190 protein-coding genes, 5 tRNA genes and 5 pseudogenes are annotated in these 207,459 nt (G+C 59.4%); 112 read left to right on the top strand and 88 right to left on the bottom strand.

Annotation, left to right across the window (positions count from 1 at the left end; all coding sequences use genetic code 11):
- Nucleotides 1-292, bottom strand: a 292-nt coding sequence (locus ACP0KA_RS27625) for a hypothetical protein (protein WP_424632155.1), incomplete at its 3' end; no start/stop codon positions are given.
- Here ACP0KA_RS27625 and ACP0KA_RS27620 point away from each other — a divergent pair.
- Together ACP0KA_RS27620 and ACP0KA_RS27615 are read left to right on the top strand one after the other, a co-directional pair.
- Nucleotides 279-749, top strand: a complete 471-nt coding sequence (locus ACP0KA_RS27620; RefSeq protein ID WP_424632154.1) for an NUDIX domain-containing protein — start codon at nt 279-281, stop codon at nt 747-749. The two genes, ACP0KA_RS27625 and ACP0KA_RS27620, sit on opposite strands and share 14 nt — an antisense overlap.
- A gap of 45 nt (nt 750-794) precedes the next feature.
- Nucleotides 795-1,292 carry a DUF421 domain-containing protein gene (locus tag ACP0KA_RS27615; RefSeq protein WP_424632153.1) on the top strand — a complete coding sequence of 166 codons (498 nt, stop codon included), beginning with the start codon at nt 795-797 and terminating at the stop codon, nt 1,290-1,292.
- 107 nt (nt 1,293-1,399) lie between these two features.
- On the opposite strand, the pseudogene ACP0KA_RS27610 reads toward ACP0KA_RS27615, so the two are convergent.
- Nucleotides 1,400-2,177, bottom strand: a pseudogene (locus ACP0KA_RS27610) (potassium channel family protein).
- A 681-nt stretch (nt 2,178-2,858) separates the two neighbouring features.
- On the opposite strand from ACP0KA_RS27610, the gene ACP0KA_RS27605 reads away from it, so the two are divergent.
- The gene (locus ACP0KA_RS27605; RefSeq protein WP_424632152.1) at nt 2,859-4,031 is read left to right on the top strand and encodes a PHB depolymerase family esterase; all 1,173 of its coding nucleotides are present in this window, start codon (nt 2,859-2,861) and stop codon (nt 4,029-4,031) included.
- A gap of 179 nt (nt 4,032-4,210) precedes the next feature.
- Here the strand turns inward: ACP0KA_RS27605 and dinB are convergent, their stop codons facing one another.
- On the bottom strand, nt 4,211-5,287 hold the full coding sequence (gene dinB / locus ACP0KA_RS27600) for a DNA polymerase IV (RefSeq protein ID WP_424632151.1): 1,077 nt from the start codon (nt 5,285-5,287) through the stop codon (nt 4,211-4,213).
- Between the two features lie 244 nt (nt 5,288-5,531).
- Here dinB and ACP0KA_RS27595 point away from each other — a divergent pair, with 244 nt between their 5' ends.
- A complete protein-coding gene (locus ACP0KA_RS27595; protein ID WP_424632150.1) occupies nt 5,532-5,882 on the top strand; it encodes a cupin domain-containing protein in 351 nt (116 codons plus the stop codon).
- Nucleotides 5,883-6,121: 239 nt separating this feature from the next.
- Here the strand turns inward: ACP0KA_RS27595 and ACP0KA_RS27590 are convergent, their stop codons facing one another.
- Nucleotides 6,122-6,349 carry a DUF6894 family protein gene (locus ACP0KA_RS27590; RefSeq protein WP_424632149.1) on the bottom strand — a complete coding sequence of 76 codons (228 nt, stop codon included), beginning with the start codon at nt 6,347-6,349 and terminating at the stop codon, nt 6,122-6,124.
- A 373-nt stretch (nt 6,350-6,722) separates the two neighbouring features.
- Between ACP0KA_RS27590 and ACP0KA_RS27585 the strand changes: the two genes are divergently transcribed.
- Nucleotides 6,723-7,049, top strand: coding sequence for a low affinity iron permease family protein (locus ACP0KA_RS27585; protein WP_424632148.1), 327 nt, complete (start codon nt 6,723-6,725; stop codon nt 7,047-7,049).
- A 743-nt stretch (nt 7,050-7,792) separates the two neighbouring features.
- On the opposite strand, the gene ACP0KA_RS27580 is transcribed toward ACP0KA_RS27585, so the two are convergent.
- From ACP0KA_RS27580 to ACP0KA_RS27570, 3 genes are all read right to left on the bottom strand, one after another.
- Nucleotides 7,793-8,965, bottom strand: a complete 1,173-nt coding sequence (locus tag ACP0KA_RS27580) for a sensor histidine kinase (RefSeq protein WP_424632147.1) — start codon at nt 8,963-8,965, stop codon at nt 7,793-7,795.
- 126 nt (nt 8,966-9,091) lie between these two features.
- Nucleotides 9,092-9,256, bottom strand: coding sequence for a hypothetical protein (locus ACP0KA_RS27575; protein WP_424632146.1), 165 nt, complete (start codon nt 9,254-9,256; stop codon nt 9,092-9,094).
- Between the two features lie 346 nt (nt 9,257-9,602).
- The gene (locus tag ACP0KA_RS27570) at nt 9,603-9,803 is read right to left on the bottom strand and encodes a hypothetical protein (RefSeq protein ID WP_424632145.1); all 201 of its coding nucleotides are present in this window, start codon (nt 9,801-9,803) and stop codon (nt 9,603-9,605) included.
- A gap of 234 nt (nt 9,804-10,037) precedes the next feature.
- On the opposite strand from ACP0KA_RS27570, the gene ACP0KA_RS27565 reads away from it, so the two are divergent.
- Complete coding sequence (locus ACP0KA_RS27565; protein ID WP_424632144.1) at nt 10,038-10,205, top strand: RlpA-like double-psi beta-barrel domain-containing protein; 168 nt, start codon at nt 10,038-10,040, stop codon at nt 10,203-10,205.
- Nucleotides 10,206-10,830: 625 nt separating this feature from the next.
- Here ACP0KA_RS27565 and ACP0KA_RS27560 read toward each other — a convergent pair.
- The 4 genes from ACP0KA_RS27560 to ACP0KA_RS27545 form a co-directional block, all read right to left on the bottom strand.
- Nucleotides 10,831-11,025, bottom strand: coding sequence for a hypothetical protein (locus ACP0KA_RS27560; RefSeq protein WP_424632143.1), 195 nt, complete (start codon nt 11,023-11,025; stop codon nt 10,831-10,833).
- 229 nt (nt 11,026-11,254) lie between these two features.
- Entirely contained in the window at nt 11,255-11,461 is a 207-nt protein-coding gene (locus tag ACP0KA_RS27555) for a hypothetical protein (RefSeq protein ID WP_424632142.1), read from the bottom strand.
- A gap of 88 nt (nt 11,462-11,549) precedes the next feature.
- Nucleotides 11,550-12,842 carry a DUF892 family protein gene (locus ACP0KA_RS27550; RefSeq protein WP_424632141.1) on the bottom strand — a complete coding sequence of 431 codons (1,293 nt, stop codon included), beginning with the start codon at nt 12,840-12,842 and terminating at the stop codon, nt 11,550-11,552.
- Between the two features lie 170 nt (nt 12,843-13,012).
- Nucleotides 13,013-13,510: a ferritin-like domain-containing protein gene (locus tag ACP0KA_RS27545; RefSeq protein ID WP_424632140.1), complete on the bottom strand. Its 498-nt coding sequence runs from the start codon at nt 13,508-13,510 to the stop codon at nt 13,013-13,015.
- Nucleotides 13,511-13,831: 321 nt separating this feature from the next.
- On the opposite strand from ACP0KA_RS27545, the gene ACP0KA_RS27540 reads away from it, so the two are divergent.
- The 3 genes and pseudogenes from ACP0KA_RS27540 to ACP0KA_RS27530 all read left to right on the top strand — a co-directional run bounded on the left by ACP0KA_RS27540 (nt 13,832) and on the right by ACP0KA_RS27530 (nt 16,222).
- Nucleotides 13,832-14,035, top strand: coding sequence for a hypothetical protein (locus tag ACP0KA_RS27540; RefSeq protein WP_424632139.1), 204 nt, complete (start codon nt 13,832-13,834; stop codon nt 14,033-14,035).
- A 1,061-nt stretch (nt 14,036-15,096) separates the two neighbouring features.
- A pseudogene (locus ACP0KA_RS27535) lies at nt 15,097-15,678 on the top strand (RNA ligase family protein); the annotation flags it as partial.
- Between the two features lie 54 nt (nt 15,679-15,732).
- Nucleotides 15,733-16,222: pseudogene (locus ACP0KA_RS27530) on the top strand (SOS response-associated peptidase family protein).
- 26 nt (nt 16,223-16,248) lie between these two features.
- Here the strand turns inward: ACP0KA_RS27530 and ACP0KA_RS27525 are convergent.
- The 3 genes from ACP0KA_RS27525 to ACP0KA_RS27515 form a co-directional block, all read right to left on the bottom strand.
- Nucleotides 16,249-17,013 (bottom strand): XRE family transcriptional regulator, encoded by a 765-nt coding sequence (locus tag ACP0KA_RS27525; RefSeq protein ID WP_424632138.1) that lies wholly within the window; start codon nt 17,011-17,013, stop codon nt 16,249-16,251.
- 136 nt (nt 17,014-17,149) lie between these two features.
- Nucleotides 17,150-17,401 carry a hypothetical protein gene (locus ACP0KA_RS27520; RefSeq protein WP_424632137.1) on the bottom strand — a complete coding sequence of 84 codons (252 nt, stop codon included), beginning with the start codon at nt 17,399-17,401 and terminating at the stop codon, nt 17,150-17,152.
- Between the two features lie 144 nt (nt 17,402-17,545).
- On the bottom strand, nt 17,546-17,764 hold the full coding sequence (locus tag ACP0KA_RS27515) for a hypothetical protein (protein ID WP_424632136.1): 219 nt from the start codon (nt 17,762-17,764) through the stop codon (nt 17,546-17,548).
- A gap of 166 nt (nt 17,765-17,930) precedes the next feature.
- Between ACP0KA_RS27515 and ACP0KA_RS27510 the strand changes: the two genes are divergently transcribed.
- The gene (locus tag ACP0KA_RS27510; protein WP_424632135.1) at nt 17,931-18,602 is read left to right on the top strand and encodes a DUF4365 domain-containing protein; all 672 of its coding nucleotides are present in this window, start codon (nt 17,931-17,933) and stop codon (nt 18,600-18,602) included.
- A complete protein-coding gene (locus ACP0KA_RS27505; RefSeq protein WP_424632134.1) occupies nt 18,590-18,835 on the top strand; it encodes a hypothetical protein in 246 nt (81 codons plus the stop codon). Before ACP0KA_RS27510 ends, ACP0KA_RS27505 begins: the two co-directional genes overlap by 13 nt.
- A gap of 585 nt (nt 18,836-19,420) precedes the next feature.
- Here the strand turns inward: ACP0KA_RS27505 and ACP0KA_RS27500 are convergent.
- Both ACP0KA_RS27500 and ACP0KA_RS27495 read right to left on the bottom strand, forming a co-directional pair.
- Nucleotides 19,421-19,765 (bottom strand): hypothetical protein, encoded by a 345-nt coding sequence (locus ACP0KA_RS27500; RefSeq protein ID WP_424632133.1) that lies wholly within the window; start codon nt 19,763-19,765, stop codon nt 19,421-19,423.
- Between the two features lie 420 nt (nt 19,766-20,185).
- Nucleotides 20,186-23,944: a vitamin B12-dependent ribonucleotide reductase gene (locus ACP0KA_RS27495; RefSeq protein ID WP_424632132.1), complete on the bottom strand. Its 3,759-nt coding sequence runs from the start codon at nt 23,942-23,944 to the stop codon at nt 20,186-20,188.
- A 673-nt stretch (nt 23,945-24,617) separates the two neighbouring features.
- On the opposite strand from ACP0KA_RS27495, the gene ACP0KA_RS27490 reads away from it, so the two are divergent.
- Nucleotides 24,618-25,553 carry a DMT family transporter gene (locus ACP0KA_RS27490; RefSeq protein WP_424632131.1) on the top strand — a complete coding sequence of 312 codons (936 nt, stop codon included), beginning with the start codon at nt 24,618-24,620 and terminating at the stop codon, nt 25,551-25,553.
- Between the two features lie 89 nt (nt 25,554-25,642).
- On the opposite strand, the gene ACP0KA_RS27485 is transcribed toward ACP0KA_RS27490, so the two are convergent.
- From ACP0KA_RS27485 to ACP0KA_RS27475, 3 genes are all read right to left on the bottom strand, one after another.
- Nucleotides 25,643-26,098: a BA14K family protein gene (locus ACP0KA_RS27485; RefSeq protein ID WP_424632130.1), complete on the bottom strand. Its 456-nt coding sequence runs from the start codon at nt 26,096-26,098 to the stop codon at nt 25,643-25,645.
- Nucleotides 26,099-26,281: 183 nt separating this feature from the next.
- Nucleotides 26,282-26,995: a BA14K family protein gene (locus tag ACP0KA_RS27480; protein WP_424632129.1), complete on the bottom strand. Its 714-nt coding sequence runs from the start codon at nt 26,993-26,995 to the stop codon at nt 26,282-26,284.
- A gap of 151 nt (nt 26,996-27,146) precedes the next feature.
- Complete coding sequence (locus ACP0KA_RS27475) at nt 27,147-28,286, bottom strand: mechanosensitive ion channel family protein (RefSeq protein ID WP_424632164.1); 1,140 nt, start codon at nt 28,284-28,286, stop codon at nt 27,147-27,149.
- Nucleotides 28,287-28,447: 161 nt separating this feature from the next.
- On the opposite strand from ACP0KA_RS27475, the gene ACP0KA_RS27470 reads away from it, so the two are divergent.
- Both ACP0KA_RS27470 and ACP0KA_RS27465 read left to right on the top strand, forming a co-directional pair.
- Complete coding sequence (locus ACP0KA_RS27470) at nt 28,448-28,858, top strand: NADH:ubiquinone oxidoreductase subunit NDUFA12 (RefSeq protein WP_424632128.1); 411 nt, start codon at nt 28,448-28,450, stop codon at nt 28,856-28,858.
- 157 nt (nt 28,859-29,015) lie between these two features.
- Nucleotides 29,016-29,939 carry a DUF2155 domain-containing protein gene (locus tag ACP0KA_RS27465; protein ID WP_424632127.1) on the top strand — a complete coding sequence of 308 codons (924 nt, stop codon included), beginning with the start codon at nt 29,016-29,018 and terminating at the stop codon, nt 29,937-29,939.
- Nucleotides 29,940-29,970: 31 nt separating this feature from the next.
- Here the strand turns inward: ACP0KA_RS27465 and aat are convergent, their stop codons facing one another.
- The 9 genes from aat to ACP0KA_RS27420 form a co-directional block, all read right to left on the bottom strand.
- A complete protein-coding gene (gene aat / locus ACP0KA_RS27460) occupies nt 29,971-30,639 on the bottom strand; it encodes a leucyl/phenylalanyl-tRNA--protein transferase (protein ID WP_424632126.1) in 669 nt (222 codons plus the stop codon).
- Nucleotides 30,640-30,670: 31 nt separating this feature from the next.
- Nucleotides 30,671-31,756: a sensor histidine kinase gene (locus ACP0KA_RS27455; protein WP_424632125.1), complete on the bottom strand. Its 1,086-nt coding sequence runs from the start codon at nt 31,754-31,756 to the stop codon at nt 30,671-30,673.
- On the bottom strand, nt 31,753-32,193 hold the full coding sequence (locus ACP0KA_RS27450) for a response regulator (RefSeq protein ID WP_424632124.1): 441 nt from the start codon (nt 32,191-32,193) through the stop codon (nt 31,753-31,755). The genes ACP0KA_RS27455 and ACP0KA_RS27450 overlap by 4 nt, the downstream gene beginning before the upstream one ends.
- Nucleotides 32,190-33,731 (bottom strand): sensor histidine kinase, encoded by a 1,542-nt coding sequence (locus ACP0KA_RS27445; RefSeq protein ID WP_424632123.1) that lies wholly within the window; start codon nt 33,729-33,731, stop codon nt 32,190-32,192. The genes ACP0KA_RS27450 and ACP0KA_RS27445 overlap by 4 nt, the downstream gene beginning before the upstream one ends.
- Nucleotides 33,732-33,873: 142 nt before the next feature.
- Nucleotides 33,874-35,229, bottom strand: coding sequence for an acetyl-CoA carboxylase biotin carboxylase subunit (gene accC / locus ACP0KA_RS27440; RefSeq protein WP_424632122.1), 1,356 nt, complete (start codon nt 35,227-35,229; stop codon nt 33,874-33,876).
- Between the two features lie 24 nt (nt 35,230-35,253).
- Entirely contained in the window at nt 35,254-35,751 is a 498-nt protein-coding gene (gene accB / locus ACP0KA_RS27435) for an acetyl-CoA carboxylase biotin carboxyl carrier protein (RefSeq protein ID WP_424632121.1), read from the bottom strand.
- A 37-nt stretch (nt 35,752-35,788) separates the two neighbouring features.
- On the bottom strand, nt 35,789-36,244 hold the full coding sequence (gene aroQ / locus ACP0KA_RS27430) for a type II 3-dehydroquinate dehydratase (protein ID WP_424632120.1): 456 nt from the start codon (nt 36,242-36,244) through the stop codon (nt 35,789-35,791).
- A gap of 237 nt (nt 36,245-36,481) precedes the next feature.
- Nucleotides 36,482-37,249 carry a DsbA family protein gene (locus ACP0KA_RS27425; RefSeq protein WP_424632119.1) on the bottom strand — a complete coding sequence of 256 codons (768 nt, stop codon included), beginning with the start codon at nt 37,247-37,249 and terminating at the stop codon, nt 36,482-36,484.
- 39 nt (nt 37,250-37,288) lie between these two features.
- Complete coding sequence (locus tag ACP0KA_RS27420) at nt 37,289-38,680, bottom strand: M48 family metalloprotease (protein ID WP_424632163.1); 1,392 nt, start codon at nt 38,678-38,680, stop codon at nt 37,289-37,291.
- 200 nt (nt 38,681-38,880) lie between these two features.
- On the opposite strand from ACP0KA_RS27420, the gene ACP0KA_RS27415 reads away from it, so the two are divergent.
- On the top strand, nt 38,881-40,074 hold the full coding sequence (locus tag ACP0KA_RS27415; RefSeq protein ID WP_424632118.1) for a pyridoxal phosphate-dependent aminotransferase: 1,194 nt from the start codon (nt 38,881-38,883) through the stop codon (nt 40,072-40,074).
- Nucleotides 40,075-40,201: 127 nt separating this feature from the next.
- Here ACP0KA_RS27415 and ACP0KA_RS27410 read toward each other — a convergent pair whose 3' ends face one another.
- Nucleotides 40,202-42,427: an Rne/Rng family ribonuclease gene (locus tag ACP0KA_RS27410; RefSeq protein ID WP_424632117.1), complete on the bottom strand. Its 2,226-nt coding sequence runs from the start codon at nt 42,425-42,427 to the stop codon at nt 40,202-40,204.
- 9 nt (nt 42,428-42,436) lie between these two features.
- Between ACP0KA_RS27410 and ACP0KA_RS27405 the strand changes: the two genes are divergently transcribed.
- The 4 genes from ACP0KA_RS27405 (at nt 42,437) to prfB (ending at nt 49,400) form a co-directional block, all read left to right on the top strand.
- Nucleotides 42,437-43,369 (top strand): hypothetical protein, encoded by a 933-nt coding sequence (locus ACP0KA_RS27405; protein WP_424632116.1) that lies wholly within the window; start codon nt 42,437-42,439, stop codon nt 43,367-43,369.
- A gap of 660 nt (nt 43,370-44,029) precedes the next feature.
- Nucleotides 44,030-45,349 (top strand): N-acetylmuramoyl-L-alanine amidase, encoded by a 1,320-nt coding sequence (locus tag ACP0KA_RS27400; RefSeq protein ID WP_424632115.1) that lies wholly within the window; start codon nt 44,030-44,032, stop codon nt 45,347-45,349.
- A gap of 346 nt (nt 45,350-45,695) precedes the next feature.
- Nucleotides 45,696-48,188, top strand: a complete 2,493-nt coding sequence (locus ACP0KA_RS27395; protein ID WP_424632114.1) for a penicillin-binding protein 1A — start codon at nt 45,696-45,698, stop codon at nt 48,186-48,188.
- 80 nt (nt 48,189-48,268) lie between these two features.
- Nucleotides 48,269-49,400 (top strand): peptide chain release factor 2 gene (gene prfB, locus ACP0KA_RS27390; RefSeq protein ID WP_424632113.1). Its coding sequence is split into 2 segments (ribosomal slippage): nt 48,269-48,337 and nt 48,339-49,400, totalling 1,131 coding nucleotides; the frame shifts between segments, so codons are not numbered across the junction.
- 11 nt (nt 49,401-49,411) lie between these two features.
- Here prfB and ACP0KA_RS27385 read toward each other — a convergent pair.
- The gene (locus ACP0KA_RS27385) at nt 49,412-50,767 is read right to left on the bottom strand and encodes a M23 family metallopeptidase (RefSeq protein WP_424632112.1); all 1,356 of its coding nucleotides are present in this window, start codon (nt 50,765-50,767) and stop codon (nt 49,412-49,414) included.
- Between the two features lie 95 nt (nt 50,768-50,862).
- The gene (locus ACP0KA_RS27380) at nt 50,863-51,309 is read right to left on the bottom strand and encodes a peroxiredoxin (protein WP_424632111.1); all 447 of its coding nucleotides are present in this window, start codon (nt 51,307-51,309) and stop codon (nt 50,863-50,865) included.
- 506 nt (nt 51,310-51,815) lie between these two features.
- Here ACP0KA_RS27380 and ACP0KA_RS27375 point away from each other — a divergent pair.
- On the top strand, nt 51,816-55,412 hold the full coding sequence (locus ACP0KA_RS27375) for a DUF3971 domain-containing protein (protein ID WP_424632110.1): 3,597 nt from the start codon (nt 51,816-51,818) through the stop codon (nt 55,410-55,412).
- 74 nt (nt 55,413-55,486) lie between these two features.
- Here the strand turns inward: ACP0KA_RS27375 and tyrS are convergent, their stop codons facing one another.
- Entirely contained in the window at nt 55,487-56,740 is a 1,254-nt protein-coding gene (gene tyrS / locus ACP0KA_RS27370) for a tyrosine--tRNA ligase (protein ID WP_424632109.1), read from the bottom strand.
- An 81-nt stretch (nt 56,741-56,821) separates the two neighbouring features.
- On the opposite strand from tyrS, the gene ACP0KA_RS27365 reads away from it, so the two are divergent.
- Together ACP0KA_RS27365 and ACP0KA_RS27360 are read left to right on the top strand one after the other, a co-directional pair.
- The gene (locus tag ACP0KA_RS27365; protein ID WP_424632108.1) at nt 56,822-57,919 is read left to right on the top strand and encodes an anhydro-N-acetylmuramic acid kinase; all 1,098 of its coding nucleotides are present in this window, start codon (nt 56,822-56,824) and stop codon (nt 57,917-57,919) included.
- Nucleotides 57,920-58,123: 204 nt separating this feature from the next.
- Entirely contained in the window at nt 58,124-58,798 is a 675-nt protein-coding gene (locus tag ACP0KA_RS27360) for a glutathione S-transferase family protein (protein ID WP_424632107.1), read from the top strand.
- Between the two features lie 74 nt (nt 58,799-58,872).
- Here the strand turns inward: ACP0KA_RS27360 and ACP0KA_RS27355 are convergent, their stop codons facing one another.
- Nucleotides 58,873-59,520 (bottom strand): alpha/beta hydrolase, encoded by a 648-nt coding sequence (locus ACP0KA_RS27355; RefSeq protein ID WP_424632106.1) that lies wholly within the window; start codon nt 59,518-59,520, stop codon nt 58,873-58,875.
- A gap of 234 nt (nt 59,521-59,754) precedes the next feature.
- On the opposite strand from ACP0KA_RS27355, the gene ACP0KA_RS27350 reads away from it, so the two are divergent.
- The 8 genes from ACP0KA_RS27350 (at nt 59,755) to ACP0KA_RS27315 (ending at nt 67,243) form a co-directional block, all read left to right on the top strand.
- Nucleotides 59,755-60,915, top strand: coding sequence for a cysteine desulfurase family protein (locus ACP0KA_RS27350; RefSeq protein WP_424632105.1), 1,161 nt, complete (start codon nt 59,755-59,757; stop codon nt 60,913-60,915).
- An 82-nt stretch (nt 60,916-60,997) separates the two neighbouring features.
- Nucleotides 60,998-62,476, top strand: coding sequence for a Fe-S cluster assembly protein SufB (gene sufB / locus ACP0KA_RS27345; RefSeq protein ID WP_424632104.1), 1,479 nt, complete (start codon nt 60,998-61,000; stop codon nt 62,474-62,476).
- Nucleotides 62,473-63,231: a Fe-S cluster assembly ATPase SufC gene (sufC, locus tag ACP0KA_RS27340; RefSeq protein ID WP_424632103.1), complete on the top strand. Its 759-nt coding sequence runs from the start codon at nt 62,473-62,475 to the stop codon at nt 63,229-63,231. Before sufB ends, sufC begins: the two co-directional genes overlap by 4 nt.
- 12 nt (nt 63,232-63,243) lie before the next feature.
- Nucleotides 63,244-64,569: a Fe-S cluster assembly protein SufD gene (gene sufD / locus ACP0KA_RS27335; RefSeq protein ID WP_424632102.1), complete on the top strand. Its 1,326-nt coding sequence runs from the start codon at nt 63,244-63,246 to the stop codon at nt 64,567-64,569.
- A 2-nt stretch (nt 64,570-64,571) separates the two neighbouring features.
- A complete protein-coding gene (locus ACP0KA_RS27330; RefSeq protein WP_424632101.1) occupies nt 64,572-65,813 on the top strand; it encodes a cysteine desulfurase in 1,242 nt (413 codons plus the stop codon).
- Nucleotides 65,810-66,187, top strand: a complete 378-nt coding sequence (locus ACP0KA_RS27325) for an SUF system Fe-S cluster assembly protein (protein WP_424632100.1) — start codon at nt 65,810-65,812, stop codon at nt 66,185-66,187. Before ACP0KA_RS27330 ends, ACP0KA_RS27325 begins: the two co-directional genes overlap by 4 nt.
- Nucleotides 66,188-66,263: 76 nt before the next feature.
- A complete protein-coding gene (locus ACP0KA_RS27320) occupies nt 66,264-66,671 on the top strand; it encodes a HesB/IscA family protein (protein ID WP_424632099.1) in 408 nt (135 codons plus the stop codon).
- Nucleotides 66,671-67,243, top strand: a complete 573-nt coding sequence (locus ACP0KA_RS27315) for a TfoX/Sxy family protein (RefSeq protein WP_424632098.1) — start codon at nt 66,671-66,673, stop codon at nt 67,241-67,243. The genes ACP0KA_RS27320 and ACP0KA_RS27315 overlap by 1 nt, the downstream gene beginning before the upstream one ends.
- On the opposite strand, the gene ACP0KA_RS27310 is transcribed toward ACP0KA_RS27315, so the two are convergent.
- Both ACP0KA_RS27310 and ACP0KA_RS27305 read right to left on the bottom strand, forming a co-directional pair.
- Entirely contained in the window at nt 67,231-68,298 is a 1,068-nt protein-coding gene (locus ACP0KA_RS27310) for a GGDEF domain-containing protein (protein ID WP_424632097.1), read from the bottom strand. The genes ACP0KA_RS27315 and ACP0KA_RS27310 overlap by 13 nt on opposite strands.
- Nucleotides 68,299-68,439: 141 nt before the next feature.
- Complete coding sequence (locus tag ACP0KA_RS27305; protein ID WP_424632096.1) at nt 68,440-69,837, bottom strand: DEAD/DEAH box helicase; 1,398 nt, start codon at nt 69,835-69,837, stop codon at nt 68,440-68,442.
- A 337-nt stretch (nt 69,838-70,174) separates the two neighbouring features.
- Here ACP0KA_RS27305 and ACP0KA_RS27300 point away from each other — a divergent pair, with 337 nt between their 5' ends.
- Complete coding sequence (locus ACP0KA_RS27300) at nt 70,175-71,656, top strand: caspase family protein (RefSeq protein ID WP_424632095.1); 1,482 nt, start codon at nt 70,175-70,177, stop codon at nt 71,654-71,656.
- A gap of 77 nt (nt 71,657-71,733) precedes the next feature.
- Here the strand turns inward: ACP0KA_RS27300 and ACP0KA_RS27295 are convergent, their stop codons facing one another.
- Genes ACP0KA_RS27295 through parE form a run of 3 tightly spaced genes read right to left on the bottom strand, consistent with a single transcriptional unit; the run spans nt 71,734 to nt 74,866 of the window.
- Nucleotides 71,734-72,504: an SDR family NAD(P)-dependent oxidoreductase gene (locus ACP0KA_RS27295; RefSeq protein WP_424632094.1), complete on the bottom strand. Its 771-nt coding sequence runs from the start codon at nt 72,502-72,504 to the stop codon at nt 71,734-71,736.
- Between the two features lie 52 nt (nt 72,505-72,556).
- Nucleotides 72,557-72,751, bottom strand: a complete 195-nt coding sequence (locus ACP0KA_RS27290) for a hypothetical protein (RefSeq protein WP_424632093.1) — start codon at nt 72,749-72,751, stop codon at nt 72,557-72,559.
- Nucleotides 72,752-72,796: 45 nt separating this feature from the next.
- On the bottom strand, nt 72,797-74,866 hold the full coding sequence (parE, locus tag ACP0KA_RS27285; protein ID WP_424632092.1) for a DNA topoisomerase IV subunit B: 2,070 nt from the start codon (nt 74,864-74,866) through the stop codon (nt 72,797-72,799).
- Nucleotides 74,867-75,023: 157 nt separating this feature from the next.
- Between parE and ACP0KA_RS27280 the strand changes: the two genes are divergently transcribed.
- Nucleotides 75,024-75,542, top strand: coding sequence for a DedA family protein (locus ACP0KA_RS27280; protein WP_424632091.1), 519 nt, complete (start codon nt 75,024-75,026; stop codon nt 75,540-75,542).
- 180 nt (nt 75,543-75,722) lie between these two features.
- Complete coding sequence (locus tag ACP0KA_RS27275; protein WP_424632090.1) at nt 75,723-76,712, top strand: MBL fold metallo-hydrolase; 990 nt, start codon at nt 75,723-75,725, stop codon at nt 76,710-76,712.
- Nucleotides 76,713-76,715: 3 nt separating this feature from the next.
- Here ACP0KA_RS27275 and ACP0KA_RS27270 read toward each other — a convergent pair whose 3' ends face one another.
- Nucleotides 76,716-76,868, bottom strand: coding sequence for a hypothetical protein (locus tag ACP0KA_RS27270; protein ID WP_424632089.1), 153 nt, complete (start codon nt 76,866-76,868; stop codon nt 76,716-76,718).
- Nucleotides 76,869-76,946: 78 nt separating this feature from the next.
- Here ACP0KA_RS27270 and argC point away from each other — a divergent pair, with 78 nt between their 5' ends.
- Entirely contained in the window at nt 76,947-78,005 is a 1,059-nt protein-coding gene (gene argC / locus ACP0KA_RS27265) for an N-acetyl-gamma-glutamyl-phosphate reductase (RefSeq protein ID WP_424632088.1), read from the top strand.
- A 69-nt stretch (nt 78,006-78,074) separates the two neighbouring features.
- Here the strand turns inward: argC and ACP0KA_RS27260 are convergent, their stop codons facing one another.
- Entirely contained in the window at nt 78,075-78,473 is a 399-nt protein-coding gene (locus ACP0KA_RS27260) for an MAPEG family protein (protein ID WP_424632087.1), read from the bottom strand.
- Between the two features lie 229 nt (nt 78,474-78,702).
- Nucleotides 78,703-80,520, bottom strand: coding sequence for a PHA/PHB synthase family protein (locus ACP0KA_RS27255; protein WP_424632086.1), 1,818 nt, complete (start codon nt 80,518-80,520; stop codon nt 78,703-78,705).
- 299 nt (nt 80,521-80,819) lie between these two features.
- Between ACP0KA_RS27255 and ACP0KA_RS27250 the strand changes: the two genes are divergently transcribed.
- The 7 genes from ACP0KA_RS27250 (at nt 80,820) to recJ (ending at nt 87,988) form a co-directional block, all read left to right on the top strand.
- Nucleotides 80,820-81,095 carry a hypothetical protein gene (locus tag ACP0KA_RS27250; RefSeq protein WP_424632085.1) on the top strand — a complete coding sequence of 92 codons (276 nt, stop codon included), beginning with the start codon at nt 80,820-80,822 and terminating at the stop codon, nt 81,093-81,095.
- A gap of 192 nt (nt 81,096-81,287) precedes the next feature.
- On the top strand, nt 81,288-82,505 hold the full coding sequence (locus ACP0KA_RS27245) for an LL-diaminopimelate aminotransferase (protein WP_424632084.1): 1,218 nt from the start codon (nt 81,288-81,290) through the stop codon (nt 82,503-82,505).
- 23 nt (nt 82,506-82,528) lie between these two features.
- A complete protein-coding gene (locus ACP0KA_RS27240) occupies nt 82,529-83,851 on the top strand; it encodes a homoserine dehydrogenase (RefSeq protein ID WP_424632083.1) in 1,323 nt (440 codons plus the stop codon).
- Nucleotides 83,852-83,897: 46 nt separating this feature from the next.
- Nucleotides 83,898-84,896, top strand: coding sequence for a class II fructose-bisphosphatase (gene glpX, locus ACP0KA_RS27235; RefSeq protein WP_424632082.1), 999 nt, complete (start codon nt 83,898-83,900; stop codon nt 84,894-84,896).
- Nucleotides 84,897-84,909: 13 nt separating this feature from the next.
- Complete coding sequence (locus tag ACP0KA_RS27230) at nt 84,910-85,359, top strand: N-acetyltransferase family protein (RefSeq protein ID WP_424632081.1); 450 nt, start codon at nt 84,910-84,912, stop codon at nt 85,357-85,359.
- Nucleotides 85,360-85,368: 9 nt separating this feature from the next.
- Entirely contained in the window at nt 85,369-86,082 is a 714-nt protein-coding gene (locus ACP0KA_RS27225) for a haloacid dehalogenase type II (protein WP_424632080.1), read from the top strand.
- 64 nt (nt 86,083-86,146) lie between these two features.
- The gene (gene recJ / locus ACP0KA_RS27220; protein ID WP_424632079.1) at nt 86,147-87,988 is read left to right on the top strand and encodes a single-stranded-DNA-specific exonuclease RecJ; all 1,842 of its coding nucleotides are present in this window, start codon (nt 86,147-86,149) and stop codon (nt 87,986-87,988) included.
- A gap of 5 nt (nt 87,989-87,993) precedes the next feature.
- On the opposite strand, the gene ACP0KA_RS27215 is transcribed toward recJ, so the two are convergent.
- From ACP0KA_RS27215 to efp, 3 genes are all read right to left on the bottom strand, one after another.
- Nucleotides 87,994-89,232, bottom strand: coding sequence for a lytic murein transglycosylase (locus tag ACP0KA_RS27215; protein WP_424632078.1), 1,239 nt, complete (start codon nt 89,230-89,232; stop codon nt 87,994-87,996).
- A 38-nt stretch (nt 89,233-89,270) separates the two neighbouring features.
- Nucleotides 89,271-90,926 (bottom strand): M23 family metallopeptidase, encoded by a 1,656-nt coding sequence (locus ACP0KA_RS27210; RefSeq protein WP_424632077.1) that lies wholly within the window; start codon nt 90,924-90,926, stop codon nt 89,271-89,273.
- Nucleotides 90,927-91,190: 264 nt separating this feature from the next.
- Nucleotides 91,191-91,757, bottom strand: coding sequence for an elongation factor P (gene efp / locus ACP0KA_RS27205; protein WP_424632076.1), 567 nt, complete (start codon nt 91,755-91,757; stop codon nt 91,191-91,193).
- 138 nt (nt 91,758-91,895) lie between these two features.
- Here efp and epmA point away from each other — a divergent pair, with 138 nt between their 5' ends.
- The 3 genes from epmA (at nt 91,896) to ACP0KA_RS27190 (ending at nt 94,543) form a co-directional block, all read left to right on the top strand.
- Nucleotides 91,896-92,948, top strand: coding sequence for an EF-P lysine aminoacylase EpmA (gene epmA / locus ACP0KA_RS27200; protein ID WP_424632075.1), 1,053 nt, complete (start codon nt 91,896-91,898; stop codon nt 92,946-92,948).
- The gene (locus tag ACP0KA_RS27195; protein WP_424632074.1) at nt 92,945-94,015 is read left to right on the top strand and encodes a lysine-2,3-aminomutase-like protein; all 1,071 of its coding nucleotides are present in this window, start codon (nt 92,945-92,947) and stop codon (nt 94,013-94,015) included. Before epmA ends, ACP0KA_RS27195 begins: the two co-directional genes overlap by 4 nt.
- Before the next feature lie 252 nt (nt 94,016-94,267).
- Nucleotides 94,268-94,543 carry a hypothetical protein gene (locus tag ACP0KA_RS27190; protein ID WP_424632073.1) on the top strand — a complete coding sequence of 92 codons (276 nt, stop codon included), beginning with the start codon at nt 94,268-94,270 and terminating at the stop codon, nt 94,541-94,543.
- A 38-nt stretch (nt 94,544-94,581) separates the two neighbouring features.
- Here the strand turns inward: ACP0KA_RS27190 and ACP0KA_RS27185 are convergent, their stop codons facing one another.
- From ACP0KA_RS27185 to ACP0KA_RS27155, 7 genes are all read right to left on the bottom strand, one after another.
- On the bottom strand, nt 94,582-95,154 hold the full coding sequence (locus ACP0KA_RS27185) for an HdeD family acid-resistance protein (RefSeq protein WP_424632072.1): 573 nt from the start codon (nt 95,152-95,154) through the stop codon (nt 94,582-94,584).
- Between the two features lie 71 nt (nt 95,155-95,225).
- A complete protein-coding gene (locus tag ACP0KA_RS27180; protein WP_424632071.1) occupies nt 95,226-96,002 on the bottom strand; it encodes a cyclase family protein in 777 nt (258 codons plus the stop codon).
- A gap of 113 nt (nt 96,003-96,115) precedes the next feature.
- Nucleotides 96,116-96,718: a glutathione S-transferase C-terminal domain-containing protein gene (locus ACP0KA_RS27175; protein WP_424632070.1), complete on the bottom strand. Its 603-nt coding sequence runs from the start codon at nt 96,716-96,718 to the stop codon at nt 96,116-96,118.
- Between the two features lie 32 nt (nt 96,719-96,750).
- A complete protein-coding gene (locus tag ACP0KA_RS27170) occupies nt 96,751-97,191 on the bottom strand; it encodes a VOC family protein (RefSeq protein WP_424632069.1) in 441 nt (146 codons plus the stop codon).
- Between the two features lie 268 nt (nt 97,192-97,459).
- Nucleotides 97,460-97,534, bottom strand: a tRNA-Glu gene (locus ACP0KA_RS27165).
- Nucleotides 97,535-97,764: 230 nt separating this feature from the next.
- Nucleotides 97,765-98,640, bottom strand: a complete 876-nt coding sequence (locus tag ACP0KA_RS27160) for an SGNH/GDSL hydrolase family protein (RefSeq protein WP_424632068.1) — start codon at nt 98,638-98,640, stop codon at nt 97,765-97,767.
- Between the two features lie 166 nt (nt 98,641-98,806).
- On the bottom strand, nt 98,807-99,466 hold the full coding sequence (locus tag ACP0KA_RS27155; RefSeq protein ID WP_424632067.1) for a MarC family protein: 660 nt from the start codon (nt 99,464-99,466) through the stop codon (nt 98,807-98,809).
- Between the two features lie 156 nt (nt 99,467-99,622).
- Between ACP0KA_RS27155 and ACP0KA_RS27150 the strand changes: the two genes are divergently transcribed.
- Nucleotides 99,623-99,943, top strand: coding sequence for a hypothetical protein (locus ACP0KA_RS27150; RefSeq protein ID WP_424632066.1), 321 nt, complete (start codon nt 99,623-99,625; stop codon nt 99,941-99,943).
- 93 nt (nt 99,944-100,036) lie between these two features.
- Here ACP0KA_RS27150 and ACP0KA_RS27145 read toward each other — a convergent pair whose 3' ends face one another.
- Nucleotides 100,037-100,486, bottom strand: coding sequence for a VOC family protein (locus ACP0KA_RS27145; RefSeq protein WP_424632065.1), 450 nt, complete (start codon nt 100,484-100,486; stop codon nt 100,037-100,039).
- Nucleotides 100,487-100,696: 210 nt separating this feature from the next.
- Here ACP0KA_RS27145 and ACP0KA_RS27140 point away from each other — a divergent pair, with 210 nt between their 5' ends.
- The 4 genes from ACP0KA_RS27140 (at nt 100,697) to ACP0KA_RS27125 (ending at nt 102,285) form a co-directional block, all read left to right on the top strand.
- Nucleotides 100,697-100,978 (top strand): hypothetical protein, encoded by a 282-nt coding sequence (locus tag ACP0KA_RS27140; RefSeq protein WP_424632064.1) that lies wholly within the window; start codon nt 100,697-100,699, stop codon nt 100,976-100,978.
- A gap of 166 nt (nt 100,979-101,144) precedes the next feature.
- Nucleotides 101,145-101,375 (top strand): hypothetical protein, encoded by a 231-nt coding sequence (locus ACP0KA_RS27135; protein WP_424632063.1) that lies wholly within the window; start codon nt 101,145-101,147, stop codon nt 101,373-101,375.
- Nucleotides 101,372-101,686: a hypothetical protein gene (locus ACP0KA_RS27130; RefSeq protein WP_424632062.1), complete on the top strand. Its 315-nt coding sequence runs from the start codon at nt 101,372-101,374 to the stop codon at nt 101,684-101,686. The genes ACP0KA_RS27135 and ACP0KA_RS27130 overlap by 4 nt, the downstream gene beginning before the upstream one ends.
- 395 nt (nt 101,687-102,081) lie before the next feature.
- A complete protein-coding gene (locus ACP0KA_RS27125; RefSeq protein ID WP_424632061.1) occupies nt 102,082-102,285 on the top strand; it encodes a hypothetical protein in 204 nt (67 codons plus the stop codon).
- 53 nt (nt 102,286-102,338) lie between these two features.
- Here the strand turns inward: ACP0KA_RS27125 and ACP0KA_RS27120 are convergent, their stop codons facing one another.
- The 3 genes from ACP0KA_RS27120 to ACP0KA_RS27110 form a co-directional block, all read right to left on the bottom strand.
- Complete coding sequence (locus ACP0KA_RS27120; RefSeq protein ID WP_424632162.1) at nt 102,339-102,965, bottom strand: ArdC-like ssDNA-binding domain-containing protein; 627 nt, start codon at nt 102,963-102,965, stop codon at nt 102,339-102,341.
- A gap of 275 nt (nt 102,966-103,240) precedes the next feature.
- Nucleotides 103,241-104,707: a MobA/MobL family protein gene (locus tag ACP0KA_RS27115; protein WP_424632060.1), complete on the bottom strand. Its 1,467-nt coding sequence runs from the start codon at nt 104,705-104,707 to the stop codon at nt 103,241-103,243.
- 154 nt (nt 104,708-104,861) lie between these two features.
- Nucleotides 104,862-105,488 carry a hypothetical protein gene (locus tag ACP0KA_RS27110; RefSeq protein WP_424632059.1) on the bottom strand — a complete coding sequence of 209 codons (627 nt, stop codon included), beginning with the start codon at nt 105,486-105,488 and terminating at the stop codon, nt 104,862-104,864.
- A gap of 109 nt (nt 105,489-105,597) precedes the next feature.
- On the opposite strand from ACP0KA_RS27110, the gene ACP0KA_RS27105 reads away from it, so the two are divergent.
- The 5 genes from ACP0KA_RS27105 (at nt 105,598) to ACP0KA_RS27085 (ending at nt 108,835) form a co-directional block, all read left to right on the top strand.
- Nucleotides 105,598-105,945 carry a hypothetical protein gene (locus ACP0KA_RS27105; protein ID WP_424632058.1) on the top strand — a complete coding sequence of 116 codons (348 nt, stop codon included), beginning with the start codon at nt 105,598-105,600 and terminating at the stop codon, nt 105,943-105,945.
- A 45-nt stretch (nt 105,946-105,990) separates the two neighbouring features.
- Nucleotides 105,991-106,173, top strand: a complete 183-nt coding sequence (locus ACP0KA_RS27100) for a hypothetical protein (RefSeq protein WP_424632057.1) — start codon at nt 105,991-105,993, stop codon at nt 106,171-106,173.
- Nucleotides 106,158-106,454, top strand: coding sequence for a hypothetical protein (locus tag ACP0KA_RS27095; RefSeq protein WP_424632056.1), 297 nt, complete (start codon nt 106,158-106,160; stop codon nt 106,452-106,454). Before ACP0KA_RS27100 ends, ACP0KA_RS27095 begins: the two co-directional genes overlap by 16 nt.
- 321 nt (nt 106,455-106,775) lie before the next feature.
- On the top strand, nt 106,776-107,882 hold the full coding sequence (locus tag ACP0KA_RS27090; RefSeq protein WP_424632055.1) for a tyrosine-type recombinase/integrase: 1,107 nt from the start codon (nt 106,776-106,778) through the stop codon (nt 107,880-107,882).
- A gap of 743 nt (nt 107,883-108,625) precedes the next feature.
- Nucleotides 108,626-108,835: a hypothetical protein gene (locus tag ACP0KA_RS27085; protein ID WP_424632054.1), complete on the top strand. Its 210-nt coding sequence runs from the start codon at nt 108,626-108,628 to the stop codon at nt 108,833-108,835.
- Nucleotides 108,836-109,193: 358 nt separating this feature from the next.
- Here the strand turns inward: ACP0KA_RS27085 and ACP0KA_RS27080 are convergent, their stop codons facing one another.
- Nucleotides 109,194-109,427 carry a hypothetical protein gene (locus ACP0KA_RS27080; protein WP_424632053.1) on the bottom strand — a complete coding sequence of 78 codons (234 nt, stop codon included), beginning with the start codon at nt 109,425-109,427 and terminating at the stop codon, nt 109,194-109,196.
- A gap of 152 nt (nt 109,428-109,579) precedes the next feature.
- On the opposite strand from ACP0KA_RS27080, the gene ACP0KA_RS27075 reads away from it, so the two are divergent.
- The 4 genes and pseudogenes from ACP0KA_RS27075 to ACP0KA_RS27060 all read left to right on the top strand — a co-directional run bounded on the left by ACP0KA_RS27075 (nt 109,580) and on the right by ACP0KA_RS27060 (nt 112,240).
- Nucleotides 109,580-109,819: a hypothetical protein gene (locus ACP0KA_RS27075; RefSeq protein ID WP_424632052.1), complete on the top strand. Its 240-nt coding sequence runs from the start codon at nt 109,580-109,582 to the stop codon at nt 109,817-109,819.
- Between the two features lie 173 nt (nt 109,820-109,992).
- Nucleotides 109,993-110,755 (top strand): annotated as a pseudogene (locus tag ACP0KA_RS27070) (SIR2 family NAD-dependent protein deacylase).
- A 185-nt stretch (nt 110,756-110,940) separates the two neighbouring features.
- Nucleotides 110,941-111,582 carry a cold-shock protein gene (locus ACP0KA_RS27065; RefSeq protein ID WP_424632051.1) on the top strand — a complete coding sequence of 214 codons (642 nt, stop codon included), beginning with the start codon at nt 110,941-110,943 and terminating at the stop codon, nt 111,580-111,582.
- A 250-nt stretch (nt 111,583-111,832) separates the two neighbouring features.
- On the top strand, nt 111,833-112,240 hold the full coding sequence (locus ACP0KA_RS27060; RefSeq protein ID WP_424632161.1) for a DUF192 domain-containing protein: 408 nt from the start codon (nt 111,833-111,835) through the stop codon (nt 112,238-112,240).
- A 133-nt stretch (nt 112,241-112,373) separates the two neighbouring features.
- Here the strand turns inward: ACP0KA_RS27060 and ACP0KA_RS27055 are convergent.
- Together ACP0KA_RS27055 and ACP0KA_RS27050 are read right to left on the bottom strand one after the other, a co-directional pair.
- A tRNA-Pro gene (locus ACP0KA_RS27055) sits at nt 112,374-112,450 on the bottom strand.
- Between the two features lie 118 nt (nt 112,451-112,568).
- A complete protein-coding gene (locus ACP0KA_RS27050) occupies nt 112,569-113,750 on the bottom strand; it encodes an OpgC domain-containing protein (protein ID WP_424632050.1) in 1,182 nt (393 codons plus the stop codon).
- A 219-nt stretch (nt 113,751-113,969) separates the two neighbouring features.
- On the opposite strand from ACP0KA_RS27050, the gene ACP0KA_RS27045 reads away from it, so the two are divergent.
- The 5 genes from ACP0KA_RS27045 (at nt 113,970) to ACP0KA_RS27025 (ending at nt 119,856) form a co-directional block, all read left to right on the top strand.
- Nucleotides 113,970-114,275: an ETC complex I subunit gene (locus tag ACP0KA_RS27045; RefSeq protein ID WP_424632049.1), complete on the top strand. Its 306-nt coding sequence runs from the start codon at nt 113,970-113,972 to the stop codon at nt 114,273-114,275.
- A gap of 234 nt (nt 114,276-114,509) precedes the next feature.
- Nucleotides 114,510-116,114 carry a carboxyl transferase domain-containing protein gene (locus ACP0KA_RS27040; protein ID WP_424632048.1) on the top strand — a complete coding sequence of 535 codons (1,605 nt, stop codon included), beginning with the start codon at nt 114,510-114,512 and terminating at the stop codon, nt 116,112-116,114.
- Between the two features lie 13 nt (nt 116,115-116,127).
- Nucleotides 116,128-116,907 carry an enoyl-CoA hydratase/isomerase family protein gene (locus ACP0KA_RS27035; RefSeq protein ID WP_424632047.1) on the top strand — a complete coding sequence of 260 codons (780 nt, stop codon included), beginning with the start codon at nt 116,128-116,130 and terminating at the stop codon, nt 116,905-116,907.
- Nucleotides 116,908-116,914: 7 nt separating this feature from the next.
- A complete protein-coding gene (locus ACP0KA_RS27030; RefSeq protein ID WP_424632046.1) occupies nt 116,915-118,945 on the top strand; it encodes an acetyl/propionyl/methylcrotonyl-CoA carboxylase subunit alpha in 2,031 nt (676 codons plus the stop codon).
- 5 nt (nt 118,946-118,950) lie between these two features.
- Entirely contained in the window at nt 118,951-119,856 is a 906-nt protein-coding gene (locus ACP0KA_RS27025) for a hydroxymethylglutaryl-CoA lyase (RefSeq protein ID WP_424632045.1), read from the top strand.
- 12 nt (nt 119,857-119,868) lie between these two features.
- Here ACP0KA_RS27025 and ACP0KA_RS27020 read toward each other — a convergent pair whose 3' ends face one another.
- Genes ACP0KA_RS27020 through dctP form a run of 3 tightly spaced genes read right to left on the bottom strand, consistent with a single transcriptional unit; the run spans nt 119,869 to nt 122,794 of the window.
- Entirely contained in the window at nt 119,869-121,227 is a 1,359-nt protein-coding gene (locus ACP0KA_RS27020) for a TRAP transporter large permease (RefSeq protein ID WP_424632044.1), read from the bottom strand.
- Entirely contained in the window at nt 121,224-121,778 is a 555-nt protein-coding gene (locus ACP0KA_RS27015; protein WP_424632043.1) for a TRAP transporter small permease, read from the bottom strand. The genes ACP0KA_RS27020 and ACP0KA_RS27015 overlap by 4 nt, the downstream gene beginning before the upstream one ends.
- Nucleotides 121,775-122,794, bottom strand: a complete 1,020-nt coding sequence (dctP, locus tag ACP0KA_RS27010; protein WP_424632042.1) for a TRAP transporter substrate-binding protein DctP — start codon at nt 122,792-122,794, stop codon at nt 121,775-121,777. Before dctP ends, ACP0KA_RS27015 begins: the two co-directional genes overlap by 4 nt.
- Nucleotides 122,795-123,134: 340 nt before the next feature.
- Here dctP and ACP0KA_RS27005 point away from each other — a divergent pair, with 340 nt between their 5' ends.
- On the top strand, nt 123,135-123,350 hold the full coding sequence (locus tag ACP0KA_RS27005; RefSeq protein WP_424632041.1) for a pentapeptide MXKDX repeat protein: 216 nt from the start codon (nt 123,135-123,137) through the stop codon (nt 123,348-123,350).
- A gap of 101 nt (nt 123,351-123,451) precedes the next feature.
- On the opposite strand, the gene ACP0KA_RS27000 is transcribed toward ACP0KA_RS27005, so the two are convergent.
- A complete protein-coding gene (locus tag ACP0KA_RS27000) occupies nt 123,452-123,796 on the bottom strand; it encodes a DUF6481 family protein (RefSeq protein WP_424632160.1) in 345 nt (114 codons plus the stop codon).
- Nucleotides 123,797-124,018: 222 nt separating this feature from the next.
- On the opposite strand from ACP0KA_RS27000, the gene ACP0KA_RS26995 reads away from it, so the two are divergent.
- Both ACP0KA_RS26995 and ACP0KA_RS26990 read left to right on the top strand, forming a co-directional pair.
- Nucleotides 124,019-124,324, top strand: coding sequence for a hypothetical protein (locus ACP0KA_RS26995; RefSeq protein WP_424632040.1), 306 nt, complete (start codon nt 124,019-124,021; stop codon nt 124,322-124,324).
- Nucleotides 124,325-124,639: 315 nt separating this feature from the next.
- Nucleotides 124,640-124,843 carry a cold-shock protein gene (locus ACP0KA_RS26990; protein WP_424632039.1) on the top strand — a complete coding sequence of 68 codons (204 nt, stop codon included), beginning with the start codon at nt 124,640-124,642 and terminating at the stop codon, nt 124,841-124,843.
- 63 nt (nt 124,844-124,906) lie between these two features.
- Here ACP0KA_RS26990 and ACP0KA_RS26985 read toward each other — a convergent pair whose 3' ends face one another.
- Entirely contained in the window at nt 124,907-125,194 is a 288-nt protein-coding gene (locus tag ACP0KA_RS26985; RefSeq protein ID WP_424632038.1) for a hypothetical protein, read from the bottom strand.
- Between the two features lie 179 nt (nt 125,195-125,373).
- Here ACP0KA_RS26985 and ACP0KA_RS26980 point away from each other — a divergent pair.
- Nucleotides 125,374-125,450: transfer RNA gene (locus tag ACP0KA_RS26980), tRNA-Arg, on the top strand.
- 115 nt (nt 125,451-125,565) lie between these two features.
- Here the strand turns inward: ACP0KA_RS26980 and ACP0KA_RS26975 are convergent.
- Complete coding sequence (locus ACP0KA_RS26975; protein ID WP_424632037.1) at nt 125,566-127,011, bottom strand: HD domain-containing phosphohydrolase; 1,446 nt, start codon at nt 127,009-127,011, stop codon at nt 125,566-125,568.
- A gap of 156 nt (nt 127,012-127,167) precedes the next feature.
- Here ACP0KA_RS26975 and ACP0KA_RS26970 point away from each other — a divergent pair, with 156 nt between their 5' ends.
- The 7 genes from ACP0KA_RS26970 (at nt 127,168) to ACP0KA_RS26940 (ending at nt 139,599) form a co-directional block, all read left to right on the top strand.
- A complete protein-coding gene (locus ACP0KA_RS26970) occupies nt 127,168-127,950 on the top strand; it encodes an alpha/beta fold hydrolase (protein WP_424632036.1) in 783 nt (260 codons plus the stop codon).
- Between the two features lie 512 nt (nt 127,951-128,462).
- On the top strand, nt 128,463-133,685 hold the full coding sequence (locus ACP0KA_RS26965) for an alpha-2-macroglobulin family protein (RefSeq protein WP_424632035.1): 5,223 nt from the start codon (nt 128,463-128,465) through the stop codon (nt 133,683-133,685).
- A complete protein-coding gene (gene pbpC / locus ACP0KA_RS26960; RefSeq protein ID WP_424632034.1) occupies nt 133,682-135,808 on the top strand; it encodes a penicillin-binding protein 1C in 2,127 nt (708 codons plus the stop codon). Before ACP0KA_RS26965 ends, pbpC begins: the two co-directional genes overlap by 4 nt.
- 50 nt (nt 135,809-135,858) lie before the next feature.
- The gene (locus ACP0KA_RS26955; protein WP_424632033.1) at nt 135,859-137,607 is read left to right on the top strand and encodes an ArnT family glycosyltransferase; all 1,749 of its coding nucleotides are present in this window, start codon (nt 135,859-135,861) and stop codon (nt 137,605-137,607) included.
- Between the two features lies 1 nt (nt 137,608).
- Entirely contained in the window at nt 137,609-138,454 is an 846-nt protein-coding gene (locus tag ACP0KA_RS26950) for a phosphatase PAP2 family protein (RefSeq protein WP_424632032.1), read from the top strand.
- A 57-nt stretch (nt 138,455-138,511) separates the two neighbouring features.
- Nucleotides 138,512-139,267 carry a glycosyltransferase family 2 protein gene (locus ACP0KA_RS26945; RefSeq protein WP_424632031.1) on the top strand — a complete coding sequence of 252 codons (756 nt, stop codon included), beginning with the start codon at nt 138,512-138,514 and terminating at the stop codon, nt 139,265-139,267.
- Entirely contained in the window at nt 139,267-139,599 is a 333-nt protein-coding gene (locus ACP0KA_RS26940; protein WP_424632030.1) for a lipid-A-disaccharide synthase N-terminal domain-containing protein, read from the top strand. Before ACP0KA_RS26945 ends, ACP0KA_RS26940 begins: the two co-directional genes overlap by 1 nt.
- Before the next feature lie 5 nt (nt 139,600-139,604).
- Here ACP0KA_RS26940 and metC read toward each other — a convergent pair whose 3' ends face one another.
- Nucleotides 139,605-140,810, bottom strand: a complete 1,206-nt coding sequence (gene metC / locus ACP0KA_RS26935) for a cystathionine beta-lyase (protein WP_424632029.1) — start codon at nt 140,808-140,810, stop codon at nt 139,605-139,607.
- Nucleotides 140,811-141,058: 248 nt separating this feature from the next.
- Between metC and ACP0KA_RS26930 the strand changes: the two genes are divergently transcribed.
- From ACP0KA_RS26930 to ACP0KA_RS26915, 4 genes are read left to right on the top strand one after another with little or no spacing between them, the layout of a single operon-like run.
- Complete coding sequence (locus tag ACP0KA_RS26930) at nt 141,059-142,102, top strand: amino acid ABC transporter substrate-binding protein (protein WP_424632028.1); 1,044 nt, start codon at nt 141,059-141,061, stop codon at nt 142,100-142,102.
- A 20-nt stretch (nt 142,103-142,122) separates the two neighbouring features.
- The gene (locus ACP0KA_RS26925; protein ID WP_424632159.1) at nt 142,123-143,328 is read left to right on the top strand and encodes an amino acid ABC transporter permease; all 1,206 of its coding nucleotides are present in this window, start codon (nt 142,123-142,125) and stop codon (nt 143,326-143,328) included.
- Nucleotides 143,325-144,851 carry an amino acid ABC transporter permease gene (locus ACP0KA_RS26920; protein ID WP_424632027.1) on the top strand — a complete coding sequence of 509 codons (1,527 nt, stop codon included), beginning with the start codon at nt 143,325-143,327 and terminating at the stop codon, nt 144,849-144,851. The genes ACP0KA_RS26925 and ACP0KA_RS26920 overlap by 4 nt, the downstream gene beginning before the upstream one ends.
- A gap of 9 nt (nt 144,852-144,860) precedes the next feature.
- Entirely contained in the window at nt 144,861-145,601 is a 741-nt protein-coding gene (locus ACP0KA_RS26915; protein WP_424632026.1) for an amino acid ABC transporter ATP-binding protein, read from the top strand.
- A 49-nt stretch (nt 145,602-145,650) separates the two neighbouring features.
- Here the strand turns inward: ACP0KA_RS26915 and ACP0KA_RS26910 are convergent, their stop codons facing one another.
- Both ACP0KA_RS26910 and ACP0KA_RS26905 read right to left on the bottom strand, forming a co-directional pair.
- A complete protein-coding gene (locus tag ACP0KA_RS26910; protein WP_424632025.1) occupies nt 145,651-146,691 on the bottom strand; it encodes a cysteine synthase A in 1,041 nt (346 codons plus the stop codon).
- An 87-nt stretch (nt 146,692-146,778) separates the two neighbouring features.
- A complete protein-coding gene (locus tag ACP0KA_RS26905; protein ID WP_424632024.1) occupies nt 146,779-148,008 on the bottom strand; it encodes a class I SAM-dependent methyltransferase in 1,230 nt (409 codons plus the stop codon).
- Between the two features lie 642 nt (nt 148,009-148,650).
- On the opposite strand from ACP0KA_RS26905, the gene ACP0KA_RS26900 reads away from it, so the two are divergent.
- The 5 genes from ACP0KA_RS26900 (at nt 148,651) to ACP0KA_RS26880 (ending at nt 158,492) form a co-directional block, all read left to right on the top strand.
- Nucleotides 148,651-150,042 (top strand): efflux transporter outer membrane subunit, encoded by a 1,392-nt coding sequence (locus ACP0KA_RS26900; RefSeq protein ID WP_424632023.1) that lies wholly within the window; start codon nt 148,651-148,653, stop codon nt 150,040-150,042.
- The gene (locus ACP0KA_RS26895) at nt 150,032-151,390 is read left to right on the top strand and encodes an efflux RND transporter periplasmic adaptor subunit (RefSeq protein WP_424632022.1); all 1,359 of its coding nucleotides are present in this window, start codon (nt 150,032-150,034) and stop codon (nt 151,388-151,390) included. The genes ACP0KA_RS26900 and ACP0KA_RS26895 overlap by 11 nt, the downstream gene beginning before the upstream one ends.
- A 42-nt stretch (nt 151,391-151,432) precedes the next feature.
- The gene (locus ACP0KA_RS26890) at nt 151,433-154,564 is read left to right on the top strand and encodes an efflux RND transporter permease subunit (protein ID WP_424632021.1); all 3,132 of its coding nucleotides are present in this window, start codon (nt 151,433-151,435) and stop codon (nt 154,562-154,564) included.
- Nucleotides 154,561-157,665, top strand: a complete 3,105-nt coding sequence (locus ACP0KA_RS26885; RefSeq protein ID WP_424632158.1) for an efflux RND transporter permease subunit — start codon at nt 154,561-154,563, stop codon at nt 157,663-157,665. Before ACP0KA_RS26890 ends, ACP0KA_RS26885 begins: the two co-directional genes overlap by 4 nt.
- A gap of 68 nt (nt 157,666-157,733) precedes the next feature.
- Nucleotides 157,734-158,492, top strand: coding sequence for a tRNA-uridine aminocarboxypropyltransferase (locus tag ACP0KA_RS26880; protein WP_424632020.1), 759 nt, complete (start codon nt 157,734-157,736; stop codon nt 158,490-158,492).
- Between the two features lie 112 nt (nt 158,493-158,604).
- Here the strand turns inward: ACP0KA_RS26880 and ACP0KA_RS26875 are convergent, their stop codons facing one another.
- Complete coding sequence (locus tag ACP0KA_RS26875; protein WP_424632019.1) at nt 158,605-160,224, bottom strand: OprO/OprP family phosphate-selective porin; 1,620 nt, start codon at nt 160,222-160,224, stop codon at nt 158,605-158,607.
- 208 nt (nt 160,225-160,432) lie between these two features.
- A complete protein-coding gene (locus ACP0KA_RS26870; protein ID WP_424632018.1) occupies nt 160,433-160,765 on the bottom strand; it encodes a hypothetical protein in 333 nt (110 codons plus the stop codon).
- A 285-nt stretch (nt 160,766-161,050) separates the two neighbouring features.
- Between ACP0KA_RS26870 and ACP0KA_RS26865 the strand changes: the two genes are divergently transcribed.
- The 3 genes from ACP0KA_RS26865 to ACP0KA_RS26855 all read left to right on the top strand — a co-directional run bounded on the left by ACP0KA_RS26865 (nt 161,051) and on the right by ACP0KA_RS26855 (nt 163,166).
- The gene (locus ACP0KA_RS26865) at nt 161,051-161,524 is read left to right on the top strand and encodes a DUF6985 domain-containing protein (RefSeq protein ID WP_424632017.1); all 474 of its coding nucleotides are present in this window, start codon (nt 161,051-161,053) and stop codon (nt 161,522-161,524) included.
- A gap of 210 nt (nt 161,525-161,734) precedes the next feature.
- Entirely contained in the window at nt 161,735-162,343 is a 609-nt protein-coding gene (locus tag ACP0KA_RS26860) for a hypothetical protein (RefSeq protein WP_424632016.1), read from the top strand.
- 460 nt (nt 162,344-162,803) lie between these two features.
- Nucleotides 162,804-163,166, top strand: coding sequence for a hypothetical protein (locus ACP0KA_RS26855; protein WP_424632015.1), 363 nt, complete (start codon nt 162,804-162,806; stop codon nt 163,164-163,166).
- A 400-nt stretch (nt 163,167-163,566) separates the two neighbouring features.
- Here ACP0KA_RS26855 and ACP0KA_RS26850 read toward each other — a convergent pair.
- From ACP0KA_RS26850 to ACP0KA_RS26840, 3 genes are all read right to left on the bottom strand, one after another.
- Nucleotides 163,567-163,641, bottom strand: a tRNA-Asn gene (locus ACP0KA_RS26850).
- Nucleotides 163,642-163,740: 99 nt separating this feature from the next.
- A tRNA-Cys gene (locus ACP0KA_RS26845) sits at nt 163,741-163,814 on the bottom strand.
- 248 nt (nt 163,815-164,062) lie between these two features.
- Nucleotides 164,063-164,296 carry a hypothetical protein gene (locus ACP0KA_RS26840; protein WP_424632014.1) on the bottom strand — a complete coding sequence of 78 codons (234 nt, stop codon included), beginning with the start codon at nt 164,294-164,296 and terminating at the stop codon, nt 164,063-164,065.
- 174 nt (nt 164,297-164,470) lie between these two features.
- Between ACP0KA_RS26840 and ACP0KA_RS26835 the strand changes: the two genes are divergently transcribed.
- From ACP0KA_RS26835 to ACP0KA_RS26820, 4 genes are all read left to right on the top strand, one after another.
- Nucleotides 164,471-165,136, top strand: coding sequence for a protein-L-isoaspartate O-methyltransferase family protein (locus ACP0KA_RS26835; RefSeq protein ID WP_424632013.1), 666 nt, complete (start codon nt 164,471-164,473; stop codon nt 165,134-165,136).
- 203 nt (nt 165,137-165,339) lie between these two features.
- Nucleotides 165,340-166,749, top strand: a complete 1,410-nt coding sequence (locus tag ACP0KA_RS26830) for a TolC family outer membrane protein (protein ID WP_424632012.1) — start codon at nt 165,340-165,342, stop codon at nt 166,747-166,749.
- A gap of 259 nt (nt 166,750-167,008) precedes the next feature.
- Nucleotides 167,009-167,761 carry a PopZ family protein gene (locus ACP0KA_RS26825; protein ID WP_424632011.1) on the top strand — a complete coding sequence of 251 codons (753 nt, stop codon included), beginning with the start codon at nt 167,009-167,011 and terminating at the stop codon, nt 167,759-167,761.
- A gap of 262 nt (nt 167,762-168,023) precedes the next feature.
- Nucleotides 168,024-170,894 carry a valine--tRNA ligase gene (locus tag ACP0KA_RS26820; protein WP_424632010.1) on the top strand — a complete coding sequence of 957 codons (2,871 nt, stop codon included), beginning with the start codon at nt 168,024-168,026 and terminating at the stop codon, nt 170,892-170,894.
- A 22-nt stretch (nt 170,895-170,916) separates the two neighbouring features.
- Here the strand turns inward: ACP0KA_RS26820 and ACP0KA_RS26815 are convergent, their stop codons facing one another.
- Nucleotides 170,917-171,525: a DNA-3-methyladenine glycosylase gene (locus tag ACP0KA_RS26815; protein WP_424632009.1), complete on the bottom strand. Its 609-nt coding sequence runs from the start codon at nt 171,523-171,525 to the stop codon at nt 170,917-170,919.
- Between the two features lie 169 nt (nt 171,526-171,694).
- On the opposite strand from ACP0KA_RS26815, the gene lipA reads away from it, so the two are divergent.
- Complete coding sequence (gene lipA / locus ACP0KA_RS26810; protein ID WP_424632008.1) at nt 171,695-172,654, top strand: lipoyl synthase; 960 nt, start codon at nt 171,695-171,697, stop codon at nt 172,652-172,654.
- A gap of 9 nt (nt 172,655-172,663) precedes the next feature.
- A complete protein-coding gene (locus ACP0KA_RS26805; RefSeq protein ID WP_424632007.1) occupies nt 172,664-173,131 on the top strand; it encodes a type II toxin-antitoxin system RatA family toxin in 468 nt (155 codons plus the stop codon).
- Here the strand turns inward: ACP0KA_RS26805 and ACP0KA_RS26800 are convergent.
- Nucleotides 173,025-173,636: pseudogene (locus tag ACP0KA_RS26800) on the bottom strand (CinA family protein); the annotation flags it as partial. The gene ACP0KA_RS26805 and the pseudogene ACP0KA_RS26800 overlap by 107 nt on opposite strands.
- 2 nt (nt 173,637-173,638) lie before the next feature.
- Nucleotides 173,639-174,844: a bifunctional 2-C-methyl-D-erythritol 4-phosphate cytidylyltransferase/2-C-methyl-D-erythritol 2,4-cyclodiphosphate synthase gene (locus ACP0KA_RS26795; RefSeq protein ID WP_424632006.1), complete on the bottom strand. Its 1,206-nt coding sequence runs from the start codon at nt 174,842-174,844 to the stop codon at nt 173,639-173,641.
- 250 nt (nt 174,845-175,094) lie between these two features.
- Here ACP0KA_RS26795 and dusB point away from each other — a divergent pair, with 250 nt between their 5' ends.
- The 9 genes from dusB (at nt 175,095) to ACP0KA_RS26750 (ending at nt 187,065) form a co-directional block, all read left to right on the top strand.
- On the top strand, nt 175,095-176,129 hold the full coding sequence (dusB, locus tag ACP0KA_RS26790) for a tRNA dihydrouridine synthase DusB (protein ID WP_424632005.1): 1,035 nt from the start codon (nt 175,095-175,097) through the stop codon (nt 176,127-176,129).
- Nucleotides 176,126-177,301 carry a two-component system sensor histidine kinase NtrB gene (locus ACP0KA_RS26785; RefSeq protein ID WP_424632004.1) on the top strand — a complete coding sequence of 392 codons (1,176 nt, stop codon included), beginning with the start codon at nt 176,126-176,128 and terminating at the stop codon, nt 177,299-177,301. Before dusB ends, ACP0KA_RS26785 begins: the two co-directional genes overlap by 4 nt.
- Before the next feature lie 3 nt (nt 177,302-177,304).
- On the top strand, nt 177,305-178,747 hold the full coding sequence (gene ntrC, locus ACP0KA_RS26780; protein ID WP_424632003.1) for a nitrogen regulation protein NR(I): 1,443 nt from the start codon (nt 177,305-177,307) through the stop codon (nt 178,745-178,747).
- A gap of 246 nt (nt 178,748-178,993) precedes the next feature.
- Nucleotides 178,994-181,264 (top strand): ATP-binding protein, encoded by a 2,271-nt coding sequence (locus ACP0KA_RS26775; RefSeq protein WP_424632002.1) that lies wholly within the window; start codon nt 178,994-178,996, stop codon nt 181,262-181,264.
- Nucleotides 181,265-181,281: 17 nt separating this feature from the next.
- Nucleotides 181,282-182,652: a sigma-54-dependent transcriptional regulator gene (locus tag ACP0KA_RS26770; RefSeq protein ID WP_424632001.1), complete on the top strand. Its 1,371-nt coding sequence runs from the start codon at nt 181,282-181,284 to the stop codon at nt 182,650-182,652.
- A gap of 4 nt (nt 182,653-182,656) precedes the next feature.
- On the top strand, nt 182,657-183,514 hold the full coding sequence (locus ACP0KA_RS26765) for a D-amino-acid transaminase (RefSeq protein WP_424632000.1): 858 nt from the start codon (nt 182,657-182,659) through the stop codon (nt 183,512-183,514).
- Between the two features lie 180 nt (nt 183,515-183,694).
- Entirely contained in the window at nt 183,695-183,943 is a 249-nt protein-coding gene (hfq, locus tag ACP0KA_RS26760) for an RNA chaperone Hfq (protein WP_424631999.1), read from the top strand.
- A 12-nt stretch (nt 183,944-183,955) separates the two neighbouring features.
- The gene (gene hflX / locus ACP0KA_RS26755) at nt 183,956-185,335 is read left to right on the top strand and encodes a GTPase HflX (RefSeq protein ID WP_424631998.1); all 1,380 of its coding nucleotides are present in this window, start codon (nt 183,956-183,958) and stop codon (nt 185,333-185,335) included.
- Nucleotides 185,336-185,628: 293 nt separating this feature from the next.
- The gene (locus tag ACP0KA_RS26750) at nt 185,629-187,065 is read left to right on the top strand and encodes an NAD-dependent succinate-semialdehyde dehydrogenase (protein ID WP_424631997.1); all 1,437 of its coding nucleotides are present in this window, start codon (nt 185,629-185,631) and stop codon (nt 187,063-187,065) included.
- A 63-nt stretch (nt 187,066-187,128) separates the two neighbouring features.
- On the opposite strand, the gene mazG is transcribed toward ACP0KA_RS26750, so the two are convergent.
- Nucleotides 187,129-187,950 (bottom strand): nucleoside triphosphate pyrophosphohydrolase, encoded by an 822-nt coding sequence (gene mazG / locus ACP0KA_RS26745; protein ID WP_424631996.1) that lies wholly within the window; start codon nt 187,948-187,950, stop codon nt 187,129-187,131.
- Nucleotides 187,951-188,073: 123 nt separating this feature from the next.
- Between mazG and queC the strand changes: the two genes are divergently transcribed.
- From queC to ACP0KA_RS26730, 3 genes are read left to right on the top strand one after another with little or no spacing between them, the layout of a single operon-like run.
- A complete protein-coding gene (queC, locus tag ACP0KA_RS26740) occupies nt 188,074-188,799 on the top strand; it encodes a 7-cyano-7-deazaguanine synthase QueC (protein ID WP_424631995.1) in 726 nt (241 codons plus the stop codon).
- Nucleotides 188,796-189,356 (top strand): VUT family protein, encoded by a 561-nt coding sequence (locus ACP0KA_RS26735; protein WP_424631994.1) that lies wholly within the window; start codon nt 188,796-188,798, stop codon nt 189,354-189,356. Before queC ends, ACP0KA_RS26735 begins: the two co-directional genes overlap by 4 nt.
- A 41-nt stretch (nt 189,357-189,397) precedes the next feature.
- The gene (locus tag ACP0KA_RS26730) at nt 189,398-189,649 is read left to right on the top strand and encodes a DUF1272 domain-containing protein (RefSeq protein ID WP_424631993.1); all 252 of its coding nucleotides are present in this window, start codon (nt 189,398-189,400) and stop codon (nt 189,647-189,649) included.
- Nucleotide 189,650: 1 nt separating this feature from the next.
- On the opposite strand, the gene ACP0KA_RS26725 is transcribed toward ACP0KA_RS26730, so the two are convergent.
- Nucleotides 189,651-190,247: a thermonuclease family protein gene (locus tag ACP0KA_RS26725; protein WP_424631992.1), complete on the bottom strand. Its 597-nt coding sequence runs from the start codon at nt 190,245-190,247 to the stop codon at nt 189,651-189,653.
- Nucleotides 190,248-190,426: 179 nt separating this feature from the next.
- Here ACP0KA_RS26725 and ACP0KA_RS26720 point away from each other — a divergent pair, with 179 nt between their 5' ends.
- The 3 genes from ACP0KA_RS26720 (at nt 190,427) to ACP0KA_RS26710 (ending at nt 193,706) form a co-directional block, all read left to right on the top strand.
- Nucleotides 190,427-192,013 (top strand): alpha-amylase family glycosyl hydrolase, encoded by a 1,587-nt coding sequence (locus ACP0KA_RS26720; protein ID WP_424631991.1) that lies wholly within the window; start codon nt 190,427-190,429, stop codon nt 192,011-192,013.
- Between the two features lie 87 nt (nt 192,014-192,100).
- Entirely contained in the window at nt 192,101-193,054 is a 954-nt protein-coding gene (glk, locus tag ACP0KA_RS26715) for a glucokinase (RefSeq protein WP_424631990.1), read from the top strand.
- A 265-nt stretch (nt 193,055-193,319) separates the two neighbouring features.
- Complete coding sequence (locus ACP0KA_RS26710) at nt 193,320-193,706, top strand: YybH family protein (protein WP_424631989.1); 387 nt, start codon at nt 193,320-193,322, stop codon at nt 193,704-193,706.
- A gap of 4 nt (nt 193,707-193,710) precedes the next feature.
- Here the strand turns inward: ACP0KA_RS26710 and ACP0KA_RS26705 are convergent, their stop codons facing one another.
- The 5 genes from ACP0KA_RS26705 to ACP0KA_RS26685 form a co-directional block, all read right to left on the bottom strand.
- The gene (locus ACP0KA_RS26705) at nt 193,711-193,932 is read right to left on the bottom strand and encodes a hypothetical protein (protein WP_424631988.1); all 222 of its coding nucleotides are present in this window, start codon (nt 193,930-193,932) and stop codon (nt 193,711-193,713) included.
- A gap of 56 nt (nt 193,933-193,988) precedes the next feature.
- Nucleotides 193,989-194,396, bottom strand: coding sequence for a DUF1236 domain-containing protein (locus ACP0KA_RS26700; RefSeq protein WP_424631987.1), 408 nt, complete (start codon nt 194,394-194,396; stop codon nt 193,989-193,991).
- Between the two features lie 33 nt (nt 194,397-194,429).
- Nucleotides 194,430-195,551, bottom strand: a complete 1,122-nt coding sequence (locus ACP0KA_RS26695) for a DUF1236 domain-containing protein (RefSeq protein WP_424631986.1) — start codon at nt 195,549-195,551, stop codon at nt 194,430-194,432.
- A gap of 93 nt (nt 195,552-195,644) precedes the next feature.
- Nucleotides 195,645-195,872, bottom strand: coding sequence for a hypothetical protein (locus tag ACP0KA_RS26690; RefSeq protein WP_424631985.1), 228 nt, complete (start codon nt 195,870-195,872; stop codon nt 195,645-195,647).
- Nucleotides 195,873-196,116: 244 nt separating this feature from the next.
- The gene (locus tag ACP0KA_RS26685) at nt 196,117-196,758 is read right to left on the bottom strand and encodes a response regulator (protein ID WP_424631984.1); all 642 of its coding nucleotides are present in this window, start codon (nt 196,756-196,758) and stop codon (nt 196,117-196,119) included.
- 41 nt (nt 196,759-196,799) lie between these two features.
- Here ACP0KA_RS26685 and ACP0KA_RS26680 point away from each other — a divergent pair, with 41 nt between their 5' ends.
- Complete coding sequence (locus ACP0KA_RS26680) at nt 196,800-198,173, top strand: histidine kinase (RefSeq protein ID WP_424631983.1); 1,374 nt, start codon at nt 196,800-196,802, stop codon at nt 198,171-198,173.
- 136 nt (nt 198,174-198,309) lie between these two features.
- Complete coding sequence (locus ACP0KA_RS26675; RefSeq protein WP_424631982.1) at nt 198,310-199,092, top strand: SDR family NAD(P)-dependent oxidoreductase; 783 nt, start codon at nt 198,310-198,312, stop codon at nt 199,090-199,092.
- Between the two features lie 58 nt (nt 199,093-199,150).
- Here the strand turns inward: ACP0KA_RS26675 and ACP0KA_RS26670 are convergent, their stop codons facing one another.
- From ACP0KA_RS26670 to ACP0KA_RS26655, 4 genes are all read right to left on the bottom strand, one after another.
- Nucleotides 199,151-199,972 (bottom strand): SDR family NAD(P)-dependent oxidoreductase, encoded by an 822-nt coding sequence (locus ACP0KA_RS26670; protein ID WP_424631981.1) that lies wholly within the window; start codon nt 199,970-199,972, stop codon nt 199,151-199,153.
- Between the two features lie 32 nt (nt 199,973-200,004).
- A complete protein-coding gene (locus ACP0KA_RS26665) occupies nt 200,005-200,292 on the bottom strand; it encodes a YciI family protein (protein WP_424631980.1) in 288 nt (95 codons plus the stop codon).
- A gap of 42 nt (nt 200,293-200,334) precedes the next feature.
- Nucleotides 200,335-201,747, bottom strand: a complete 1,413-nt coding sequence (locus tag ACP0KA_RS26660) for an FAD-binding oxidoreductase (RefSeq protein ID WP_424631979.1) — start codon at nt 201,745-201,747, stop codon at nt 200,335-200,337.
- Between the two features lie 121 nt (nt 201,748-201,868).
- Complete coding sequence (locus ACP0KA_RS26655) at nt 201,869-203,203, bottom strand: MFS transporter (protein ID WP_424631978.1); 1,335 nt, start codon at nt 203,201-203,203, stop codon at nt 201,869-201,871.
- A gap of 209 nt (nt 203,204-203,412) precedes the next feature.
- On the opposite strand from ACP0KA_RS26655, the gene ACP0KA_RS26650 reads away from it, so the two are divergent.
- The 3 genes from ACP0KA_RS26650 to ACP0KA_RS26640 all read left to right on the top strand — a co-directional run bounded on the left by ACP0KA_RS26650 (nt 203,413) and on the right by ACP0KA_RS26640 (nt 206,410).
- Nucleotides 203,413-204,057, top strand: a complete 645-nt coding sequence (locus ACP0KA_RS26650) for a TetR/AcrR family transcriptional regulator (protein ID WP_424631977.1) — start codon at nt 203,413-203,415, stop codon at nt 204,055-204,057.
- A 198-nt stretch (nt 204,058-204,255) separates the two neighbouring features.
- Nucleotides 204,256-204,849, top strand: a complete 594-nt coding sequence (gene folE / locus ACP0KA_RS26645; protein WP_424632157.1) for a GTP cyclohydrolase I FolE — start codon at nt 204,256-204,258, stop codon at nt 204,847-204,849.
- 40 nt (nt 204,850-204,889) lie between these two features.
- Nucleotides 204,890-206,410 (top strand): FAD-dependent oxidoreductase, encoded by a 1,521-nt coding sequence (locus ACP0KA_RS26640; RefSeq protein ID WP_424631976.1) that lies wholly within the window; start codon nt 204,890-204,892, stop codon nt 206,408-206,410.
- A 75-nt stretch (nt 206,411-206,485) separates the two neighbouring features.
- Here the strand turns inward: ACP0KA_RS26640 and ACP0KA_RS26635 are convergent, their stop codons facing one another.
- Both ACP0KA_RS26635 and ACP0KA_RS26630 read right to left on the bottom strand, forming a co-directional pair.
- Nucleotides 206,486-207,193 carry a transglycosylase SLT domain-containing protein gene (locus tag ACP0KA_RS26635; protein ID WP_424631975.1) on the bottom strand — a complete coding sequence of 236 codons (708 nt, stop codon included), beginning with the start codon at nt 207,191-207,193 and terminating at the stop codon, nt 206,486-206,488.
- A 154-nt stretch (nt 207,194-207,347) separates the two neighbouring features.
- The coding region (locus ACP0KA_RS26630) for an aminopeptidase (RefSeq protein ID WP_424632156.1) at nt 207,348-207,459 on the bottom strand (112 nt) is incomplete at its 5' end.

Below are 207,459 nucleotides of genomic sequence, written 5' to 3'. Positions count from 1 at the left end.
TGGGAGCTCTAGCGGCTTTTTTTTCGGGGCGAGCAAGTGCCGTGAGACCGACGGTGACCAGTTCGCCGCGAGCCCGTCCGAACATATAACGCATCGGGCTGACGATAGTAGATGAAGTCCGGCAAAGTAACGGTGGCGCCTGCCACACGCGGTCAACTTGCTTGTTGACTGCCTTTAGCGGCGTGTCACGCTTCGACCTTCTCCTTTTTTGGTAGTTCCACCCCCATTTCAGGCAGGCGGCAAGCAGCGAGCCGCGCGGCCTAGCGTACAAAGTGAAAATGGTATCCAGCAAACAGAGCGCAGGAATTCTGCTTTTTCGGCGCATGGAAAATGGCATTGAAGTATTGCTCGGTCATCCCGGCGGACCTTTCTGGAGCAGGAAAGACCTGGGCTCGTGGTCAATCCCCAAGGGACTGATCGCAGAAAATGAAACGCTCCTAGCCGCGGCAAAGCGAGAGTTTGCCGAGGAGACGGGACATCGCCCACGCGGCAAGTCACTGCCCCTCGGCGAGGCCAAACAGTCCGGTGGCAAAGTCGTACACGTCTGGGCAGTCGAAGAGGACTGGGACGCTGACAGTCTTCGGAGCAACACATTCGAGATGGAGTGGCCAACGAGATCGGGCAGACGAAAAACGTTTCCGGAACTCGACCGCGCCGCTTGGTTTCGTATTGAGGAGGCTCGAACAAGAATTTTGAAGGGGCAGGTGGTTTTCCTCGACCGATTGCTGGATGCTATTTCGGATAACTAAGTTCACGTCTGCAAAGGGCGTGTTTCGCGCCGCTTGGAGCAAGCCATGTATCCATCGGTAGACTGGAATTCCGTCTTCGTGCCGGCGATTGGCCTCGCAGAGATCGTCGTCCGCGGAAGTCTCATGTACCTTGGGCTATTCATGATCATGCGCTTCATGGCGCGACGCCAGGCGGGTCATTTCGGACCTGCGGACCTCCTTGTAATCGTGCTGATTGCCGATGCTGCTCAGAATGGCCTTGGAAAAGAGTATGGCTCGGTCACTGAGGGTCTTGCCCTCGTTCTTACAATCGTTGCGTGGGAATATCTGTTGGACTGGATGGCCTGGCGATTTCCAGCAACGAGGCCGTATCTGAAGCCGCCAAGCCTCACGCTCATTCGTAACGGCAGATTGCTTCCGCAGAACCTGCGCAAGGAGATGATTACCGAGGATGAATTGAGGTCGCAGTTGCGCGAGCAGAGTGTCGAGGACTACGCGGAGATAAAGTTGGCAACTCTGGAAGGCGACGGACGGCTCAGCGTTCTTAAGGGTAAATCGAGGTAGACGCACAAATTTAGGAAGGTTGTTCTCGAAACCGACGCACCTAAGGCGCTTCCGCCGTGTAAGCCATTGCTGAATATCAGCTGCGGTTTCAGTTTGCCGGGAGGTGGCTAGGTCAAGCCTTCATCGGGAATGTTCAACACCGTGCCACACGCCTTGCAATGCACAGCATCGCTATCGTGGCGCTGGGAGCCCACAGGTCGGGCAGGGGAACCGCACCTTGCTCGGCGTCAAGAGCGCGCGGGCGAGATTGAAGAACAAGGTTACGCCAAAAATCATGATGACCACTGAAATTAAGCGGCCGACCGTACCATGCAGGGTAATGTCGCCAAAGCCAGTCGTCGTCAGTGCTGTGACGGTGAAATATAGCGCATCGGCATAATTGGCGATCTGATCATTGCGAAACTTCTGGGTTTCGTAAACGACTGCAGTCATCACGAAGATGAACACTGCGAGGTTGGTGACGGCAAAGAGCACCTCCTCGTTGCGCCGAAAGAACGGGCTATCGACCCGTAGCCGCACCAGCATTTGATAGTCACGCAACAGCCGCAACGTTCGCAAAATTCGGAGAAAGCCGCCGGCTTCGCCTGCCAGGGGCGCCAGGAATGAAACGATCGCGACGATGTCGGTCCAGGTCGAGAGGCGCGTGAAGTCGCGCAGCCGATGCCGGCTAACAAGTAGGCGGGCCGAGAAGTCGGCAAGGATCACGAGCCCGAACAAAACGTCGAGCGTTTCAATAACTTGGCTGGAGGGCAGGAAAGATGTCGCGATGATGAACAGCACCGTAACAATATCGAATGCGAGCAGAGCATAACGGAAGAAGATGCCGCTCGGTGTTGCACCCTCGTAGAGAGATCGGATCTGCTTCTGGAGTGACACGAAGGTCATAGCGACAATTTCACCGTTTCAGTTCAGATTGCATCGGATGTCGAAGCTTGGACATGCAGAGCATAGAGAGCCATTCGCGTTACTCCGATGAACCGATCCGTCGCGCCTGCTCCAGTACTAGAGAACTCAGCCATGGCAGTGGGTTCGTAAAGACTTGGCATCGAACGATCGGCCAGGATCGAAGGCTGAGCGAAACTGATTAGCAGGCAATGTACTAACGCAACCCTCAGCTGCTTCGTCCGTTCATCGATATGCCGCAATGGTCGACGCGATTTCTTACTAATGCTGGGACGTGGACTGCGCGACCCGCAGCCTTCCCCGCGCTCGGATGCTACGTCATCCTATGGGTCCTGTTCGACCGCGAATCTTTTGATTGGCACGCCGCAACAACAGTTCTCACGCTTTGCATGACCCTCGTATTTCAACGACACGCAGGCTCTGCAAGCTTAGTTGGATGAACTGCTCCCCGTCCACAAAGCGGCTCGGAATGATCTAATCCCTCTCGACGAGAAAGAGCTTGAAGACCTTGAGAAGATCCGAGGGCGAGCGGTTAAGCGCTCCGCTGCGCGCTCGGTTCCCCGCCACTATGAAACCAACTTCTGAGCTTCGTGTTTATTATGTGCAGTGCAGCAACTTTCTGGCTTCGTGGCAGTTTGTAGTCTTTCTGACCAAGGAACTGCCGTGTCCCTAGCAAAAAACATCGAGTTTCTTCGACGCCTTCCCAAGCTGGACAAAATAGCTGGATTAGGCGGGTTTCATCGATCCCCAGGATCCGGTACTGCTCGAAGTCCATTAATCGAGACGTCAAGATTCGGATCGAACCCCGGCAATTTGCGAATGCTTTCGTTTGTGCCTGAAAGCATTCCCCCAAAAAGTGGACTGGTTGTCGTGCTCCATGGGTGTACGCAAAACGCTCGAGGTTACGACGCGGGTGCTGGATGGTCGACGTTGGCGGAGCGTTACGGATTTGCGCTCCTCATGCCGGAGCAAACAACATCGAACAATGCCAACGGTTGCTTCAACTGGTTCAATCCCGAAGACACGATACGAGGCAGCGGTGAGGCGCTCTCGATTCGTCAAATGATCGATCACATGGTGCGCAAGCACGGTATCGATCCGCAGCATATTTTTGTCACCGGCTTATCCGCCGGCGGTGCGATGACATCTGTCATGCTTGCAACGTACCCCGAGGTATTTGCTGGGGGCGCGATCATTGCTGGGCTTCCATACGGCGTCGCGAGCAATGTGAAGGAAGCGCTTAGCAGCATGTTCCAGGCCCCGTATCGATCGCACCGTGAGCTGGGAGATCTGGTTCGGCGAGCTTCACCTCATCAAGGACCATGGCCGAAATTATCGGTTTGGCACGGAAGTGCGGATCGCACTGTCAATCCGGTCAACGCCGATGAGATCATCAAGCAATGGCTGGATGTCCACGGACTTCCGCTGTCGCCGAAGTCTGAAGACATGGTCGACGGCCATCCACGAAAGTCGTGGCGAAATTCCGAGGGACAGACAGCTGTTGAATCGTTCACAATCAGCAATATGGCTCATGGCACGCCGCTTGGGATTGCAGAAAACGGCGAGCTATTCGGCACCGAAGGAGCGTTTCTCATCGAGACGGGAATATCTTCATCATTTCATATTGCGAAATTTTTCGGGCTGACCGGAAAGGTGCACAAAGCCCGAGAGACTTCATTGACAACAACGCCGCCGGTACTTGAAGTTCTTAGGAACGATCAACAGAAACAATCAAACTCAGGCGGGTTTGGATCGAGAACCCGGAGACGCCAAAGCGGCATCGACGTCAATGCAGTGATCACGCGTGCTCTTACGGCGGCCGGCTTGATGAAGTGAGCGCGATGATGACGAAAAGTTAACCGCACACAGTTTCGCACCAGAAACGATACGAAATCGGTAGTGAGAACCCGCGTACGACGCCTCTCGCACTTGTCGAATCCGCCGTGTGCTCGAGCGGCACAAATTTTCGAGCGAGGTGCACAGCTCCTCAATGTCACAGCAGAAGCAATGGTACGCTAAAGCGAAAAGGTCAGTTGGCCCGGGTCGCTCTCAGTTTCGTCCTGAAGGGCCGACAGCGAGACGCCAAGAAGGCGGACCGGCTTAGGAAGTGGCATTTCTTTCTGAAGCAATGCGATTGATAAGCTCTCCAGTCCGCTGCGGCTGGAGATCGCGACCGGCACCGATTTGCTACGTGTAATGATCTCGAAGTCGTTGAACTTTACTTTCAGCGTAACCGTTCGAGCCCGGATACTGGCGCTTTCGCAGTACCGCCACACCTTCTCGATCAATGGCGCCAACTCGGCAGCCATGGCGTCAAAATCGCTGAGATCAGTAGAGAACGTGTTCTCGGCGCCAACCGTTTTCCGGGGTCGGTTTGATCGGACCTCACGGTTGTCGATGCCTCGCGCAATCCAATAGTAGTACGCTCCGGCCTTGCCGAAGTTCGCTTGCATGAATTCTAGCGTCTGGTTGCGCATGTCGAGACCAGTGTAGAGGCCTAGCGCATTCATCTTCGCGCTTGTGGCGGGCCCGATACCGTGGAACTTGGCGACGGGCAGGACTTCAACGAACGCTGGGCCCGTGTCGGGAGTAATCACAAACTGTCCATTCGGCTTGCGGTAGTCGGAGGCGAGCTTCGCCAAGAATTTATTGTATGAGATCCCAGCGGACGCGTTGAGGCCGGTCTCAGCCTTGATCTTGGCACGGATCGCCAGCGCGACGTCTCGAGCCAGCGGAATGCCTTGGAGATTTTCGGTGACGTCGAGATAGGCCTCGTCGAGCGAGAGTGGCTCGATGATCGGTGTGTGTTCGGCGAAAATCTCCCGGATCTGTGCGGAAACAGCCCTGTAGACATCGAAGCGCGGCTTAACAAAGATCAAATCTGGACACTGCCGCTTCGCTGTTACGGAGGGCATCGCGGAGCGAACGCCGAATTTGCGTGCCTCGTAGCTCGCCGCCGCCACAACACCGCGTGCCGCCGAGCCGCCCACCGCGACTGGCTTGCCGCGCAGCTCCGGATTATCGCGTTGCTCAACCGATGCGTAGAACGCATCCATGTCGATATGAATGATCTTGCGATGAGGGTCTGACAAGGAAGCGTCGTTGTTCTGAGTCGTGGTCCAATATCCAATATTAGCACAGCGTCCGAGCCTGGGCGGGTCTCTCGTGGCCACGCGAGTGCGCATCAAACTCAGTATCGTGCTATCCGAGCCTCACGCATGAGCATTCAACTCCAAGTCGACTCACCCCGCGAAAAATGATCTGCTTGATGTCTGGAAGCGGCAGCGAGGCACTTCAGCCGCAGAGGCCGAAGAACGTCAACAAGGAGGCGAGGCGATGGAACTTGTAACAAACATCCGGCCACCGAGCGAGCGCACTTATGGTCTAGAGCATATCGCGGTCGGGTCTGACGTGCGAGTCTCTGCGTTAAGTCTGGTGGGTGACGAGCAAGTCGAATGGCATTGGCATTCAAGCACCAGCGACATCTTCTTCTGTCTTGAAGGAGTCGCCATTATCGAAACACTTAGGCCAGACAAAATCGTCCAATTAAAGGTTGGCGAGAGGTACGAAGTATCCGCTGGTGTACCTCACCGTGTGACGCCGCTAGGCGGTAAGACGTGTCGGCTTGTGTTGGTCCAAGGCGTTGGAAAGGCGGATTTCCACCGAGGATCCCAGACCCCCACATAGTGATGCGGGATTAGATCCGCGCCGTCTTGATTGGGAGAGTATCATTCGCGTTTTTTGTTCTAATTTTATCCAGTTGGGAACCAGTTCTTTTGAAGCGTAAACCAGCATGCCCCGGCGGGCGGCGGGTCCACGGCGCTCTGTCAAAGAGAGCGCGAGCCACGAGTGATCCTGGCTCACTCGCTGCCCGCGCCTTCCGCCCTCTTGTGCCAGTATCGACCGGTTAGTCTTTGTCAGATGACTTATTTCTTCTCAGCCCGTACAAGAATCTCGAAGATCGGATTTGCGAACTCGTCTGTGACTTCCATCCGCCAGTCGTGGCCGGGCCGCAATTGGCCGTCGAGCTCTTTCAGGTGATCTCCGGCTGATCGGGTGGCCGCCTCCCAAGCCGAGTCTTTATTGTCTAGGTCCAGACCGTCTACATCCTCATAAAGCCGGTCATGGCGAATGTTGAAGAAATATCGCGGCATCGGACTCCTCGTTTTACTTCGAGGTGAAAATGCTAAACGCAAGTCAATGTTCTTGGCGTTTTTACCATGAGTTTTACTGCACGCGAGACCTAAGCGACTTTTGACCGCGTGCAACGTTGACTCGCGCTGTTATCTGCGTGGGGTGCGAAGCCAAGAAATGGGCTAAGCGTTCGTCAGCCTACCGTCGGACTATTCTCGCTTCAATGTCCGCTCATCGGGGAGGGAGAGGATAAAGAGCTCCGTTTCCTGAGGGATCATATTTACCAGCGAGAAGTCGACGTTTTCACACAGGCTGTGGCGGCCGTTGAGCGATACTCAGTACGAGCATGAGGGGCGTTGATGGAACCCTCAGCTGCTCTGCCCGTTCCTCAATATGCCTCAATGGTCGACGCGTTTTCTTACTAATGCTGGAACGTGGACTGCGCGACCCGCGGCCTTCGTCGCGCTGGGATGCTACGTTGTTGTCTGGGTTTTGCTCGACCGCACATCGTTTGATTGGCACGCTGTAACAACCGTCCTCACGCTTTGCATGACACTGCTGATCCAACGCTCCGAACATCGGGACACGCAGGCTTTGCACGCGAAGTTGGACGAACTGCTCCACGTCCACAAGGCGGCTCGGAATGATTTAACCCGTCTCGACGAAAAGGAGCCTGAAGACATTGAGAAAATCCGCGAAGGCGAGCGGTCTGATGATTAGCTGACGGATGAATTGGCGTAAGCGCGGTGGCAGAAAGCAGACCCGCGGCCCAGGCCGAGGCAGGTTCTCTCAGCGTACGCGGCTGTCGATGGGTTGCTCTGGCGAACCTAAGCCGGAGCCAGGGCTTCCGACTGGTTGGCCATTTGGCGCTGTTCCCACACCGGAATTTCGATTGGCCTGAGAAGGCGACGTGGCAGCAGCATCGTTTGAGTTGGGGCTATTCTGGCTCTGACCTGAGGTCGTGCCGGGCGTCGAACCAGCGCTGTTAGCTGAGGGAGCCGTCGACGTGCCAGTGCCTGCGGAGCCAGCAGCGGATCCGCTACCGCCAGCCGCACCGCCGCCACTTCCACCTCCCGAGCCCTGGGCCAACGCGGGAACGGAAGCGGTAGTGAGCAACGCGACTAGAGCTAAAATCAGTATTTTGAACATGTCGCTCTCCGGAAGCTGTGGGATGTCAGGTACCGGCTGGCCTCGTGGATTTGCAGTGCACGGCCAGCCGATCCTGAGAGCCATCCGCAGGAATCCGGTCTGGACGGATCGAACGATTGGCATGAGTCCAATGGAAATCTGCTGCGCCCGTTCCACGGAGGAAGCGCTCTAAGTGGGATTGCTGAGCAGAGGCGAGGAACTGTGAATGCGAGATATTGCTGTTTGGCTTCCACTGGTCTGCGCCAACTTCCCCGTGATGCGAAGGCGATGGTGCGAAATCTGTAGCTAAGTGCGAAATCCCGCGCGAGTTCACTTTAACTTATAACGGGGAAGGTGACTGAAGTTGACGTCCCATTCGGAGAACTCTCCTGCTTGACCTCGCCACCAATCTGTCGGGCGAGCGAGCTGATCAGTTTGAGTCCCGAGCCGCCGGGGCGCGGACTTTGGACTCCACGGCCATTGTCCGCAATTGTGAGCCGGGCCTCGCCGTAGCCGACGCCTGCTTGTAGCCTGATTGTAATCTGACCACCCGCCTCGCCAAAAGCATGCTTGATGCTATTGGTCACTGCTTCGTTGAGCACGAGACCAAGCGGTACCGCTCGGTCGATGGACAGCTCGATCTCGTCTGCCTCGAACTCAATTGCAACCTTGTCTACTTGCTGCTCGATCGAAGCGGAAAGCGCCCGCAGGTACGAAGCCACATCGACAGCGTGTACATTATGCCGAGGCGAGAGCTGATCGTGTGCGAGTGAGATCGCGTTGATCCGATTGGCCACGTGGTCGAGTGCCCGCTGAATTTCGATATTCTCAAAGCGTCGCTTTTGGATGCCTATTGATGAAAGAATGATTTGGAAATTATTCTTTACCCGATGTTGAAGCTCGCGAAGTAGCAACTCCCGACGCTGCGCCTCTGCTGCGGCTTCTGCCAAGGCAGCAGCTTCACCGCGCTGAGATGCCTGGCGTTGGACCGTCGAGCCGATGATCGCAGCGGCTGCGGTCATAAACTCAAGCGTGTCATGACTGAACTCACGGTAAGAGGAACTGTCAACCTCGAGCACTCCCCAGGCGGCGCCGTCGAATAGGATCGGTACGTTGGCAAGGGAGACGATGCCGTGCTCCTTCAGTATCTCAGAGATGACGAAGCCGGGTGCGCTTGCTGTGTTGGCGATAAAGACCGATTCCGCTGTTTGGAACGAACGGCCAGGGGGCGATCGCAGATCCGACGGGAACGTCGCCACACGGACAAGCCCTTCTTTCCAACCAAGCCCCGCAGCCATCAGAAGGTCCGCGGTCTTTCGCCGGTAACGCAAGATCTTGACGTGGTCGATCTCGACGGCGCGTGCCACCTGCACAACCGCCTGGTCGAGGAACCGGTCAATGTCGGAGTATTGTCCAGCGAGTCGGCCAAGATCGACGAGAATGCGAATGTGGCGGCGTAGCTTTTCGATTTCGTTGGGGTCGCCGACCGAAGGGAGCTTTCCTGTCATGGTGAGCGATAATCCTAACCTCGGCGAAATGTCGAGCTCCTACCGCTGCGGCCCAGGTCACCTTGGCGCAACGATGTGTCAGCCGCTAAACAGAAAGCTTCTCCGCACGTTCCCTCCATGTTGGGCCTAGCGTTCGGGTTGCTTGGTCTGTTGCCGTTCCAGGTCCTCAATCAGAGAGCGAATGCGACCGGCGGTCAGTTCATCCACATGCGGGATCATCTGTTTGTATTTCGCGATCCTAGCTAGGATCTGTTGTTCCCGGTTATTCATGTCAGTCATCGTCAGTGCCATGCGCAGTTGCCCCTGCGCTAGTTAGAACGGCCTGCCCGGGTCGCAGGTTCGCCTAGAACCCTTCTCATTTGCGCGATGCTTATGCGGGTTACAAAACGACTTCAAAGAACTGAAAGTTAAGGATGTTAAACACACTTCGAGACCGGCTGGCTAGTCGAGGGCCCGTCAGCCGGCCGCAGAATGTGCCACACTGACCGTTGCCTTAGCTGGAAGGTCAGTCAGGTGTCACGCCAGTAAAATTTCGATTTCCTCCGCGCGTTCCCGCGGCCGCACATCATCGCAGAAAAATCCCGGCTGGCTCATGTCAGACCATGCCGGGTGAGCAGTTGTCGCCGAATGGCCGCAGTTATCTATTGATAATCAATGCCAGGAAGAAGCCAACCGCTGCTGCAACGACCAATGAACCGAGGGGTTGCTCCTGCACGGTCGATACGATCGCGCGGCTTCCTTCGCGATAGTATTCGCTACCGCGTTTCATCGGGTCCTTGGCGAGGTTGCTCACGACTTCACCCACTTTACCAACGGCATCGTTCGTATCCTTGTCCATGGATCGTCCTCCTGATGTTGCAGGCTAACCGTCGTCATTTTCGAGGGTTCCGTACAAGAGGAAGAGGATTTCCCGGACCCCGGCTGGCTCATTCAAACCAACGGGCGGAGTTTTCCGCCGCCCAAAGGAAAGCGGCGGATTGCAGAGACGGCAAAGGAGCCCGACCGATTCAGTGGCGACGGACAGCTAACGACGAAATCATGAACCCCCGCGCCATTACCGCATCACACAAGAATGCCGTTCGGGTCGCGTGTGACCGTTACCGATCTTCGGACTGGCGGAAGCATCACGATTCGCTTCAACAACCGTGGACCGTTCGTTCGTGGCCGCTGCATTGATCTCAGCTATGGCGCTGCAAAGGCGCTCGGCATTGGCGGGACGACGAGGGTGTTGGTCCAGTGATCTTCCAAGATCCTAATAGCCTGGCCGTCACGGTTGGTCTGCTCTGTCTGGCCTATGCGGTGCTTTCCAATCCCAGCTCTCGTCGCGCTTCGCTCTCCCGGCGCCGTGGGGAAATCCTGGAAAGCGCGCGGGAGGCAGTGGGTCGCCTCGTTCCCAGAGGCGAAGAGAACAAAGCCCAGGCTTGTCGTTGTTTCGGTAACCGGGCTGCATCTTCAATGCCAGCGCCAAAGAGCGCTCGCTGTCGTAACCACGATGACAATCGCAAAGACCGTAATAATCAACGGCATGTCTTTTCGTTCGCGGGGTGTCATTAGTCGCTACTTCCTACAAAAAATAATCCAAAACCTTGTCCACAAAACAGAGGCGATTCGAGCGCGCACTCCACTCAAAGCCTGCTCAGGACGGCTTTAGATTCGTGTTCTCGCGCACGCCGCTCTCGCTTCAAGAGCCGATCGTCAGGGAAGGGAGTTCCTAGGCGTTTTGCATGGGCCTTAACACTAACTATGCTTCGGCGGAGAGATACCGCTGTGCGCGCAGCGGAAACGCCCGATGCGACTAACTGTTGAAGACGTTGAAGGTCTTCCGGTTTCCATGTCCGGCTTGTCACATGTTTCATTTTTCGTCCCTAGGTTGGCGGCTGCAGTCCGGGTGACGAAAGCCAGCCATCGATAGACGCCGCTGTTTCGATCTGCCTGAGTTTTTTCTGAATAGCCTTGCGCTCGCCGCTTCCCGCAGGAAGGGACGCGAGCTTCATTTCAAGCTGCTGCCTTTCGCTCGCTAGGCGCTGAGCGAGTGATTGCGCAATAGATTTGTCGGACATGAGGATCTCCCACGCACTACATTGGGCGGGAGACATTTGGCCTCTCATCACCGATAAATGCCGGTAAGACCGCGCGGTGATGAAGTTAATGTACACGTGTTCATGAGCGAGCGCCGTATCATTTGGTACGTGGAATCAGATTGATGGTACGCCGCAACAACGAGGCAGGCCGTAACCGGCTCGTTGCGAGCTCGGTCGAACATTAAGAGCGTAACACTAGCTGGGGATGTTAGCTGCCTGACACGCCGTTGGGATCGTTCTCGCCTTCATGGCTGGCAGTCGCTTTCTCGCCATCCAGCCAATCTTGCTCTTCCGCGATCGCTCGCCAAGCCCGTGCCATGCGCCTGAAACGCATAGAGGACGGCTTATCCCGCGCTCTTTCGGCGAGATGCAAGCAATTATAGGCGTTCTGCCTGAATTGATCAGATGGCTTCATGAGCTGCGCTCCAGATCGTTTGCCACCCCGTAAATGATGATCCGGGTGGCTCGCGAGGCACCCGGGATCGGAGTTTGACGCCTTGACGTTAAATGCGGCTCGTTGCTTCTTCCACACTCTCGAGGGCGGCCGGCATCTTGGCGACTGACATCAGCGTTCGCGAGACCTGATTTAGCAACTGGTCGGAATTTTCCTCCTCGGCGAGCGATTTCGACAGCAGTTCCACGAGAGCGCTGTGGCGAAGCTGCAAGGCGAGATTCTTCGCCGTTGTATAGGCGGAAATCTCATAGTGCTCGACTCGTTGCGCCGCGCCGATCAACGCAAGGTCCGCCGCCGCATCGTCCTTTGTTTTGCCCTCGTCCATCACTTCCTGACCTTCCTCGACCAGGCCCATCATGCCTTTGCAGGGCTTGACGCGTGCAGTTGCGCCTAGCAATGAGAGGCACTCATTGAGCCGCTCGACCTGGCTTTCAGTTTCTACAAGGTGCTGCTCGAACAATTCGCGAAGACGCTCGAAGCGGGCGAACTTCGCCATTTTCGGAAGCGCCTTGGTGAGCTGCTTCTCGGCGTGCAGGATGTCGCGGAGTTCGTCGACCAGAAGGTCGTTCAGTCCCTCAGGTGCCGTGGGTGGTGAACTCTCGGTCTTGATGGCAGACGCCTCTTCGCCGGGCGGCTGGGCCTGAAGGGCTGGTGCGCTCACGAACTCCCAATCGCCACCCTCGTTCCAGGGGCCGCGGGTATCGATTTCGCCTTCGTCGCCTGCGCCAGTGGAGTCGTTGAAGAACTGATTGACCAGTCCCGGGGTGGGCGCGAGCTTGCCGATGGAGAACGCTGGCTTGTTCATGCTTTCCAGGGCGGCCGCGAACGCCTTCATGTGCGTGATCTCGCGCGTCATCAGGAACTGCAGCGCGTCCTTGCTGCCAGCGTCATCGCAGAAGTTGATCAGCCGCTCGTAGACGATCTTGGCCCGGGCTTCGGCGGCAATGTTGCTGCGCAGATCGACATCGAGCTCGCCGGTGATCTTCAGATAGTCGGCGGTCCAGGGATTGCCTTGCGAATTGAAAAGATTGACGCCGCCACCGCCCGCAATGGCGATGAGGGGATCGGCCTCGGCTTTCTCGCGATCGAACTTCATCGGCTTCAGGTGCATGCGCGCGAGGCAGCCCACGATTTCCAGATGGCTCAGCTCTTCGGTGCCGATATCCATCAGGAGATCTTTGCGATCCGGATCTTCGCAATTCAGGCCCTGAATGGAATATTGCATGGCGGCCGCGAGCTCCCCGTTCGCGCCACCGAACTGTTCCAGGAGCATGTTGCCGAAGCGAGGATCGGGTTCGTCGACGCGAACGGTGTACATGAGTTTTTTAACGTGATGATACATGGGAGCCTCGGGAGCTGGAGGAATAATATGACCAATGCCCCGTAGTTACGCGTGTTCCTATGTGAGGCCCCGTGCTTTCGAATTGCTCCGACACGCAATGTTCGTATGCCGGCTCGTCTGACAATCAGCCGCGAAACGGGAGGCGCACCTAGTTCCGTCCGATAAATTTCCTAGGCCGCTGCTCTTGACTGTTTCTGCAGGTAAGCAGTAGTGACCTTTGCGATATTCGCTGAAATCCATTCAGCCATTGCTTCCTCTTCGTGCAGGTTGGTTTCGAGCGCGGCTACACAGTTATCAGCACCGGCCGGACCACACATGGCTAACAGCGATTTGTAGGCGGCGATTTCATAGTTTTCGAACGCGTTGTTAGCCAACGTGTTCTTAAGGACCTCATCATCAGCGGTGGCGTGCGCCATCGCCGCCATATTACCAATGAAGGATTGCGCGGTATCTTTTAGCGACGAGGTGCTCTCGTCGAATTTTGCCAGACAGTCTTCTAATCTCTTCATTTGACCTTCAGTCTCAGCGAGATGGCTCTTCACCTTAGCCTGCACGTCTGGATAATCCGTTAGCCTTTCTGACTGGCGTTCCATCATTTCCCGAGCTTGGGTTTCCATGGCGTGAGCGTTGCGAAGACCCGCAACGAAAATGTCCCTAATCTCTGTCATCGTCCTTCTTCTCCTCGGATTTTTTAGTGTGTTCTCGGCCGCCGACAAAGCGGCGGTCGTCTTGTTTTGTCACCGCTCGTTCACGATCAGCCTGTTCGTGGTGTTGGATTCGATCGATACCGCGTCGTTCCTTTGAAATTGCCGTCGCCGTCAACCGTTGCCAACATCGCAATCGAAAGCTGATCGATCTGTTCCCAACCGGACGATTGGTCGCGCCTTTCATTAACGGCGGACGCCAAGACATTAACGGCGGACGCCAAGAGCATTACGGAACACGCGCAGTAAATTCGCTTTATCCGGAAAACCACGGTGGAGTACCCGATGAAGCAACTTTTTTTGGCCGCCGCTTTGCTGACGGTCGCGGCCTCAGGAGCGGTGAATGCTCAGGACACAGGTATTGCCCGAGAACGTCGGCAGGCCCGGGTGATTTACGATACCTACCAGCAATGCCGCGCGGCCATGTCTGGCCAAGGCGGCGAATGCGTCAGGAATTTCTGGCACACGCCGTTAGAAGCTCAATCCTAGCCGCTCTCTTCGCCGGGGCCGCGGCTGTTGCGCATAACCGTTCGAGCCCGCGGCGCCGTTATTTTTCGTGGAGGTAGTGTTGGAGCCGGAGCTTCTCGAGCGTCTTAAGGCATGGTGTGAGCTCAGAAACGCCGTCGCCTCCCTTTGGCTCCTAGGCGGTCAGGCAGCCGTGGAAGCTCGGCCTCTCCAATTCGCCATCGAGCTCCGACCAACGAGAGGCAAGCATGACTGGGCGTTGGCAGAATACGTAGCTTACTCCGAGGAATGGAAAACTGATCTATCCAGGATGGTGCGAGCCGGAATTAATTTGATTGCGTTTCGTGATGAGTTAGATCGTCCGTTCGAGCCCGGTCATAACGCGCTGCTAATCTGGGAACGGACAGGGGTGATTGCTGAAGTAAAATAGGGCGGTTCATCGCGGCGCCTTCTAATCGTCGATTTTCTAAGGCTTGCCCAACAGCGGACTCCGATGATTGATGCGAGGGCTTGTCTGACCAGTGGCCAGCAAGATCCGGATATCGAGCCGCTTTTCCGCGCGCGGGCCCACTCAGGAGGGCATTTGTACGGTTAGAAATAGACAGAGAACCGCAATTAATCCCCACACCATTTTTGCGATGAGTTTTCTCCTACCAGCATAGGGGTCATGATATCTGGCACTTTTCGGTCTTCTGATCTCGAATGGACCGCCGCGCTCGTGCGAGGTCGCGCTGATCCGGGAAGGGAAATCCTTCTTGGCGTGCTTTTCCTTGAACTGCTGCTAAGCTTCGCTTGAAATGAACGCCGCCCTTACAGGGGATACGCCGGTCTCAACGAATTTTTGAAGCTTCTCGAGATCTTCAGTCTTCCACGTTCTGCTGGTTGGGTGCTTCATGAAATGCGCGCGCCTCCGTTGAATTGCATCTAATTCCAGACCCCGGCCAAAGTTCCCGGGAATCGGAACCGCATCAAGAGCGCGGCATTATCAAGCTTGAAAGATCAGCAGCGCTGAACGTCGGATGTACACGGCAGCGTGAGAGGCCTCGTCGTCCCCAGCGGCGGGGCCTTTGCTTTAGGAGCGTGAGTTGCGTCGCGTCGTTAAAGAGAAGGTCGGCAAAAAGGCTGCGTTTCCCGGCTTCATCAAACCGGCTCTCGCAGAGCAACTACGTCGCCCCCCGAAGGGCGGAGAATGGATTCACGAAGTTAAGTTCGATGGCTATCGTGTACAGATTCACGTCGCCAACGATGCGGTGAAGGTCTTTACCAGGCGCGGTTACGACTGGACGTCCCGTTTCAAAAAGATCGCGACAGACGCTTGGCGCATCAATGCGCGCTCGGCGATCATCGATGGCGAAGTCGTTGCCCCGGCGGCAGACGGGGTATCGGATTTTTCCGTGCTGCAGGAGGAGATCAGAGCGAAGCGGTCAGACAAGCTCGTGATGTATGCGTTTGACCTGCTCTACCTTAACGGCAACGACTTACGTGCCGTGTCGCTCGAGCATCGCAAAGAGCGGCTTCGCGAGCTCGTCCGAAAGACCGAGATTTTATTTAGCGACAGCTTTGAGGCGGAGGGAGCGGCAATCTTTGCGCGCGCCTGCGAAATGGGGATCGAAGGCATCGTCTCGAAGCGCAAGGGCAGCCGGTATCGATCGGAACGAACCAATGATTGGATCAAGTCCACATGCCGGCAGCGTGAGACGCTGGTCATCGTTGGCTATGCAGTGAGGGAAAATCGTTTTGATGGGCTTTACCTCGGACGTCGGAATGGCGATGGCAACGGCATCGAGCTCGTCCCAATGAACTTCAGCTTGCCGCCCCCCCGGATCACGGGGAGGCCCGGTGTTCAACTTTCGCTCTGAAGGGCGGAATTTCGAGAAATCGCACCGCTGCTTGATCCCGGCGTCGGCATTTTTCGAGTTCACTGGGAAGAAGTATCCGAAAGCGAAGCACCGCTTCACGCTCAACGGCGAGCCGTTTTTGGCGATCGCGGGGATTTGGCGGGAAGGAAAGAATGGTGGGACATCTGCTTTTGCGATGTTGACCACCGAGCCGGGGCCAGATGTCGAGCCCTATCATAATAGGCAGATCGTTGTGCTGAAGCCGAAAGATTGGGCTCACTGGATTTATCTGACCAAGCCCCAGGCGGAACTGCTGCGGCCGCTCCCTGAGGGATCGTTGGCGGCGGAGACGGTTCGAGAAGGCAGCGATTGATCAGTGGTCCATGTCGCCGACGGCATTTAGCCGAAATCCCTCCCGACGCTCTCGGCCGCCGCAAGTGCCGCCTTGATCTTCCCGCGCTCAAGAGCTGCGCGCCCAGTCAAGCCACCAAGTTCGCCGTGCGGCTGCACGAGAAAGCGATAAACCGCCCAAGGGCCGCCTAAACGCTCATGCAGGACCGGAAGCTCGGCATAGGGCTTGCCCTCGGCGTCGAGCTGCCAGATTGGGAAACGAAAGCCGCGCTTCGCGCCGTCCAGTCCCAAAACTCGGCCGCTCTGGCGCTTCGTGTTCACCGTCACCCGGGTGGTGCCGAGCATCTTGGCGAACGCATCCGCGCTCAGCATGTCGTCGCCGTTGAGGATCTCGGCGGCACGCGAGCGGCCGCGATCTCGCGCCGCGGCCAGCGCTAACTGCAGTTCAGGGGCTGCCGCCGTGGCCTCTTCCGCTATCGACGCAGGTGCGGCGACAGTCTCCTCAATGGGCGTCACGAGCGTCCTCCCTTCGGCATCTACATCGACGCGAAAGCTGACCCGCCGGCCGGCCGTGCGGCTCTTGTGGATGGCATCCCCATAGCCTTGTAAGAGCGCCTTCATCCGCTTGGGGTTTTTAGTGAGCACCTTGGACGCGGCGTCTGGGACCTTCAGCTTAAAGCCGGCCGTTCCTTTTGGCTGGGTCTCATCCAGTCCGATGAAAAACGCCGTTGTGTTGAAGGACGATTTTCCGGCGGTCCGGCCTCGGCGACTCGTCCCGCGACGAACGCCCGCCTTCGATTTTGTAGCTGCCATGATCCAATCTCCGTCGGAGCATCATGACATGGGTCGGTAAATTCGTAAAGTTCGTAAAGATGGCGGATTTAGGAGTCTCCGCGCGCGGCGCTTTCGCGCTCTCCCGAACGATCAATCCATAAGCTGGCGGGTATGACTATGGGTCGATAAATTGGACTTGCTTCGGAGCGCCCTTAAACTCTTGCCGCTGCAAAATAAGCCCCGCCGTGAGCCATATCACGACCGCCACAAGTACTGAGAGCCAACCAAAGGAATTATCGACGACGTAGGCCACCATGAGTCCTACCAACGCCGACGTCACCGATATTAAGAGCCAGAGGATCCGAACCATCTTTCGTTCTAGCCATGCCACTCGTTCGGTGAGTTCGTCGACCTTGTCCGGTGTCATTCTGTCTCCTTCAGGTCATTTGAAGCTTCAGCGGAAGGTGCGTTAAAAACGTCCAGTGCGAGAAATAATATCATCCAGCAAAGCGAATTGCTTTCACCCGCTACGGCTCGGACAACTCGTCGCCAAATTTCTGGGACAACAACGCTAACCCGCTCGAAAAAATAAAAGCAAAGCGGGTGCCTTATATTGATCGATCACAGCTTGAATGCGTAGTCGACGATTACTTGGCGCTCCCGTAGGACCGCGCAATGCGTTTGTGATTGCCTGCGTCAGCGACTGGATCTGATCGTCGGCAATTTCGGCGTCGAACATGATGAACTTGATGCGGGAAGTGCCCGTAGCCTTTACTGAATTCTTTGCCATTACCCGGTTTCCGAACTAAAGGAGCGAATCAGTCGTTGTAGTAGCAAGCTCCTGTATCCTCCGGTTGCAGGTTCCATACAAGGGCGAAGTTGCTGGTTTGTTCCGATTTTGGTGGCCAACTTTACTGTCGTCATAGTCTAAGCGGTGAAAAGCTTGAGAATGGCTGATGAAGCAAGTGGATAGAGAGGGGGTGAATGCCGTAGAGGGCATTTTCCTCAGGGAGTTGAAGTGGATTTTTCGAGAGCAACCGATCTCCGATTGGGGGATCGATGCCCACGTTGAGGTGACAAACCGGGACGAGCCGATTGGCCGGCTCTTGGCGCTCCAGATCAAGAGCGGAAAGTCCGTCTTCCGCAAGCGGGGCGAGACCTATGTCTTCTATGGTGAAGAGCGGCACCTGCGGCATTGGCGAAGCCACTCCCTCCCGGTTGCCATCATTCTGCATGATCCCGACAGGGGACTGACGCTGTGGCAGCGGGTGGAAGAGGATCAGGTCAAGTATGGGAAGCGGGGACGTTGGTCCATCGAGATACCGCCGACGCAGATTCTGAATGCGCAGGCGGCTGAAGGTCTGGAAAAGGGGGTCTCCGATGTCACTGCCTTCCGTAGGCTCCGGTTGACCTTCGATCTTCCGTTAATGAGGGAATTCGCCTCGAAGGAGGAGGTCTATTTCTCGATCGAGGAATGGGTGAACAAGAGTCTGGGCTTCCGGGACGTTAGTATCTATTTCAGCGCCGACAACATGGACGATAGCGAAGCGGACCATCTCATTAGCGCTTGGTATCCGACGCACAGCATCGGTGAATACATGGCCAACGTGTGGCCGTGGCTGTCTTAAACGATATGCCCCAGCGGTCGGGATATGAAGAGGTCGAGGAGCACAAGATCAACGTCGTCCTCAACGACATCGGCAAGGCGTTCCTTTTGCTGGAGGACTATTACGCGAACGGCGCTGAGTTGATCGAGTCAGAGGTTCCGGATGTGGAATACGACTTTGACGCCGAGGAATATTACCGGTCGCTGCATGAAGATGAGGAAAGAGAGCGCGCCGAGAGAAAAACGTCGATCTGACGTTGGGCAATTCCGAGAATCCTGACCTCACGGTCCGATGGAGTCGCCCGCGCAAATTGATCGATACTTCGCCCAAACATTCATGTTCCGGGCACTAATGGAAGGCATTGCGGAGGAGCTCGATATCTCGGTCCAAGACGATCCAGGATCGGACGCTCGCGGAAGTCATCGCGGAAATTGCCGGGATGAAGCTGCACGCGATTGGCCGGCCGGACCATCAAGCGGCAATGGCCAAGTTTGACCTCGCCACCAAGGCAATCTTTGACGAGTATCCCGCAGAGACGCAGCAGTAGTTCGCTGCGGAAGCTCGCTCGTATTTCCTATCCGTGACCAGCACGCATTACGCGTGGCTTGTCTGTCATAGCTGATGGCCAGATTCTCTGTGAACACGTCGGCCTTATGATGAGCGAGCCGATCTCTGGGCTTTCCAAATATGCCGATCTTATGTGGGGGCTGGGCCGATCTTATCGGGTCTGTGCCGATCTTATGTGGGGGTCAACAAGGACACCAGCCAGTGCCAAAATCGAGCGTGTAGAACATGCGCATAAGTTTCCTTATGCGAAATTCGAAGAAAACCCCTGAGATTTATTCTTGCTTTTCGCCCCTGTAATCGCCAAACGGCGAGGAGGCTTGCGCTTCTAGGCTTTGAGCCATCGCCATGACGAAACTGGCCGCATTCGCCGGAAAGTAGTCAGGCCCGATTTGCTCGATCATATTCTCAACAACCTGGCGGGCTTTCGTTGCGTCTACCGCAATTAATTCTGCGGCGTGATCACGCAATGCTGCGGGTACGATGTCGACCGTGTTTTTGAGCCTTTCCAGGCACTCCAACCATTTTCTCTCGCTATCGGTGAGGTCGTAAAACCCATGCCTTTCCCAAAACTGGTCCTGTGCCCTCTCAAATCGGTCTTCAAGATCATCAACTCGCATCGCGATCGCCTCCTTCGTTAAAGAAATGTTCCGCGTATGTTCCCTTGCATGTCAAGCTCCCGACCTCGACAAGTCGCGGTATCGCCGATGACGTATGATTTTAATCGAATTGGATGCTCTTCAAGTCATCGGCTTGGCGATGGTTTTTTGATGAAGTCCTTCGCCTAAATTTGGTCCAGGCGGTTTCAGCCGACGTTCGTCGTCAGTGCTGGCGCGGTGTAACTGCTGTTTGGCGTTCCGGTAGCCGCAACATCCCATGCAGACGAATGAAGCTGAAAAAACCCGCCGTTTCAGGCGGGTTTTTCGGCGCTAGGCGCAATTTACTAACTGCGGCATATCTAACGTGCCAAGGCTGCGGCTGTAAGATACCGTGAGGCAAACCAACGTGCCGCTCACATCTACAACAACAGCTCCGAACTGTTAGCTGCAGCCCGTCGTGCTTCCGCACGTGTCGCACTTCATGCAGGTGCCGTTGCGCACCAGCGTGAAGTTCGAACACTCGCCGCACATGTCGCCTTCGTAACCCTTGGCCTTGGCTTCGGCGCGGCGTTCGGCTTTTGACGGTGCTGCAGCGGCTGCCGCTGAACCTGCCTTGCCCCACGCTTGCGCCTCGAGCTTTTCGGTCGGCGAAAGATCACGCTCCGGTTCTGCCGTTTTCAGCGCGGTGGCGCCTTCGGCCGCTGAACCGCTCGATGCCAGTGCCGTGACGCGTGCGCCGCCGGCCGGTGCATCGCTCGCGGTCGAAGCCACGGAGGTCGCGGCACCGCCGCGCATCACGACGAGATTGTCGCTGCGAGAGCGGGTGAGACCCTTCGAGAGATACTTGGTCGCGGTGTGCTGACCGTCTTCCGGCGACTTGCCTTCCTCGACACCCTTGCCGAGCGCATCGAAGTTCGACTCGGTCGGATCGACGTGGGCGAGGTCGTAACGCGACATGTAGCTGACCGCGAGTTCACGGAACACGTAGTCGAGGATCGAGGTCGCGTACTTGATGGAGTCGTTGCCCTGCACCGGACCCGCTGGCTCAAAGCGGGTGAAGGTGAAGGCGTCGACATATTCCTCAAGCGGCACGCCGTATTGCAGACCGAGCGACACGGCGATGGCGAAGTTGTTGATGAAGGAGCGGAGCGCGGCGCCTTCCTTGTGCATGTCGATGAAGATCTCGCCCAGGCGGCCGTCGTCATATTCGCCGGTGCGCAGGTAGACCTTATGTCCGCCGACCACAGCCTTCTGGGTATAGCCCTTGCGGCGATCCGGCATCTTCTCGCGCTCACGGATCACCGTGACGCGCTCGACGATTTTCTCGACGATCTTCTCCGCGATTTGCGTGGTGCGCGCCGCCATCGGCTTGTCGTACAACGCCTCGACCGCATCGTCCTCTTCATCGTCATCCGAGATGAGCTGGGCATTGAGCGGTTGCGAGAGCTTCGAGCCGTCGCGGTAGAGCGCGTTGGCTTTCAGCGCGAGCTTCCATGACAGCAGGTAGGCTGACTTGCAGTCCTCCACCGTCGCGTCGTTCGGCATGTTGATGGTTTTCGAGATCGCGCCCGAGATGAAGGGCTGCGATGCCGCCATCATGCGGATGTGGCTCTCGACCGACAAATAGCGCTTGCCGATCTTGCCGCAGGGGTTGGCGCAGTCGAACACCGGATAGTGCTCGGCTTTCAGGTGAGGTGCGCCTTCCACGGTCATCGCGCCGCAGATGTGGACGTTCGCGGCTTCGATGTCACGCTTGGAGAATCCGAGGGTGGCGAGCAGATCGAAGCCCGGCGCATTGCTGACGTCGGGGGCGATGCCGAGCGCGTCGCGGATGAAGTCTTCGCCAAGCGTCCACTTGTTGAAAGCGAACTTGATGTCGAACGCGGTCGGCAGTGCCTTCTCGATCTTGGCGAGGGCTTCATCGGTGAAGCCTTTTGCCCTGAGCGTCGAGTTGTTGATGCCGGGGGCATTCGACAGCGAGCCGTGACCGACAGCATAAGCCTCGATCTCGGCGATCTCGCTTTCAGGATAGCCGAGCGCGCGGAGCGCTTCCGGAACAGCGCGGTTGATGATCTTCCAGTAGCCGCCGCCTGCAAGCTTCTTGAACTTCACCAGCGCGAAGTCAGGCTCGATGCCTGTGGTGTCGCAATCCATCACCAGACCGATGGTGCCGGTCGGCGCGACCACAGTCGTCTGCGCGTTGCGATAGCCGTGCTGTTCGCCGAGTTCGAGGGCCTTGTCCCAGGCGGCCTTGGCATGGGTCACGATATCGGCCTGCGGGCAACTTGCGTGATCAAGCGGCACCGGATTGACGGCGAGGGCTTCGTACCCCGAGGCATTGGCATGCGCGGCACGACGATGATTGCGGATGACGCGCAGCATGTGCGCTGCATTCTTCTTGTAGCTGGGGAAGGTGCCGAGCTCCGAGGCCATCTCAGCCGAGGTGGCGTAGGCCACGCCGGTCATGACCGCGGTCAGCGCGCCGCACAGCGCACGGCCTTCCTTGGAGTCGTATGACAGACCCATGGTCATCAGCAGGCCGCCGATATTGGCGTAGCCGAGGCCCAGCGTGCGGAATTCATAGGAGAGTTCAGCGATCGCCTTGGATGGGAACTGCGCCATCATCACCGAGATTTCGAGCACGACGGTCCAGAGCCGGCACAGATGCTCGTAAGCCTCGACGTCGAAACGGCGGGTCTGGGTATCGTAGAACGTCAGCAGGTTGGCCGAGGCGAGGTTGCACGCGGTATCGTCCAGGAACATGTACTCCGAGCACGGATTGGAGGCGCGGATGTCGCCGGACGCCTTACAGGTGTGCCAGTCGTTCATGGTGGTGTTGAAGTGCAGGCCGGGATCGGCGGAGGCCCATGCGGCGTAGCCAATCTTCTCCCACAGGTCGCGGGCCTTCAGCGTCTTGGTGATCTTCTTGTTGACGCGGCCGATCAGATTCCAGTCGCCGTCGGTTTCCACCGCGCGCAGGAAGTCATCCTTCAGCGAGACCGAATTGTTGGAGTTCTGGCCGGAGACGGTGAGGTAGGCTTCCGAATCCCAGTCGGTGTCGTAGGTGTCGAACGCGATGTCCGTGTAGCCCTGCTTGGCGAATTGGATCACGCGCTTGATCATGTTGTCGGTAACGAGCGCACGGCGCGCGAGCTTGATCTCGCGGCGCAGGGCAGGGTTCTTCTCCGGATCGAAGCAATCTTCACCCGGGCCTTCGCAGTTCACGCAGGCCTTCAGAATGGCCTTGAGGTGCTTCTGGTTAACCTTGGAGCCGGTGACGAGGGCCGCAACCTTCTGCTCCTCGCGAACCTTCCAGTCGATATAGGTTTCGATGTCCGGGTGATCCGCATCGACCACGACCATCTTGGCGGCGCGGCGGGTGGTGCCGCCGCTCTTGATGGCGCCGGCTGCGCGATCACCGATCTTGAGGAACGACATCAGGCCGGACGAACGGCCGCCGCCGGACAGCTTTTCGCCTTCGCCGCGCAGGCGCGAGAAGTTGGAGCCGGTGCCGGAGCCGTATTTGAACAGGCGCGCTTCACGCACCCACAGATCCATGATGCCGCCTTCGTTGACGAGATCGTCCTCGATGCCCTGGATGAAGCAGGCATGCGGCTGCGGATGCTCATAGGCGGATTTGGACTTGGTCAGTTTGCCGGTCTTCCAGTCCACGTAGAAGTGGCCCTGGCCCGGACCGTCGACGCCATAGGCCCAGTGCAGACCGGTGTTGAACCATTGCGGCGAATTTGGCGCGACCATCTGCTTTGCGAGCATGAAGCGCAGCTCGTCGTAGAAGGCGCGTGCGTTGTCTTCCGAGGTGAAGTAGCCGCCCTTCCAGCCCCAATAGGTCCAGCAACCGGCCAGGCGATCGAAGACCTGCTTGGACGAGAGTTCGCTGCCGAAGCGCTCAGCCTCGGGCAGGGCGTCGAGTGCCTCGGTATCCGGGACCGAGCGCCACAGCCAGGACGGAACGGTCTCTTCCTCGACCTTCTTCAGCCGTGCAGCGACGCCGGCCTTGCGGAAATACTTCTGCGCCAAGACGTCGGACGCGACCTGCGACCAGAATTCCGGAACCTCGACGTTCTCAAGGCGGAACACCACCGAGCCATCGGGATTGCGAATCTCACTGGTCGTCAGCCGGAATTCGATCTCGGCGTAAGGTGACTGACCGTCCTTGGTGTAGCGGCGTTCAATTCGCATCGTAGTGCCCCGTCGTTGCCAGGCGCGACCGTCCGCAACGGTAGCGCCGGAGATTTCAATTTGCGAACCCGTTGGTTCGCCATTCGCCGTTCACATCAACCGATGCTCCGGCCTGTTAACTCTGCTGGAGCATCACAGGGTCCCCCCGGGAAACTTCCCAGACCCCGTTCGCTCCGACGCCCCAAACCCGCCTTTTCATTCCGCGCTTGAACGCGGTTTCGCTTTTCTGCGGCGGGTCCCAAAAGAGCAGACAATTCCTCTGTCCGTGGCCTAACGGCGCGACGGAGATGTCTTCTTGGACCCTTTCAGGGAGGTGCCCGGCGGGACTGCAAACTCCCGCGCCGAACAGTCCCAAAGCTAGGCCGACTCCGTCAGGCACGTCAAGGATTAGTATCAAATCCTGAATCAAAGACTAAATATGGTGGAAAGCGTGGAATACCAGCGGAAAAATGCATCGCCGGAGCGGTTCGCAGCGCGAGAAGTATCAGCGAGTCCCTGTGGATTCGGAAGCCGAATTCGCAAGTATCTGTGAGTTCTTGTGCCGCCGCCGGTGGGTCTCCGAAAATGCCTGATCGGTATGCGCGGAAAACGCCGGTTTCGGGTGGATCATGAGCGTGCCGCGTGGTCTTTCTCCCCATCTTCCACATGGGTGGACGAATCGAAGGACGGATCCGTGGACACGCGCACGCCTCAAGACGTCTTGACCGAGCCGCTAACGGTGAAGCCAATCCCGCCGGGCCATGGCTCTCGCTCGGCCGGGTATCTGATGCTGCTCGTCACGGCCCTCAGTTGGGGCATCAACTGGCCCGTCGGAAAGCATCTCCTCACTGAACTGCCGCCGCTGACCATGCGTGGGGCGCCCGGTGCCCTGGGTGCCGTGTTGCTTGCGGTTGTGGTCTTGGCGAAAGGGCAGTCGCTTCGCGTACCGTTGGGGCAGTTGCCTCGGCTGGTGCTGTACTCGGTCCTGACCGTGACAGGCTGGATGGCGCTAATCGGCCTGGCGCTGGTGTATCTGCCGGCAAGTGAGACGGCCATCCTTGGGGCCATGATGCCGGTCCTGGCGGCGGCATTGGCGTGGCCAATCCTCGGCGAACGTCCGTCGGTCCGGCGCGTGATCTCGATGATCATGGCGCTGGCGGGATTGGTCATCCTGCTCGGCGGCGACGGAATTGCAGCGAACCAAGCCAAGATGCCCGGCATCGTGCTGGCGCTGTCGGCTGCACTGTCATTTGCCCTGGGAACGGTGCTGGCCAAACGTAAACCGCTCCAACTGCCGCAACTGACAGCAGCGGTATGGCAGATCGCGATCGGGTGCGTCCCGATTGCCTTATACGGGCTTCTTTTCGAGCACCCGCAGTTCGCGCACTTGTCTACGCTCGGATGGTCGCTGTTTGCTTATTCAACCATCGTTCAGGTTTGCATTGGGTTCGCGTGTTGGTTCGGCGCGCTTCAGCGATTGCCGGCATCGGTTGCGGCCATCGGAACGCTTCTGATTCCGGTGATTGGCGTCGTGGCTTCAGCCGTCAGTTTAGGTGAGCCGCTCGGCGTCGTTCAGGTGGCCGCGCTGGGATTGACGGTTGCCGGCGTGATGCTCGCGTCGCGTTCGTAACTGAGAAAGTTTTTATTGGACATCAAAAAAGGCGGCACATCTGCATGTGCCGCCTTTGAAATTCTAACTGTCCGCTTTTCAATAAGAGCTTACGGGCAGGGGTGCCGCAGTCCGTCGTAACCGAGATAGGTCCCAGAACCGGGATCATACGACTTGAAGCGCTGCATACAGTACGAGACCGCATCGCCACCGGCATAGCCAGGCTGGACGACGACTGGTTCGCTGTAATAGCCCGGTCCGTAGTAACCGGGGCCGTAATACGGATTAGCCGCACCTGCAGCGATCGCGCCACCGATCAGGGCGCCCGCTGCAAGGCCAACGCCGACACCGGCGCCGCCCCATCCACGTCGATACCCATAGCCGCGATACCCGTAGCGACGCCACTGGACTTCCGTCAGTAATGGATTGCTGTTGTTTGTACCAGCAGCTGAAGTTGCAAGCACTGAAGCCGGTGCCAGCGGCGCGGCATTACCCGAAGACATCGCAGCCAACGGAAGTGCGAGTGCAAGCGCTGCAACAGCACATCCCTTCTTGAAGGTCATCATTCTCTTTCACTCCAAATCCCGCTCCGACCATCGGAACCACCGGGGCTTAACTTGTGGGATGCAAACGGGTTCCCGTTTCGCGCCAAACCCGATTTTGCCATTAATTCAGGCGCTTCTGGGGCGGTTCCATGAATGGAACGATTGCCCCAGAAGCGAAGTTAACAGTCAATTTCGTCGGGCAAATTACGGGCACGGATGCCGTTGCCCGTCATAGCCGAGATAGGTGCCTGACGACGGATCGTAGGACCTATACCGCTGGGCACAGTAGGAAGCGTCACCGCCAACACCCTGCTCAACGGCGACGTACTGGCTGCCGTCGTTCCCGTAATAGTCATCCCCGTACCCGTAGCCATCGGCATAGGCATAACTGTCGTAGTAGGGGTCGTTATAGTAGTAGGACGAGCCGATTGCTCCGGCTGCGAGGCCCGCAGCAACGCCGTATGCGGGCCAGTACCGGTTACGCCAGCGGCCATTATGCCAGTAGCCGCGATTCCAATTTCCACGATTCCAGTTGCCGCCTCCGGCCCAACGTTGGCCGGCGAAAGCTGGGCGTCCAGCGATCGCTGAGCGGCCGGCGAAAGCGCCAACGTTTCCGACGCGCGGTCCGGCGGCGATAGCTCGTCCGCCGGCGAAGCCTCCGGGACGCGCTGCGAAGCTAGCGCCGCGGAAACCTCCGGTGGTCATGCCGCCGCGGAAACCTCCGCCTGCCATGCCGCCACGAAAACCGCCGCCGCCCATGCCGCCGCGGAAGCCACCGCCGCCTCCATGGAAGCCTCCACCGCCATGGAATCCGCCTCCACCGCCGCGGCCGCCGCCTCGGGCATCAGCTGTGGATGCTGTCAGGACAGGGACGGCGACCAGCAGTGCCGCCGCGCCGAGAACCTTGAGATTGATCATCGTTCATACTCCGGGTGAACCTGTTGAAAGAACGGATGGCCATGCGAGGCGTTCCATCCCTTCAAGGTTTCGACCATCGTCACAGACACAAACCCAACGCAGGCTGAACGGATTGCGTCCAAACAGTGTCTGCGATGACGCGCATTGCTGGTCAGCGGTTCTCAGCTACCAACGACTGCGGAGCCAATTCGGTGTGATGAAGTGGCCCATGCGGCACAAACTCCTGACGCATCCGCGGCAGCGCGTCGGGATACTCTTCTTGCAGATAAGCGATGAGCTTCTCGCGCACGTCGCATCGCAAATCCCATGCGGACGGCGCGCTGCGAGCGCTTAGTAGTGCGCGGAGTTCAATCGTGTGGTCCTTGGTTGCGTCGCTGACCTGAAGCACGACGACACGACCGTCCCATAGCGTGGACGCGTGCGCGATCTCCATGAGCTTTTGACGGACTCTTTCGACCGGCACGGTGTAATCCACATAGAGAAAGACAGATCCGATCAAGGCGGATGTTTCGCGTGTCCAGTTCTGAAACGGCTTCTCGATGAAGTAGCTCAGCGGCACCACCATTCTTCGCCAATCCCATAATTTGATCACCACATAGGTCGGTGCGATCTCTTCGATGGTGCCGTATTCGCCCTCGATCAAAACCACATCGTCGAGCCGGATCGGTTGCGCGATTGCGATCTGCACACCGGCGATCAGATTGGAGAGCAGCGGCCGCGCCGCGAGACCAATCGCCAGACCTGCGACGCCGGCCGATGCAAACAGGCTGACGCCATACTGGCGGACCTGGTCAAAACTCATCAGCGCGGCACCGATGGTCATGATGATGATCAGCGTATCGGTCGCGCGTTTGAGGATACGAACCTGCGTCACATGTTTGCGGGCGAGCAGGTTATCTTCAGCGTCGAGAGAATAACGCCGCAGATAAACTTGCGAGCCGATCTGTGCCGCGGTGAGGGCGCTCCACCCGAGCAATGCGATGAAGGCGATGTTGAGGACACTCGCGAACATGAGTGCGGCGCGGTCGCTGATCGGCGCGATGCGTACCGCAAAAGACAAGCCGATGACGATCAACGCCAGCCGCAATGGTCCCTTGCTATGTGTCAGCAGTGCGCGGGTTTTAGGATGGCGCACGCCGAACGTGCTGCGCAGCGTGTGGACGATGATCGCGTAGATGACGAGTGCAATGAGCACGCTGCCTCCGATCAGCGCCGTGGCGGATATCCAGTCCGGCAGCAGCGTGAACGCGTGCATGGCTTCAAAGTAGCTGGATCGAATAGCGTCGAGCATCTTCCGGCTGTCCATGATCATGTCGGGAGAAACCACAACGCGTGGCTGCGCCGACGGTTCGCGTGATGTACCAAGTTGCTGTTGGTGCTGGACAATTAGGGCGTCCGGTGGCATCAAGCCCTCGAACCGCGTGGCATCGCCCGCTTACCTTGGATTCGCCCATGAAGCTGTTTTTCCTGCGCTTTTTCACATGGTGGAACGGCTCGACCTTCGGAACGCAGCTTTGGACCCGCCGATTCGGCGAGTTCGTGGGAACGGATGAGGGCGGCAACCGCTATTTTCGGACCCGCGGGGGCAAGATCGATCCCACGCTGGGCTTTGAGCGGCGCTGGGTGATTTACAATGGCCTTGCCGAAGCGAGCCGCGTGCCGCCGACATGGCATGGGTGGCTTCATCACACTGTGGATACGCCTCCCACCGAGAGCGACTACAAGCCGCGCGAGTGGGAAAAGCCGCACCGTCCGAACATGACTGGTACGAGCGCCGCTTACCGTCCGACAGGTTCGACCATGGCCACGGGCCGCCGGCCGAAAGCGACCGGCGATTACCAGGCCTGGACGCCGGGTCAGTAGCTCGGCTAATTCTTCAATTGGTCACTGAAATGCGGCCCGCCGGTCTCATTTTACACGCCCTTTCCGTGCCTTAATTGACGTGTTAACCGGTCTCTGCGCGCGGACCATTGGCTGTAGAATAGCGCGAGCCCGATTCGCCGAGTACAAAGTCGCGCAGATGATCCGAACCGTCGCCACACTTTCCTTCGCGGCCATCATGGCTGCCTCGCTGACGTCGCTTGTGGCTCCCGCTCGCGCGCAGATCGGCAATATTTTTTCGGATCGACCACGGCCGCCGGCCGGTGTTCCTCAGGGTGAACCCGTTCCAGACGACGAAGAGGACGTGCCGGATCTGCCGCAGCAGGGACGTATTTTGCCCACGCCCACTCGTCCGCAGCCTGCCCCTCCGCCGGGCAGGGGCGTGCCGCCGCCTGACTCAGTTCAGAGCCAGCCGTTGCCGCCGCCACCGGGACACCCTGGGCAGGCAGCTCCACCCAGTGTTGCCAACAATCCGCCTGTAAACACGCTGCCGGGATTGCCTCCGGGTCAGCGTCAGCCGCGTGGTACGCCGCCGACGTCCGCGCCTCCGACACCTGCGACCCTCCAGCCGGGGGACGAAGTCGTCACCGAGCCGCCAGCGCAGAAGATCGTCAACAAGCAGGCTGTTTTTTCGGGGCTCGACAAGATTACTGGGCGCATCATCAAGTTTGATGCGGATATCGGCGAGACCGTGCAGTTCGGTGCACTGCGCATCAAGACGGATGCCTGCTACACGCGGCCGGCGACGGAAGCTGCCAACACTGACGCATTTGTCGAGGTCGACGAAATCACGCTGCAGGGCGAGGTGAAGCGGATTTTCTCAGGCTGGATGTTTGCAGCCAGTCCGGGACTGCACGGTGTCGAGCATCCGATTTACGACATCTGGTTGACCGACTGTAAGAGCCCGCAGGCCACCGTTGCTTCGCAGGAAGCGCCCAAGCCGGCCGCGGCGGCACCGCCGCCACCGCAGCAGCAGAAGCGGCCCGCACGACAACCCGCTGCCGTAACCGCACCTCGGCCGCCCGCACCTCCACCACCTCCGCCATATCCTGGCTTCAGGTAGTAAAGAGGTTAGCTAGAAGCCCGCATCGGATCTATTTGATCCAGCTGAGCGCTTCCGCGCCCGATACGGGTTGATCGGAAGGCAGCGCACAGAAATCTGCAATGCCGTTCAGCGCTTCATCCAGCATCACGCGATAGCGCCGCTGGGGGACTTCGGACGCTCCAAAAGTCCGTAGGTGCTCGGTGACGTATTGCGTATCGAGCAGCACGAAGCCACCGGCGATCAATCGCGCAACAAGATGGACGAGCGCAACCTTTGACGCATCCCGTGCGCGATGGAACATGCTCTCACCAAAGAAGGCGCGACCGAGACTGACGCCATAGAGCCCGCCGACGAGATCATCGCCTTGCCACACCTCCACGCTGTGCGCATGACCGATGTCGTGGAGCGCGGTGTAGAGATCGCGAATGCGGCCATTGATCCAGGTGTCGTCACGGCCGGGTTGAGGTTCCGCGCAGCCGGCAATGGTTTGCTTGAACGCGGTATTGACCGTTACCCGGAACACGTCCGATCGCACCGTGCGGGCGAGGCGTGACGAGATACGAAAACCATGCAGCGGAATGATGCCGCGCTGCTCCGGCTCAACCCAGAAGATCGTGGGATCGTCAGCGCTCTCCGACATTGGAAAAATGCCGCAGGCGTAAGCGCGCAGCAGAACTTCCGGCGTGATCTCAAACGAGGCGGAGTCGCGTGAACTCATGCTTCATCCTAGCAGATGGGAAGCCTGAGCACTATGAGGCGGCGGGAGCCCTCTTGGATTTGCAGGTCTGCTGAAATCGCACGATGATTTTCGTGCCGGAGTGGGACGGATCCCGCTCAGTCGTTGCTTCAAGTTTGGTCGCCATGGCGTTGACGATACGCTGGCCCATTCCCGTGGATCGCGGATCTTGCTTGGCCTGATAACCGACACCATCGTCGGAAATCACCAACTCCAGGCCCGAAATGTTCTTGTGCAGGTTGACGTGAATGGGACCTGGGCCGTCGGGATAAGCGTACTTGACGGCATTCATCACCAACTCGTTGACAATGATGCCGATGGCGACCGCGCGATCCGGGTCAATCTCGACGGCTTCGGCACTCAGCGTCAGACGTGACATGCGGTTGCCTTCCGTCGAGCGACGCAAATCTTCCAGCAAGGCCTCGAGATATTGGTTGAGCATGACCGTCTTCAGGTCCTGCGACGTGTAGAGGCGGCGGTGCACCTGCGCGACGGCGGCCACACGACCCATGGCGTTGGAGAGGGCGGCTTTGACGTCTTCGTCGTTGCTTGAACTCGCCTGGAGGTGCAGCAGCGACGCAATGATCTGGAGGCTGTTGCCGACGCGGTGGTTCACCTCGCGCAGCAGGACTTCACGTTCGGCAGCGAGCGCGGCGTAACGGTCGCGCGAGGCATGAACCTCGGCTTCGGCGTCATCGCGCGCCTTGCGAACAAGCGCTTGTTCAAATGCGCTCCGGGCGGCAACGTCGAGCAGGCCGATGAAGTCGCCTTGGGTGTCCTTGACGAGATAATCCACGGCACCGGCCTTGAGCGCGGTGATCGCGATCTTGCTGTCTTGCGACGCCGTGACAAAAATGACCGGTGGTGCGCCTTGAATTTTCTGGATCTCGGCGAGCGTCTCAAGGCCATCAAGGCCCGGCATATGCTGATCCAGTGCCACCACGTCGACACCACCGAGCTTGATCCGTGCCAGACCGGCTGCACCGTCGATGGCATGCTCCACGGCAAACCCCTGCCGTTTGAGTCCGCGCTCGACCAACCGCGCGAGAGCCGGGTCATCGTCGACGTAGAGAAGGAGAGGTGGCGGCGCGGAGGTCATGCTTTGACTGGCGGTACCTTGATCACGGAAAAGAACAAACCCAACTGCCGAATGGCGTTGGCGAAGTTCTCATAGTTGACCGGCTTGGTGATATAGACGTTACATCCAAGCTCATAGCAACGCTTGATTTCTTGTTCGTCGTCGGTGGTCGTCAGCACCACGACGGGTGTGCATTTGATGTGCGAATTGTCCTTGATGCGCTTAAGGATCTCAATACCGGTCATATCCGGAAGATTGAGATCGAGCAGGATCAGAAGCGCCTGATCCTTATGTCCGATACCGGACCCATCCGGGCCGAACAGATACTTCACCGCATCGGTGCCGTTGGTGAATGGTACGATCTCATTGTTGACGCCCGACCGGCGGATGTTGCGCTCGATGAGGCGGGCATGCCCCTCATCGTCTTCGATCATGACGATTTTAACTGGTAGACTCATTCGGTTTTTCCCTGAATTCCGAGCTTCCACTGCGCGGGCAGTGTGATTGTGAACGTGCTTCCTTTGTGCAGTTCAGACGAAACGTTGATGGTGCCGCCCATTCGGCGGACCAATGCGCGGACGTGCGCGAGCCCGATACCCTGGCCTTGCCGGTCCTGGACGCCGGCACGGCGGAACAGGTCGAAAATTCGGGCGTGATCCTTCTGATCAATGCCGCGACCGTTATCGATAATCTCGAAAATAGCAAACCCGAGTTTGTGCCGGCCTTTGATGAGGATGTCGCCGGGAACTCCCGGCTTGAGATATTTAAGTGCGTTGTCGATCAGGTTCGAGAAGACCTGTTCCATCGCAAGCCGGTCGCTGACAATGTTAGGCAAGGGCTCGATGCGAATTTTCGCATCTGCTTCGGTCGTCTGGTGGGCGACTGAAGCCACGATCGTCTCGATCAACTCGCGCGTATCGATCTTGACTGGATGGAATTCGCGGCGGCCTTCGCGGGTCAGGTTGAGGATCGCGCTGATGAGACGGTCCATCTTGCCGATGGATGATTTGATGAAACCGAGGGCCTCGGTGAAGTCCTGTGAGAGCTGCTTGTCTTCATCCGTGAGTTCGGGAGCATCACCCGGATCGGCCTCGCCGATCGGGCCCGGCACGGCAGGCGCGGGAGATGCGGCGCGGCTGTATCGTGCGATACGGCTGAAGATGTCGCCGCGCAACTCTTCAAGCTCGCTGGTAAATCCCATGATGTTGACCAGCGGCGAGCGCAGGTCATGGCTGACGATATAGGCGAAGCGCTGTATTTCTTCATTTGCTTCACGCAAATCGGAGGTGCGTTCATCGACCGCCGCTTCCAGGTTGAGGTTGAGGTCGCGCAACTGCTGCTCGGCGTCGTCGCGTGCACGTGCGGATCGCCGGACGAGGAAAATTGAAACTGCAGCAAGGGCAATGACAAGGCCGGAGCCTGCCGTGGTGACAATAGCCGCGAGAGTTTGGCTGCGGTCTGCTTCCAGCGTCCGAACCGAGAACAGCTGATTTTCCTCGTCGCGCATCTTCGACGCAATGTCGCGAATGCGGTTCATGCCTTCGCGACCGGAACTGTTCTGCAGAAAATTCTTCGCATCGTCGAACTTGCCCGCGTTGGCAAGATCGCGCGTGTGACGAAAATCGTCGAACCGATTCATCGTCATCGGGATCAAATCATTCAGCAGTTTGACTTGTTCCGGGTTGTCGGTTGTCAGTCGCCTCAATCTCTCGAGCGCAGGCCCGAGCAGACCGTCGGCTTCCTCGAATTCGGAGCGGTAGACGTCTTGTCCGAACAGCAGATAGCCACGGATTGCGCTCTCGGCCCGGCGCATCTGCAGTTGGGTCAGAGAGAGCTGGTTTTCGACCTCAACCGTATGAAGCACCCATGAGGCATCGGTGCGGGCGCGTGCGACCAGATAAATCGAGATCGCGCTGATCGCGACGAGAATGGCAAAGCCCGCCGCGAGCAGGGCGATCTGCCAAACGGTCCGCTGACGCGCCGCATCAGTCGTCACGGTGGTCCCATGTCAATGAGAGCATGCGCGAAATGATTTGATAATTCAGGTTCATATCCACGTGTCGAGAGATAACCCGCCCGAAGGATAACCTGCAAATGTCAAATCGGTTCCATCGACGGAACCGACCATTTTTCCTGCGTCAGGACGCTTTGGTGTCCCCGACCGCGAGATACTGTTCCAGCCAGTGGATATGGTAGTCGCCATCAATGATGTTGGGTTCCCGGACCAGGGCACGGAACAGCGGCAACGTGGTTTCGACCCCATCCACCACCATCTCGTCGAGGGCGCGACGAAGCCGCATCAGACATTCGCCGCGGGTCTTGCCGTGGACGATGAGCTTACCCACGAGGGAGTCGTAGTAAGGCGGAATGACGTAGCTCTGGTAGACCGCAGAATCGATCCGCACGCCCAGGCCGCCGGGCGGATGATACTGGGTGATTTTCCCCGGCGATGGCCGGAAAGATACCGGGTTCTCCGCATTGATGCGGCACTCGATGGCATGGCCGTTGATGGAGATTTCCTCCTGCGTGCAGGGCAGGTCGCCGCCGGCCGCAACGCGAATTTGTTCGATCACGAGATCGAGGCCGGTGATCATCTCGGTCACCGGATGTTCGACCTGGATGCGGGTGTTCATTTCGATGAAATAGAACTCGCCGTCCTCGTAGAGGAATTCGATGGTGCCGACGCCGAGATAGTTCATCTCGCGCATCGCCTTGGCGCAGGTCTCGCCGATCTTGGCGCGTGCCGCGGCTGTAATGATGGGTGAGGGGCCTTCCTCCCACACCTTCTGGTGCCGTCGTTGCAACGAGCAATCGCGCTCGCCAAGATGGATTGCACCACCGCGGCCATCGCCGAGAATCTGAATTTCAATGTGACGCGGCTTGCCCAGATATTTTTCGAGGTAAACCGAGCCGTCGCCGAAGGCCGACTTCGCTTCGTTGCTCGCGGTCGACAGTGCCAGCGCCAGGTCAGCTTCGGTCATCGCGACCTTCATGCCGCGGCCGCCACCGCCTGCAGCCGCCTTCACCAGAACCGGGAAGCCGATCTGCTTGGCGATCGCCAGGGCATCGTCACCGGGGCCGATCCCGCCATCCGATCCCGGCACGACAGGAATGCCCAGCCGCTTCGCCGTTTTCTTGGCTTCGATCTTGTCACCCATCAGACGGATATGTTCCGCCTTGGGGCCGATGAAATGCAGATTGTGGTCGGCAAGGATTTCAGCGAAACGCGCGTTTTCCGAAAGAAAACCGTAGCCTGGATGAACCGCATCGGCGCCCGTGATTTCACAGGCGGCCAGCAGCGCCGGCACATTCAGATAGCTGTCCTTTGACGGTGGCGGTCCGATGCAGACACTCTCGTCGGCGAGGCGCACATGCATGGCATTGGCGTCAGCGGTCGAATGGACCGCGACGGTCGCGATGCCGAGTTCTTTGCATGCGCGAAGAATGCGCAGGGCAATCTCGCCGCGATTGGCAATCAGGATCTTGTCGAACATCACTGTGCCTGACGATGAGAATGATTATTCAATGATGACGAGCGGTTCGCCGTATTCGACCGGCTGACCGTCTTCGACGAGGATTTGCGTGACCGTTCCCGCGCGGGTCGACGGGATCTGGTTCATGGTCTTCATCGCTTCGATGATGATAAGCGTATCGCCCACCTTAACTTTGCTGCCGACGTCGATGAACGGCTTCGCGCCGGGCTCGGAGGCACGGTAGGCGGTACCGACCATCGGCGAGGGCACCATGCCCGGGTGCTTGGCGATATCGGCCGTTGCGGCAGCCGGCGCTGCTGCTGCCGGTGCAGGGGCTGCTGCGACAGGGGCCGGCTGGTAAGATACCGGGGCAGCAGCCGCGATGCTGATGTTACGCGCCACACGCAGCCGCAGGCCTGACCGCTCGATCTCGATTTCGGTCAGGTTGGTTTCGTCGAGCAGCATTGCCAACTCGCGAATAAGTTCGCGTTCGTCGGAAGGCTTTTCTTTTGAAGTCGAGGGGTCTTGCGGCTGACGGGCCATGTTCAATCCGAAGCTTTCTTACTTTGCAATGACAACGTCAGGATTTCGCCGTGACGCCGAGTTTGGCGGCGAGGCCGCTGATCGCGAGACGATAGCCTTCGATTCCGAAGCCACACAGGGTTGCGAAAGCAGCCGAGGCGACGAACGAATGATGCCGGAAAGGCTCGCGTGAGTAGATGTTGGAAACGTGAACTTCGACGGCCGGCAGCTTCACGGCGATCAACGCGTCATGAATGGCGATCGACGTGTGCGAGTAGCCGCCTGCGTTGATGATGATGCCGGCAGCCTTGCTTGCCCCGGCCTCATGGATGAAATCGATCAACTCACCCTCGCGGTTCGATTGACGGCAATCTGCGGTCAGACCGAAACGGGCGGCGGCGTCACGACACAGCTTCTCCACGTCGGCGAGGGTGTGGTGGCCGTAGGTTTCCGGCTCACGGGTACCGAGCAGATTCAGGTTCGGCCCATTGAGCACGTAAATCGTCTTTGCCATCCGAAACCTAAATCCAGCAATGTCGGCGGAATGATGCGCCCCAAGCGCGGTTTGGGCAGGTTTATAGGCAACATAAGGCCGGGAGGGAAGCCTGTCCGGCTCCGCTGTCCCCGGCCATATCGTTCATCCGGCTCTTAAAAAGCCTTATTGAACACGTGGAAATCGTTGGTTAACCAATCTTAAAAGTTGCAGTTAAGGCCACTACCCGGGGGCGAGGCAGACCCTCACTGGCGGCCGTTAGCATGTCTCCTTGCCGCAGCGGGCCTCGGAAATCTTCTTGGTCAGGCCGTCAAGCCCGACGGCGCCCACCACCACGTCCTTTCCGATGACGTAGCTCGGGGTTCCGTTGAGGCCCATGGCCTCTGCCAGCTTGAAGCTCTCGTTGAGGGTGGCGGCCACTTCGGGGCTGACCATGTCCTTCTCGAGCTTGGCCATATCGACCCCGACCTCCTTGGCGACAGCAAGGGCGCGGGCTTTGTCGGCCTGACCGCGGCCACCGAGAAGCTTCTGGTGGAAGTCGAGATACTTCTTGCCGGTTGGATCCTGCATGCGAACCGCCACTGCGACCTGTGCGGCCTCGACGGACCCCGGTCCAAGCACCGGGAATTCCTTCAAGGTCACACGGAGCTTCGGATCGGCTTTCATCAGATCCAGCATGTCGCTCATCGCTTTTTTGCAATAGCCGCAATTGTAATCGAAGAACTCGACGAAATTGACGTCGCCGTTCTTGTTGCCGAGAACCACGCCGCGGGGCGAATTGAAGATGGTATCGGCGTTCTTCGCCACCGCTGCACGATGCTTTTCGGCTTCCGCCGCAGTCTGGCGCTTGGTCAGTTCAGCCGAAACATCTTCAAGGATCTCCGGGTTGGCCAGGAGGTACTCCTTGATGATCTTTTCGATTTCGCTGCGCTGACCGGACGAGAAGTTCTGCGCCTCCGAGGCAACGGGAGCGGCACAAATTGCAAGCGCGAATGCCAATGGAGCAAATGAGCGAAGCGAGACCATGAGAATTCCTTTAAACTGTCGTGGACAGGAACCGGGACCCTAGTTCTTTACCGGCTTGGTGTTAACGATGTCGTCCGCCTTGACCCATCCGGGCGTCCCGATGGCAAAGCGCGTTTTTGCGCGCGAGGCAAGATCCCGCGCCGTCTTCTGATCTCCGCGCAAGTAAGCGGCTTGCGCCGACGCAAGATCCGCTTCCGCATAGTTGCCCTTGCGGCCGTAAGCCATTGCGAGTTGCGTGTAGCCGTTCGCGGCTTCTGGCTCCCGCGTCAGAGCGTTGCGCAGCAACGTGATGGCATCGTCAGCGTAGGCTTTATTTTCGGATGCGACGAGCGCCTGACCAAGTAACAACTCGATGAGCGGGGTGTTATTTGACAGGTGCACGGCTTTGCGCAGCGGTGCGATCGCCTCATTTGGCTTCGCACCCTCGAGCAGGGCCTGTCCCTTCAGTTCGTAAAAGTAGGGATTGTTGGGTTGGGTGTGAATCAAGTCATCGATCTGCGTCAGCGCTGAGCGCAGATCGCCGTGACGGTAGGTCGCGATGGCTCTGGCGTAGCGAGCTGGCAGACTGGTATTCGATGCCGGATAGCGGCGGTAGACGGTGTCCGCTCGCTCCATGAAGCCGGACACCTTCGCACGCATCATGTCGTGTCGCAGTTGCAGGGCAGGGTCGTCCTTTTTATCCCAATAGGGGCTTGTTCTCGCCAGTTCTTCCAGCGCCCTGACGCGTTCAGCCGGCATCGGGTGCGACATGTAATATGGATCCGCGCCGCGCGAAGCGAACAGGCCCTGTTCGGAGAAGCGCTTGAACGTCTCGTACATGCCTTTCGCGGATTGTCCCGTCGCGTTGAGAAACTTCACGCCGGCCTTATCCGCGCTCTCTTCCTGTTGCCGCTGGTATGAGAGCATCGTCCGCATGATGGCCGATTGCGGGGCTGCGACCGCTGCCGCGCCAGCACCGCCCGCGCCGGCTCGGGCGCCTGCAACGGCTGCGCCGAGGCCAATGAGCATCGCGATGATCAATTGGGTTTGCGTTTGCGCAAGCTGTTCCCGCAGCTTGGCGAGATGGCCGCCGGCCAAGTGTCCGGTTTCGTGGGCCAACACGCCGATGATCTGGTTCGGTGTCTCGGATTCACGCAAGGCGCCATAGTTCACGAAGATGCGGCGGCCGTCGGCAACAAAAGCGTTGAATGTCGGATCGTTGATGATCACGACCTGGATGTTCTGCTTTTCGAGACCGGCGGCTCGGAGGATAGGGCGCGTATAATCCCGCAGAAGCTGCTCGGTCTCGGCGTCGCGCAACGTTCGGGGGCCGCCCTGTTGGGCCTGGGCCGGCCAGGAACCGCAGAGCAATGCGCCGGCGGTAATCACAGCAGTCGCACGCCGCGCCAGCGACCGTCCGAAGCGATGGACACGCGCAGGAGCTCCCCTCAGAAGCGTTCCACGAGAATGCAAGGAAGATCCCGCTGACGCGGTCAGGCGATCATTTGTCATGGTTGGCTGACGACATCTGGCAGTCTTGCACGTTTGGCAATGGAGCCGCGACCTGTAGGATGCTAAAAATCATGGTCAAACAAACGGTCGAATGCGGCAGGAACGGGGCATTGCCGTTCCATGAGGAATAGCAGATTTCCATGCTCGATGTGACGCTGAGAGACAAGGTAAAAAACATTTTGGCGCCATCCGGGCGAGGGAATGTTCCGCCATTCATGGTGATGGATGTGATGGCTGCCGCGGCCCGGATCGAGGCCGAGGGCGGTCATGTGATTCACATGGAGGTGGGACAACCGGCCGCACCGGCCCCGAAAACGGCCATCGCCGCGGCTCATGCCGCACTCGAGATCGGGAAGATTGACTATACCGCTGCGGTCGGGATCCCGTCGCTGCGGCAACGGATCGCCCGCCATTACCGCGAGACCTATAATCAAGACATCAACCCCGCGCGCATTGTCGTCACGACCGGCTCTTCGGGAGCTTTCGTACTCGGATTTCTCGCGATGTTCGAGCCGGGGGACAGGGTCGCCATTACGGCCCCTGGATATCCGCCATACCGGCACATCCTGAGCGCGCTTGGCTGCGAGCCGGTGCTGATCGAGACCACACGCGATACCCGTCATGCGCTGACTGGCGAGATGCTGCTTGAAGCGCACCGCAAGACGCCGCTGAAAGGTGTGCTGGTCGCAAGCCCGGCCAACCCGACCGGGACCATGATGACGCGTGAGGCCCTGGCTGATCTGATCGCGGCTGCCGATAGCGCCGGCATTCGCTTCGTGTCGGACGAAATCTATCACGGTCTCGATTACGCGTTCCCAGCCGTCACGGCGGCGCAGCTCTCGCCGGACGCCCTGATCATCAATTCGTTCTCGAAATATTTCTGCATGACCGGTTGGCGTGTCGGCTGGATGGTGGTGCCGGAGCCGCTGGTGCGCTCGGTTGAAACGCTGCAGCAAAACCTGTCGATCTCCGTGCCGACCTTGTCGCAGATCGCCGCCGAAGCGGCGTTTGACGGCCGTGCGGAAATGGACGTCATCAAGCATGGCTATGAGGAGAACCGCCGCCTCCTGATCGAAGGCTTCCCCAAAGTAGGCCTGTCGGATTTTCTGCCTGCGGATGGTGCTTTCTATCTTTACGCGGATGTCTCCAAGTTCACGTCGGACAGTTTCGAGTTTGCCAAGACGATGTTGCAGGAGGCGCTTGTCGCAGCGACACCGGGCGTGGATTTCGATCCGTTCCATGGCCGTTCGTTCGTGCGGTTTTCGTATGCGCGCTCAACGCAGGAAACGGCCGAGGCGGTCGCGCGGATCACGAACTGGCTTTCAAAGGGGTAAATTCTTTGAAAGTTCGCCTCATAAGGCAGCGCACCCGGTAGCGAACTTCCGAACTTCCACACTGGCTCAAACAAAAACCCGTCCGCTTCGCAGCGGACGGGTTTTTCGTTTTGAGCAAATCTAAGCGTTAGTCGCTTCGCTTTGACCACCATCCGCTGCGGCGAGGCTGGGATGTTTCGGTGGTCGTGACGTCCGCCTCCGGCGCTGCGGCCGGCGCAGACTCGCTTGTGATAGCCGTGGAGACTGCTTCTTCAGTCGGAGCCGGCGCCTCGTCCGTTTTGGACGAGTCGCCGAAGAAAAAACTTACCTTCTCCCGGACCGTCGAACGTTTGCGTCGCGCGGGTTCAGGCTCCGGTTCGGGCTCGGACGGAGGTGCCACTTCAACCTTCGGAGCTTCACTGGTCTCAACGTGATGTGAGACCGGTTCCGACGGCGTGTACGGGGCCGGTTCGGAATCCGCATGCTGGGCAGTATCCGATGACAGGTCGGCCACTGCTTCGCTGGATTCAGGCTCCGGCAGCGGACCGAGATCGTCCGCGATGGACGCCGCGATACCGTTCTCGGGTTGGCCGTTGTCCTGATTGCCACGGCGGCGGCGGCCACCCCGGCGACCTCGGCGTCGCGGACGGCGCTCACCGTTCGCATCTTGCTCTGCGCGCGCTTCGCCGTTCGACTCCTCCGAGTCGTCTTCACCTTCCTCGCCCTCAGCGACGTCACTTGTCGTGCCATCCTGTGGCGTGAGGCTCGGCGTTTCGCCGCGCTCGCCGGCTTGAGCGCCTTCACGCTGTTCGCCACCACGGCCACGGCGCCGTCGGCGTCGCCGCCGGCGCGGACCTTCTTCACCTTCCGCGTTCTGGCTGTCGCCAGCGGATTGTGTTTCAGCCTCGTCCTCGGCCTCGTCACCTTCGAATTCTGCTTCAGCCTCGAAGACTTCGTCTTCTTCGTACTCGTAGGTTTCCTCGATCGCCGCAGGAGAGGATGCGAGCTGAGCCGCGAGGATGGCCTTGGCGGCCTCAAGCGTGTGGACCGCTTCGCCACGGTCAATGACGAAGGACTGCTGGCCGCTGATCGTTCCGTCTGCGATCACCGCGAGCGCAACCTTGAAGCCGTCCTCCAGATCGCGGAGATGGCCACGCTTGTGGTTGAGAACATACAGCGCGACATCGGTGCGCGTCCGCACGGTGAGATTGTGCGTCGGCCCTTTCATCAGGCTTTCCTCGAGGCCACGCAGCAATTGCAGCGCGACCGAGGAGACTGACCGGACGTGACCGGTGCCGCCGCAATGCGGGCAGGGCTCGGTCGAACTTTCCAGGACGCTGGCGCGGATGCGCTGGCGCGACATCTCCAGCAACCCGAAGTGCGAGATACGGCCCACCTGGATGCGCGCACGATCCTGCCGCAGGCAATCGCTGAGCTTGCGCTCGACGGAGCGGTTGTTGCGCTTCTCGTCCATATCGATGAAGTCGATGACGATCAGGCCCGCGAGATCGCGCAACCGCAACTGGCGTGCGACTTCCTCGGCGGCTTCAAGATTGGTCTTGAGCGCGGTGTCTTCGATGTGGTGTTCGCGCGTCGATCGCCCCGAGTTGACGTCGATCGAAACCAGAGCCTCGGTCTGATTGATCACGATGTAGCCGCCGGACCTCAGTGTCACGGTCGGTGAGAACATCGCATCCAGCTGGCTCTCCACGCCCATGCGCGAGAACAACGGCTGGCCGTCGCGATATTGCTTCACCGAGCGGACATTGCTCGGCATCAGCATCTTCATGAAATCGCGCGCCTCGGTGTAGCCGTTCTCGCCGGCCACCAGCACCTCGTCGATTTCCTTGTTGTAGAGGTCGCGCAGCGACCGCTTGATCAGCGAACCTTCTTCATAAACGAGGGTCGGCGCCTGCGACCTCAACGTCATGTCACGGACGGTTTCCCACATGCGGATGAGGTATTCGAAGTCGCGTTTGATCTCCTGCTTGGTGCGTGAGGCACCGGCGGTGCGCAGAATGATCCCCATGCCTTCCGGCACGTCGAGATCCTGCACCACATCCTTGAGACGGTTGCGATCCTGTGCCGACGTGATCTTGCGGCTGATGCCGCCGCCACGGGCGGTATTGGGCATCAGCACCGCGTAACGGCCGGCGAGCGACAGGTACGTGGTCAGCGCCGCGCCTTTGTTGCCGCGCTCTTCCTTGACGACCTGAACCAGCATCACCTGGCGGCGCTTGATGACTTCCTGGATCTTGTATTGCCGGCGCGGACGGAAGGCGCGCTCCGGCACTTCTTCCATGACATCGTCACCGCCGACTGATTCGACAACTTCCTCTTCGCCTTCTTCGTCGTCCTCGTCCTCGCCGTCCACGTCGTCAGCGTGGGAATCGTCCTGGCGGGATTCACCGAACGCAGCAACCTCTGCGACCGGTTGCTCGCCGTGGTCGGAAGGGTCGTGATCCGCATGATCATCGTGAGCATGATCATCGTGAGCGTGATCATCGTGTGTCGACTGTTCATGAGCAGTCGAGGACTCAGTCGCTTGAATATCCGTAGCAGCTACGACGGGAATATCGTGATCAGCCTGGGGAGCCGGCTGTTCGATGACCGCGTTAGCCTCGGCCTGCTGCTCAGCCGCATGCTCGCCATGATGATCGTCGTGGTTGCCATCATCATGATGTTCCTCATCATGGTGATGGGCGGCATGATGATGCTCGTCATCATGTGCATGCTCGTCATGATGGAATGCTTCGGCCTCGTGATGATCATGGTCATGACCGTCGTGACCGGAGTGGGACTCATAAAGATGATCGGGGGCGTGCTCGTCCGCCTGCGCAACGTCTGTCTGCTGCTGCGCGTCGACGCGCTCGGCGCTGCTGTCCTCGACGACGTCGCTTTGCACGCGCTCGCCATGATTGCGTCGCCGCGAACTGCGATGACGCGAGCGCCGACGGTTGGAGCGATTTTCCGACTCTTCTTCAGCTTCGCGATGCGCGCGTTCGTCGGCCTCGATGAGAGCCTGACGGTCTGCAACCGGGATCTGATAGTAGTCCGGATGAATTTCGCTGAAGGCGAGGAAGCCGTGACGATTACCTCCGTATTCGATAAACGCGGCCTGCAGCGATGGTTCTACCCGCGTGACCTTGGCAAGATAGATGTTGCCGCGGAGTTGTTTGCGTTGGGCGGACTCGAAATCAAATTCTTCGACGCGGTTGCCGCGCACCACGACCACCCGGGTCTCTTCCGGATGGGTGGCATCGATCAACATTTTGTTGGGCATTTGGAAACTCATGACGGCGGATGGCACGCGTGACGGCCAACGCATTCAGCGCAGCCCGGTGACGCGACGGTCCACCTGATTCGGGGGTGAGGGGAAGGCCAAAACGCAACCCGAGGCACCGTGCCGAACGCAACGCCAACGAATAGCGACGCGGATAGGATTCGCGTGGCATCATCGCAGGGGTTGCAAAGATCCTGATGTAGATCCCGGTCGGCAATACAGTCTGGCGCATCAAGCGTCGGCCCGTCTGATTATGTGGCGGTAAACGCACCGCCTTGTTTGTTGCTAACGGGGCCAGCAGCGATCCGCTGGGTGGGAGCCAACGCGGCGTAAACACGCGCGGTGGCGGGAGGTTTCGTAGCCTTGCGGCGACGAAGGCCGGTCATCATTTGCTGCCCGGGCTTTCGAACCGCCGACTCATCCGACCGCGCACTGCGCTGGCCGAGGAGGAAGCGGTCAATACGCTCAAGTCTCAAGACTATCTGAGATCTGGCGCTGCACCGAAAAGCTGAACGCGATACAACCGGAAGTTTAAACCGTCAGCCCTTCATACATACGTCGAATAACCACCTCTGGCAAGGGAAGCGTCACAGGCCTGCAACACTGGGCAACAATCATTTGCCATCCGGTAAGGTTAGGTTAACCCTCCAGTTCTATTGCGATATGAGGCTGTTCTGGAGGCACCGGAATCCCTTGTTGAGCCGCGTTCATCATTCAGTTTTGCTCGGGATTACAGGTGCATGCGCCGTTCTTTGGATGTGTGCGCCACTCCCTTCGGCTCGCGCTGTCGAAACTCAGTCCCCACGCCCTTCGGTTGCGGAAGATTTTCCGATCGCGTCTGGCGTGCGGATCGCCGGCGACGATAAACAGACGCGCTTTATTCTTGATCTGGATCATAAGATCGACGTGCGTGCCTTTACGCTGAACAATCCGTATCGGGTTGTTCTGGATATTCCGCAGGTTACGTTCAATCTTCCAACGGGCGTGGGAGGTTCGGGTCGGGGGCTGATCCGGGCTTTCCGCTATGGCCTGGTGATGCCGGGAGGTTCCCGGATGGTGTTTGATCTGACGGGGCCGGCGAAAATTGAAAAGGCCTACGCGATGGAGGCTGCAAACGACCAGCCGGCGCGGCTTGTCTTGGAATTGAGTGCCGTCGAACCATCCGCATTTAAAGCGTCATCGGTGTCGTCGGCCGGAAGCGGGGACTTGAATCAATTGCGGCCCGCGATTCTCGCCGATGCAGACGCGAATCCCGCCGTTCCAGATACCACTGGGATGACCAAGGCCATGACCCCGACCGATTCCCGTCTTGTCGTTGTCATTGATCCCGGACACGGCGGCATTGATAACGGCACGCAGGCCCCGAGCGGTGAAGCCGAAAAGTCGCTGGTGCTGGATTTCGCTCTGGCTCTGCGGGACCGGATCGAGAAATCCGGAAAGTATCGCGTGGTCATGACCCGCAGCGACGACACCTTCATTCCGCTGGGTGACCGGGTGAAGATCGCGCGCAACAACATGGCCGCGCTGTTTGTTTCCATTCACGCCGATGCGTTGCCCAAGAAAGAGGGCGATGCCCAGGGTGCGACCATCTACACCCTGTCGGATAAAGCCTCTGACGCCGAAGCCGAAAAGCTCGCGGAAGCCGAGAACAAGGCTGACGCCATCGCCGGTGTGAATCTGACGGAAGAGCCGGCCGACGTCGCCGATATTCTGATCGATCTGACCCAGCGCGAAACCCGAACGTTTTCAAATCGATTTGCGCGGATGCTGGCCAACGAGATGAAATCCGTGGCGCGCATGCACAAGCATCCGCTGAAGTCAGCAGGCTTCCGGGTTTTGAAGGCCCATGACGTGCCCTCCGTCCTGGTTGAACTGGGTTATGTGTCGAACAGGGATGACCTTCAGCATCTCGTTTCTGAAAGCTGGCGGTCGCGAACGGTCGGTTCCGTGGCGCAGGCGGTCGACGCTTTTCTGGGGAAGCGTGTCGTTTCGGCCAATCCCCCTTCAAATTGAAATCGCATGGAAATCCGGACTCTAAGCCCTAGTTTGGCCACAGCACCGGCATTATAAAAATCCGGCAGAATCAACCCACGGCTTCACCCGGGATGATATAACCCCGCGCAGAAGTCAGGGCAGGCCCATCGTGGATGGACTGATCAGGCAGGATTCATAAAGCCATAGACTACTCATAAAGCCAAAGACTCATGGGGAATGGGTCGCACGATATAAACTGACACGATTCACAGGCAAGATTCTCACGCAAGATTCATGGATCGAATCTTGATCGAATCCCGAGTTTAGGCACTTTCGGCCATGCGCTGCGGCTGGCAGCGCCGCACACTGGAACGGAAATCTGAAGATGCGGTTGCTGCTGCGGTTTATGGGCTTTTTGTTTGCTGCGGGAACGATCGTCTTTCTTGTTGGCGTCGCCGGTGTGGCCGGTCTGATCTGGCATTTCTCGAAAGATCTTCCCGACTATTCGCAGCTTCAGGATTATGAACCGCCGGTCATGACGCGGGTTCACGCCTCGGACGGTTCGTTGCTCGGCGAATACTCGAAGGAACGCCGGCTCTACTTACCGATCCAAGCCATTCCGAAGTCCGTCATCAACGCCTTCCTGGCGGCCGAAGACAAGAATTTCTACGAGCATGGCGGCATCGATTTCACCGGCATGGCGCGTGCTGCGCTGCTCTATGCGCAGAACTACGGTTCCAACCGCCGGCCGCAAGGCGCATCCACCATCACGCAGCAGGTTGCGAAGAACTTCCTGCTGACCAACGAAGTGTCGTTCACCCGCAAGATCAAGGAAGCTCTGCTGGCGATGCGCATCGAGCGCACCTACAGCAAGGACAAGATTCTTGAGCTCTATCTGAACGAAATCTATCTCGGTCTCGGTGCGTATGGCATCGCCGCTGCGTCGCTGGTCTACTTCGACAAGTCGGTCAATGAACTGACCGTGGCGGAAGCCTCGTATCTGGCCGCTTTGCCCAAGGCGCCAGCCGCGCTTCACCCCGTCCGTAACCGCGATCGCGCAATCGAGCGCCGCAACTACGTGATCGATCGCCTCGCTGAAAACGGCTGGATCAAGCAGTCTGATGCGGCCGCCGCTCGGAAAGAGCCGCTGGTCGTCACCAACCGCAGCAATGCAGCGCATATTTTCGCCGGCGAGTATTTCGCCGAAGAAGTCCGTCGCGACATCTTCGAGCGTTATGGCGAAAAGAAGCTGTACGAGGGCGGCCTGTCGGTGCGCACGACGCTTGACCCGAAACTGCAGATCATGGCGCGCAAGTCGATGGTCGCAGGTCTGGTTAACTTCGATGAGGCGCAAGGCTGGCGCGGCGCGCAGTCCAAGATCGATATCACCGGTGACTGGGGCGTAAAGCTCGCCGACGTCAAATCGCTCACGGACATCTCGCCCTGGCGCATGGCCGTTGTTCTGGAGACCAGTGATCAGTCGGCGCGGATTGGATTCCAGCCCGGCCGCGAACTCGGCGGCGCGGTGCTCAAGACACGCGAAACCGGGCTGATCACACTGGACGGCGTTCGGTGGGCGAAGGCTGCGTCCGGGCCGACGCGCTTCAAGACGCCGACCAATGTGACGCAAGTGCTTTCACCGGGCGATGTGATCTATGTCGATCCATTGCTGGCCAAGGACGGCAGCAAGGTCGAAGGACAGTACCGGCTCCGGCAGATCCCTGAAGTGTCCGGTGCGATGGTCGTGATGGACCCATGGACCGGGCGCGTCCTCGCCATGGTCGGCGGCTTCTCATTTGATCAGAGCCAGTTCAACCGCGCGACGCAGGCCTATCGTCAGCCGGGCTCGTCGTTCAAGCCGATCGTCTATTCGACGGCGATGGATAACGGCTACACGCCATCGACGGTCGTGGTCGACGCGCCGATCGAAATCGATCAGGGGCAGGGCGTCGGGGTGTGGCGTCCGGAAAACTATTCGACGGGAAAATATTACGGGCCGACGACGCTGCGGAATGCGCTCACCCGGTCATTGAATACGGTAACCGTGCGGCTCGCGCAGGACGTCGGCATGCCGTTGATCGCCGAATACGCCAAACGCTTCGGTGTGTACGATGAACTGCCGAACTATCTTTCGTACGCGCTCGGCGCGGGCGAAACGACAGTCATGCGCATGGTCACGGCATATTCAATGTTCGACAATGGCGGCAAGCGCGTGAAGCCCACGCTGATCGACCGTATCCAGGACCGCTACGGCCATACGATTTACAAGCACGATCAGCGTGAGTGCCGCGGCTGCGATGCGCCTGAGGGCTGGAAGAACCAACCCGAGCCGACGCTGGTGGATCGCCGTGAGCAGGTGCTGGATTCCATGACTGCGTACCAGATCACCTCCATGATGGAGAGCGTGGTGCAAAACGGTACGGCGACGGTCGTCCGCGACGTTGGCAAGCCGATCGCCGGCAAGACCGGAACCACCAACGACGAGAAGGATGCGTGGTTCATCGGATTCTCGCCGGATCTGGTTGTGGGGATCTACATCGGTTACGACAAGCCGCGGAACCTCGGCCGAGGCGGTACGGGCGGTCATCTGGCTGCGCCGGTCGCGAGGGATTTCCTGAAGCTTGCGCTCGCGGACAAGCCTGCGGTTCCGTTCCGCGTACCCGCCGGCATCAAGCTCATCCGCGTGGACGCCAAGACGGGAATGCGGGCAGGGCCGGGTGATACCGGCAGGACGATCCTCGAAGCCTTCAAGCCCGGGACTGCGCCGCCTGACAACTATTCGGTTATCGGAGTTGCGGATGCCGATGGCAGACCGCTGAGCGTCTCGCCCGATGCGGATCGCGCCATCATTCGTTCCGGGACTGGCGGCCTGTATTAGGTTGATTGCACTGGCCGCCGTCAGCCGTTACATCCCTTTCTTCGTTTGAATCGCGGCCCTTGCCGCAAGATGGAATTGTTATGCGTCCTGAAATTGAACGCCTTGTAGAAGAGATCAAGCAGTCAGTCGGGCTGCTGAGGAGGCATCTTTGACGTCGATGCCTCCACTGCACGTCTCGCTGAACTGAACAACCTCGCCGAAGACCCCAACCTCTGGAACGATCCGCAGAAAGCTCAGAAGCTGATGCAGGAGCGGACCTCGCTCGAGAATCAACTCACCGGCATCGTCAAGGTCGAGCGCGAGATCGAGGATCAGGTTGGCATGATCGAACTCGGCGAAGCCGAGAATGATGAAGGCGTCATCGCGGAGGCAGAGAACGCCCTGAAGGCACTGAAGAAAGATGTTGCCCGTCAGGAACTCGAAGCGCTGTTGTCAGGCGAAGCTGACGCCAATGACAGCTATCTCGAAGTTCACGCCGGTGCCGGCGGCACTGAAAGCCAAGACTGGGCTCAGATGTTGCTGCGCATGTACACGCGCTGGGCGGAACAGCACGGCTACAAGATCGAATATCTCGAAGAAACCGAGGGCGAAGAAGCCGGGATCAAGTCTGCGACGATCCAGATCAAGGGTCACAACGCCTACGGCTGGCTCAAGACCGAGGGCGGCGTCCATCGGCTCGTGCGTATTTCGCCATACGACTCCAATGCGCGGCGTCACACCTCGTTTTCGAGCGTCGCGGTGTTTCCGGTGGTCGACGATCGCATTCAGATCGACATCAAGGAGTCGGACGTCCGCACCGACACCATGCGGTCAGGCGGCGCCGGTGGTCAGCACGTCAACAAGACGGAGTCGGCGGTACGATTGACGCACATTCCGACGGGAATTGCGGTGGTCTGTCAGGCCGGCCGTTCGCAACACAAGAACCGCGCCCAGGCGTGGGACATGCTGCGTGCCCGGCTGTACCAGGTCGAGCTCAAGAAGCGCGAGGCACAGGCTGTCGCGGACCAGGCGGCCAAGACCGATATCGGCTGGGGTCACCAGATCCGCTCTTACGTGCTGCAGCCGTATCAGATGGTGAAGGACCTGCGCACGGGTGTGCAAACCTCAGACACCCAGGGCGTGCTCGACGGTGAGCTTGATGAGTTCATGGCGGCCACGCTGGCGCAAAAGGCTTTCGGCACGACACCGGGCGCAATCGAGGACGTCGACTAGGTTCTCGAAACTCAACCTTGTGCCAGGCGAACACCTGCGCGCAGGAACTTCTGCGGATCGACGGCTTCTCCGTCGACCCGGGTCTCGTAGTGAAGATGCGGTCCGGTTGAACGGCCCGTCGAGCCGACCTCGCCGATCACCTGTCCAATTTTGACGATCTCGCCAACCTTCACGTTGATCTGTGACAGGTGGCCGTAACGTGTTGATAGGCCATTGCCATGGTCGACTTCTACCATGCGTCCATAGCCGCCGGCCCATCCGGCATTGACGACCTTTCCGTTCGCGGTGACGCGGACCGGATCGCCGGTTGAGGCGCGAAAATCGAGGCCGGTGTGCATGGCCGGACGCCCCAGGAAGGGATCGCTGCGCACGCCGAAGCCAGATGAGAATTCGACGTTGCCGATTACGGGCTTGCGATACGGCACCAGCGAAAGCGTGCGGGTCAGCTTGTCGACCTGAGCGCGGCTGAGGTTGATACGATACACCTGCTTCTCGAAAGCGCCGGAATCGCCGGCCGGCGCCTTCAACGGCACGAACGGTCCGCCAACGCCGCCTTTGGGGGCCGCCGCTTCCAGTTGCGCCACGTTGAGGCCGAGGTCCGCGATCACCCCGCGCATCCGGCGTGCCCGCGAGTCGTAGCTGTCTTCCACTGAATTAAGCGCTGCGAGTTGGCGGTTTTCGATTTTGTCGAGACCGGCTTGCAAATTTGTCAGGACGCTATCGACGCCCTTGAGTTTCGCGAATTCCGTGTTGCGCGGATGCGCGATCTGCGGCGTGCGGGATTCCAGACGGGCTTCCCGATCCGGTGGAGCAACGAAGATCACGGTATCGTTGATGGGCGACGGCTTTGGAATTGCGGACGGACTGTCGTTCAGTTGCGACGCACGAGCGGGGGGCTTGCCGATGGATCCGGTGATGGAGGCGTCGGGCATGGCGTTGAGGGCGCTGGCCCGTGATTCGAGCAGCGCCTGCCGCCTCATGATCTGGTTGAGCTTCTGGTCGTATTGTTCCTGATCAAGAAGCTGTTTGCTGGTGGTGCGGTCGACACGTGCACGCAGTTCCGCGATGCGATCCTCGTAGGCGTACTGCATTTCGGCCTGACGGGCGATCAGGCGCGTCAAAACGTCATCGCGGAACGCGAAATATGTCGCCGTCGCTGCGGACCAGGCTCCCATGAGAATGATGGTGCCGGCGACAATCCAGAACACCACCGGTCCCAGCCGAACTTGCTTGCCGGCGTGGACGATGGTGTAGCCCTTGCGATCTGGGCGCGGGCGCGGAGGATGATGGCCATGGGCAGGGCGACGTTGATGGGCCCGGGCATGATCATGGTGTTCGGATGGTTGTGGGCCGGAACGGTACGACATCAGCACTCCTGCGCCGACCGGAGACTCGCCCGGTAGGCTCAATTCGAGGCTGATTTGAACTATCCATGGTTAATTTTCGGGAAATGGCGGCGGTTCTACAGGCTCCGGGCGGCAGCCAGAACCTCGTCGGCATGCCCCGGCACCCGCACTTTGGACCAGATGCGGGCGATTTTGCCCTCGCGGTCAATCAGAACCGTTGTTCGAATAATTCCCTCGAAAGTCTTGCCATACATGGATTTTTGTCCCCACGCTCTATAGGCGTCGAGCATGTCGTGTTCCTCATCCGACAACAGGGGGACGGTCAGTTGATGTTTGTCCCTGAAGCGCTCTTGCGCCTTCACGGGATCCGCCGAGACGCCCAGGACGGCTGTTTGGCTCGCGGCAAAGGCGCTGGCGAGCTTGCTGAAATCAGCCGCTTCCAGGGTGCAGCCCGGTGTGTCGGCCCGGGGATAGAAGAAGATCACGAGCTTGCGCCCCGAGTAATCCTTGAGCTTCACAGTTTGTCCCCCGTCGCGCGGGAGAGTGAAGGACGGCGCCTTCATGCCCTCCTGAAGAACGGAGGTCCCCGTCGCCTTTGGCTTTGCTGAGGTCGCCGGTTTTATGGCCGCCACGGAGGGCTTTGCGCCGGTCTTGGAGCCAGTCTTGGAAACAGCTTTGGAAACCTTGGTGCTCGTCTTTGCCGCTGCCGAAGCGCCTGCCTTGAGGGTTTTGCCAGGGGCTTTTGGGGAAGCTGCCGGGCCAGAAGCGGCGCTTTTAGAATTCTTCCGCGTTTTCTGGGACATACGCCTTCCTTTCGTCGCTTTCAGCGGGGCATCTAGGGAGTCGGGGGAGAGAGCGGCGACAAGCCATAGGTTGTTCTGCCGCTGGGCAAATCTGGCGTGTCCGGGCTATGGTGACAAGAGAATCTCATGTCCTTGAAAATCACCGGCCGAACAATAGCCAAAACAGCAATTTAGATTTGGCAGGATGCCAGACAATCGAGCAACTGCTTATTACCGACGCTTCGATGTCTGGCGGCAGCCAGGCTGATGACCAGCACTGAGAGGCAATGCCGAGCTCCGAGCCAAAAAAGGCCTATTCAAAGGCTGCTGATGAGCACATGAGCTGGCATGATCCCCGATGGGATCATGACGATGCCGCATGTGATCAAGCGCTGAAGCTTTTGAAGCGCCGAGGCATGGGGATGCATCGGCTGACCGATCCCGTGCGAGGATTGCGGCGCTGGCTGAGCGGGAGTGTCTGGATCGGACGCCTTGCAATCATCGTTGCGGTGTTCGGCGTTTTATCGGCAGCGGGATTTGGCGCGTTATGGCTGCGTCTTGGAGCGGGCCCGGTCAATCTCGATGTCATTACCCCCTGGCTCGCGTCGGCAATCGAACAAAATCTGGGACACGAACACACTGTCGAAGTTGGCGGTACGCAGATTGAGCGGGCCGGGCGGATTCGCATTGCGGTGCGGCTCAGAGATATTCTGGTGCGTGACCGTGATCACAACATCGTCGCCAGTGCACCGAAAGCTGAAGTCAGGCTGTCCGGGATGGCCCTTATCATGGGACAGCTCCGCGCCGAGACGCTCAGGCTCGTGGGCGCAGAGTTGTCCGTCCGGATTACGCCCGATGGACGCGTGATCGTATCGACGGGTCAAAGCAACAGCCCGCTCGCGACCGCGAAGGTTTCTGAGAAACCGGCCGCACCGGTGGCTCCGGGGCAGGAAGCTCCATCCCAAGCCGGAACCGCAGCGACGCCTTCGGCGACAGCCAATCCCAATGGTGCGGGCGGCTTGCTGGCGGCGATGGATTGGCTCGACGGCCTGAGCGCGAAAGGTCTGGATGGTCAGAGCCTGAATGAGATCGGCTTACGCAACGGTGTGTTGACGGTCGAGGACCAGCGCAGCGGTGGCCGTCTGACGTTCGAAAACATCAGCCTCAGCCTTCTGCGCCCGAGCGGTGGAGGGGCAGCGTTCAGCATCGGCGAGGAGGGTAAAAATCCGTGGCAGCTCAAGGTTGCCGTCGGTGCCCCGACCAATGGGGTCCGCTCCATCGATATCAGCGCAAGTAAAGTTCCGGCCAACAATCTGCTGTTGGCGGCTCGGTTGAAGAATTTCACCTACGCGGCGGATATGCCGTTGAGCGGAGCTTTGAAGGGTGAGATCGGCCGTGATGGCCTGCCGACCTACTTCCGGGGTGAGATCGTTGTCGGCAAGGGAACGATCGTTGATCTCAATGTTCCCGATTACCCGATGGCAATCGACTATGCCGACGCCAAGGTGGAATGGGATGCCGGACGACGCGTCATGGTCGCGCCGTTCCACGTTAACTCCGGCGCCAACCGGATCACCTTGCTGGCTCACCTGGAACCACCCAACGGCAGCGTACCGAACTGGCAGCTCGGTTTGAGCGGCGGAACGATTCTGCTCGCCGGTGAAAATGGTGACGACCCTGCGATCTTTAATCGAATTTCGATCCGGGTTCGCTTCGACACGGACAACAAGAAGGTCATCCTGACCCAGTGCGATATCAGCAACGGCGAGATTGGAATCGCAGGCTCGGGCAGCTTTGACTATGCGGGTGTTGAACCTCGGCTCACGCTTGGAATGGCTGCGACGCCGATGCCCGTTTCGGTGTTGAAAAAAGCCTGGCCGGTGCTGATCGTCCCTGAGGTTCGTGAGTGGATGATCGAGCGCGTCGACAAAGGAACGCTGCAGCGGCTGGACATTGCGGTGAATGCACCGATGCATACGCTCGTGCGCGGTGGTCCTCCGATCCCGGACGACGGCCTGTCGGTCAACTTCGCTGCGACGGGCCTGACAATACGGCCTGTTGACGAACTTCCATCGGTTCGCGATGCCGATATGAAAGGCCGCGTGAGCGGCCGGACCGTCAATGTGAACGTCGGCCAGGGACAGGTCGATACGCCTGCGGGGCGAAAGCTGACGATCTCCGACTTTCTCTTTGAAGTGCCGGACCTGGCGCCCAAGCCTGCTCCCACCCGTGTTCGCTTCCGTCTTGATGGTCCGGTACCGGCGGCAGCCGAAATTCTGCAGTCTGACCGGTTGCGGGACGTCGGCGATAAGCTGATCGATCCGAATTCCAGCAAGGGGACGGTCTCGGCGGTGATTACGCTGGCTATGCCGCTGAAGAACGCGTTGACCAAGGAAGATACGACCTACTCGGTCAATCTCGATCTCGGATCGCTCGCTGTCGATAAGCTGGCGATGAACCAAAAGCTCGAAGCGAATGCGCTGAAAATCGTCGCCGATAATCAGGGTTATCGGGTGAAGGGCGACGTCAAAATCGGCGGCCAGCCTGCAGCCCTGGATTATCGCAAAACCAGTGATGGTGACGCCGATGTCAAGCTGGCCGCGACGCTCGACGATGCCGCGCGTGCGCGTCTCGGCGTCGACCTCGGATCGAGCCTGAGCGGAGCCATTCCCATCAAGCTTTCCGGCAAGATCGGCAACGGCGATAACGACAACCGATTTGGCGTGGAAGCGGATTTGACCGCGGCTCGGATCGACAATCTGTTGCCGGGATGGACGAAGGTTGCCGGCAAGAACACCAAGATGACGTTCAACGTGATCCAGAAGCCCCAGGGAACGCGCTTTGAAGACATCGTTGTCGAGGGTAATGGCACGTCGATCAAAGGGGCGCTCGAGGTCGACGACAAGAACGATCTGGTCAACGCGTCCTTTCCAACCTTCGCTCCGTCGGAAGGGGACAAAGCGAGCTTGAAAGCCGAACGCGCAGCAGATGGGACGCTCAAGGTCACGATGCGTGGCGAGGTGTTCGACGGTCGATCATTCATCAAGGGGGCGATGTCCGGCAAGGACTCGAGCGCGAAGGAAAAGGCGAAGGGTTTTGACTTTGATATCGACGCCAAGCTGGGAGCGATCGCCGGTTTCTATGGTGAGGCGGTACGCGGTGTTGACCTGAAGCTTTCGCGGCGCAACGGGACAATCAAATCCTTCTCGTTGAACGGCAAGATAGGTCGCGACACGTCCGTGATCGGTGACCTTCGCGGCAAAGCGCAAGGCCGGGAAGTGATGTACCTGGAAACCAACGACGCCGGTGCATTTTTCCGCTTCACCGACACCTACGCCAAGATGACCGGCGGGAAGATGTGGCTCGCGGTCGATCCTCCGACGTCCGATACGACACCTCAGGAGGGCCTGCTGAACGTCCGTGATTTCCACATCAAGGGAGAGGCTGCTCTTGATCGCGTTGTTGCCAACGGACCAGGCATCAATCCGCAAGGTGTCGGATTCTCCGGCATGCGGGCCGAGTTCATCCGCCAGACAGGTCAACTGCGGATCAAGGACGGCGTGGTGCGCGGGCCGACGGTTGGCGCGACCATCGAGGGCAACATCGACTATACCGCCAACCAGGTGCGCATGAGCGGCACCTTCGTTCCGCTTTACGGTCTGAACAATATGTTCGGTCAGATTCCGATCGTCGGCTTGTTCCTCGGCGGCGGCAGCAACGAAGGCCTGATCGGCATCACCTATGAAGTGGTGGGGTCGCCGGGCGCACCTGTGCTGCGCGTCAATCCGATCTCCGCCATGGCGCCGGGCGTCTTCCGCAAGATTTTCGACTTCAACACCGGCAAGCAAAACGCGCCGACGGATTTCAGCACACCCAACAATTGACCATGAAAAACATGGTCGCGACGATGTCGGCGACCATGATGACGATGCTGCGTTAGAGCGGCCCCAGCGGCGCTTTAGACCGGCTTCAGCAGAACGTGCCGCTTGCGACCCATCGACAGTTTGATAACGCCTTCCGGCGTCAAATCTTTCGATGCCAGCACCATCTTCTCGTCCGTTACGGCTGTGTCGTTGACACGCAGACCGCCGCCCTTGATCTGACGCCGCGCTTCGCCATTTGACGTGACAAGTCCCGCTTGGACGAACAGTCCAAGCACTGCAACGCCACCTTCGAGTTCGGCTTTTGCAATTTCGAGCGTTGGAAGATCACCGGCGATCGCGCCTTCCTCGAACGTTTTGCGCGCGGTCTCCGCTGCTGCCTCGGCTGCGGCGCGGCCGCGAACCAGCGCGGTTGCTTCGGTTGCCAGAACCTTCTTGGCTTCGTTGATGTCCTGGCCACGCAGCGCTGCGAGCCGCGAAATCTCATCGAGCGGCAGCACAGTGAACAGCTTGAGAAAGCGTTCGACGTCGGCGTCCTCGGTGTTGCGCCAGAATTGCCAGTAATCGTAAGCGCTGAGCCGATCTTCGTTGAGCCAGATGGCGCCGGCCGCCGTCTTACCCATCTTGGCCCCATTGGCAGTGGTGAGCAGCGGAGAGGTCAGCGCGAACAACTGTGCGTTGGCCATGCGTCGGCCGAGGTCAATGCCGTTGACGATGTTGCCCCACTGATCCGAGCCGCCCATCTGCAGCACGCAGCCTGTGCGCTTGTGAAGCTCGACGAAGTCGTACGCTTGCAGGATCATGTAGTTGAATTCGAGGAACGACAGCTCGTGTTGCCGTTCGAGGCGCAGCTTGACCGAGTCGAACGACAGCATGCGGTTGACTGAGAAGTGCTTGCCGACGTCGCGCAGGAAATCGATGTAGTTGAGAGGCGCGAGCCAGTCGTTGTTGTTGACCATGACGGCATCAGTCTTGCCGTCGCCGAAGGTCAGGAATTTGTCGAACACCGTGCGGATGCCAGCGAGGTTCGCGGCGATATCGGCCTCGGTGAGGATTTTCCGGCTCTCGTCCTTGCCCGAGGGGTCGCCGACGCGGGTGGTGCCGCCGCCCATCAAAGCGATCGGTTTATGTCCCGTCTGCTGCATCCAGTGCAGCATCATGATCGGCAGCAGAGAGCCAACGTGCAGGGAGGGTGCGGTGCAATCAAACCCGATATATCCCGTGATCGGTCCCTTGGCGGCGAGCTCATCCAGCGCCTCTGGTTCCGAGACCTGATGGATGAAGCCCCGGCTTGCGAGGACGTTGAGGAAGTCGGATTTGTAGGCACTCATGCGGGCGCTCTGGCGATTTAGCGTTTTATAGAGGGGTGTGGTGTATCAGGTCCGGCGTCGGATTCAACCAAGGAGCGGCCCTTGCTGAAAGCCATTGGCCTCATGAGCGGAACGTCCCTGGACGGGGTCGACGTTGCATTGATCGAAACGGACGGCGAGCGCATCGGGGCTTTCGGTCCGACCGACTATCGGCGCTATTCAGATCAGGAGCGCGAACTGCTCCGGCGGGCGCTTGCGGACGCCGTGTCCATTTCAGAGCGCAACGAGCGCCCGGGTGCACTCTCCGAGGCCGAGCGGCTGATCACCGAGATCCATGCCGAGGTGGTGAAGCGCTTTCTTCAGAACAACAGTATTGCGCCAAGCGCGATCGATGTCGTCGGATTTCACGGCCAGACCGTGTTGCATCGTCCTGAACAAAGACTGACTGTGCAGATTGGCGATGGCGAAGCGTTGGCAAAGGCGCTCGGCATTCAGGTGGTGTTTGATCTGCGTGCAGCGGACGTCGCTGCCGGCGGGCAGGGGGCGCCACTCGTTCCGATCTATCATCGTGCGCTGGTGCAGATGCAGAAACGCTCGGAGCCCACAGTGGTGGTGAACATCGGAGGCGTCGCCAATGTCACCTACATCGACAATGAAACGCTGATCGCCTGCGATACCGGACCGGGTAACGCGTTGCTGGACGACTTCATGCTGCGCATGACGGGCGAAGCCGTCGATCGCGATGGCCGCACGGCGGCCAACGGCCGCGTCGATGAGACCTGGATTGCACGTGCGATGGAGCGTCCGTTCTTTTCCCAGCCTGCGCCGAAGTCGCTCGACCGCAATGATTTCGCGGCGCTTAAGCTGGATGGCGTCACGGCGGAAGATGGCGCCGCCACGCTGACCGCATTTACCGCGACATCCATCGCCCGCATCGCATCGCAATTGCCGAAGCCGCCGGCGACATGGATTGTCGTCGGCGGAGGCGCAAGCAATCCGACGTTGATGCGCATGCTGAGCGCGCGCCTTGGCTCCGTCGATGTCCTGCGCGGCAGCGATCTGGGATGGTCGGGCGACGCGATTGAAGCTCAGGCCTTTGCGTATCTCGCTGTCCGCAGCCTGAAGGGCCTGCCGCTGACTTACCCTGGAACGACAGGTGTCTCCCAACCGCTCAGCGGAGGCGTGCTCGCGAAACCGTGATTTTAATGCACCTGCATGAATCTTGACGCTCCACCATGGGGCGTCTAGAAAGATGCATCTGCATTAAAGCGAGTTTTGCATGCTTATCGGGGAAGCCATTTTCCTGGCAACACAGTTGCTCTTCAGCGTGAGGAGCGCTGCGCGCGTCACCCGTTGCCAAATGTTGAAGGCGCTCCGGCGTACCCGCAAAAGTGGAGCCGCGTGATGGTCGAGCCGCTCAAACTCGTCAGCCATAGACTGTGTCCTTATGTCCAGCGAGCTGTCGTCGCCCTGAAGGAAAAGGGCGTGCCGTTCGAGCGGATCGACATCGACCTGAACAACAAGCCTGATTGGTTTCTGAAAATCTCGCCGCTCGGCAAGACCCCGGTCTTGCTGGTGGGCGACAAGGCGATTTTCGAGTCTGCCGTGATCCTCGAGTACCTTGAGGAGACGCAGCCTAAACCTCTGCATCCAACGGACGCTGTCGCACGCGCGGAGCACCGGGCGTGGATTGAGTTCGGCTCTGCGGTTCTTGGCGATATCTGGGGCCTTGAGACCGCCAAGGATGAAGCGGCATTCAAAGCCAAGGTGAAGCAATCAGAGGAGCGGTTCGCGCGGCTCGAGGCGAGACTGGTCGCTGCGCCGTGGTTCGACGGCGAAGCCTTATCGCTCGTCGATGCGGTGTTTGCGCCGGCGTTTCGTTACTTCGATGTCTTCGATGAGATCGGCGATTTCGGCATCCTTGCCGGCAAGCCGAAGATCGCGCGCTGGCGCAAGAGCCTGCGCGAACGCGCGTCGGTGCGCGAAGCGGTCGGTGCGGATTACCCCGAGTTGCTGCGCGCATTCATGCGGAAGCACGATGCCTACCTGCTAAAACTCGAAGGCCAGGCCGCCGCCTGAGTGGGACGAGCGCCTGGCCGGAATTCAGTCGAGTTTTAAGCGACACGGAGGCTATCGCCTCCACGCGCGTGTTGTCAGCGGACGTTGGCGAGCCGCATGTCGAGATAAGACGTCACCGACTCCATCAGCGGTTCCATTTTCTCGACGAAGAAATGGTTGGCGCCAGGGATAATCTGTTGATCGATCACGATGCCCTTCTGCGTCTTCAGCTTTTCCACCAGCGTCGTCACGTCCTTTGCGGGAGCGACGATATCCTTCTCGCCGTGGACGATCAGGCCTGACGACGGGCAGGGCGCGAGGAACGAGAAATCATAACGGTTGGGCTCGGGCGCGATCGAAATGAAGCCTTCGACCTCGGGCCGGCGCATCAGGAGCTGCATGCCGATCCAGGCGCCGAACGAGAAGCCCGCAACCCAGCAGGCACGCGCCTCGGGATTGATGGTCTGGGCCCAGTCGAGCGCTGCCGCGGCATCCGACAATTCACCGGTTCCATGGTCGAACGAGCCCTGGCTGCGGCCAACGCCGCGGAAGTTGAACCGAAGGACCGAAAATCCACGCGCCACGAAGGCATAATAAACCTGATAGACGATCGGGTGGTTCATGTTGCCCTGGAACTGCGGATGGGGATGGAGAACCATCGCAATCGGTGCATTCTTCTGCTTCGCCGGGTGGTAGCGGCCTTCGAGACGGCCGGCGGGGCCGGTGAAAATGACTTCGGGCATCAGTCGTCCTTAGATGTGGTCAATCGACGGTGTCTGGTGAATCAGCCATGCAACAGATTGTCGATTGGCCTCGTTAGCGACCGGAGATCGGCGCGATGCGAATTTGATGCGGCGTTCTACCATGGGCCGAGGGGCAAAAAGCAAGCAAATTGAGCTTGGTAATCATAGATTAGGCATTGGTGGGCAGAGCGCGGATCCTCTGCTCTTAAGGACTTGGCAGGATTATCGAACGTGATGCGTGAACGGGTTTATCTGGATTGGAACGCAACGACGCCGCTGCGGCCCGAAGCACGAGCGGCGATGGTGGCGGCGTTCGATGTCGGCGGCAATCCATCGTCCATCCACAGTGAAGGCCGCGCCGCGCGCAAGCTTGTCGAAGACGCGCGGGCTGCAATTGCTGCGGCAACCGGGGCGGACGCGCGCAATGTGGTGTTCACCTCCGGGGGCACGGAAGCGAACATGCTGGCGCAGACGCCTGGCGTGCGCCGGGGGGGAGATCCGGTGCAGCGGCTGATCGTTTCCGCCATTGAGCACGCGTCGGCTTTGGTCGGCGGGCGCTTTCCGCGCGACCGGATCGAGATTGCACCGGTCAATTCGTCCGGGGTGGTCGACCTGGAGGCTCTTGCCAGCCTGCTCCATGATCAGCCGCCGGCGCTGGTGTCGCTCATGCTGGCGAATAATGAAACCGGGGCCATTCAACCGATTCTTGACGCTGCCGAGATGGTTCATGAAGCGGGCGGGTTGCTTCATGTGGACGCAGTGCCGTCTCTCGGAAAAATAGATATAAATATCAACGAATTGAAGTGCGATCTTCTGACGGCTTCTGCGCACAAGATCGGTGGTCCCAAGGGCGTCGGCGCGCTGGTGTTGGCAGAGGGCCTCTATGGGCTCGAGCCCCAGGTGCGCGGAGGTGGACAGGAACAGGGCCGCCGCGCAGGAACGGAGAATGTCGTAGGCATTGCGGGCTTCGGCGCGGCAACGCGCGCGGCCATGGTGTCACGTGACGCGAGCGCCAGCCGTATGAGGTCGCTTCAGCAGCGGCTGGAAGGCGGTCTCAGTGCCTTCCCCGGAACAGTGATCTTCTCCAACGAGGTTCCGCGGCTGCCGAATACGACGCTCGTTTCCGCATCCGGCCTCAAGGCGGAAACGGCTGTCATTGGGTTCGATCTGGAGGGCATCGCGGTGTCGTCCGGCTCGGCATGCTCATCCGGCAAGGTGCAGCCGTCGCACGTCCTGCAGGCCATGAAGGTCGATCGGGACCTCATTCAGGGAGCCATTCGCCTCAGTCTGGGCTGGGAGACCACTGAAGCGGACATCGATCGATGTCTAGAGGCTTGGAGAAAGCTCTCGAGTGTACTACTTAAAGCCCGAACACTCGGGCTTGAACAGTTCTAACCTTCGCGCATTGCGCGAGTGAGGCCTGAATACAACTTACGCGGTCCACCGCGGTCCTTGAAACCGCGAGCGGAGGATAAAGATGCCGGCCGTACAAGAGACGGTTGATCGGGTTCGCCAGATCGACGTCGATCAATACCGTTATGGATTCGAAACTCTGATTGAGACCGAGAAGGCCCCAAGGGGTCTCTCGGAAGACATCGTCAGATTCATCTCGGCCAAGAAGAACGAACCCGCCTGGATGCTGGAATGGCGTCTGGAAGCGTATCGTCGTTGGCTGACCATGGAAGAGCCGACGTGGGCGCGGGTGAACTACCCGAAGATCGATTATCAGGATCTGTATTACTACGCTGCGCCAAAGAAGAAGGCGCTGGCCTCGCTCGATGAGGTCGATCCGGAAATTCTGAAGACCTATGAGAAGCTCGGCATTCCGCTGCGTGAGCAGGAAATGCTGGCCGGCGTCGTGCGCCCCGAGGGTGAGCGCCGCGTCGCGGTCGATGCCGTGTTCGACTCTGTGTCTGTCGCCACCACGTTCCAGGCTGAGCTGAAGAAAGCCGGCGTGATCTTCATGCCGATCTCGGAAGCGATCCGCGAACATCCCGAGCTGGTAAAGAAGTATCTCGGCACGGTGGTGCCGACCTCCGACAACTATTTCGCGACGCTGAATTCGGCCGTGTTCTCCGATGGCTCGTTCGTCTACGTGCCGGAAGGCGTGCGTTGCCCGATGGAGCTGTCGACCTACTTCCGCATCAACGAGCGCAACACCGGCCAGTTCGAGCGGACGCTGATCATCGCCGACAAGGGCGCTTACGTCAGCTATCTCGAAGGCTGCACGGCTCCGCAGCGCGACGAGAACCAGTTGCATGCCGCCGTGGTCGAACTCGTCACGCTTGACGATGCCGAAATCAAGTATTCGACGGTGCAGAACTGGTATCCGGGCAACTCGGAAGGCAAGGGCGGCATCTACAACTTCGTCACCAAGCGTGGTGATTGCCGCGGCAAGAACTCCAAGATCTCCTGGACCCAGGTCGAGACCGGCTCCGCGATCACTTGGAAGTATCCGAGCTGCATTCTGCGCGGCGATAACTCGCGCGGTGAGTTCTATTCGATCGCGATTTCGAACGGTTATCAGCAGGTCGATTCCGGCACCAAGATGATCCATCTTGGCAAGAACACGACCAGCCGCATCATCTCGAAGGGCATCGCGGCGGGCGTTTCGCAAAACACCTACCGCGGCCTGGTGACAGCTCACCGCAAGGCGACCAACGCGCGCAACTTCACGGCGTGTGACTCGCTCCTGATCGGTGACAAGTGCGGCGCGCACACGGTGCCGTACATCGAAGCCAAGAACTCGTCGGCGCTGTTCGAACACGAAGCGACCACGTCGAAGATTTCGGAAGACATGCTGTTTTACTGCGTGCAGCGCGGTTTGAGCCAGGAAGAGGCGGTGGCGCTCGTCGTCAACGGCTTCGTCAAGGACGTGCTGCAGCAATTGCCAATGGAATTTGCGGTCGAGGCCCAAAAGCTGATCTCGATCTCGCTAGAAGGAAGTGTCGGATGACCGCGTTGCTTGAAGTCAGGGATCTGAAGGTTCAGGTCGAGGACAACGAGATTCTGCATGGGCTGAACCTCACCGTGAACGCGGGCGAGATTCACGCCATCATGGGACCGAACGGTTCTGGCAAATCGACGCTGAGCCACGTCATTGCCGGCAAGCCAGGCTACGATGTCACCGGCGGTGAGATCCTGTTCAAGGGCGAAGATCTGCTGGAGATGGCGCCGGATGAGCGTGCCGCCAAAGGCGTGTTCCTTGCGTTCCAGTATCCGGTCGAGATCCCGGGCGTTGCGACCATGACGTTCCTGCGCACCGCGCTGAACGCCCAGCGCAAGGCACGCGGTGAGAGCGAGTATTCGACGCCTGACTTCCTGAAGAAGGTTCGCGAAGTCGCGACCTCGCTGAACATTCCGCAGGACATGCTGAAGCGCGGCGTCAACGTCGGCTTCTCCGGCGGCGAGAAGAAGCGTAACGAAGTGCTGCAGATGGCGCTTTTCCAGCCGAGCCTGTGCATTCTCGATGAAATGGATTCGGGTCTCGACATCGACGCGCTGCGCGTTGCCGCCGACGGCGTCAATGCATTGCGCTCGAAGGACCGCGCGATGGTGGTGATCACCCACTATCAGCGACTGCTCAACTACATCGTTCCCGACTTTGTCCACGTGATGTCGAAGGGGCGCGTCGTGAAGAGCGGCGGCAAGGATCTCGCGCTTGAGCTGGAGAAATCCGGTTACGCGCAATTCGAAGACAAAGCGGCGTAAACAGGCATCAGTATGAACGTTGCATTGGTCAAACCGAACACGGAGCGTGCGCTCGACGAATTGTTCGCCGTGGCGCGTGACCGTTTGCCGGGAACAGGTCCTGTCGCGGAATTGCGGCAGAACGCCTTCGATGACTTTGCCAAGCGCGGATTGCCGCATCGTCGTCTCGAAGAATGGAAATATACCGATCTGCGCGCATTGCTGCGTGAGGTCGCACCGCTTGCGCCGGCTCCGGATCAGGCGGCGCTCACCCGCGCCGCTCAGTCAGTGAAGTCGCTCGGCATCGACAACACGCAGAAGTTCGTGCTGGTCGATGGCGTGTTCGCGCCGCAACTGTCCGATCTGAGCGGGCTCGACGCCGGCATCCATCTGCGGACGCTGCGCGAGGTGCTCGAAGATTCCACCAACAAGGTTCGCGCCGATCTGCTGCAGACCAGCGTGGCTTCGGATGCGATGATCTCGCTCAATGCCGCCATGGCGACCGATGGGCTTGTGATCGACGTCGCCGAAGGCGCGGCGCTCGCGAAGCCGATCCACATTGTTCACGTCGCGACCAACTCGGGCACCTCCGCCTTCACCCGTTCGCTGGTAAAGATCGGCAAGGGCGCAAAGGTCACCCTCGTCGAGAGCTTTGCCGCGGCCGATGGCACAAAGGGCTACCAGGCCCATGACTCCGTCGTGGTCTGGAGCGGCGATGATGTCGAGATCGAGCATGTGCGTGTGATGGAAGATGCCCGTGATGCGGCGAACATCACCACGGCGATCTTCACGCTCGGTGCCAACACCAAGCTGAATACGTTCAATCTCACCAACGGCGCCAGCGTGAGCCGCTATCAAGCTTTCATCACCTTTGGTGGCGAAGGCGGGACGTTGGCCACGAACGGCGTCAATCTGTTGGCTGGCACCCGTCACGGCGATACCACCCTGGTGGTCGACCATGCGGTGCCGCACTGCGCGAGCCGCGAAGTGTTCCGATCCGTACTGGATGATCGGGCTCATTCGGTGTTCCAGGGACGCATCATTGTTCGTCCTGACGCGCAGAAGACCGACGGCAAGATGATGACCCGGGCGCTGCTGCTCTCCGATGAAGCGGAAGCCAGCAACAAGCCTGAACTCGAAATCTTCGCCGACGACGTCACCTGCGGTCACGGCGCGACAACCGGCGCCCTTGATGAGAGCCTGCTGTTCTATCTGCGCGCGCGTGGTTTGCCTGAAAAGGAAGCCCAGGCATTGCTGATTGCGGCGTTTGTGGGCGAGGCGATCGAATCCATTGTCGACGACAATCTGCGCGACATCGCAATTGCTGCCGCTGATCGATGGCTGGCAGCGCGAGGATAATCATGCATCCGGCAGTGGCAAATGGTTCATATGATGTGGAGCGTGTCAGACAGGACTTTCCGGCACTCGCGCTGAAAGTCTACGGCAAGCCGCTGGTCTATCTCGACAACGCAGCCTCCGCGCAGAAGCCGAATGCCGTGCTTGATCGTATGGCAGAGGCGTACAAGAGCGAATACGCCAACGTCCATCGCGGGCTGCATTATCTCGCCAACGCCGCGACCGACGCTTACGAAGGCGGGCGGTCACGCGTGGCGCAGTTTCTCAATGCCAGGCGCAATGAGGAAATCATCTTCACGCGCAATGCCACCGAGGCCATCAACCTCGTGGCATCGTCGTGGGGTGAGCCCAATATCAAAGAGGGCGACGAGATTGTGCTCTCGATCATGGAGCATCACTCGAATATCGTTCCTTGGCACTTTCTGCGCGAACGCCATGGTGCCGTGATCAAGTGGGCGCCGGTCGATGATGAAGGTAACTTTCTCATTGAGGAATTCGAGAAGCTGCTGACGGCGAAGACCAAGCTTGTTGCCATCACGCAGATGTCGAATGCGCTCGGGACCGTCGTTCCGGTGAAGGACGTCGTGAAGATTGCACATGCGCGGGGCATTCCTGTGCTCGTCGACGGCAGCCAGGCGGCCGTGCACATGGCGATCGACGTGCAGGACATCGATTGCGATTTCTATGTCTTCACCGGCCACAAGCTTTACGGCCCGACCGGTATCGGTGTGCTGTATGCGAAATACGATCACCTCGTCGCCATGCGTCCATACAACGGCGGCGGCGAGATGATCCGCGAGGTGGCGAAGGACTGGGTCACTTACGGTGATCCTCCGCATAAATTCGAAGCGGGAACTCCGGCCATTGTCGAGTCCATTGGGCTTGGTGCTGCGATCGACTACGTGAATTCGATCGGTAAGGAACGCATCGCCAAGCATGAGCACGATCTGCTCACCTATGCGATGGATCAACTGCGCGAGATCAATTCTGTCCGCATCATCGGTACGGCGCGCGGCAAGGGACCCGTCATCTCGTTCGAGATGGAAGGGGCGCACCCACATGATGTCGCAACGGTAATCGATCGCGGCGGCATTGCGGTTCGGGCAGGGACGCACTGCGTTATGCCGCTTTTGGAGCGATTCAACGTAACAGCCACATGCCGGGCCTCATTCGGCATGTATAATACGCGCAGCGAGGTCGACCAGCTTGCGCAGGCGCTGATCAAGGCGCGGGAGCTCTTTTCATGAGTGAGACCATTCAGGCATCTGAAGCCCAGCCACGGTTTGATACGCAATCGGCGTTGCCGACTGAAGAGACGGAACGTCTCGGCACCGACATCGTTGCAGCGTTGAAGACCGTGTTCGACCCGGAAATCCCGGCCGATATTTACGAGCTTGGTCTGATCTACAAGGTCGATATCAAGGACGATCGATCTGTCGATGTGCAAATGACGCTCACGACGCCAAATTGTCCGGCTGCTGGTGAGCTGCCGACCATGGTTGAGAACGCCGTGGCGAGTGTGCCGGGCGTTGGTCCAGTGAGCGTGAACGTGGTCTGGGAGCCGACTTGGACGCCTGACCGGATGTCGGACGAGGCCCGCCTCGTCCTCAACATGTGGTGAGTTGAAGACGTTTACGATTCGGCATCTAATCTAATCTGGACGTCGTCGGCATTGAAACGCCGAGGGAAGTGACCAAATGACAGCTATGACGCCGAACAGCACCATGTCAGCCAAACCGAAGGTTCGTCCCCGTCCGCAGGTGATGCGTTTGACGGACGCTGCCGCAGAGCGTGTGAAAGAGCTTGCCGGTCGTGCAGACTCCGAAATCGTCGGCTTGCGGGTCGGCATCAAGAACGGCGGCTGCGCCGGTCAGTCTTATACTGTTGAGTATGCCCATGAGGTCCGGCCGACCGATGAGGTCGTTGAGGACAAGGGCGTGAAGATCCTGGTCGATCCCAAGGCGGTGTTGTTCCTGCTCGGGACCGAGATGGATTACAAGGCGGACAAGATGCAGGCGCAGTTCGTCTTCAACAATCCAAACCAGATCAGTGCTTGCGGCTGCGGCGAGTCGGTTCAGCTCACGCCGGCCAAGATCGACGGCTAATGGTGTCCGGTCCGGCCATGGACCGCGACTATCTTGTCGATCTCTTCTCTCAATTCGGATTTATCGCTCTTCGCCGCATGTTCAGCGGCTATGGCATCGTCGCCGATGGCGTGAACTTCGCCATGGCGCTGAGAGCCGGCATTATTTTCAGGGTCGATGATCAGACCGTCGCCCGGTACGAGGCCGAGGGCGCCGAGCCCTTCCAGTACGACACCAAAAACAAAACGATCGTTGTGAAGTCCTATCGGCATCTGCCGGAACGGCTTTATGACGATCCGGAAGAGCTTGCGGTGTGGGCTCGCGAAGCTGTCGAAGCAGCCAAGCGCGCGGCAGCCAAGAAGTCAGGCGTGAAAAAGAAGCCCGCGAAATCCAAATCTGCGAAATCCAAATCTGCGAACTCGAAGCCGACGAAACCAAAGTCCGAGGTCTTGAAGCCAACAAAGAAGACCAAAAAGACGGCGTCGCGGACGATGGCTGCGAAGCGCAGGACATCCAGCCGCGCTGCCAAAAAGAAAGCCGGACATAAAAAAGCCGGTCGAAAGACCGGCGGGAGAAAGTCTCAGGCGACCTGAATGCGGTCGTTGGGAGAGAACTCCGGATCCGCTTCGCAGATCACGCGATTGCGGCCGTTGCGTTTGGCCGCATAGAGACAGGCATCCGCCCGTTCGATGAAGCTGTCAGTGTCGTCACCGGACTGCAGCATTGACACGCCGACGGAGATGGTGACGCGGCCGAGAATTTCACCGGTCGATTTCTTCTTGAGCTGTTTCGACATCACGGCGCGGCGAATGTGGTCGGCGACCGTCAGCGCCTGACGAAGCGCTGTATTCGGGAGCACCACGGCAAACTCTTCCCCGCCATAGCGCGCGGTAATGTCCTGACCCTTGATGGTCTGTTTCAACGACATCGCCACCAGACGCAGCACCTGATCGCCCGTCAGGTGACCATAATTGTCGTTGAAGGACTTGAAGTGGTCGATGTCGAGCATCAACAAGGACAACGGCTCGCTGGTCTGTGTCGCATGTGCGACTGCGCTTTCAATGGCGCGGTCGAAGTACTTGCGATTGCCCAGCGATGTCAGCGGATCGGTGAGGCTCTCGGTCCGGATAGCTTCAAGGCTGTGCTGGAGATTGGAGATTTCCTGCTTCGACACCATCAAGCGCGATTCAAGCGCCCGATTGGTTTCCTGCATCTCCCGTGTGGAAGCGACCAGCGCCTCGACGACGGCTTTGACCTGGCTGATATCCTTGGCGCTGGTAAGCTTCTGTGTCGCCCCATCAAGGCTGTTGCCGAAGGTCGCGGTCATTCCCAGCGCATCGGTGATGAGGGACATCACATCGTCGATCTCGCTGATGACGCGCGAGCCAACCTTGTCGATGCGCTCAGTGGTGCGGATCTGGGAAAGATAGGTCTCGTAGATCTGATCGAGATCGGATTCGGTCAGCTTGCCGTTACGGGCCAGCGTTTCATTGATGATCTTGTTGAGGGCACTGTTGTAGCCGGTCGCGTAGACGTACCAGATCTCGTAATTGCGAGGCACAGCTGTCTGGCGCAAGGATCTAATTTGACCCAAAGCGACCTCAGCGAACGCCATGGTGCGTTCATGCTCTTCCAGAAGGCCAATCACGTTCTGTGTCCCCAAGGCGGCGTGACGCCAGCCTCACCCATCGCGAAATACTAAAGTATCAAGCGCAAACTAGGCGAGGAGAGTGAACGACCCGTAAACGAACCGTTAGGGCGATGACGATTCCCGGGGGACAGAGAGAAGTTAACCGCGGGCGCGGATAGGCCGGAGAAGAAACGCGGGAAGGTGGGAATGGTCGCCTGGCTCGGAAAACTGCTCGCGGGAGGCTGCTGCCGGCCGGACTCGTCCAATAGACGGTGGCTGTTGCGGTGCGGCAACGGCCTCTGGACGTTGGGAGCCTTCCGGACGCGGAGACTTGTTTCGGCCGCCCCGTGATCTTTCGCGGCGCGGCTTGCGATCGCCTGAAGCTTTTTCCCCGTCTGACGCGGGGACGGGAGAAGCCTCCGCGGACACGATGTGATTGGTTTCGGTCCGGGCAATTGGTTGGCCAATCAGCTTTTCGATGGCGAGGAGGGATTTCTGGTCCGAGGGGCTGACGATTGAAATGGCGGTCCCAAGGCGTCCGGCGCGGCCAGTGCGGCCGATGCGGTGGACGTAGTCGTCCGGATGGTGAGGCACGTCGAAATTGAAGACGTGGCTGACTTCAGGGATATCGAGGCCGCGAGCGGCGACGTCGGATGCGACCAGCAAAGGCAGTTCGCCTTTGCGGAATTGATCGAGCGCCGTCATGCGAGCCGACTGGTCCATGTCGCCGTGAAGGGCGGCGGCGCCGAAGCCGTGTTTCTGCAACGAGCGATGCAGCAAAGCCACCTCGCGTTTCCGATTGCAGAAGATGATTGCGTTCTTCAGGTCTTTGGCTTCACGCAGCAACTGCCGGAGAACTTCGCGCTTTTCGTGGGGTTCGCGGCCGACGCTGACTTGGGATTGCGTAACGGTCACAGCAGTGGAAGCAGGTTTGGAAACTTCGACCTTTTCAGGATTGTGCAGGAAGGTCTCTGTAATGCGGCGAATTTCAGAAGGCATCGTGGCCGTGAAGAACAGGGTCTGCCGGGTGAAGGGGACCAGTTTGCAGATCCGTTCAATGTCCGGAATGAAGCCCATGTCCAGCATACGGTCGGCTTCGTCGATCACCAGCAATTCGACACCGGTGAGCAGCAGGCCGCCGCGTTCGGTGTGGTCGAGCAACCGGCCGGGCGTTGCGATCAACACGTCAACGCCGCGCATCAGCTTGACGTCCTGATCGCCGAAAGAGACGCCGCCGATCAGAAGCGCGACGTTCAGTTTTTGGCCGGCGCCGTACTTATCGAAGTTCTCCTTGACCTGCGCTGCGAGCTCGCGCGTCGGCTCCAGAATAAGGGTGCGGGGCATTCTCGCCCGGGCGCGGCCCTTTTCCAGCAGGGTCAGCATCGGAAGCACGAAAGCCGCGGTCTTGCCGGTGCCGGTCTGGGCGATACCGAGCACATCGCGGCGAGCCAGGACGTGGGGAATGGCTTTTTCTTGGATGGGAGTGGGAGTGGTGTAACCAGTGGCCGCTACAGCAGCTAGGACCTTGTCGGAAAGGCCGAGATTGGAAAAGGACATTGAGCCTCTAATCGAAATCGCCGTTCCGATTTTGGAATAGCTGTCGCGCTCAACCCCGGAACGGCACGCTTTTTTATGGCACGGGGAGGATAAAAATTCGCTGACAGGCGACCGACCAGGCTATCACGTGTCGATTCTGGCCGCGTTGCAGCGAAACATAGGCTTGAAACCGCCAAAGTCAATGAATTTGACGGCAAAATCAGAAAAAAGCTTAATACGACAATAAGTTGACAGGTTCCAGACCCTTCAAAATGTTCATGAACTCCGTCCCGGTTCCAGGCGACTATGCCATAGTGGACGGGTAGGGGTCGTAATTGCACGGCTTGGGGGCACAACCATGAAGCTCTGGATCAGAACAGCGTTTCTCCTCGCTGCGGTCATCGCCGTCGCGGCCCTGTGCAATACATCGGCCCACGCTGAGAAGCGTGTGGCACTGGTCATCGGCAACAACGATTACCGCAACGTTCCGCCATTGCGGAAAGCTGTGAATGACGCGCGGACCATGAGCGATGCGCTCAAGCAGCTTGGATTCACCGTTCTGTTTGCTGAGAACCAGACGCGGCAGGCTTTCAGTGAAACGATGCTGGCCTTCGACAAGGTGCTGGAGCCAGGGGATACCGCGTTTGTTTTTTTTGCCGGACATGGGTTCGAGATCAACGGCCAGAATTATCTTCTGCCGACTGACATCGCCGCGGTGACGGAGGGGCAGCAGGAATTGATCCGCGACGGCGCGTTTGCCGCGGAGAGGTTGATTTCACGCGTGCAGGCGAGAGGCGCGCGGACATCGATTTTCGTCTTCGACGCCTGTCGCAACAATCCATTCGAGGCGACAGGCACGCGCGCGATCGGTGGGAGCGGCGGTCTCGCCGCAATGAATCCGCCGGAAGGTGTCTTCGTGGTGTTCTCGGCCGGGGCCAAGCAGACCGCGCTGGACCGGCTGAACGATGGCGATCCCAATCCCAATTCGGTGTTCACCCGAAACTTCGTTCGTGAGCTTTCCCAGCCGGGCCTTAATCTCGTGCAGATCGCCAAGCGCACGCAGTCCGATGTCCGGCAGATGACCGTTGCCGTGAACAGGATGCAGACACCGGCGTATTACGATCAGATCGTCGGCGATTACGTTCTGAAGCCTGCCAAGGACGGGGAGCGGACGATCGAAGTGTTGCCGCAGCTGGCCGCGCTGCCCATCGCCCCGCCGCCACCGATCATCAACGATTCCGGCAATGCGCCGATCGCGAGCTTCATGCGGCACAATGGTGGATGGTCGATCTCTTTCTCCATCGCAGATCCGACGCTGGCGATTTCATGGCGGCTCGGTGAAAGCGGAGAATTCAAGGAGACGGGATTCCTGGATTCATTCGATCCACGCACACGGCGGCGGATGCCCAATCCATCGATTGAACTGCCCAGCGATGCGCCGGCTGCGACGATCCAGGTGCGCTATGTCGATCCGATGGGGCAAATGCAGGGGCCGTATCCGATCAAGTTCGATCCCGAGGCCGCGCTGATCAACAGCCATCGCAAATTGTTGGACATGACCTCGACGAGCTGGCTGTCCTTCGGCGGCTATAATTCGCCGCTGGTCTATTTCACCCAGATCTTCTCGTATCGCTGCGCGATCCGCGAAATGCGCATTGGTATCGATACGACGGTGCCTGACAAGCTTGTCAAAGTGCCGCCCTGCAATCCCAAGGATCCGTCGGCCATTCCCGATAGTCCGCCGTCGTATATGAAAATTCCCGCCGCCACGCGATCTGTCTCGGTCGAGCTGACGTATCAGGACGGCAGCCTCTCCGAGATCAAGAACTTCCGTAAATAGACAGACCGGACACTTCGCGCGATGACGCAGGATCTTTCTGCATCATCTCAACGTGCCTGCGATCTTCAGTTCGAGCATTACCCCTGCGCGGAATAGCCGCCGTCGACGGGGATCGAAATTCCGGTCAGGAAGTCGGATGCCGGGGAGGACAGAAAAACGGCTGTGCCGGCGAGGTCATCCGGATTGCCCCAGCGCTTGGCCGGTGTTCGCGCCAGCACGGTCTCATGCAGGGTTGGAATTTGTACGCGGCCCCTGCGCGTCAATTCGGTATCGATCCAGCCCGGCAGGATGGCGTTGGCCTGGATGTTGTCTTGCGCCCAGGACGACGCGATGGCTTTGGTGAACTGCACGATGCCGCCTTTGCTGGCGGCGTAGGCGGGCAGAAATCCCGCGCCGAAAATCGACATCATCGAGCCGACGTTGATGATCTTGCCGCCACCGGCTTTTTTCATCGTCGGATAAACGGCCTGAGCGCAAAGAAACGCGCTGGTGAGATTGGTGTCGATCACCTTATGCCAATCGTCGAGATCGAGCGTATCGGCTGGGTTGCGGATATTGATGCCGGCATTGTTGATCAGGATGTCGAGCCGGCCAAAAGCGGAGAGCGTTGCATCGACCATTCCGATGACCGCGGCCTTGTCCGCCACATCGACATTCAGCGGCAATGCCTTCACGCCGAGCTGCTCGATCTCTGCGGCGGCGCTTTTTGATTTCGCTTCGTTGCGTCCCGCAATGACAACGCTGGCCCCCGCGCGGGCAAGGCCGCGCGCCATGCCGAGGCCGATGCCGCCATTGCCGCCGGTGATGATGGCGACCTTTCCGGAGAGATCGAAAGGAGATGCAGTCATAGGAGCCTCATCGACGTTCTTGAGGGATCGCGCGCAGGATCGCGAGACACGATCAGGATTTGCCGCGATAGGCAAGCACGACCAGCACCAGGCCGACCAGGCTCAGGCCCCCGCCATACCAAGCCCAGCTGATCTGATCGATCATGAAGCTTGATTGCGGCCACCGCACATAACCCGTGCCTTGACCGATCCACAGCAGGCCGATCAGAAGCGCGAGCATGCCAATGGTGAGCAGGGGAGTTCTCATAACGGCAATGCTCGCAAGGAATTGGCTCGACGCTTGTCGAAGCCGTCACACGTCCAGCAAATCCTCGCTGGCGAATTCGGCCTTGTCCGAGATGAATGCGAAACGGGCCTCGGCTTTGGTGCCCATCAGGCGTTCAACGGAATCGGCCGTTCCCTCGCGGTCGTCCGGCAGCAAAACCACGCGGAGCATGGTGCGCTTGGCCGGGTCCATCGTGGTCTCTTTCAACTGCGCCGGCATCATCTCGCCCAAGCCTTTAAAGCGGCCGATATCGACCTTGGCGTTGGCGTTGAACTGGGTTTTGAGCAGTTCGTTGCGATGGGCTTCGTCGCGCGCATAGACCGTCTTGGCGCCATGGGTGAGGCGATAGAGCGGTGGGACCGCGAGGTACAGATGCCCTTCGTCGATCAGGCGCGGCATTTGCCGGTAGAAATAGGTGATGAGCAGTGAGGCGATGTGGGCACCGTCCACGTCGGCGTCGGTCATGATGATGATGCGCGAGTAGCGCAAGTCTTCTTCACGGTAGTGCGCGCCGGTGCCGCAGCCGATTGCCTGCATGAGGTCGGCAAGCTGTGCATTGGCTGTCAGCTTGTCGCGGGTAGCTGACGCGACGTTGAGGATTTTTCCGCGCAACGGCAGCACGGCCTGGGTTTTACGGTCGCGAGCCTGCTTGGCGCTCCCGCCTGCGGAGTCACCTTCGACGATGAACAGCTCGGAGCCTTCCGCTGCGGTGTTCGTGCAGTCGGCGAGCTTGCCCGGCAATCTCAGTTTCTTCACCGCGGTCTTGCGCGAGATTTCCTTCTCCGCGCGGCGGCGCAACCGCTCGTCGGCGCGCTCAACCACGAACTCGAGCAGCTTGTTGGCCTGCAGCGGGTTGCCCGTGAGCCAGTGATCGAAGGGGTCCTTGATCGCCTGTTCCACGATACGCTGCGCTTCCGCGGTCGCGAGGCGATCCTTGGTCTGGCCCTGAAACTCAGGCTCGCGAACGAACACGGACAGCATGGCGGCTGCGCCGACCATCAAGTCCTCGGATGTGACGGACGCCGCTTTCTTGCCCTGGCCGATGCGTTCGGCGTAGTCCTTCAGGCCGCGCAGGAGCGCGCTGCGGAAGCCTGCCTCGTGCGTGCCGCCGTCGGGCGTGGGAACGGTGTTGGTGTAGGACGACAGGAAGCCGTCGGCATCCGCGGTCCATGCGACAGCCCATTCGCAGGCGCCGTGTGCGCCATTGCGGCCGGATTTGCCGGAGAAGATATCCGGATGCACCAGCGTATCGGCGTGAATGGCCGCGGCGAGATAATCCTTGAGGCCGCCCGGGAAGTGGAAGGTATCCTCGGCAGGCACATCCTCGATGCCCTTGAGCAGTTCGGGATCGCAACGCCAGCGGATCTCGACACCGCCGAACAGGTAGGCTTTCGAGCGCGCCATCTTGAACAGACGCTGCGGTTTGAAAGCTGCTTTCGCGCCAAAGATTTCCGGATCGGGCTTGAAGCGAATGCTGGTGCCGCGGCGGTTATTGACCTTGCCGAGCTCTTCGAGCTTGCCCTTCGGCTTACCGCGCTCGAAGGTCATTTTGTACAGCTGCTGATTTCGCGCGACTTCGACAACGAGCAGTGTGGAGAGGGCGTTCACCACGGACACGCCGACGCCGTGCAGGCCGCCCGACGTCTCATAGACCTTGGAATCGAATTTGCCGCCCGCGTGCAGCGTGCACATGATGATTTCGAGGGCGGACTTCTTCGGAAACTTGGGATGGGGATCGACCGGGATGCCGCGGCCGTTGTCGTTGACAGCCAGATAGCCATCCGCGGTCAGAATGACCTCGATGAACGTGGCGTGACCGGCGAGGGCCTCGTCCATCGAGTTGTCGATGACTTCCGCGAAGAGGTGGTGCAGCGCCTTCTCGTCGGTGCCGCCGATGTACATGCCAGGGCGCCGGCGGACCGGTTCCAGCCCTTCAAGGACTTCAATATCTCGTGCGGTGTAGCCGGCCTCGGCGCCACTTGCGCGGGCAGCGGGCTTGGCAGCCGAGCGCGGCTTGCGGTCGGGCGCCGCGAAAAGGTCGCGGCCGGCTTTTGACGCGCTAGTCGCTTTTTCGTTACTTTTCAATGATTTCGACATGGTCTTTAATCTTGCAGAATCGGAGAGAAAGGCGAATCGCTGGCTATCACTATGCCACGGTTGGGGCTGTAAATGTGACGCAGCCGGTTCCCGTACAAGGTGACAGCCGACGTGCTAAGCGAGTCCATTCGATTGAAGGCCGGGAACCAAGGCATCCATGACTTTTGAGGAAATGACCCGCGGGCTGGCAGAGTTCGTCCGTGACCATCAGGTCTGGGCCGCGCCTGTGGTTTTCGTGCTCGCGTTCGCAGAGTCGCTGGCTTTTCTTTCTCTCATCATACCTGCATGGGGCGCCCTGGTTTCAATCGGCGCGCTGATTGGTGTGAGCGGAATCAGCTTCTGGCCGGTCTGGCTTGCGGGAAGTTTGGGGGCCGCTTGCGGCGATTGGCTTTCCTATTGGATCGGGGTCAAGTTTCATAATCGCATCGCGCACATGTGGCCGATGTCGAGCTTCCCTGAGATGCTGCCGCGGGCGGAGCGGTTCATGAAGAAATGGGGAGTCCTTGGGATCTTCATCGGCCGCTTTTCGGGGCCGTTACGGGCCACAGTGCCGCTCGTCGCGGGTGTGGTGGAGATGCCGTATTGGCGTTTTCAATTCGCCAATTTTTCCTCTGCATTCCTGTGGGCGGCTGTGTTGATGGCTCCCGGCATGCTCGGCGTGAAGATGCTGATGTGATGCCCCGCTCAAAACAATTTTTTGATGTGGAATGAGACGACATCGAGCGGTGTTAAGCTGATGGCACAACAGGGGGGCTAAGCTTGCGAATGAATCGCAAGCAATGAGACGACCATAGAACACGAGATCAACTCGCGATCGCATTTTATTCAATCTAATTTCACTCAGGGGAGAACGACCATGGATCTCACACGACGTCATGCATTGGCTGGTGCTGCAGCGCTAACCGCGGCTCCGCTTTTGCCTGTGGAGTCTGCACAAGCCTCGGCTCCGGCCGCCAACAAACAGAATGCAAGCTTCTATCGTTACAAGGTCGGTGACATCGAAGTGACGGTCGTCTCGGACGGTTCGACGACCTTGGCGCTCGGTGACAGCTTCGTTCTCAATGCCAAGAAGGATGAGGTCAATGCTGCACTGGAGAAGGCGTTTCTTCCGCGCGACAAGGTGACGATCAACTTTGGACCGTTGGTCATCAATACCGGCGGCAAGCTGGTGGTGGTCGATACGGGCAATGGCCCGGCAGCGTTTGCCGCAAGCAAGGGCGGAAGCGGTCAGTTTGCTTCCAACATGGCGGCAGCCGGGATTGATCCAAAGAACGTCGACATCGTGGTGATTTCTCACTTCCACGGCGACCACGTGAACGGTCTGCTGACGGCTGACGGTCAACCCGCGTTTCCGAACGCTGAAGTCCTGGTGCCGTCGGTGGAGTGGAAATACTGGATGGACGACGGCGAGATGAGCCGCGCGTCAGGTGATCGGATGCAAGGTCTCTTCAAGAACAACCGCAGAGTATTCGAAACCGGACTGAAGAAGAAGGTCACGCCGTATGAGTGGGGCAAGGAAGTTGCTCCAGGCATGCTGGCCGTCGAAACCATCGGTCACACGCCGGGACACACGTCCTACGTGCTCTCGTCTGGCGCGGACAAGGTCTTCATCCAGTCAGACGTGACCAACAATCCTGATCTGTTTGCCCGTAATCCAGGCTGGCATCTGATGTTCGATCAGGATCCGGCTCAGGCCGAAACTACGCGCCGCAAGATCTATGACATGATTGTCGCCGATCGAATGCGCGTGCAGGGCTTCCATTATCCCTTCCCGGGGTTGGCCCATATCGAGAAGGACGGCACCGGATATCGCTGGATTCCGGCGCCATGGAATCCTGTCATCTAAAGTTCATGACTTGACGAAAAATGGGCGCGGACCTATATCCGCGCCCATGAACAGCGCCACCACCATTATTTTCAATCGCCGCCGCCGCATCTTCGCGGTATGGGCGGCTGATTGCGTCTGATCATCGTCGATGCCGCCGGAAATGGTCCGCGGCATCTTGTTTCTCGTCAAAACTTGCCGCAAGACCTGCTCCGGTAGCGTTCATTTTTGAACTTGCTCGGGTAAGGACACGTCATGGCTGAAAAGAAGAAAATCGGCATCCTCGGTGCCTCTGGTTACACCGGCGCTGAACTGGTTCGGCTGCTGTTGCGTCACCCCCGTGTAGACATCGTTTTGCTCACCGCCGACAGACGGGCAGGGCAGATGATGGGCGACGTGTTTCCGCAATTCGCGCCTTATGACCTCCCACGGCTCGTCACGATCGATGAAGTCGATTGGAGCACGGCGGGCCTCGATCTCGTGTTCTGCGCGTTGCCCCATGCGACGACGCAGAAGGTTCTCAAGGACGTGTTGGCCAAAGCACCGGAGACCAAGGTCGTCGATTTGTCGGCCGACTTCCGGCTGAGCGATCCGGCTGCCTATGCGAAGTGGTACGGTCACGAGCACCATGCACTCGAATTGCAGAACGAAGCCGTCTACGGCCTGGTGGAAGTTTACCGGCGCGACATCAAGAAGGCTCGGTTGGTCGCGAACCCCGGCTGCTACACGACCACCGCCCAACTACCGCTCATTCCTCTGTTGAAGGCCAAGGCTATCGAGCCGGATGAGATCGTCATCGACGCGAAGTCCGGCATGACCGGCGCCGGACGTTCGGCCAAGGAAGAGATGCTGTTCTCTGAAGTGTCAGAAGGCTTCCACGCCTATGGTGTCGGTCAGCATCGGCACATGGCCGAGCTCGATCAGGAATTCTCCAAAGCGGCAGGCAAGGAGGTGCTGGTCTCCTTCACGCCGCATCTCACGCCGATGAATCGGGGTATTTTTGCGACGATCTATGTGCGGGGACGCAGAGGCAAGATCGCTCAGGATCTGCATGAGATCCTGGTCAAGCAGTACGAGAAGGAGCCGTTTGTTTACGTGCTGCCATTCGGCAAGATGCCGCAGTCGCGGCATGTCCGCGGCTCGAACATGACGTTCATCGGGGTGACCGCTGATCGCGTGTCGGGACGAGCGATCATCATTTCGACGCTCGATAACCTGACCAAGGGCGCGTCCGGGCAGGCGGTTCAGAACATGAACCTGGTGCTTGGTTTCCCGGAGACGATCGGCATCGATCAGCCGCCGATGTTTCCGTAATTGTCTTCGACGCAGGAAAAAAGGGACGGCTTGGCCGTCCCTTTTTTATTTGGCTGTCGTTTTGAGCGATCAGACGAGCTGAAATATTCCGAGCACCAGCACGACCTGCGCCAGAAACCCGACGGTGAATGCCAGCGTGCGCAGGACAGGAACGCCGAGCGTGTAAAAGATCAGGTGTGCGACGCGTGACCAGAAGTAGACGGCGCAGGCGAGGACCGTCCATTTTGTCGAATAATCAATCGCATTCAGGATCAGGACCAGCGGCGCAAAGATCATGAGGTTTTCGACTGCGTTGTCATGGGCAAACATCAGGCGGTTGGCCCATTCAGCTTGCGGCTTGTCGGTGCGCGAGGGGTTGGCCATTGTGCCGCCGAGGCCGCGGACCTGACAGCGATTGATGATGTAGGGGACCCACAACAGGCCGGTCAGAATAACAGTCAGCGTCAGCCAGAATAGTTCGCGTGTCATCGACGTTTCCCTTCAATGTCTCGATGGCGCCTGAAGGGCCGAACTGCGATCGTGGGAAGAAGAGCCGACTCTACAGTCGAATCCGACGGGCCATCGTCACGTTCATTCATAGACGGTAGATGAAGTCAGGCCAATGTCAGCAGTGAATTTGCCGCTGAAACGGGGCATTCATGTACTGGATAACCCAGGAATCCGGACGGGTTGTCGGGGGCAGCCGTGCGGTGCGTTCTCAGGCGCGCACCCGGACATAACTCCCCGGCGCATCCTCGATGGCTTCCATCGGGGCCGCTCCGGGCGTTCGCGCCGCTACCTGCTCAGGATCGATGCTATCGAGCCAGGCACGCCAATCCGGCCACCACGAGCCTTTGTGCTCCTCGGCATCCTTGAGCCAGTCAGCGAGGGACACGTCGTGGATCCGATCGTTGGTCCAGTACTGATACTTGCCAAGTTCGGGTGGGTTGACCACGCCGGCAATGTGGCCGGATCCGGCAAGGACATACCGCACGGGGCCGCCGAAGAACTGCGACCCGTACAGAACCGAGTCCGCGGGCGCGATGTGATCCTCGCGCGTGGCGAGATTGTAGACCGGGATCTTCACCTTCGACAGATCCAGCTGGGTGTTGTCGAGGACCATCGTGCCGGCTGACAACCGGTTCTCCAGATAGCAATTGCGCAGATAATAGGAGTGGTTGGCCGCGGGCATTCGCGTGGCATCTGAATTCCAGTGCAGGAGGTCGAAGGCTGCCGGCTCCTTGCCCTTGAGATAGTTGCTCACGACGTAGGACCAGATCAGGTCATTGGAGCGCAGCATGTTGAAGGCCATCGCCATCTTGCTGCCTTCCAGCACGCCAGCTTGTTGCATGCTGCGTTCGAGGTTCGAGATCTGGCTTTCGTCGACGAACACCAGCAAATCGCCTGCATGGGTGAAATCGACCTGAGCCGCGAGGAAAGTCGCAGAGGTGGTGCGCACACGGCGCTTTTCCGCCAGCCACGCAAGTGTCGAGGCAAGCAGGGTGCCTCCGACGCAATACCCCAACGTATGCACCCGCATTTCGCCGGTGGCCTTTTCTATGACGTCCATCGCCGTCAACGGGCCTTCGTGCATGTAGTCTTCGAAGGTCTTGCCGCCCAGCCTCTTGTCGGGATTGACCCATGAGATCACGAACACCGTGATGCCCTGGTCGACGCACCACTTGATGTAGGACTTCTGGAGGTTGAGATCGAGGATGTAAAACTTGTTGATCCACGGCGGCACGATCAGCAGCGGCGTGCGCAATACACTTTCCGTTGTCGGCGTGTACTGAATGAGCTGCATGATGTCATTCTGGAAGATCACCTTTCCAGGCGTCAGCGCCAGGTCGCGGCCCACTTCGAGGTTGGCGGCAGACTGGCGGATCTTGAGCGTACCACCGCCGGCTTCGATATCTTCCGCGAGCATCTTCATGCCGCGGACCAGATTTTCGGCGTTGCTGGAAAGTGTCTGCCGCAACACTTCCGGATTTGTCAGAACGAAATTGGAGGGTGCCAGCGCATTGGTGAATTGCTGGACATAGAACTCCGCCTTCTTGCGGGTGTGCGCATCAAGGCCCTCGGCGTTCTTGACGAGATCGTTGGCCCACTGTGTGGTCAGAAGGTAGGCCTGCATCACGAAGTCGAAAAACTGGTTTGTTTTCCACTCGGGATCCTGAAAGCGCTTGTCACGGGGCGCGGGCTCGACTGTGGGTTTCGCGGCTTCACCTGCAAGGCGACGTGCGGAATTTCCCAAAAGTTCGAGGAACGCACCGCCGAGCTTCATCTGCAGTTCGGCCGAACGTTTCTGATCCGACAGCCAATATTCCGCCACGGATGTGAACGTCTTCACCACCTCGGCAAGGTCATTGGTCGGCTGATCCTGCCCATCCATCACGGAGCGCGGTTTCAAATACGACGCCAATGCCTGTCCGGCCGAGTCGAGCGCTCGTGTCAGATTGGTCGAGAAGGTTTCAGGATTGAAACCGTTCGCTGCACCGGAATTTTCGGTCGTGGGGCGCGTTGCGACATCACTCATGACAGACGCTATAAGCTTTCATTTCGAGACAGCGTTCATATGATCGCTTCATCGCTGTTATCATGACACAATCCAGCCAGTTGCGGTGATTTGCATGTGCTGCGGCGCGTCATGCTCGTTAATCTAATCGTCACATTAGGGCCTCAAGGGTTCTTTCTAGTTCGTCCGGGTTGTTTGAGAATTAACGCCTTCGACCCACATTGGATGCCGACGATACCGTCAGCTTATGACCTTGATGCATCCAAACGAGTTTGTGAGGGGATGTGAGTACTTCTTTGCCAAGGCGCAGGGTGTGGAGCATGCGGCTGCCATTGTCGGCCGGCATGGTCTTGCTTGGCGTCACGTTGGGCGGATGTTCAATTCCCTTGGCGGACATGCCGCTTGTGGGGTTACCCGCGAACACGCCCGCGCGTCCGGCGACGCCACCCGACTACCTGCCTGTTCATGATTTGCCGGCACCTCGGGATGAGCAGGTGCTGACCCCGGACCAGCAGGCCAAGCTGGAAAAAGACCTGATCGCGGCCCGTGATCGCCAGGCCTCGGGCGCCCAAGGTGCACAACGGCGGAATAACTGAGCCGCTCTGATGGTGCGGGCTGCGGTTCGTGCTAAAAAGACCACGATTCAACCGCAAAACGCATTTGAATCAGCGTAATATACCAAAATGACGCGTTTTCTCTGGAAGTGTAGACTTCCACTTCAAGTTGAAGCGCGTGAGCGATGTTGTTGTTCTTGCCGGTAAATTTGCCGGCCCCCGGAGCCTGGACCAATGGAAGAGTTCTATCGTATCCGCCGTTTGCCGCCTTATGTGTTCGAACAAGTCAATCGAGCCAAGGCCGCCGCGCGGAACGCCGGAGCCGACATCATTGACATGGGCATGGGAAATCCGGACCTGCCGACGCCTCCTCACGTTCTTGAGAAGCTTAAGGAAACCCTCGGGAAGCCCCGTACGGACCGCTATTCAGCCTCCAAGGGCATTCCCGGCCTTCGGCGGGCACAGGCTGCCTATTACGAGCGCCGGTTCGGCGTGAAACTGAACCCCGAAACCCAAATCGTCGCCACCCTCGGCTCGAAGGAAGGGTTTGCCAACGTCGCCCAGGCGATTACCGCACCAGGCGATGTCGTGCTGGTGCCGAACCCCAGTTACCCGATCCACGCTTTCGGCTTCCTGATGGCCGGCGGCGTGGTTCGCTCGGTCCCGGCCGAGCCGACGCCTGAGCTTTTCCAAGCGCTGGAGCGGGCGATCATTCATTCGATCCCGAAGCCGATCGCGATGATTGCCTGCTATCCGTCCAACCCCACATCCTATGTGGCGTCGCTGGATTTTTATCGCGACCTTGTTGCGTTTGCGAAAAAGCACGAGATTTTCATTCTCTCAGACCTCGCTTACGCGGAATTGTATTTCGACGGTAACCCGCCGCCTTCGGTGCTGCAGGTGCCGGGCGCGATTGACGTCACGGTTGAATTCACGTCGATGTCCAAGACGTTTTCCATGGCCGGCTGGCGCATGGGCTTTGCCGTCGGCAATGAACGGATCATCGCGGCCCTTACGCGCGTGAAATCCTATCTCGACTACGGCGCATTCACGCCGGTTCAGGTGGCCGCAACGGCGGCGCTGAACGGTCCGCAGGAGTGCATCCAGGAGATGCGGGACATCTACCGCAAGCGCCGCGATACGCTGGTGGAATCGTTCGGCCGCGCGGGTTGGGACATTCCGCCGCCGGCCGCCTCGATGTTCGCCTGGGCTCCGTTGCCCGAGAAATTCCGCGATGTCGGCAGCATGCAGTTCGCGACGCTGATGGTTGAGAAATCCGGCGTTGTGGTGTCGCCCGGCGTGGCCTTTGGCGAGCACGGCGAGGGGTATGTCCGCATCGCGATGGTGGAAAACGAGCAACGAATTCGCCAAGCAGCCCGCAATATCCGCCGTTTCCTTGAATCCGGCGTTGAAACGTTGCACAACGTGGTTCCTCTCGCCAATCGGCGGTAAAATTTCCGGCAGGTTTCATCGTTATGGTCGCACCACTTAGAGTGGGTATTGCGGGGCTCGGCACCGTGGGAGCCGAGGTCGTTCGTCTCATCGAAGCTCAAAGCAGGGTTTTGTCGGCGCGATGCGGTCGCAGTATCCGTGTCGTCGCCGTTACGGCGCGGTCGAAGGCGAAAAAGCGCGGGGTCGATCTGCGGGGCATCACGTGGGCCAAAAGCCCGCTCGCGCTCGCGAACGATCCCAACGTCGATTGCTTCGTCGAACTGATGGGCGGAGCGGGCGAGCCGGCGTTGTCGGCCATCGAAGCCGCTCTCAAAAACGGCAAGTCGGTCGTCACCGCCAACAAGGCGCTGATCGCTAAGCATGGGTCGAAGCTGGCCGCACTGGCGGAAAAGCATGGCGCGGCGTTGAACTACGAAGCCGCCGTCGGTGCTGCGATCCCGGTAATCAAGACGTTGCGTGAGGGCCTGGCGGGCACCGACGTGCACCGCGTCTATGGCATTCTCAACGGGACCTGCAATTACATCCTGACGCGCATGGAGAGGGAAGGTCTGTCCTTCGCCGAATGTCTCAAGGATGCGCAGAGGCTGGGATACGCCGAGGCCAATCCGTCTTTCGATGTGGACGGGCACGACACCGCGCAGAAGCTTGCAATTCTTGCGAGCCTTGCTTTCGGCACCAAGGTCAACCAGAGTGCGGTCTACGTTGAAGGTATCTCATCGATCGCTCCGGAAGATTTGAGAGCCGCCGAGGAACTTGGTTATCGCGTGAAGCTTTTAGGTGTCGCGGTCCGCACCGAGACCGGAATCGAGCAACGCGTGCATCCCACCATGGTCCCCAAATCTTCGTCGATCGCGCAGGTGATGGACGTCACCAACGCCGTGACGATCGACGGCGACGGCATTCCCCCGATCACCCTGGTTGGTCCGGGAGCCGGTGGTGCTGCGACCGCTTCCGCTGTCCTGGCCGATATTGCCGATGTCGCGCGCGGCATTCGCGCGGTGCCGTTCGGCCGTCCAGTCGACAAGCTCAAGACGACCACCAAAGCTCCGATGAAGCGCCACGAGGGCGGCTATTACATCCGCCTGATGGCGCGCGATTTGCCCGGAACTGCGGCCACGATCGCAACCCGCCTTGCCGAACAGAAAATTTCCATCGAATCCATCGTTCAGCGTCATCCTGATGGCGCAGTGGACCTGCTAGATGCCCGCCGCAAGGCGACGCCCGTGCCGGTTATTCTCATCACCTACGCGACGAGCGAGGATGCGGTTCACCGCGCCTTGCATGCCGTGCAGCAAGATCGGGTGATAACCGGTCGGCCGCAGGTGATACGTATTGAAAAGAACTGATAGGCTCAGCCCAGCCGGGCCTATCATGACGTTTAGGAGTGTGCCGATGTCGACGACTATTTCCGTTCCGCCGCAGCTTTTGCTGGAACGCATTCTCACGCTGGAAATCGTCCGCGTGACTGAACGGGCGGCGGTCTCGGCGGCACGGCTGCGCGGCCACGGCAACGAGAAGGCCGCAGACCAGGCTGCAGTCGATGCCATGCGGCGCGAGCTCAACAAGATCCCAATCGAAGGTACGGTGGTGATCGGTGAGGGCGAGCGCGACGAAGCTCCGATGCTGTTCATCGGCGAGAAAGTCGGCATCCAGGCCGGCCCAAAAGTCGACATCGCGGTTGATCCGCTCGAAGGCACAACACTCTGCGCGAAGAACATGCCGGGTGCGATCGCGACCATGGCGATGGCGGAAGGCGGCACGCTGCTGCACGCGCCGGACGTCTATATGGAAAAGATCGCCGTTGGCCCGGGCTATCCCAAACATGTGGTCGACCTTGATGCGCCGCCCGCGGAAAACATCCGCCGTCTGGCCCGCGCCAAGGATGTCCATCCCTCCGCAATCACCGCGCTTGTGCTCGATCGTCCGCGCCACGCGGAGATCATCAACGCGATCCGCAGCACGGGTGCTGCCGTCCGCCTCATCACCGATGGTGACGTCGCAGGTGTCATTCACACCGCCGACCCGGACAACACCGGCGTCGATATCTACATCGGCACCGGCGGCGCACCGGAAGGTGTGCTGGCGGCTGCCGCTCTGCGCTGCATCGGCGGCCAGATGCAGTGCCGTCTCATTCTCGACAACGATGAGAAGCGCGAGCGTGCCGCGAAGATGGGCATTACCGATCCGAAGATGATCTACGGCATCGAAGACATGGCCAGGGGCGATTGCCTGTTCGCTGCAACCGGCGTGACCGATGGTTCACTGTTGTCGGGCGTCAAATTCCGCAAGAACGTCATCGAGACCGAGACGGTCGTGATGCGCTCCGTCACGGGCACGGTCCGTATCATCAAGGGTGAACATCGCCAGTTCGACAAGTTCCATCTTGATTGAGCCGGGGACGACCATGACCGAGCGTGTCGTCATCCGCCCGGTGCACGAGGATGAGCGCGCCGCATGGGAGCCGCTCTGGGCGGGCTACCTGACGTTCTACAAGGCGACAATCCCCGCCACGACGACGGATGTCACGTGGCGGCGTTTTCACGATGAGGCCGAGCCGATGTACGTGCTCGGCGCCTATGTCGACGGCAAGCTGACCGGCATCGTTCATTATCTCTTCCACCGCTCCACATGGACGGTCGGCAACTACTGCTATCTGCAGGACCTGTTCGTGAATACGGAAGCGCGCGGCCATGGCGTCGGGCGCAAGCTGATCGAGGCGGTGTATGAGAAAGCCAAAGCGGCGGGCGCGAGCCGCGTGCATTGGCTGACCCAGTTCGAGAATGCACGGGCGCAAATCCTGTACGACGAGGTCGCCGACCGATCGGGCTTCATGCAATATCGCAAGATGTTTTGAGGACAACCGATGCCCACTGATGTGAAAGCGCTGTTGTTCGATGTCTTCGGCACAGTCGTCGATTGGCGCACGAGCCTGATCGACAATTTCACCAAGTGGGGCAACGCCAAGGGAATTGACGGCGACTGGATCGGCTTGGTCGATGCGTGGCGCGGTGCCTACATGCCGTCGATGGATGAGGTCCGCAAGCATCCGGATCGGGGCTTCGTGATCCTCGATGATTTACAGCGAAAGTCCGTCGAACCATTGGCTGCAAGGCTCGGTATTACCGGCCTGACATCGGCCGACTTCGATTATCTGACCCGGGGGTGGCACAGCCTTGAACCCTGGCCCGACAGCGTCAGTGGCCTGACACGGCTCAAGACAAACTTCATCATCAGCCCGCTCTCGAACGGCAACGTCGCGCTGCTGACCAACATGGCCAAGCATGCCGGATTGCCATGGGATTTGGTCCTGAGCGCAGAAGTCTTCAAACACTACAAGCCGGATCCGGAGACCTATCTCGGCGCCGCGAAGATCCTGGGCCTGCGGCCCGAGCAGGTGATGCTGGTGGCTGCGCACAATAACGATCTCGCTGCGGCACGGGCCGTTGGTCTCAAGACCGCCTTCGTGCCCCGGCCGACGGAATACGGACCGTTGCAGAACCGCGATTTCGGCCCTGAGGGCGAGTGGGATTTCGTCGTCAAGGATTTGAACGATCTGGCAGACAAGCTTGGCTGTTAGAAGCAGCACAAATACTTCGAATCATTGAACGCGTGCGCATCGCGCTTATTTTGCAGAAAGCATCATGACGCTCCCTGCATCCGCAATCCCTGTTGAAGCCCCCCCGGCCTTTCTCGGCGTCGCGAAATCCGCGACCGGACGCCTGTGGCGTGATCGGCTCGATCCGCGCAGCGCTGCGCGCGCATTGGCCATCGTGCAGCGTTATCAGGTGCCGGAAATGCTCGCGCGCGTCATCGCAGGCCGGGGCATCGATATCGATGCGGTCGAGGATTTTCTCGACCCGACCATCCGCAAGCTGATGCCGGATCCCTACACCGTCACGCAGATGGAGGCGGCCGCGATCCGGATCGCGGATGCCGCGACCCGTGGCGAGAAAGTCGCGATCTTCGGCGATTACGATGTGGACGGAGCGACTTCGGCGGCTCTGCTCACATGGCATCTGCGCCATTGCGGGCTTGATCCGCTCATCCATATCCCGGACCGCATTTTTGAGGGCTACGGGCCCAATGTGGAGGCTATCCGCAATCTCGCCGCCAAAGGCGCGAAGCTGCTTGTGACGGTCGACTGCGGCACCACCAGCATCGAGCCGCTGGCGGAAGCCAAGCGTCTCGGCATGGGTGTGGTCGTCATTGATCACCACCAATGCGGCGACGATCTGCCCGTGGTCGATGCGCTGGTCAATCCGAACCGCCCGGACGATCTGTCCGGTCTCGGACATCTGGCCGCCGTCGGGCTCGTGTTCGTGACGCTGGTCGCGGTGAACCGCGAGCTCCGCTCGCGCGCCTTCTGGACCAGCGAGCGGCCGGAGCCGAGCTTGCTGGATGCGCTTCATCATGTTGCCCTCGGCACGGTCGCGGATGTTGCTGTTCTCACCGGTCTCAATCGGGCGTTCGTGGCCAAGGGATTGATTGCGCTTCGCCGCCGCGATCATGTTGGACACACCGCGCTGATGGATGTTGCCCGTCTCAGCGGACCGCCGGAAGCCTGGCATCTGGGGTTCATGCTCGGCCCCCGCATCAATGCCGGTGGCCGTATCGGGCAGGCCGACCTTGGCGTGCGACTCTTGCTCGAAGGGGATGTCTCGGAGGCCGCACGGATCGCCGCGGAGCTTGACCGCCTGAATACCGAACGAAGGGTCATCGAACAGATGGCTGAAGCGCAGGCAGAGGCCGAGGCGCTGGCGTCCCTTGGTCTGGATGACAAGGGCGCGGTGATTGTGACCGCCTCCGAGGGATGGCATCCCGGCGTGGTCGGCCTTGTGGCTTCGCGCTTGAAGGAGAAGTTTTCGCGGCCGGCTTTCGCAATTGCCATCGAACCCGGCGGTCTTGGAACGGGATCGGGACGCTCAATTTCGGGCGTCGATCTGGGCAAAGCTGTTCGCGAAGCCGTGCAGGAGGGAATTCTGCTGAAAGGTGGTGGTCACGCCATGGCGGCTGGCATCACCTTGAGGAAAGAGCGGCTTGCAGAGTTTCGTGCTTTCATCGAAGCAAAGTTGGCAGATGCCGTGGCCGACGCCCGCCACGTCAATGAGCTGTTTATCGACGGCGCGGTTAGTGCACGCGCGGTGACGACGGATTTTGTTGGAACGTTGAATCGGGCAGGGCCTTTCGGCAGCGGCAATCCGGAACCGATTATCGCATTGCCGTCGCATCAACTGGCCTTTGTGGATGAAGTCGGGCAGGCCCATTTGCGCGTGCGCCTGAAATCGGGCGACGGCGCGATGGTGAACGGCATCGCGTTTCGCGCGGTGGGCCAGAAGCTCGGCAACGCTTTGCTTGAGCATCGCGGGCAGCCATTGCATGTCGCCGGCTCGCTTGCCGTGGATCGGTGGCAGGGCGCGGAGCGCGTGCAGCTGCGCGTGACCGATGTGGCGGTGCCGGACCCGGGACCCGCGATTATTCGCTAGAGAGCTCAGCGGCCCTGGCGCAACAGCGCGAGAACCTTCAAGCCGGCATAGCCGTCCGCAGGGGACAGACCCGCTTTGGTCTGGAAATCCCGCACCGCCTGCATCGTATCGTTGCCGACGCGGCCATCGGTCCCGCCGGTGTCAAAGCCAGCCTTTGTCAGCCGCGTCTGGACTTCCTGGACTTCGGCAAGGGTCAGGGCGCGCTCGGAGCCCGGGAAGGGCTGGATGAATGGGCCGCCGCCGAGAATGCGATCACCAAGATGGACGATGGCGAGCGCATAGTTCATCGATGGATTGTAGCTTTTCACCGCATAGAAATTCGGTCCCAGCAGGAATGAGGGACCTCCCGGCACGGGGGTCCACAGCTGCGCCTTGTCGTTCGGCCTCGGGAACGGCTGGCCGTCGGCGCGGGTCACGCCGGCCGCAGCCCACTGCGCGTAGCTTTGATTGCCACCCCTGGCGGATGTCGCGCCGCGCACCTCATAACCCCAGTGTTCGCCGCGGCGGTACTTGCCGCGATTGACCAGGAAGCGCGCGCTTGAGCCGAGCGCATCGTCGGGTTTGCCGAACGGCGATACCCGGCCATCATGATCATAGTCGAAGCCGACATTGAGCCAGACTTCGGGCATCCACTGCGTGTGGCCCATGGCGCCGGCCCAGGATCCGCGCATTTCGTCAGGAGTGCTCCATCCCTTGTCGACGATGCGCAATGCATTGATAAGCTCAGTTTCCCAATAGGCGCGCCGGCGCGGCTCGTTCCAGGCGAGCGCAGCGAGGGAGGGAAACACCGGCCGCATGTGGTTCTGCTGCACCAGCGGATCGCCATAGGCGGTCTCGACGCCCCAGAGGGCCAGCAGGGTGCCGCGCTCAACGCCGAAGTCCTTCTCGATGCGGGCGAACAGCGCGCCGTTCTTCTGCAGAGCCGCCTTGCCCGCGGCAAGCCGCCAGTCGGAGACACGGCGGTTGATATACTGCCAGAGCTGTTCGTTGAATTCCGGCTGTTTGCGCATCTTTGCAAACACGCTCATGTCCGGTTCGATGCGGCTCATGACACGGATGTAAGTGCCCTCAGAAATGCCGCGGGCCAGCGCCTTCGCGCGAAAAGCTTCGCGCCACTTGTCGAAGCCGGCTGGAGCGGCGAGCGCACCAAGGGGCGTCGCGATCAGGGCACTGGCACCGAGTGCGGCGCGCAGCAGCGCACGGCGCGACAGGGATCCTGCGTCGGGAGAATCTTTGAAGACCATGGTGCTAGTGTAACGTCCCTACCACGGCGGGACAAAGGTCATTCCGCCGCGGGAACTGCGTCGGTTCCGATGGGCGCGGACGTGGAGGGCTTTTCATCCGGCAGCGTTGCATGGGCGATAGCCGGAGCCACCGGCGGCGGCGGAATATACTCACGCCCGCGGCCGCCGATCAGCCGTTCATAGGCCGAAACCAGCGTGGTGTAAGGATTGACCCAGATCCACCCATCCCGTGTGAACACCTGAACGTCAAAATGCAGATGGCTGGTGGTACCGCCGACGCGATCCTGAAAATTCGAAACCACTCCGATCTTTTCACCTTCGCTCACACGCCGTCCATGCAGCACGCCGTCTGCATCCATGCGCGTTGGATTCATGTGAACGTAGCGAAAGCGGATGTGTTCGTTGTAACCGTTGACCAGCAGATACACGGTCTGATCGCCGGCCGCGCGGATCAGGACGCCGTCGCGCACCGCGACAATGGGAAAGATGTCGGGCATGCAACGATCGGCGCCATCGTTGCGCAACTGGCAGCTCGACGGGCGGATATCTTGTCCCTGGTGGCCCATGCCGTTGGCGCATTGGCCGACTTCGAAGTCGCGCGTTTCGCAGAAATTGTCCTGCCAGGGATAGCTGTAGTTCTCCTTGGCTGACTCGTCGAACACCAGCGGCTTGTCATTGCGTTTGCAGTGGTAGTGGTCACCTTTTCTGGCCGACCACGACACGCGGCCGGTCTGGTAGCAGTCACCCCAGTTCATGAATGATTGAGAGTTCGCGAAGGCGGGCGCCTTCTCAAGCGGGAAACGGATCTGCGAATAGACCGTGAAGTCGGCCCGGCCGCTTTGTCCACGATAGCCGCTGTTGTCGATGATCTCCCCCGGCGGATGATAGGTGAAGTCAGGAGAGAATTCGATCGGACGATCGACGACTTCGGACGGAATATCGAAGCGCGGACGGTGCGGGTCGCCGCCTGCAACGCGCAGGGCTTTCAGGAATCGTTCGGCAACTGCCGACGCTTCACGGCAGGACAGCCGCCGGCTGCGCGCCGCGCCATCGTGGCAGCCAACCGACACCACATAAGGGACGCCGAAACGCGTGAACGCGTAGCGAAGATAACCTTCGCGGATGAACTTCCGAAGATCCGGAAATTGGGTGGCCAGCGCCTTAACCGGCTCGCCTTTGCCCAACAAAGGGTCTTTGATGTCATAGGTCAGCAGGGAGCCGGTGATCTGAACTTCGATCGGTTTGACGAAAATTCGCGGCGGCATGTCGTCGCCGACGCCTTGATCCAGCGCGAACACAGCATCGTAGCCGGCAGGCCCGACGTTGAACATCCGCACCGGACGAAATCCCGCCTGATAGCGCGAAAGAAAGAGATTGGGGGCGCCGTTGTCTCTGTCGGTCAGATATTGCGCGGTGTCGAACGGTAACAATACCGGGATTGAACTGAGGCCGACATCGGGAAAGAGCGGTGAGGTAATGGCGTTGAGCTGCGCGATCGATGTGAATTGCTGCGGCCGGAACAGGCGCGCCCGGCTCGCGGCCGTAAAATTGAAATGTTCAACAGCATGTGGCTCGGAGCTGATTTCAGTCCGAAGCTGACGAACGGCTGATTGCCAATCCGGACGGGCAACGGAAATTGCCGGTGTTTTGAATTGGTCCGCGTTGGCAGCACGGTCCAGCGACAGCAGACTCAAGACGATCGTCAAAAAAAGACAGCACCGACGGACTGTCGATGCTGTCGCTTGATGTATCTTTGCGGCCGCCAACGTCACGGTATCCCGTCAGTCTAGTGTCCCGGTTCTGACATTCGTATGAGTGTGCAGCTCGCTCGTTTACGAATGTCAGAACCTTAGGGACACTAGCAACGAGATGATTCTAGTGCGGTTTTGGATCTGACGTTCGTATAATGGACCAGCAGCTGATATTGATACGAACGTCAGATCCACCGCACTAGCGCGTTAGTCCTTGGCGCGTTCGACGTAGGACCCGTCTTCCGTCATGACGACGATGCGTGTACCGGTGCCGATGTGCGGGGGAACCGACGTGCGCACGCCGTTCGACAGCATGGCGGGCTTATACGAGGAGGAGGCGGTCTGTCCCTTCGTGACCGGTTCTGTCTCGACCACTTCAAGGGTCGTGCGCTGCGGCAGGATGATCGCAACCGCTGTGTTCTCATAGATCGACAGCTTGACGGTCATGTTTTCCTGCAGGTAGGGGGCCTGGGAGCCGACAACGTCCTTGGAAACCAGAAGCTGATCGTAGTTTTCGTTGTTCATGAAGTGGAAACCATCGCCATCTTCATAGAGGTAATTGAAGTCGCGGTCCTCGACGAACGCCCGTTCCACCTGGTCGGTGGTTTTGTAGCGTTCGGAGATCTTTACGCCGTCGCTGATCCGGCGCATTTCGACCTGGCTGACCGGAGTTCCCTTGCCGGGATGGATGTTCTCCGCCGCCAGGACAACATATAGCTTTCCATCCTGCTCAATGATGTTGCCTTTGCGAATCGAACTAGCGATGACTTTCACGGATACGTTTCCTAATGTTCAGAATGGGACCTGGTGCAGGTCCGAGGTATCGGGGCTGGCCGACGCGGTTTCGGGCCGCAACATAATGATCTGCAGCACAAAAGCCAGCTTTTTACGGCAGAATCGGGCCATTCGCCCATGAATGAGGTCCAAATGCCGTCGCCGTGGTGGTTATCAGACCGCCATGCGGACCGAAAGCCGTTTTTGCAGGCGCGCGGGGCCGTGACCCGGGCGATCCGGGCGTGGTTTGAAGCACAGGGATTCGTCGAGGTCGAGACGGGGGTCCTGCAGACCTCTCCGGGTAACGAAACCCATCTGCATGCACCATGGACCGATCTGACCACCCCATCCGGCGAAAAGACGCGGCGATATCTCCGCACGTCTCCCGAGTTCGCCTGCAAAAAGCTGCTGGCTGGCGGCGAGACAAAAATCGTGGAATTTGCACGTGTGTTCCGGGACCGTGAACAGGGGCCGCTTCATCTGACGGAATTCACGATGCTCGAATGGTACCGCGCCAATGACAGTTACGACGCGGTGATCGCAGATTGCATCACGGTCATCGCCCAAGCTGCGCGGACGACCGGGACCGAGATGTTTTCATTCAGAGGCCGAACCGCCGACCCGCATCTCGAACCGGAAATGCTGACAGTCGTTGACGCCTTCGCGCGTTTTGCATCGATCGATCTGCTCGCGACCATTCCGAACGGACGGTCGGATCGCGACCTGCTGGCTGCCGCCGCGAAGGATTGCGTGCGCATCACCAGCGACGATACGTGGTCCGATATCTTCAGCAAGATTTTGGTCGAACATATCGAACCGAATTTGGGGCAGGGCCGTTTGACCGTACTCTATGAATATCCCGCACCGGAGGCCGCGCTCGCACGCACCAAACCGTCGGATCGGCGCGTTGCCGAACGCTTTGAGGTCTATGCCTGCGGTGTCGAACTGGCGAATGGATTCGGTGAATTGACGGATGCGGCCGAGCAGCGCATGCGCTTCAACGAAGCCATGGACGAGAAAGAGCGGCGCTATGGCGAGCGCTACCCGCTCGATGAGGATTTTCTGGCCGCGGTGGCGCATATGCCCCCGGCATCCGGCGTCGCCCTTGGCTTCGATCGGCTGGTGATGCTGGCGAGCGGAGCGGCGCGTGTCGATCAGGTGGTGTGGACACCGCCGCAGGTGGGCGCATGACCGTACGAGCTTCCAATACGCTTCGTTCTGCGACTGAGCTAGCAGAGCACGGTCTGACGTCTGCGGAGCACTTGCCTGCGCTGGAAAAGGTGGCTGCACGTTATGCCGTGGCGATGACACCGGACGTTGTGGCTCTGATCGATCCGACCGATCCAAAAGATCCGATCGCGCGCCAGTATGTGCCTTCAGCTGATGAACTGGTGGTTCAGGGCCAGGAAAACGCCGACCCGATCGGCGATCATAGCCATTCGCCGGTGAGCGGAATCGTTCATCGCTATCCCGATCGCGTGCTGTTCAAAGTGGTGCATGTTTGCGCGGTCTATTGCCGTTTCTGCTTCCGCCGGGAAATGGTGGGGCCGGGCAAAGAGAGCGCGCTTTCGAGTGACTCTTACGCGAGCGCGCTGGACTATATCCGAACACACCCGGAGATCTGGGAGGTCATCCTGACGGGGGGCGACCCACTGATGCTCTCGGCGCGTCGTCTCAACGAGATTATCACCGATCTTGCGGCCATCGATCATGTCAAGATCATTCGCCTTCACACCCGCGTGCCGGTCGCGGATCCCGGCAGGATCACAGACGATCTGGTTGCGTCACTCAGGACCGACAAGGCAACCACGTGGGTCGCCCTTCACGCTAACCATCCCCGTGAGCTGACGGCTGAGGCGCGCTCGGCCTGCGGGCGCATGGTCGACGCGGGCATTCCGATGGTCAGTCAGTCCGTGCTGTTACGGGGGGTGAACGACGATGCGGCCACTCTCGAAGCCTTGATGCGTGGCTTCGTGGAATGCAGGATCAAGCCCTATTACCTGCATCATGGCGACCTCGCGCCCGGCACCGCTCATCTCCGCACGACGTTGAGGGAAGGGCAGGAATTGATGCAGGCGCTGCGCGGCCGTGTGTCAGGTCTGTGTCAGCCTGAATATGTGCTCGACATTCCGGGCGGCTATGGCAAGGCCCCGGTAGGTCCGCAATACCTGTCGAACGATCAACCCGGCCAAAGCGACCGCTACAGGGTCACGGACTATTGCGGCGATGTGCACCTTTACCCGCCATCATCTTCTTAGGTTGCGGCGATGAGCAACCCGGAGCCGCCCGAGGGCGAAGGCAATCGTGCTTTGGAAAACGCGGTGATGTTCGGCTTTTTTGTCGTTCTAGCGGCTGCCGGTATCTGGTTGCTGAGCTCGATGGCCGATCTGCGAAAGACACAGGATTGTGCAGCGCAGGGTCGACGCAACTGCGGAACGATAGAAACTCCGGCTCGTTCTCGCTAGAGTGCGGGGAAGGTAGTCAGGAATCATTTCGTTTGGAGATGTGACATGCGAACCATCCCGATCATGGTTGTCTTCTCGATGCTCGGCATCTCGGTTGCCCTTGCGCAAAACACCACACCCGGCATGACCACGGGAGCGGGAAGCTCGGCCAACTCATCGTCCTCGTCGTCTTCAACCCGCGGGATCCCCCAGGCCCCCGTCGGCCATCGCCAGCCGAAGGCGAGCGATGTGCCTGCCGGTACGGAAAGCGGCGGCTATTCGGAATCCGCGCAGGACAAAGAACTCGATCGAAAGATCAAGAGCATCTGCCGCGGCTGCTGAAGCATCCGCAGATTGCCTTCGCGCCTGCGCGTGTGACCTCAGCTGTCGCGCGCGGCCAGCGCCATTCCGATCAGCGATGTGCCGCCAAAAACGAGGTTGATGCCGACCAGCAGTCCGATCGCCCATGCGGCTGTGCCGGGCAGGCCGGTGATGATGGCGCCGGCCACCAGAATATCGAAAATGCCGGCAGTCAGCAGCCAGCCCCATCGGCCGGACAACTGGCTCCGGTGTTCGAGCGCATACATGATGGTGGCTACGCCTTCCGCCAGGAAGTAGACGCCGACGACGATGGTGAGCGTCAGCGTCCCCGCGACCGGCTGCACCAGCAGGACGAGCCCCGCGATAATCGCCAGCGCAGCTGAGGTCAATGCCCACCAGAAGCCGGGCATCTCGCGGGCCGCGATGGTCAGATAGAGCCCGAGGGCGCCGCTGATCAGAAACATCCAACCGAGGAAAATCGCGATCGCGATACTGGCGAGCTGTGGAATGGCAATCGCCGCAAGACCGAGGATGACGAGGACAATTCCTTCGATCAGGAATCCCTTCCAGTGGGATTTTACGGTTTCCCGCATCTGGGATTGAAGACGGGCGATATCCTGAGGCATGGTCATGGATGTGCTCCAACTGGCGGCATCGGATGACGAAGCTTAGTCACGCTTCAGCCGTAAGGCCATCCTCGCAATCAGTCCTCCAGGATCGCGACGGCTCGCGTCCATCCGGCGGACGCTCGCTCGATTTTCACCGGGAAGCAGGACACCATGAAGCCGGTCGACGGGAGCTGCTCCAGATTGTGCAGCTTTTCGAGGTGGCAGTAGCCGATGTGGCGGCCTGCTTTATGGCCTTCCCAGATCAGGCTCGCGTCACCGGTCTCGGCGTATTTCTTGGCGGTGTGAATGAAGGGCGCGTCCCAGCTCCAGCCATCGGTCCCGGTCAACCGCACACCGCGCTCGAGCAGATACATCGTTGCCTCGTAGCCCATGCCGCAGCCCGATGCGACGTAATCCTGCCGGCCATACTTGGCTCCAGCACTGGTGTTGACGACGACGATCTCCAATGGATTCAGCGTATGTCCAATGCGTTTGAGCTCGTTCTCCACGTCCGCGGCCGTGGCGACGTAGCCATCGGGCAGGTGACGGAAGTCGAGTTTAACGCCGGGCTGAAAGCACCACTCCAGAGGCACTTCGTCGATGGTCCAGGCGCGCTCGCCGTGATTCATCGTCGGATGAAAGTGGTAGGGCGCGTCGAGATGCGTGCCGTTGTGAGTTGAGAGGGCGACCTTTTCAACGGCCCAGCCTTGGCCGTCCGGGAGATCCTCTTTCTTCAGGCCTTTGAAGAAATGCAGGATGGGCGCCAATCCCTGCTGATGATCGATGTACTGGATGGTCGGATGGTTGCCGGGTGGATCTGCCGGCACATCGTTTTGCAGAGGGACGGAAATATCGATCAGCCGGCGGGCCATGGGAGTCTCCTGTCTTGCGCGGACACAGCAATGTGCCCGCGTAACTGTGCCTTAGGCAGCAAATAGGGCTCAAGTGGGAAAGATGGAATGGCGAGCTTGCTTAACGCGCGCTACTAGTTCGGCGCGCGTTCAGCCTCTCGCGCTTCATCCGCAATCGCCTTGGCGACCGATGGAATCGTTTTCATCCGCGCGAGGTAGTGGCTGAGCCGCACCGGCACTTCGATCGCGTTCTTGTCGGCCCACATCAGCATCACGACGAGATAAGGATCCGCGATCGTCATTCGATCCCCGACCAAAAACGGTCGGTCGCCAAGCTGCTCGGCGATCGTGGCGAAATGTTTGACCAGCAACTTTCGCGCCTTCTCCTTTTCCGCCGGGGGATCAAGGTGGAAAAACGGCCTGAAGTTGGTGTGTAATTCGGTGGTCATAAAGGAGGTGGCTTCAAGTGCGCGCCAATGGTCGAGCCCCACCTTGGGGAGCAGCGCGCCTGCTTGGTGAGCGATATAGACAAGAATGGTCAGGTTTTCGGTCAGGACGTTCCCGTCGTCCATTTCCAGCGCGGGAATAAAACCCTTTGGATTTATCGTCATGAAGTCGCGCCCATCCTCCGTCCGCTTGCCCCGATGGACCCTGACAAGCTTGTACGGAAGGCCCGTCTCGATCAGCGCGATGTGATCGGCCAGGCTACAGCCGCCCGGAGCGTAATAGAGGATCATGAGAAAACTCCGTGCTTGCGTCGGATCGGCTTCTATCCGTAGGTGACTTGAAGCAACTCGTAGATGTTGCCCCATGGGTCGGCGATGAACGCAACCTTTTCCACGCCGATTTCGGGCAGACCATCGGTCACATCGAGGAGGATCTTGACCCCGCGGCGCCGCAGCTCCGAGATGCACCGTTCGACGTTACGAACCTGCAGGCAAAGGTGGTGCCATCCGGCCAGCTTCATCATGTCGGGGAGATTGTCGGGAAGCTGACGCTCGCTTTCCACCGGGCCGCCAACGAGCTCGATCACCGGGGTTCTGGCGCCGCCGGGCGAAAGGAAGACGAAATCATTCCCCGCAATTTGAAATTCGCGCTCCACGCGAAGGCCAAGCATGGTGGTGAGCCATGTCTTGCCTGCTTCGACGTCCCCGACGCGTAGCGCGTAGTGATGAATAATGCTCATCGCAAATGGCGACTGATCGGCCATGCCATCCTCCAATCGATCATGAGAGGGGCATAGGGCATGCGCCGTATTGCCGGTGCATTTCACCTCAACGGCCGATTGGTTACGCCTGTAACGACGACCGCTTTCGGAAGCGCGAGTATTCGAAAAGCGGCGGACTATGGCGCTGCAAAGTAGCAGGAGGCGGCGACGCGGGTGAGTTGACCGAGGACACGGATCAGCTGGCACAGAGACTGCCGATCCAATTTGCACTAACGTGCATCTAAGTTTCTGAAATTATTGGGGAATGATGTGGCGCTCCCTAGCGGAATCGAACCGCTCTCTCCACCGTGAAAGGGTGGCGTCCTAACCGATAGACGAAGGGAGCGAAAAGCTGCAGTCGGCCCGGCGCAAGAAGCGCAAAACCTCTGCCTTTTCACCTGGATCGGTAAAATAGCATACCAAAATCAATAACTTAGATCGATTTTGGAACTTCGTTGGCCCGAGTCAGCGGACTGATTTGGTCAACGCGCCGCAACGTATAAAGGCGTTTCGCGACAGCGGCAAGCGTCGTGAGGCCCTAATCTGCATGGACTGTGGGTTGCGCTTAAACGCTCGTTACTGCTGCGCCTTGATGCCCGCCACCGTGCGGGATCGTGTGGCTACGGTTGCGATATCGTCGGCCAGCAGGCGGGCGAGGCAGGAATAGCCCCAATCGTTCATATGCAGGCCGTCCGCGATAATGAAGCGGTCGAACGGGATCGATTGATCGTCGTGCCAATGCTGCATGGCCACGTAACGCCTGAACACCGGCACATGGGCCTGCTTGCCCACAAGGCCGATCATTCCGACCATATCGTTGACTGCAGGCTTCGCGTTGACGCTGGGGGCAAACTGCGGATCGATCAGCAGGACATCCGCGCCTGTTGCCTTGATGCGGGCGATGCCGGACTGCAGGACGTCGCTTGTCGCGGGGATGCTGCCGCCGCGAAGGACAGTGTTGGTGCCAAGCTGCCAGATCACCAGATCGGGCTTCGGGGCGAGTACTTCATCAAGCCGCGCCATCATGTCGGCGGCATCCTCGCCATTGACGCCGCGGTTGATGACGGTGACCGGCGAATCCGGATATCTCTGGCGAAGTTCTCGCTCGAGCCGGCTTGGATAAGCAAATCGGGGTGAACTCGCGCCGGCTCCGCCGGTGGACGATGAGCCGATGGCAACGATCGTCACGGGCTCATGGTCGTTAAGCCGCTTCGCGGTTCGGGTGAGCGGCGCGTCGAACTGGGTCAGCGCCTTTGTCGGGATGCAAGCCTGGTTCTTGAAGATCGCGTTGAGGTTATCGGCTGAGGGCTTTTCGGTGCTCGCCACCACAATCGGCTGCTGTGCATTCGCCGCGACGGTCAGCGTTGCTGATGCCGCGCCGCCCAGCATGAGCACGACAAGCGGCGCTCTGAGCGTCAGACCAATTCTCGAACCCAATTTCAAGCAGTGCATGAAAGGCGGACCTTGGCATGTGCGGTCCGTCAGGGTCCGCGAGCTTAAATTGCTAGCGAAAATTACCCTGCGCTTCAATGCACCAATGGAGTGAGGTGGAACGCATCCTTAATCAAATGTTCCAAACATTTGATTTTAAACCGAAAACGGCGGGTTCCGATAGAGGTCAGGCTGGCCTTGCCAACAGCGCGCTGCCACCATTCCAGATGATCTGAATGCCGATGCAAAAGAGGATGAACGCCGACAGCCGCATGACCACGTCAGTCCCGCGTGTGCCGAGCAGCGCGACGACGCGATCGGCAAAGCGATAGCAGATGAAGATCGTCAGCGCGATTGCAGCAAGACCGGCAACGGCCGCACCGCCCAGGATTGCCAATTGGGTGAGGTCAGCCGCGGCGCCGGCGGGCCGCTGACTGCCAAGCGTCACGGCAACGGAGATTGAACCAGGGCCAACCGTCAGCGGCATGGTGAGTGGATAGAACGCGTCGATCTGCGAACTGGATTGCGAGTTTCGCTTTTCCCGCTCCTCTGCGGTGTCTTCCGGGGTGTGCAGCAATTGCCAGCCGAACGCTGCCACCACAAGACCGCCGGCGATCCGCACCACGGGCAGCGTGATGCCAAAAAACTCAAGGACGTGCGAGCCGATGAACAGGGAGCCAAGTAACAGAAAGAAGCTGTATCGCGCGACGCCAGAGGCAAGGACGGCGCGATCCGCATCACTCCGGTCGCGGGTCATGCGCAAGAACAGCGGCGCGCTGCCGACCGGATTCACGATCGGAAAGAGCGCGGCGTAGACCAATAAGAATGCATTGATGATATTGTTCACGGCGGGTGGTCCTGCATCGAACTCAAGTTGCAACAGAGATCGCGGAAATTTGCAATCCTTCGATACGCAAGAGCGCAGTTCGGTAGGAAATCACTCGTCCCCATGCGTGGGTATTGATAGTGTGCCGCGCTATCCAAACAGCCCGCGATACAGGACATGCTTAACAGGATTCTCGTTTTCTCCGTGATGTTGGCTTTGACCTTCGCTTCAGGTCTGCATGCCGAGCCAGTCCCGGTCGTTTGCACCATCTTGCCGGGTGAGCTCTCGGCGAGTGTTCTAGTGACCAATCCGCTGAATCACGACGCGTCATGCATGGCAACCTGCAAGTTCTCGACCCCCGTCTATGACGACAATCCGTTGATAACCTGCGCCAAGCCGGTGCCCGCGGGCAAGCAGGTCGAGATGTGCATTCTCAAGGCCGCAGGCAACAAGCTCGTGAAGCTCCTCGAAGCCACGGCCGACTGCAGGAAACTTTAGTCTTCAAGCTACTTAGCGGCAGCGCAGAACAAAAAAAGCTCCGCATCTGCGGAGCTTTTGTCTGTTGTCTCATCGAGGCTTGGCGCGGACCAATTACCAGTGGCCGGTATTCGGCATCGAGGACCACGGCTCCTGCGGAGGCAATGCGTCGCCCTTCTGCAGAAGCTCAATCGAGTGCAGGTCGGGCGAACGGATGAACGCCATCTGGCCATCGCGAGGCGGGCGATTGATGGTGATGCCCAGCTTCATCAGGCGGTCGCAGGTCGCATAGATGTCGTCGACTTCATAGGCGAGGTGACCGAAATAGCGATCCTCGCCATAGGTTTCTTCATCCCAGTTGTAGGTCAGTTCAACGAGAGGCGCGCCGCGCCCCTTGACCTGCTTCAATAACGCTTCGTCTTCGTCCGCGCACAGAAATACCAGAGTGAAGCGTCCCTTTTCGCTTTCGGTGCGGCGGACTTCCTTCAGACCGAACGCATCGCTGTAAAACTTCAAGGCAACATCGAGGTTACGGACGCGCAGCATGGTGTGGAGATAACGCATTTTTCTTATCCTTCTGAGAACGTTTAGAGAATTCTTGGCGGTACAGGCAGGAGAGGGCACGAAATAGCAGCAAAATGCAGGCCGTTGTAGTGGAGTGCGTGCGGATTGCGTGCGGCTTTGTTCGTCGGCTGTTCTTGCTCAATTGCCCCAAGGTGCTCGTTGAAGATAATGCGCGGGGCGGCAGATTAGCTTCATCAAGAGGAGGCTAATTTGACGCTCGAAAGCATGTCAATCGAACAACTCGCAGAACTGCGTGAGCAGGTGAACACGTTGCTTGCTGATCGGGTGTCAGCCCGTCAGCGCGAGCTTTCAGGTGAGGCGGAAAGGCTTTCCGCTCTCATAGCTCAACCCAACGGGAAGAACGCTTCACAGGCCCGGCCAAAGCGTCCCGTGAAATATCGCGACGGCGATAAGGAATGGTCTGGCGTGGGGACCATGCCCGCCTGGGCAAAAGCCTTAGGACCTGACCTGGAAAAACATCGCGTAGCTTGAACCGGGCGGCATGCCGGCCGTTCTGCGCCCCGTGTCTTGTCGAGTCCCGTGGCCTGGGGTGAATGTTCCGCGGGCTTGAGAAGGTGAGGCTGGAACCGAACGGGCGCATTGACTCTGGGTTCTTGTTTCGTTCTTATTGGCTGGCCAACTTTCCAAAGAGCCAGCCATGCCCAGCCTGGATTTCATCCGCGCTGAGATTGAACGCATGCGCGTTCAAATCTCACGCCAACGCAAAGACATCCTCTCCCTCCAAAAGGCCGGAATCTCAACCGCCTCGGCCGAAGCCTTGCTTGAGCGGATGCTGAACAGGGTGGATGAGCTTTGTGAGCAGCGGGAGGAGAAGAAGCGGGAGCTTCCAGCCGGGAAGTCTCGGGTTCTCGGCGGGCGCCGCTGGTGAACTGGGTCGCGCCTAAATGGGGTGACTTCGGCGTTGCCGTCCCGTGCCTGGACCATCCAACGAAGTGCGAAGAGGTCGAACGGTTCTTCGGGCGGCCTATCGCGCACCTGACCCATCCCGTGACCTTTGAAGGGAAGAGCTTTGCCCCTTTCGGCTTCCTGACGAAAGAAGACGCCGACCTCTGTACAAAGCAATTCAACGGCGAACCGTTTGACCCGCGCGATGTCGGGAAAGGAAAGTGGAACAAATGGTATAAGGGCCGCACTGCCAAGCGGGAGAAGAACCGCAGCCCTTATGACTTCCGGTCTTGAGGACTTTCGAAATCACCCAAATGCTCGCGAGCGTAATTCGGGTTGGCCGCTTGCATCTCACCTAAAAGCCATTCGCTCTTCGCGCGGTAGTAAGCAGACTTCTCCTGCCACGACATCTTGTTCAAGTCGGCAGGACGTTCTGGTTTCGACACAGGGTTACGCATGACCGCTACTCCGTTTCCCCATAATCCTATGGCCCCAAGATTCCTGGCGCTAGAACAAACTTCAGGGTTCCTGTGGACGCGATGAAGAAAAGCCTTGCAAAACGGGGAGTTATCAAAGGTTCCGTTTCTGTGGACAATCGAGAATGTGGAAAACGTGCATAAAAGGGTGGCGGGAGTCATGCGCCGCCTTACCGAGTTTATGTTTGCTCCAGGTAGATTCGGAGCAACGATATGCTGCACAAACTCAAGAAATGGTACGAAGGCGAGTTTGAGTATCCCCACCAAAATCCAAACATACTGACAACATATGGCCGCTATCGCAGGCACTGGACTTCCCAGTTTACGCACATCGCTGTCGATTTCTACCTACGTGAATGGAAATGGGTACTCGGCGCAATAGGCGGTACGATTGCCCTGTTGTTCTTCAGGAAGTGAGCGATGATAGACAACGGATGGGGCGGAGATCACGTCGGCAAGTTGCACGCACTTCAAGTTGCGATGAAGAACCTGTGCGGGGCAGGGAAAATCCGTGATCGTTTTGAGAAAGCGACATTCCCCCTCGCTACGAAGCTGGACCGCGATTTTCCCGAGTCTTTAAGACCGGCCTTCACGCGCATCATGGACGCGCGGATATCCGACCCGTATTGCACTGAGATGCCACTCGCTTGAACCATCGACCGTATGCCATCCAACTTTACGTCGTCCGGTAGCTTTTCCGGTTCGGCGTTGTAGATCGCTGGTAGGCCTTCGAGTTGGGCGACATTGAACACGGAATAGGCTTTCAGCATCGGCACCATTTTGCTTTCGGTGCCGCCTTTGCCGTCATCGACATCGCGCGGTTTGAAAGACGTGTAGACGACGGTACAGCTCTTTTCGCCTTTTTTGACGCGGGCTTTGAGGTCGTTCGCCTGCCTGAAGGTCATCCAGCCGTGGCTCGGATAGCCTTTCTCCATGACCTGCTGCCAAAGCAGAAGAATGTTCATCCCCGAGTAGTGCCGCCCAGTCGCAGCATTGCTTGGAATACGGACGGACTTTCCTTCCTTCCAACCTTTTGTCCATGGGCGGACGCCTTTCTCAAGTTCGCTGATGATGGACGCAGTAACGCTCTCGTACAGACCACGGGTGAGTTCGCCGTCGCAAGGCTTGCAACCGAACGGCTAATTGAGCTGCTGTCTAGCGGCTCTATCGACCTAGAAGAGGTCCAGTGCTCTTGCCCTGACGGCACCCATGGCACAAAGGCCTGCAACCACGGCCGGAAGTGCGGCATTCTTCGCGTCGATGGGACTGACGTGGGAAAGACGCTCATCTCAGAGGGTTTGGCCGTGCCTTACATTTGCGGGCCGAAGAGGTGCCCCAAGATGCCTAACTGGGACAAAATCCTGCAGAAGAACTAGAGCCCGATTTGTGGCTCCATGGTTTCCCATTGCTCCAGCTCGACGCGGTGTCGTTCCTCGACCCGGTCGATAAGGTAGGTCGCGCCAAGTAGCGCTAAAGCCTCAACAGCCTGCTCACGCGTGATGGCGCCGATCTCGTATTCGGCAAACACCTCCTGCGGGTCTACACCTTCAAGGGCTTTGCTGACGCTACGGACATGCAGATATTCGGCATCATGCAGGGTCTTGTCCTTGCCGTAGGTCTGCTCGATGTACGTGAGGACTTCGCGGGCGTTGAACTCGTGCTTGATCTCGGCCTCGCGGGCTTCATTTTCCCGAATGGTGTGGCGGTCCTCGGCGTCCCGATAGTCCTTCAGTTTAACCTCGTAGTCGTACTGCCGCGCCGCCAATTGCTGCTGCGCACCAAGGGCGCGGTGGCGGGCAGGGCTCTTCATGATCTCGTAGCCAAAGAGAGACAGCTCAAAACCCTTCAGCCGACCGCTTGAGGTTTTGTGCTGATCGAACGCTTCGGATGCGTAGTAGACCGACTTCTCCGCCTCAATAGCCTCAAGCTGCACCGCGGTCGCGTGTTTGCGGAGCTGCCCGGCGTCCGCGCGCGCGGTCTCCGCCACCGCTTTGTAGTGCGCGATGTTGGCCTGAATTGCCTTAAGGCGCTGGTATTCGGCGTGATATTCGAGGGCATCCTCGACGCGCTGAGCCGTGGTCTCGTAGAACTCTCGCTCGATGGCGGCATCTTCCAGATGAGCCTGCTCGTAGGCTGACAGCTTGGCCAAGTATTGCTCCTCAAGCGTGGAGACAAAACGTTCCTGAGCCACTGTTGCCGTTTCCTCGACGGCTTCAATGGTCTCCTCGGGGCTTTGAGAGGCACGCCATTCCACGTGCTCCTTGGCTTTATCCAGGCCGCGGTCCAGCCGAGATCGCATATCCAGCCTGAAATCGTAGCCATGGGCGTCTAGGACTGAATTACACTCCTTTTCCCAGGTGTCGCGCAGCCACTGGGTGCCGTTGGGCTCCAAACCTGCCTTGGCGCGGTCCCGCGGACTATCAGATAGCCTTTGAACGCGAGAGCCGTCGTAAACCGACTTGTCGATGAACAGGACGTGGGCGTGGGGATTGTTCGGGTCGTTCAAGTGCACGTCGATCCGAATACGCGCCGCGCCCTTGGTCAGCGTGATCGCAAAGGCTCGAAGCGCATCATCCATCGCCTCGGCATCCATGCGGTTGTCGAGGTTGATAACGATCTTGTCGGCAAGCCGCGCGTTCTTGCGCGTGACGGATTCTTCGTACTCGGCAACCTCGCGCCGAAATTTATGTGTGTTGGTGGAGAAGTTGATAGCGATGCAGCGGTCGGACGCAGAGAGGCGACTGATGTAGACCGCGTGCTTTGCGAGCATGCCCGGCTGATAACGCTGATCGCTCTTCCCGAAAGAAGAATGTTCTAAGCGGGAGAAACCGTGGTCCATGTGTTGCCATAGTAACAGACCGGCGGGTTTGCGGTACGCAAACCCATAACGGTCAATTTTTACATGGCACCGTTAAACACCCGTGGTTCTTCTGCAACGCTCACGCCGTGGCGTTTGGGGGCGAAGAAACATTGGGTGGTTGGGACACCGAAGGTCATCGGGGCTTTTCTACTGAACGATGGGCCTCGTGAAACAACGCAATTCGCACAGTGAGCGGACCCATTGCAGCCAACACATCGGTAAGGTCCTGGCTCATAACACCATCAACTCTAGACATCGAACGGAGAAGAAAGAACAGGTCGCCTATGATCATTTTGTAATTGAAAAGAGCTTCGTCGTCTTTGGTTTGAAAGCGGGCAACGAGTTTCCACGACAGCTCAGCGAGCTGCCTGACTTCATCCCGGTTTGAAGCCGCCGAATTTACAAATGTACGCAACTCATCTTCGAAAATCTGGTCGGTCAACTCCGCCGCACCTTTACCGCGCCTCAAGAGATCATGAGTTGCGACGAAGAGTAGGGACATTCGCGTTGTAACATCGTTGATTAAGGTGCCGAGCGTGGCGTCCTCTCGATCTTTATGGAGGACCGCGGCAATCTGATCTGCGACATGACCGGCTTCTATACGCCGTCGCATGAAGTCGCTTTCAGACAGACCGGACTTTTCGGCCTCCGCCTTCACGAATGCTAATTGCTCTTCGCTAAGGCGCACCTTACGCTCATACTCATAGACGGCGCGCGATGTTCTCCGTTCGCGATGGCTTGAGCGGGTCTTTTTCACCATTCGACTTCTCAAACAAAGTGGGCCCAAATTCGGGCCCGTGACACAGTCTGGTTGGTAGCTAGCCTCAGAGTCAATCAAGCAATTCTGCTTGATCTGACACGAGGCTCAAATGACCCAATTTCAGACCATTCTCGGCCACTTTGGTTACAGCCGCTTTGCACCACCGGTCGCTTACGGAAGTAAGCCGCCCGTGGTTCTGCAGCTCGCGCCTACGGTCAATCCAGCCCATGAAAGGGTCTTTCAGGGGTTTCGGCCGAGCTACCACACCGCTGTCGGACTTCGCACGGCGGTACTGGACAAAGTGACAGTGTATCCGGCCAACGGTCGAACCTACGCCTACTATTCCATCGTCTACATCCATCCGATCACTCGCAAGCGAGAGCGGTTGGCCTGGCGCTACAAGGTCGTGAATGGCCTGCCGATGGAAGACAAGGCTTTCCCGGTGTCGAGCCGATAAGGCGCAAGGGGCGGTCTAAGGGCCGCCCCCTTTCGGGAGGGACCAATGCTCAAAGCACTCATCAAACTCATCGGGCTTTTCATCAAGATCGCGGTCCAGCTTCTTTCTGTGGGCCTGACCTTGGTGTCGAACCTGATCGCAGGCATCCATTCATGGGTCAGCCGGCCAAAGCCAAAGCCCATGCGTCAGCGCCGGAATCGTCGGAGGCGGCAATGGCGCTCCACGTGAAACTATGGGCCTTTCTGCTCGTCGCCTGGACTCTCGGGATCATCGCCGCGTCATACGGACACCCGGTGCTTTACTGCTACGGATGGCAACCGATGTGGCGCGGCTTTATCCAGCCGTACTCATCTTTGGCCTTGTTCATCAGCGGCATCTACCTGCTGTACGCGCTGGCCAGTTACGGAATCGCTTCAATGGAAGCGGTTGGCGCGTTCTTGCTGATCTTCCTCATCGGCAATTTGGACGGCTGGGCGCGGGCTTTACTCGCGCTCGGGAAGCCCTGCTGAAAAATATTTCGGCAAGGGGGATTCTTTTTTCAAACGGGTCGCTATCTTGGGAGGGTGAACAGTGAGCGAAGCCATGATTGACGAGAAATCAAGGGCACGGGCCGAGGCAGTCCCATTCTTCAAGGCGAAGAAGGGTTTTGGCCACTTCGAGCTGTATGCGGAATTTTCCGAGCCTCAGGCTGCGGCGCTGTTGGGCGTTGATTACACGACGCTTAAGCGTTGGCGGAAGGCGAACAGGGTCAAACCTAAACGGCTCGGTAACAAGATTTCTTACCACGGGTATCTGATCGTCGATTTGTATTTGTACGGGACGCCTGAAAAATGGGACGGTACGGAGCGAAGAAAGAATTTCAGGTCGGAGACTGGTGGCTCGGAGAAAAGCCAGGCTCCGACTTCTGGCACCGCTGCCGCTATGACGGCCGGACCCGACAAACAACTCGTATCTCGCTTGGCGTCAGGATTGTCGGCCCCGAAGAGTTAGAGCAGGCCAAGCTTGCGCTGACGAACTGGTGGATCGGCGATAACCAGCCGAAAGAGGAGAGGAGCCCCGCCGACATCCTGTTGGCGGAGGTTCTCCTGGCGTACTACCACCAGCATGCCTCAAAACTCCCGTCCGGGCGCCGTATCAAGGCCTCCCTCAAGCACCTAACCACATTCTTCGATGGAATGTCGGTCAAGGCTGCCTGTAGCCCGGCCCATGTGGAAAACTTCGTCGCCGCGATGAAGGCAAAGGGATTTCTGCCGACGTACATCAACAACCTGTTGGGGATTTTGAAGGCGGCGACCCAGCGGGCCTACCGCCGCGGTGAGCTGGCCTCGGCGCCCTTTGTGGAGCTTATCGAGGCTCAGCGGAAGAAGCCGAAGGGTGATCCATTAAAGCCTGCCGAAATTGCAGCCCTGCTATCCAAAGCGAACAAAAACACCCACATGATGATCATGCTCATGATGGGGACGGGCTGCCGACCGTCCACGGCCTGCGAGCTGGTCTGGGAATGTATCGACTTTGAGCACGGGCTCATCGACCTCAACCCTCCGGGGAGGGTTCAAACAGCAAAGTACCGGCCGATTGTCAGAATGCCTCCAAGTCTTCGGGCCTACCTTTGGACGAAGCGGGGGAAGGGGCTCCTTATAAAGAGAGCCAATAAGCCGATCCGCCGTTGGGAAGGTGCGTGGCGGAATTGTCGGACCAACGCGAAGATCGACAAATCGATCAACTGCCAGCCTTACTCAATCCGTCACACCGTTGCGCGGCATCTTCGTGCATCGGGTGTTGTGAAGTGGAATATTGAAGCCCAGCTTGGGCACTCGGCTTTATCGACAACCGATATTTACGCACCGCATGCGCCCGATTATTTGGCTGATGCGTGCGCGGCTATCGACAAATTCATGTCCGAAGTTACTGCGTGCGGATTGCGTGTCGCGGTGTAAAAGAAACCCCTGGTATTACTGCGTTATTTGAATTTCCCACACATGGTGTGGAGGTAGCGCATGTTTCTTTCCTTCTGAGAACGCTTGTAGAGGCCCGGGTGGGCTCCGGCATGACCGGACAATAGATAGCAGTAAATTCCACGAGGGTGCAGGGGGCTGCGCGCGGGGTGTGTGCGGGCGGTTTGGGGTGTTCTGCGCCAGGCGCGGGACTCTCCGTCTTTTAGACTTCGACGAGCTTCAACCGATTTTCTCTGGCGCGCGCACCTTTCGCCAATTCATCCGCGGTTGGGTGAATGGTGGTCGCTGCAGTTCTTTTACTGCACGCTTGGTGCGCGGAACGCAAAGCGTGCTTCGTCGTTCAAAAGCATGCTCCGATTTTTCGCAGTCTTGCTCACAGGTCTGGCGCTAATCGCGCCTGGTGCGCATGTTTATGAACTCGCGAACAAGATGCCTCTGCCCAAGGCGGAGTATTTCGTCGTCCAGAAGATTTACATTGGATGGTGGCTAGTGTCCCGATTCCGAAGTTCGCATTATCCCGCTGCACGTTCGTTTGCGAACTTCGGAATCGAAGGACACTAGAAAAATATTGATCTCGTGTGGCTTTGGTTCAGAAGTCCGCATTCCAGACTCGCCGCACGAATGATGCGGACTTCTGAACCGCCACACGAGCGGGTCTTCTGCTGCCGATTTCACTGCTGGTCAATCTTGCGCTGGCATATACCGAGAGCAACCTCCTTGCGCTCATGGCTGCGATTCTTCTCTTCGCAAATCTCATCATCTTCTATTTCTTCACCTATCCGGCGAATGTTGAGACTGTGAACTGGACCGTCATGCCTGACAATTGGGAGGCTCTGCGGCGACAGTGGGAGCTATCCCACACTGTCAATGCAGTCGTGACATTGCTGGCATTCTGTCTGTCGATAGCTGCTGCTCTTAGAAAAATTTCGGCTTAAACACGCGAGAATCTCAACGGCTAGCGCTGTATTCGCTGTGCATCGAACAAGGCGCTCCAATATTGGGGCACAATAAATTCTTGTTTGCCTAGGAACCGCCATGCTGCGTTGCGATTATCATCTCCGACGTTCAGTGGAAGTTGAAGTTGGAGACAACCAGTGGAAGAAGTCATCAATCGTGTGATGGATACGTTCGGGATGATACGCAGCGTAAGCTACGAGGGACTCGAACAATCGAGAGAGAGTTTAACCAACTACATCGAGATGCTGTCTTCCGCTGGCGAAACCGATTCCCATCGTCTTGCGATATGTGGCCTAGCTTATCTACGAGAACTGCACGACGGACCCGATCCGCGATTCACCGGCTGCTGACACGTTCCTTGGCGCGCGGAGCAGGCTGCTCCGCGAGCGCATCTGCCTCGCAGGGCTTGATCGTATAATCCTGGTCAAGGACACGTTTGGGTTGGCCCTCGTCGTCATCGGGCCGCACGTCGATCACCAAACCGGCTTCATCGGCGTGTTTCCAAACCTCGTGCTCGGTTGGAAAGGCTTTGCTGATCTTTTCGTCGTTCGTGAATAGCGCGTAAGGCATGGAATCCTCTCGCTGACAACGTGATCGGTCCCTAACGGTTCCAGGCCGTCGTCGCGCGATCTGGCCGTCGGGATGACAGTGGATAAGAGAATCCGCCGCCTAGCGGGCCCAAAACGTTCTTGATACGTCCATTGCAATCAATGGAGACGACGATGCAAAAAGTAGATCTGGACTCGATGTCGATTGAAGACTTGGCGCAGTTGCGTGACCAGGCCACTGAAAAGCTGGCCGAGAAGGTCGCGACGCGTCAGCGCGAGCTTGCTGCTGAAATGGAACGGCTTTCTGCATACGGCAAAATGGTGAAGGCGCCCGCTCCAAAGAAGGAGACGAAGGACCTCAAGGATGTGAAGGAAGCCTTGAAGCCCGAACCCCAGGCGGTAAAAGCCGCTTGATTGCATCCGATCACGTGCCGGTCATCGCGTGGCATCGTTGATGAGGGGGCTTCGCGCCCCCTTTTTGCTGAGCATCCGTCGGCACTCCGACATACTTTGGGCATTGGCATTCTGCCACCAACTCGCCTTTGATCAGACCGGGTGATGCCCAATCGGGAAGGGGAGCTATGTCAATGATCGCATCCGATCTTCGCAGTGGGATTGAAATGCTTGGCGATATGATCGCTGAAGCAAAAACGATCGTCCCTTTCACCGGGGCCGGTATTTCAACCGAATGCGGCATTCCCGACTTTCGATCGCCCGGGGGGCTATGGACCCGCAACCGTCCTATTCCGTTCGATGAATTTCTCGCAAGCCAGGAGGCGCGCGACGAGTCCTGGCGCCGCCGGTTTGCGATGGAGCCGAGCTTCGCCGCGGCGAAGCCTGGGCGTGGACACCGGGCCCTTGGCCTCACTCTACAAAGCAGGGAAAATCCCCGCCGTTGTGACCCAGAACATCGACAACCTCCATCAGGCTTCCGGATTCGCGGCTGACCATGTCGTAGAACTGCACGGCAATACCACCTATGCACGCTGTATCGGCTGCCAGCAGCGCTATGAGATCGCCTGGGTGAAGGCCCGGTTCGATGAAGCAGACGAGGCCCCCTCATGCGCGGCGTGCGGAGATCCGGTGAAGACGGCGACGATCTCGTTCGGTCAGGCCATGCCGGAGGATGAGATGCAACGTGCAACGGAACTTACTCAGCATTGCGATCTTTTCCTCGCAATCGGATCATCACTCGTCGTCTGGCCGGCGGCGGGTTTCCCGATGCTGGCGCGCAACAATGGCGCGAAACTTGTGATCATCAACAATGAGCCGACGGAACAGGACGAGATCGCGGACCTCGTGATCCGTCATGACATCGGCGAGGTGTTAGCGCCGTTTGTGGGAAATTGATTCGCAGCTGTGCAAGCTGTTCATAGTTCGCTTTAGAATTGTTTTTTGTCTTCCAGGCTCGCGCCGGAGTGTTATCGTTGCATTAAGAGATTCGCGTCGTGTCGTCTTGAAGCCTCACGATGAGCAACGCGGATCGCAAGTCATCACAGAAGTGATTGACCGCAGATTGGTTGGGGTCCGGGGTCATGGGGTCGGACGGATTTGAGTCCAAGAGGATAGCGGGTTCAAGCGGATTCGCTTCAAACGATAGATCCGCACCAATAGAGCGGAATTTAGGCACAGATACTTTTGCCGCGGATGCTGCCGCGGTTAATCTGGTCGAGATCTCAGGCGTCATCAAATGGTTTGACGCCTCGAAGGGCTATGGCTTTATCGTTCCGGACAATGGTTGGCCGGATGTGTTGTTGCACGTCACGGTGCTCCGGCGCGACGGCTACCAGACCGCGTACGAAGGCGCCCGCATCGTGTGCGAGTGCACGCAGCGGCAGAAGGGCTATCAGGCTTTCCGTATCGTCTCGATGGATGAGTCGACCGCGATCCATCCTGCGCAGATGCTGCCGGCGCGAACGCACGTCACCGTCACTCCGACGAGCGGTCTCGAGCGTGCTCAGGTCAAGTGGTTCAATCGGCTTCGTGGCTTTGGCTTCCTGACCTGTGGGGAAGGCTCGCCTGACATCTTCGTGCACATGGAAACCCTGCGCCGCTACGGAATGACCGAGCTGCGTCCGGGCCAGTATGTGCTTGTCCGCTTCGGGCCCGGCTCCAAGGGCATGATGGCTGCCGAGATTCAGCCTGAGAACGGCGCGCCCGGTCTGTCGTCGCACTAAGCCGAATACGGCGCCACTGTTTGGACGCAGCTTGGGCTGCGTCCGGTCGATGACCAAATTCCCGTGATCTGAACGTCCGGTATGGTTCGGTATCTGGCCTTTGCCATGATTGGCGGGCTATAGGATGCCGGATTTCGCGAATCCCGGACGGTTAACCATGGCGCTGCGTTCAGACTTCCTCACATCGATGGCTTCCTCCCGCGTCATTCGCGAGTCTCTTGGCGTGCTCGTTGCGTGTTTTGTTGCTGTGATGGTCTCGACCGGCGCTCGCGCGGCCGAGCTTCAGCCGCTCGAAATCGTGACCAAGTCCGGGGTTCGGGTCTTTACTGTTGAAGTAGCGAAGACCGAGCAGGAGCGGGCGACCGGGCTGATGTACCGCAAGGAATTGCCCGAAGGGCGGGGCATGCTGTTCGATTTCTCTCCTGAGCAGCCGGTGTCGATGTGGATGAAGAACACCTTCATTCCCCTCGATATGATCTTCGTTCGGGGCGACGGCCGCATTCTGCGGATTGCCGAGAACACCACACCGCAATCCGAGAAGATCATTTCCTCAGGCGGCCTGGTCAGAGGCGTGATTGAAGTGGCCGGCGGAACCGCCAAGAAGCTTGGAATCTCCCCCGGCGATCGCGTGGGCCATCCGTTGTTCGGGACGAAATAGGCCAATCGGGTGGTGGCCGGCGCGGTTCGATTCCGCTAGGGAGCGCTATCAAGATTGGGCTCGCCATAGGCCATCGCCCGCTCACCGAACGCAGGAGTGGCTTTCTTTAATCTATTGATTTTGCCTGAGAATTTGGTCGGGGCAGGAGGATTCGAACCTCCGACCTGCAGTACCCAAAACTGCCGCGCTACCAGGCTACGCTATACCCCGAGAGATGACAGTCGATACACGCTTCGCCCCGCCGCAGCAAGGCGAATAAGGCATTCTGGCGCGTGCAATCGGTCCGGCTGATGGTGATATTAACAACGCGTTCCGCCGCCAAGGGCTCCTATGACCCCGCGGCAGGCGACGGTTGTGCAGCAGTCTGTCCTTTCGGCGGCATCGGCTTGGCAGTCGGCTTGTCCTGCCTTTTCGACCAGTTCCCGTAATAGGCGACGCCGGTCAGGATCGCGATGCCGCCGAGGCTCACGCCCAGTTGGGCCCAGAACGAACCCCAGCTCAACAGCAGGATGAAGTGGGCCACAAACGACAGAAAGATGCCCACGCAGAAGACCTGGAGAGATTGCTGGCCGCATTTGATCAGCGGATCAAAGATCTTCCACTCCAGTCCCTTCCAGTCTTTGTGTACGAAGCGCGTGACAAAGAACGCGATGATGACGAAGTGGAGCACGCGATAGGGCGCAAGGAACGTCTTGTCGTTGGGGTTGAAGGCGTCATAGAGCCATCTCGGGAACATCGCGCCGAACGTTTCGAAGCGGCCCGCCATCGTCATGACAAGGGCAAACAACAGATACAAAGTCCCCGCGATCAGTAGCCATTTCGACTTGATGACCGACTGCGATTCCCGCGCGCCACCGAGTGCGAACCATGCCCCGAAGACGAACAGCAACTGCCATGTGTAGGGGTTGAAGTACCAGCTTCCGGTCGGATACGCGGAGAAATTCCATCCAAACTGACGCGCGGCAAAGTAGAGGGCGAGCGATCCGAGCATGGTCAGATCGGGTTTGCGCAGCATCATCCAGAGCACCGGTGGGAAGAAGCCCATCAGGATGATGTACAGCGGAAGCACGTCCAGATTGACGGGCTTGAAGCGCAGGATCAGACCTTGAGTCAGCGTTTGAATGGGATTGTCGACCAGACCGGCGACATTGAATTCATTGATGATGTCGGGATCGTTATAACGAAGGGCGACCCAGCCGATCGCCGCGATGTAGATCACAAAGAGAAGCACGTGGGCGACGTAGAGCTGCCAGACACGCTTCCAGAGCCGCGTCGAGCCGACCACAAATCCACGGTCGAGCATCAAACGCGCATAGACGAATGACGCCGTATAGCCCGAGATAAAGACGAAAAGGTCCGCAGCGTCGCTGAATCCATAGTTTCGCGGAGTGGCCCAATTGATCACATTGTACGGGATGTGGTCGAGGAAGATCCACCAGTTGGCGATACCGCGAAAGAAATCGAGCCGGAGGTCGCGGCCTTTTTCGGGAAGGGTTGCTTGAATTTCCATGGATGGAAGCCCGCCTCGCAAATTCGATCGACCCGGCCGCAATCTCCAACCCAGCCCGGCCGGCCGCGATTGTCACAGCGTTTCGAACAGATTATACCAGATTCTGAAGCTGGTAAGTCCGGTTCGACGGCGCGCGCAGGATATTGATCGCGACTTGAATCGGACGAACTTTATCTATTTACCTACATCGGACCTCTCGGCTCAGGGACTTTTCATTCCATGACAGCGCGAATCTTCAAGCCGGCCAAAAATGCCATGCAGTCCGGTGCAGCGAAGACCAAGGACTGGCAGCTCGACTATGAGCCTGAGCAGCCCCGTGTCATCGAGCCTCTGATGGGGTGGACCAGTTCGGGCGATATGAAGCAGCAGGTGACGCTGCGCTTCCACACCAAGGAAGAAGCGGTCGCCTATTGCGAGAGGGAAGGCATCGCGTATCAGGTGCTGGAGGCCAAGGACATGGGGCTCCGTATCAAGGCCTATGCGGACAACTTCGCATTCCGCCGGCCTGAGCCCTGGACGCACTGATTCTACCCACTGATTGGACCCACTTGATTGCTGACGGGGGACGTGGACAGTTCTTCCGGCGGTTGTTTGTTGCCGGACGCCTTGTCCCGCGCGCGGCTGCTGCTGTTTGCGCCAAAGTTCAATAAAAAGTTGATGTTGCGCTCGGTGGCCCTGCAATGACACCTTGCGGCTTGGCCGTTCCGAAACCTGGTTGCGGCGAATAACAACCTCATAAAAGGCAAGCGGCGGGAGGCCATGGCTCTTCGTTCCGGCATCGATCCGAAGTCATCCGATTTTACCCGAAACGCCGATGCCATGCGGGCATTGGTGGCGGACCTGCGCACCAAGCTGTCCCAAGTGGCAGGCGGCGGCGGCGAGGCGGCGAGGGCCAAGCATACCGCCCGCGGCAAGATGCTGGCCCGCGAGCGCGTCGACTTGTTGATCGATCCGGGGACGGCGTTTCTCGAGCTGTCGCCGCTCGCGGCCTACGGTCTCTATGGCGGCGACGTGCATTCGGCGAGCATCGTCACCGGCATCGGCCGGGTGTCGGGCCGCGAATGCGTCATTGTCGCCAACGACGCCACGATCACCGGCGGCACGTATTATCCGATGACCGTGAAGAAGCATCTGCGCGCGCAGGACGTGGCGCGCCAGAACAATCTGCCGTGCATTTACATGGTGGACTCCGGCGGCGCCTTCCTGCCGCAGCAGGATGAGATCTTCCCGGACGAAAAGCACTTCGGCCGCATCTTCTACAACCAGGCGCAGATGTCGGCCCAGGGGATCCCGCAGATTGCCATCGTCATGGGCTCGTGCACGGCCGGTGGCGCCTATGTGCCGGCCATGTCCGATGAGAGCATCATCGTGCGCAATCAGGGCACGATCTTTCTGGGTGGTCCGCCGCTGGTGAAGGCCGCGACCGGTGAGGTTGTAAGCGCGGAAGAACTCGGCGGCGCCGATGTGCATAGCCGTCAGTCCGGCGTGACCGATCACTATGCTCAGAACGACAGCCACGCGATCGGCATCGCGCGACGCATCGTCGGCAACCTCAATCCCGCTCAGTCATCGGCAACGGGACTGCGGAAGCCGCGTGAGCCGCTGTTCGAGCGCGAGGAAATTTACGGCGTCGTGCCCTCCGACGCGCGCAAGCCGTTCGACGTTCGCGAGATCATCGCGCGCATTGTTGACGGGTCCGAATTCGAGGAATTCAAGAAGCTCTACGGTCAGACGCTGGTCTGCGGCTTTGCGCATATCTGGGGATACCCGGTCGGGATCATTGCCAACAACGGCATTCTGTTCAGTGAAAGCTCGCTGAAGGGTGCGCACTTCATCGAACTCTGCAGCCAGCGGAACATTCCACTGCTGTTCCTGCAGAACATCACCGGCTTCATGGTCGGCAAGAAATATGAAGCCGGCGGCATCGCCCGCGACGGCGCCAAACTCGTGACGGCGGTTGCGACCGCATCGGTGCCGAAGTTCACTGTCGTCATCGGCGGCTCCTATGGCGCTGGCAATTACGGCATGTGCGGCCGTGCCTACAGCCCGCGCTTTTTGTGGATGTGGCCGAACGCGCGTATCTCGGTGATGGGCGGCGAGCAGGCCTCCATGGTGCTCAGCCAGTTGCGGCGCGACAATATCGAGGCCAAAGGCGGCTCCTGGTCGGTACAGGAAGAAGAACAATTCCGTGCACCGATCCGCGAACAGTATGAAACTCAGGGGCATCCGTATTACGCCACGGCACGGCTGTGGGACGATGGCGTGATCGATCCCGCCGACACCCGCCTTGTGCTGGGTCTTGGACTGTCCGCAGCGGCCAATGCGCCGTCCGAGCCGACGAAGTTCGGCGTGTTCAGAATGTAAGCAGGCTGCAACGATGAGCGATCTTGTCCGCATCGAACGTGATCAAGGCGTGGCGCGCGTCACCCTCAACCGGCCGGAACTCAACAACGCGCTCAACGAAGAGCTGATCGAAGCGCTGCGCCTTGCCCTCGAGACCCTTGCAACGGAGACATCGATCGCGACCGTTGTGCTGTCGGGTGAAGGCAAGAGCCTGTGCGCCGGCGCTGACATCAATTGGATGCGAAAAGCCGCGTCCTACAGCCGCGAAGAGAATATCGCCGACGCGATGCCGTTGGTGCGCATGCTCGCCGCGCTGGACCGGATGCCGCAGACGACCATCGGTCGGGTTCAAGGACCGATCTATGGCGGCGGCGTCGGGGTCGTTGCTGCCTGCGATATCGCGATCGGGTCGTCAGAAGCAACGTTCTGCTTGTCCGAGGTCAGACTGGGAATCGTTCCGGGCATGATCAGTCCCTACGTGCTGCGCGCCATCGGTGAACGCACGGCAAGACGTTATTTCCAGACCGCCGAGGTCTTCGATGCTCAAGAGGCCAAGCGGATCGGCTTGCTGCATGAGGTCGTCGCTCCCGACGTGTTGGACGAGCGGATCACCAAGCTGCTGAAGCAGTTGAAATCCGCGGCGCCGGGTGCGCGGGCCATTGCCAAGAAGTTGGCGGGTGACATTGCCGGTCGGGCGATTGACGAAGCACTGATGTCTGAAACCGCCGCGCTGATCGCCGACGTTCGCGCTCGTCCGGAAGCGCGGGAAGGACTCTCGGCGTTCCTCGAAAAACGTAAAGCATCCTGGAATTAAGACGATCATGGAGTCGCGTTTGAACAAGAATTCCGGTGCTAGGGTAGTCGTGCCGTCGTACCGACGGTTTGGGACGCTGCTGATTGCCAATCGCGGCGAGATCGCGTGCCGCGTCATCAAGACGGCGCGCGCCATGGGGCTGCGTACGGTTGCGGTGTATTCCGAAGCGGACGCCGACGCTGTGCATGTCGCGATGGCTGATGACGCTGTGTTGTTAGGTCCCGCGCGTGCCCGCGACAGCTATCTGAACATCGATCGCATCCTCGAGGCTGCGGAGAAGACCGGCGCTGAAGCCGTCCACCCCGGCTACGGCTTTTTGTCGGAGAACGCCGAGTTTGCGCGCCGCTGCGCCCAGGCAGGATTGGTGTTCGTTGGCCCCACCGCCGAGATGATGGAGGCAATGGGCTCGAAGTCCGGCTCGAAGGCGTTGATGGAAAAGGCCGGCGTGCCATTGGTGCCGGGCTATCACGGCGAGGCGCAGGACGAGGCGATCCTGGCAACGGCGGCTGGGAAGATCGGTTTTCCGGTGCTGGTCAAGGCCTCGGCCGGTGGCGGCGGGCGCGGCATGCGCGTTGTTCGCGACGCGACCGAGCTTGCAGGCGCCATCGTGAGCGCCAAGCGTGAGGCGCTTGCAGCCTTCGGCGACGACCGCATGCTGATCGAAAAGTACGTCGACAATCCGCGTCACATCGAGGTGCAGATCATCGGTGACAGCCACGGCAATATCCTGTCGCTGTTCGAGCGTGAATGCACATTGCAACGCCGGCATCAGAAGGTGATCGAGGAGGCGCCGTCGCCGACACTCGATGCAGCACAACGCGACGCCGTATGCGCAGCTGCGCGCAAGGCGGCTGCCGCCGTGAACTATGTCGGGGCGGGCACGATCGAATTCGTCTCCAATGGGCGCGATGTGTTTTTCATCGAGATGAACACGCGTCTTCAGGTCGAGCATCCAGTGACTGAGCTGATCACTGGGATCGATCTCGTCGAATGGCAATTGCGTGTGGCGTTCGGTGAGAAGCTGCCGCTGGCGCAGGATCAAATCGGGCTGAATGGCCATGCGATCGAGGCGCGCGTTTACGCCGAGAACCCCAACAAGAACTTCATGCCCTCGGTCGGCCGCATCCGGACATGGCGGACCCCTGATGAGGTTGATGGCCTGCGCATCGATGCCGGTTACGACGAAGGTAAGACCGTCTCGCCGAACTACGATGCCATGCTGGCCAAAGTGATCGCATGGGCGCCGACGCGGGACCTTGCAATCTCGCGCCTTGCGCGTGGATTGAATGAAACCGATGTTCGTGGCGTGACCACCAACATCCCGTTTCTGTCCGCGCTGGTGACACATTCGGACGTTCGTTCGAACGCCATCGACACGGGTTTCATCGAACGCCATCTGGCGGAATTGACGCCGGAGCAGACTGAGCTCTCAGACCTCGAACTCGGCGCAGCGGTCGCGACGATCCTGCATAGTGAAGCAACTGCGGACGAGGATGCCGACTCGCCGTGGCGGACAGGCGGATGGACGGCTGTTGGCACGCGTCGCCGGCGTTTCGTGTTTCGCCACGCTCGGGAGCGCGAGGTCACGTTGCGCTATGGCAACGGGCCCTCGACACTGTCCATCGACGGACGCGACATTGCGTTTGGCTGGTCCGTCTCCGGACGGGGCGGCGTCGACCTTTCTCTTGATGACATCAAGCACCACGTCACCGGACTGCTTGACCAACGTGAGGTCTATGTTCGAACGCGGAATGGCCGCTTCGAGGTCCACTGGGTCGATCCGTTCGGCATGGAGGATGACGAGCAGGCGGGAGCCGATCGGGTCGTTGCGCCATTGCCAGGCACGGTTGTCGCCCTGCTGGTCCAGGAAGGTGCTCAGGTTGAAAAGGGTGCTGCCATTCTGACCCTTGAGGTCATGAAGATGGAACAGACGCTGCGGGCGCCATTCGCCGGCACGGTCAAGCAACTGAAATGCAAGGTTGGCGATATCGTTCAGGAAGGCGTCGAACTCGCCGAGATCGAGCCTTCAGAGGTCTAGTGGTTATGAGCGATCAGGTTCGTATTGTCGAAGTCGGTCCGCGCGACGGGCTTCAGAATGAAAAGACGCCGATTTCGGTCGAGGCGCGCATCGCATTTGTCGAAAATCTGGTCGGGGCCGGCCTGACAACCGTTGAAGTCGGCAGCTTTGTGTCTCCCAAGGCCATCCCGCAGATGGTGAATTCTGATCAGGTCTTGCGGGCGGTGGATCATCATCCCGGTCACGAATTCCATGTGCTCGTGCCCAATGAGAAAGGTTACGAGGCGGCAAAGGCCGCAGGCGCCAAGGTCATCGCGGTCTTCGCTTCGGCGTCGGAAGGATTTTCCCGGGCGAACATCAATTGCTCGGTGGCTGAATCCATCGAGCGGTTCACGCCCGTTGTCCAGCGCGCGAAAGCTGACGGCATCAAGGTGCGGGGCTACGTCTCCTGCGTGCTGGGCTGTCCCTACGACGGCGACGTGAAACCGACCGCTGTGGCGTCGGTGTCGCGAAAGCTTTGGGATCTCGGCTGCTACGAGGTTTCCCTTGGCGATACCATCGGGGTCGGAACGCCGCTCAAGGCCCGCCAGTTGCTGCGCGTCGTGTCCGGAGAGGTCCCGATCGCCCATCTCGGGATGCATTTCCACGACACCTACGGACAGGCCCTGGCCAATCTATACGCCGGGCTGGAGGAAGGGGCGCGGGTGATCGATTCCGCCGCCGGCGGTCTTGGCGGCTGTCCTTACGCGCCCGGCGCCACGGGTAATGTGGCGACCGAAGATGTCGTCTACATGCTGGAGGGCATGGGCATTGCGACCGGCGTCGACATGCAGAAGCTCGTGGCCGCGACCAACGAGATCAGCCGGCTGATCGGCAAGCCGCCGGTCAGTCGCGTCGCGTCCGCCATCAACGCGAGCCGTCGTTCGTCCTGATCCGGGCGGCAGCTACGGACTGCCGTCAGGTCCCATGATCATGTTCGGCAGCCCTGTCGAGATTTCCGGGAAGAAACACAGCAGCAGCACGGCGAAGGCCATCAGAAGGACGAACGGCACTGTGCCCCAGATCACCTCGCTGAGAGGGATGTCGGGAGCGACGTTGCGAATGACGAAGATGTTCAGTCCGACCGGCGGATGGATCAATCCCATCTCCATCACGATGGTCAGCACAACGCCGAACCAGATGATGTCGAAGCCCGCGGCGCGAAGCGGCGGGAGAATGATCGGCGCCGTCATCAGGATGATGGACACCGGCGGCAGAAAGAAGCCCAGCACGATGGTCATGCCGAGGATTGCCGCCAGCAATTCCCATTTTGGCAGATGCATCGCCACGATGGCGCTCGCGGCCGATTGCGAGATGGTGAGATAACTCATCACGTAAGAATAAAGCAGCGACATGCCGATGATCAGCATCAGCATGGTCGATTCCCTGATCGTGGACGTGAGGATCGGTGACAGGTCGCTTGGCTTCCACACGCCGTAGATCAGCGCAATCAAGAGCAGCGCCAGCAAGCCGCCAAGGCCGGCGGTCTCCGAAGGCGTCGCGTAGCCGCCGTACAAGGCGATCATGACACCGGTCAACAGAAGGACGAAGGGCAACACGCGCGGCAGGACGTTGAAGCGCTCCGCCATTGTAAAATCGTCGTGGACGAGAATAGGAGACGTGGTGCCGGTCTTTTCGTAAACTTCCTTGGCGGTGGCGTATTCCTTGCGGAACCGCAGCACTGCGTAGGTGCCGAACAAGCTCACCAGCAGAAGACCCGGCCCGATACCCGCCAGAAACAGCCGCCCGAGCGACTTCTCGGCGGCAACGGCGAAAAGGATCATGGTGATCGATGGCGGCAACAGGATGCCGAGCGTGCCGCCAGCGGCAATGATGCCGGCAGCAAATCCGCCCGAATAGCCGCGCTTACGCATTTCCGGAATACCGGCTGACCCAATTGCCGAACACGTCGCGGGAGAGGAGCCGGCCATCGCCGCGAACAGCGCACAGGCAAAGACATTTGCCACACCTAATCCGCCGGGAACCTTGTGCAGCCACGCGTGCAGCGCTGAATAAAGATCCTGTCCGGCCCGGGATTTTCCGATCGCAGCGCCTTTGAGAATAAACAGCGGGATCGACAACAGGGTGATGGATGCCATCTCCTCATAGACGTTCTGCGTCACCGTATCGAGGGAGGCGGACGGCATGTAAATCGCCATGAAGACGACGGCGACAGCGCCGAGTGCAAATGCAATCGGCATGCCGGAAAACATCACGAGGAGGGTGGCGAGACCGTAACTGATCCCGATTCCAAATACGGTCATGATCGGTTGGCCCTGCCAAACGAGAGAACAATTTGCAGAGCGATCTGCACGCAGAGCAGCGTCATGCCGGCGGCCATGAGCGCATAGGGAATTGCCAGCGGCGGGCTCCAGATCGAATTCGAAACCTGACCATCGACATACGCTTCATGGGTCAGGGTCCACGATTTCCATGCGAAGAAAGCGCAGAAGCCGAGGCTCACAATATCCACCAGCGTCAACCGGATCCGGTTGATGCGAGGCGATAGCAGATGCACGAAGGCTTCAATGCCGATGTGACCGCGTTGGCTTTGCACGAACGCCGAGGTCATGAACGTTGCCCCGACCAGCAGGAACACCGCAGCTTCATCCTGCCAATAGGTCGCGGCATGAAACAGGGTCCGTGACACGACGCTGTAGCTGAGGATCAGGCACGCGAGAACGAGCGCCACAGACCCCAGCACGAGGATGATGCGATTGCAGACGGCAAGGGCATGGGCGAAGCCCGCCACGAGCGGATTGCTCGAGGCGGGCTCGACCGGCGTATGCCGATCATCGACCAGACCGTGCGTCATGTGGCTGCGTCGGACGCAAGCTTCATCAGACTGGCGCAGTTGGCCGTTCTCTTCGAGTAGTCCTTCCAGGCCGTATCGCGAGCGATATCGCGCCATTTGCCGACCGTTGCGGCATCCAGTGCGCTGACCTTTGCGCCCGCTTTCTCATAGACCTTGGAGACCTCGACGTCGTCGTCCTGCGCGCCTTTCTTGCCAAAGGCTTCCATCTCGGCGCCGACGGCGAGGATGATGTCCTGGTGATTTTTCGGGAGCTTGTCGAAGATCGCTTTCGACATCATCAGCGGCTCGAGCATGAACCAGTAGGATTGGCCTGCGCCCGAGGTGAGGTGCTTGGCGACTTCCTCGAGCCGGAACGAGATCAGGCTGGTCGATGACGTGATGCCGGCATCGCATGCGCCGGTCTGCATGGCCGCGTAGATTTCGTTGGACGGTACGGATAGCACCGCAGCGCCCGCCGTCTGAAGGACCATGTCCATCTCGCGCGAACCGCCACGCACCTTCAGACCCTTGGCGTCTTCAGGCGCAACAAGCGGCCGCGTGCGGCTCGCGACCCCGCCTGCCTGCCAGACCCACGAGATCATCACGATGCCTTTGTCCGCGAGGAAATCGGTGAGAGCCTTGCCGACCGGTTTTGTTTTCCAGCTCAAGCCCACGTCGTAGGTCGGAACCAGTCCAGGCATCAGGCCGATGTTCGTTTCGGGCAGTTCCCCGCCGGCATAGGGAAGGGGATAGAGGCTCATGTCGAGCGCGCCCTTACGCATGGCAGAAAACTGAGCGTTCGTCTTGATCAGGGACGAGCCAGGATAAATCTCGGCAACGATGTCGCCGCCACTGCGCTTGTTCACTTCAGCCGCGAACTTTCGCGTAAGCCGGTCGCGGAAATCACCCTTATCGATCGTGCCGCCCGGGAATTGATGTGAGATCTTCAGCGTGGTTTCTGCCGCCTGCGCAGTACTAAAACGCAGAATGGCGGGCGCAGCGAGCGCTGATGCAAGAACATGACGACGCGTGAGCATGGAATGTCTCCCTTTGAACAAGCTTCTTGGTTTTTGAAACCACGTTGGCCGCGTTTCCGGCGCCCGGTTGTAACAGGAACATGACGCGGCTGCATGACCCGCGATTTTAGTCCTTGGTATAGGTCGTGATGCGATGTTTGCCTATTGCCTTAAGATGTTAGCCTGACACCTTTTTTGCTGCATTGCGAGATCGTTGCGGTGGTCGTCGAAAGAGAACTCCGGACAAAGCCACGCATTCCCCGGTTGTCCGAAAACTTTCGTGTCCGCGTAACGGAGCAGGATATCTGGCGAAGATATTGGGGCGACATTCGTCGTACCAACCTTTTAAGGATGAAACCACATGGCACGCACCACCCGTATCGCGCTCGGCCTTTCCGCAGCGGTTGTCTCCCTCGGCCTTGCCTTCGCTCCGGCCGCATTTGCGCAGGACAAGATGTCCAAGGACGGCATGAAGAAGGAAGACGGCATGACAAAGGATGGCATGAAGAAGGATGCCATGAAAAAAGACGGAATGAAGCACGACGGCATGATGAAAAAGGACGAGATGAAAAAGTAATCATCTCGTTTCACGTTTGAAGCAGATCGTTCGAAAGAACGGTCTGCTTCACGGTTTTCAAATGTGTGCTTCCCGTCCGGGAATTGCCGGACTTGCGAGGCCTATTTCCTTTTAGCCTTCCGGGCGGCATATCGCGCGTCGCGTGCGGCCTTTTGTTGGGCCTTTAGCTCGGCCTCTGTAGCCTCCGCCTCAGCCTGAACTCGGGCAGCTTCGGCAGCAGCTTGCGCTGCCTGCTCCATTTCACGAGCTTTTTCTTCGGCCTTGGCCGCCTCGCGGGCTTTTCGGACTTCCTCACGTTTGGCCGCCTGCTCCTGGCGTTCGGCTGCGCGTTTCAAAACCGCGGGATCGTCCAGACCCGGTTTGGCTTTGAACTTCTCGAGAATGTCCTTTCTTGCGTTCCGAGCGGCCGCTTGCCGGTCGAAGAAGCTTGGTTCTTTGAATCCCATAGAGGTGAGGTCTTCCTGTAGATCATCATGGTTGGAGGCGTAATGGCAGATTTCGGCGAAGGCGCTCATCCAACAGAAATGCGAAGGGTGGATCGCCGTGTCAGCCCTGGTCTGGCGACACGTTCTTAGCGCGTTCGATCTTCATTTCCAATTTGTAATCGGTGAATTTTGAACGGCGTTCCGCACCTATGCGGCCGATATTCGCATAGGTGGAGATTTGCAATGAAACGTTTTCTGATGATGAGTGCAGTCCTGTTGAGCACCCTTGCCAGCGCAAGCGCCGACCAAATGCATTTTTACTGGCGTGACGCGATCAGGCCGCATGGTCACAAGCGCAGTAATGCTGTCTTTAACGCGAACGTAAGTGCTTGCAACGGCAGGGCCGGGGTTCAATCCGATTCCGTTTCTCTTGCCTACAAGGAATGTATGCACAGCTTCGGGTATCGCTTTAGATACGCCCGCATCCTGGAACCGGATGAGCTTGGCCAGGGCATCGCCGGGCCCGGCCAAACCTTATCCACCCGATGACGCACGCTCCCTCAGGCTTTCAAGCCATCGGTAATCCTTGCGGGCTGCGACGTTTTGAAAGAGGCGATGCGACCTTTTGTTCTAACGCAACTCGCGCGCCTCGCGCGTACGATTGTCGACGGAATGCTACTCCCCATCCGTCGTGATCCCATCAGCCGGTCACGACGGATTTTTTCGGACCGGGGAGGCGGAGCGGTGGCCCACCGAGGCTCGCAGCAGCCCATTTCAGGGCGTCGCAATTCGGACTGAATCAATCACCAGCCTGCGACTCGGCCAAAATGCGGCCATTTGACCAAATGTTGGGGAGGCATTCAGGTGGCAATAGGAACTGTGAAGTGGTTCAACGCAACGAAGGGGTACGGCTTTATCGCTCCGGAAACAGGCGGCAAGGACGTTTTCGTTCACATCTCGGCAGTGGAAAAGGCCGGTCTGTCTGATCTTCGCGAGGGGGCCAAGATCAGCTACGAGATCGTCCAAAGCCGGGGCCGAGAGTCTGCGGAGAACTTGCGGGTCGAGTAACGTTCGCCTCGGATTGACCACAATTGATCTTAAACAGCCGCCGGCCGTCGCCCGGCGGTTTTTTTAATGCGCGAACTCCGCCGTCAACTGGAGCCAGAGCACCGCGAACGCGCCCAGATTGAGAACGCCCAGTATCGCGGCGAACCATCCCGTTCTTGCGGTTATGGAGAGGGCCGGGAACGTCAGGAAGACAAAGACCGCGGTCAGCGGCACCTCTGCGATCCACTGGAAGCCCGTACCGTCACCGGGCGGCAGCTTCGAAATCCAGTAGAACGTATAGATCCAGAACAGCGTGCCGGCGATGCCGGACGTCAGAGCGATCGTGCGTAGGACAGGCGGATGAGTGCTCATGCGCTGTGGTCGCTAGTCTCAAGCGGATGGTTCAAGGGACTGGCAGTCGCGTTACGGAAAAAGCAGTCGAAAAAAGCGACTGTACAAGTCTCGGCGCTTTCAAAAATTGCGGTTCATTATCGGTTTTTGAACGGTAGTGAACGATATAAAACGATGTTATGTGATTTCGAACGGTTATCGGTCCCATAGCTCAACTGGATAGAGTAGCGGATTTCTACTCCGCGGGTTGCAGGTTCGAGTCCTGCTGGGATCGCCAATTTTTTCAAATACTTAAAAGCGTTTCGTATAAACGCACCAACCGGCGCCAAATTATCTGCCACATCGCCCTCCGAGCCCGTGCGACGAGAAGGAATTCGCGGTTGCCACTTAACCTAAAGTAATCCCAGCGTGGAGGCCTTGAGCGTTGCGGCCGCGCGGGTGGAGCAGCCGAGTTTTCGAAACACGCTTTCGATATGGGTTGCGACCGTGCTGGGGCTTAGTCCAAGTGCGCGCGCGGCCTCTTTGTTGCTCGCACCAAGGCTGATGTGGCGCAGCACGTCGGTCTCACGCGGAGACAGTAACGCCTCCACAGCCTTCCTCTGCGGCATCTCCGAGTTCGACGCTGGCGCAATCATCTGCTCGACGATCTCTCGGTCCAGACGGGCGCGATCCGCCTCCTGTCGGAGGAGGGCGACTGCTTCCGCGACGGTCAACGCCTCGCGCCAGGGCCTGCGCGATCGAAGCGCCTCCCACACAATCGCCGTCGCCAGCACCTGGCCTTCACGCGGGGTCGCGGCGCCCGCCGCGCTCCGGAAGTAACCCGATCCGTCAAGGCGCTCATAGGCGTAGGACGCGATCTCGGCTTCCTTCGCCAAGGCAGCGATCTGACTTCCTGCCCGCGAGGTCCAGTACGGAACAAGGCGAAGCTTCTCCCATGCGGACGCTGGCAATGGTGTCGTCGCCGCCCAAATCGTGTTCGGGACGGCTGCGCGTCCGATACCGTGAATCAGGCCCGCCCGATACACAATCTCCTGGCTCGCTTTGTCCATGCCGAGTTGCATGCAGCATCGGGCTGCGGATCGTGCGACCCGGCGAGAAAACCCGGCCATCCACGGCATTTTCAGGTCCGCGACGTCCGCAATGATCTCGGGCGCAGCCGGTTGCTCCATGCCGAGGGTCAGCAGAGCTGTCTCGATCCCGGTCTCATTCTCATCACTGAGATCTCTGAGCCAATCTGCCGATCCTTCGAGAAGCAACTCCACCAGATCCAGAGGGTATTGAGCACCTTCCTTGCTTCGGATGAGCGCCAGTGCACGTTCCAAGCCATAGTTGCGGCTGAGGATCTCGAGGTCGCCGGCAAGACCGACAACGAAGACCGTTTGCGGAATTTCATTGCCCGCAAGCCGATCCGGCATTCCGCTCCCGTCATGGGCCTCGAAGATATGGCGTAGTCCGCATTCCGTCTCGACGCCCAGGCCCAGGATGCGACCCACTTCGCTCGACACCTCGCAGTGGATGCGGGCAAGCGGCGACACCGCTCGCTCCGTTCCGCCACCAGCATCTACCGCTTGCTTCCATCTCGGCTGCATTGTCAGCATCGCGTGGCGGCCGCCCACGTCGTCTCCGAGGAGATCGGCAAAACCTGGCGCGTTGGCGGTGCAGCCGGACCATCTGACCAGCGCAATCTCCCTCGCACTGGCGGTAACGGGCGGCGAAAAATCGGCGGCGGCAGCAAGCCGGGAGGCGAGCCATGCGGTTCGCAGCGAGTGATCCGTCGGCTGCCCCATGCTGAGGTCACCGATAAAGGCAAGCGCCTTAACAGCATCGAATACGCGCAAGGCGGGCACTTCTTCCCATTTTTGTCGCCGCGAAAAGGGGGCAGTGCTCAGCACTATAGCGCAACGCTACGCCGCGAGGGGTCGGTCATTCAACCGATACCGGGTTGATCAGCAACGCGAGAAAGTCCCGCCACCATTAACAACGGGTAGGACATCATGAAGAACCTCACTCAATTGACGTTTGCGGCCGCTATTCTGTTGGGCTCTGTCTTTTCCGGCATCACAGGGGCTTCCGCAGCATCATCGGACAATCTGAAAGGCAAGACCGTCGTTCTCGTCCACGGCGCCTTCGCCGATGGATCGAGCTGGAACAAGGTTATCCCGCTGCTGGAAGCCAAGGGGCTCAAGGTGGTCGCGGTCCAAAACCCGCTCAGCTCGCTGAACGACGACGTCGCGGCGACACGCAATGCGATCGATCAGCAGACCGGTCCCGTTGTCCTCGTGGGTCACTCCTGGGCAGGCGTCGTCATCACACAGGCGGGCGCGAACGACAAGGTGAAGGCTCTTGTCTACGTCGCCGCCTTCGCGCCCGACCGTGGACAGTCCATTCAGGACATGCTCCAAGGGCTGCCCGCTCCCTCATGGGCGTCCGCGCTGACGAAAGATGCAGGCGGCTACCTCCGGCTGTCGACCGACGCCACGATTCACCAGTTCGCCCAGGATGTGCCCGAGTCCGAGGCTCGCCTGATTGCCGCGACGCAGGGTGTGTGGGCCGAGCAATGCTCGAGCCAGAAGGTCACCGAGGCGGCATGGCACAACAAGCCCACCTGGGACATCGTCACGACGAGCGACCGCATGATTCCGCCTGATTTGCAGGACCGGATGGCGAAGGCGATGGGCGCGCGTACGACCCGTGTCTCCGCAAGCCATGTCGTGATGCTGAGCCACCCGCAAGAGGTTGCCGACACTATCCTCGCTGCAGCAGAAGCGGCCCACTGAGCGTAAGGGACCCGCTTTCACTTTTCAGGACGAAGCGGGCCAACTCCATTCGAGTGATCATGCGATCCGCGCCACCACCAGCGGATCGCGTGATGGCACGTGTCCCATTGCTCGCATCGCACCTGGGAGTCGGATACTACTCCCGAGATTGCAGGTCCGAGTCCTGCTGGGATCGTCATTTTTTTCAAATAGATAGCTGTCTTCTCCTTCGAACAGTTACAGCGCAAAGAAGCCCGGTTTTCGGATCGCACTGTTGCGCCGCATCGCGACGATAAAAATTTCCACTCCGACTTTTATTTCTTTGAACCATTCCGGTGGGCGCCAGACCAACCAGAAGGGTTGCCGTGCCTGAGATAAGCGGCGGCAAATCAGGTTTTGGAGGACGCCGGACCGCCTCATCCGGACGTCGTCCAAAATCGGTAGGATCGTTACCGTTACAGCCATGAGTCCGTCACGATTCGCGCATTGTCTTATTTTAGGGCGGCGTCAGTTCGCCGGCAGGGAGTTTTCACATGACTGGTCTGTTTCGCGCCTTCACGGTTTGCGCCGCGTTGGCGCTCGGTCTTGTCTCGGCGCAGGCCGCCGACAAAGCTTTCAAGCGCGATGACCTGGCGGACGCCGCCATCCGGCTTGAAGCACAGATCAAAACCGAGGCCGGGCTGATCAACAAGAGCGCTGCGGCGCTCAAATCCGACACGGACGCAGCCACCAGGCGCAACGATCTGCGCGCTGCGCTGCAACTCGCGGGACAAACCGTTGCCATTGCGCCGGAGGACGGCAGCAATTGGCTCCGGCTTGCCCGGACGATCGTTCAGCTCCGCCCGCCGGAGACGCGGGAACGCACCTTCCTTTATGAGCGTGCGTCCACCGCGGCCTACATCGCCTATCAGCGTGCGGCCAATGCCAATGATGAGGCCGCTGCTCTGGCGGTGTTGGGCGATGTCCTGGCGCAACGCAAGCTGTGGCGGCCGGCACTTGATGCCCTGCGTCTGTCACTCGATCAGAAAGAAGCTGCCGACGTCCGCGGCCAGTACGAGAAATTGCGTGACGATCACGGTTTCCGTTTGATGGATTATTCCGTGGATTCGGATTCCGCCTCTCCGCGCGCCTGTTTCCAGTTCTCCGAAGATCTCGCCAAACGCGCGGACTTCGGGCCGTTCGTGTCTCTCGCGGGCACCGACAAGCCGGCGCTGACGTCGGAAGACCAGCAGCTCTGCATCGAGGGTCTCAAGCACGGCGAGCGCTACACCATCAATCTACGCGCCGGCCTGCCATCCACCGTGCGGGAATCCCTCCCGAAGTCCGCCGAGTTCAACATCTATGTGCGCGACCGCAAGCCGTTCGTTCGCTTCACCAGCCGCGCCTATGTGCTGCCGCGCACGGGCCAACGCGGTATCCCATTGGTGAGCGTCAATACGCCGGCGGTGTCAGTGAACATTTTCCGGATCGGCGACCGCAACTTGATCAATTCCGTCCTCAGCAGCGATTTCCAGCGCTCGCTGTCGAGCTATGAACTGTCCGATCTCGGCAATGAAAAAGGCGTCAAGGTGTGGACCGGCGAAATCGCAACGGCCACGACGTTGAATGCCGATGTCGTCACCGCTTTCCCTGTCGATCAGGCGGTCGGCGAAATGCAGCCGGGTGTGTACGTGATGACCGCCGTCGCAAAGGGGCCGAGCGCATCGAACGATGACGACTCCAGCTCTTCGCTGGCGACGCAGTGGTTCATCGTGTCCGATCTCGGCCTGACGGCGTATTCGGGCAATGACGGCATCCACGTCTTCATCAACTCGCTCGCCACCACGGACCCCACAGTGGGTGCCGAGGTGCGGCTGGTTGCCCGCAACAACGAGATTCTGGCGACGAAGAAGACCGATGCCGCCGGCCATGTGCTGTTCGAAGCTGGTCTGGCGCGGGGCGAGGGCGGTCTTTCACCGGCTCTGTTGTCGGTCAGCGCCGACAAGGGCGACTACGCCTTCCTCAGTCTCAAGTCGAACGCGTTCGATCTGTCGGACCGCGGTGTGTCGGGACGCACCGTGCCTGCCGGCCTCGATGCCTTTGTCTATGCCGAGCGCGGCGTCTATCGCTCCGGCGAGACGGTTTACCTCACAGCGCTGTTGCGTGACGGCACGGGCAATGCCGCCACCGGGACCCCGCTGACCTTGGTGGTCGAGCGTCCTGACGGGGTGGAATTCCGCCGTTCCGTTGTTCCCGACCAGGGCGCGGGTGGACACAGTCTGACGCTGCCGCTGAACTCGGCGGTCCCGACCGGAACGTGGCGGGTGCGGGCGTTCACCGATCCCAAGGCGCCATCGGTCGGCGAAACCACCTTCATGGTGGAGGACTATGTTGCGGACCGCATCGAATTCACCCTGTCGTCCAAGTCTGAACAGATAAGTCCTGAGGTTCCTGCAGAACTTGAGGTGGATGGCCACTTCCTCTATGGCGCTCCCGCATCGGGGCTCTCTCTTGAAGGCGAGATGCTGCTGGCTCCGGCGTCCAGCCGCCCCGGCTTTGCCGGCTATCAGTTCGGTGTTGCCGACGAACAAACCTCCAGCAACGAACGCACGCCGCTTGAAGATCTCCCGGAGGCGGACGCCAACGGCAAGGCGACCTTCAAGGCCAAGTTGGCGAAGGAGCCATCTTCGACCCGCCCGCAAGAGGCGCAGATCTTCATCCGCATGGTGGAGACTGGCGGACGTGCGGTCGAACGGAAGATTACGCTGCCCGTGGCGCCGAAGGACGCCATGATCGGCGTGAAGCCGTTGTTCGACGGTGAGAGTATCGCGGAAGGGGTCCCGGCCAACTTCGACGTGGTCTTGGTTTCGCCCGAAGGCAAGTCATTGCCGCGCAGCGGTCTGCGCTACGAGCTGCTGAAAATCGAGTCCCGCTATCAGTGGTATCGCCAGGGATCGTCTTGGGACTATGAGCCGGTCAAAACCACGAAGCGGGTGGCTGACGGCGATGTGAGCGGGGCCGCAGACAAACCCGCCCGCATTCAGGTCTCGCCTGAGCCAGGGCGCTATCGCCTCGACGTCAAATCCACCGAGGCCAACGGCCTCGTGACATCGGTTTCGTTCAATGCGGGTTGGTATGTCGGCGGCAGCGCCGATACGCCGGACATGTTGGAGATGTCGATCGACAAGCCGGAATATCTGTCCGGTGACACCATAGTGGTGTCGGTCAACGCGCGTATCGCGGGTAAGCTGACGATCAACGTCCTCGGCGATCGTTTGCTCACCACGCAAAATGTCGACGTCAAGGAAGGGACCAGCAAGGTCAACATTCCAATCGGCAAGGATTGGGGGACAGGCGCTTATGTCGTCGCCACGCTCCGCCGGCCGCTCGATGTCGCAGCCCACCGCATGCCGGGCCGGGCCATCGGGGTGGAATGGTTCGGGATCGACCGGTCTGAGCGCACGCTCAAGGTCAGCCTCACGCCACCGGCTCTCGTTCGTCCGAATACGACGTTAAAGCTCCCTGTAAAGATTGAAGGGTTGAGCCCCGGCGAAGATGCAAAGATCGTCGTCGCTGCGGTTGATGTCGGCATCCTGAATCTGACGAACTACAAGCCGCCTGCGCCGGATGACTACTATCTCGGCCAGCGCGAGATGACGGCCGAAATCCGCGATCTTTATGGCCAACTCATTGACGGCATGCAGGGGACGCGTGGCCAGATCCGGACTGGTGGCGATTCCGCCGGTGCCGAATTGCAGGGCAGTCCTCCGACGCAGAAGCCGCTCGCACTCTATTCCGGCATCGTGACGGTTGGGGCCGACGGCAAGGCAGAGATAACGTTCGACATCCCTGAATTCGCCGGGACGGCGCGGCTGATGGCGGTAGCCTGGACGGCGACCAAGGTCGGTCGGGCCAACACTGATGTCACGGTACGTGACCCGGTGGTGCTGACGGCGACGTTGCCGCGTTTCCTCCTCAACGGCGACCACGGCACCATGAATTTCGATCTTGATAACGTCGAAGGTGCAGCCGGCGATTACGTCATCAGCGTCAAGACGTCAGGCCCGGTCAAGCTAACCGGCACCCCGGCAACGACAGTGCGGCTTGCAGCGAAGCAACGCAGCTCCATCGCGCTTGCTCTCGATGCCGGCGGAGCCGGGCAGGCGCAGCTCGACGTTGACATCAAAGGACCCGAGGGGCTCACGCTCGCACGTCACTACGCGCTCGATGTGAAGCCTGCGACCCAGATCCTTGCGCGCCGTTCGGTGCGGAGTCTCGCGAAAGGCGAAAGCCTGACTCTGACGTCCGACATGTTCAATGACCTGGTGCAGGGGACCGGCGGCGTGCAGCTTTCAGTGGGTCTGTCGTCAGCACTCGACGCTGCGACGATCCTGAAGGCACTTGATCGTTATCCGTTCGGATGTTCCGAACAGATCACCAGCCGTGCGATGCCGCTGCTGTATGTCAACGATCTTGCGGTCGAAGCGCATCTTGCCATGGACACTGCAATCGATCAGCGCATCAAGGATGGCATCGACCGGTTGCTGGCGCGGCAAGGCTCCAATGGATCGTTCGGACTGTGGTCCGCCGGCGGCGACGACGCCTGGCTCGACGCCTACGTGACCGACTTCCTGACGCGGGCACGCGAGAAGGGATTTGTGGTGCCTGATGTGCTGTTCAAGACAGCGCTCGACCGTATCCGCAACTCGGTGGTCAATGCCGACGAGCCGGAGAAGGATGGCGGCCGCAATCTCGCCTACGGCCTCTATGTGCTGGCGAAGAACGGAACGGCACCGATCGGCGATCTGCGGTATCTTGCAGACACCAAGCTGAAGGACATCGCGACGCCCATTGCGAAGGCACAGCTTGCGGCCGCGTTGGCGCTGGTCGGCGACCGGGCGCGGGCAGAGCGTGTGTACGCCGCGGCCGTCGAGAGCCTCAATCCGAAACCCGTTCTGCAGTTCGGACGGACCGATTATGGTTCTTCGCTGCGCGATGCGGCAGCGCTGGTGTCGCTCGCAGGCGAGGGTAATGCGCCCCGCTCGACGCTGAATCTCGCAGTCCAGCGGGTTGAGGCCGCGCGCGGCCTGACGTCCTTCACATCGACGCAGGAGAATGCGTGGCTCGTTCTGGCGTCACGTGCTCTGGCCAAGGAAGCGAACGCGTTGTCGCTTTCGATCGACGGCCAAGAGGTGAAGACGGCGCTCTATCGCAACTACCGCAGCACAGACCTCGCTGGAAAGACGATCAAGCTGACCAACAACGGCGATGCGACCGTGCAGGCAGTGGTTTCGGTGACAGGAGCGCCGATCACACCGGAGCCTGCCGCCTCGAATGGATTCAAGCTCGAGCGCAACTACTTCACGCTCGACGGCAAGCCTGCCGATCCGTCCAAGGCCAAGCAGAACGACCGCTTTGCCGTGGTGCTCAAGGTCACCGAAGCCAAGCCTGAATATGGTCAGATCATGGTGGTCGATTATCTGCCGGCGGGCTTCGAGATCGACAATCCCAAACTGGTGTCATCCGGCGATAGTGGTACGCTGAACTGGATCGAGGACGGCGCGGAGCCGACCAACACCGAGTTCCGCGATGATCGCTTCAACGCGGCGTTCGAGCGGCGCAGCAATGACAAGGCGGTGTTTACCGTCGCTTACATTGTTCGCGCGGTTTCGCCTGGGAAGTATGTGCTGCCGCAGGCCTATGTCGAGGATATGTACAATCCCTCGCGCTACGGTCGCACGGGCACCGGCACCATCGAGGTTCGCTCAGCAAAATGACCGCACCTGTCACCGAGGCATCTGAACCCACGAGCCATCGTAGCCGGCGATGGCTCAAAGGAGCGGTCGTTGCGATAGCCACGTTTTGTCTGGTTGCGATCACCGGTATCGGTGCGTGGATCGTGTCGTTGCCTCCGTTGCCGTTTGCCGAGGCACATCATGTCTCCACGGCGGTTGTTGATCGCAATGGAAAATTGCTTCGCGCTTTTGCCATGGCGGATGGACGGTGGCGTCTGCCGGCTCACGCGAAGACGGACGTCGATCCAGGATATCTCAAGCTTCTATTGGCCTATGAGGATAAACGCTTCTGGTCGCACCTCGGCGTCGATCCTCTCGCGTTGACACGCGCGGCATTTCAACTGGCAACACGGGGGCATATCGTCTCCGGCGGGTCGACCATCACCATGCAACTGGCACGGCTGATGGAGCCGCGGCAGGAGCGGTCGGTCGGCGCGAAACTGCGACAGGCCGTGCGTGCGCTCGAGATCGAGCGGCAACTGAGCAAAGACGAAATTTTGGATCTCTACCTCACGCTGGCACCGTTCGGCGGTAATCTCGAAGGGGTCCGTGCGGCATCGTTCGCGTATTTCGGAAAAGAACCGAAACGATTGTCGTTGGCCGAAGCGGCGTTGCTGGTTGCCTTGCCGCAGTCTCCCGAGAGGCGGCGTCTCGATCGTCACCCCGAAGCCGCGCGTGCTGCGCGTGACCGTGTCATCGCGAGAATGGTGTCGGAAGGAGAGGTCTCGGCGGAAGACGCTGCCCGTGCAAAGCTTGAGCCGGTGCCGCGGTTGCGCAAGACGATGCCGTTTCTGGCGCCACACGCGACCGATCAGTCGCTTGCAATTTCAAAGGACGCAGCGCTCATCAAGCTGACGCTGGACTCGAACATCCAGAAGTCGCTCGAGGCATTGGCGCGTGATCGTGCCGCCGCGTTGGGGCCGGACGTGTCAGTGGGCATCCTGGTGGCCGACAACGCGACGGGTGACATCCTCGCCCATGTTGGCTCGCCGGATTATTTCGACGTCCGGCGGGCGGGGCAGGTGGATATGACCCGTGCGATACGCTCGCCTGGATCGACCTTGAAGCCGTTCATTTATGGTCTCGCCTTCGAGGACGGCTTCGTGCATCCCGAAAGCCTGATCGAAGATCGGCCGACCCGCTACGGCAGCTACGCGCCGGAGAATTTCGACATGACGTTCCAAGGCACGGTGACGGTGCGCCATGCCTTGCAGATGTCTCTCAATGTTCCAGCCATTGCGCTGCTGGATCGGGTCGGGGCAAGCCGGCTGACCGCTCGCATCAGTCAGGCCGGCGGGAAGCTGATCCTGCCGAAGGACGAGACGCCGGGACTTGCCATGGGATTGGGCGGGGTCGGCGTCACGCTGAATGATCTGGTCCGCCTTTATGCGGGTCTGGCGCGGCTCGGCAGCAGTGTTCCCCTGCGTGAGATCATCCAGTCAGAGAATACGGAAGAAGCAGAAACAAGGCGCCTCATGGATCAGTCGGCGGCCTGGCTGGTCGGCAATGTTTTGATGGGAACTCCACCACCGGCAAATGGCCCCCGCAACCGCATCGCTTTCAAGACCGGTACCAGCTACGGCTATCGCGATGCCTGGTCGGTCGGCTTCGACGGCCGCATGACCATCGGCGTATGGGTTGGCCGGCCTGACGGTGCGCCGGTTCCAGGCCTGCTGGGGCGCACGGCGGCTGCCCCGATCCTGTTCGACGCCTTTGCCCGAACCGGCAAGCTTCCCGTGCCCCTTGCAAAGGCGCCTAAGGGCACGCTCATGGCGAGCACTGCGAAATTACCCTTGCCCTTGCGACGGTTTCGCCCGGCAGGCGATCTCATCCGCACCGGAAGTGAACAGACGCTTCGCATTCAGTTTCCACTGAACGGGGCCCAGGTTGATGCCTACGGCGGAGGCGAGGCGAAAGGCTTGGCGCTACCCGTGAAGGTGGCAGGTGGAGTGCTGCCGATGACCATGATGGTTAACGGTATTGCGGTCGGGAGTATCGACAGCCGGCGACAAAAACTGGTTGATCCGCCGGGACCGGGCTTTGCGAGGCTCACCGTCATGGATGCGACTGGCGCCGCGGACACAGTTGTCGTGAGAATTCAATAGAGCCTGTGTAAGCTGTTGTCGCGCTAACGGTTTCAGCGTATGCGGAACCAATGGCTGAAGCACTCCCAAGACCCAGATTTGGCGCACCGCGCGAACCCGCGAAACCGAAGAATCCCGGGAACGGCCTTGTGCGGGTCATTGATTTTGCCGTCGGCAGCCATGGTCGCGCCATTGCATTTTTGGTGCTGTGCGGCCTGCTGTTTTTCCTGCCCGGTTTTTTCAACATCCCGCCAGTCGACCGTGACGAGGCGCGCTTTGCGCAAGCGACCAAGCAGATGGTCGAGAACGGTGACTTCGTCGACATCCGCTTCCAGGACGAGGTCCGTTACAAGAAGCCCGTCGGCATCTACTGGCTGCAGGCAGCAGCCGTCGAGACCGCCTCGAAGCTCGGCTTGCCGCGCGCCCAGGTTCGTATCTGGCTCTATCGTGTTCCGTCGCTCATTGGCGCCATCGGCGCGGTTCTGCTGACATATTGGACAGCGCTCGCCTTCGTGACGCGGCGTGGCGCGTTGCTGGCAGGCCTCATGATGTGCAGCTCGATCCTGCTGGGTGTCGAAGCACGTCTTGCCAAAACCGACGCCATGCTTTTGCTCACGACGACGGCTGTCATGGGCGCACTGGCTCACATCTATCTGGCGTGGCAACGCGGAGATGACTCGCCGCGTCCATCATGGACGCTGCCGGCGATATTCTGGACCGCGATGGCAGGCGGAATCCTGCTCAAAGGGCCGCTCATCCTCATGTTTGTCGTGCTGACGATCGGCACGCTCGCCGTGCTTGATCGATCGGCCGCCTGGCTTTGGCGTCTGCGTCCTCTTTGGGGACTGATGTGGATGCTGGTGCTGGTATTGCCCTGGTTCGTGGCAATCTTCATGAAGGCCGGTGACACCTTCTTCGCAGACTCGCTCGGCAGCGACATGCTGAGCAAGGTCGCCAGCCCTCAGGAATCCCATGGCGCGCCGCCCGGCCTCTATTTCCTGCTTTTCTGGGTGACATTCTGGCCGGGCTCGGCGCTGGCGGGGATGGCTGCGCCGGCAATCTGGCGCGCCCGCCGGGAGCCGGGTGCGCAATTCCTGCTTGCGTGGCTCGTGCCATCGTGGATCGTCTTCGAAATCGTCATCACCAAGCTGCCGCACTATGTGCTGCCGCTTTATCCCGCCATTGCGATCCTGATCGCCGGCGCGATCGAGCGACGCGTGCTGTCGCGCACGCCGTGGATCGCGCGCGGCACGGCGTGGTGGTTCGTATTCCCGCTGATCATGGCATCCGCCTCGATCATCGGTGCGATGGTTCTCTTGCGGCAACCCGAATTTCTCGCTTGGCCGTTTGCCGCGGGCGCGTTGATCTTCGGGCTGTTCGCGTGGTGGCTGTACGACGACTATCGCGCAGAGCATTCCGTTTTGAATGCCGTTGGTTCATCGTTGTTTCTGGCAGCCTGTGTCTACGGCATCGTTCTGCCGTCGCTGACGCCGATGTTTCCGAGTGTGCAGATCGCGCGCGCGCTTCGTAACGTTCAATGCGTCGGCCCAGCCGCTGCGGCGGCGGGATTCCAGGAGCCAAGCCTCGTCTTTATGGTGGGGACTCCAACTGTTTTGACCAACGGCTCGGGCGCGGCGGACTTCCTGTTGCAAGGCAGTTGCCGTTTTGCCCTTGTGGAGTGGCGTGAGGAGCGGGCCTTCGCGCAACGCGCTGAGGCGATTGGACTGCGCTACAACGTTGCCACGCGCATTGACGGCTACAACATCTCTCAGGGTCGCGCGATTTCTGTGGCGGTGTTCCGTTCCGAGGGTACGGAATAAAATGCCGCTCGGCACGAACGCATCACAGCCTGCGAATTATTTTGCGCAGGTCGGCTGGTTCGTGTGGCAATCACTTGCACGACTGGTCGATGCGCCATCACACTCACGTTGCGCCGAAGCGCGCCGTGCGTTGGCCTTGCGCTGGTTATGGCTGTCCGTCGGCGTTGCACTCGTTATCGGCACCCTGATGTTCGCGATCGATGTCGCGGCCATCAAGCTGATGCCGCCCCGTGGGACCGCGAGCCTCTGGCCGGTCCGGATCTTCACGGACTTTGCGAAGTCGACTTACGTGCTTTGGACATTGGCCGCCGGTCTGGTGCTCATTGCGCTCGGTCTGCCGCGGTTGAACGGCATATCGCGCGCCATTCTGATCGGCTTCGGCTTGCGCGTTCAGTACATATTCTTCGCTGTGCTGGTTGCGGTGCTCACCAGCGAAGTTCTCAAATATATCGTCGGCCGCGGCCGTCCGTTTGTCGGCGGTCAGGCGAATGCCTTCAACTTCAAGCATTTCACCGAGAGCGAGGCTTTCGCGAGCCTGCCGTCCGGCCACGCAGTGACGGCGTTTGCCCTCGCTTTTGCGATCTCCTCGATTTGGCGGAAGGCTGGTCCCTTTATGTGGACATTTGCGGTGCTGATCTGCTGCAGCCGCGTCCTTCTGCTGGCGCACCATCCAAGCGATGTCGTCGCAGGTGCTCTGACCGGTGTGATCGGCGCAATGTTTGTTCGCTACTGGTTCGCGGCCCGCCGGCTCGGTTTCACGATTGACCAGAACGGTGCCATTATCCCCCTGGTTGGCCCATCCTGGCAGGGGCTGAAAAGGGTTGCCCGGGACGCCGTGGCACCATAAGAAGCGTCGCCCGACCCCGCCTTTCGCGGCTTCTTAGGGCCTTGGATCCATCAGGACATGAACGATCACCCACTAGCCTCCGGCGAGCCGGCCCCTGTCGTATCGATTGTGGTTCCGGTGCGCAACGAACAGGACAATATCGTGCCGCTGATCGCAGAAATTGCGAAAGCGCTCGATGGCCGCTGGGTTTACGAGATCATCTACGTCAACGACGGATCGACCGACGCAACCGCTGAGCGACTTTCCGGTGAAATGCAGGTGCGGAAAAATCTGCGCCACATTCGCCATGCTGCATCCTCAGGACAATCCGCCGCGGTCCGCACCGGTGTGCGCGCAGCACGAGGCCGGATTGTCGCGACCCTCGATGGCGACGGACAAAACAACCCAGGTTTTCTGCCTGAGTTGGTTGGCGCCATTGAAAAGGGTGGGGAGCGCATTGGCCTCGCCGCAGGGCAGCGGGTCGGCCGGAAGGATACCGGCTTCAAGAAGCTTCAGTCACGCGTGGCAAACGGCGTGCGTAATGCGATCTTGCGTGACGGCACCCGTGACACGGGGTGCGGCCTGAAAGCATTCCGGCGCGAGGTCTTTCTTGCACTGCCGTACTTCGACGGCCTGCATCGCTTCTTGCCGGCGCTGGTTCGTCGTGAAGGATTTGATGTTGCCTACGTGGATGTGATCGATCGTCCGCGGCACTCTGGCGTATCAAACTACGGCTTCTTCGATCGTCTTTGGATCGGAATCATGGATCTCGCCGGCGTGTGGTGGCTCATCCGCCGCAAAAAAGCGACGCCGGTGGCTACGGAGGTGAACTGATGCTCATTCAGTTCGGACAGGACCTTGGCGACTATCTGTACGACGTATTCGTCGCCAAGTTCGATTTCTGGCTCGCCTTCGGCCTGGTTGCACAGTTGTTTTTCACCGCTCGCTTTTTGGTGCAGTGGATTTCCAGTGAGCGTGCCGGCAAGAGCATCGTGCCGATGGCGTTCTGGTTCTTCTCGATGGGCGGCGGTGCCATGACGTTGATTTACGGTATCGCCAAGCGCGAGCCCGTCATCATCCTTGGGCAAGGCCTGGCAACCATCATCTATATTCGAAACATCATGCTGATCTTGAAAGACAAGCGCTCAAGCAAGAACGGCGCCTGATAAGATCACTTCGCTGCGGCGGCGTTAAAGGCGGCGAAGCCGGCAGCGAGATCCGCCTTGAGATCTTCGACGTGCTCAAGACCGATGTGAAGGCGCAATGTCGGACCGCCGGGATTCCATTTCGTCGCGGAGCGGTACTCCGTGCAGTCGAACGGAATCACGAGGCTCTCGTAGCCGCCCCACGAATAGCCCATGCCGAACAATTTGACGGTATCGAGGAAGGCATCGACAGCCTGCTGGGGCGCGGGCTTCAGCACGACGCTGAACAGGCCGGAGGCGCCGGTAAAATCCCGCTTCCAAATCGCATGGCCAGGATCGTCTTCGAGGGCCGGATGCAAGACGCGCAACACCTCGGGACGCTCCGCAAGCCACCGCGCGATCTCCAGCCCGGATTGCTGATGATGGGCGAGGCGCACCGCGAGCGTTCGCAATCCCCGGAGCGCCAAGAAGACATCATCGGGGCCCGCGCAGACGCCGAGCAGCCGGATCGCCTCGGAGATGACCGGCCACGCCTGTGCGTTGGCGGAAATCGTACCGAACATGATGTCGGAGTGGCCGCCGATGTATTTCGTGGCGGCCTGAAGACTGATGTCGACACCTTGGTCGAGGGAGCGGTGAAAGAACGGGGTCGCCCAAGTATTGTCGTCAATGACAAGCGCATTTTTACGATGTGCGACGGCCGCTATGGCGGGGATGTCCGGCATTTCGAAGGATTGCGAGCCGGGGGCTTCGACCAGGACCGCCTTGGTGTTCGCCTTGAACAAAGCCTCGATCCCGACGCCGATCGATGGATCGAAGTAGGTCGTCTCGATGCCAAATCGCTTGAGCAGGCCGTCACAAAAGTTTCGTGTCGGGCGATAGACGCTGTCGATGACCAGCAGGTGGTCTCCGGCCGCGAGGACGGCGAGCAGGGCAGTCGAAATGGCCGAGACGCCAGACGGCGTTAAACCGACACCTGCACACTGCGGGCCTTCCAGAGCCATCAAGGCTTCCTGGAGGGCCTTGGTCGTTGGTGTCCCATGGCGCCCATACTGGAACTCGCCCCGATGAGCGTGCAGGTCCTCCGCCGTGGGATAGAGCACGGTCGAGCCTCGCACGATGGGGGGATTAACGAATCCCTTTTGCGCCATGGTGTCGCGGCCGGATGTTACGAGCTCGGTTCGCGGATCAAGTGACTTCGAGGCGGAAGAGGCGTCTTTTGGGGGCTTCATGGGGCAATCATTGTCGAGGAGGGCTGCAGAATGTCGCAGCCGTCAAAATTGACGGCGGCATGCTGCATTCAGGTGGATAGCTTAGTAAGCTGTCCCCAAGAGCCGACGTCAAGCCCTTGACCCGCCGGGCCGGGCGTTCTGTTATATGTACCAGATATTTAGCAGCATTCGTGCGCCTCGGTGGATCGTGGACGTCTCGCGTGATGCTGATCGACTTTAGCGCCGGCGCATCAGTGAAAGGCAGTTCGATGAAACGGGTATCGTTTGGCTTCATTCTCGGTCTCGTAGCGACTGCAACGTTTTCCGCGGCCAATGCCCAATCTCCCGAGAAGCCGAAGGAGAAGCCTCTTCTTCAGACCATCAAGGAAAGAGGCACGCTCTCGTGCGGCGTGAGCCAGGGTCTGCCGGGTTTCTCGGCTCCTGACGACAAGGGCAACTGGACCGGGCTAGATGTGGATATCTGCCGTGCACTTGCGGCGGCGATTTTCAACGATCCCACCAAGGTGAAGTTTGTTCCTCTGTCCGCCAAGGACAGGTTTACGGCGCTGCAGTCTGGTGAAATCGACGTCCTGTCGCGCAACTCAACATGGACACTGTCGCGCGACACCTCCCTGGGATTGAACTACACCGGGGTTACTTATTACGACGGGCAGGGCTTCCTGGTGCGTAAGGCGCTGAAGGTCAATTCGGCCCTGGAGTTGAACAGCGCATCGATCTGCGTTCAGACCGGCACGACCAACGAGCAGAACATCGCGGACTACTTCAAAGCCAACAACATGAAGTACGAGATGATCGCGTTCGGGACTGCCGACGAGACGGTCAAGGCCTACGAATCGGGGCGTTGCGACGTGTTCACGTCGGACGTCTCGCAGCTCTATGCCGAACGCCTTAAGTTGGCTGCCCCGAACGACCACGTCGTGCTGCCTGACATCATTTCGAAGGAGCCGTTGGGACCGGTGGTGCGGCAGGGCGATGACCAGTGGTTCGACATCGTCAAATGGACGCTGTTCGCAATGATCAACGCAGAAGAGCTGGCAGTTACGCAAAAGAACGTCGACGAAATGGCGAAATCCAGCAAGCCTGAACTCAAGCGCATGTTCGGCACCGACGGCAGCCTCGGCGAGCAACTGGGTCTGACAAAGGATTGGGTGGCGCGCATTATCAAGGCGGTCGGCAATTACGGCGAGTCGTTCGATCGCAATGTCGGTGCGGGATCAAAACTTGGAATTGCCCGAGGGCTTAACAAGCTGTGGAACCAGGGCGGTATCCAATACGCGCCTCCCATCCGTTGACAACCACATCAGAGACCGCGGTGACGGGTGAAGGGCGCAAGCCGCCGCTGCGTTTAGCGGCACGGCTTCGTGGCATTCTTGGCGGCCGCGCAGGATGGCGCGGCGTGCTGGCGCAACTCCTGTTTATCGCGGTCGTTGTCTGGGTCGGCTACGAGGTCGTCGCGAACGCGCGGGCCAACCTGCAGGCGCAGCGCATTGCGTCCGGTTTCGGTTTCTTGTCCAATACCGCAGGTTTCAGCGTCAGTCAGACACTGATCCCGTATTCCGAGAGCGACACCTACAGCCGCGTCTTCCTCGTCGGTCTGCTCAATACGCTGCTGGTATCGGTCATCGGCATCATCGCGGCGACAATCATCGGAGTGCTTGTCGCGCTTGGACGCTTGTCGCCGAACTGGTTGCTGTCCCGGATTTCGGAGGGATACGTTGAGCTGATCCGCAATCTGCCGCTGCTGTTTCAAATCTTGTTCTGGTACCTCGCGGTGCTGGCGACGTTGCCGAGCCCGCGGCAGAGCTTCTCGCTGTTCGGCACGATCTTCCTGAGCGTCCGCGGCCTCATCGTTCCCTATCCGGCTCCGCAACAGGCTTTCGGCGTATTTGTCGTTGCGGTCGTGATCGGACTGGCTGCATCGCTGGCCATGCGCATCTATGCGCGCCGGCGGCTATTCAAGACCGGTCGGAAGCTCACGATCTGGCCTTTTGTTGTGCTCATGGTGCTGGGACTGCCGGCGCTCGCCACACTGCTTTTCGGTGCGCCGGTGAAGCTGGATATGCCGGAGCTGAAGGGGTTCAACTTCATCGGAGGAATGCGGATCCGTCCCGAGTTGGCGGCTCTGGCGGTGGCCCTCTCGACTTACACCGCCGCGTTCATCGCCGAGATTGTTCGCGCCGGCATTCAATCGGTGCCCAAGGGACAGATGGAGGCCGGGGCATCGCTTGGCCTGTCCCGCGGCGCGACGTTGCGTCTCGTGATCATCCCGCAGGCACTGCGGGTGATTTTGCCGCCGCTGACAAATCAGTATTTGAATCTCACCAAGAACTCGTCTCTCGCGGTCGCTATCGGCTATCCGGACCTGTTTTCTGTCTTTGCCGGAACGACGCTGAGTCAAACAGGGCAGGCCGTTGAAATCATTGCTTTGACGATGGGCGTGTACCTGCTGATCTCGCTGATCACGAGTGCACTCATGGGACTCTATGGCCGGCACGTGAACCGGAGCCTTGCGGCATGACGGATCAGGCCACGTCCCCATTCGTTCGGCAGACGCTGGTTGAGCCGCGCAAGGCGCCGATCAAGACCATCGGCATTGTCGGCTTCATCCGTCAGCGCCTGCTCAATTCACCTCTCAATATTTTTCTAACCGTTGCGAGCCTCGCGCTGCTCGCTTTGGTGATCCCGCCAACCGTCAAGTTCCTGCTCGTCGATGCCGTATGGCATGGCAACGATCGATCGGCCTGTCTTGAGGCCAATGCCGGTCACGTCGTCGGCGCCTGCTGGCCGTTCGTGCAAGCGAAGTTCGATCAGTTCGTCTACGGCTTTTACCCTGGGGCCGAGCGCTGGCGGGTCAATCTGACGTTCCTCCTCGGCGCGCTGCTGCTGGTACCATTGCTGATTCCGCGCATCCCAGCCAAGACGCTGAACTCAGGTCTGTTCTTTCTGGCGTATCCAATCATCGCATTCTTTCTACTGCGCGGCGGTGGAATTCGCGGGTTTGTGGTGAACTGGAGCGCCGACCTGGGCTCGGGACTTGCTTCGAGTTTTCGGGATGCCGGCAGCCAGCTGACCGGGGCCGGCGAAGCAATGACGGGCGGGTTGGGTTGGCCCGTTATACTTCTGGGAAGAGCGGTGGCGCTGTTCGGGCAGGCGCTTGGCTGGGTGATCCTGCCGCTGGAGTGGATGCGGGATTATACGCAGCGCTTCGCGGCGACGGTGTGGATCGATCTCACCTTGACGGCTGCAATCATTTCGCTGTTGGCGTTTTTCCTGACTGGCGGATTCCGCAACGGCTGGCGCGCGCTGTTGCGAAGCGTCGCGGTTTTTGCCGGCATCGCTGTGGTGATCAAGGTGATGGACCTCGATCATGGCGGCCTGCCGGTTGTGGATACGCGGCAATGGGGCGGTCTGCTGGTGACGCTGGTGGTCTCGGTGACGGGGATCGTCGCCTCGATGCCGGTCGGGATCGCGCTGGCGCTCGGGCGACGCTCAACGATCCCGCTGATCAAAGTGTTCTCGATTGCGTTCATCGAATTCTGGCGCGGTGTTCCATTGATCACGGTGCTGTTCTTCGCGACCTATATGCTCCCGCTCTTCCTGCCCGGTAATTTTACGGTCGATGGGCTCGTGCGCGTGCTGATCGGCATCGCGTTGTTCGCAGGCGCCTACAATGCCGAAGTCATCCGCGGAGGTTTACTGGCCATTCCGCGCGGGCAGGCGGAAGCGGCAAGCGCCCTCGGGCTGTCGTACTGGAAGACCACCGGATTGATCGTGATGCCGCAGGCCCTGCGGCACGTCATTCCAGGGCTGGTGAACAGCTTCATCGCCTTGTTCAAGGACACGACCCTCGTCCTGATCGTTGCGATTTTCGATCTGCTCGGACAGCTTCGCGCATCCTTTGCTGATCCGAACTGGGCCACGCCGACGACATTGTTCACCGGATTTGCCTTTACCGGGATAATCTATTTCGTGTTCTGTTTTGGCATGTCGCGCTATTCACTGTTTGTCGAGCGCCGACTGAATGTTCACAAGAATGTCTGAGATGAAATCATGAGCGCGGATCCCATCGTCAGCATTTCGGGCCTCAACAAGTGGTTCGCTGAATTCCATGTGCTGCGCGACATCGATCTGACTGTCGGGCGGGGCGAACGCATTGTGATCTGCGGCCCGTCGGGATCTGGCAAGTCGACGCTGATCCGCTGCATCAATGCACTGGAGGAGTTTCAGGAAGGCCGTATCGTCGTCGATGGCATCGAGCTTGGACCCAATCTTCGCCGTGTTGATGACGTCCGGCGCGAGGTCGGCATGGTGTTCCAGAGCTTCAATCTGTTTCCGCACCTGACGGTGCTGGAAAACTGCACGCTGGCCCCGATCTGGGTGCGAAACGTTCCGAAAAAGGAAGCCGAAGCGTCGGCGATGAAATATCTCGAACGCGTCCGCATTCCCGATAAGGCGAACAAGTATCCCGGACAGATCTCAGGCGGTCAGCAGCAGCGCGTGGCGATCGCCCGCGCACTGACCATGAATCCGAAGGTGATGTTGTTCGACGAGCCGACGTCGGCGCTTGACCCCGAGATGGTCAAGGAAGTGCTCGACACCATGGTCGATCTGGCGAAAGAGGGCATGACGATGTTGGTCGTCACCCATGAAATGGGATTTGCCCGCGAGGTTGCCGACCGCGTCGTGTTCATGGACGCGGGGCAGATTATCGAGGCCAATACGCCGGAGAAGTTCTTCTCCAATCCGCAACATGCGCGGACCAAGCTGTTCCTCAGTCAGATCTTGCGCTGATAAGAGCCTCGGTTCTGGTTGGATCAGAACCGAAGTTCTGGAACACGCGTCACACCTTCTCGAACGGAACCTCGATGTTCGTGCGCTTTTCCAGCCATGCCGGCACGGGAAGGTTCTTCGAGCGCATGAACTCCGGATTGAACAGTTTCGACTGATAGCGATTGCCGGAGTCGGCGAGAATCGTGACGATGGTCTTGCCGGGACCGAGCTGCTTTGCCAAATGGATCGCGCCCGCGACGTTGATGCCGGTGGAGCCGCCGAGGCAAAGGCCTTCGTGTTGCAATAGCTCGTAGATCACCGATACCGCTTCCTCATCTGGAATGAGGAAGGCGTCGTCAACCTTTGCTTCCTTGATGACGGGCGTCACGCGACCGAGCCCGATGCCTTCGGTAATGGAGTCGCCTGGCGTCGACTTGGCGACGCCGTTCTTGAACAGCTCGTACATGGCCGCGCCGCGCGGGTCGGCGCAGCCGACGACGATGTCCTTGTTCTTCGACTTCAGGAACGAGCTGATGCCTGCGAGCGTGCCGCCGGTGCCGACCGAGCAGACGAAACCATCGACCTTGCCGCCGGTCTGTTCCCAGATCTCCGGACCAGTCGATTCGAAGTGCGCCTTGGCGTTATCGAGATTGTTCCACTGATCGGCGAACAGCACGCCGTTCGGTTCATTCTTCCGCAACTGATCGGCGAGCCGCTTGCCGACGTGCTGATAGTTGTTGGGATTGGAGAAGGGCAGCGCGGGGACCTCGACGAGCTCGGCGCCGCACAGCCGCAGCATGTCCTTCTTTTCCTGGCTCTGGGTGTTGGGAATGATGATCAGCGTGCGATAACCGCGCGCGCTCGCCACCACCGCAAGCCCGATGCCGGTATTACCGGCGGTCGATTCCACGACGAGGCCGCCTGGCTTCAGATCGCCGCGCTTCTCGGCTTCCAGAATCATCCATTTGCCCGCGCGGTCTTTCACAGACTGGCCGGGATTCATGAATTCCGCTTTGCCCAGAATGGTGCAGCCGGTCAATTCGGAGGCTTGCTTGAGCTTGATCAGGGGCGTGTTGCCGATCGCCTGGATGACGTCGCTGTTGAACTTCATATCGCGAAAAACACCGGTTGTTTCTTGACTAGGAGCGACCCTAAAGGAGCGAAGCGCGGATCACAAGCAACCACGCGCGCGCGGCAGCTATCCGGATTTCGCGAAAACCACCTGACGAACGTCGATGTTGCCCGAGAGAAATCCGGCTTCGCAATAGGCGAGGTAATATTCCCACAGCCGACGGAAGCGTTCATCGAATCCCATTGGCGTCAGATGGGGCCATGCTGCGCGAAAATTGTCCCGCCAAGTCGCGAGCGTCTTGGCATAATCTTCTCCAAATATCCGCTCTCGGATAACAGGCACACCAAACTTCTCGCCGAGGGATTTGAGGATTTGCGGTGATGGCAGCATGCCGCCGGGAAACACATAGCGCTGAATGAAATCCACCTCACGCCGATAAGCCTTGAAGAAGCGGTCCTGGATGGTGATGGCCTGGATACCGGCAAACCCGCCCGGCATCAGGCGATCGCGCAGCTGCTTGAAATAGTCTGGCCAGAACTGCTCGCCGACGGCTTCAATCATCTCGATCGACGCGATGCGATCGTACTTCCCTCGCTCGTCGCGATAATCCTGGAATCTGATTTCGACCTTTTCGCTGAGGCCTGCTGCCTGAATTCGCTTTTGCGCAAAATCGCGCTGCTCCGTGCTGATGGTCAGGCCAACGATTTTCACGTCATAAGTCTTGGCTGTGTACTCGGCGAAACCTCCCCAACCGCATCCAATCTCAAGCACCGTTTGGCCGGACTGCAGATTGATCGCCTCGGCGAGGCGCTTGTACTTGTTGTGTTGCGCCGAGGTGAGATCGCTGGTGCTGTCGTCGAAGAGGGCCGACGAATAGGTCATGCTTGGGTCGAGCCATGCCGAGTAAAACGAATTGCCGATATCGTAGTGAGCATGGATGTTGCGCTGCGCCTGTTGCTTGGTGTTGCGATGAAGCCAGTGACGGAGCGATTGCGCGAGCCGCACGATCGGCTTGCTGCCGAGCATGGTCTGGATCAGTTCGTGATTGACGCAGAAGAGGTGGAGGAATTCGGTGAGGTTCGGCGTGTCCCATTCGCGGCGGAGATAGGCTTCCGCGATTCCAAGATCGCCGCTGCGCGCCAGCCGCCAGGCAAAGTCGTAATTGTGAATCATCATCTGTGCCGCGGGACCGGGTGCAAGTCCACCGCAACGTAATTTGCGTCCATCGGGCAGGGTGATGTCGAGCGTGCCGTTACGAAGTCTCGCGGCGAAATGAAATGCGAGGCGGACCAGCCGCGGAACGTCTGGCAATGTCGTTTTGACACTGTCGGGCGTCAGAACAATCAGGTCTGACATCGCACTGCTCCCATTCGTGTGATGCGGTTCTGAGTCCAATCTTTTGAGATACCGCGTGCGCTGCCGTGTGCCGGCCCAAAGATCCTTCGTCGTTTGTGTCGTTGCCAAGTCTTAGCTTAGCCAAGTCTTAGCTTAGCCAGGTTTTCGCTTAGCCAGGTCTTCGCTTAGCCAAATCTTATCTTAGCGAAGTCTGATCTGGGCGAAGTCTTGCGCCTTGGAAATGAAGACGCAAGACCCTCGGATGAGGTGTCCACGCCCATTGGACGATCGAGCGGGTACGGCTCCAATGCGGACCGAGTGTTGTGACCGTGACATGACATGTCGGTCGACTGATTCGGCGGGAGCTGGAGCGGTCTCATGAAATCTTGGTAATAATCCCGGTTTAGAGGGCCTAAACTGGCAAAAAGGCTCGGATTCCAGCTAGAAGCGGCCCGTAGGGATGGTGCCTACGGAGCACGCGCGCGCATGTTCTGGGGAACATGATGGAACGTCACTGTCCGTGGCTGGATCGGCCCGTTAAAATGGGCCTCAGCGCTCCAGAAAGTGTGCATAGCGGTGTCGGGCTTTTTTGATCAATTCAGACGTCTACCTTTGCCTTCTCGGCATCGGCTGGCGCTTCTCGCGGCCCTTGCGGTCGCTGCCATGTCGAGCGGATGCATCACCACATCCGATCTGCCCGATCCCGCCCTGGACATTCCCGGCGCCTACAAGGCTGCGACCGGAGCCGCCGAGCGCTTGCCGCCGACGCTCGACTGGTGGCGGGGCTTCCGCTCCAGGGAGCTTACCATCCTCATGGAGGAGGCGCAGACCGTCAATCTGGACATTGCCGTCGCGGTCGCGCGCATCCGGCAGGCGGATGCGCAGTCCCAGCAAATTGGTGCCGCGCTGCTGCCGAGTGTCTCGGGGACGTTCTCAGGTTCACGTTCACGCTCATCGAGCACGACCGGCACGATCACCAGCGCGACGCCGATCACCGGCCGCGGCGAGGTGACAAATCATACCGCCTCGCTCAGCGCGAGCTACGAGATCGATTTCTGGGGCAAGAACCGCGACGCGCTGCTGGCGGCGGAGGAAACCGCCAACGCGAACCGTTTCGACCGCGATGTGGTTGCGCTGACGACGCTGGTGAGCGTGGCGAACGCCTATTTCCAGGTGAGCGCGGCCCAGGACCGGATCAAGACCGCGAACGGCAACATCGCAAGCGCGCAGCGTATTTACGATGCCATCAAGGCGAGGGTGAACGCCGGCACCGGCTCCGATCTCGATCTTGCCCAGCAGGAAAGCCTGCTGGCCAACCAGAAGGCCCTCATTCCGCCGCTCCGCCAAGTTCTGGCCCAGAACACGAATATCCTGGCGACCCTCGTCGCGCGGCCGCCGGAGCGGCTCAAGCTCGTGGGCGGCTCACTGACATCGATCGCCATTCCGCGCGTGACGCCGGGATTGCCATCCGACCTGCTCACGCAGCGGCCGGACATCCGCCGTCAGGAAAATCAGCTGGCCTCGGCCACCGCGAATGTCGGCAATGCCAGGGCCCAGTTCTTTCCGAGTATTCAGCTCACCGGGCAGGGCGGCTATCAGAGCGCGGCGCTGGCGGCTCTGTTCACCCCGCAATCCGCGTTCTTCAACGTCGCAGCCGGTTTGACCCAGCCGATTTTCGACGCCGGACGTATTCAGGCCAATTTCGAACTGCAGAAGGCCGTGCAGGACGAGATGTTACAAACTTATCGCAAAACCGTGGTATCGGCGTTTGCCGATGTCGACACGGCCCTTTCGACACTCAAGCAGGCCAATGAGCGCCTGCGGCTGCAGCGGATCGTTGTGACATCGTCGCGCCGGGCGTTCGAACTGGCCGAACAGCAGCTTCGCGCAGGCACGATCGACATCGTGACTGTGCTAAACACGCAATTGACGCTATTCCAGGCCGAAGATGCGCTAATACAGGCGCAGCTTGCGCGGCTTCAGGCTGTAGTCAGCCTCTACCAGGCATTAGGTGGCGGTTGGTCGCCAAAGACGGAGCCGGTTGATGCTCTTTAAACCCGAGCTGAAAAAAAAAGCCAAAACGGCGGGCAACGGCGTGTCGCGCGTCGCATCGGGCGCGCGCGGGCGGACGGTCTCGATCTTCATCTGGCTGCTGATCATCGGCGGGCTCGGCTATATCGGCTGGACCTATTTCCGACCCAATCAGAACGCTGCCCACGTGCGGCCGGATCTGGCGATTCCTGTTCTTGCAGCGACGCCGAAAATCGAGGACGTGCCGGTCTATATCGACGGGGTCGGCACCGTTCGTGCTCTGAACAACGTTACGGTTCGTGCGCAGGTCGATGGCAAGCTGCTGAAGGTCAATTTCAAGGAAGGGCAGGACGTCAAGGCCGGCGACGTGGTCGCTGAAATCGATCCTGCGATTTATCAGGCGCAGTACGATCAGGCGGTTGCGAAGAAGGCGCAGGACGAGGCGCAACTTGCCAATGCGCGGATCGATCTTACCCGCTACCAGCAACTTGCTGCCTCCAAGGCCGGATCTGCGCAGCAGGCTGATACCCAGCGCGCAACGGTTGCGCAGCTTGAAGCGCTGGTGAAATCGGACCAGGCCGCCATCGACAATGCGCAGGCCACGCTGAGCTACACCAAGGTCGTCGCGCCGCTCACCGGGCGCGCCGGCTTGCGCCAGGTTGATCAAGGCAACATCGTTCACGCGTCCGACGCAACCGGCATTGTTGTGATCACGCAGATGCAGCCGATCGCGGTGCAGTTCAGCCTGCCGCAGCAGCAGATCGTCCGCGTAAATGCTGCAGCAGCCAAAGGTCCGTTGCTGGTCGATGTGTTCGGCAATGACGGAAAGACAGTTGTCGACACGGGCACCGTAACCGGCATCGATAACCAGGTCGATCCGACAACCGGAACGGTCAAGATCAAGGCTGAATTCCCGAACGCCCATTATCAGCTTTGGCCCGGACAGTTCGTCAATGTGCGGCTGAAAGTGGAAACACTGGACAAGGCGACCGTGGTGCCGACGGCTGCGGTTCAACGAGGCCCGGCGGGTACGTTTGTGTATGTCATCAACGCCAACGACACCGTGACCGCACATACGGTCTCGGTCACTTTGCAGAATGAAACAGAGGCGGTGATCGCGTCCGGCGTCACCGTTGAAGATCGGGTCGTGACGACCGGGTTCGCCAATCTCTCGGAAGGGGCCAAGGTCACGATCAGCCAGAACTACCAGACGCCGACCCCGGACCTCGCGCCGCAAAGGCAAAAGGGACGCAAGGGGGGAGGCGGCGCCGAGAAGGGTGAACACAATAAAGGCGAACGCCGCCACAAGGGGCAGGACAAAGGGGCGCAAGGGGGACAACAGTCGGGTGGCGGCGCGAAAGCGCCGCAATGATCAACCGCACGACGATGATGTCGAACCTGTGAGCGCGCCTCGATGAGCGTTTCGGAACCATTCATTCGCCGACCGATTGCGACGTCATTGCTTGGCGTTGCCCTCCTGATCGGTGGCGCACTCGGTTATTGGGCGCTGCCGGTTTCGGCGCTGCCTCAGGTCGATTTTCCGACCGTGCAGGTTACGACGCAGTTGCCGGGAGCGAGCCCCGACGTCGCAGCGTCGCTGGTGACCGCGCCGCTGGAGCGGCAACTTGGGCAGATCCCTTCGCTGGTGTCGATGACATCCACCAGTTCATACGGCGTTAGCCAGATCTCGCTGCAGTTCGACCTCAATCGCGACATCGACGGTGCAACGCAGGACGTGCAGGCGGCCATCAATGCCGCCGCCGGTGTATTGCCGAAGAACCTGCCGTATCCACCGACTTACGCCAAGGTCAACCCGGCGGATGCGCCGGTGCTGACTATCGCCATGACATCGGACACGGTGTCGCTTCGCTCCATGAGCGATCTCGCCGACACCATGATGGCGCAGCGGCTGGCACAAATCAGCGGCGTGGGTCGCGTGTCGGTGCTCGGAGGTCTGAAGCCCGCGGTCCGCGTCCAGGCCGATCTGGCGCGGCTTGCCGCTTACGGCATTTCGATGGAGGACCTGCGGAATGCCATCGCAGGCGCCAACGTCTCCGGTCCCAAGGGATCGCTGGATGGTGCCCAGCAGGCCTACACCATCGCGGCCAATGACCAGATCGCCACGGCGGAGGCTTACAAGCCGATCGTCATCGCCTATCGCAACAACTCGCCGGTCACGATCGGCGATGTCGCGCAGATCATCGATGGGCTGGAAAACAACAAGACCGGCGCGTGGTACCAGGGGCGGTCGGCTGTCATCATCGAAATTCAGCGACAACCCGGCGCCAACGTCATTGACGTTGTGCAGCAGATCCGAAAGGAAATTCCCAAGCTTCAGAAGGCTGTGCCCGCGGGCATTGACCTGACAGTTGTCAGCGATCGGACCGTCACCATCCGAGCATCGGTCCACGACGTGCAGTTCACGCTGATCCTCAGCGTCGCCTTGGTCACGCTGGTCGTTCTGATCTTCCTGCGATCACTACGGGCGACCTTGATCGCGGGGGTGGCGTTGCCGCTGTCGCTGATCACGAGCTTCGGCGTGATGTACTTTGCTGGCTTCAGCCTCGACAACCTCTCCTTGATGGCGCTGACCATCGGCACCGGTTTCGTTGTCGACGACGCCATCGTGATGATCGAAAACATCGTCCGCCATATGGAGAATGGCGAAAGCGCCATGGAGGCGTCGCTGCGTGGTGCCAGCGAGATCGGGTTTACCGTGATTTCGCTGACCGTTTCGCTGATCGCCGTGTTCATTCCGCTGCTGTTCATGTCCGGCCTCGTCGGGCGCATGTTCAGAGAGTTCGCTCTGACGCTCACGATTGCCGTTGTGACATCGGCGGTTGTCTCTCTGACGCTGACGCCGATGATGTGCTCTCGGCTTCTGAAGCGTCACCACGAAGAATTCGCCGTTCCCGGTCTCGGTTTCATCAGCCGCCTGATCGACAAAATGGTCGAGTTCTATCACTGGACGCTGCTGTGGGTTCTCCGGCATCAGCGGGCGACTCTGGTTGTTACGTTCCTCACGCTGGCAGCCACACTGGCGCTCTACGTGGTTGCTCCCAAGGGCTTCCTGCCGTTGCAGGACACCGCCTCCATCACCGCAGTCACGGAAGCCGGACCGGAAGTCTCATTCTCGGATATGCAGACCCGGCAGACGCAGGTCGCTGACCTCATCAAGGCTGACCCTGACATCGTCGGCGTGGTCTCGGTGATCGGCGCAGGCTCCGTCAACCCGACACCGAATGTCGGGCGCCTCGTTCTGACCTTGAAGCCACGCGGCGAGCGGAAGACGGACATCGCCGACGTGGTGCGGCGCCTGAAGGACAAGGTCGCGAGCGTCCCGGGCATGACGGTTTATTTCCAGGCCGTGCAGGACATTCAGATCAGCACCCGCGCCAGCCGCTCGCAATATCAGTACACGCTGACGGCGGCGAGCGCGCCCGAAGTGAATGAGTGGGCAGCGAAGCTCGTTCAGGAGATGCGCCGCGATCCGATGTTCCGCGATGTCTCGTCCGAGGCACAGGAAGGCGGCCTCCGCGCGATGGTGACGGTCGACCGCCAGCGTGCCGGGCAGCTCGGCGTGTCGGTTCAGGGCGTGAATGACACACTGAACGATGCCTTCGCCCAGCGGCAGATTTCGACGATCTTCGGTCAGGCCAACCAGTATCGGGTGGTGCTCGAGGCATTGCCGGAATATCAACGCGATCCGTCGATCCTTTCCAAGCTCTATGTGCCAGGTGTCGCCGGGGCCCAGGTGCCGATCGATGCGGTCGCGACGATTACGCGCACCACGGCACCGCTCTCAATTACTCATCAATCGCAGTTTCCTGCCGTCTCGCTGTCGTTCAACCTGGCCCCAGGGCAGGCGCTGGGCAACGCAGTTGAACGGATCGCCCAGATTGAAACCAATATCGGTATGCCGACGAGCATCGTCGGGATCTATTCGGGCGACGCCGCCGAGTTCGCCAAATCACTCGCGGGTCAGCCATGGCTGATCCTCGCGGCTGTGGTGACGATCTACATCGTGCTTGGCGTGCTCTACGAGAGCTACATCCACCCCATCACCATTTTGTCGACATTGCCGTCCGCCGGTGTAGGGGCGATCCTGGCGCTGATTCTGTGCGGACAAGATCTGTCCGTGATCGGCTTGATCGGCATCATCCTGCTGATGGGTATCGTCAAGAAAAACGCGATCATGATGATCGACTTCGCGCTCGAAGCGGAACGACACCAAGGCATGACGGCATATGATGCTATCGTTCAGGCCTGCCTGTTGCGGTTCCGCCCGATCATGATGACGACATTGGCCGCGCTCTTCGGCGCTTTGCCGCTGGCCATTGAAAGCGGGACGGGCGCGGAGCTGCGTTTCCCTCTGGGCGTGTCGATTATCGGCGGCCTGATTGTATCGCAGGTTCTCACGCTTTACACGACGCCGGTCATTTACCTCGCGCTCGATCGGATCAACCGCCGTATTGAGGCCGCCGTTCCAACGGATACGGATTCGCCATCACCGCCGATCGCGGGAGCAACCGAGGGCGTTCAATAATGTCGCTGTCGGAACCATTCATCAGAAGGCCGGTCGGCACGACATTGCTGGCGATCGGGCTCTTTTTGGTGGGAGCGGTGGCGTATCACTTCCTGCCGGTCGCAAGTATTCCATCGGTCGATTTTCCGGTTATTCGGGTCAGCGCCACCCGGCCGGGTGCCGATCCGAGTACCATGGCTTCGACGGTCGCCGCTCCGCTGGAACGCCGGCTGGGCGAAATCGCGGGCATTGACCAGATCACCTCCACCAGTTCGCTGAGCTCGACCAGTATCTCGCTTCAGTTTGCCATTGGCCGCGACATCGACCGTGCGGCGCGTGACGTGCAGGCGGCGATCAACGCTTCGCTGGCTGACTTGCCGAGCGATCTTCCAACGCTTCCCCAGTTCCGTAAGGCAAATCCCGCTGCCGCGCCGGTGCTGATTATTGCGCTGACGTCGAAGACCATGCTGTCGAGCGCCATCTACGATATCGCCGACACCGTCGTCGCACAGCGTATCTCTCAGGTGCCGGGCGTCGGTGAAGCGACAGTCAGCGGCGCCGATCAACCGGCTGTCCGCATTCAGCTCAATCCCGGCGCGCTTTCGATGGCCGGTATAGCCAGCGATGACGTCCGCACCGCGATCGTGAATGCCAATGCGATCGGTCCGGTTGGCGGTTTCAATGGCTCAAGGTTGGGAGAGACCCTCGCAACCAATCCGCAGATGCGAACCGCGGCTCAATTTCGCGATATCGTCATCAAGTCCTCGAACGGCAATTTCGTCAAACTGTCGGACGTCGCCGAAGTCACCGATGCGACGCGCAATAGCCGCTCCATCGCCTGGTTCAACAAGCAACCGGCGGTTCTGATTACGGTCACCAAACAACAGGACGCCAATGTCATCGAAACGGTCGACCGCGTCAAAGCGCTGCTGCCCGAACTGAAGCAATGGATGCCGGGCGGGGTCGACATCTCGATCCTGTCGGATCGCACCGGAACCATCCGCGCCAGCGTCGAAGATATGGAATGGACCCTCGGGGCAACGGCGCTGCTGGTCATGGCCGTCGTCTTCGTTTTCTTGCGACGTATGACGCCGACCATCGCGGCCGGCATTTCTGTGCCCCTTGCGCTTGCGGGCACCTGCGCCGGCATGTGGCTCGTGGGATTTTCCGTCAACAATCTTTCGCTGATGGCGTTGGCGATCTCAGTCGGTTTCGTCGTCGACGACGCAATCGTCATGATCGAGAACATGTATCGCAACCTCGAAGAGGGGATGCGGCCGTATCAAGCGGCGCTGCTCGGGGCAAAGCAGATCGGTTTCACGGTATTTTCGATCAGCATTTCGTTGATTGCGGCCTTTACGCCGCTGATTTTCATGGAAGGTGTGATCGGGCGTCTGTTCAGGGAGTTTTCGCTGACGCTTGCGCTCGCCATCATGGTGTCGATGGTCGTGTCGCTCACCGTCACGCCGATGATCTGCGCCCACTATATCAAGAGCGCGACGTCGCCCGATGCAACGCGCTTCGACCGCTTTGTGGAAGGCGGATTATCGCGTTTCGTTCGATTTTATGAACGCACGCTTCGCGTGGTGTTGGGGTATCCGATCCTGACGATACTGGTGTTCTTGGCGACGATCGCGTTGACTGTCACCCTCTATATCAAAACACCCAAGGGATACTTTCCGCAGGATGACAGCGGACTGGTGATCGGCGCGACGCGCGCATCGCCGGATGTGTCGTTCCAGGCCATGTTGGGATTGCAGCAGGAGATTGCCGACATCGTGATAGGCGACCCCGCGGTCGACGGAATCGGTTCGAGCATCGGCGGTAGTAGCGGTACAAGCGGTTCCAACACTGGACGCATGTTCATCAGCTTGAAGCCGATCGATCAGCGCGACGGATTAACGACCCAGCAAGTGATCGACCGGCTTCGGCGAAAGCTGGGAGCGGTGCCGGGCATACGTTTATTTATGTTCGCAGCGCAGGATTTGCGGGCAGGTGGCCGTCAAAGCGATTCCGATTACCAATTCACCTTGATCAGTCCCGATTTGAACTTGCTGAACAAATGGGCGCCGATTGTTGCCAAGAAGCTGGAAAGCGTTGAAGGCATCACGGATATATCCAGCGACCGGCAGGCCGGCGGACTTCAACTCAACCTCACGATCGATCGGGCCGCGGCGGCCAGTCTGGGTGTGCGTGTTCAGGATATCGACAACGCACTCAATAATGCTTTTTCCCAGCGGCAGATTTCAATCATCTATACGCAGCGCAACCAATACCAGGTCGTACTGGAGGTCGGTCCACAGTGGCGCGGCGATCCGTCCGCACTGGACAAGATTTACGTCGCAGGCGCCAACAATACGCAGGTGCCGTTGTCCAGAATCGTTCACATGGAGCGTGGTCTCTCACCGCTGTCCGTTTTCCATCAGGGTTCGTTTCCTTCGACAACCATCTCGTTCAATGTTCCCTCCGATGTGCCGCTGCAGACGGCGACCGACAACATTCTGCGCGCGGTCGAAGAGCTGCATATGCCGGAGGGAATCCGTGGCGAGTTTTCGGGGAATGCCGCGGACAGTCAGAAAACGGCAAGCCGTCAGCCGCTGTTGATTCTCGGTGCGTTGATCGCGGTCTATATCGTGCTTGGCGTGCTGTATGAGAGTCTCGCACACCCGTTGACGATCATCTCGACGTTGCCGTCGGCGGGGCTTGGCGCGCTGCTGGCACTGCAGCTTACGAACACACCGCTGACGGTCATCGCCTTTATCGGCATTATTTTGCTGATCGGCATCGTCAAGAAGAACGGCATCATGATCGTGGATTTTGCCCTCGAAGGCGAGCGGCAACGCGGCCTGTCGTCGGAGGATGCGATCTTCGAGGCCAGCATCGCGCGCTTCCGGCCGATCCTGATGACCACGATGGCGGCGTTGCTTGCGGCCGTTCCGCTGGTGGTGGCAGTGGGGCCGGGGACGGAACTGCGCAGACCGCTCGGCATTACCATCATCGGCGGTTTGATCGTGTCCCAGATCCTGACGCTCTACACCACGCCGGTGATCTATCTGCTGATCGACCGGCTCCGCGGCCGTGAAACGCCGGCGCCTTTGCCGGGTCCCGCGCCGGCTGAATAGAGGCCGCTTGGCTGGAGGAACGGTTGGGCCGCATGGACAGAGTCCGTCGGCCAGCGTATAGGCGGTGAATGTCCCCGCACGCAAAACCTGAAGTCGGCAAGTTAGAGCCGGAAGAAATCCCGGAGTGTCCGCATTGCGGCAAGCCAGAGCCGCTGTGTGTCTGCAGCGATATCGCTCCGATCGACAACCGCATCGAGCTGCTGATCCTGCAACACCCGCAGGAGCAGGACAGGGCGCTGGGCACTGCGCGTCTCACGGCTTTGCATTTCCAGAACGCCGCGCTGAAAATCGGGTTGTCCTGGCCAAGCCTCTCCAAGGTGCTTGGCCGTTCGGTCGATCCTCAGCGTTGGGCGATCCTTTATCTCGGCTCTGCCAAGGTCGAGGACCTCGCAACGGACAGCGAGGTGGTTGCGATTGATCGCAAGGGCGCCATCGAGGATGGTCAGCGTTCAATCCTCAACGACATTGAAGGCGTTATCCTGCTCGACGGCACGTGGAGCCAGGCCAAGGCGCTGTGGTGGCGAAACGCCTGGATGCTGAAATGCCGGCGGATCATTCTCGGGCCAGCCCGCCCATCGCTCTATGGCAAGCTCCGCAAGGAGCCGAGAGGAGATGGGCTATCGACCCTAGAGGCCGCAGCTCTGGTTTTGAGCCGGCTGGAAAAGCGTCCGGAGATTGAGACTGCACTGACGGCAAGCTTCGAGAAGCAACTCGCCCGCTTTCGCGAGGTTCAGGCAACCATGCCCGAACTCGCGCCCAAGCCGCGGAAGCGTGACTATCGCCGCCCGGCCAACAGGCGCGGCAAGTCGGCATTGGCGAAAAGCTAGAGCTGAATTCTCCGAAGCCGCTCGGAAGATTCGTGGATCACCTTGCCGGGCTTGTCCGTCGCGTGATGCCGCCCGCGTGACAACAACACCACGCGGGCAGGGAGCTAGCTCGTCAAAACGCGAACTGCGTGCGCATGGCGACCGCGTCGAACGTCGAGCCGGCGTCCACAGTCGACGTCGGAGACAGTTGCCGTGCGACATCGCCATGCAGGTAATTCAGCATGAAGCGGATGTTGTTGTTGACGTACCAGTTCAGGCCCGCGGTGTAGACGGTCTGCCGGCCGCCAGCGACGCCGAATGCTGATCCAACCCGATCATTGAGATCGATGGTGGAGATGCGGCCGGCGATTTCCCACGCCCCCCAGCCACCGTTCGTCAGCGAGAACGGATCCCGCGGCTTGACGCCGTTATAGGCGGCGTTCGCGGCATTGTAGGTACGGTTCTCGCCGGTGAGCACATAACTCGCCTGCGCGTAGCCGCCCTGGAATTGCAGGCTCGGCGCACCGATCGGCGGCAAGCCGGTCGAGGCATCGCGATCGACGTTGTACCAGTAGTACTCACCCTGGAAGAACAGCGGCCCGTAATTGCCCGCCGCTTCGACACCGTAGACCTGCGCGCCGGAGGTGTTGGCGATCGCATTCGTCGTGATCAGCGAGGTCGGATCGATGCGCAGTTCCGGACGATCGCTCAGCGTCAGGGTCTGCGCGTTGCTCACGAGATTGCGCGGCGGCTGGATCAGCCATTCGGCATTGCCGCCGAGATGCAGCGAGTAACCCGGACCACTGAGGAGCTGGCCGGCGGCGCGGACCACGGCGCCGTACTGTTCCGTCGAGCCGGGCGGGTTGATGCTGGAGGCCGAGTGAATGGCGCCTGTGGTCGGACCGGTGACATAGCCGCCCAGCCAGAACCAATCGTTGAACCAGCGGGTGCCGGCGGCGGAGCGGAAATCGCCGGCGGCGATGCTGGTCGCGATCACGTTCGACGAGGGGCGTTCCATGAAGGTGATGTCGTTGGAGCTCGTGGCTTCCTCCAGCGTCCAGGGCACATCCATGATGCCGCCTTCGACCGCCATCTTGCCGCCGAACGGCTTGAGGCCCGTGTAGCTGATGTAGGCGTTTTCGACGCCCGAGGTGCCGCCGCCCGGCAAGGATCCGGGTGCCGTGCCGCTGAAGCCGTCGGATGAGCCGCCGAAGTCGTAAACCAGCGCGAAATTCCAGTCGCTCAGGAATTTGCCGGTGATGCCGATGCGCGCGCGGCGTACGTTCTGGCCGCTGTCGAGCCGCTGCGGTGACGTGAACGCCGTGTTGGGATGATAGTCGTAACCGCCGACATCCCAGTGCAAGCGCCCCGTGACGGCGACGCAGTTCTCGCCATCCGCGGTGCAGATGGTCGGACGATTGTTCGGCATCGACACCACGGCACCGGACGGCGGCACCACCGGGCCCTTGGTCGGGATGGCCGCATTGGCATTGGCGACCGCAACCTTTGCTTCCGCTTTCGCTTCAGCCTTTGCTGCGGCCTTGGCTTCCGCTTTGGCGTTTGCGGTGGCTTGCGTATTTGCCGTGGTCTGTTTCTGGAGTTTGTCGAGCTTCTGCTCGAGCATGCGTAGCTGCTGCTTTAAGAGCGCGATCTCCGCGTCGCTGCTGGACTCTGCGTGTGCTTGCTGGATGGAGACTGCGGCAACGGCAGCGGCTGCAAACACTGCAATGGAAGGGAATCGATTGATCTGCATGTCAAGCTCCCAACAGATTTGCCCTTGTTGAGCTAAGCTGGGAGGAGGCTAGTCGAGGCAATATCTGCGAGCAAACAGATCAGCCCCGCAGGGCTGACTTCCAAAGACGATTCCTGCGCGCTGTTGTCGGCAGAACACTGATTGTTGACTTAGTCAATTAATTTGCAACCCTCGATGTAGCGATAGCTGAGAAGCGTGTTTTACGGGATCAGTCTTTCCGGCTCATCCACTTCCGCTCGATCCACCCGAGCGCGTTCGCGAGCGGTTGCTGAAGGAACGGAACGTCCTGGGCAACGAGCATAAGACCGAGGGGCAGCATCCACAGACCCAGGATCGGGAGGAAGCTGAAGATGCCTCCCAGAATCAGAAGTGCCGAAAGCGGGATTCGAACGAGGCGGGAGGAGGGTTGACGCAACCATCGCACGAACTGCCCCGCTCTGTGGGGAAGCCGTTCTGCGATCCATTCAAAATGACGGTCGAGCTCGGCCTTTGCCTCTGCGCTCACGTCAGGCTGCCCTTTTCTCGAAGCTTCAAAGGTCATTCGGCCGGTTCCAACATCCCTTCAGCGAAGGTGTCAGATTCGCCGACCAAAGACAGCTATGGGCAGCAACATTACAGCGCAAGGCGCTGGATCGAGCGTAGAATAGTCGAGAGCTCTGATCAGGTCACCCGTGCCTCAATTTAGTCGCTTCGCCTGCATTTTCATTTCTTCAATAGCGAACATTATCGACTCCGGTCCGCAACCTCAGCAGGGGTCAGGTGGCGATCGCCCAATTTCGGACATTCACGTATTGCTCATAAGCCGTCAAAGGCTGGGAGGATGCGCGTGATCGACGAACTGTTTGGCGACATCGAATATGATTTTCAATGGATGGGCAAATGCGTCTTGCCTATCTTTGGCAAGAGAGTGGCCATTGCCTTATCCATCCCGTGCGACGAGGCTAGTGAAATTGAGGTTGCTCAAAGGGAAGCCTTCGCCACATTCCAAGAGCATAAGGGCACACTTTGCAGGTTGGCTGAAGAAGCCATTTTCGAATATTATCTACGCATTCTGCCGGAGTGCCGTGCGCGGTTCGGCCCGGAATTTGCGGATCAATGGGCGCCTGAAGTTGGTACGTTGAGCGACGTTGGCCGCTTGGTCACCCTAACGGAAATGATAATCCAGCGATCGTTCACTGATCCGCGCGAGAGAGTCGTGGGACTTCTATTCGACTGCTCCTGGGATGTGAGCCTGGGCTTGGCGGTGAAGTTTATCAACGAGCATTTAAGCGAAGTGGGCACACAGGATATCGTGCTGTAGCCTGTGGTGCGTCTGACTGGTTGATGCGGAACAGGCGTATGGCTCAGCACCGCGCCGTCGGAAATCACACGTCATTCGTGACTTTCTCACCTTGAAGCCTAGACGGCTCTCATCCCGCACAAGATGGAAAAGGGATCGTAGCTTGCGTAGGAATGTTCCGTCTAAGGATAGAAAGTTGCGCGATTCGAAACGCACGGAAGGTAAAGTCACATGCAAGGGAAGGCGCTCACCTCAATTGTCGTGATCTTGACCGCCTTGGGATACGCCTCGGCCGCCGGCGCGGCGGCTTCTCTCCGGTCGGGCTTCTATGAAGGGGTCGTACTGGCGGTCGGTCCCACTGGGCGAGTTGTTGGCCACTTCGATATGGAGCAGGGCGATGGTGCGACTAAGCGCTGCGTCTTCGATTTTGTAGGCGAAATCAGCGGCAATCAGGCGATAATCCACACCGTGCAGTCTCCTAACCTGAGCGGACGGATTACCGTGAGCCGCGCCGACGAGGTCATGTTCAGCATGGCACATGTCAGGGACTTGCCTGGCTGCGGTCTTGTCCTTCCGCCCGAAGCGGAAGCTGGAAGCGGCATCGGACTCGATCGAATCAGATCGGGCAGTTGGACTGATCTTGCCAGGGTGCGAAACGCGCGCGTCGCGTTCAAGGCTGCGGCTGATGGGGCGGCCGGTCGTACCTATGTGGTGAAGGGTGATGTTGTCGGCATCCTGGCGCAGCAGGGAAACCAAGTGCAGGTCGTCTATCCGACCGAACGAGACAATTGGGCGCAGGGGTGGGTGGCGGCCGCTGACCTGGCGCCCCTCGCGCCTTAAGGTGCCGTGCGTTGACGATTGGTGGCCCGGGCTTTCACCTTACTCGATACTCGATTCTTCATCCCATCGATCCGAGCGAGCATTCCCCGCACAGCCTATCATTGTCTTTCGGATGATCCGGTGATCCGGACTCTCTCCGTTCAACACTTCAACTGCGAGTGAATGCGGGAAGCGCATCGAGAGAAACGATCATGGTGCTCCGTGCCAGATATTGTTGTCACCCGTCCTGCGGCCAACTGCAGTGCTGGTAGCAGTATGTGATAGCGACTGAGATGTGTTCGTTTGGCTGGACGTGATCCACCCGCATATTATAGGTCTCAAACGGTAGCTCAATTCGACAAGGGTATTTCGCATGGGGAGCAGGGCGCATCAGTATGCCATGATAGTGGCTGCGACGTTCCTTTCTACGTTTGTTGACAGTGCGGCTCTCGCACAGGCCACGCCCCGCCAGGGATCCGAGGTGGCGAACGTTGTCGATTTCCAGTCCTTCTGGGCGCTTTTTCGCCAAGCCGTCATGAATGACGACACAGCGGCTATCGAAGCAATGGTGAGCTTCCCACTCAAGGCAAAGGGCGAACTCGATGATGATCCGATCAAGGCGATCGGAAAGCCGGCATTCGGACCGGTGTTGCGCGCCAGCCTGAAGGAGGCTGCCAATATGCGCGGCTTCAGTGGTAGCACGCTAGATTTTCTTCGTGCCAATCCTGTGTTCCCGAAGGTTGATCTGGATGGGGGCGGAGCACAGCGAATTGGCGGCCTCCTTTTTCGGCGGCAAACGAACGGTTGGAAACTCTCGATGATCTACCGATCCGATGGGGATTGACCGGACAGGGGGCTGAGATCGTGTTTCAGTCGGACGAGGTACTGGGCGACGAGACAGGCTTCGGTCACGGCAATAACTGACGCGAGGCAACGCATATGATGATCGGGCGGCACGCCCAATCGTTCTTTTAGAGCTGCGGAGGAGCAGGCGTCGTCGTTGCGATAGGGTTCCTCGCCACCCACCGGTATCAGCTTTGGGCTCATGGTGCTTGATTGCCAGGGAAGAATAGACCGCAGCACGACTTGTGTATGCAGTATATCTCAAGGGCACGCGCAGGCGCGCAATACCATAGCGGATCGAGCAGAATTCAATGAAAACAATCAGTTGAGATCATGCGACGAAGCACGTGCGGTGCAGTCCGCAAGATGCTGAAAAGGCTTAGTTTTTTTTAAAAGGAGAATGGCTCCCCGGGCTGGATTCGAACCAGCGACCATTCGATTAACAGTCGAATGCTCTACCGCTGAGCTACCGAGGAATACTGCCGAAGCAGCGATGGGGCCGCATATAACAAAGGCCCTTAAACTTGCAAAGCATAATTCCGTCAAAACCGACGGATGACTAAGAGATTATTTTTTGGAGGCCACGACCAGAATTGAACTGGTGTAAACGGTTTTGCAGACCGCTGCGTAACCACTCCGCCACGTGGCCTCACCGGGCGACTTGTTACAGGGGCGTGAACCTATATGCAATCGCCCATTGCGGACCATAACCAGTGGATGAGGGTATCCCCATGTCACTCGAGATTATTGTCCCGGTCTTGATGTGCGTGGCGTTGCTCTGGTGGATTGGTCGCGGGATGAGCGGCCGATCCATGTTGATCGCGACCGCTGTGACCCTGGCGGTGATTGTTTGTGTGATGCTTCTTCAGAACAGTGCGTGGCGATAAGGTTAATCTGTTAGCGGCTGCTGTTTGCGTTGCTCGCCGAAATCACCCTGAGCAGATCGGATAGCGCAAAGCCGCTCTGATGCATCGTACATAGCACTTCGATCATCTGATCGCTTGGGGAGATCGCGGTTGCGAGAGCCTCGCGGACCTCAGACGGCAGGGCATCGAATTGATCCATCAGCCTGCGGAGCGTCGACGAATCGTCATCCGCCTTTGCGCCCGGCGTGGAAGTGGAATCGGCCATGGCTAGGTTTCAGCTTCTCGTTCTCAAGATTCACCTTCGACCTTGTCATGAGGGGGGATTTTCTTCCAGCACTCGGGTTTACCGGCAGCCTTGCATCGCACGCGCCGTTGCAGCAAATATGCCGCCATTCGGTTCCGCCGAAGTGCGCGGCCAGTCCACTCCAGAGGTAACGATATGTCAGAATTTTCGACCGCTCGGCAAAAGATGGTCGATGGTCAGGTCCGTCCCAGCGACGTCACGGATTTGCGAATCCTGGATGCGATGCTGGCGGTACCGCGTGAGGACTTCGTTCCTGCTGCGCAGCGACCAATTGCCTACCTCGATCTCGATATTGAGGTCGGAGGGGTGGGAACCGCCAAACGATACCTGATCAAGCCGGTTGTCCTGGCGAAGATGCTCCAGGCCGCCTCAATTGCAGAGACCGATCGGGTGCTGGTGGTCGGTTGTGCGACCGGCTATTCGGCCGCCATCGTTTCACGTCTGGCTGGCGAGGTGTTTGCGACGGAATCGGATGCTGCGCTGGCTGGCGCGGCAAAGACCAATTTGTCGCAAATTGGAATCGCAAATGTCACAATCGGAACCGCCGAGGCCGCAGCCGGCGATGCGGCGCACGGGCCTTACGATGTGATTGTTCTGGATGGAGCCACCGAGATCGAACCGGAGGGGCTTTTCGCGCAACTGAAGCCCGCGGGACGCCTCGTGGGTGTCTTTGCGACCACACAACCTCCACGGGCGAATCTTGTCACAAGATCGGCCGGAGACTTCGGCAGCCGCGTGCTTTTCGACGCTTTTGCGCCGATCTTGCCAGGGATGCAGCGGTTGCCAGCCTTCACCTTTTAGTTCCACTAGGGGGCTTTCGGTCGAATTCAAGTGTGACCTCAAAGCCCCAACTCTATAAGTTTCCTGTGGGATTTGACTTAGGGTGTTCCTTCGCGGCGATGCGGCGAATAGAGTGCCTGGTGGGAACGGGTTGTTAACCCGAATCGATTGCCCGGTTTTTGCGCGCCCAGGATGGCGAGCTTGGCCGGTTGGGGACGGATGGTATGTCTGCAAAATATCGGCTGAAGTTAAGTGCTGGGGTGGCCGCTGTCGCTCTGTTGAGCGGTTTCGCCGCGGGCCCGGTTTTGGCCGACACATTGGAAGCGGCGTTGGTTCGCGCTTACCAAACCAATCCTCAGCTCAATGCGCAGCGCGCATCGGTCCGTTCGACGGATGAAAACGTCCCGCAAGCTCTTTCAGGCTATCGCCCGAAAGTGGCGGTCACGGCGAGTGCGGGGACGCAGTTTACTGACACCCAGCAGAATACGTCTATCGGAGACCGGCTTAGCAAAGTCGGTGTTGCAGGCGTCAACGCTCCGCGTTCGGTTGGCGCCACGGTCACGCAAACGCTGTTCAACGGTGGGCAAACCGGCAACCGCACCCGCGCCGCGGAAAGCCAGGTTTCGGCAGCTCGCGAAGGCTTGCGTGTGCTTGAGCAGACCGTCTTGTTGTCTGCCGCGACCATTTACATGGACTACCTGCGTGATTCGGCGATCGTCGAAGTTCAGCAAAGCAACGTTCGCGTTCTTGAGCAGACGCTGAAGCAAACGCGTGATCGCTTCAACGTCGGTGAAGTGACACGGACCGACGTTGCTCAGTCGGAAGCACAGCTGGCAGCCGGGCGCACCCAGCTCTTGACCGCAGAGTCCAATCTGACGACGACGCGCGCGAACTTCCGCCGGATCATCGGCAGTGAGCCAACGAATCTTGCGCCTGGATCTCCGGTTGATCGTTTCCTGCCGGCGACTCTGGCTGGATCTATCAGTCTGGGGTTGGTGGAAAATCCCAACGTGACCGCCGCGATGTATGGCATCGACGTCGCCCATCTGCAGGTCAAGGTCAACGAAGGCGCGCTGTTCCCGACAGTGACCCTGCAGGGCAGCGTTCAGCAGTCCTACGAAAGCACCCCGACGATCTACCGATCATTCGGTGCTTCAGCAGTCGCCCAGTTGAGTATTCCGGTTTATCAAGGCGGCGCCGAATACGCGCTGATCCGTCAGTCGAAAGAATCGCTGGGTCAGCAGCGTCTCAACCTCGAGCAGGTGCGCGATCAGACTCGCGCAACAGTGGCTCAGGCCTGGGGACAGCTGGTGGCCGGCAAAGCACAGGTTTCATCGGCGCAGGCTCAAGTCACGGCGTCGGAAATCGCGCTGAATGGCGTCCGCGAAGAAGCACGAGTCGGGCAGCGCACCACGCTGGACGTCCTCAACGCGCAGCAAGCACTCGTCAACGCACGGGTTAACCTGGTGACGGCACAGCACGACCGTGTTGTTGCGTCTTATAACGTCCTGAATGCAATCGGCCGTTTGTCGCCGTCGGTCATGAAACTTGCGACCACGATATACGATCCGAGCGTTCACTATCATCAGGTTCGCGACAGCTGGTTCGGCGTTCGCACACCTGATGGCCGCTAGAGCATGTTCGGTTCTGATTGAATCAGAACCGAACTCTCGATTTTTATTTTGACGCGGTAGCCACTTCGCTCGAAAACGCTCGAAGGGCGTTTAACCATCACAGGCAAATAAGTGCTGTGTTCAAACGGCTGTGTTCACAGTCCGTTGCTTGCAATCGCTTGTTGCGGTGACATACCCTTCTCATGGATCGCAAAGCGATTCGTGATGATGTGCGGACGTTCGCCATTTTTGTGGCGGTCGATTGAGGGCGGAGTGGGAGATGACGCAACCGGCAAAGGCGCAAGAGCCCTCGATGGAGGAGATTCTCGCGTCGATCAGGCGCATCATTTCTGACGATGAGGCGAAGCCTGCTGCGAGCGCGGCACCAGCAACCGCCGCGCCACCGGCGAAGGCTGAGGCCCCGAAACCTGATCCCGCCCCACGTCCGGCTCCAACCTCGAGGCCGCAGGTCATGTCTGGAATTCCTCCGTCAAAAATTGCGCCTCCGCGCGCGGCTCCAGCGGCGCCGGCCCCGGCAAAAAACAGCCAGGCGGAGATCGATGCGATGATGGCAGGCTTCGACGCCCCGGCACCTGCGGCGAAAGCGGCGCCCGCGAAGCCGGCCGCGCCTGAAGCCGAGGAGGTCTTCGAACTGACGGAACAAATGGCCGTTCGGGAACCGCCAGCGCCTTTCAATAAAATCGAACCCGAAAACGATCTGGAATTTGCGGAGGCTTCAGTGGCTCAGGTTGCTACCCATCGTTCGCCAGCGATTGAGCCGCCGGCTTTTGAACCGGCACCTGCGCCGAGCCGGGCCCAACTGGATATCATCTCCGGTTCGACGGCCTCTGCCGTGGAGTCGGCTTTCAGTTCCCTGACATCGACGGTGCTCACCAACAATGCCCGGACGCTTGAAGATCTCGTCAAAGAGATGATGCGTCCGATGCTCAAATCGTGGCTGGACGACAATCTGCCGAACCTTGTCGAGCGTATCGTCAAGGCGGAGATCGAACGGGTGTCCCGCGGCCGCTGATTGCGGCCCGTTCTGCCGAAAAACCTCCATTTTGAAGTGTTGACTTGGCGCGCGCTGGGGGTTCTCTAGTGCCGCTGATTTGAAGTTCTTCCGCGTGAAGCCGCAAGCTCATCGAAGAACTTCAAATCCAAAAGCGGCACTAGAATCATAAGCTTGCTAGTGTCCCTTGATTCCGAAGTTCGCATCCGAGCGAGCCGCAAGCTTGTGCGAACTTCGGAATCGGGACACTAGCGCGTGCCTTTTCCCATTGAATTGCAGTGTAATGATCGAAAAAACCTATCAGCCAGCCGACATCGAGAACCGTATTGCCCATGCATGGGACGCCGCCGGCGCATTCAAGGCCGGACGGCCGGAACGGCTCGACGCCGAACCCTTCACGATCGTGATCCCGCCGCCGAACGTGACCGGTTCGCTGCACATGGGGCACGCGCTCAACAATACGCTACAGGACATCCTGTGCCGTTTTGAGCGGATGCGGGGCCGGGACGTGCTGTGGCAGCCGGGGACCGATCACGCCGGCATCGCGACGCAGATGGTCGTCGAGCGTCAGCTGATGGAGCGACAGGAGCCCGGCCGCCGTGACATGGGTCGTGCCAAGTTTCTCGAGCGGGTGTGGAAGTGGAAGGCTGAGTCCGGCGGCGTAATTGTCAACCAATTGAAGCGCTTAGGCGCGTCTTGTGATTGGTCACGTGAGCGTTTCACCATGGACGAGGGCCTCTCTCGCGCCGTCGCCAAGGTGTTTGTCGAGCTCTACAGCCAAGGGCTGATCTACAAGGACAAGCGGCTCGTCAATTGGGACCCCAAGCTGCTGACGGCGATCTCGGACCTCGAGGTCCAGCAGATCGAGGTCAAGGGCAACCTGTGGCATCTGCGCTATCCGATCGAAGGCGCAACCTACAATGCGGAAGATCCTTCGACCTACATCGTTGTGGCGACGACCCGCCCGGAGACGATGCTGGGCGATACGGCTGTTGCGGTGAATCCAGAGGATGAGCGCTACAAGCATCTGGTCGGCAAGAACGTCGTGCTTCCACTCGTGGGGCGGCTCATCCCGATCGTCGCCGACGAGTACTCCGATCCGGAAAAGGGATCGGGCGCGGTGAAGATCACGCCGGCACATGACTTCAACGACTTTGAAGTCGGCCGCCGGCATAATCTTCCTTCGATCAGCGTGCTCGATCAGGAAGCGCGGCTGACCCTGTCGGGCAACGAGGACTATCTGCGCGGATTGCCCGAAGGCGCGTTAATGTTCGCCGAAGAGTTCGACGGCGTCGAGCGTTTCGCCGCGCGCAAGCGCATCGTTGCCAAGCTGGAAGAACTTGGCTTCCTCGATAAGATCGAACCGAATACGCACATGGTGCCGCACGGCGATCGTTCGGGCGTCGTGATCGAACCGTATCTGACCGACCAGTGGTACGTCGACGCCAAAACTCTCGCGGAGCCCGCCATTGCGGCTGTCCGCAACGGCGACACGACGTTCGTGCCGAAGAACTGGGAAAAGACCTACTTCGAGTGGATGGAGAACATCCAGCCGTGGTGCATCTCGCGGCAGCTCTGGTGGGGTCACCAGATTCCGGCCTGGTATGGTCCGGACGGCAAGGTGTTCGTGGCGGAAACGGAAGACGAAGCCGTCGGCAAAGCCCTTGGTTATTACGTCGAGCAGGAAGTCATCACGGCAGAGCAAGGCCACGAGATGGCCCTCGACCCGGCCAAGCGTGACGGATTCATCACCCGTGACGAGGACGTTCTCGACACGTGGTTTTCCTCGGCTTTGTGGCCGTTCTCCACGCTGGGCTGGCCGGATGAGACCAAGGACGTCGAGCGCTATTACCCGACCAACGTGCTTGTCACCGGGTTCGACATCATCTTCTTCTGGGTCGCCCGCATGATGATGATGGGCCTTCACTTCATGAAGGATGTTCCATTCCCGACGATTTACATTCATGCGCTCGTTCGGGACGAGAAAGGCGCCAAGATGTCGAAGTCGAAAGGCAACGTCATCGACCCGCTGCATCTCATCGACGACTACGGCGCCGACGCTTTGCGCTTTACGCTGGCCGCGATGGCTGCGCAGGGGCGCGACATCAAGCTCTCGACGCAGCGTGTCGAAGGCTACCGCAACTTCGCAACCAAGCTCTGGAACGCCTCACGTTTCGCAGAGATGAACGGTTGTGCGTTGGTCGAGGGCTTCGATCCGTCCAAGACGAAGGAAACCCTCAATCGCTGGATCGCCCATGAGACCGCCCGCGCCACGCAGGAAGTCACCGAAGCGATCGAGGCTTACCGGTTCAACGACGCCGCCGGAACGATCTATCGTTTCGTCTGGAACATCTACTGCGACTGGTATCTCGAACTTGCAAAGCCGGTTCTCACCGGACCGGACAGCCCGGCGAAGGCGGAAACGCAGGCGAGCGTTGCCTGGGCCCGTGATGAGATCCTGAAGCTGCTTCATCCGTTCATGCCGTTTATCACGGAAGAATTGTGGGCGGTGACCGCGAAGCGGGACGAGTTGCTGGTGCTGACGGATTGGCCGATCCGGAAGGCCGTCGATCTGTCCATGATGCCGATTTCCGCAACCGCATTGCCTGGTGATCCGCTTTCGGTGCCGCTCGCATTCCCCGATCCAGTGATCGTTGAACCATTCAGCGATCCGGCAGCGGAAGCTGAAATCGGCTGGCTGATCGATCTTGTGACCGCCATTCGCTCGGTGCGCGCCGAGATGAACATTCCGCCGGCAACGTTATCGCCGCTCATTCTTGTCGGTGCGTCGGATGACATCAAGTCCCGTGCCGAGCGCTGGAGCGATGTGATCAAGCGTCTGTCGCGGGTCTCGGAGATTGCTTTCGCCGATCGCGCTCCGGATGGATCGGTTCAACTGCTGGTGCGCGGTGAGGTTGCCGCCATTCCGCTCAAGGGCGTCGTTGATTTGGCCGCCGAGAAGGCGAGGCTCGATAAGGAGCTTGCCAAGGCTGAGGCCGACATCAAGCGCGTCGACGCCAAACTCGGCAACGCAGACTTCGTTGCGCGTGCGCCGGAAGAAGTGATCGACGAGCAGCGCGAGAAGCGGGAAGAGGCCGAAGCGCGGAAGACAAAGATTCTCGAAGCGCTCGAGCGACTCAAGAGTGCGCATTAACCGCAAGAGTGCGCACCAGCGTTCAAGAATGAGCACTAGCGGGGAAGGGCTTGCTGAGAAACCGCGAGCCCTTCAATCCATATCGCCAGGGTAAGTCGGCGGCCTTAGTGATGCCAATTCGGACGCCGCTGATGACGTCTTTCTTTTCCGTTCGTGCGTAGATGGCGATCGGCGGAGCGTCCAACGCCCGCCCGTTGTGCTTGTCACTTATGGCCATCGCTTCGCACAGCTTTCCCGGACCTGAGCACAGCGCGCGTTCGTCGCCCACACCGCGCCGTCGACGCATGGCCGCGATGCCATGCGTGGGTTCCAGGGCGCGAATCAGGACGGCACTGGCGGAGCCTTCTTCTTCGCAGACGAAGTTCATGCACCAATGAATGCCATAGGAACGATAGACGTAAAGAAAGCCCGGAGGACCGAACATCACCATCGTTCGTGGTGTTGGGCCGTTATATGAGTGGGCTGCCGGCTCCGTTTGGTGATAGGCCTCGACTTCGACGATCACTCCGCCGACGCCGTTGACGAGCAATGTCGCGCCGATCAAATCGGGAGCAACCTTGTGGACGCTGCGCGCGAAGAACTGCCGCGTCAGTTGGCGTCCGAGGGGGGCGGGGTGCGGTCTGTCAGCCATAGGGGAGCAAAGGACGGGTGGGCAGCAGAGGTGTGGGCAAGGAATGGGCGGCAGAAGCCATGCAACCCGGCTTCAGGATATGATAGGCCCTCTAGATTAGCATGGTGCGGATGGCTTGCACCACGGGATCGGCAGGCTTAGGTAAAAGCATCGGATTTACGGGGCTTTCATGGTCGTTCTTATTGATACGGTTTCACCGAACCAGGTGCGGCCGCGCCACCCGGAAAAAGTCAATCGGCCCGATGCAAAGTCACCGGCCAAGCCTGACTGGATTCGCGTGCGTGCGCCGAACACCCGCGGCTACGCCAACACACGCAATATCGTCAAAGAGAACGGGCTGGTCACGGTCTGCGAGGAAGCGGGCTGCCCGAACATCGGCGAGTGCTGGGATAAGAAGCACGCCACTTTCATGATCATGGGTGATACCTGCACCCGGGCTTGCGCATTCTGCAACGTCAAGACCGGCATGCCGGGCGCGCTTGATGCAGCGGAGCCTGACCATGTGGCGCTTGCGGTTTCCAAGCTGGGATTAGCCCACGTCGTCATTACATCAGTCGACCGGGATGATCTTGCGGATGGCGGTGCCGATCATTTCGCAAAGACCATCCGTGCCATTCGCGCGAGCTGCCCGACGACGACCATCGAAATCCTGACACCGGATTTCCTGCGCAAGGATGGGGCGCTGGAGCAGGTGGTTGCCGCCAAGCCCGACGTCTTCAACCACAATCTCGAAACCGTGCCGTCGCGTTACCTCACGGTACGGCCCGGGGCGCGCTATTTCCATTCGATCCGGCTGCTGCAACGGGTCAAGGAAATCGATCCGACCATTTTCACCAAGTCCGGAATCATGGTCGGCCTCGGCGAGGAGCGTCACGAGGTTTTGCAGGTGATGGACGATCTGCGCTCTGCGGATGTCGATTTCCTCACCATCGGCCAGTATCTGCAGCCAAGCCTCAAGCATCACGCCGTGATGCGTTACGTGCCGCCTGACGAATTCAATGGCTACGAGAAGGTCGCCTACACCAAGGGCTTCCTGATGGTTTCGGCAAGCCCGCTGACGCGATCCTCACACCACGCCGGTGAGGATTTCGCGAAGTTGCAGGCTGCACGCGCAGCAGCTGGCCGCTAGTACGCGACGATGCCTCAGTTCTCCAACAAGCGCCGGGTTCGCCACAGCGCCGACAAGATGTTCGACCTCGTGGCCGATGTCGAACGCTATCCCGAATTCGTACCGATGTGTCAGGCGCTGAAAGTTCGCCAACGAACGCCTGGGCCCAACGGCACCGAGGTGATCGTTGCTGACATGACGGTGTCGTTTCAGCTTGTTCGTGAAACCTTCACCAGCCGGGTGACACTCGATCGCCCTAATCTGAAGATCCTCGTCGAGTATCTGCGCGGGCCTTTCAGCAAGCTAGAGAATCGCTGGACGTTCGAAGCGAAGTCTGAAGACGCCTCTGACGTTGGCTTCTTCATCTCCTACGAATTCAAGAGTCGGATGCTCGCGGTGCTGATGGGCGCGATGTTCGACGCCGCTTTCCAGCGGTTCGCCGCGGCGTTCGAGAAACGCGCGGACGCAGTCTATGGGCGGCCGCCCGCGGGCGCTTGATTGGCGGCTGCGGCCCACGTGCCATTTCCATCAAGATCTTGAGGGCTTCGACGACGGATTGCTGGCGGACGTTGCTGCGCCCGACCGCGCCAAAGCGCATTTCACGATGATTGATACGCCCGTCACGGGCCGCCACCGCAATATGCACGAGGCCGACAGGTTTGCCCGGCGTGGCGCCGCCGGGGCCGGCGATCCCGGTGATGGAAACGGCGAGGTCGACGTCGGCATTCTCCAGGGCACCAAATGCCATGGCGACCGCTGTTTCCTTGCTGACTGCGCCAAATGTCTCGAGGGTCGAAGTTTCGACGCCGAGCATCGCGTGCTTGGCTTCGTTGGAATAGGTGATGAAGCCGCGGTCAACGACGTCCGACGAGCCTGGAATTTCGGTCAGCGCCCCAGCCACCAAACCGCCGGTGCAGGATTCCGCCGTCGCAATCGTCAGCTTGCGCATCCGGCAAAGATCCAGCAACGAGCGGGAGAGGGCACGGGTGGCGCTGCCGCTCATGCTTAGTTGCTCCCGCCCGTCGTGTTCCCTGTCGTATCCCAAGGCAGCCGGATTGTTGCGGCGGCTGTCGCGGCGATCCCTTCCTGGCGGCCGGTGAATCCCAACCGCTCGCTGGTCGTTGCCTTCACGGCGACGCGGGATTGGGGCAGGCCGGTGATCTCGGCGATGCGGGCGCGCATGACCTCACGCAGCGGGCCGATTTTCGGCGCTTCGCAAATCATCGTCACTTCCAGATTGGCGATGCGGCCGCCACGTTGGGCCACGAGATCGACGGCATATTTCAGAAACTGATCGGACGAAGCGCCCTTCCACTTCGGATCACTCGGCGGGAAGTGAGAGCCGATGTCGCCGTCGGCCAGTGCACCGAGAATGGCATCGACGATGGCATGCAGGCCGACGTCGCCGTCGGAATGCGCAAGAAAGCCCCGGCTGAAGGGCACGCGGACGCCACACAGCATGAGATGATCGCCGTCGCCGAACGCGTGAACGTCATAGCCGGTGCCCATGCGGATATCGCCCAGCATGGCGCCGAGGCGCGCTTCCTCGCGTGCGAAGTCTTCGGGAGTCGTCAGTTTCATATTGGCAGCATCGCCTTCAAACGTTGTAACGGTCAATCCCGCCCATTCAGCTATTGCAGCATCATCGGTGAAATCATCGCGGCTTTCGCGTGCAGCGCGGCGATGCGCTTCAAGGATGACGTCGAAACGGAAGGCTTGCGGGGTCTGCGCGATTCGCAGGCGCGAACGATCCGGCGTGGCTTCGATCGCGCCTGACGCGTCGACTAACTTTATAGTGTCCGTGACCGGGACAACCGGAATGGCTGCGCCGGTGATCAAAGCCGCATCGATGGCGCGTGAGATGACCTGATCCGTCACGAAGGCGCGGGCAGCATCGTGAATGAGCACAATGTCGGGGGCGTGCTCGGCCAGCGCCTCAAGACCGGCCCGGACCGAGGCCTGGCGCGTCGCGCCGCCGTTGACCGGCGTGTGATACTTCAGATGGCAAACGGCCTGATCGAATATGTCCGCATCGTCCGGATTGCGGACGGGCTGGACGGCGAAGACGTCCGGATGCGTGCAGAAAGGCTCCATCGCCCTCGAAAGGACGGTTTTGCCGCCTATGGAGCGATACTGTTTGGGGCCGCCTGTCCCGGCGCGCAGCCCGCGTCCGGCGGCGACGATGATAGCGGCAGTCCGTTTTGTTGACATGATGGATAAGGCAACCGTCAGAGAGAGGGGCGGCTGACCGGGTATGTGCAGCCTTCGGGCGCTGCACTTACCATACTGAACGTAAAAACAGCATGCTTCCGTGTGGGTGTGAAGAAATCCGCAGATTTTGCTGCGCCGCACTTGCATGCGCAAGAAATCTGTCTAAACTCTAGGCAACGCGCATTAATGCTCAATAATTGGGCTATCCGCTTCTGCCACGAGGCGGCAGCCATCAAAAAATGAGAACGCGGTGATCGGTTCTGTTGAAGCAAGTCAGACCCCACTGATCATTGGCGACATTGAGGTCGGCAACCGCGTGCTGCTCGCTCCGATGTCCGGCATCACCGATGCGCCGTTTCGCCGCCTTGCCGCGGAATTGGGGGCGGGGTTGGTAGTGTCCGAGATGACGGCAAGCGACGATCTCGCCCGGGGCCGTCCGATGTCGGTCTTGCGCTGTGAGGCGGCTGGCATCGGCCCGCACGTCGTTCAGCTCGCCGGTTGCCAGACCCACTGGATGAGCGAAGGCGCGCGGATCGCTGAAGCGGCGGGCGCAAATATCATCGACATCAACATGGGATGTCCTGCGCGGCACGTGACCGGCGGACAGTCGGGCTCGGCATTGATGCGCGATCTCGATCACGCCCTCCGATTGATCGACGCTACAGTTTCCGCCGTCCGCGTCCCTGTGACGTTGAAGATGCGTCTTGGGTGGGACGAGAAATCTCTCAATGCCCCAGATCTCGCACGGCGGGCGGAATCTGCCGGGGTGCAAATGATCACGGTCCACGGCCGGACACGCTGCCAGTTCTACAAAGGAAGCGCGGACTGGCGGGCGGTGCGGCCAGTCAGGGAGGCGGTGAGCATTCCGCTTGTGGTCAATGGCGACATCACGTCGTCCGAAGAGGCATCTATCGCCCTCGCTCTGTCCGGCGCGGATGCTGTGATGATCGGTCGGGGTGCGCAGGGGCAACCCTGGTTGCCCGGACAGATTGCGCGCCGGCTTGATGGCGGTGCATTAGAAGCAGCTCCGGCTCTCGCGGATCAGCTGATCTATGTGTCCAAGCTCTATGACGATGTTTTGAATCATTACGGACCGCGTATCGGGCTTCGTCACGCACGCAAGCATTTGGGCTGGGCGCTGGACGTTGCGGCGCGAGGAGCTTCGGCATCAACCGAAACTCTCAAGCGCTGGCGGCAAGTCATTCTGACGGCGTCGGATCCCGCGGAAGTGCGGCGGTCGCTTCACGATGCCTTCAGCGAGTTTGCCTGGAGCAGGGCCGCATGAGCAACGTTGCCGAGAAGCACATCGTGGTGGCGCCGAACAGCGAAGCGGTGCTCAACGCCTTGCCCAATCCGGTGATGATGATCGGTCCGGACGGTAAGATTCTGGATGCGAATATCGCGGCTGAATCGTTCTTCGAGACGTCGATCCAGCATATGCAGCGTCAAATGCTGCGCGATCTTGTCCCGTTCGGCAGTCCGCTGCTGGCGCTCATCGAACAAGTTCGGCACACAGGCTCGGCCGTCAACGAATACAAGGTGGATCTTGGAACGCCGCGCATCGGTGGCGATCGCCAGGTCGATCTCCATGTCGCGCCGCTCTCGGAGAAGCCCGGGCACATCGTGGTGATGCTGCAGGAACGCACAATCGCTGACAAAATGGATCGCCAGCTGACCCACCGCAGCGCTGCCCGCTCGGTGATCGCGTTGGCGGCGATGCTGGCTCACGAGATCAAGAACCCGTTGTCCGGAATCCGGGGGGCAGCGCAGTTGCTGGAGCAGTCCGCGTCGCCGGAAGATCGAACGCTGACGCGGTTGATCTGCGATGAGGCCGATCGCATCGTGACCTTGGTCGACCGGATGGAGGTGTTCGGCGATGAGCGCCCTGTCGCGCGCGGGCCGGTGAACATTCACTCGGTGTTCGATCACGTGAAACGGCTGGCCCAGTCGGGATTCGCGCGGAATATCAAATTTGTCGAAGACTATGATCCGTCGTTGCCGCCGGTACTGGCCAATCAGGATCAGCTCATTCAGGTCTTCCTCAATCTGGTGAAGAACGCTGCCGAAGCCCTTGTTGATATGGGCAGTGAGGGCGAAATCCAGCTCACCACCGCCTTCAGGCCGGGCGTACGCCTGTCCGTTCCGGGGAAGAAAACCCGTGTGTCATTGCCGTTGGAATTCTGCGTCAAGGACAACGGGCCGGGCGTGCCGGACGACCTGCTCCCCAATCTTTTCGATCCCTTCGTGACGACCAAGCCGACCGGCAGCGGCCTCGGGCTCGCGCTTGTCGCCAAGATCGTCGGCGATCATGGCGGGATTATCGAATGTGAATCGCAGCCACGGAAGACGATCTTCCGCGTGTTGCTGCCGATGTTCAGTGCCGCCAAGACTCCAAACCAGAGCGATGCGCGCCCGGGAACGCCATCGTTTGCCTCACAACAGGATGATGAGGAATAGACAATGCCCGCAGGTAGCATACTGGTCGCAGACGACGACACCGCCATTCGCACGGTCTTGAATCAGGCGTTGTCACGCGCCGGATACGAGGTGCGCCTGACAGGCAATGCCGCCACGCTCTGGCGCTGGGTCAGTCAGGGCGAGGGAGACCTCGTGATCACCGACGTGGTGATGCCCGACGAGAATGCCTTCGATTTGCTCCCGCGCATCAAGAAGATGCGTCCAAACCTCCCGGTCATCGTCATGAGCGCGCAGAACACGTTCATGACCGCGATCCGGGCATCGGAGCGGGGGGCGTACGAATATCTGCCAAAGCCCTTCGACCTCAAGGAATTGATTGCGATCGTTGGCCGCGCACTTTCGGAGCCGAAGGAGCGCCCGGCGGCCACCAAGGATGAAGGCGAGTTCGATGCCATCCCGCTGGTTGGCCGTTCCCCCGCCATGCAGGAAATCTACCGCGTGCTTGCGCGCCTGATGCAGACCGACCTGACCGTGATGATTTCCGGCGAGTCCGGGACCGGCAAGGAATTGGTGGCGAGGGCGTTGCACGACTACGGCAAGCGTCGCGCCGGCCCCTTCGTCGCCGTCAACATGGCTGCGATTCCGCGCGACCTGATCGAGTCGGAATTGTTCGGACACGAACGCGGAGCCTTTACCGGGGCCAATGCGCGAGCGACCGGCCGGTTCGAGCAGGCCGAAGGCGGCACGCTGTTTCTCGATGAAATCGGCGACATGCCGATGGAAGCGCAGACCCGACTGCTGCGTGTGCTGCAGCAGGGCGAGTATACGACCGTCGGTGGCCGTACCCCGATCAAGACCGATGTCCGGATTGTCGCTGCCAGCAACAAGGATCTGCGAATCCTGATCCAGCAGGGGTTGTTCCGGGAGGATCTTTTCTTCCGTCTCAACGTGGTGCCGCTGCGACTTCCACCTTTGCGCGAGCGAATCGAGGATTTGCCCGATCTCGTTCGGCATTTCTTTGCGCTGGCGGAAAAGGATGGTCTGCCGCCGAAGAAGCTCGATGCTCAGGCATTGGAACGGATGAAACAGCATCGCTGGCCGGGCAATGTTCGCGAACTTGAAAACCTGGCCCGGCGTCTCGCTGCGCTCTATCCGCAGGACGTCATTACCGGATCTGTGATCGAAGGCGAGCTGGCGACACCGACTGCCGTGTCAGGGGGGGCAATGCCCCAGGGGATCGACAACCTCGGAGGCGCGGTCGAAATGTACTTGGCCTCGCACTTCGCCGGATTTCCCAATGGGATGCCGCCTCCTGGCCTTTATCATCGGATCCTCAAGGAGATCGAGATCCCGCTTCTGACGGCGGCGCTGGCGGCTAATCGCGGCAACCAGATCCGGGCGGCGGACATGCTGGGTCTCAACCGCAATACGTTGCGGAAGAAGATCCGGGACCTCGATATACAGGTTTATCGCAGCGGCGGCTAACACGGTGGTTCAGAAGCTCGCGCTATCTTTCCCGCGAATCCTTCCAGCGAGCTTGGATTCGGGACGCCCGTTCACCGCTGTCCGCAGCCATTCGAAATAGGTCTGAGAACCACTTGAAGGTGCGTTCCAACCCGGCGCGCGCCAAGGAAATGTCGCAATTGAGCAACATTGTGGTATGTATGCATCAGTCGGCGCAGGGGTGTTGCGCCGCGATCTCGTGAAAATTGGTCTGACCTTCATCCTGGCATGACAACAGCAGAAACGTCGGCCCGATCCCTTGACCCGTCGTTTGCCGACGCGCGCGGCTGGCGCCTTCGCCGGCTGCTGGTTCCCTTGGCCGTCGGCCTGGCTCTTTTTTCGACATTCCTGACCTTCGTGGTGCTGACCGGCCTGACGCCGCTTGTGCCAACCCCGAGGGTGGTCATCACGTTTCTTCTCATTAACGGCGCCACCATCCTGCTGTTGCTGGCGATCGTTGTCCGGGAAGTCTGGCAGATTATCCAGGCACGGCGACAAGGGCATGCGGCGGCAAGGCTCCATGTCCGCGTCGTGAGTCTGTTTGCGGTGATCGCTGTTTTGCCGGCGGTCCTCGTGTCAGTGGCGGCCAACGTCACGCTTGAGCGTGGTCTCGACCGGGTATTTTCGACCCGAACGCGCGCGATGATCGAAAACTCGCTGGTTGTGGCCAATGCCTATGTGGGCGAGCATGCCAAGCTCATTCGTGGCGATATCATCGGAGTGGCCAGCGATATTTCGCGTGCCGGCGCGTTGTTCGACCTGGATCGCGAGTCGTTTCGCCAAATCCTCACCAAGAGCGCCGTTTCACGGAATCTGCCCGGCGTGATGATCCTCGACAAGAACGGACAATCCCTTGTGGCCGCGACCACCGGAAGTCAGCAGGACTTCTCCAAGCCGCAGGCAGAACTGCTCCGCACGGTCAAAGAGGATGAGCCATATGTGGCCCTCATCATCGAGCAAAATTTCGTGGCCGCGATTCTTCGTCTGCACGCTCCCGCGGATACGTTCCTCTATGTTGCCCGGCTTCTTGATCCCGCCGTTGTCGCGCGGCTCAGGCTGACTGAAGCCGGAGTAAAAGACTATGCCGAAAGCGAAACGCACAGGTTGGCCATCCAGCTGGCGTTTGCGCAGATGTTTACCGTCATTGCTTTCACCCTGCTGCTTTCGGCGGTGTTGATCGGTCTTAATTTTGCGAACTGGCTGGTAGGGCCGATCCGCCGGCTCATGAGGGCTGCGGATCTTGTCTCGACCGGCGACCTTCACGTGCAGGTGCCGGTCATCCGGTCGGAAGGCGATCTGGCGCAGCTTGGCGAAACCTTCAACAAGATGACGCACGAGTTGCGGACGCAGCGCGATGATCTGGTCAGCGCGAGCGATGTGATCGACAGCCGCCGTCGTTTTATTGAAGCGGTGTTGTCGTCCGCCAGCGCCGGCATCATCGGCGTGGATGGTGCAGACCGCATCTCCGTCCTCAATCGGTCGGCAGAGAAACTGATCGGCCGTCCGGAGACCGAAGCACTCGGCAAGCCATTGTCTGAGGTGGTGCCCGAACTGAACAAATTGATGGAAACCGCTCGCAGCAGTGCGCAGCGCCTTGTTCAGGGCCAGGTCGAAATCAGCCGTGACAATACGGAACGAAATCTTTCGGTCCGCGTCACTTCCGAACAGACGGGGCAGCAGTCAAACGAAGGACACATTATCACTCTCGACGACATCACGGAGCTTGTCACGGCGCAACGCACATCAGCCTGGGCGGACGTTGCGCGGCGCATTGCGCACGAGATCAAGAATCCGTTGACGCCGATTCAGCTGTCAGCAGAGCGTATCCGGCGGAAGTTCGGCAAGGTCATTACGGATGATCGTGCCATTTTCGATCAATGTACGGACACGATCATCCGGCAGGTCGACGATATCCGAAGCATGGTCGATGAATTCTCCCGGTTCGCACGCATGCCCAAGCCGGTGATTGAGGGCGAGGATGTCGCCGATACCGTACGCCAGGTTGTTTTCCTCATGCGTGTCGGCCATCCCGATATCGATATTGAGGCTGACATCAAACAGGACCCGCTGCTTGCGAAGTTCGACCGAAGGCTCATCTCGCAGGGGCTCACCAACATCATCAAGAATGCGACCGAGGCGATCGGCGCCGTTCCTGCCGGCGAAATCGAGCGTGGCCGGATCGAAGTCATCGCGGCTCGCGAAAATGACGACATTGTCATTGATGTTGTGGATAACGGGATTGGTCTGCCCAAAGAAAACCGCGCACGATTGCTTGAGCCCTATGTGACGACCCGCGAGAAAGGCACCGGCCTCGGTCTGGCGATCGTTGGGCGCGTGCTCGAGGATCATGGTGGCCGCATCGAACTGGCCGACGCATCAGCTTTGCGGCCGGGAGCGCGTGGTGCCTGGATGCGATTGAGATTTTCCATATCGGGCCAGGCAAAGAGTGCCGAGCCTGAAAATGAGACGACGAAGACGGAAGCCGTAGCCGGCAATTGACAGAACGGACATTATTCATGGCGAACGATATTTTGATCGTCGACGACGAAGCTGACATCCGGGAGCTTGTTGCGGGCATCCTTGATGATGAAGGCTTCAAGACCAGGACCGCGCGGGACAGCGATACTGCTTTTGCGGAAATCTCCGCGCGCCGGCCCAATCTGATCTTCCTCGACATCTGGATTCAAGGAAGCCGGCTCGATGGCCTGCAAATGCTCGAGCAAATCAAGCGCGAGCATCCGGAAGTGCCTGTGGTTATGATCTCAGGCCACGGCAACATCGAAACCGCGGTGGCGGCGATCAAGCGGGGCGCTTACGACTTTATCGAAAAGCCGTTCAAGGCCGATCGGCTGATCCTTGTTGCAACGCGCGCACTGGAAAATTCGCGGTTGAAGCGCGAAGTTCGCGAACTCAAACAGCATGCGCCGTCATCCGGAACGCTGGTTGGCCGCTCGCCGAGCATGAACCAGTTGCGTCAGACGATTGATCGCGCCGCAAAGGCGAACAGCCGGATCATGATCGTCGGGCCATCGGGAGGTGGAAAAGAGCTTGCTGCGCGCACACTCCATGCCATGTCGAGCCGCGCACAGGGACCATTCGTCGTAATCAATGCGGCAGCCATTACCCCCGAGCGGATGGAAGTCGAATTGTTCGGCGTCGAATTGATCGACGGCGAGACGGGCCGCAAGCCGGGTGCGTTGGAAGAAGCCCATGGCGGCACGCTGTTCGTCGATGAGATCGCGGACATGCCGCGTGAGACCCAAAACCGGATTTTGCGCGTCCTGGTGGATCAAACGTTCCAGCGGGTGGGAGGCACGACCAAGGTCAGCGTTGACGTTCGCATCATTTCGTCGACCGCACGCAATCTTGAGATGGAGATCGCAGAAGGCCGTTTCCGCGAGGATCTCTATCATCGGTTGTCCGTTGTGCCGATCCGGGTGCCGCCATTGTCCGAGCGGCGGGAGGATATTCCCGAACTGGTCGAATACTTCATGGATCAGATTTCCTCCGCGACCGGACTGCCGAAACGGCGTATCGGCGAAGATGCGATGGCGGTGCTGCAGTCTCACGTCTGGCCCGGCAATATCCGGCAGCTGCGCAACAACGTCGAACGCGTGATGATCCTGGCCGGCGGCGATACCGATGCCGTCATTTCCGCGGACATGCTGCCGCAGGACGTCGGTTCGATGATTCCTGCGATGCCCACGGGAAATAATGGCGAGCACATCATGGGCCTGCCGTTGCGCGAGGCACGTGAAGTGTTCGAGCGCGACTATCTCATCGCGCAGATCAGCCGTTTCTCCGGAAACATTTCACGTACGGCCGAATTCGTCGGCATGGAGCGGTCGGCCCTGCACCGCAAGCTCAAGGCTCTGGGTGTAGGTTAATCGTATGTCGCGCATTGCTTATGTGAACGGTCAGTACCGCGAGATGCGGGATGCCACCGTCAATATCGAAGATCGCGGCTATCAATTTGCCGATGGCGTCTATGAAGTCTGCGAGGTCCGCAACGGGCAGATCGTCGACTTTCCAAAACACATGAAACGCCTGCAGCGCTCCTTAAGTGAACTGCGGATCGCGATGCCGATGCCTCTGGCGTCGCTTCAAATCGTTGTCCACGAGGTCATCCGGCGCAACCGCGTCGGCTATGGGATTGTCTATCTGCAGGTCACCCGCGGTGTTTCGCGGCGTGATCACGCCTTTCCGATCAAACCCGTCAAGCCGGCCGTGGTGGTGACGGCACGAAACTTGAGTTTCACCAAGAACCAGGAAACAGCCGCGCACGGCATCGGTGTGATCACCGTTCCCGAAAACCGTTGGCCGCGGGTGGATATCAAGTCGGTCTCGCTGTTACCCAATGTGCTGGCCAAGCAGCAGGCTCGTGAGAACGGAGCCTACGAGGCCTGGTTCGTCGATGCGGAGGGATTGGTAACCGAGGGCTCCTCCAGCAATGCCTGGATCGTCACCAAAGACGGCAGGGTGGTGACCCGGTCGGCCGAGCAGGGGATTTTGGCGGGGATTACCCGATCCGTCCTCACGGATGCCATGGCAGCCCTCCAGGTCAAGTTCGAGGAACGCCCCTTTACCCCGCAGGAGGCCTATGAGGCCGCTGAGGCCTTCGTCACGGCTTCCAGCCAGATCGTCATGCCCGTGGTCCGGATCGATGGCCGGAACATCGGGAACGGCACCCCCGGGGCCGTTTCCAAACGGTTAAGGGAAGAATTTCACCGATTTTCATCATTTTCTTGAGTATTTGGGTCCGGAAGGCCCCGGAACGGCCGAACTGGCCTTGCCTAACCCCCGGTGCTGCCCTTTAATTGCGATGCAGCACCCGGAGGGGGATCTCAGGGACGCAGGCACCAGACCAAGCCCCGAAGAGGGCAGGCCTGGCCCAAATAAAAACAAGCAACAAGACTGCGGGATAAAAAAATGGCGGCAGACCGCGCACAAAACTTACAAGACACCTTTCTTAATCACGTTCGTAAAACCAAAACGCCACTGACGATCTTTCTGGTCAACGGAGTGAAGTTGCAGGGAATTGTCACCTGGTTCGACAATTTCTGCCTTCTGCTTCGGCGCGATGGCCATTCGCAGCTGGTTTATAAGCATGCGATTTCGACCATCATGCCTGGCGCTCCGATCAGTCTGTTCGAAGGCGGCGAGGACACGTCAGCTTGAGATTGAACTGATTTGGAACCCCGGAATTTCGACGGGGGCGTCGACCGACCTGGATCGGCGCGGGGCGACAAGACAGGGCGGGTGCTTGTCATCGGCCCGTACAAGCGCGTGCGACGGGGAGACCCCGACGCGCTATCAATAGGTCACGGCGTACGCGATCTCGATGCCCGGCTTGAGGAAGCCGCGGGGTTGGCGCGTGCGATCGATTTGATCGTGACAGAAGCTATCGTCGCCCCATTAAGCGAAATACGTCCTGCGACCTACCTTGGCAAAGGCAAGGTCGAGGAGATGATCGGCCTTATCAAAGCGCACGAGGTTGATCTGGTCATCATGGATTGCGCGCTTTCCCCGATCCAGCAGCGCAATCTCGAAAAAGAATGGAATGCAAAGGTTCTGGACCGAACCGGCCTCATTCTGGAGATCTTCGGCCGCCGGGCAAAGACCCGGGAAGGGTCGCTGCAGGTCGAACTGGCCCATTTGAACTACCAGCGCAGTCGTCTCGTCCGCTCATGGACCCACCTCGAACGCCAGCGCGGCGGCTTCGGCTTTCTTGGCGGCCCCGGTGAGACGCAGATCGAGGCCGATCGCCGGCTGATTGGCGATCGGATCACGCGCATCGAAAACGAGCTTCGGAAAGTGCAGGCGACGCGAAGGTTGCACCGCGCCGGGCGACGGCGGGTGCCGTACCGCGTGGTGGCGCTCGTCGGCTATACCAATGCCGGCAAGTCGACGCTGTTCAACCGGCTGACACGGGCGGACGTTCAAGCCGCCGACATGTTGTTCGCAACACTTGATCCGACGCTGCGCGCCCTGACCCTTCCACACGGCGGCAAAGCCATGTTGTCGGACACGGTCGGTTTCATATCCGATCTGCCGACGATGCTTGTCGCGGCATTCCGGGCGACCCTCGAAGAGGTGATCGAAGCCGACGTCATTCTCCATGTGCGCGACATTTCGCACGAAGATGCGGAAGCCCAGGAGCGTGACGTTGACACCGTCCTGCGGCAGCTGAATATCGACCCGGACAGCGGCTCGCGGGTGCTGGAAGTCTGGAACAAGATCGATCGCTTCAGTCCGGAAGAGCGTGATAACCTTGCGAATATAGCGGCTCGGCGACCGCCTGAACGCCCTTGTTTCCTCGTCTCCGCGCAAACGGGAGAGGGCATCGACGCCCTGCTGACCGCGATCGAGGATCGGCTTGCCGAGACAAAAGTCACCTTGAGCCTGTCCATTGATGCCTCCGATGGTGCTGGAATAAGCTGGCTGCACCGCAATACCGAGGTTTTGGAAAAGCAATTGGATGAGGGCCGTTTCAATATGACGGTTCGTGTCGACGAGACGAAACGCGACATTGCCATCGCGAAATTCGGCGCGACGGTCGATCCGCAATGACGGAGCAGCAATGCTGCCCCGATTGCGGAACGTGCATCCCATGACAGGAAGGGCTTGACCCTTTCCCGGCGAAGCTTATTCATCCGATCAATCAAAATACTAGTGTGGTGGTTCAGAAGTTCGCCGATCTGTCCTGCGAGTCCTTCCAGCGAACTTCTGAACCTACACCACACTAGAATCTTAAATTTGCTAGTGTCCTTTCGAATCCAAAGTTCGCTACGAAGTGCGCTGCGCGATCAGGCGAACTTTGGATTCGGGACACTAGCGTAACCCGAGGACCCGAGGAGACCGGCATGAGCTATCAGGACGTACAGCTTCACATCGACGGAAAATGGCGCGGCAGCAGCTCAGGTAAAACCATTCCTGTGCTCAATCCTGCGACTGAAGAAAAGATCGGGACCGTCGCTCACGCGGACAAAGCCGACCTCGATGAAGCACTCGCCGCAGCCGAGAAGGCCTTCAAGGTCTGGCGCGCCGTTGCGCCGTTCGAACGCGCCAAGGTCATGCGCAAGGCGGCAGAAATCCTGCGCGAGCGGGCTGACAGCATCGCGACCATCATGACGATGGAGCAGGGCAAGACCCTCGCCGAGGCCAAGATGGAAACCATGGCCGGGGCGGACATCATCGATTGGTTCGCCGAGGAAGGAAAGCGCGCCTATGGCCGCATTATTCCGGCTCGCGCGCCAGGCGTCTATCAGCTCGCCGTCAAGGATCCAGTCGGACCTGTAGCAGCTTTCACGCCGTGGAATTTCCCGATCAACCAGGTGGTGCGCAAGCTCTCGGCGGCGCTTGCAGCCGGGTGTTCGATCATCGTCAAGGCGCCGGAAGAAACGCCGGCCGCGCCTGCCGCATTGATCCGTGCTTACGTCGACGCCGGCGTTCCAGCGGGCGTGATCAACCTCGTCTACGGCGTGCCGTCGGAAATCTCCGAGTACCTCATTCCGCATCCGGTGATCCGCAAGATCTCGTTCACCGGTTCGACCAGCGTCGGCAAGCAGCTGTCGGCTTTGGCCGGTCTGCACATGAAGCGGGCCACCATGGAACTCGGCGGTCATGCGCCTGTCATCGTTTTCAACGATGCCGACGTCGATGCTGCAGCGAAGATTTTGTCTGGAGCGAAGTATCGCAACGGTGGCCAGGTCTGCGTCTCGCCGACCCGCTTCATGGTGCAGGAAGGCGTCTACGACAAGTTCGTCGCCAAGTTCGTCGAGAATACCAAGAGCATCAAGGTCGGTAACGGCCTCGATCCGGAGTCCCGCATGGGATCGCTGGCCAATCCGCGCCGCGTCGCCGCGATCGAAGAGATGGTGCAGGACGCGGTCGGCAAGGGCGCCAAGCTTCAGACCGGCGGCAAGCGCATCGGCAACAAGGGCTACTTCTTCGAGCCGACGGTGATCACGGATGTGCCAAAGAGTGCGCGCGCCATGAACGACGAGCCGTTCGGGCCGATGGCGATGATTTCGCCTTTCTCCAAGTTCGACGATGCCGCGGAAGAAGCCAACCGTTTGCCTTTTGGTCTCGCATCGTACGCGTTCACCAGCTCGACGAAGACCGCGACTGCGATCGGTGCGGCGATCGAAAGCGGCATGGTGGCGATCAACAGCGTCGGTCTGGCGCTGCCTGAGGTGCCGTTCGGTGGCGTCAAGGATTCCGGCTACGGTTCGGAAGGCGGCACCGAGGCGATGGAAGGTTACTTCAACACCAAGTTCATCACGCAGACCGGCGTCTAATCCGACCTTCCTGTTACGAGGCCTTCAAAAGCGGCGGAGCAATCCGCCGCTTTTTTGTTTTGGTTACTTTGCCTCGTGATGTTTGGCTTCGTTCCAGAGGGCATCCATCTCAACGAGAGATGCCTCCTCCAAAGAACGGCCGCGGGCTGCCAAGGTGCGTTCGATATAAGCGAAACGTCGCTCGAACTTGGCGTTGGCGCTGCGCAGGGCGAGTTCAGGGTCAGCATTGGCATGCCGCGCCAGATTGACGACCGCAAACAGCAGGTCGCCAGTCTCTGACGCGATGTGCGCTTGATCCTTGCTGTCGAGCGCGGCTTCGATCTCGTCGGCTTCCTCGCGGATCTTCGCCAGCACCGCGCGCGGATCGTTCCAATCGAACCCGACGGTAGATGCTTTCCGCTGCAATGCCAGCGCACGGTGCAAAGCCGGCTGTCCCGCCTTGACGCTTGAAAGGAGTCCGGATTGCTCGCTCGCTGCTTTCGGATTTTGTTTGGCGCGCTCGGCCTTTTCCTCGGCCTTGATCCGGTCCCAGGCCTCCTTGACCTGAGCGGGCGTCAACTGGCCGGCTTTGTCGCCGAACACGTGAGGGTGGCGCCGGATCAATTTGGTGCAGATCGCAGCGGCCACCTCGTCAAAATTGAACGCCTTTTGGTCTTCGGCCATCCGGGCGTGGAAGACCACTTGAAACAACAAATCACCAAGTTCTTCCTTGAGGTGGTCGATGTCGTCGCGTGCGATGGCGTCCGCGACTTCGTAGGCTTCCTCGATGGTGTAGGGCGCTATGGTCGCAAAGGTCTGCTCCAGGTCCCAGGGACAGCCGGAGCCGGGCGTCCGCAAGGCCGCCATAATGTCCAGCAGCTTCGAGAGATTCGGAGAAGAATTCATGGATCACCGTGAGGCTAAAGGCGTCCTGCCTTATGACCCATCAGGGGGCCGCCGCACAGCCCAAATCTGAGCCCTGCACTTCGCGCTATGGAAGCGCAGGGTTTCGGGTGCTAGATCACGGCCATGACTGACAGCACATCCAACGCAGCATTGGTTCTTTTCTCGGGTGGCCAGGATTCCGCGACGTGTCTGGCCTGGGCGCTCTCGCGATTTGAGCGGGTGGAGACCGTCGGCTTCTCCTATGGTCAACGCCACCTCGTCGAACTGGAAAGCCGCGACAAGCTGATCAATGGGATGATGGCACTGCGGCCCGAATGGGCTGCGCGGCTCGGCACCAGTCACACCCTCGACATCCCGACGCTCGGTGAAATTTCCGACACGGCGTTGACCCGTGATGTCGCCATTGAGATGGGCGAGGGCGGTCTTCCGAACACCTTCGTGCCCGGCCGGAATCTCATATTCCTGACGTTTGCCGCAGCGCTCGCTTATCGGCGCGGCATGACGCATGTCGTCGGCGGCATGTGCGAGACCGATTTCTCCGGCTATCCCGATTGCCGCGACGAAACGATCAAGGCGCTCAACGTCGCTCTCAATCTCGGCATGGCGCGTCCCTTCGAACTGCACACGCCGTTGATGTGGCGTGACAAGGCGCAGACCTGGGCACTGGCGGAAGAACTCGGCGGCAAGGGGTTGGTGGACCTGATCATCGAGCATTCCCACACCTGCTATCTGGGCGAACGCGGCGCGCGTCACGCCTGGGGATACGGTTGCGGTGAATGCCCGGCCTGCAGTCTGCGCGCGAAGGGCTGGGCGGCTTATGCTGCCGGCGATGCGGGCGAGGGGGAATGATCACCACGCCGCGTCTGCGGGTGGAAGGGTTTGGTTTTCTGGCCGCCTACATCGCCTGCATCCCCATCGCCAACTGGCTGATCCTGCATGTCGGCACCGTGTGCCCGCCAAATGGCCCGTGCCTGATCCCAGTCGCGCCGGGCGGCGTCATGGCGCCGAGCGGGGTGCTGATGGCCGGGCTGGCCCTGGTGCTACGCGACCTGGTGCAGCGCCGCCTCGGCGTGACATACGGGCTTGCCGCGATCGGTGCGGGAACCGTGCTTTCGGCCGCGCTGGCTCCGGCTTCCCTCGTGATGGCGTCGACGATTGCGTTCCTGGTTTCTGAACTGGCAGACTTTGCGGTCTATACGCCATTGCAGCGGCGCGGACTTGTCCTGGCCGTTGCAGCCAGTAGCTTTGTTGGGTTGGTCGCGGACTCGCTGTTGTTCCTCTGGCTTGCGTTCGGTGCTCTGGAGTTTTTGACTGGGCAGATCATCGGCAAGGCGATTATGGTGGTTTTGACCCTACCGGCCATTCGCTGGCTGCGTGAGCGCGACAAGCGCCTGGGAGCCGTTTGAACGGAAGGTCGTTTGAACTGAAGCGGAGAGGGCCATCCGATATGCTGAAACTCAAACCAAACTGCGAGTGCTGCGACAAGGATCTGCCGCCCGACAGCCTTGAGGCAATGATCTGCACATTTGAATGCACATTCTGCACGGCCTGCGCCAATGACGTCCTGGGCGGCACTTGTCCCAACTGTAGGGGAAATCTTGTGGCTCGGCCGATCAGGCCGGCGGCGATGCTGCTCAAATATCCCGCGTCGACCGAACGGCATCTGCGCGAAAAACCCTGCGTCGCCACCACGGGCTAAATCATCTCGGGCGATCGGCGTGATCGCCCACCGACGCCCGTGGGTGCGCGTGCCGCCATTCTCGCGGCGGCATGAATGATCCACTCCATAGGCCGCGTTTCGCGCTTTTTGCCTCGGCCTGTTGTCGACCGTAGATGTCTGCGTAACCGTAAGTGACAGCCCAACCCTGCTGCACCATCCAGGCATTGATGTTGGAGCCATCGGGCAGCGCGCAGGTGGCGAGAACACGTCCGTACTGATCCTTGGATTTCGGCTGACAGGTCAGATCACGCCCACGGACATGACTTCGCAATTCAGCGGACGCCTGACGGCCGCAAAGCCACTCGTGATCGCGTGTATCCATGCACGTCTGATCAAGTTCGGGCGCGTCGATGTCGATCAAGCGAATACGGGTGCCGGAGATGCTGAGCGTGTCGCCATCGACCACGAAAGCACTGCCGATGATCGGCGCATCCGGCGGGCGCATCCAGCGCTCGACTGCATAGATGCCGAGGGAGCCGGCCAACACAACGGCGACGACAAGACCTCGTCCCGATTGTGAGCCCATACGGGTCACTTGCGGTCCGCGCTGCTGCCATCGTGACCTTTGAAGACTCATCGCTGTAATGTCCGGGCATATGAGAGTTTTGTGTCAGTTGACCATGCGCGCGCGAGCTTTCAACTGAAAAAGCGATCTGAGCCGCGGAAAGGCAAGCCTGGCTTGCCAACAACTTTTCCGTGGGACTAACTGCACATCGACCTAATTCCGATCAGCTCCTGACTTGGTTTGCGTGAAACATGCGCGATACTCCGTGGTGGACATCCGGTATTCTCTATCAGGTTTATCCGCGGTCGTTTCAGGACTCGAATGGCGACGGCGTCGGCGATCTGCGTGGTATGATCGATCGCCTGAGTTACCTGCATGACCTCGGCGTTAATGCCGTCTGGCTCTCACCGATCTTTCCGTCTCCGATGGTTGATTTCGGGTACGACATTTCCGATTACACCCGCATCGATCCACTGTTTGGAACGCTCGATGATTTCGATGCGCTGGTGGCTGCAGCGCATGGTCTCGGGTTGAAGGTCATTCTCGACCTTGTACCCAATCACACCTCTGATCAGCATCCCTGGTTCATCGAGAGCCGCGGTTCGAGGACCAACCCGAAGCGCGATTGGTATATCTGGCATGACGGCCGTGAGGGCAGCGAACCTCCGACCAACTGGATTTCAGAATTTGGCGGAAGTTCCTGGGAATTCGATCCCCACACCGGGCAGTATTACTACCACGCCTTTCTGACGGCTCAGCCTGATCTGAACTGGCGTAACCCTGACGTTCGACGCGCCATGTACGAGGTGATGCGCTTCTGGCTTCGCCGCGGTGTTGACGGATTTCGCGTCGACGTGATGTGGCATCTCGTCAAGGATGACCTGCTGAGGGACAATCCACCAAATCCGGATTTTGTCGACGGCGATCAACCCTACACGCGTCTGCTGCCGCTTTATTCAACCGATCGCCCGGAGGTCCACGAGGTGGTTGCCGAGATGCGGCAGGTGATGGATGAATTCGACGATCGGGTGCTCATTGGCGAAATTTATCTGCCCCTGGAAAAGCTGGTTGCCTATTACGGTCGCGATCTGTCCGGCGCGCATTTGCCGTTCAACTTCGCGCTGATCTCCACGCCCTGGGACGCGCGGGCCATCGCTCGGCTCGTTGAGACTTATGAGGCGGCTCTGCCCTCGGGAGGCTGGCCGAATTGGGTGCTGGGAAACCACGATCGCAAGCGGGTGGCGAGCCGCGTCGGGCGAGATCAAGCGCGTGTTGCCGCAATGCTGCTGCTGACGCTTCGCGGCACGCCGACGCTCTACTACGGCGACGAGATCGGGATGGAGCAGGTGGACATTCCACCGGACCGGGTGAGGGATCCTTTCGAAAAGAACCTGCCGGGAATCGGGGTCGGACGCGACGGTTGCCGGACGCCCATGCAATGGAACGGTTCGGCGTTCGGCGGATTCGGCACCGCTGAGCCGTGGTTGCCACTAAGCCCCAACGCCTCCCGCGAGAACGTTACCGTCGAAAGCCTCGATAAAGCATCGATGCTCAGCCTTTATCGCGCCCTGATCGCTCTGCGGGCAGCACGTCCTGAACTTGCCGTCGGCAGCTATACACCTGTCGCCGTCACTGGCAGCCTGCTGGCTTTTGAGCGCGACCACGCTGGTCAACGATCGCTGATCGTTTTGAATTTCCGGGCTGAGCCAACCTCGATGGCATTGACAAACAAAGGACAGATTTTGCTGTCGACCTTCATGGATCGGCAATTCGAAGCGGTGAATGGAGAGCTGACGTTACGTGGTGCGGAAGGAATCATCATCGAGCCGTTGGACTAACTGGTCGAGCAACGCTTGTCGTTTCGATATGATCACGGTAGCAGACAAGGGTCGATGCCGTTATCAATTGAAGAGTGGGGCAGTGGCTTGAGCGGATTGCGCGTAATCGCCGACGTCGGAGGAACCAACGCCCGGTTTGCCGTGGCGGAGAAGGGCGCATATTCCGACCTCTCCCATGTCGAAGTCAGTCATTTTGCTTCTCTCCAGGACGCACTGGCAACTTATCTAGACAAGCTGCCTCCGACGAGACGACCGACCGAGGCGGCGGTCGCAGTGGCCGCTCCTGTGTTTGGCGACAAGGTCTCGCTGACCAATCATGGCTGGTCGTTTTCCATCGAGGAATTGAAACGGAACCTGGGGCTGACCTCGCTTCGGGTCGTCAACGATTTTGCGGCGACCGCAATGGCAGTGCCGCATCTGCCGGAAAAAGATGTCTTCCTGGTCGGTCCGGAATGTCCCCACGCTCAAGGACCGATTGGGATTCTCGGACCGGGAACAGGGCTCGGCGTATGCACTCTGATCCCACAAGCCGGTAGGTGGACTATCGTGCCGGGCGAAGGCGGCCACGTCACGCTGCCTACCTCGACGGCCCTGGAGGATCAGATCGCCGCGTACCTGCGCACGCGTTGGCCGCACGTCTCCGCGGAGCGGGTTTTGTCGGGAAGCGGCCTGGTGAATTTATATCAGGCATTGTGCTTCATCGACGGAAGCACGGCGCGCGAATTTTCTCCCGCCGATGTCACCGACCACGCGATCAAGAAAACCGATGGCACCTGCGTCAGGGCGTTCGAGTGCTTTTGTGCATTTCTCGGCACCGTAGCGGGGGATCTGGCGCTGACGATTGGAGCTACCGGAGGGGTGTATATTGCGGGCGGAATCCTGCTGCGTTTCCGCGAGGCGTTCGCGTCATCTGCTTTTCGGGAACGATTTGAAAGCAAGGGACGGTTCCAGCACTTTCTAAGCGCTATTCCCACGCGTCTGGTGTTGGAGGAATCCCCCGCACTCCTCGGGCTTGCAAACATTCCGTCTGCATCGGGATGAGCCGACTAGCGATTTCAGCCAAAGCATCGTGTGAGCACGTTCAACAAAAAGCCCGCTTTGCAGCGGGCTTTTGAGTTTGGCCAAAGGATAGCGCTCAACTATCGTTACTAAAAAGATCTGCGAGTAAATCATTGGTTTCGGCAATGAGGCATTGAACCACAGTGCACGTTATGAGGCTACTAACCCGAATGCAGTATGCATGTTCACGAGATATTCATTCGCGGTTCATTAACCAAAGAGTCTGCGGCAGAGCGGGATGGGAACCGTGAACAGCTTTCAGGCGAATTACGATGCCATTGGAGTCATTGTCGATTGGCTTGATGCGTGTCGCGCGGCAGACCTCAAGACACTTCTGGCGCTCTACGACCAGGAGGCCACACTCGAATGCAACTGTGACGGCCGGAGCTATCGCGGTGCTACAGAGATTGAAGCCTACTGGCGACCAAAGCTGTCCGGGAAGGTCGCGGAGGGCTTCCTCCTCGAGGATATTCACCCGGTGAGTGATGGCCTTGATGTGCGTTATTTGGGCTTCGAAGGGAAGCCGCTGCACATCACCTTCAAATTCAATGAAGGGGGTAAGATCATGAACAGTGTCTGCGGCCCGTTGTGTGGAAGCCCTCGCGTTTCGGAAGTGCCAAACAAGAACGAATAGTCGTTTAACGTATCTGCAATTCCAGCAGCGCGAGGCGGGCCAGTTCTTTGGTTCCGCAATTCCGTTCCTGGGCAAGACGCAGGATGGAATGGGCGAGCATCTGAACAGTGTGCGCTTTGACCGGTTCGGGTAACGTCGACAACGCCTCGTTCAATGCCGCCTGCATCTCGTCGATTTTCTCCGGCGGAAAAACGCCGCCGCCGTCTTGTACGTCGATTGTGTCCATCGCTCCCTCTCTCCACGGTTGGGACAGGAGGCTCCGGGCCTCCTGTCGAGTTGCGGTTAGTCGATGACTTGAATGACGCGATGGCTTCTCGGATCGACGAGAACCGTACGGTCATTCACCACAGTGTAGCGATATTGAGTGGCGCCGTATTCGCGCGGCACCTCGTAATACGTCACGCCTGCCGTTGGCAGCTCGGCACCGACCCGAACATCGCCTGAATAGTGATAGGAGGGATGATGCCGTTCCACCACGTAGCTGTGGAAGCGTGGACGCGTGTCGTCGGCGATGCCGCCTGCAACTGCGCCAGCGGCAGCGCCTGCTGCTGCTCCGACGGGGCCGCCAACCGTCCCTCCGACGATTGCTCCTCCCACGGCCCCGCCGGCCGCTCCGTTCTGTGCCGGCGCGGAAGATGTGCCGAGAACGGTGGCTGCAATAGCCAAAGCTCCAATAAGTATCTTTTTCATGCCTCTCTCCTGAAAAATGATGTGTCGGTCGCGTTAATCGATTTCCTCGATGATCGTGCGCTCATGCGGCTCGATCACGTAGGTTCGATTTTCCTGCCGGAGGTAGCGATACTCGCGCAGCTCGGGCGCATCGACGTAGACCTCCTCAGGGAAGCTTTGCAGTTCGACGCTGGCGGGGACGCGTTCGCCGACGGAGATACGGCTGCTACGCACCGCCGATCCTGTTGTGCGCGGCTCGCTTCTGCGCGAATACTTTCGAACCGCCGCACGATCCTTTTCGGTGAACTTTGTTCGCTGACGAGGCGCTGCCTCTGCGCTTCCGCCGCCGCTGCGCGGGATCACGGTCACGATCCTTGAGCTCGACGGTTCAACGATCACGATCTCGTCGCGGACCACGAAGAAATTATATCCGCGATATTGCGGCACGATCTCGACGATATCGGCAGGAATTGTTCTGAGATGAACATGACGGGGCACGACCGTCCCAACAGAGACCGAGAAGTTCACGTTGGTGATGGGCTTGACGTCCAGCCGCGCGATCGAGCGGTTGATGCGGGTGCGCTGCTGACTGTTGATGTTGACGTCGACATTGGTCGAGGTTCGGGTTCGATCCGTGTCACCGTTGCGGCCGCGATCCGTCTGCTGGTTGGTCGCTGGGCGATCGCTGTCGGACCGAGATGTATTCGTTCCATTACGGTTGTCACGATCCGCGGAGTCGCGTGTGTCATGCTTTGAGTCCGAGCGATCCGCGTCACGGTTATTCGTGCGATCGCGTGACTGCGCGCTATCGTTCGAGGAGCGATCTCGTGTCGGCGACTGAGCACTGTCGGATGAGCGCGGTTGATCGCGAGATTGATCATTCGCAGCGCCAGATGTCGATGTGCCTGTGGTGGCTTTGCCGGCGTCCGATCTGTCGCTGTCAAATTTGCCTGTGTCGGATCGGTTGCTCTCGGATGACCGGTCAGAATCGGATCGCCCGGCGGCTCCCTTGGTGGCGGTGCTGCGCGTCGAGCCCGCGGAATCATCCATGTGCTTGGCGGGTGGGGATGTCGTCTGGCGTTGGTTCGGGCTCTGGGAGCTCGGACTTTGTGCCTGTGCGATGGCAATGGTGCCTGCGACCAAAGCGGTCGTCAGCAGATATATCCTGGTCTTCATGGGCATAATCCCTTCGTGCAACGAGAGGCTTCCGCGGACAGGACAGGACCTCTCCTGCATGTCCGGCGTCGCGCAATTGCGAATTCAACGATATCAGTTGGTGGTGCAGACCTTGACGGTCTTCATGGCCGTTTCGGCCTCTGTTCGGGTCTTGTAGACACCGTTTCCGACGACGACCGTGGTTGTCGTGGTCGGCTTCTTGTCAACGATCGTGCATCGCTTCGTCGACGAATCTTGCACCACATAGAATTCAGTTGCTTGTGCGATTGCCGAGCCAACAATGAGGCTGGCGATCGCGCCTCCCAGAATAATAGCTTTCATGGAACACTCCCTGTCGATTTCTATCGGAGGTTCGAACGCGGGTAAGATGAGGACGTTCCGGGCAATTGCCACTTTTTCCCGAAATCGAAAACATTCGATAGAAAATCTGGCGAGAAGCGCGACCAAATGAAGCCGCGATGTGGTGCCAGTTGTCGAAGATGAATGTCGGCTGAATGAGGAACTGAGCTTTGGCTCGCCGGTATGCGTTGCCGAATCGTCCCGTTGCGAGCGAACTGCAAGAACGTCAGTTCAGGCTCAATTCGTAGGCGAGGCGAATCAGGTCCGAATGACTTTGCGCGCCGAGTTTTTGCTTCAGTAGCGACGTGGTGTTGGCGACTGTTTTGTAAGAAAGACCAAGGGTCTCGGCGACCTGGCCAATCTTCTTGCCTTTGGCGAGAAGCCGCACGATTTCGAGCTCACGCGGGCGAAGCTTCGACAATGGATTGGCGCGAATGGACGCGCTCGGAACATTGGTCGCCTCGGCGACTTCCGAGGAAAGAAAGGTTTCACCGGCGGCAACGCTCTTGATGGCACCGGCCAGCGCGCGGGGATTGCTGCTCTTGCAGATGTAGCCCCTGGCACCGAGTTCCATGGCCCGCACCACAAGTGCAGGATCGTCGTTCATGCTGAACATGACGACCTTGGCATCGGGATCGGAACGAAGGACCTTACGCAGCAGCTCAAGACCCGAGACGTCCGGCAGCTTGACGTCGAACAGCGAGACGGTCGGCTTTTGCTTGCGAAACGCCTGGTAACCGGAGAGTGCGTCGGAAGCGGAAACCACATCGAACTGTTCGGAATTAAGCATTGAGATACAGCCGGAGACCACCACGGGGTGGTCGTCGACGATCAATACCTTGATGCGGCCCTTTCGTGTCGCCATCATCAGACTGTAAGAACCGATCAAGCGGGACACAAGGGCAGAGCATGACACGCTGGCAGAACCTGTCGCTTCAAAGCCGGTTGACCGTATCTCTATCGGCAATGCTATTGGGGACGCTGGCTATATGCGTCGTGGCTCTTCTGATGTTCTCGCGGGTTCATCTGATCCAGGAACGCGCGCCGGCGGTGCAGGAAGCGACGGAAGCGGCGCAAGCCCTGAACGCAGCGCTTGCGGCCGCGTCCGATCCGGAGCCCGTGCTGAAGACCCTTGCAGCGTCCCTGAATGGGGGGACCGCGTCCTTGCGGTTCGAAGAGACTGGTGCCACCCCACAAACGCCCATCAAGCGGTTTGACACCGTCCCGACGTGGTTCGAACATCTCGTGCAGGGCGATATGCAGACTCTGCGAATTCCCGTTCAAATCAAAGGGGAGACGCGCGGTCACGTTGTTGCTGATGTGGATGTCTCAGCCGATGTTTACGAAAAGTGGGTAGCCTTCCTGACCTTGATTGTTCTGGCGCTCTTAATCATTCCGTCCTGTGCGCTGATTGCAAGTATGACTGTACGCTCGACCTTGCAGCCGCTTCACGCCGTTTCTAACGTCATCAGCGAACTTTACGATGGCAACTACGACGCGAGAGTCGCCGGAATTTGCGCCCCGGAACTGCAGAGAAGCTGCCGTCAATTGGACGCGCTGGGTTCTAAGCTGAAAACCCTGGCTGACCAGAATCGCAATCTGCTGACCGAAATCGTCTCGGCACAGGATATGGAGCGTAAGGAAATCTCGCGTGATCTGCATGACGAATTGGGTCCGCTCCTGTTCGCACTGCGTTCGAACATTGCCGGCCTGGAAATGTCGCCGCTTCGGCCTGAGGTTCTGTCGCGGGTGGAGATCATTGCCGCGCTGCTGGAGCAACTGCACGAGAGCCACCGGCGCATCCTTGATCGGGTGAAGCCTGCGCACCTGGAGGAACTGGGACTCGTGCGCAGTCTGCGGTCTCTTGCCGACAGTCCGGCACTGATTGCCGCGCAGGTCGAGGCGAGTTGTCACCTTGATGCGGCCATCGACCAGGTCAGCGATCTGGTCGCTGAAACTGCTTATCGCGTGGTACAGGAGGCCGTTACCAATGTGGTCCGTCACGCGGGTGCACGTAACGTATCGATAACGGCCAACGTCACGCGGGCGGACGATTCCCCGAGCCCGATGTTAAAACTCGCTGTCATCGACGACGGTCACGGCAAACCCAACAGCATCGTACCGGGCCGAGGCTTGAAGGGAATGAGCGAGCGTGTCCTGGCTCTCGGCGGACGGCTGTCTCTCGATCGACGGAATGAGAAGTTCATTGTGAGTTGCGACATCCCACTCGACAGCGGATCGGGCGGAAAACCTGTGCGCGCAAGATTGGCAGCCTTGACCTAACGGATCCAAATAACTTCCACGCCCTTCGGCGAAATTGCGTCAACCCCTTCTGAAAACGCCCGGCTGATGTTATCGGAGTGGCCTGATCCGGAGGGATCAGGCCATTTTTTGAACAATCGATTGAGGAGGGCGGCCGATGGCCAACATGTTCGATTTGAGCGGTCGCGTGGCGATTGTCACCGGCGGCAATGGCGGCATAGGCCTGGGGATTGCAGAGGCGCTGGCTGAGCAGGGCTGTGCGGTCTCGATCTGGGGGCGTAATGCCGAGAAGAACGCTGCGGCCGAAACGCGGCTTCGCGCCTTTAGCGATAAGGTGCAGTCGATTGTTTGCGACGTCGCGGTACGCGATCAAACCGAACAGGCAACTGAAGCGACGCTGAAGCAGTTCGGCCGGATCGACGGCTGCTTCGCGAATGCGGGGATCGGCGGCGGTGGCCGCACGCCGTTTGCCGAGCGGACCGAGGAAGACTGGCGACGCATGTTTTCCGTCAATCTCGATGGCGTGTTTCATGCTTTCCAGCCGGTCGTACGCCATATGGTCGCGCGCGCATCGCAGGGCGATGGATTCGGGCGGCTGGTGGCGACCTCGAGCATGGCTTCACTGTTTGGTACGGCGCGCAACGAACATTACGCGGCCTCCAAATCCGCGATCAATTCGCTGATACAGGCACTGGCGGTCGAGCATGCGCGCTACGGTGTCACGGCCAACGCCATCCTGCCCGGATGGATCAACACCGAAATGACAGAGGGCCTGCAAGCCAACGACAAGTTCATGGCGGCGGCTGTTCCGCGCATTCCGGTGCGACGCTTCGGCCAACCAAAGGATTTCGGCGGCATCGGCGTTTATTTGATGAGCCAGGCATCGGCCTATCACACCGGCGACTGTATCGTGATCGACGGCGGATACAGTATCTTCTAAGGCGGGCACATCGCGACGATCGGCGATCGTCGCGATGCCGCCTGTGTTGAATGTGCGGTTACGAGTCCAGCAGCTCGCCGAAATTCATCCAGTAGGACGTCGCAAGCCAGCCTGCATCGACTGGAATGGACGCACCGGAGACAGCGCTGGCATCGTCGGACATCAGGAAGCTTGCGACGCCGGCGATTTCGTCGATCTCGACCAGCCGCCGCATCGCCGTGGCATTCTCGATCGCGCTGACGTTTCGTTTCCCGCTTGCGATCTTCTCACGCATGATCGGCGTCAGGGTGAAGCCCGGTGCGATCGAATTGACGCGTACGCCCTTGGGGCCGAACTCGCCTGCGGTCAGGGTCGTCAGCGAACCGAGCGCGACCTTTGTCGGAGCATAAGCGTGCAGGGGGAGAGGGCGCGTTTCATTGATCGACGTGATGTTGATGATCGACCCACCGCCGTCCGACATCATCGATGCTGCGAAGACCTGCGTACATGTGACGGCACCGAAGTAATTCACGTCCCAGATATGACGTTGAGCAGCTTCGTCCATTGCCATGAACGATTTGATGTCCTGCAGCAGGCCTGCCGCATTAACGAGGCCGGCAACCGCAATTTGCCGTTCTTTGAGCGAGGCCGCGGTCTTTCGGATATCGTCTGCTTTGGCGACATCCAGCGGCATGGTGACCAACTGGCTGCTGCCGGTTTGCGATTGCAGCTCTGCGAGGGTTGTGGCGTTCAGGTCCGTTGCCACCACGCGCCAACCGTCCGCGAGCAAGCGTCTTGCGATGCCTCCGCCAATGCCGCCAGCCGCACCGGTTACGACGATTGCGGCACCGGCTTTGCGCCGCTCGGACATAAAGTTGCGGTTATGTTTGGAGGATGACATCGGGGCGTTCCGTATGAGGTGAGAGAGCAGTTTCAGGTATCTGCGGGGAAGACCTTGCGCCAGGGTCGGACTTCGACGGAGTGAAACAGGCCCCCAAGCGCATACGGATCATTATGAGCGAAGTTCTTTGCAGACGGAAGGTCCGGACAATCGATCACGACGAGGCCGCCGATCGAGGTTTCACCATCGTCGGCGAGCAGGGGGCCTGCGAAGACGATCTTGTCAAGGTAGGGTTTCAAATAGTCGAGATGGGATGGACGTATGCTCGCACGCAGCGCGGTGCTCGACGGCTTGTCATGGCAGAGAATGGCGAAGTGCATGGAAGTCCTTATGTGGTGGCGTCTCGATATTTCCGGGGACAATCAGAGGTCGAAGATTTTCCCCGGATTCATGATGTTGTGCGGGTCCAGCGTCGCCTTGAGCTGACGCATGTAAGTAACGGTTGCGCCGAGTTCTTCCTTGAGAAATTCGCGCTTGCCTTCGCCGATGCCATGCTCGCCGGTGCACGTCCCGTCCATGGCGATGGCGCGGCGGTTGAGGCGGTCGATGAAGGATTTGGTCTTTGCCATTTCCTCGGCGTCGTCGGTATTGGCCATCACCGAGACATGAAAATTGCCGTCGCCGACGTGTCCGACAATGGGAGCAACCAAACCGGTTGTCTCGATGTCCGCGTGGGTTTCAACCATGCAGTCTGCCAGCCGCGAGATCGGAACGCACACGTCGGTTGCGATGAATTTTGATCCGGGCCGCAGTTGGAGGCAGGCCCAGTAGACATCGTGCCGGGCAGTCCAGAGACGCGAACGTTCTTCGGGGCTCGACGCGTTCTCGAAGGACTCACAGCCGAATTCATCGGCCAATTCGCGAAACAGCTGGACTTGCTCGGCAACGGCGTTCTCCGAGCCGCCGAATTCAACGAAGAGCGTCGGCTTTTCCTGCATCGTCAGCTTGGAATAGGCGTTGCAGGCCCGGATCTGCACCTCGTCAAGCAGTTCGATGCGCCCGAGCGTCAGACCATAGCGAATGCTGGCAATCACCGTGTTGCAGGCCGACGCAAGATCGGGAAATGCGCAAACAGCGACAGCGATCGTTGGTGGAATTCCGTGGAGCTTGACGGTCAATTCGGTGATGACACCGAGCGTCCCTTCCGCGCCGATGAAGAGGCGGGTCATGTCGTAGCCGGCCGACGACTTCCGGGCGCGGGTTCCAGTCTTGCAGATGGTGCCGTCCGGCATGACCACGGTGAGCGCAAGGATGTTGTCCTTCATTGTGCCGTAGCGTACGGCACTGGTGCCCGATGCCCGGGTCGAGGCCATACCGCCGATGGATGCATCCGCGCCGGGATCGATCGGGAAATGCAGCCCGGTCGAGCGAAGATGCGTATTGAGTTGTTTCCTCGTCACGCCGGCTTGGACCACACAATCCATGTCGTCTTCATTGACCGCGAGGACAGCGTTCATCTGACTGAGATCGAGCGTGATTCCACCGAACGGCGCGTTGACGCCGGCTTCGAGTGAGGTTCCGGTGCCGTAGGGAATGATTGGTACGGCATGCGCAGCACAAAGCTTGACGACCTCGGCGACATCCTCCGTCGATCGAGCGAAGAAGACCGCATCAGGCGTTTTGATCGGATGCCAGGAGGTGGAGTTGGCGTGTTGCTCCCGAATGACGGGATTGCACGACAATTGATCGCCGAAGCGTTGGCTCAGGATCGAAATAACGGTCGCGGTGCGATCGCTCCTTGGCTTGGTTGAATCCATGCGGGCGACCTTGTTCATCGAAAATCCTCAAGCTTCGGTGTGCCGGGATCGAAGAACTTGAGTGTTCCTGAATCCGGCAAACGGCGCTTGGCGAGGTTGGCATCCAGCAGGCTCGCACAAGCGCCGTGTAACATCGGGTTTAGTCTGCTTTTGCCGGTTGGAGCGGCGCGAACTGTGTCCGCGCGCCGGCGGCCGTCCGTGCGTTGACCGTCAGGAAGGTGCAAATGATAACGCCGTAGAGCGCCACCATTCCGCCGAGCACGCACATGCTGGCGCTGTAATCCCCGAAGTATTCCTTGGCCCAACCGTTGATGTAGGGCCCAACGAAACCGCCGAGGTTGCCGACCGAGTTGACGAGACCGATGCCCGCTGCGGCGGCGGCGCCCGTCAGGAACGTGCTGGGCAACGGCCAGAACAGGATGTTCGACGCCAATATACCGGACGCGCCGATGCAAATGGCAATCATACCGGCGAGCGGTGATTGCGAAAACCCGGCCATCGCCAGGCTGAGCCCGCCGATACAGGCTGGAATGAGGATGTGAAAGCGGCGCTCTCCTGTCTTATCGGAATGCCATCCGTTGAGGACCATGGCGACGCCGGCGCAGAAGTAGGGGACTGCCGTCAGGAGCCCCGCCTGGGTGTTCGAGAGGCCGCCAAAACCCTTGATGATTTGCGGCATCCACAACGTGACCCCGAACAGCGCGCCGATATTGCAGAAGATCGCGAATGCGAGCAGCAGGACCTTGCCGCTCATCGGCGTCTCCACGACACCATAACTCTTCACCTGCTCCTTCGCGGCCTTCTCGGCGGCAAGGGTTCGAACGAGCCAGTCTCGCTGTTCATGTGTAAGCCACCGTGCATCCTCCGGGCCTTTGGTCAGCACGAAATAGGCGACGATGCCGACCACGACGGAGAGGACGCCTTCAACCACGAACATCCATTGCCAGTTCTTGAGTCCCGCCATGCCTCCCATTGTTTCGAGCAGCACTGTGGAAACAGGCGCGCCAATGAGAACCGAGACCGGGAGTCCAAGGATGAAGATAGCAGTGGCACCGCCGAGTAACCGCGAAGGGAACCATTTGCTGAGATAGAAAACGATGCCCGGGAAGAAGCCGGCTTCAGCGGCTCCAAGCAAGAACCGCATGACGTAAAAGGAATTTTCATTATAAACAAAGGCGAACCCTGCGGATATGATACCCCACGTGATCATGATGCGGGGAATCCAGATTCGCGCGCCGACTTTGTGGAGTGCGAGGTTGCTCGGCACCTCGAAAACGAAATAGCCAAGAGAGAAGATGCCGGCGCCAAGACCGTAAACGTAGGGGGTGAATCCCAGATCGGTGTTCATATGCAGCGCGGCAAAGCCGAGGTTCACGCGATCAAGAAACGCTACGATGTAGCAAAGGATAAGGAACGGCATGATACGCACATAGACGCGCTTGATCGTATCACTGCTGATTGAATCTGAGACCATGGTCGCTTCCCCAAGCTTATGTTTTCGCCAATGTTGTCTGAAGCTGCCGCGCGTCTTCGCTGCGCACGTGCAGTTTCATGGCTTTGGAATTCGGGCAGTCCCGGGAGCCGGGCTGTCCGCGGTTTGCTGGAAGGTTCCCACCACGCCCGGCGGTCTTCATCCAACATCTATTTCTAAACTGAACGTTTAGTTTTTAAATGGCAAGGCCTATGACGTCAATCGAGAAACCAGACGAACCCACAAAGCTGCCGCGCGGCCGCAAGCGCAGTTCCGAGGCTGAAAAAGCCGTCCTCGATGCCGCCTATGATCTGCTTCTTCGGGAAGGGCTGCAGGCAACAACGGTCGAAGCCATCGCGGCGCGGGCCAAGGTCAGCAAGGCAACGATCTACAAATGGTGGCCCAACCGGGCCTCGGTGATTATGTCGGCTTTCCTGCGCGAGGCGCGGTATGCGCTGCCATATCCGGAGGAGCTGGAGGCAAAGAGCATCTTCGACCGGCTCAACACAATGGCCATGGAATTTCATGGCGCCATTGGGAGCATGATCTGCGCTCTTATCGCAGAAGGGCAGTCCGACCCGGAGATCGCGCAGGCGTTTCGTGATGGCTATGTTCTCGCCCGCCGCCAGCAGGGCATCGAACTCGTGAAACGCGCGATCGCCAAGAAGCTCATCCGCAAAGCGGATCCGGACGTTGTTCTCGACCTGCTTTATGCCCCGCTTTACTACCGGCTCCTGGTTGGGCATCAGCCGCTCTCGGAAGCCTTCATTCGCCAACATGTCGCCTTGGCGCTGAATGGCATCCTGCCCGCGAAGGAGGAAGTAGCGCCACCGCGGAAGCGATCGCGCCAGCCTTGAATGTGACCAGCCTTGAATGTGTGCAGTGGCGGGAGTGTCCCGCCACTTTTTTTTGCGTTCACATCGACCCATGGTTATCGAGCGTGAATTTGCCCGAAATTTCTTGGGAACCTTTTCGGCCGGGTGCCATCTAAAGCGGGAGTTGACCGGCAGCAGGAGATTCCATTCATGACCTCAACAACGGCTTCAAATGTGCAGATGCTTGATGATCGGCGGACGACAACCAATTCCAAGCCCGATCGGGCCGAAGTTGAGGCGGCAGTGCGCACCCTGGTTCGTTGGACGGGCGATGATCCGGATCGGAACGGACTCGCGGAGACCCCGCATCGTGTCGCGCGCGCGTTCGAGGAGTTCTTCGTCGGTTATTCGATGAATCCGGTCGAAGTTTTGAAAAAGACCTTCGAGGAAATCGAAGGATATGACGAGATGATCAGTCTACGTAACATCCGTTTCGAAAGCCATTGCGAGCATCACATGGCGCCGATCATCGGTCAGGCCTGGGTTGCCTATATTCCAAACGGTCGCGTCGTCGGCATCAGCAAGCTTGCACGGGTGGTCGAAATCTACGCCAAGCGGCTGCAAATTCAGGAAAAGATGACTGCCCAGATCGCGAACACGATCAATGAGGTCTTGAAGCCGCAAGGCGTCGGCGTCATCATCAAGGCAAGGCATCACTGTATGACCACGCGCGGCGTTCACAAGCCGGATACCGATCTGGTCACGAGCCGGATGCTGGGTTGCTTCCGCGACAATCCGACCACACGTCAGGAATTTATCAGTCTCGCGGTATAGTCTGGGCCTGATCAGGTCGCGTCCGCAACGGGAGATGGTGATGAACGAACAGACCGCGCCAGAAGGTCCTGATCTGAGCAAGGGCGTCAAGCTGACGGAGCTGGCAGAGGGCAAGTTGCTCGGCCACGTCGGCGAGGAGCAGGTGCTTCTGGTCCGCGGTGAGAGTGGCATCTTCGCTGTCGGCGCTCACTGTACGCATTACCATGGTCCGCTCGCGGACGGCCTCGTTGTCGGTGACACTATCCGCTGTCCCTGGCACCACGCCTGTTTCAATTTGCGCAACGGCGAAGCGGTTCGCGCACCGGCATTCAATCCCATCGACTGCTGGAAAATCGAGGAGCGTGGTGACACGGTCTTCGTAGGTGACAAGGTGGACGCAGGCAGCGCACCCGCGCCTAAATCAAAAGCAGGCCCGGATAAGATTGTGATTATCGGAGGAGGGGCAGCAGGATTCGCCGCAGCCGAAATGCTCCGACGCGAGAATTTCAGCGGCGAACTCGTGATGCTGTCGCAGGAAGCGGCCGCGCCGATCGATCGTCCCAATGCGTCGAAGGATTATCTCGCCGGCAATGCCCCTGAAGATTGGATGCCGCTGCGGCCCGACGATTACTATCGGGATGCTGGGATCAATCTGCAACTCGGGACCGAAGTGACTGCGATTGATCCCGGCGCGCGCCAAGTCAGGCTGAAGAGCGGAGAGGCGGTGTCGTATGGTCGCCTGCTGCTCGCGACCGGCGCCGAGCCGCGCCGTCTGACCATTCCGGGATCGGACTTGCCGCATGTGCATACGCTGCGCACGCTGGCCGACAGCCGTGCCATCATCGCGGCGATAAAAGATGCGCGCCGGGCAGTGGTGATCGGTTCGAGTTTTATCGGCCTTGAGACGGCGGCGGCGTTGCGGGCGCGCGACATCGAGGTTCATGTTGTCGCTCCCGAGAAAATCCCGATGGAGCGTGTTCTCGGACCCGACATGGGGCAATTCATCCGCCGCCTGCATGAGGAGCACGGCGTTATCTTCCATCTCGACGATGGTGTCGTCGCCATCGAGAAGGGCGGGACCAAGCTCAAAAGCGGCGGCGATCTGCAAGCCGATGTTGTCGTCGCCGGCATTGGCGTACAGCCTCGTGTTGGGCTTGCCGAGCGCGCGGGTATCAAGGTGGATCGCGGCGTCCTGGTCGATCGCTATCTTGAAACCAGTGTTCCGGGCATCTATGCGGCCGGCGATATCGCGCGCTGGCCGGATCCGCATTCGGGAGAGAACATCCGGGTCGAGCACTGGGTTGTTGCCGAGCGTCAAGGTCAAGCCGCGGCACGGAACATGCTGGGCGTCAGTAAGGCCTTCGACGCGGTTCCGTTCTTCTGGAGCCAGCACTACGACGTGCCGATCAACTATGTCGGACACGCCGAGCGCTGGGATGAAATCGCCGTCCATGGTGACATCGCGGCGAAAGACTGCCTGCTCGAATACAAGCTCAAGGGCCGCGTGCTGGCCGTGGCATCGATCTTCCGTGATCTGGATAGTCTCAAGGTCGAACTGGCGATGGAGCGTAGCAAGCTCTGAGCTATTCAGAAGGAGGCCTGGGCAGACCTTAGATCAGCACAAAAAACCGCGAAATCTACCGCGCTCGTCGTTCGCCTAATTCTCGTTGTTGGCAGCGAGGCGCAAGAATTGTTGCTTCATTCCATTGACCTTGGCGAGGTAGGCCGCGACGAGGTGATCGCCGCAGCGCTCGCCGGCCATCGCATGGAAGCCGCGTCGCACGAACGCCCGAGCCGGTCTGGCGCCGCAGAGATGGATGAGCGCGGCAAGATTCTGCTTCTCCTGCGGGCTCGCGGTCTTGCCCGGTGTGGTGGCGAGAACCGTTTTGACATTGCGATCGAGGTACACCGCGGCGAGCTCGATGGCGTGGCTTGGTATCCCGCGGATATAGAGACTGTTGAACCCGCAGTCGGCATCCACGACTGTATGACGGCGGACGCAAAACCGGCTGGCCTCGGCGTAGGCCGCATCGGTCATTTGATAGAGGCCAACGGAGCTCGACGCAGGCTTGTATAGCCCGAAAGGGTTCCAGGTTAGCTGCCACCGCCAATAGGTGCGCGCCACCGGGTTGCCTGCGCTCTCGATTTGCGCCAGGGCAGCAAGCAACTCGGGCGTGACGGCGTCGGTGGAATACTTGCGAAAGAGGAGGCCGTACTGCCGCCAGGTTTCACCCGGCATCTTGTCGAGCGCCCGGCCGACGAAAAAGAACAGCTCGGTCGGCTTGCGGATCACCTGATAAGCGATGTTCGACAACGTTGCCGCCGTGAGAATGATCGCTACGATAAGAGCGATCCGTACCGCCATAGGCACAGTGGTTAGTTTCCCTCGGGCCCACCGGATGCCTTGCCAGCGACGAGCGGAACGAGCCGCCGTCCGCCAGCTTTGTCGGATCCGTTTTTTGCGGATGACGGGCTTTTCGGGATGCGACGAGGACACGGGGACAGTAATGACGCTTTGGCTATACGCCAGTAGCCCATTCACCCTTGCGGAACACGGGCACCCGACGCCCATCCGCATAAATGCCGTCGATATCGGTCTGGTTCGTGCCGATCATCCAGTCGATGTGGATC

It is taken from the genome of Bradyrhizobium sp. SYSU BS000235, assembly GCF_049747295.1.
Taxonomy (GTDB): Bacteria; Pseudomonadota; Alphaproteobacteria; order Rhizobiales; family Xanthobacteraceae; genus Afipia.
This window is presented reverse-complemented; position numbering and strand designations above follow the sequence as displayed.

Excerpts from the sequence above, each read along its gene's own strand:
- ACP0KA_RS27555 (WP_424632142.1), bottom strand. The coding sequence starts at position 11,461 with ATGAAGCCATCTGATCAATTCAGGCAGAACGCCTATAATTGCTTGCAT.
- ACP0KA_RS27280 (WP_424632091.1), top strand. The coding sequence starts at position 75,024 with ATGACTTTTGAGGAAATGACCCGCGGGCTGGCAGAGTTCGTCCGTGAC.
- ACP0KA_RS27015 (WP_424632043.1), bottom strand. The coding sequence starts at position 121,778 with ATGACGCACGGTCTGGTCGATGATCGGCATACGCCGGTCGAGCCCGCC.
- ACP0KA_RS27250 (WP_424632085.1), top strand. The coding sequence starts at position 80,820 with ATGCGGCTGCCATTGTCGGCCGGCATGGTCTTGCTTGGCGTCACGTTG.
- ACP0KA_RS27270 (WP_424632089.1), bottom strand. The coding sequence starts at position 76,868 with ATGCCGCGGACCATTTCCGGCGGCATCGACGATGATCAGACGCAATCA.
- ACP0KA_RS26785 (WP_424632004.1), top strand. The coding sequence starts at position 176,126 with ATGAGCAACGTTGCCGAGAAGCACATCGTGGTGGCGCCGAACAGCGAA.
- ACP0KA_RS27275 (WP_424632090.1), top strand. The coding sequence starts at position 75,723 with ATGGATCTCACACGACGTCATGCATTGGCTGGTGCTGCAGCGCTAACC.
- ACP0KA_RS27395 (WP_424632114.1), top strand. The coding sequence starts at position 45,696 with ATGCGGTTGCTGCTGCGGTTTATGGGCTTTTTGTTTGCTGCGGGAACG.
- ACP0KA_RS26890 (WP_424632021.1), top strand. The coding sequence starts at position 151,433 with ATGAGCGTTTCGGAACCATTCATTCGCCGACCGATTGCGACGTCATTG.
- ACP0KA_RS27615 (WP_424632153.1), top strand. The coding sequence starts at position 795 with ATGTATCCATCGGTAGACTGGAATTCCGTCTTCGTGCCGGCGATTGGC.
- accB (WP_424632121.1), bottom strand. The coding sequence starts at position 35,751 with ATGGCCCGTCAGCCGCAAGACCCCTCGACTTCAAAAGAAAAGCCTTCC.
- ACP0KA_RS27520 (WP_424632137.1), bottom strand. The coding sequence starts at position 17,401 with ATGACACCGGACAAGGTCGACGAACTCACCGAACGAGTGGCATGGCTA.
- ACP0KA_RS26835 (WP_424632013.1), top strand. The coding sequence starts at position 164,471 with ATGTCAGAATTTTCGACCGCTCGGCAAAAGATGGTCGATGGTCAGGTC.
- ACP0KA_RS26775 (WP_424632002.1), top strand. The coding sequence starts at position 178,994 with ATGACAACAGCAGAAACGTCGGCCCGATCCCTTGACCCGTCGTTTGCC.
- ACP0KA_RS26730 (WP_424631993.1), top strand. The coding sequence starts at position 189,398 with ATGCTGAAACTCAAACCAAACTGCGAGTGCTGCGACAAGGATCTGCCG.
- ACP0KA_RS26895 (WP_424632022.1), top strand. The coding sequence starts at position 150,032 with ATGCTCTTTAAACCCGAGCTGAAAAAAAAAGCCAAAACGGCGGGCAAC.
- ACP0KA_RS27160 (WP_424632068.1), bottom strand. The coding sequence starts at position 98,640 with ATGCACTGCTTGAAATTGGGTTCGAGAATTGGTCTGACGCTCAGAGCG.
- ACP0KA_RS27455 (WP_424632125.1), bottom strand. The coding sequence starts at position 31,756 with ATGACCTCCGCGCCGCCACCTCTCCTTCTCTACGTCGACGATGACCCG.
- ACP0KA_RS27540 (WP_424632139.1), top strand. The coding sequence starts at position 13,832 with ATGAAGCAACTTTTTTTGGCCGCCGCTTTGCTGACGGTCGCGGCCTCA.
- ACP0KA_RS26665 (WP_424631980.1), bottom strand. The coding sequence starts at position 200,292 with ATGCACTTCGCCATTCTCTGCCATGACAAGCCGTCGAGCACCGCGCTG.
- ACP0KA_RS27195 (WP_424632074.1), top strand. The coding sequence starts at position 92,945 with ATGACCGTACGAGCTTCCAATACGCTTCGTTCTGCGACTGAGCTAGCA.
- ACP0KA_RS27475 (WP_424632164.1), bottom strand. The coding sequence starts at position 28,286 with ATGCTCGACGCTATTCGATCCAGCTACTTTGAAGCCATGCACGCGTTC.
- ACP0KA_RS27080 (WP_424632053.1), bottom strand. The coding sequence starts at position 109,427 with ATGCCTTACGCGCTATTCACGAACGACGAAAAGATCAGCAAAGCCTTT.
- ACP0KA_RS27135 (WP_424632063.1), top strand. The coding sequence starts at position 101,145 with ATGCCCAGCCTGGATTTCATCCGCGCTGAGATTGAACGCATGCGCGTT.
- ACP0KA_RS27060 (WP_424632161.1), top strand. The coding sequence starts at position 111,833 with ATGGTCTCGACCGGCGCTCGCGCGGCCGAGCTTCAGCCGCTCGAAATC.
- ACP0KA_RS27565 (WP_424632144.1), top strand. The coding sequence starts at position 10,038 with ATGCCGTTCGGGTCGCGTGTGACCGTTACCGATCTTCGGACTGGCGGA.
- ACP0KA_RS26650 (WP_424631977.1), top strand. The coding sequence starts at position 203,413 with ATGACGTCAATCGAGAAACCAGACGAACCCACAAAGCTGCCGCGCGGC.
- ACP0KA_RS27315 (WP_424632098.1), top strand. The coding sequence starts at position 66,671 with ATGGTGTCCGGTCCGGCCATGGACCGCGACTATCTTGTCGATCTCTTC.
- ACP0KA_RS27350 (WP_424632105.1), top strand. The coding sequence starts at position 59,755 with ATGCGTGAACGGGTTTATCTGGATTGGAACGCAACGACGCCGCTGCGG.
- ACP0KA_RS27020 (WP_424632044.1), bottom strand. The coding sequence starts at position 121,227 with ATGACCGTATTTGGAATCGGGATCAGTTACGGTCTCGCCACCCTCCTC.
- ACP0KA_RS27560 (WP_424632143.1), bottom strand. The coding sequence starts at position 11,025 with ATGTCCGACAAATCTATTGCGCAATCACTCGCTCAGCGCCTAGCGAGC.
- ACP0KA_RS27325 (WP_424632100.1), top strand. The coding sequence starts at position 65,810 with ATGAGTGAGACCATTCAGGCATCTGAAGCCCAGCCACGGTTTGATACG.
- ACP0KA_RS27525 (WP_424632138.1), bottom strand. The coding sequence starts at position 17,013 with ATGGCAGCTACAAAATCGAAGGCGGGCGTTCGTCGCGGGACGAGTCGC.
- ACP0KA_RS27025 (WP_424632045.1), top strand. The coding sequence starts at position 118,951 with ATGAGCGATCAGGTTCGTATTGTCGAAGTCGGTCCGCGCGACGGGCTT.
- ACP0KA_RS27035 (WP_424632047.1), top strand. The coding sequence starts at position 116,128 with ATGAGCGATCTTGTCCGCATCGAACGTGATCAAGGCGTGGCGCGCGTC.
- folE (WP_424632157.1), top strand. The coding sequence starts at position 204,256 with ATGCTTGATGATCGGCGGACGACAACCAATTCCAAGCCCGATCGGGCC.
- ACP0KA_RS26955 (WP_424632033.1), top strand. The coding sequence starts at position 135,859 with ATGGCTGAAGCACTCCCAAGACCCAGATTTGGCGCACCGCGCGAACCC.
- argC (WP_424632088.1), top strand. The coding sequence starts at position 76,947 with ATGGCTGAAAAGAAGAAAATCGGCATCCTCGGTGCCTCTGGTTACACC.
- ACP0KA_RS27185 (WP_424632072.1), bottom strand. The coding sequence starts at position 95,154 with ATGACCATGCCTCAGGATATCGCCCGTCTTCAATCCCAGATGCGGGAA.
- accC (WP_424632122.1), bottom strand. The coding sequence starts at position 35,229 with ATGTTCGACAAGATCCTGATTGCCAATCGCGGCGAGATTGCCCTGCGC.
- aroQ (WP_424632120.1), bottom strand. The coding sequence starts at position 36,244 with ATGGCAAAGACGATTTACGTGCTCAATGGGCCGAACCTGAATCTGCTC.
- ACP0KA_RS26725 (WP_424631992.1), bottom strand. The coding sequence starts at position 190,247 with ATGAGTCTTCAAAGGTCACGATGGCAGCAGCGCGGACCGCAAGTGACC.
- mazG (WP_424631996.1), bottom strand. The coding sequence starts at position 187,950 with ATGAATTCTTCTCCGAATCTCTCGAAGCTGCTGGACATTATGGCGGCC.
- ACP0KA_RS26950 (WP_424632032.1), top strand. The coding sequence starts at position 137,609 with ATGCCGCTCGGCACGAACGCATCACAGCCTGCGAATTATTTTGCGCAG.
- ACP0KA_RS27175 (WP_424632070.1), bottom strand. The coding sequence starts at position 96,718 with ATGATCCTCTATTACGCTCCGGGCGGCTGTAGCCTGGCCGATCACATC.
- pbpC (WP_424632034.1), top strand. The coding sequence starts at position 133,682 with ATGACCGCACCTGTCACCGAGGCATCTGAACCCACGAGCCATCGTAGC.
- ACP0KA_RS27320 (WP_424632099.1), top strand. The coding sequence starts at position 66,264 with ATGACAGCTATGACGCCGAACAGCACCATGTCAGCCAAACCGAAGGTT.
- ACP0KA_RS27095 (WP_424632056.1), top strand. The coding sequence starts at position 106,158 with ATGGCGCTCCACGTGAAACTATGGGCCTTTCTGCTCGTCGCCTGGACT.
- ACP0KA_RS27085 (WP_424632054.1), top strand. The coding sequence starts at position 108,626 with ATGGCTGCGATTCTTCTCTTCGCAAATCTCATCATCTTCTATTTCTTC.
- ACP0KA_RS26970 (WP_424632036.1), top strand. The coding sequence starts at position 127,168 with ATGAAGAACCTCACTCAATTGACGTTTGCGGCCGCTATTCTGTTGGGC.
- ntrC (WP_424632003.1), top strand. The coding sequence starts at position 177,305 with ATGCCCGCAGGTAGCATACTGGTCGCAGACGACGACACCGCCATTCGC.
- ACP0KA_RS27050 (WP_424632050.1), bottom strand. The coding sequence starts at position 113,750 with ATGGAAATTCAAGCAACCCTTCCCGAAAAAGGCCGCGACCTCCGGCTC.
- glpX (WP_424632082.1), top strand. The coding sequence starts at position 83,898 with ATGTCGACGACTATTTCCGTTCCGCCGCAGCTTTTGCTGGAACGCATT.
- ACP0KA_RS26830 (WP_424632012.1), top strand. The coding sequence starts at position 165,340 with ATGTCTGCAAAATATCGGCTGAAGTTAAGTGCTGGGGTGGCCGCTGTC.
- ACP0KA_RS27515 (WP_424632136.1), bottom strand. The coding sequence starts at position 17,764 with ATGGCAAAGAATTCAGTAAAGGCTACGGGCACTTCCCGCATCAAGTTC.
- ACP0KA_RS26940 (WP_424632030.1), top strand. The coding sequence starts at position 139,267 with ATGCTCATTCAGTTCGGACAGGACCTTGGCGACTATCTGTACGACGTA.
- aat (WP_424632126.1), bottom strand. The coding sequence starts at position 30,639 with ATGAGTTCACGCGACTCCGCCTCGTTTGAGATCACGCCGGAAGTTCTG.
- ACP0KA_RS26670 (WP_424631981.1), bottom strand. The coding sequence starts at position 199,972 with ATGTCATCCTCCAAACATAACCGCAACTTTATGTCCGAGCGGCGCAAA.
- ACP0KA_RS27385 (WP_424632112.1), bottom strand. The coding sequence starts at position 50,767 with ATGTCGTACCGTTCCGGCCCACAACCATCCGAACACCATGATCATGCC.
- ACP0KA_RS27170 (WP_424632069.1), bottom strand. The coding sequence starts at position 97,191 with ATGGCCGATCAGTCGCCATTTGCGATGAGCATTATTCATCACTACGCG.
- ACP0KA_RS27145 (WP_424632065.1), bottom strand. The coding sequence starts at position 100,486 with ATGCGTTATCTCCACACCATGCTGCGCGTCCGTAACCTCGATGTTGCC.
- ACP0KA_RS26660 (WP_424631979.1), bottom strand. The coding sequence starts at position 201,747 with ATGAACAAGGTCGCCCGCATGGATTCAACCAAGCCAAGGAGCGATCGC.
- ACP0KA_RS27190 (WP_424632073.1), top strand. The coding sequence starts at position 94,268 with ATGCGAACCATCCCGATCATGGTTGTCTTCTCGATGCTCGGCATCTCG.
- recJ (WP_424632079.1), top strand. The coding sequence starts at position 86,147 with ATGACGCTCCCTGCATCCGCAATCCCTGTTGAAGCCCCCCCGGCCTTT.
- ACP0KA_RS27470 (WP_424632128.1), top strand. The coding sequence starts at position 28,448 with ATGAAGCTGTTTTTCCTGCGCTTTTTCACATGGTGGAACGGCTCGACC.
- sufC (WP_424632103.1), top strand. The coding sequence starts at position 62,473 with ATGACCGCGTTGCTTGAAGTCAGGGATCTGAAGGTTCAGGTCGAGGAC.
- ACP0KA_RS26930 (WP_424632028.1), top strand. The coding sequence starts at position 141,059 with ATGAAACGGGTATCGTTTGGCTTCATTCTCGGTCTCGTAGCGACTGCA.
- ACP0KA_RS27005 (WP_424632041.1), top strand. The coding sequence starts at position 123,135 with ATGGCACGCACCACCCGTATCGCGCTCGGCCTTTCCGCAGCGGTTGTC.
- ACP0KA_RS27360 (WP_424632107.1), top strand. The coding sequence starts at position 58,124 with ATGGTCGAGCCGCTCAAACTCGTCAGCCATAGACTGTGTCCTTATGTC.
- ACP0KA_RS26905 (WP_424632024.1), bottom strand. The coding sequence starts at position 148,008 with ATGTCAGACCTGATTGTTCTGACGCCCGACAGTGTCAAAACGACATTG.
- ACP0KA_RS26640 (WP_424631976.1), top strand. The coding sequence starts at position 204,890 with ATGAACGAACAGACCGCGCCAGAAGGTCCTGATCTGAGCAAGGGCGTC.
- lipA (WP_424632008.1), top strand. The coding sequence starts at position 171,695 with ATGGTCGTTCTTATTGATACGGTTTCACCGAACCAGGTGCGGCCGCGC.
- ACP0KA_RS27290 (WP_424632093.1), bottom strand. The coding sequence starts at position 72,751 with ATGAGAACTCCCCTGCTCACCATTGGCATGCTCGCGCTTCTGATCGGC.
- sufD (WP_424632102.1), top strand. The coding sequence starts at position 63,244 with ATGAACGTTGCATTGGTCAAACCGAACACGGAGCGTGCGCTCGACGAA.
- epmA (WP_424632075.1), top strand. The coding sequence starts at position 91,896 with ATGAATGAGGTCCAAATGCCGTCGCCGTGGTGGTTATCAGACCGCCAT.
- ACP0KA_RS26815 (WP_424632009.1), bottom strand. The coding sequence starts at position 171,525 with ATGGCTGACAGACCGCACCCCGCCCCCCTCGGACGCCAACTGACGCGG.
- ACP0KA_RS27500 (WP_424632133.1), bottom strand. The coding sequence starts at position 19,765 with ATGCGAGTTGATGATCTTGAAGACCGATTTGAGAGGGCACAGGACCAG.
- ACP0KA_RS27240 (WP_424632083.1), top strand. The coding sequence starts at position 82,529 with ATGGTCGCACCACTTAGAGTGGGTATTGCGGGGCTCGGCACCGTGGGA.
- ACP0KA_RS26875 (WP_424632019.1), bottom strand. The coding sequence starts at position 160,224 with ATGCAGATCAATCGATTCCCTTCCATTGCAGTGTTTGCAGCCGCTGCC.
- ACP0KA_RS26985 (WP_424632038.1), bottom strand. The coding sequence starts at position 125,194 with ATGAGCACTCATCCGCCTGTCCTACGCACGATCGCTCTGACGTCCGGC.
- ACP0KA_RS27380 (WP_424632111.1), bottom strand. The coding sequence starts at position 51,309 with ATGAAGGCGCCGTCCTTCACTCTCCCGCGCGACGGGGGACAAACTGTG.
- sufB (WP_424632104.1), top strand. The coding sequence starts at position 60,998 with ATGCCGGCCGTACAAGAGACGGTTGATCGGGTTCGCCAGATCGACGTC.
- ACP0KA_RS27115 (WP_424632060.1), bottom strand. The coding sequence starts at position 104,707 with ATGGACCACGGTTTCTCCCGCTTAGAACATTCTTCTTTCGGGAAGAGC.
- ACP0KA_RS26680 (WP_424631983.1), top strand. The coding sequence starts at position 196,800 with ATGACACGCTGGCAGAACCTGTCGCTTCAAAGCCGGTTGACCGTATCT.
- ACP0KA_RS27545 (WP_424632140.1), bottom strand. The coding sequence starts at position 13,510 with ATGACAGAGATTAGGGACATTTTCGTTGCGGGTCTTCGCAACGCTCAC.
- ACP0KA_RS27575 (WP_424632146.1), bottom strand. The coding sequence starts at position 9,256 with ATGGCACTGACGATGACTGACATGAATAACCGGGAACAACAGATCCTA.
- ACP0KA_RS27495 (WP_424632132.1), bottom strand. The coding sequence starts at position 23,944 with ATGCGAATTGAACGCCGCTACACCAAGGACGGTCAGTCACCTTACGCC.
- ACP0KA_RS27230 (WP_424632081.1), top strand. The coding sequence starts at position 84,910 with ATGACCGAGCGTGTCGTCATCCGCCCGGTGCACGAGGATGAGCGCGCC.
- ACP0KA_RS27550 (WP_424632141.1), bottom strand. The coding sequence starts at position 12,842 with ATGTATCATCACGTTAAAAAACTCATGTACACCGTTCGCGTCGACGAA.
- ACP0KA_RS27595 (WP_424632150.1), top strand. The coding sequence starts at position 5,532 with ATGGAACTTGTAACAAACATCCGGCCACCGAGCGAGCGCACTTATGGT.
- ACP0KA_RS27105 (WP_424632058.1), top strand. The coding sequence starts at position 105,598 with ATGACCCAATTTCAGACCATTCTCGGCCACTTTGGTTACAGCCGCTTT.
- ACP0KA_RS27090 (WP_424632055.1), top strand. The coding sequence starts at position 106,776 with ATGGGACGGTACGGAGCGAAGAAAGAATTTCAGGTCGGAGACTGGTGG.
- ACP0KA_RS26765 (WP_424632000.1), top strand. The coding sequence starts at position 182,657 with ATGTCGCGCATTGCTTATGTGAACGGTCAGTACCGCGAGATGCGGGAT.
- ACP0KA_RS26720 (WP_424631991.1), top strand. The coding sequence starts at position 190,427 with ATGCGCGATACTCCGTGGTGGACATCCGGTATTCTCTATCAGGTTTAT.
- ACP0KA_RS26900 (WP_424632023.1), top strand. The coding sequence starts at position 148,651 with ATGTCGAGCGGATGCATCACCACATCCGATCTGCCCGATCCCGCCCTG.
- ACP0KA_RS26860 (WP_424632016.1), top strand. The coding sequence starts at position 161,735 with ATGCAAGGGAAGGCGCTCACCTCAATTGTCGTGATCTTGACCGCCTTG.
- ACP0KA_RS26840 (WP_424632014.1), bottom strand. The coding sequence starts at position 164,296 with ATGGCCGATTCCACTTCCACGCCGGGCGCAAAGGCGGATGACGATTCG.
- ACP0KA_RS26735 (WP_424631994.1), top strand. The coding sequence starts at position 188,796 with ATGATCACCACGCCGCGTCTGCGGGTGGAAGGGTTTGGTTTTCTGGCC.
- ACP0KA_RS26820 (WP_424632010.1), top strand. The coding sequence starts at position 168,024 with ATGATCGAAAAAACCTATCAGCCAGCCGACATCGAGAACCGTATTGCC.
- ACP0KA_RS26770 (WP_424632001.1), top strand. The coding sequence starts at position 181,282 with ATGGCGAACGATATTTTGATCGTCGACGACGAAGCTGACATCCGGGAG.
- ACP0KA_RS27245 (WP_424632084.1), top strand. The coding sequence starts at position 81,288 with ATGGAAGAGTTCTATCGTATCCGCCGTTTGCCGCCTTATGTGTTCGAA.
- ACP0KA_RS27375 (WP_424632110.1), top strand. The coding sequence starts at position 51,816 with ATGCCGAGCTCCGAGCCAAAAAAGGCCTATTCAAAGGCTGCTGATGAG.
- ACP0KA_RS27330 (WP_424632101.1), top strand. The coding sequence starts at position 64,572 with ATGCATCCGGCAGTGGCAAATGGTTCATATGATGTGGAGCGTGTCAGA.
- ACP0KA_RS26705 (WP_424631988.1), bottom strand. The coding sequence starts at position 193,932 with ATGGACACAATCGACGTACAAGACGGCGGCGGCGTTTTTCCGCCGGAG.
- ACP0KA_RS26700 (WP_424631987.1), bottom strand. The coding sequence starts at position 194,396 with ATGAAAAAGATACTTATTGGAGCTTTGGCTATTGCAGCCACCGTTCTC.
- ACP0KA_RS27305 (WP_424632096.1), bottom strand. The coding sequence starts at position 69,837 with ATGTCCTTTTCCAATCTCGGCCTTTCCGACAAGGTCCTAGCTGCTGTA.
- ACP0KA_RS26795 (WP_424632006.1), bottom strand. The coding sequence starts at position 174,844 with ATGTCAACAAAACGGACTGCCGCTATCATCGTCGCCGCCGGACGCGGG.
- ACP0KA_RS27570 (WP_424632145.1), bottom strand. The coding sequence starts at position 9,803 with ATGGACAAGGATACGAACGATGCCGTTGGTAAAGTGGGTGAAGTCGTG.
- ACP0KA_RS27180 (WP_424632071.1), bottom strand. The coding sequence starts at position 96,002 with ATGGCCCGCCGGCTGATCGATATTTCCGTCCCTCTGCAAAACGATGTG.
- ACP0KA_RS27480 (WP_424632129.1), bottom strand. The coding sequence starts at position 26,995 with ATGATCAATCTCAAGGTTCTCGGCGCGGCGGCACTGCTGGTCGCCGTC.
- ACP0KA_RS26965 (WP_424632035.1), top strand. The coding sequence starts at position 128,463 with ATGACTGGTCTGTTTCGCGCCTTCACGGTTTGCGCCGCGTTGGCGCTC.
- ACP0KA_RS27065 (WP_424632051.1), top strand. The coding sequence starts at position 110,941 with ATGGGGTCGGACGGATTTGAGTCCAAGAGGATAGCGGGTTCAAGCGGA.
- ACP0KA_RS26805 (WP_424632007.1), top strand. The coding sequence starts at position 172,664 with ATGCCTCAGTTCTCCAACAAGCGCCGGGTTCGCCACAGCGCCGACAAG.
- ACP0KA_RS26750 (WP_424631997.1), top strand. The coding sequence starts at position 185,629 with ATGAGCTATCAGGACGTACAGCTTCACATCGACGGAAAATGGCGCGGC.
- ACP0KA_RS27355 (WP_424632106.1), bottom strand. The coding sequence starts at position 59,520 with ATGCCCGAAGTCATTTTCACCGGCCCCGCCGGCCGTCTCGAAGGCCGC.
- ACP0KA_RS26995 (WP_424632040.1), top strand. The coding sequence starts at position 124,019 with ATGAAACGTTTTCTGATGATGAGTGCAGTCCTGTTGAGCACCCTTGCC.
- ACP0KA_RS27000 (WP_424632160.1), bottom strand. The coding sequence starts at position 123,796 with ATGGGATTCAAAGAACCAAGCTTCTTCGACCGGCAAGCGGCCGCTCGG.
- ACP0KA_RS27465 (WP_424632127.1), top strand. The coding sequence starts at position 29,016 with ATGATCCGAACCGTCGCCACACTTTCCTTCGCGGCCATCATGGCTGCC.
- ACP0KA_RS27040 (WP_424632048.1), top strand. The coding sequence starts at position 114,510 with ATGGCTCTTCGTTCCGGCATCGATCCGAAGTCATCCGATTTTACCCGA.
- ACP0KA_RS26870 (WP_424632018.1), bottom strand. The coding sequence starts at position 160,765 with ATGACCTTTGAAGCTTCGAGAAAAGGGCAGCCTGACGTGAGCGCAGAG.
- ACP0KA_RS26690 (WP_424631985.1), bottom strand. The coding sequence starts at position 195,872 with ATGAAAGCTATTATTCTGGGAGGCGCGATCGCCAGCCTCATTGTTGGC.
- ACP0KA_RS27585 (WP_424632148.1), top strand. The coding sequence starts at position 6,723 with ATGCCTCAATGGTCGACGCGTTTTCTTACTAATGCTGGAACGTGGACT.
- ACP0KA_RS26910 (WP_424632025.1), bottom strand. The coding sequence starts at position 146,691 with ATGAAGTTCAACAGCGACGTCATCCAGGCGATCGGCAACACGCCCCTG.
- tyrS (WP_424632109.1), bottom strand. The coding sequence starts at position 56,740 with ATGAGTGCCTACAAATCCGACTTCCTCAACGTCCTCGCAAGCCGGGGC.
- ACP0KA_RS27580 (WP_424632147.1), bottom strand. The coding sequence starts at position 8,965 with ATGACAGGAAAGCTCCCTTCGGTCGGCGACCCCAACGAAATCGAAAAG.
- ACP0KA_RS26920 (WP_424632027.1), top strand. The coding sequence starts at position 143,325 with ATGACGGATCAGGCCACGTCCCCATTCGTTCGGCAGACGCTGGTTGAG.
- ACP0KA_RS27045 (WP_424632049.1), top strand. The coding sequence starts at position 113,970 with ATGACAGCGCGAATCTTCAAGCCGGCCAAAAATGCCATGCAGTCCGGT.
- hfq (WP_424631999.1), top strand. The coding sequence starts at position 183,695 with ATGGCGGCAGACCGCGCACAAAACTTACAAGACACCTTTCTTAATCAC.
- ACP0KA_RS27425 (WP_424632119.1), bottom strand. The coding sequence starts at position 37,249 with ATGGTCTCGCTTCGCTCATTTGCTCCATTGGCATTCGCGCTTGCAATT.
- ACP0KA_RS27125 (WP_424632061.1), top strand. The coding sequence starts at position 102,082 with ATGCTGCACAAACTCAAGAAATGGTACGAAGGCGAGTTTGAGTATCCC.
- ACP0KA_RS27590 (WP_424632149.1), bottom strand. The coding sequence starts at position 6,349 with ATGCCGCGATATTTCTTCAACATTCGCCATGACCGGCTTTATGAGGAT.
- ACP0KA_RS27225 (WP_424632080.1), top strand. The coding sequence starts at position 85,369 with ATGCCCACTGATGTGAAAGCGCTGTTGTTCGATGTCTTCGGCACAGTC.
- metC (WP_424632029.1), bottom strand. The coding sequence starts at position 140,810 with ATGAAGCCCCCAAAAGACGCCTCTTCCGCCTCGAAGTCACTTGATCCG.
- ACP0KA_RS27300 (WP_424632095.1), top strand. The coding sequence starts at position 70,175 with ATGAAGCTCTGGATCAGAACAGCGTTTCTCCTCGCTGCGGTCATCGCC.
- ACP0KA_RS27295 (WP_424632094.1), bottom strand. The coding sequence starts at position 72,504 with ATGACTGCATCTCCTTTCGATCTCTCCGGAAAGGTCGCCATCATCACC.
- ACP0KA_RS26635 (WP_424631975.1), bottom strand. The coding sequence starts at position 207,193 with ATGGCGGTACGGATCGCTCTTATCGTAGCGATCATTCTCACGGCGGCA.
- ACP0KA_RS27485 (WP_424632130.1), bottom strand. The coding sequence starts at position 26,098 with ATGATGACCTTCAAGAAGGGATGTGCTGTTGCAGCGCTTGCACTCGCA.
- ACP0KA_RS27260 (WP_424632087.1), bottom strand. The coding sequence starts at position 78,473 with ATGACACGCGAACTATTCTGGCTGACGCTGACTGTTATTCTGACCGGC.
- ACP0KA_RS27075 (WP_424632052.1), top strand. The coding sequence starts at position 109,580 with ATGCAAAAAGTAGATCTGGACTCGATGTCGATTGAAGACTTGGCGCAG.
- ACP0KA_RS27150 (WP_424632066.1), top strand. The coding sequence starts at position 99,623 with ATGCTTAACAGGATTCTCGTTTTCTCCGTGATGTTGGCTTTGACCTTC.
- ACP0KA_RS26880 (WP_424632020.1), top strand. The coding sequence starts at position 157,734 with ATGTCCCCGCACGCAAAACCTGAAGTCGGCAAGTTAGAGCCGGAAGAA.
- ACP0KA_RS26915 (WP_424632026.1), top strand. The coding sequence starts at position 144,861 with ATGAGCGCGGATCCCATCGTCAGCATTTCGGGCCTCAACAAGTGGTTC.
- dctP (WP_424632042.1), bottom strand. The coding sequence starts at position 122,794 with ATGCTCACGCGTCGTCATGTTCTTGCATCAGCGCTCGCTGCGCCCGCC.
- ACP0KA_RS27110 (WP_424632059.1), bottom strand. The coding sequence starts at position 105,488 with ATGGTGAAAAAGACCCGCTCAAGCCATCGCGAACGGAGAACATCGCGC.
- ACP0KA_RS27415 (WP_424632118.1), top strand. The coding sequence starts at position 38,881 with ATGCTCGATGTGACGCTGAGAGACAAGGTAAAAAACATTTTGGCGCCA.
- ACP0KA_RS26675 (WP_424631982.1), top strand. The coding sequence starts at position 198,310 with ATGGCCAACATGTTCGATTTGAGCGGTCGCGTGGCGATTGTCACCGGC.
- ACP0KA_RS27510 (WP_424632135.1), top strand. The coding sequence starts at position 17,931 with ATGAAGCAAGTGGATAGAGAGGGGGTGAATGCCGTAGAGGGCATTTTC.
- queC (WP_424631995.1), top strand. The coding sequence starts at position 188,074 with ATGACTGACAGCACATCCAACGCAGCATTGGTTCTTTTCTCGGGTGGC.
- ACP0KA_RS26685 (WP_424631984.1), bottom strand. The coding sequence starts at position 196,758 with ATGATGGCGACACGAAAGGGCCGCATCAAGGTATTGATCGTCGACGAC.
- ACP0KA_RS27100 (WP_424632057.1), top strand. The coding sequence starts at position 105,991 with ATGCTCAAAGCACTCATCAAACTCATCGGGCTTTTCATCAAGATCGCG.
- parE (WP_424632092.1), bottom strand. The coding sequence starts at position 74,866 with ATGTCGAAATCATTGAAAAGTAACGAAAAAGCGACTAGCGCGTCAAAA.
- ACP0KA_RS26655 (WP_424631978.1), bottom strand. The coding sequence starts at position 203,203 with ATGGTCTCAGATTCAATCAGCAGTGATACGATCAAGCGCGTCTATGTG.
- ACP0KA_RS27215 (WP_424632078.1), bottom strand. The coding sequence starts at position 89,232 with ATGGTCTTCAAAGATTCTCCCGACGCAGGATCCCTGTCGCGCCGTGCG.
- ACP0KA_RS27030 (WP_424632046.1), top strand. The coding sequence starts at position 116,915 with ATGGAGTCGCGTTTGAACAAGAATTCCGGTGCTAGGGTAGTCGTGCCG.
- ACP0KA_RS27255 (WP_424632086.1), bottom strand. The coding sequence starts at position 80,520 with ATGAGTGATGTCGCAACGCGCCCCACGACCGAAAATTCCGGTGCAGCG.
- ACP0KA_RS26825 (WP_424632011.1), top strand. The coding sequence starts at position 167,009 with ATGACGCAACCGGCAAAGGCGCAAGAGCCCTCGATGGAGGAGATTCTC.
- ACP0KA_RS27620 (WP_424632154.1), top strand. The coding sequence starts at position 279 with ATGGTATCCAGCAAACAGAGCGCAGGAATTCTGCTTTTTCGGCGCATG.
- ACP0KA_RS27450 (WP_424632124.1), bottom strand. The coding sequence starts at position 32,193 with ATGAGTCTACCAGTTAAAATCGTCATGATCGAAGACGATGAGGGGCAT.
- ACP0KA_RS26695 (WP_424631986.1), bottom strand. The coding sequence starts at position 195,551 with ATGAAGACCAGGATATATCTGCTGACGACCGCTTTGGTCGCAGGCACC.
- ACP0KA_RS26945 (WP_424632031.1), top strand. The coding sequence starts at position 138,512 with ATGAACGATCACCCACTAGCCTCCGGCGAGCCGGCCCCTGTCGTATCG.